The sequence below is a fragment of the Rhizobacter sp. genome, assembly GCA_019635355.1.
Taxonomy (GTDB): Bacteria; Pseudomonadota; Gammaproteobacteria; order Burkholderiales; family Burkholderiaceae_C; genus Rhizobacter.
On the sequence record JAHBZQ010000001.1, the window covers coordinates 5046804 to 5252623 of the forward strand.

General features: G+C 60.0%; 242 protein-coding genes and 1 pseudogene (1 of these 243 only partly in view). 31 read left to right on the top strand and 212 right to left on the bottom strand.

Going from position 1 to position 205820, the window contains the following annotated elements; translation table 11 throughout:
* The 37 genes and pseudogenes from KF892_23475 to KF892_23655 all read right to left on the bottom strand — a co-directional run.
* Nucleotides 1-381 carry the 5' portion of a hypothetical protein gene (locus KF892_23475; GenBank protein ID MBX3627990.1) on the bottom strand. 72 nt of this gene lie to the left of the window's left edge, so 381 of the gene's 453 nt are visible here — the first part of the coding sequence; it begins with the start codon at nt 379-381; its stop codon lies off the left edge, out of view.
* 97 nt (nt 382-478) lie between these two features.
* Nucleotides 479-1066 (bottom strand): hypothetical protein, encoded by a 588-nt coding sequence (locus tag KF892_23480; protein ID MBX3627991.1) that lies wholly within the window; start codon nt 1064-1066, stop codon nt 479-481.
* A 198-nt stretch (nt 1067-1264) separates the two neighbouring features.
* Nucleotides 1265-1774, bottom strand: a complete 510-nt coding sequence (locus tag KF892_23485) for a hypothetical protein (protein ID MBX3627992.1) — start codon at nt 1772-1774, stop codon at nt 1265-1267.
* A 91-nt stretch (nt 1775-1865) separates the two neighbouring features.
* Nucleotides 1866-2672, bottom strand: coding sequence for a hypothetical protein (locus KF892_23490; protein ID MBX3627993.1), 807 nt, complete (start codon nt 2670-2672; stop codon nt 1866-1868).
* Between the two features lie 70 nt (nt 2673-2742).
* On the bottom strand, nt 2743-3156 hold the full coding sequence (locus KF892_23495) for a hypothetical protein (protein MBX3627994.1): 414 nt from the start codon (nt 3154-3156) through the stop codon (nt 2743-2745).
* A 94-nt stretch (nt 3157-3250) separates the two neighbouring features.
* Nucleotides 3251-3697 carry a GNAT family N-acetyltransferase gene (locus KF892_23500; GenBank protein MBX3627995.1) on the bottom strand — a complete coding sequence of 149 codons (447 nt, stop codon included), beginning with the start codon at nt 3695-3697 and terminating at the stop codon, nt 3251-3253.
* 72 nt (nt 3698-3769) lie between these two features.
* A pseudogene (locus KF892_23505) lies at nt 3770-4359 on the bottom strand (exonuclease).
* Between the two features lie 95 nt (nt 4360-4454).
* On the bottom strand, nt 4455-4946 hold the full coding sequence (locus KF892_23510; protein MBX3627996.1) for a hypothetical protein: 492 nt from the start codon (nt 4944-4946) through the stop codon (nt 4455-4457).
* A gap of 495 nt (nt 4947-5441) precedes the next feature.
* The gene (locus tag KF892_23515) at nt 5442-5771 is read right to left on the bottom strand and encodes a cupin domain-containing protein (protein MBX3627997.1); all 330 of its coding nucleotides are present in this window, start codon (nt 5769-5771) and stop codon (nt 5442-5444) included.
* 104 nt (nt 5772-5875) lie between these two features.
* Nucleotides 5876-6373: a hypothetical protein gene (locus tag KF892_23520; GenBank protein MBX3627998.1), complete on the bottom strand. Its 498-nt coding sequence runs from the start codon at nt 6371-6373 to the stop codon at nt 5876-5878.
* A gap of 76 nt (nt 6374-6449) precedes the next feature.
* The gene (locus KF892_23525; GenBank protein MBX3627999.1) at nt 6450-6908 is read right to left on the bottom strand and encodes a hypothetical protein; all 459 of its coding nucleotides are present in this window, start codon (nt 6906-6908) and stop codon (nt 6450-6452) included.
* Nucleotides 6909-6978: 70 nt separating this feature from the next.
* Nucleotides 6979-7530, bottom strand: a complete 552-nt coding sequence (locus KF892_23530) for a hypothetical protein (GenBank protein MBX3628000.1) — start codon at nt 7528-7530, stop codon at nt 6979-6981.
* 66 nt (nt 7531-7596) lie between these two features.
* On the bottom strand, nt 7597-8166 hold the full coding sequence (locus tag KF892_23535) for a hypothetical protein (GenBank protein MBX3628001.1): 570 nt from the start codon (nt 8164-8166) through the stop codon (nt 7597-7599).
* A gap of 598 nt (nt 8167-8764) precedes the next feature.
* The gene (locus KF892_23540; GenBank protein ID MBX3628002.1) at nt 8765-9199 is read right to left on the bottom strand and encodes a hypothetical protein; all 435 of its coding nucleotides are present in this window, start codon (nt 9197-9199) and stop codon (nt 8765-8767) included.
* A 14-nt stretch (nt 9200-9213) separates the two neighbouring features.
* Nucleotides 9214-10233, bottom strand: a complete 1020-nt coding sequence (locus KF892_23545) for an IS30 family transposase (GenBank protein ID MBX3628003.1) — start codon at nt 10231-10233, stop codon at nt 9214-9216.
* Between the two features lie 144 nt (nt 10234-10377).
* On the bottom strand, nt 10378-10956 hold the full coding sequence (locus KF892_23550) for a hypothetical protein (GenBank protein MBX3628004.1): 579 nt from the start codon (nt 10954-10956) through the stop codon (nt 10378-10380).
* 99 nt (nt 10957-11055) lie between these two features.
* A complete protein-coding gene (locus KF892_23555; GenBank protein MBX3628005.1) occupies nt 11056-11478 on the bottom strand; it encodes a hypothetical protein in 423 nt (140 codons plus the stop codon).
* 14 nt (nt 11479-11492) lie between these two features.
* Nucleotides 11493-12344 carry an IS30 family transposase gene (locus KF892_23560; protein MBX3628006.1) on the bottom strand — a complete coding sequence of 284 codons (852 nt, stop codon included), beginning with the start codon at nt 12342-12344 and terminating at the stop codon, nt 11493-11495.
* 835 nt (nt 12345-13179) lie between these two features.
* Nucleotides 13180-14064: a hypothetical protein gene (locus tag KF892_23565; protein ID MBX3628007.1), complete on the bottom strand. Its 885-nt coding sequence runs from the start codon at nt 14062-14064 to the stop codon at nt 13180-13182.
* A 103-nt stretch (nt 14065-14167) separates the two neighbouring features.
* The gene (locus KF892_23570; protein MBX3628008.1) at nt 14168-14596 is read right to left on the bottom strand and encodes a hypothetical protein; all 429 of its coding nucleotides are present in this window, start codon (nt 14594-14596) and stop codon (nt 14168-14170) included.
* Nucleotides 14597-14606: 10 nt separating this feature from the next.
* Nucleotides 14607-15146, bottom strand: a complete 540-nt coding sequence (locus KF892_23575) for a hypothetical protein (protein MBX3628009.1) — start codon at nt 15144-15146, stop codon at nt 14607-14609.
* A 164-nt stretch (nt 15147-15310) separates the two neighbouring features.
* On the bottom strand, nt 15311-15751 hold the full coding sequence (locus KF892_23580) for a hypothetical protein (GenBank protein MBX3628010.1): 441 nt from the start codon (nt 15749-15751) through the stop codon (nt 15311-15313).
* Between the two features lie 137 nt (nt 15752-15888).
* Nucleotides 15889-16287 (bottom strand): hypothetical protein, encoded by a 399-nt coding sequence (locus KF892_23585; GenBank protein MBX3628011.1) that lies wholly within the window; start codon nt 16285-16287, stop codon nt 15889-15891.
* A gap of 154 nt (nt 16288-16441) precedes the next feature.
* Entirely contained in the window at nt 16442-16789 is a 348-nt protein-coding gene (locus tag KF892_23590) for a hypothetical protein (protein ID MBX3628012.1), read from the bottom strand.
* A gap of 551 nt (nt 16790-17340) precedes the next feature.
* Nucleotides 17341-17841, bottom strand: a complete 501-nt coding sequence (locus KF892_23595; protein MBX3628013.1) for a GNAT family N-acetyltransferase — start codon at nt 17839-17841, stop codon at nt 17341-17343.
* A 439-nt stretch (nt 17842-18280) separates the two neighbouring features.
* Entirely contained in the window at nt 18281-18748 is a 468-nt protein-coding gene (locus tag KF892_23600; protein MBX3628014.1) for a hypothetical protein, read from the bottom strand.
* A gap of 608 nt (nt 18749-19356) precedes the next feature.
* Nucleotides 19357-19815, bottom strand: a complete 459-nt coding sequence (locus tag KF892_23605) for a hypothetical protein (protein MBX3628015.1) — start codon at nt 19813-19815, stop codon at nt 19357-19359.
* Nucleotides 19816-20437: 622 nt separating this feature from the next.
* The gene (locus KF892_23610) at nt 20438-20899 is read right to left on the bottom strand and encodes a hypothetical protein (protein ID MBX3628016.1); all 462 of its coding nucleotides are present in this window, start codon (nt 20897-20899) and stop codon (nt 20438-20440) included.
* Nucleotides 20900-21419: 520 nt separating this feature from the next.
* Nucleotides 21420-21890: a hypothetical protein gene (locus tag KF892_23615; protein ID MBX3628017.1), complete on the bottom strand. Its 471-nt coding sequence runs from the start codon at nt 21888-21890 to the stop codon at nt 21420-21422.
* A gap of 446 nt (nt 21891-22336) precedes the next feature.
* The gene (locus tag KF892_23620) at nt 22337-22555 is read right to left on the bottom strand and encodes a hypothetical protein (protein MBX3628018.1); all 219 of its coding nucleotides are present in this window, start codon (nt 22553-22555) and stop codon (nt 22337-22339) included.
* Nucleotides 22556-22929: 374 nt separating this feature from the next.
* Nucleotides 22930-23949 (bottom strand): IS30 family transposase, encoded by a 1020-nt coding sequence (locus KF892_23625; protein ID MBX3628019.1) that lies wholly within the window; start codon nt 23947-23949, stop codon nt 22930-22932.
* Between the two features lie 159 nt (nt 23950-24108).
* Nucleotides 24109-24435, bottom strand: coding sequence for a hypothetical protein (locus KF892_23630; protein MBX3628020.1), 327 nt, complete (start codon nt 24433-24435; stop codon nt 24109-24111).
* A 583-nt stretch (nt 24436-25018) separates the two neighbouring features.
* A complete protein-coding gene (locus tag KF892_23635) occupies nt 25019-25420 on the bottom strand; it encodes a hypothetical protein (protein ID MBX3628021.1) in 402 nt (133 codons plus the stop codon).
* A 67-nt stretch (nt 25421-25487) separates the two neighbouring features.
* On the bottom strand, nt 25488-26489 hold the full coding sequence (locus KF892_23640; GenBank protein MBX3628022.1) for a hypothetical protein: 1002 nt from the start codon (nt 26487-26489) through the stop codon (nt 25488-25490).
* Nucleotides 26490-26666: 177 nt separating this feature from the next.
* Complete coding sequence (locus KF892_23645; GenBank protein MBX3628023.1) at nt 26667-27101, bottom strand: DUF1304 family protein; 435 nt, start codon at nt 27099-27101, stop codon at nt 26667-26669.
* A 188-nt stretch (nt 27102-27289) separates the two neighbouring features.
* Nucleotides 27290-27757 (bottom strand): GIY-YIG nuclease family protein, encoded by a 468-nt coding sequence (locus KF892_23650; GenBank protein MBX3628024.1) that lies wholly within the window; start codon nt 27755-27757, stop codon nt 27290-27292.
* Between the two features lie 104 nt (nt 27758-27861).
* Nucleotides 27862-28356: a hypothetical protein gene (locus KF892_23655; protein ID MBX3628025.1), complete on the bottom strand. Its 495-nt coding sequence runs from the start codon at nt 28354-28356 to the stop codon at nt 27862-27864.
* Nucleotides 28357-29192: 836 nt separating this feature from the next.
* Here KF892_23655 and KF892_23660 point away from each other — a divergent pair.
* Nucleotides 29193-30044, top strand: coding sequence for an IS30 family transposase (locus tag KF892_23660; protein ID MBX3628026.1), 852 nt, complete (start codon nt 29193-29195; stop codon nt 30042-30044).
* A gap of 78 nt (nt 30045-30122) precedes the next feature.
* On the opposite strand, the gene KF892_23665 is transcribed toward KF892_23660, so the two are convergent.
* The 76 genes from KF892_23665 to KF892_24040 all read right to left on the bottom strand — a co-directional run bounded on the left by KF892_23665 (nt 30123) and on the right by KF892_24040 (nt 87004).
* Nucleotides 30123-30410 carry a hypothetical protein gene (locus KF892_23665; GenBank protein ID MBX3628027.1) on the bottom strand — a complete coding sequence of 96 codons (288 nt, stop codon included), beginning with the start codon at nt 30408-30410 and terminating at the stop codon, nt 30123-30125.
* Nucleotides 30407-30646 (bottom strand): hypothetical protein, encoded by a 240-nt coding sequence (locus KF892_23670; protein ID MBX3628028.1) that lies wholly within the window; start codon nt 30644-30646, stop codon nt 30407-30409. The genes KF892_23665 and KF892_23670 overlap by 4 nt, the downstream gene beginning before the upstream one ends.
* Before the next feature lie 89 nt (nt 30647-30735).
* Complete coding sequence (locus KF892_23675; GenBank protein ID MBX3628029.1) at nt 30736-31194, bottom strand: hypothetical protein; 459 nt, start codon at nt 31192-31194, stop codon at nt 30736-30738.
* A gap of 715 nt (nt 31195-31909) precedes the next feature.
* The gene (locus KF892_23680) at nt 31910-32221 is read right to left on the bottom strand and encodes a hypothetical protein (protein MBX3628030.1); all 312 of its coding nucleotides are present in this window, start codon (nt 32219-32221) and stop codon (nt 31910-31912) included.
* Between the two features lie 472 nt (nt 32222-32693).
* Nucleotides 32694-33143 carry a DUF805 domain-containing protein gene (locus tag KF892_23685; protein ID MBX3628031.1) on the bottom strand — a complete coding sequence of 150 codons (450 nt, stop codon included), beginning with the start codon at nt 33141-33143 and terminating at the stop codon, nt 32694-32696.
* Nucleotides 33144-33236: 93 nt separating this feature from the next.
* A complete protein-coding gene (locus KF892_23690) occupies nt 33237-33677 on the bottom strand; it encodes a ribosomal protein L7/L12 (GenBank protein MBX3628032.1) in 441 nt (146 codons plus the stop codon).
* 2002 nt (nt 33678-35679) lie between these two features.
* On the bottom strand, nt 35680-36357 hold the full coding sequence (locus KF892_23695; protein MBX3628033.1) for a hypothetical protein: 678 nt from the start codon (nt 36355-36357) through the stop codon (nt 35680-35682).
* A gap of 66 nt (nt 36358-36423) precedes the next feature.
* Nucleotides 36424-36846 carry a signal peptide prediction gene (locus KF892_23700; protein ID MBX3628034.1) on the bottom strand — a complete coding sequence of 141 codons (423 nt, stop codon included), beginning with the start codon at nt 36844-36846 and terminating at the stop codon, nt 36424-36426.
* A gap of 71 nt (nt 36847-36917) precedes the next feature.
* Complete coding sequence (locus KF892_23705) at nt 36918-37376, bottom strand: hypothetical protein (protein ID MBX3628035.1); 459 nt, start codon at nt 37374-37376, stop codon at nt 36918-36920.
* Nucleotides 37377-37468: 92 nt separating this feature from the next.
* A complete protein-coding gene (locus KF892_23710) occupies nt 37469-37960 on the bottom strand; it encodes a hypothetical protein (protein MBX3628036.1) in 492 nt (163 codons plus the stop codon).
* An 83-nt stretch (nt 37961-38043) separates the two neighbouring features.
* The gene (locus KF892_23715; GenBank protein MBX3628037.1) at nt 38044-38343 is read right to left on the bottom strand and encodes a putative addiction module antidote protein; all 300 of its coding nucleotides are present in this window, start codon (nt 38341-38343) and stop codon (nt 38044-38046) included.
* On the bottom strand, nt 38343-38642 hold the full coding sequence (locus KF892_23720; GenBank protein MBX3628038.1) for a type II toxin-antitoxin system RelE/ParE family toxin: 300 nt from the start codon (nt 38640-38642) through the stop codon (nt 38343-38345). The genes KF892_23715 and KF892_23720 overlap by 1 nt, the downstream gene beginning before the upstream one ends.
* 625 nt (nt 38643-39267) lie before the next feature.
* A complete protein-coding gene (locus KF892_23725; protein ID MBX3628039.1) occupies nt 39268-40035 on the bottom strand; it encodes a hypothetical protein in 768 nt (255 codons plus the stop codon).
* 2423 nt (nt 40036-42458) lie between these two features.
* Nucleotides 42459-43100 carry a DUF1444 family protein gene (locus KF892_23730; protein ID MBX3628040.1) on the bottom strand — a complete coding sequence of 214 codons (642 nt, stop codon included), beginning with the start codon at nt 43098-43100 and terminating at the stop codon, nt 42459-42461.
* 84 nt (nt 43101-43184) lie between these two features.
* Entirely contained in the window at nt 43185-43646 is a 462-nt protein-coding gene (locus KF892_23735; GenBank protein ID MBX3628041.1) for a hypothetical protein, read from the bottom strand.
* Between the two features lie 75 nt (nt 43647-43721).
* The gene (locus KF892_23740) at nt 43722-44333 is read right to left on the bottom strand and encodes a hypothetical protein (GenBank protein ID MBX3628042.1); all 612 of its coding nucleotides are present in this window, start codon (nt 44331-44333) and stop codon (nt 43722-43724) included.
* Nucleotides 44334-44421: 88 nt separating this feature from the next.
* A complete protein-coding gene (locus KF892_23745) occupies nt 44422-44889 on the bottom strand; it encodes a hypothetical protein (GenBank protein ID MBX3628043.1) in 468 nt (155 codons plus the stop codon).
* A gap of 82 nt (nt 44890-44971) precedes the next feature.
* Nucleotides 44972-45343: a nuclear transport factor 2 family protein gene (locus KF892_23750; GenBank protein ID MBX3628044.1), complete on the bottom strand. Its 372-nt coding sequence runs from the start codon at nt 45341-45343 to the stop codon at nt 44972-44974.
* Between the two features lie 125 nt (nt 45344-45468).
* Nucleotides 45469-45864, bottom strand: a complete 396-nt coding sequence (locus KF892_23755; protein ID MBX3628045.1) for a hypothetical protein — start codon at nt 45862-45864, stop codon at nt 45469-45471.
* A 117-nt stretch (nt 45865-45981) separates the two neighbouring features.
* Nucleotides 45982-46494, bottom strand: a complete 513-nt coding sequence (locus tag KF892_23760) for a hypothetical protein (GenBank protein MBX3628046.1) — start codon at nt 46492-46494, stop codon at nt 45982-45984.
* 631 nt (nt 46495-47125) lie between these two features.
* Nucleotides 47126-47515, bottom strand: coding sequence for a GNAT family N-acetyltransferase (locus tag KF892_23765; GenBank protein ID MBX3628047.1), 390 nt, complete (start codon nt 47513-47515; stop codon nt 47126-47128).
* Between the two features lie 6 nt (nt 47516-47521).
* The gene (locus tag KF892_23770) at nt 47522-47770 is read right to left on the bottom strand and encodes a DUF3565 domain-containing protein (protein ID MBX3628048.1); all 249 of its coding nucleotides are present in this window, start codon (nt 47768-47770) and stop codon (nt 47522-47524) included.
* 71 nt (nt 47771-47841) lie between these two features.
* The gene (locus KF892_23775; GenBank protein ID MBX3628049.1) at nt 47842-48285 is read right to left on the bottom strand and encodes an SMI1/KNR4 family protein; all 444 of its coding nucleotides are present in this window, start codon (nt 48283-48285) and stop codon (nt 47842-47844) included.
* Between the two features lie 89 nt (nt 48286-48374).
* Nucleotides 48375-48782 carry an SMI1/KNR4 family protein gene (locus tag KF892_23780; GenBank protein ID MBX3628050.1) on the bottom strand — a complete coding sequence of 136 codons (408 nt, stop codon included), beginning with the start codon at nt 48780-48782 and terminating at the stop codon, nt 48375-48377.
* A gap of 577 nt (nt 48783-49359) precedes the next feature.
* On the bottom strand, nt 49360-49782 hold the full coding sequence (locus KF892_23785; protein MBX3628051.1) for an SRPBCC family protein: 423 nt from the start codon (nt 49780-49782) through the stop codon (nt 49360-49362).
* A 130-nt stretch (nt 49783-49912) separates the two neighbouring features.
* Nucleotides 49913-50263, bottom strand: a complete 351-nt coding sequence (locus tag KF892_23790) for a hypothetical protein (protein MBX3628052.1) — start codon at nt 50261-50263, stop codon at nt 49913-49915.
* 95 nt (nt 50264-50358) lie between these two features.
* Entirely contained in the window at nt 50359-50760 is a 402-nt protein-coding gene (locus KF892_23795; protein ID MBX3628053.1) for a hypothetical protein, read from the bottom strand.
* Nucleotides 50761-50831: 71 nt separating this feature from the next.
* Entirely contained in the window at nt 50832-51212 is a 381-nt protein-coding gene (locus KF892_23800; GenBank protein ID MBX3628054.1) for an ankyrin repeat domain-containing protein, read from the bottom strand.
* Between the two features lie 133 nt (nt 51213-51345).
* The gene (locus tag KF892_23805; protein ID MBX3628055.1) at nt 51346-51756 is read right to left on the bottom strand and encodes an ankyrin repeat domain-containing protein; all 411 of its coding nucleotides are present in this window, start codon (nt 51754-51756) and stop codon (nt 51346-51348) included.
* A gap of 70 nt (nt 51757-51826) precedes the next feature.
* A complete protein-coding gene (locus tag KF892_23810; GenBank protein ID MBX3628056.1) occupies nt 51827-52477 on the bottom strand; it encodes a hypothetical protein in 651 nt (216 codons plus the stop codon).
* Between the two features lie 134 nt (nt 52478-52611).
* Complete coding sequence (locus KF892_23815; GenBank protein ID MBX3628057.1) at nt 52612-53028, bottom strand: hypothetical protein; 417 nt, start codon at nt 53026-53028, stop codon at nt 52612-52614.
* A 77-nt stretch (nt 53029-53105) separates the two neighbouring features.
* Entirely contained in the window at nt 53106-53342 is a 237-nt protein-coding gene (locus KF892_23820) for a hypothetical protein (protein MBX3628058.1), read from the bottom strand.
* 399 nt (nt 53343-53741) lie between these two features.
* Complete coding sequence (locus KF892_23825; protein MBX3628059.1) at nt 53742-54290, bottom strand: AAA family ATPase; 549 nt, start codon at nt 54288-54290, stop codon at nt 53742-53744.
* Between the two features lie 81 nt (nt 54291-54371).
* Entirely contained in the window at nt 54372-54959 is a 588-nt protein-coding gene (locus KF892_23830; GenBank protein MBX3628060.1) for a GNAT family N-acetyltransferase, read from the bottom strand.
* A 95-nt stretch (nt 54960-55054) separates the two neighbouring features.
* The gene (locus KF892_23835) at nt 55055-55600 is read right to left on the bottom strand and encodes a hypothetical protein (protein MBX3628061.1); all 546 of its coding nucleotides are present in this window, start codon (nt 55598-55600) and stop codon (nt 55055-55057) included.
* A gap of 512 nt (nt 55601-56112) precedes the next feature.
* Nucleotides 56113-56565: a GNAT family N-acetyltransferase gene (locus KF892_23840; GenBank protein MBX3628062.1), complete on the bottom strand. Its 453-nt coding sequence runs from the start codon at nt 56563-56565 to the stop codon at nt 56113-56115.
* An 87-nt stretch (nt 56566-56652) separates the two neighbouring features.
* A complete protein-coding gene (locus KF892_23845; GenBank protein MBX3628063.1) occupies nt 56653-57144 on the bottom strand; it encodes a hypothetical protein in 492 nt (163 codons plus the stop codon).
* A 105-nt stretch (nt 57145-57249) separates the two neighbouring features.
* Nucleotides 57250-57645 (bottom strand): hypothetical protein, encoded by a 396-nt coding sequence (locus tag KF892_23850; GenBank protein MBX3628064.1) that lies wholly within the window; start codon nt 57643-57645, stop codon nt 57250-57252.
* A 506-nt stretch (nt 57646-58151) separates the two neighbouring features.
* Complete coding sequence (locus KF892_23855; GenBank protein ID MBX3628065.1) at nt 58152-58622, bottom strand: hypothetical protein; 471 nt, start codon at nt 58620-58622, stop codon at nt 58152-58154.
* Nucleotides 58623-58733: 111 nt separating this feature from the next.
* Entirely contained in the window at nt 58734-59063 is a 330-nt protein-coding gene (locus KF892_23860) for a cupin domain-containing protein (GenBank protein MBX3628066.1), read from the bottom strand.
* 125 nt (nt 59064-59188) lie between these two features.
* Nucleotides 59189-59683 carry a hypothetical protein gene (locus KF892_23865; protein ID MBX3628067.1) on the bottom strand — a complete coding sequence of 165 codons (495 nt, stop codon included), beginning with the start codon at nt 59681-59683 and terminating at the stop codon, nt 59189-59191.
* Between the two features lie 107 nt (nt 59684-59790).
* Nucleotides 59791-59958, bottom strand: a complete 168-nt coding sequence (locus KF892_23870) for a hypothetical protein (protein MBX3628068.1) — start codon at nt 59956-59958, stop codon at nt 59791-59793.
* Between the two features lie 172 nt (nt 59959-60130).
* Nucleotides 60131-60622 carry a hypothetical protein gene (locus tag KF892_23875; GenBank protein ID MBX3628069.1) on the bottom strand — a complete coding sequence of 164 codons (492 nt, stop codon included), beginning with the start codon at nt 60620-60622 and terminating at the stop codon, nt 60131-60133.
* Between the two features lie 542 nt (nt 60623-61164).
* Nucleotides 61165-61596, bottom strand: a complete 432-nt coding sequence (locus tag KF892_23880) for a cupin domain-containing protein (protein MBX3628070.1) — start codon at nt 61594-61596, stop codon at nt 61165-61167.
* Nucleotides 61597-61695: 99 nt separating this feature from the next.
* On the bottom strand, nt 61696-62292 hold the full coding sequence (locus KF892_23885; protein ID MBX3628071.1) for a hypothetical protein: 597 nt from the start codon (nt 62290-62292) through the stop codon (nt 61696-61698).
* Between the two features lie 86 nt (nt 62293-62378).
* Nucleotides 62379-62774, bottom strand: a complete 396-nt coding sequence (locus tag KF892_23890) for an SMI1/KNR4 family protein (protein MBX3628072.1) — start codon at nt 62772-62774, stop codon at nt 62379-62381.
* 69 nt (nt 62775-62843) lie between these two features.
* The gene (locus KF892_23895) at nt 62844-63290 is read right to left on the bottom strand and encodes a tyrosine-protein phosphatase (protein ID MBX3628073.1); all 447 of its coding nucleotides are present in this window, start codon (nt 63288-63290) and stop codon (nt 62844-62846) included.
* 495 nt (nt 63291-63785) lie between these two features.
* Nucleotides 63786-64238, bottom strand: coding sequence for a hypothetical protein (locus tag KF892_23900; GenBank protein ID MBX3628074.1), 453 nt, complete (start codon nt 64236-64238; stop codon nt 63786-63788).
* Nucleotides 64239-65042: 804 nt separating this feature from the next.
* Entirely contained in the window at nt 65043-65558 is a 516-nt protein-coding gene (locus KF892_23905; protein ID MBX3628075.1) for a hypothetical protein, read from the bottom strand.
* Between the two features lie 1572 nt (nt 65559-67130).
* Nucleotides 67131-67553: a zinc-ribbon domain containing protein gene (locus KF892_23910; GenBank protein ID MBX3628076.1), complete on the bottom strand. Its 423-nt coding sequence runs from the start codon at nt 67551-67553 to the stop codon at nt 67131-67133.
* 942 nt (nt 67554-68495) lie between these two features.
* Complete coding sequence (locus KF892_23915; GenBank protein ID MBX3628077.1) at nt 68496-68840, bottom strand: hypothetical protein; 345 nt, start codon at nt 68838-68840, stop codon at nt 68496-68498.
* 380 nt (nt 68841-69220) lie between these two features.
* On the bottom strand, nt 69221-69733 hold the full coding sequence (locus KF892_23920) for a hypothetical protein (protein ID MBX3628078.1): 513 nt from the start codon (nt 69731-69733) through the stop codon (nt 69221-69223).
* A gap of 100 nt (nt 69734-69833) precedes the next feature.
* Nucleotides 69834-70709: a restriction endonuclease gene (locus KF892_23925; GenBank protein MBX3628079.1), complete on the bottom strand. Its 876-nt coding sequence runs from the start codon at nt 70707-70709 to the stop codon at nt 69834-69836.
* A gap of 758 nt (nt 70710-71467) precedes the next feature.
* On the bottom strand, nt 71468-72067 hold the full coding sequence (locus KF892_23930) for a DUF4166 domain-containing protein (GenBank protein MBX3628080.1): 600 nt from the start codon (nt 72065-72067) through the stop codon (nt 71468-71470).
* Between the two features lie 76 nt (nt 72068-72143).
* On the bottom strand, nt 72144-72578 hold the full coding sequence (locus KF892_23935) for a hypothetical protein (protein ID MBX3628081.1): 435 nt from the start codon (nt 72576-72578) through the stop codon (nt 72144-72146).
* 77 nt (nt 72579-72655) lie between these two features.
* Entirely contained in the window at nt 72656-73207 is a 552-nt protein-coding gene (locus KF892_23940) for a hypothetical protein (protein MBX3628082.1), read from the bottom strand.
* A gap of 1261 nt (nt 73208-74468) precedes the next feature.
* Nucleotides 74469-74711, bottom strand: coding sequence for a hypothetical protein (locus tag KF892_23945; protein ID MBX3628083.1), 243 nt, complete (start codon nt 74709-74711; stop codon nt 74469-74471).
* A gap of 161 nt (nt 74712-74872) precedes the next feature.
* The gene (locus KF892_23950) at nt 74873-75379 is read right to left on the bottom strand and encodes a TIR domain-containing protein (protein ID MBX3628084.1); all 507 of its coding nucleotides are present in this window, start codon (nt 75377-75379) and stop codon (nt 74873-74875) included.
* A gap of 21 nt (nt 75380-75400) precedes the next feature.
* Complete coding sequence (locus KF892_23955) at nt 75401-75811, bottom strand: hypothetical protein (GenBank protein ID MBX3628085.1); 411 nt, start codon at nt 75809-75811, stop codon at nt 75401-75403.
* Between the two features lie 263 nt (nt 75812-76074).
* Nucleotides 76075-76497, bottom strand: coding sequence for a signal peptide prediction (locus KF892_23960; protein MBX3628086.1), 423 nt, complete (start codon nt 76495-76497; stop codon nt 76075-76077).
* Between the two features lie 78 nt (nt 76498-76575).
* On the bottom strand, nt 76576-77232 hold the full coding sequence (locus KF892_23965; GenBank protein ID MBX3628087.1) for a hypothetical protein: 657 nt from the start codon (nt 77230-77232) through the stop codon (nt 76576-76578).
* Between the two features lie 1040 nt (nt 77233-78272).
* Nucleotides 78273-78692 carry a hypothetical protein gene (locus tag KF892_23970; protein MBX3628088.1) on the bottom strand — a complete coding sequence of 140 codons (420 nt, stop codon included), beginning with the start codon at nt 78690-78692 and terminating at the stop codon, nt 78273-78275.
* A gap of 102 nt (nt 78693-78794) precedes the next feature.
* A complete protein-coding gene (locus KF892_23975; GenBank protein MBX3628089.1) occupies nt 78795-79235 on the bottom strand; it encodes a ribosomal protein L7/L12 in 441 nt (146 codons plus the stop codon).
* A gap of 116 nt (nt 79236-79351) precedes the next feature.
* Nucleotides 79352-79702: a hypothetical protein gene (locus KF892_23980; protein MBX3628090.1), complete on the bottom strand. Its 351-nt coding sequence runs from the start codon at nt 79700-79702 to the stop codon at nt 79352-79354.
* 104 nt (nt 79703-79806) lie between these two features.
* A complete protein-coding gene (locus KF892_23985) occupies nt 79807-80004 on the bottom strand; it encodes a hypothetical protein (GenBank protein MBX3628091.1) in 198 nt (65 codons plus the stop codon).
* A gap of 310 nt (nt 80005-80314) precedes the next feature.
* Complete coding sequence (locus KF892_23990) at nt 80315-81001, bottom strand: hypothetical protein (protein ID MBX3628092.1); 687 nt, start codon at nt 80999-81001, stop codon at nt 80315-80317.
* Nucleotides 81002-81084: 83 nt separating this feature from the next.
* Nucleotides 81085-81597, bottom strand: a complete 513-nt coding sequence (locus KF892_23995; GenBank protein ID MBX3628093.1) for a hypothetical protein — start codon at nt 81595-81597, stop codon at nt 81085-81087.
* Between the two features lie 81 nt (nt 81598-81678).
* Nucleotides 81679-82140 carry a hypothetical protein gene (locus KF892_24000; protein ID MBX3628094.1) on the bottom strand — a complete coding sequence of 154 codons (462 nt, stop codon included), beginning with the start codon at nt 82138-82140 and terminating at the stop codon, nt 81679-81681.
* A gap of 104 nt (nt 82141-82244) precedes the next feature.
* On the bottom strand, nt 82245-82916 hold the full coding sequence (locus tag KF892_24005; protein MBX3628095.1) for a hypothetical protein: 672 nt from the start codon (nt 82914-82916) through the stop codon (nt 82245-82247).
* A 74-nt stretch (nt 82917-82990) separates the two neighbouring features.
* The gene (locus KF892_24010; protein MBX3628096.1) at nt 82991-83341 is read right to left on the bottom strand and encodes a hypothetical protein; all 351 of its coding nucleotides are present in this window, start codon (nt 83339-83341) and stop codon (nt 82991-82993) included.
* A 131-nt stretch (nt 83342-83472) separates the two neighbouring features.
* Complete coding sequence (locus KF892_24015; protein MBX3628097.1) at nt 83473-83832, bottom strand: helix-turn-helix domain-containing protein; 360 nt, start codon at nt 83830-83832, stop codon at nt 83473-83475.
* Nucleotides 83833-83926: 94 nt separating this feature from the next.
* A complete protein-coding gene (locus KF892_24020; GenBank protein MBX3628098.1) occupies nt 83927-84274 on the bottom strand; it encodes a DUF3024 domain-containing protein in 348 nt (115 codons plus the stop codon).
* 125 nt (nt 84275-84399) lie between these two features.
* Nucleotides 84400-84921 carry a hypothetical protein gene (locus tag KF892_24025; GenBank protein ID MBX3628099.1) on the bottom strand — a complete coding sequence of 174 codons (522 nt, stop codon included), beginning with the start codon at nt 84919-84921 and terminating at the stop codon, nt 84400-84402.
* A 90-nt stretch (nt 84922-85011) separates the two neighbouring features.
* The gene (locus KF892_24030; protein MBX3628100.1) at nt 85012-85722 is read right to left on the bottom strand and encodes a GIY-YIG nuclease family protein; all 711 of its coding nucleotides are present in this window, start codon (nt 85720-85722) and stop codon (nt 85012-85014) included.
* A gap of 84 nt (nt 85723-85806) precedes the next feature.
* A complete protein-coding gene (locus tag KF892_24035; GenBank protein MBX3628101.1) occupies nt 85807-86310 on the bottom strand; it encodes a dual specificity protein phosphatase family protein in 504 nt (167 codons plus the stop codon).
* Nucleotides 86311-86389: 79 nt separating this feature from the next.
* Nucleotides 86390-87004 (bottom strand): hypothetical protein, encoded by a 615-nt coding sequence (locus KF892_24040; GenBank protein MBX3628102.1) that lies wholly within the window; start codon nt 87002-87004, stop codon nt 86390-86392.
* A gap of 601 nt (nt 87005-87605) precedes the next feature.
* Here KF892_24040 and KF892_24045 point away from each other — a divergent pair.
* The gene (locus tag KF892_24045) at nt 87606-87791 is read left to right on the top strand and encodes a hypothetical protein (GenBank protein ID MBX3628103.1); all 186 of its coding nucleotides are present in this window, start codon (nt 87606-87608) and stop codon (nt 87789-87791) included.
* A gap of 295 nt (nt 87792-88086) precedes the next feature.
* Here the strand turns inward: KF892_24045 and KF892_24050 are convergent, their stop codons facing one another.
* The 7 genes from KF892_24050 to KF892_24080 form a co-directional block, all read right to left on the bottom strand.
* On the bottom strand, nt 88087-88545 hold the full coding sequence (locus KF892_24050) for a hypothetical protein (protein MBX3628104.1): 459 nt from the start codon (nt 88543-88545) through the stop codon (nt 88087-88089).
* Between the two features lie 92 nt (nt 88546-88637).
* Entirely contained in the window at nt 88638-88970 is a 333-nt protein-coding gene (locus tag KF892_24055) for a hypothetical protein (protein MBX3628105.1), read from the bottom strand.
* 126 nt (nt 88971-89096) lie between these two features.
* Complete coding sequence (locus KF892_24060; GenBank protein ID MBX3628106.1) at nt 89097-89396, bottom strand: hypothetical protein; 300 nt, start codon at nt 89394-89396, stop codon at nt 89097-89099.
* Between the two features lie 862 nt (nt 89397-90258).
* Nucleotides 90259-90639: a VOC family protein gene (locus KF892_24065; GenBank protein MBX3628107.1), complete on the bottom strand. Its 381-nt coding sequence runs from the start codon at nt 90637-90639 to the stop codon at nt 90259-90261.
* A 90-nt stretch (nt 90640-90729) separates the two neighbouring features.
* Nucleotides 90730-91413, bottom strand: coding sequence for a hypothetical protein (locus tag KF892_24070; GenBank protein MBX3628108.1), 684 nt, complete (start codon nt 91411-91413; stop codon nt 90730-90732).
* A gap of 670 nt (nt 91414-92083) precedes the next feature.
* The gene (locus tag KF892_24075; GenBank protein ID MBX3628109.1) at nt 92084-92461 is read right to left on the bottom strand and encodes a hypothetical protein; all 378 of its coding nucleotides are present in this window, start codon (nt 92459-92461) and stop codon (nt 92084-92086) included.
* A 1016-nt stretch (nt 92462-93477) separates the two neighbouring features.
* The gene (locus tag KF892_24080) at nt 93478-93870 is read right to left on the bottom strand and encodes a hypothetical protein (protein ID MBX3628110.1); all 393 of its coding nucleotides are present in this window, start codon (nt 93868-93870) and stop codon (nt 93478-93480) included.
* Nucleotides 93871-94005: 135 nt separating this feature from the next.
* On the opposite strand from KF892_24080, the gene KF892_24085 reads away from it, so the two are divergent.
* Nucleotides 94006-94413, top strand: coding sequence for a hypothetical protein (locus tag KF892_24085; protein ID MBX3628111.1), 408 nt, complete (start codon nt 94006-94008; stop codon nt 94411-94413).
* Between the two features lie 275 nt (nt 94414-94688).
* Here the strand turns inward: KF892_24085 and KF892_24090 are convergent, their stop codons facing one another.
* From KF892_24090 to KF892_24425, 68 genes are all read right to left on the bottom strand, one after another.
* The gene (locus KF892_24090; GenBank protein MBX3628112.1) at nt 94689-95354 is read right to left on the bottom strand and encodes a hypothetical protein; all 666 of its coding nucleotides are present in this window, start codon (nt 95352-95354) and stop codon (nt 94689-94691) included.
* 452 nt (nt 95355-95806) lie between these two features.
* Nucleotides 95807-96115: a hypothetical protein gene (locus KF892_24095; protein ID MBX3628113.1), complete on the bottom strand. Its 309-nt coding sequence runs from the start codon at nt 96113-96115 to the stop codon at nt 95807-95809.
* 175 nt (nt 96116-96290) lie between these two features.
* Nucleotides 96291-96764: a zinc-ribbon domain containing protein gene (locus tag KF892_24100; protein ID MBX3628114.1), complete on the bottom strand. Its 474-nt coding sequence runs from the start codon at nt 96762-96764 to the stop codon at nt 96291-96293.
* A gap of 18 nt (nt 96765-96782) precedes the next feature.
* Nucleotides 96783-97187, bottom strand: coding sequence for a hypothetical protein (locus tag KF892_24105; GenBank protein MBX3628115.1), 405 nt, complete (start codon nt 97185-97187; stop codon nt 96783-96785).
* 79 nt (nt 97188-97266) lie between these two features.
* On the bottom strand, nt 97267-97815 hold the full coding sequence (locus KF892_24110; GenBank protein ID MBX3628116.1) for a hypothetical protein: 549 nt from the start codon (nt 97813-97815) through the stop codon (nt 97267-97269).
* A gap of 140 nt (nt 97816-97955) precedes the next feature.
* Nucleotides 97956-98291 (bottom strand): ankyrin repeat domain-containing protein, encoded by a 336-nt coding sequence (locus KF892_24115; protein ID MBX3628117.1) that lies wholly within the window; start codon nt 98289-98291, stop codon nt 97956-97958.
* A gap of 130 nt (nt 98292-98421) precedes the next feature.
* The gene (locus KF892_24120) at nt 98422-98811 is read right to left on the bottom strand and encodes a TonB C-terminal domain-containing protein (protein ID MBX3628118.1); all 390 of its coding nucleotides are present in this window, start codon (nt 98809-98811) and stop codon (nt 98422-98424) included.
* Nucleotides 98812-99618: 807 nt separating this feature from the next.
* On the bottom strand, nt 99619-100287 hold the full coding sequence (locus tag KF892_24125; protein ID MBX3628119.1) for a hypothetical protein: 669 nt from the start codon (nt 100285-100287) through the stop codon (nt 99619-99621).
* 8 nt (nt 100288-100295) lie between these two features.
* Complete coding sequence (locus tag KF892_24130) at nt 100296-100820, bottom strand: GNAT family N-acetyltransferase (protein MBX3628120.1); 525 nt, start codon at nt 100818-100820, stop codon at nt 100296-100298.
* Nucleotides 100821-100923: 103 nt separating this feature from the next.
* Nucleotides 100924-101241 carry a helix-turn-helix domain-containing protein gene (locus KF892_24135; protein ID MBX3628121.1) on the bottom strand — a complete coding sequence of 106 codons (318 nt, stop codon included), beginning with the start codon at nt 101239-101241 and terminating at the stop codon, nt 100924-100926.
* Nucleotides 101225-101536: a type II toxin-antitoxin system RelE/ParE family toxin gene (locus KF892_24140; GenBank protein MBX3628122.1), complete on the bottom strand. Its 312-nt coding sequence runs from the start codon at nt 101534-101536 to the stop codon at nt 101225-101227. The genes KF892_24135 and KF892_24140 overlap by 17 nt, the downstream gene beginning before the upstream one ends.
* 565 nt (nt 101537-102101) lie before the next feature.
* The gene (locus KF892_24145; GenBank protein ID MBX3628123.1) at nt 102102-102716 is read right to left on the bottom strand and encodes a DUF1294 domain-containing protein; all 615 of its coding nucleotides are present in this window, start codon (nt 102714-102716) and stop codon (nt 102102-102104) included.
* A 95-nt stretch (nt 102717-102811) separates the two neighbouring features.
* The gene (locus KF892_24150) at nt 102812-103162 is read right to left on the bottom strand and encodes a hypothetical protein (protein MBX3628124.1); all 351 of its coding nucleotides are present in this window, start codon (nt 103160-103162) and stop codon (nt 102812-102814) included.
* 1597 nt (nt 103163-104759) lie between these two features.
* Nucleotides 104760-105422 (bottom strand): hypothetical protein, encoded by a 663-nt coding sequence (locus KF892_24155; GenBank protein ID MBX3628125.1) that lies wholly within the window; start codon nt 105420-105422, stop codon nt 104760-104762.
* A 557-nt stretch (nt 105423-105979) separates the two neighbouring features.
* Nucleotides 105980-106456 (bottom strand): hypothetical protein, encoded by a 477-nt coding sequence (locus KF892_24160; GenBank protein MBX3628126.1) that lies wholly within the window; start codon nt 106454-106456, stop codon nt 105980-105982.
* Nucleotides 106457-106916: 460 nt separating this feature from the next.
* A complete protein-coding gene (locus KF892_24165) occupies nt 106917-107471 on the bottom strand; it encodes a hypothetical protein (protein MBX3628127.1) in 555 nt (184 codons plus the stop codon).
* Between the two features lie 1034 nt (nt 107472-108505).
* The gene (locus KF892_24170; protein MBX3628128.1) at nt 108506-108970 is read right to left on the bottom strand and encodes a hypothetical protein; all 465 of its coding nucleotides are present in this window, start codon (nt 108968-108970) and stop codon (nt 108506-108508) included.
* 108 nt (nt 108971-109078) lie between these two features.
* Nucleotides 109079-109882, bottom strand: coding sequence for a hypothetical protein (locus tag KF892_24175; GenBank protein ID MBX3628129.1), 804 nt, complete (start codon nt 109880-109882; stop codon nt 109079-109081).
* A gap of 89 nt (nt 109883-109971) precedes the next feature.
* A complete protein-coding gene (locus KF892_24180; protein ID MBX3628130.1) occupies nt 109972-110643 on the bottom strand; it encodes a hypothetical protein in 672 nt (223 codons plus the stop codon).
* 496 nt (nt 110644-111139) lie between these two features.
* Nucleotides 111140-111478, bottom strand: a complete 339-nt coding sequence (locus tag KF892_24185; GenBank protein MBX3628131.1) for a hypothetical protein — start codon at nt 111476-111478, stop codon at nt 111140-111142.
* 168 nt (nt 111479-111646) lie between these two features.
* Nucleotides 111647-111958 (bottom strand): hypothetical protein, encoded by a 312-nt coding sequence (locus tag KF892_24190; protein MBX3628132.1) that lies wholly within the window; start codon nt 111956-111958, stop codon nt 111647-111649.
* Between the two features lie 819 nt (nt 111959-112777).
* Entirely contained in the window at nt 112778-112999 is a 222-nt protein-coding gene (locus tag KF892_24195) for a hypothetical protein (protein ID MBX3628133.1), read from the bottom strand.
* Between the two features lie 660 nt (nt 113000-113659).
* Nucleotides 113660-114007 (bottom strand): DUF3024 domain-containing protein, encoded by a 348-nt coding sequence (locus KF892_24200; protein ID MBX3628134.1) that lies wholly within the window; start codon nt 114005-114007, stop codon nt 113660-113662.
* A 144-nt stretch (nt 114008-114151) separates the two neighbouring features.
* The gene (locus KF892_24205) at nt 114152-114622 is read right to left on the bottom strand and encodes a hypothetical protein (protein ID MBX3628135.1); all 471 of its coding nucleotides are present in this window, start codon (nt 114620-114622) and stop codon (nt 114152-114154) included.
* 131 nt (nt 114623-114753) lie between these two features.
* Complete coding sequence (locus KF892_24210; protein ID MBX3628136.1) at nt 114754-115152, bottom strand: hypothetical protein; 399 nt, start codon at nt 115150-115152, stop codon at nt 114754-114756.
* A 1158-nt stretch (nt 115153-116310) separates the two neighbouring features.
* Nucleotides 116311-116742: a hypothetical protein gene (locus KF892_24215; GenBank protein MBX3628137.1), complete on the bottom strand. Its 432-nt coding sequence runs from the start codon at nt 116740-116742 to the stop codon at nt 116311-116313.
* Nucleotides 116743-116836: 94 nt separating this feature from the next.
* Nucleotides 116837-117358 carry a DUF2059 domain-containing protein gene (locus KF892_24220; protein ID MBX3628138.1) on the bottom strand — a complete coding sequence of 174 codons (522 nt, stop codon included), beginning with the start codon at nt 117356-117358 and terminating at the stop codon, nt 116837-116839.
* Between the two features lie 84 nt (nt 117359-117442).
* On the bottom strand, nt 117443-117835 hold the full coding sequence (locus KF892_24225; GenBank protein ID MBX3628139.1) for a VOC family protein: 393 nt from the start codon (nt 117833-117835) through the stop codon (nt 117443-117445).
* 103 nt (nt 117836-117938) lie between these two features.
* Nucleotides 117939-118487, bottom strand: a complete 549-nt coding sequence (locus KF892_24230; protein MBX3628140.1) for a hypothetical protein — start codon at nt 118485-118487, stop codon at nt 117939-117941.
* 686 nt (nt 118488-119173) lie between these two features.
* Nucleotides 119174-119674 (bottom strand): GNAT family N-acetyltransferase, encoded by a 501-nt coding sequence (locus KF892_24235; protein ID MBX3628141.1) that lies wholly within the window; start codon nt 119672-119674, stop codon nt 119174-119176.
* Nucleotides 119675-119815: 141 nt separating this feature from the next.
* The gene (locus KF892_24240; GenBank protein MBX3628142.1) at nt 119816-120211 is read right to left on the bottom strand and encodes a DUF3592 domain-containing protein; all 396 of its coding nucleotides are present in this window, start codon (nt 120209-120211) and stop codon (nt 119816-119818) included.
* A gap of 80 nt (nt 120212-120291) precedes the next feature.
* Nucleotides 120292-120684 carry a VOC family protein gene (locus tag KF892_24245; GenBank protein MBX3628143.1) on the bottom strand — a complete coding sequence of 131 codons (393 nt, stop codon included), beginning with the start codon at nt 120682-120684 and terminating at the stop codon, nt 120292-120294.
* 101 nt (nt 120685-120785) lie between these two features.
* Nucleotides 120786-121346 carry a hypothetical protein gene (locus KF892_24250; protein ID MBX3628144.1) on the bottom strand — a complete coding sequence of 187 codons (561 nt, stop codon included), beginning with the start codon at nt 121344-121346 and terminating at the stop codon, nt 120786-120788.
* A 286-nt stretch (nt 121347-121632) separates the two neighbouring features.
* The gene (locus tag KF892_24255; protein ID MBX3628145.1) at nt 121633-122070 is read right to left on the bottom strand and encodes a hypothetical protein; all 438 of its coding nucleotides are present in this window, start codon (nt 122068-122070) and stop codon (nt 121633-121635) included.
* Nucleotides 122071-122167: 97 nt separating this feature from the next.
* A complete protein-coding gene (locus tag KF892_24260; GenBank protein ID MBX3628146.1) occupies nt 122168-122584 on the bottom strand; it encodes a hypothetical protein in 417 nt (138 codons plus the stop codon).
* Nucleotides 122585-123275: 691 nt separating this feature from the next.
* A complete protein-coding gene (locus KF892_24265; protein MBX3628147.1) occupies nt 123276-123608 on the bottom strand; it encodes a YegP family protein in 333 nt (110 codons plus the stop codon).
* 694 nt (nt 123609-124302) lie between these two features.
* On the bottom strand, nt 124303-124752 hold the full coding sequence (locus KF892_24270) for a hypothetical protein (protein ID MBX3628148.1): 450 nt from the start codon (nt 124750-124752) through the stop codon (nt 124303-124305).
* A 73-nt stretch (nt 124753-124825) separates the two neighbouring features.
* The gene (locus KF892_24275; protein MBX3628149.1) at nt 124826-125407 is read right to left on the bottom strand and encodes a hypothetical protein; all 582 of its coding nucleotides are present in this window, start codon (nt 125405-125407) and stop codon (nt 124826-124828) included.
* 80 nt (nt 125408-125487) lie between these two features.
* Nucleotides 125488-125958, bottom strand: coding sequence for a GNAT family N-acetyltransferase (locus tag KF892_24280; GenBank protein MBX3628150.1), 471 nt, complete (start codon nt 125956-125958; stop codon nt 125488-125490).
* Between the two features lie 79 nt (nt 125959-126037).
* Nucleotides 126038-126418, bottom strand: a complete 381-nt coding sequence (locus tag KF892_24285; GenBank protein ID MBX3628151.1) for a nuclear transport factor 2 family protein — start codon at nt 126416-126418, stop codon at nt 126038-126040.
* Between the two features lie 131 nt (nt 126419-126549).
* The gene (locus tag KF892_24290) at nt 126550-127071 is read right to left on the bottom strand and encodes a DUF2059 domain-containing protein (GenBank protein MBX3628152.1); all 522 of its coding nucleotides are present in this window, start codon (nt 127069-127071) and stop codon (nt 126550-126552) included.
* Nucleotides 127072-127728: 657 nt separating this feature from the next.
* Complete coding sequence (locus tag KF892_24295) at nt 127729-128076, bottom strand: hypothetical protein (protein ID MBX3628153.1); 348 nt, start codon at nt 128074-128076, stop codon at nt 127729-127731.
* Nucleotides 128077-128157: 81 nt separating this feature from the next.
* A complete protein-coding gene (locus KF892_24300; GenBank protein MBX3628154.1) occupies nt 128158-128556 on the bottom strand; it encodes an MAPEG family protein in 399 nt (132 codons plus the stop codon).
* A gap of 143 nt (nt 128557-128699) precedes the next feature.
* Nucleotides 128700-129029, bottom strand: coding sequence for a cupin domain-containing protein (locus KF892_24305; protein MBX3628155.1), 330 nt, complete (start codon nt 129027-129029; stop codon nt 128700-128702).
* Between the two features lie 100 nt (nt 129030-129129).
* The gene (locus tag KF892_24310) at nt 129130-129702 is read right to left on the bottom strand and encodes a HEAT repeat domain-containing protein (protein MBX3628156.1); all 573 of its coding nucleotides are present in this window, start codon (nt 129700-129702) and stop codon (nt 129130-129132) included.
* 81 nt (nt 129703-129783) lie between these two features.
* Entirely contained in the window at nt 129784-130251 is a 468-nt protein-coding gene (locus KF892_24315; GenBank protein MBX3628157.1) for a hypothetical protein, read from the bottom strand.
* Nucleotides 130252-130279: 28 nt separating this feature from the next.
* Nucleotides 130280-131299 (bottom strand): IS30 family transposase, encoded by a 1020-nt coding sequence (locus KF892_24320; protein ID MBX3628158.1) that lies wholly within the window; start codon nt 131297-131299, stop codon nt 130280-130282.
* Nucleotides 131300-131432: 133 nt separating this feature from the next.
* On the bottom strand, nt 131433-131828 hold the full coding sequence (locus KF892_24325; GenBank protein MBX3628159.1) for a hypothetical protein: 396 nt from the start codon (nt 131826-131828) through the stop codon (nt 131433-131435).
* A gap of 182 nt (nt 131829-132010) precedes the next feature.
* Nucleotides 132011-132298: a hypothetical protein gene (locus KF892_24330; GenBank protein MBX3628160.1), complete on the bottom strand. Its 288-nt coding sequence runs from the start codon at nt 132296-132298 to the stop codon at nt 132011-132013.
* 104 nt (nt 132299-132402) lie between these two features.
* On the bottom strand, nt 132403-132966 hold the full coding sequence (locus KF892_24335) for a hypothetical protein (GenBank protein MBX3628161.1): 564 nt from the start codon (nt 132964-132966) through the stop codon (nt 132403-132405).
* Nucleotides 132967-132968: 2 nt separating this feature from the next.
* Nucleotides 132969-133598, bottom strand: coding sequence for a DUF5343 domain-containing protein (locus KF892_24340; protein MBX3628162.1), 630 nt, complete (start codon nt 133596-133598; stop codon nt 132969-132971).
* Nucleotides 133599-134077: 479 nt separating this feature from the next.
* Entirely contained in the window at nt 134078-134713 is a 636-nt protein-coding gene (locus tag KF892_24345; GenBank protein MBX3628163.1) for an OmpA family protein, read from the bottom strand.
* Nucleotides 134714-135907: 1194 nt separating this feature from the next.
* Nucleotides 135908-136306, bottom strand: coding sequence for a hypothetical protein (locus tag KF892_24350; protein ID MBX3628164.1), 399 nt, complete (start codon nt 136304-136306; stop codon nt 135908-135910).
* Between the two features lie 176 nt (nt 136307-136482).
* Complete coding sequence (locus tag KF892_24355) at nt 136483-136794, bottom strand: hypothetical protein (protein MBX3628165.1); 312 nt, start codon at nt 136792-136794, stop codon at nt 136483-136485.
* 97 nt (nt 136795-136891) lie between these two features.
* Complete coding sequence (locus KF892_24360; protein MBX3628166.1) at nt 136892-137263, bottom strand: nuclear transport factor 2 family protein; 372 nt, start codon at nt 137261-137263, stop codon at nt 136892-136894.
* Between the two features lie 110 nt (nt 137264-137373).
* Nucleotides 137374-137844 carry a GNAT family N-acetyltransferase gene (locus tag KF892_24365; GenBank protein MBX3628167.1) on the bottom strand — a complete coding sequence of 157 codons (471 nt, stop codon included), beginning with the start codon at nt 137842-137844 and terminating at the stop codon, nt 137374-137376.
* 66 nt (nt 137845-137910) lie between these two features.
* On the bottom strand, nt 137911-138357 hold the full coding sequence (locus tag KF892_24370) for a GNAT family N-acetyltransferase (GenBank protein MBX3628168.1): 447 nt from the start codon (nt 138355-138357) through the stop codon (nt 137911-137913).
* Nucleotides 138358-138442: 85 nt separating this feature from the next.
* Nucleotides 138443-138835 (bottom strand): VOC family protein, encoded by a 393-nt coding sequence (locus KF892_24375; GenBank protein MBX3628169.1) that lies wholly within the window; start codon nt 138833-138835, stop codon nt 138443-138445.
* 560 nt (nt 138836-139395) lie between these two features.
* Nucleotides 139396-140073: a DUF2262 domain-containing protein gene (locus tag KF892_24380; protein MBX3628170.1), complete on the bottom strand. Its 678-nt coding sequence runs from the start codon at nt 140071-140073 to the stop codon at nt 139396-139398.
* Nucleotides 140074-140150: 77 nt separating this feature from the next.
* Nucleotides 140151-140648, bottom strand: coding sequence for a hypothetical protein (locus tag KF892_24385; GenBank protein MBX3628171.1), 498 nt, complete (start codon nt 140646-140648; stop codon nt 140151-140153).
* Between the two features lie 112 nt (nt 140649-140760).
* Nucleotides 140761-141420: an HNH endonuclease gene (locus KF892_24390; GenBank protein ID MBX3628172.1), complete on the bottom strand. Its 660-nt coding sequence runs from the start codon at nt 141418-141420 to the stop codon at nt 140761-140763.
* A gap of 101 nt (nt 141421-141521) precedes the next feature.
* Nucleotides 141522-142064 (bottom strand): hypothetical protein, encoded by a 543-nt coding sequence (locus KF892_24395; GenBank protein MBX3628173.1) that lies wholly within the window; start codon nt 142062-142064, stop codon nt 141522-141524.
* A 585-nt stretch (nt 142065-142649) separates the two neighbouring features.
* Nucleotides 142650-143072 (bottom strand): signal peptide prediction, encoded by a 423-nt coding sequence (locus tag KF892_24400; protein ID MBX3628174.1) that lies wholly within the window; start codon nt 143070-143072, stop codon nt 142650-142652.
* A 438-nt stretch (nt 143073-143510) separates the two neighbouring features.
* Entirely contained in the window at nt 143511-144035 is a 525-nt protein-coding gene (locus tag KF892_24405) for a hypothetical protein (GenBank protein MBX3628175.1), read from the bottom strand.
* Nucleotides 144036-144156: 121 nt separating this feature from the next.
* Nucleotides 144157-144537 (bottom strand): hypothetical protein, encoded by a 381-nt coding sequence (locus tag KF892_24410; GenBank protein ID MBX3628176.1) that lies wholly within the window; start codon nt 144535-144537, stop codon nt 144157-144159.
* Between the two features lie 71 nt (nt 144538-144608).
* Nucleotides 144609-145358 carry a hypothetical protein gene (locus tag KF892_24415; protein ID MBX3628177.1) on the bottom strand — a complete coding sequence of 250 codons (750 nt, stop codon included), beginning with the start codon at nt 145356-145358 and terminating at the stop codon, nt 144609-144611.
* Nucleotides 145359-145721: 363 nt separating this feature from the next.
* Nucleotides 145722-146012, bottom strand: a complete 291-nt coding sequence (locus KF892_24420; GenBank protein MBX3628178.1) for a hypothetical protein — start codon at nt 146010-146012, stop codon at nt 145722-145724.
* A gap of 99 nt (nt 146013-146111) precedes the next feature.
* Nucleotides 146112-146492, bottom strand: coding sequence for a hypothetical protein (locus KF892_24425; protein MBX3628179.1), 381 nt, complete (start codon nt 146490-146492; stop codon nt 146112-146114).
* A gap of 60 nt (nt 146493-146552) precedes the next feature.
* Between KF892_24425 and KF892_24430 the strand changes: the two genes are divergently transcribed.
* Nucleotides 146553-147734 carry an integron integrase gene (locus KF892_24430; GenBank protein MBX3628180.1) on the top strand — a complete coding sequence of 394 codons (1182 nt, stop codon included), beginning with the start codon at nt 146553-146555 and terminating at the stop codon, nt 147732-147734.
* 57 nt (nt 147735-147791) lie between these two features.
* The gene (locus KF892_24435) at nt 147792-151031 is read left to right on the top strand and encodes an error-prone DNA polymerase (protein MBX3628181.1); all 3240 of its coding nucleotides are present in this window, start codon (nt 147792-147794) and stop codon (nt 151029-151031) included.
* A gap of 30 nt (nt 151032-151061) precedes the next feature.
* Here the strand turns inward: KF892_24435 and KF892_24440 are convergent, their stop codons facing one another.
* A complete protein-coding gene (locus KF892_24440; GenBank protein MBX3628182.1) occupies nt 151062-151742 on the bottom strand; it encodes a hypothetical protein in 681 nt (226 codons plus the stop codon).
* Between the two features lie 253 nt (nt 151743-151995).
* Here KF892_24440 and KF892_24445 point away from each other — a divergent pair, with 253 nt between their 5' ends.
* The 3 genes from KF892_24445 to KF892_24455 all read left to right on the top strand — a co-directional run bounded on the left by KF892_24445 (nt 151996) and on the right by KF892_24455 (nt 154158).
* Entirely contained in the window at nt 151996-152847 is an 852-nt protein-coding gene (locus tag KF892_24445; GenBank protein MBX3628183.1) for a 2OG-Fe(II) oxygenase, read from the top strand.
* Nucleotides 152840-153901 (top strand): CoA transferase, encoded by a 1062-nt coding sequence (locus KF892_24450; GenBank protein ID MBX3628184.1) that lies wholly within the window; start codon nt 152840-152842, stop codon nt 153899-153901. Before KF892_24445 ends, KF892_24450 begins: the two co-directional genes overlap by 8 nt.
* A gap of 80 nt (nt 153902-153981) precedes the next feature.
* Nucleotides 153982-154158, top strand: a complete 177-nt coding sequence (locus KF892_24455; protein MBX3628185.1) for a signal peptidase — start codon at nt 153982-153984, stop codon at nt 154156-154158.
* Nucleotides 154159-154224: 66 nt separating this feature from the next.
* On the opposite strand, the gene KF892_24460 is transcribed toward KF892_24455, so the two are convergent.
* Both KF892_24460 and KF892_24465 read right to left on the bottom strand, forming a co-directional pair.
* Nucleotides 154225-154746 carry a hypothetical protein gene (locus tag KF892_24460; GenBank protein MBX3628186.1) on the bottom strand — a complete coding sequence of 174 codons (522 nt, stop codon included), beginning with the start codon at nt 154744-154746 and terminating at the stop codon, nt 154225-154227.
* A gap of 148 nt (nt 154747-154894) precedes the next feature.
* A complete protein-coding gene (locus tag KF892_24465; GenBank protein MBX3628187.1) occupies nt 154895-155548 on the bottom strand; it encodes an NAD(P)H-binding protein in 654 nt (217 codons plus the stop codon).
* A gap of 226 nt (nt 155549-155774) precedes the next feature.
* Between KF892_24465 and KF892_24470 the strand changes: the two genes are divergently transcribed.
* Entirely contained in the window at nt 155775-157955 is a 2181-nt protein-coding gene (locus KF892_24470; protein MBX3628188.1) for a hypothetical protein, read from the top strand.
* A gap of 71 nt (nt 157956-158026) precedes the next feature.
* Here KF892_24470 and KF892_24475 read toward each other — a convergent pair whose 3' ends face one another.
* A complete protein-coding gene (locus KF892_24475; GenBank protein MBX3628189.1) occupies nt 158027-159511 on the bottom strand; it encodes a DEAD/DEAH box helicase in 1485 nt (494 codons plus the stop codon).
* 304 nt (nt 159512-159815) lie between these two features.
* Between KF892_24475 and KF892_24480 the strand changes: the two genes are divergently transcribed.
* From KF892_24480 to KF892_24495, 4 genes are all read left to right on the top strand, one after another.
* On the top strand, nt 159816-161858 hold the full coding sequence (locus KF892_24480) for a serine hydrolase (protein MBX3628190.1): 2043 nt from the start codon (nt 159816-159818) through the stop codon (nt 161856-161858).
* 66 nt (nt 161859-161924) lie between these two features.
* The gene (locus tag KF892_24485) at nt 161925-162548 is read left to right on the top strand and encodes a hypothetical protein (protein ID MBX3628191.1); all 624 of its coding nucleotides are present in this window, start codon (nt 161925-161927) and stop codon (nt 162546-162548) included.
* A 4-nt stretch (nt 162549-162552) separates the two neighbouring features.
* Nucleotides 162553-162747 (top strand): hypothetical protein, encoded by a 195-nt coding sequence (locus KF892_24490; protein ID MBX3628192.1) that lies wholly within the window; start codon nt 162553-162555, stop codon nt 162745-162747.
* Nucleotides 162744-163226 carry a hypothetical protein gene (locus KF892_24495; protein MBX3628193.1) on the top strand — a complete coding sequence of 161 codons (483 nt, stop codon included), beginning with the start codon at nt 162744-162746 and terminating at the stop codon, nt 163224-163226. The genes KF892_24490 and KF892_24495 overlap by 4 nt, the downstream gene beginning before the upstream one ends.
* 27 nt (nt 163227-163253) lie before the next feature.
* On the opposite strand, the gene KF892_24500 is transcribed toward KF892_24495, so the two are convergent.
* The 4 genes from KF892_24500 to KF892_24515 form a co-directional block, all read right to left on the bottom strand.
* Complete coding sequence (locus tag KF892_24500; protein MBX3628194.1) at nt 163254-164498, bottom strand: DUF3089 domain-containing protein; 1245 nt, start codon at nt 164496-164498, stop codon at nt 163254-163256.
* A gap of 165 nt (nt 164499-164663) precedes the next feature.
* Nucleotides 164664-164972 carry a hypothetical protein gene (locus KF892_24505; protein ID MBX3628195.1) on the bottom strand — a complete coding sequence of 103 codons (309 nt, stop codon included), beginning with the start codon at nt 164970-164972 and terminating at the stop codon, nt 164664-164666.
* 14 nt (nt 164973-164986) lie between these two features.
* Nucleotides 164987-167758 (bottom strand): protein kinase, encoded by a 2772-nt coding sequence (locus tag KF892_24510; protein ID MBX3628196.1) that lies wholly within the window; start codon nt 167756-167758, stop codon nt 164987-164989.
* A 9-nt stretch (nt 167759-167767) separates the two neighbouring features.
* Nucleotides 167768-168310: a sigma-70 family RNA polymerase sigma factor gene (locus KF892_24515; protein MBX3628197.1), complete on the bottom strand. Its 543-nt coding sequence runs from the start codon at nt 168308-168310 to the stop codon at nt 167768-167770.
* A gap of 134 nt (nt 168311-168444) precedes the next feature.
* Here KF892_24515 and KF892_24520 point away from each other — a divergent pair, with 134 nt between their 5' ends.
* The 4 genes from KF892_24520 to KF892_24535 all read left to right on the top strand — a co-directional run bounded on the left by KF892_24520 (nt 168445) and on the right by KF892_24535 (nt 174053).
* Nucleotides 168445-169524, top strand: a complete 1080-nt coding sequence (locus tag KF892_24520) for a hypothetical protein (protein ID MBX3628198.1) — start codon at nt 168445-168447, stop codon at nt 169522-169524.
* A gap of 2 nt (nt 169525-169526) precedes the next feature.
* Nucleotides 169527-170303: a S8 family serine peptidase gene (locus KF892_24525; GenBank protein MBX3628199.1), complete on the top strand. Its 777-nt coding sequence runs from the start codon at nt 169527-169529 to the stop codon at nt 170301-170303.
* 88 nt (nt 170304-170391) lie between these two features.
* Nucleotides 170392-172056, top strand: coding sequence for an energy-dependent translational throttle protein EttA (gene ettA, locus KF892_24530; protein ID MBX3628200.1), 1665 nt, complete (start codon nt 170392-170394; stop codon nt 172054-172056).
* Between the two features lie 77 nt (nt 172057-172133).
* Nucleotides 172134-174053, top strand: coding sequence for a C1 family peptidase (locus KF892_24535; GenBank protein MBX3628201.1), 1920 nt, complete (start codon nt 172134-172136; stop codon nt 174051-174053).
* Here KF892_24535 and KF892_24540 read toward each other — a convergent pair.
* From KF892_24540 to KF892_24565, 6 genes are all read right to left on the bottom strand, one after another.
* Nucleotides 174050-174982 carry a recombination-associated protein RdgC gene (locus KF892_24540; GenBank protein ID MBX3628202.1) on the bottom strand — a complete coding sequence of 311 codons (933 nt, stop codon included), beginning with the start codon at nt 174980-174982 and terminating at the stop codon, nt 174050-174052. The two genes, KF892_24535 and KF892_24540, sit on opposite strands and share 4 nt — an antisense overlap.
* Before the next feature lie 31 nt (nt 174983-175013).
* Complete coding sequence (locus KF892_24545) at nt 175014-176822, bottom strand: aminopeptidase P family protein (GenBank protein MBX3628203.1); 1809 nt, start codon at nt 176820-176822, stop codon at nt 175014-175016.
* 100 nt (nt 176823-176922) lie between these two features.
* A complete protein-coding gene (locus tag KF892_24550; protein MBX3628204.1) occupies nt 176923-178323 on the bottom strand; it encodes an NAD(P)/FAD-dependent oxidoreductase in 1401 nt (466 codons plus the stop codon).
* Nucleotides 178320-179012 (bottom strand): hypothetical protein, encoded by a 693-nt coding sequence (locus KF892_24555; GenBank protein ID MBX3628205.1) that lies wholly within the window; start codon nt 179010-179012, stop codon nt 178320-178322. The genes KF892_24550 and KF892_24555 overlap by 4 nt, the downstream gene beginning before the upstream one ends.
* Entirely contained in the window at nt 179005-179688 is a 684-nt protein-coding gene (locus tag KF892_24560; protein MBX3628206.1) for a hypothetical protein, read from the bottom strand. Before KF892_24560 ends, KF892_24555 begins: the two co-directional genes overlap by 8 nt.
* Nucleotides 179689-179737: 49 nt before the next feature.
* Nucleotides 179738-181078: a C4-dicarboxylate ABC transporter substrate-binding protein gene (locus KF892_24565; protein MBX3628207.1), complete on the bottom strand. Its 1341-nt coding sequence runs from the start codon at nt 181076-181078 to the stop codon at nt 179738-179740.
* 61 nt (nt 181079-181139) lie between these two features.
* Here KF892_24565 and KF892_24570 point away from each other — a divergent pair, with 61 nt between their 5' ends.
* Together KF892_24570 and KF892_24575 are read left to right on the top strand one after the other, a co-directional pair.
* Nucleotides 181140-181820, top strand: a complete 681-nt coding sequence (locus tag KF892_24570; GenBank protein ID MBX3628208.1) for a response regulator transcription factor — start codon at nt 181140-181142, stop codon at nt 181818-181820.
* Nucleotides 181817-183112: a sensor histidine kinase N-terminal domain-containing protein gene (locus KF892_24575; protein MBX3628209.1), complete on the top strand. Its 1296-nt coding sequence runs from the start codon at nt 181817-181819 to the stop codon at nt 183110-183112. The genes KF892_24570 and KF892_24575 overlap by 4 nt, the downstream gene beginning before the upstream one ends.
* Here the strand turns inward: KF892_24575 and KF892_24580 are convergent.
* On the bottom strand, nt 183071-185125 hold the full coding sequence (locus tag KF892_24580; protein MBX3628210.1) for a hypothetical protein: 2055 nt from the start codon (nt 185123-185125) through the stop codon (nt 183071-183073). The two genes, KF892_24575 and KF892_24580, sit on opposite strands and share 42 nt — an antisense overlap.
* 128 nt (nt 185126-185253) lie before the next feature.
* On the opposite strand from KF892_24580, the gene KF892_24585 reads away from it, so the two are divergent.
* Entirely contained in the window at nt 185254-186750 is a 1497-nt protein-coding gene (locus KF892_24585) for a M48 family metalloprotease (protein MBX3628211.1), read from the top strand.
* Between the two features lie 41 nt (nt 186751-186791).
* On the opposite strand, the gene KF892_24590 is transcribed toward KF892_24585, so the two are convergent.
* Together KF892_24590 and KF892_24595 are read right to left on the bottom strand one after the other, a co-directional pair.
* Nucleotides 186792-188330 (bottom strand): carotenoid oxygenase family protein, encoded by a 1539-nt coding sequence (locus tag KF892_24590; GenBank protein MBX3628212.1) that lies wholly within the window; start codon nt 188328-188330, stop codon nt 186792-186794.
* Nucleotides 188331-188346: 16 nt separating this feature from the next.
* Nucleotides 188347-188763 (bottom strand): DUF2141 domain-containing protein, encoded by a 417-nt coding sequence (locus KF892_24595; GenBank protein MBX3628213.1) that lies wholly within the window; start codon nt 188761-188763, stop codon nt 188347-188349.
* A 236-nt stretch (nt 188764-188999) separates the two neighbouring features.
* Here KF892_24595 and KF892_24600 point away from each other — a divergent pair, with 236 nt between their 5' ends.
* Nucleotides 189000-189452: an Hsp20/alpha crystallin family protein gene (locus tag KF892_24600; protein MBX3628214.1), complete on the top strand. Its 453-nt coding sequence runs from the start codon at nt 189000-189002 to the stop codon at nt 189450-189452.
* A 26-nt stretch (nt 189453-189478) separates the two neighbouring features.
* A complete protein-coding gene (locus KF892_24605; GenBank protein ID MBX3628215.1) occupies nt 189479-189859 on the top strand; it encodes an Hsp20/alpha crystallin family protein in 381 nt (126 codons plus the stop codon).
* A 45-nt stretch (nt 189860-189904) separates the two neighbouring features.
* On the opposite strand, the gene KF892_24610 is transcribed toward KF892_24605, so the two are convergent.
* Nucleotides 189905-190813: a ketopantoate reductase family protein gene (locus KF892_24610; protein MBX3628216.1), complete on the bottom strand. Its 909-nt coding sequence runs from the start codon at nt 190811-190813 to the stop codon at nt 189905-189907.
* Nucleotides 190814-190948: 135 nt separating this feature from the next.
* Between KF892_24610 and KF892_24615 the strand changes: the two genes are divergently transcribed.
* Nucleotides 190949-192382 (top strand): aldehyde dehydrogenase family protein, encoded by a 1434-nt coding sequence (locus KF892_24615; protein MBX3628217.1) that lies wholly within the window; start codon nt 190949-190951, stop codon nt 192380-192382.
* A 109-nt stretch (nt 192383-192491) separates the two neighbouring features.
* Here KF892_24615 and KF892_24620 read toward each other — a convergent pair whose 3' ends face one another.
* Nucleotides 192492-193646 carry an acyl-CoA dehydrogenase family protein gene (locus KF892_24620; protein MBX3628218.1) on the bottom strand — a complete coding sequence of 385 codons (1155 nt, stop codon included), beginning with the start codon at nt 193644-193646 and terminating at the stop codon, nt 192492-192494.
* A 152-nt stretch (nt 193647-193798) separates the two neighbouring features.
* Between KF892_24620 and KF892_24625 the strand changes: the two genes are divergently transcribed.
* From KF892_24625 to KF892_24635, 3 genes are all read left to right on the top strand, one after another.
* Nucleotides 193799-194761, top strand: coding sequence for an ABC transporter ATP-binding protein (locus KF892_24625; protein MBX3628219.1), 963 nt, complete (start codon nt 193799-193801; stop codon nt 194759-194761).
* A complete protein-coding gene (locus KF892_24630) occupies nt 194758-195540 on the top strand; it encodes an ABC transporter permease (protein ID MBX3628220.1) in 783 nt (260 codons plus the stop codon). Before KF892_24625 ends, KF892_24630 begins: the two co-directional genes overlap by 4 nt.
* A 71-nt stretch (nt 195541-195611) precedes the next feature.
* A complete protein-coding gene (locus KF892_24635) occupies nt 195612-197063 on the top strand; it encodes a bifunctional diguanylate cyclase/phosphodiesterase (protein MBX3628221.1) in 1452 nt (483 codons plus the stop codon).
* Here the strand turns inward: KF892_24635 and KF892_24640 are convergent.
* From KF892_24640 to KF892_24655, 4 genes are all read right to left on the bottom strand, one after another.
* Complete coding sequence (locus KF892_24640) at nt 197058-197219, bottom strand: hypothetical protein (GenBank protein ID MBX3628222.1); 162 nt, start codon at nt 197217-197219, stop codon at nt 197058-197060. The genes KF892_24635 and KF892_24640 overlap by 6 nt on opposite strands.
* Nucleotides 197216-197977, bottom strand: coding sequence for a DUF899 domain-containing protein (locus tag KF892_24645; protein MBX3628223.1), 762 nt, complete (start codon nt 197975-197977; stop codon nt 197216-197218). The genes KF892_24640 and KF892_24645 overlap by 4 nt, the downstream gene beginning before the upstream one ends.
* A 103-nt stretch (nt 197978-198080) precedes the next feature.
* On the bottom strand, nt 198081-198734 hold the full coding sequence (locus KF892_24650; protein MBX3628224.1) for a hypothetical protein: 654 nt from the start codon (nt 198732-198734) through the stop codon (nt 198081-198083).
* A 40-nt stretch (nt 198735-198774) separates the two neighbouring features.
* Nucleotides 198775-199995 (bottom strand): helix-turn-helix domain-containing protein, encoded by a 1221-nt coding sequence (locus tag KF892_24655; protein MBX3628225.1) that lies wholly within the window; start codon nt 199993-199995, stop codon nt 198775-198777.
* A gap of 40 nt (nt 199996-200035) precedes the next feature.
* On the opposite strand from KF892_24655, the gene KF892_24660 reads away from it, so the two are divergent.
* Together KF892_24660 and KF892_24665 are read left to right on the top strand one after the other, a co-directional pair.
* On the top strand, nt 200036-200227 hold the full coding sequence (locus KF892_24660) for a hypothetical protein (GenBank protein ID MBX3628226.1): 192 nt from the start codon (nt 200036-200038) through the stop codon (nt 200225-200227).
* Between the two features lie 152 nt (nt 200228-200379).
* On the top strand, nt 200380-201924 hold the full coding sequence (locus tag KF892_24665) for a CHASE3 domain-containing protein (GenBank protein MBX3628227.1): 1545 nt from the start codon (nt 200380-200382) through the stop codon (nt 201922-201924).
* Nucleotides 201925-201930: 6 nt separating this feature from the next.
* On the opposite strand, the gene KF892_24670 is transcribed toward KF892_24665, so the two are convergent.
* The gene (locus KF892_24670) at nt 201931-203013 is read right to left on the bottom strand and encodes an MBL fold metallo-hydrolase (protein ID MBX3628228.1); all 1083 of its coding nucleotides are present in this window, start codon (nt 203011-203013) and stop codon (nt 201931-201933) included.
* Between the two features lie 364 nt (nt 203014-203377).
* Between KF892_24670 and KF892_24675 the strand changes: the two genes are divergently transcribed.
* From KF892_24675 to KF892_24685, 3 genes are all read left to right on the top strand, one after another.
* On the top strand, nt 203378-204436 hold the full coding sequence (locus KF892_24675) for a putative urea ABC transporter substrate-binding protein (GenBank protein MBX3628229.1): 1059 nt from the start codon (nt 203378-203380) through the stop codon (nt 204434-204436).
* 17 nt (nt 204437-204453) lie between these two features.
* The gene (locus KF892_24680; GenBank protein MBX3628230.1) at nt 204454-205269 is read left to right on the top strand and encodes an ABC transporter permease subunit; all 816 of its coding nucleotides are present in this window, start codon (nt 204454-204456) and stop codon (nt 205267-205269) included.
* Nucleotides 205266-205820, top strand: a 555-nt coding sequence (locus tag KF892_24685) for an ATP-binding cassette domain-containing protein (GenBank protein MBX3628231.1), incomplete at its 3' end; no start/stop codon positions are given. The genes KF892_24680 and KF892_24685, both read left to right, overlap by 4 nt.

Here is a 205820-nt window from a genome sequence, read left to right on the forward strand (position 1 = left end):
GAGGGCGAAGAAGGCCAGGACTTGCGCAGCGATTGTGAAGACTGAATCATGGACTTGAGCCTCTGGCGTGTGACGGACGCTTAGCCATACAGCGTGTGAGAAGGAGACTGCGCCGCAAGTTTGCAGCATGTAGCGAAGCTTGAGAATGTTTAGGGCTCTCAGGGACAAACCTACGACAAAGGTGCCGAAGAACAGTGCGGCATAGAACGGCGCGGCAAAGCTCATGGCTAGCCCTACAGGTGTGATGGAGCCAAATACAGGCTGCGCGAACGGCCCCTTCATCACCTCCGTCCACACATAGATGCCGAACGCAAATATCGGGACGGCAGCGGCCAAAGGCGCAAGACTTGATGCCAACAGCATTCGACGGATTGAAGGCATAGGCTTCCGGTGTGACGCCTAACGTTTGACATGAGAGGCGGCGACCGGCTTGCCGGGCGACGTCCTCTCGATGGAAGGGTTGGGCGTCTGCATCGAACTACGCTTTGGTTGCAGGACTTCTGCTGGGTAGTGAAGCGCAGTGTTCACATGAACAAGTAGGGTCGTGAAAGGCCATGATCAGAATGACTCTGTCCCATAGCAGCATCGCCCAGTAGTTGAGATTCTGCGCCTCTGGAAACTTTGCGAACTTGTAGTCGAACACGCCGGGGTACTGCCCATAGATTGGGTGATCGGGCAGGCCGACTAGGAACTCCTTCGGCGGCACTTGATTTGGGGGAACGATCTGCAGGCTGTTTGGTGTGTCTTCTGGAAGAACTTGCTTGTACTGATGAAAGTACAAGCCACGAATGATCTTCCAAGCAACCCTGTGAAGGCGTTTGCCGTCAAAGCGTTTCGCTACCAAATGGTCGGGCAAAGCAATGCCGCTTGGTTGGTGTTCGAACTCCTTGAGAACCTTGCCGACCAAACCTTGCTTTTGGCCTTCTGCGTACTTCGACCAAACGTCTCGAATGAACGAGTTGCCGGCATATGAACCGACGGCGAACGGAGCAAGCGTGTTTGCGAAATAGTCTTCGTCGTGTTGATAGACGAGATTGCAGTCCTTGTGAACGGAGATCGTTAGCAAGTTTGGGCTGTGAGCCTTTCGAATCTCCGCGGTGTACAGCTGCTTGGGCGGAACATGGTCGTTGCTCGTTGGTGCTGTCAGCGGTTGACCGCACAGATAGCAGACGGCTGGCCTGTCTCGCATGTGCCTAAAGACGCTCAACGTTTGACATGAGAGGCATGACCCGGCTTGCCGGGGCATGTCCTCTCGATGGAAGGGTTAGGCCTGCCAGCCATAGACGACGAAAAGAATGAAAGTACCGACGGTATAGAGAGAACTGAATATCCAACTGTGGACTCGCTCCGGAAGGCTACTACCTCCGAAACTCTGAAGCCCACGGGTCAACTGCCAAAGCGTAGCCCACAAGATGATGGCTACTGCAATAGCTTGAAGGAGATTGCTCGGCAGGGCAGCGAGAACGCCGGTTCTCTGTTGAAGAAGAAGACCGATCAAGAGGCCCAGGACTCCGGATGCGACTACGACGAATGCGGCGTGAAATAGGGAACGACGAAGGCCTTTGGATCTGTGTTCGGCATTCGCTTGGTACTCCTCAAGGTTTGGCTTGTACTGCCCACGAAGATAGCTGGCGCGGATGTCTTGGCTTTCGCTGAGCTGCCAGGCTATGTCGTGCTCGACGGCGAGTTCGATAAATGCTTTCGGGCGCAAGAAAAAGAGCAGCAGTGCTTTCACCCGCGAGACTTGCTTGTATGGACGTTCGAAGTCTTCCATGGTTGTTGGCAGGCCTAACGTTTGACATGAGAGGCGCTGACCGGCTTGCCGGGCAGCGTCCTCTCGATGGAAGGGTTAGGCGTCGGTGGCATCAAGCTTGAAGAGTCCACGTAGACCGATAGCACCTGATGATCTGTCTAGGCCATGGAAGAAGAGTGGCCCGAGATTCTTGAAGAATCGTATTCATGCGCGACTTCAGCGGCGGGACATCTGTGCCCGCCTTGGCGTACCTCTTGGCCACATAGTGCATCGACGGTGTGATGAAGTGTGATACCAGTGCGTGATACTGACAGTCCATCAGAATTCGCATAAACACTAGATTGAGTGGCACTTGCTCCGGGTCATTTTGTACATTCAGAACGATCTGCTGAGAGTAAATCGTTGCATGTGAATAGTCGGACATCAAATTCCAGAAGTCACGGAATGGCTCCGGGTCAGGCCTAAGGATCTTCTTAAGAATGGCGTTGCCAAAGTAAACGACTTCACCTTCCTTCCAGCGTTCCATAACCTGAGGGTTGTGACTAACCGAAGAGAATTTCGCAATCACCAAGGATTCAAGTACATGTCTCAGGATCGCTCTTGCTGGCCCGTAGAGGCCAACTCGTGTCAGCTTGAGTGCACTATGGAATGCGACTAAGTTCTTGTGGCAAGCAGAGAACAGAACGTTGTTTGCTTGATTGAGTGATGCGATGTGCGGTGCATCCGCAAGCCACACGTAGTACGAGGCAATTCTGTAGAGAAGATTTGTTCCCTCTACCAGCCATGCAATATCTTCAGAGAATTGCTCGTCAATCAGCTTCTGATTGCTCGATTCGAGTCTGCCCGCTACGTCGCTGAACTCGCCAAGTTCGAGCTGATAGTCGATCTCTGGTGACTTGCGAGTTGATAACTTCTTCATTTACGACGCCTAACGTTTGACATGAGAGGCCCGGCCCGGCTTGCCGGGGCGGGTCCTCTCGATGGAAGGGTTAGGCGTCGCGCCCGAAGTTGAGATGAACTGGGGGTTCCGGCAACGCCCCTCCGTACAGGCCGTGCACTGCGACAGCTGCGGAAAGTGCCTTTTCAAAAGGTGCGGCATCTTCAATCTGACTTTCTTGATGAATGACTATTGGGCGACTTCCTCGATGGTTAAGTATTTCGATCTCGAAGAAGGCATCTTGAAAGTAGAAGAGCAAAGTGGTCGCTCGCCACATGACGTTTCGCTTTGGACCGCGCACAAGGTAGCTGTTGCGTTCCGCGCTGACGGCCCAGGCGATGCCTGGTTTGGTTTCAAAGAACTGAAAACGATCAAGGCGCTTTTGCACCGACTCTGACGCCTGATGCCATACAAGCCGTTTGTCTGAATCAGTCATCGCTTCCAGCGCGTAAGTCAGCGTAGTCATGAGCTTGTTTGGCGCAAGGTCGCTACACGACGCCTAACGTTTGACATGAGAGGCCCGACCCGGCTTGCCGGGGCGGGTCCTCTCGATGGAAGGGTTAGACGGCTGGCTTGGCAACGAATGCTTGCTTTGCATGCCGATCAAACCCTGCAGACTCATAGAACTTGAGAGTGGCTTCGTCTTTGCGACCAGTGAGAAGCATGACCTTGTAGCAGCCGACCGACCAGGCATGTGAGAGCGCGTGAGCAAGGATTGCTTTGCCATAGCCTTGATTTCGATGGCTTGCGTGAGTGACGACATTTTCGATGACGCCATAGGGCCGGCAGCCGCGCGTGAGATTTGGAATGACCGAAAGCGCGCAGCTCGAAACAAGCTCATTGCCTACATAGCCGCCGTAATGTCTGTAGCGAGGGCTGGCAAAAAGCTCCTGCCAGACTGCCAGCACTTCCGATTGTGGCGGTAGAGCATCGTCTGTTCGATGCAAATGCGCATACAGCGCCAGTAGCTCTGAGAGTTCGTTCGCCTGAATCAGTCGGATCTTCACGTGTGAGCCGTCTAACGTTTGACATGAGAGGCATGACCCGGCTTGCCGGGGCATGTCCTCTCGATGGAAGGGTTAGGCGCCGCTCTTTGCATGATTGAACTTCAGCATGTTGCAGAACAAAGCACCTTGTTCAATTGCGTCATCAAGCGCAACGTGCGTGTGGGGAAAGTTATCAAACCATTGCTTTGGCATGTTGCGCTTGGTGCTCTCTCGGTACTCCGTCTTGAGCACAGCCATTGCATAGGACTTCATGTCTAGCGCTGAGTGACTGAATGGACTCTCGCCAACGAATCGGATGATGGACTCTCGCCAACGAATCGGATGAGATACCAGTAAACGAACAAGAAGTCGAAGCCTGCTGGGTAAGCGACGAAGACCGGCTTGCCTTTGAGTGACTTGATCCAAGCGACGTAGGCCTGCATAGCGGCTTCTGGCTTCTGCAGGTCTTTTCTGCACGCAGACCACGCCTCTGGCTGCGTGGCCCACCATTCAGCCGTCTTGGGATGCGCTGAAGCACCTTCCAGTGTTTCGAGATTGGCAGAGAACGTAGAAACGAGTTGCTTGTCCGCCGTGTAGGCCGCGGAACCGAAGCTCAGCATTGAGTGGGGCCCCGGAATCGGCCCGTCGGTCTCAACGTCCGTACTGATGTAGATCTCGCTCATATGGTTCGTGATTGGTATTGGCGGCGTCTAACGTTTGACATGAGAGGCGTGACGCGGCTTGCCGGGGCACGTCCTCTCGATGGAAGGGTTAGGCGTCACGCTTTGCCGCGCCGAATTAGCTCATCGAGCGGAAGCTTCTTGTATGGCTCCCCCCAATTCTCAGCACGGCACGAAGACGTGCCTCCCATGTTGAGGCCAGCGCGCATGATTAAGCCGCCAGGCGTATGAAATGAGTTGAGTCTCAAGAATGCATCTCCGGTTGCTAGATCAAAGTACTCAATGATTCGTTCTTGTACCGGAAAGACCAATCCTTTGATTTCTTTTGATGACGTTCCCGATCGCGCGGCAGCGACATTTGCCGCATTCGGGTGAACCCAGACACTTGCCTTTGCTTCACACAGCTGATGGAACTGCCACCTTCCAATAATTTCGTCTGCGAATGGGGCTACGGACACTATTGAGAACACCGCGAAGCCAACCAAGCCAGCCGCCAGTCTCGCTTTCACTCGGGCGGCGGTAGCTCTCGCCATCTTTGCTGCGAGTGTGAGCCAGAGGGCAGCAATCCCTAGGACGAGAAGGCCAATCATGTTGTGTGTGACGCCTAACGTTTGACATGAGAGGCGGCGCAAGGGCGCAGCCCTTGTGACGTCCTCTCGATGGAAGGGTTAGGCGGCGCTGCTCACGAGCGTGCATGGCGCAGCCAGACGAGTAACTTTAGCCGGCGTGTGGTTTCAGGGCGCATCGGTTCGCGGCATGCCTCGGACAGTGCAGGGCGCCCACGACGGCTAAACCCAAGGACTGACTGACGACGACTGCATCGAGTAGGCACGATTATCTGCTCGAGGTTCAGAGAAACACATTGCGGTGGTGAACGCAGGCAGAACACTCTCTTCGATGGACCCCAAAGCCTGCCAAACGGGAGATAGGGAATGCCAGCCATCTTTGCAACTCGGCACGGCTTTGCCTTTAGCGACGCCTAACGTTTGACATGAGAGGCCCGACCCGGCTTGCCGGGGCGGGTCCTCTCGATGGAAGGGTTAGGCGTCGGGTTCTTCGAGTACATACCGGGACTCGCAGACGAGCTACTTTGAAAGGACGATCGTTACCAACGCGGAGGAATCTTCGATGGCGACGACGCCATGCGACACGGACCTCGCTAGAAAGAGCATTTGCCCTGCTTCAAGTACATGACTCTTTGAATCAGCGGTGACATCGATTCGACCCTCGATGCACTGCAAAGTGATCTCGCCTGCGACGCTATGTGGCGGAAGTGACTTTCCAGCCTGAAGCACGAGACGTATGACTTCTAGTTGCTCAGACTTGAAGAGCGCGGTGGTCTTTTCACTCTGAAGGCGCGGGCCCAACGGCCGAACGTTGATGAGCTGACCGGGTGATGCGTGTGGGATTGCCATGTGCACAGTATGCGTCGCTAACGCTCCCTCCGACGCCTAACGTTTGACATGAGAGGCTCGACCCGGCTTGCCGGGGCGAGTCCTCTCGATGGAAGGGTTAGGCATCAGTGTCTCTCGGTTGCACCCGGGGCCCCAAGAATCAACTGCCTCCATACCTCCGACTCTTGATCCAAGGTGTAGAAGGCATCAACGAGTGATTGAAATGAATACTTCCAACTGATGACAAGTGGAGGCCCCCCTACATCGGCCATGAGAGCCAGCGGGCCAGTTGATGACGACAGATCTCGCAGGATTGCAATGATCAAAGCTGGTTCGCCTTTCTCGAAACCGACTTGCGTGCTGCTGTCGGATGTGGCTTCTGGATCTGCATGAAGCAATGTCCATAGAGCTTCTACGTCAGGTGATTCGACAGTTGCATCCCAACGCGCATTTGGCCCGTTGTCTGTGTATCGAACGTTGAAGCCTCTGAGCGAGCCAAGAGAGTGTTTGACTTCTTCCTTGGTTGGCCAACGCGAGGGCACTTCCGGGAACTCGATACCTTCGGAAGTGAGCCACTCTTTCATTTGTGAGTCGAGTGGCCAGACTGTGTAGAGGATGCCCATGCGGATTTCTGATGCCTAACGTTTGACATGAGAGGCCAGGCCCGGCTTGCCGGGACTGGTCCTCTCGATGGAAGGGTTAGGCGCTGCCATTCGAAATGGCTCTGAGTTCATGCAGTTTGGCGACGATGGAGTGCGCAACATGCCCGGCCGACGTATAGGCGGTGTGTAGTGCAGCAATACATTCATCGAGTTCTTGGATCATCTTCTTCTGACCGTCTTCCTCCAGCATTGCGAGGCCGTGCTGTCGAAAGAAATGATGAGCAAGGTGGTTTCTGACTCGGAGTGCTTCAGTTAGCTCGGCTTCGAGATCTGTTTGTAGGCTTAACTGATCTTTCAGGCGCCTTAGAGACTGACCGAGGGTCTTGCTTTCAAGCTCAGCGCGAAGTCGAGTGTATTCATCAGCGTTTGGAGCTAGGTAGCTGCCCGTTTGAATGCCATCGAGCGCCAGCAACGCAGTACCAGTTTCGTACTCAAGCAGTTGAGCTAGCTCTGAAGCTCGCCCCGCTCTCTCATAAACAACCTTGCGAAGCGGCATTTGCAGCGCCTAACGTTTGACATGAGAGGCGGCGCCCGGCTTGCCGGGCGACGTCCTCTCGATGGAAGGGTTAGACGCCATCGCGCCCGAACACCGTGATGTCGCTGGACGTGGCAACGACAAGGCTTTGACCTGAGCGGGAGAAGCCGCAAGCTCGAAGCTCAGAGTCGCTGCCAATCTTATGGAAGCGACTTGTTTTGCCATACAGAGAGTCGTACAGAGAGGCAAATGGCTCTAGCAACAGAATCTCGTGAACTGGCCATTCGAGAGTGACCAATTCGATTGACCAACCGTCATCTGTTGCGGTGGGAAGACCGCCACCAGCAGGCCCCGAAATTCGAATCGCTTTGCCTTCGAGTGGGCCTATTCCTTCTGCTTCGAGAAGTCGTCCGTCTTCGTAGTACTCGCTGTCGTCGCGAGCTATCTTCTTCCCTGACTGGCAATCGATGACTCCACGGCCTGCGCTTGAGACGACAAGAAGAAGCTCGGAGTTTGGATCAAACCCGACAGCGCGTAAGCCGCCCACTGCGACCATGCTCACCTTGTGCCAAGGATTGGGTGGCTGAACGGTTTGAAGCGCGCGAAGTTCTTTGCGCAGCGGATCAAGGTGCTTTGTGTTCATGGCGTCTAACGTTTGACATGAGAGGCATGACCCGGCTTGCCGGGGCATGTCCTCTCGATGGAGGGGTTAGGTGGCACCAGGGGCACCCCGCGCAATAACGACGTTCTGAAGTTCTTCATTGTCAGAAATTCTTGCTTGAAGGGTGGCATTTACATCGAAACCTAGCAAGGCCGCCAAGTGGTAGTACAGCCCAATGGTCACCATATCAACTTCCAAGTACATCGGGGTATCGCCATCGGTGACCGAACTTCTGCCTACACCTCCCTGACCTGCCGGCTCTGGGAGCGGAGCCTTCAGTCCTCGTTGCACTAACTGCGAGTACGCGCTTAACCGCTCCGCGATTGCCTTCGGGCGGGACTCGTGAGCGAGGAGATTTCTGATCTTGTTTAGTTCGCCGACCGCTTGCCACGACCAATGATCTGAAGGCAGTTCGTTGCAAGCTGCACGAACTATGGCGAGTGTTTGAGCGAATGTGAACCGCGCGCCATCCATAACTTCAGCGTGAGGCAGCGCCTTCTTGAGATAGGAGTGAAGAAGTTCTTCAAACAAGAGGTGCGCCTTCAGAACCGAAAACGTCGGGTCACCGAGTGTCGGAGTAATCCACCGCAGATAGTTTTCAGTGTTGTTCGTTGCCATGTCGTCTTTCGTGCCACCTAACGTTTGACATGAGAGGCGGCGCAAGGGCGCAGCCCTTGTGACGTCCTCTCGATGGAAGGGTTAGGCAGCGCGCCGCGGCCTGCCTGTGACTTGGCCGTGCTGCACGGCCTGGCGCACATGGTGCCACCACTTCGGGCCTCTCGACAAAGCGAACGAGCCAAGCTGCCGTACCCGGCAGCGCCCACCGACTGACTGCCAGGCGCAGCACTGCGGCGCAGAGCGCCAACCAAGAACACGATTGAACCGGCCGTGCCTACTGAGCGAGCAGCGCGAGAAAGCGCTTGGCCTGAACGGTAGAGCCCGGCCTGACCAACAACGGCGGTTCTCACCTCAACGCTCCCAGCCGGAACTGAAAACGGACCTTGGAACCTGCGGGGCGGTGCGTGGCCAGCCAAGGAATAAGCGAGCTTCAGTCGACTTGGTGGGACGCCTCGATGCCGGCGCTTGCGAATGCGGCTTTGAACGAAGGCTCAGTGGCAACCAGAACACTTCGCACCTCTCGCGATGCCTAACGTGTAGTTAAGCGGCGGCCGAGGGCGAAGCCCTTTTGACGTCCTCTCGATGGAAGGGTTAGGCATCACCTCTCCTCTTCTAGGAACGTAAGGAGTGCGACAACCACTATGACGAGCAACAGCCCGCATAGCAGCGAAAGACCAATGAATATTGCGTACCCGGCGCTCGCCAAGGCTACTGATGCAGCGAGCGCGACTAGTAGAACAAAGAACACTGGAAGCAGCCGTTTGAAGCGAGAGCGGTCAGTGGCCTGTTGGGGCTGACTTTGGGGTGACTTGTGTGCGCCAGCAAGGACAGACACTATGACGACGAAGGCTAGGAACGCAATGAATAGCCCAGCGCTTCCCGTCTTCAGGCTGCCGGAAATGACGGAGGACTTGAGATCAATCGTGCCCTCCGCTGCCACTCCTTGCCACATCATTGCCCCACCGAGGCAGAAGAGAGCGATGGCGCCGATTAGTGCGACGAGGCGGATGACGTCGTGAGGTTCCCACTTCATGTTCGTGGGCGGTCTCAAGCTTGAAGCGCAACGCCGGCGATGTGGTTGAGCTCGAGTTGAGCGAAGACTTCGTTAGGTGTGAGGAAGCCGAGGATAGCGCGAGGTCTGTTGTTGAGAGAGTTCTCGATGGCGGTGAGCTGAGCCTGCGTGACGGTGCTGAGGTCCATGCCTTTGGGCAGGTACTCGCGGATGAGGCCGTTGGCGTTTTCGTTGGATCCGCGCTGCCATGGGCTGTGCGGATCACAGAAGAAGATATCCATGTGCAGGCGCTTGGCCAGAGTTTCGTGCTGGGCCATCTCACTGCCTTGGTCATAGGTGAGGGTCTTGCGCAGGCTAGGGGGCAGGCGACGCAGTCGCCTGGTGAAGCCCTCCAGCACCGAGGTAGAGCCGAAGTCATCGAGCTTGACCAGCATGACGCGGCGACTGATACGCTCCACGAGGGTGCCGATGGCAGAAGCGTTGCGAGCGCCCTTCATGAGATCACCCTCCCAGTGCCCAGGCGTGATGCGGGCGGCGACCTCTGGCGGGCGCAAGGCGATGGAGGTCATATTAGGCAATGTGGTTCGCTTGGAACCTCGAGCCCGGGGCAAGCGGCCAGCCCGGCTCCTGCGCAGCATCTTGATCAGTTCGGTGCGCAAGGTGCCACGGGGCTGAGCGTAGATGGCGCAATAGATCGTCTCGTGAGAGACGTAGTCGGGGTGGTTCATGATCTTGAGTCTGCCGGCGATCTGCTGCGGAGACAGGCGCAGGCGCATGCCCGCCTTGACCAGACGCCAGAGGCGGCTGCTCCCAGAAGGGCACAGCTTGCGGCGTAGGCGGCCAGCTCGCTTGCGAGCGTCGACATAGGCTCGCTGGCCGAAGAGCGCGACGTAGCGATCGAAGCCGTAGACCTTGGCACGCTTGACCTCGCGAGAGACGGTGGAAGGGCTGACGCCCAAAACTCTAGCGGCAGAGCGCTGGCTGTGGCCCAGGATGAGCAGGGCGTCTAGCGCAAGCCGATCGGATTCTGTGAGATGGCTGTAGTGTGTTCCCATGTGCAGCACCTTAAGGTACGGGTGTTGCACTTCAAATCTGAGACTGCCGTGATGCCTAACGTTTGACATGAGAGGCCCGACCCGGCTTGCCGGGGCGGGTCCTCTCGATGGAAGGGTTAGGCGCCTGCCTGCGGTACTGCATGCTCATTCGTGAGCGCGCCATGCGCGCCAAGCCCAGCCGAGCCCTAAAGCGCAGACAGCGACGAAGAGGCCTTTTTGCCCGAAGAGCGCCAATGCAACTACGGCCGCTGCTAGGCTCGCCCAGGCGTAGACCTTTGTTGAAAGAGACTTTGCGCGATCTGTTGTTTGGTCTTCTTCCTTGCCGCGGACTACTCTGATGCGTTGTCCGGGCCTCGCTTCTGATTGAAGCAGCTCTTCAATTGCGCTAAGGGCCTCTGCAGATAGATGGCTGCCTTGCACAACATGCGCCGAAGTGGAGATTTCTTCTCTGGTGGTGAGCGTGAATCTCTGAGCGCCTTCGGTTGATTTGTCTAGTCCGAAAGACTTCAAGAACGACTCGGGAAGTGGGGACACCCCATCGCTTCTCGTGACGGTCTTGCGAATGTAAGAGCGTCCGTCCTCTGACCTTTGTTCTTCCGTTTCCGAATATGAGTCAGGCAGGTCAATCTCATATGTGCAGTAGCTACACCGCAGGCGCTTGTCCTTGAGGTCGCCGACAAAAGCGATCGTCATTGCGGCAGCGCAGTTCGGACACTTGCTCATGGTGACTATTGTGAGTGAGCTGAACGCACCTCAGGCGTCTAACGTTTGACATGAGAGGCTCGACCCGGCGTGCCGGGGCGAGTCCTCTCGATGGAAGGGTTAGGCGCCGCGCTCATCTTGCTCTCTAAGCGTTCGCAGTTCTTCGCAGCGCGCTCTCAGCGCTGGAAACTTTGCTGCAACCTTCGCGAGGCTGCCCCTCATTCTCTCGACCTCAACGAACGGATACGCCTCTAGATGCAAGGCCACCTGAACCTTCCATTCGTCGTTGCATTCCTCCAGCCACCCTTCTGAGGTGCGCCGAATGGATGCCCCGTTATCAGTGGAACTCCAAAAAAGTATTGACAACAAGTCTGCGACGACAAGTGGCGACGCTTGCAGAGCAGCTTCGGCGGCTATCCGATCAGCGATGCCTTCTTGGCCATAGGCCACCAACAGATTCTTGGCGCGCTCAAAGGCTTCGCGAAATCGCGAACCTCGTTCACGGAGAACAGCATCTAGCGCTTGTGAAAGCACGGCATTCATTAGGGCGCTTGAGTTCAACTTTGAAGTGCAACACCCTGCGGACGGCGGAAGGCTTCCGCCGGTGTTCTAAATGCTAGTCGCTCACGCGGCCGGTTGTTGAGCTCGTTGGCGATCCAGTTGCATTGGGCCTGGGTGAGATTCTTCAAGCACATGCCCTTGGGCAGGTACTGCCGGATCAATCCGTTGGTGTTCTCGTTGGTGCCCCGCTCCCATGAGTGGTAGGGCGTGGCGAAGAAGAACTTCACCCCGAACTGGTCCTGCACGCTCTTGTAGCCGTGGAACTCGGTGCCGTTGTCCAGCGTGATCGTCTTGATCCGGCCTTTCAGGCCGATCACCATGCGAGCCAGTGCCGATGCAGCCTGCTCTGCATTCCTCGCGCTCAGCTTCTTGATCAGCACGTAGCCGGTCACCCGCTCCACCAGCGTCAGGATGCAGTGGCGTCCGTCTGGGCCCATCACGGTGTCGCCTTCGTAGTGCCCAATCTCCTGGCGTAGCTCCACCTCGGGTGGTCGCTCGCTGATGTGGCTCTTGCCCGCCAATAGGCCCCGCGTGGCGGGGCTTCCCCGGTGTTTGCGCCCGATCTTGCTCATGTGCCTGAGGCTGCGCCACAAGTCGCCCCCTCCTAGCCGGTTCTTCCTCACGTAGCGGTAGATCGTCTCGTGGCTGATGGGGCGTCGCCCCAGCCGCTTGCGCCGTCCTGCTATTTGCTGGGGGCTCCAGTAGCGCCTGAGTTGCACCAACAGCCTGGCCCACTCCTGGCGGGTGTACTGGCTCTTCTTGCGGCTCTTGCTTCGCCTGGCCATCGCCTTGCTCTGCGCCTTGCTGGGCCGGTAGAAGCCGTCGTGCACGCTTCGGTTGCGCCACACCTCTCGACTGATCGTCGAAGGTGATCGCCCTAGGCACTTGGCAATCTCTCGCTGGCTGTGCCCTCTGGCCCGCATCCGGGCGATGTTGTACCGTTCATCCTGGGTGAGTTGGTGATACCCCATGTCTGCTACCCCTTCTTGCCGGTTGAGGTGCAGGCAGTATTGCCAGCTCCCCACCTTTTTTGGAGAAGGTGTTGCACTTACTCTGTGAACCCGCGGCGCCTAACGTTTGACATGAGAGGCGGCGTAAGGGCGCAGCCCTTGTGACGTCCTCTCGATGGAAGGGTTAGGCAGCGCGCCGCGGCCTGCCTGTGACTTGGTCGTGCTGCACGGCCTGGCGCACATGGTGCCACCACTTCGGGCCTCTCGACAAAGCGAATGAGCCAAGCTGCCGTACCCGGCAGCGCCCACCGACTGACTGCCAGGCGCAGCACTGCGGCGCGGAGCGCCAACCACAAACACGAATGAACCGGCTGTGCCTACTGAGCGAGCAGTGCGAGAAAGCGCTTGGCCTGAACGGTAGAGCCCGGCCTGACCAACAACGGCGGTTCTCACCTTAACGCTCCCAGCCGGAACTGAAAGCGAACCTTGGAACCTCCGGCGCGGTGCGTGGCCAGCCAAGGAATAAGCGAGCTTCAGCCGACTTGGCGGGACGCCTCGATGCCGGCGCTTGCGATTGCGGCTTTGAACGAAGGCTCAGTGGTAACAAGAACACTTCGCACCTCTCGCGATGCCTAACGTTTGACATGAGAGGCATGACCCGGCTTGCCGGGGCATGTCCTCTCGATGGAAGGGTTAGGCCTTGCCCGCGCTAGGGTGGTGACGTGCATTGCATTCAGATCCCGTACCGGCCTGTGCTCCTGAGCTGGACGATGCGCTGCTCCATTCTGAGTTTTGCCGCTCTGAAGCGTTGGATGTTTTCGGGAATGTCTTGTGTCATGAAGTAGCGTTCAAAGAACTTACCTAGAAGACTCTCCCGATTTAATCGTTGCAGTTCTCGTTTGAGATCGCTAAGTGGAGGGCGAGGCCCATTTCCTGGGAGCCGCTCATACATCCTTCTTGCTCGCGCCTTCATCTCGGCGCGTGTGCAATGGGTTTCGATGTACCCGATTGACACGCGCTCGTACCACAGCTCACTTTGTTGAGCCAGCCAACGGCCAGATTCCAGCTCTTTGCGCATTGCGACGTCTACTGCTACTCCGGCATCTGACCTTAAGAACAAGACGCGGTAGAACTCACGCAGGGTATCTAGTATCTCGAAGGGAAAGATCTCTTCTGTCGGGGCGAGCATTGCATAGCAAGGTGCCGGTTCTACGCTTGAAAGCTTAGAAAGGAAGTAGGCACCGTAGCATGCTGAGAAGATCGCCATTAGGTTGAATCGCGTTGCTTTGTTTAGCTCGACTAGCGATGTGGAAAGGTCTTCCCAGGACAGCAAGCTTCCATTTTCAAACTCCAAACCAGCCTTGTCATCTCCGTGGCACTCGACGTGAAGCAGCGGGTAATTGCCCTTCGACCGAGCTTCTTCCGCAAGCGATGCCACTAGGCCTTTGAACTGGTAAGCGCTTTCGCAGCTTTGAACTTCAATGGGTATGTTGAGGCGTTGGGCACCCTCTAACCCGCGGATGTAGTTGGCAATCTCAGTCCCTGTTTTCACCTCATGGGACTCAAGAGACTCGACGATGACTATCCGCGTAAAGCCAAAGTTCGCACCTGTTCGCATCGTTTGCGGGCTCACCTGTTAGAAGGAATCTAGCGAGGCCTAACGTTTGACATGAGGGGCGGCCAAAGGCGCTAGCCTTTGGACGTCCCTCTCGATGGAAGGGTTAGGCATCACTTGGTGAGAACTGCAGGGAGCGAACAATTTGTTCTGCTTCATGAAGCTCTGGTTGAGGTGGTACCTGCTCGCAAACATAGGTGATCTTGGCGAGGCTCCAGCCGTCGGAAACGTACCAAACCCGACCATGGGTGCCTTCATCTGCTGTGAATGAAGCGGCTGCTAGCAACAGATCGTCTTGCATTTGTACTCGATCCCTCAATGGGTCAAGCGAATTCGTCTTGGCGAACTCGGCCACCATAGACCCAAGTGCTGCTACGTCTATGGCAGGCGGTGAGCCTTCTTTGTACGTTGCGACAGAGAACTGAAGTGCACCGACTCCATCTGTCTTGGACAGGGTAAATGGCAGATCGTCGGTTGTAGTGTCGAACCAGCCGACCGGAAACTCCAGCGTGATTGAGCCGCAGTCGTAGCGCATTTTGTGATGCCTAACGTTTGACATGAGAGGCGGCGCCCGGCTTGCCGGGCGACGTCCTCTCGATGGAAGGGTTAGGCCGCGCCGGCTTGGCTTTGGCCTGCTGTGCATTGACGCTACTTACTGCGCAGGCAGCGAACTCCCAATAGAGAAGACCTCCAACCGCTTCGTATGACTTTTTGACCGAGCACTCCTGAGAATCGGCGGTGGGTGGTGAGCAGTTTTTCCGGGACGCGGTTGCTCCAGATCCATACCTTGAATCCAGAACGTTGGTGAGCCTCGCTTCCCAATCTGGGATGTCAAAGGCGTCTGGATATTCTGAGACAAGCTGCGCGAACGACAACCGATCGTTTGTCGTGTATCTGGTGACTCGTTTGTTGTAGCAACTTATCGTCTCTTGCGTCGCAGCTTCGATCTCACCTTGGCAGGAGTCTTTGCACTGCCATGAGCGGCCCGACTTCGCATCTTCGGCTTTAGCCTTGTCGAAATTGCTTCTGAGAGTGGATCGCGCTGCGCGCTCCAACAAGCTGCGTTCCGCTGCATCTTCGGCCATGGCACATGTGCTCACCAGAACCGTGTGGCAGACAAGTGCGCGTATGAGAGTCTGGGCTGCCAATCTCTTCCCGAGCGCGATTGCTTCTTGCATGCGAGGCCTAACGTTTGACATGAGAGGCGGCGCAAGGGCGTAGCCCTTGTGACGTCCTCTCGATGGAAGGGTTAGGCATCGCCGCCCGCATAGAGCCACTGAAGCCCGACGCCCACCAGAACTCCTACGACAGGTGCGAGTGCCCAAATGATGAGCGTGGAACTTGTGCTCGGATTTGGGAGCTGTGAAAAGAGCGTGCCGGTTAGAAATAGGGCAACGGCGAATATGACGAAGGCCTTGCTTCTTCGTGGCGAAAGCCAGCTTCCTGTGTAAGCGGCAATTGCGGCTGATATGGTGGCTATGCCTTCGATCACATACCAGCCGAGCGAGCCTGCGACCTGCCTAGATTCTGGCCAGCTTTGAGCTGTGTAGGCGTCTTGCGCTACTAAAAAGCCGCGGCCGATAAGAAGTGCGACTTCTGAAAGGATTGTTTCTAGGCCGAAGAATGCAACTACACCAGCGACTAGCCCGAGAAGAACTCTTCGTCGCCCTGAGAAATGAGTCTGTGGCATGTGTGTTCCGGAATTCTGCGTTCGCGATGCCTAACGTTTGACATGAGAGGCGGCGCCCGGCTTGCCGGGCGACGTCCTCTCGATGGAAGGGTTAGGCGTCGCGTGCAGACTTCGTGATTCGATGTGCATTGGGTTACTCAGAAAAACATGGGATCGAATTCGTCCAGATCTTCCTTGTTTCCGTTCATGCGCCGCCCAGCTACAAGGAGTGCTTCTATGGACAGCGCCTTCGCTTCGCCGATTGCGATATTGCCCAGCGCCAATATTTTGTATTCGTTGTAGCGCAGCTCTTCAAAGATGAAGTGACCTCCCCTGACAAGAAGTGCATAGAGGTAGCGTGTGCCTTCCCTAGGATCGCTACTTTGGCGCAGGCGAAGAAAGTAAGCATCTCTTGCTTCGTCTATGGCGCAGCGCCTCCTTCTTGACCTGTCATGTTCTTCGGTGACTATCGCGTGAGGGACGATCGCAGGCGCATAGATTGGCCCATAGATCGCTGCCTCGACTTCAGCTGAGATTTCTTGGAGGATGAAGGCCACGATCTGGTCTTTGGCGACGCCTAACGTTTGACATGAGAGGCATGACCCGGCTTGCCGGGGCATGTCCTCTCGATGGAAGGGTTAGACGCCGCTGGGTTTGAATGTGGAAGTGGGACGAGGGAGCGGAACGTAGAGCGGTAGTGCGTTGTTCTCTTCATGCGGCTTCCTTCACGTAGGCGAGATAGACGGAGCGGAGTGACTCACTAAACGCTTGCTCACCATCGCGGGACCGTATGGCAGCGGCTTCTATTGGTGGGAATTCTTTTAGGAACCCCATCTTTAGTGCAATCTCCATTTCTTTGTGTTCCTTCGCTTTCAGGGCGGAAACGTAGTCGGAGTTATCGAGAGCTACTGAGAAGTTGACTAGGAGGCCAATAGCGGCGCCTTGACGAATAGAAACTTCGGCATGGCGCTCCATGAGAACGGCCAAAGGCTCAAAGTCAACGAACTCTGCGATGGCATCACCGAAGTCGCCGTTGTACGAAGCGATTTCTTGGTACATGCGTTGAATCGAGCGCTGAAGCATTGCGGCGTCTAACGTTTGACATGAGAGGCGGCGCCCGGCTTGCCGGGCGACGTCCTCTCGATGGAATAGTTGGGCGGCGCGCTTCCGAGAACCACTGAACTCACCAGGCGCGCAGCCCGTGAAGGTGTAGTGGAGCGTAGCTCGGGCCTGGGCAGATGAGCAAGCTCAGCGCCGCTTCTGGCGGCGCCCCAGAACTGATTACTCAAGCGGCGCGAAGCGCCAACCACGAACTGACTTGCACCGGCGGATAGATGACGTTGCGTCGGAGCCGAAGCGGGACAAACCTGGCCTTCTTCATTTCGAGCTTGTCGGTTGGTGGCAAGCGCGGCGTTCAGCTTTCGCGGCAGACAGCGAGCGGTGGCTGGAGGCTCGGCCACGCAAGCGAAGCGCATTCGTGATGCTGAACGAAGGCTCATACGCGGGAAGAACGCGACGGCCTCGTCGGGCCGCTCAACGTTTGACATGAGAGGCCCGACCCGGCTTGCCGGGGCGGGTCCTCTCGATGGAAGGGTTAGGCCGCACCGCTACTACTTGCATAGGATTGCCCAACGCTCGTGATCACGCCAGCGGCCGCCAATCTTTAGGTACTTTGGCGAATAGCCTTCCTGTTGAAAGCCTAGGGATTCAACCAATGCGATGGATGCGGCATTACCGACTTGGATGTTTGCTTCCAGCCTGTGCAACTTCAGTTCCTTCCACGCCTTCTGGGAAATGATTGTTTGTAGAGCCCACTTCATGTAGCCCAGGCGCTCGAACCCTTTGAACATGTAGTACCCAAGGTAGGCGCTTTGAAACTGACCACGAACAATATTCGTGATTTCGATGTATCCCGCAATCTTGCCGGTTTCGTAGTCTCGAATCAGGTAGCCATAGTCGTTTGGCCCTTGTCTGCGATTGGCGAGATCTTCTGCTTCTTGCTCCGTCGTTGGTGGATGGACCCACGCGCGATGAAGTGATTTGCTCTTGCTCGCGGCGAGAGCGAACTCCTTGGCATGAATATCGTGGAAGTAGGAGAGTGCAGGCGCCATGTGAGGCCTAACGTTTGACATGAGAGGCCCGACCCGGCTTGCCGGGGCGGGTCCTCTCGATGGAAGGGTTAGGCGGCGCCGCATTCGAGCAAGCAGGGCGCTGCCAGGCGAGCAACTTTAGCCGGCGTGTGGGTTCCTGGCGCATCGGTTCGCAGCATGCCTCGGACGGTGCAGGGCGCCCGCGACGGCTAAACCCAAGGACTGACTGACGACGACTGCATCGAGTAAGCACGGTCATCTGCACGATGCTCAGGGAACACATTGCGGTGGCGAACGCAGGCAGAACACTCTCTTGGATGAATCCAGAAGCCTGCCAAACGGGAGAAAGGCAATGCCAGCCATCTTTGCAACTCGGCACGGCTTTGCCTCTAGCGCCGCCTAACGTTTGACATGAGAGGCCCGACCCGGCTTGCCGGGGCGGGTCCTCTCGATGGAAGGGTTAGGCATCGCTTCTTGGAACGCGAACATTCTTGTGAGTCTTGTAGTCAGCAGTGTTGCTTGGATAGACGATTGCACCAATTTCTTCGATTCGCTTCTGGAAGAGCTCATAGGCCTCCGGCTTTTGTCTGCCCGACCAAGATGCCGGAGGGGCGAGAGCGAAGCGCTTGTTTTCGCCATGCAGTACTACGCTGCCTTGTGAGCCAACTTCAACTCTTAGTACTTCTGACCAAGCAATCCGAAATTTGCCAAATGGATTCTGATGTGTGATCGCCTGGGCCGAAATCTCATACCGACCAGCCGCGACAACCATGTAGATGCCCATTGCGATGAACATTGCAAAGATCGCGATCGGCGGGTATTGCTTCGCCATAAACGCACCAAGGGCGCAGCCTGCGAAGAACAGTCCGCAGACCGCGCCGATGATCTGATAGCTAAGTACGCTGAAGCGGTATGACTGGACGTTCACGGGATTGGCGATGCCTAACGTTTGACATGAGAGGCGCTGACCGGCTTGCCGGGCAGCGTCCTCTCGATGGAAGGGTTAGGCCGCACTTTTGTGAGCACGAGCGACCCCCTCTCGGACCAAGTAGATGACTGTTCCCTTTGGAACCGGCTTCTCAAGTACGACCTCGAATCTGCGAAGACAAGCGCAAGCTGCCACTGGGCCGCTTGAGGACTGGCGCTCTTCAAGAGAGATGGATATGTACTTCGGCTGACCAAAGGCGACGCTCGGCACCACCTGGCTAGAACAACTCATGGGCGCTTCTATAAGAACGACCAAGCGCGCTCCGATGCGCTTTGTGCTGACGCTATCTGGAGCGGTGTAGGGATCTTTCTTTGAACATTCGGACAACTCTCTGAACGCAAAGCCTTGCGGAGCTTCCGCCATGGTTGCGCTAGGTGAGGCTGCTAGAACGGTGACCAACCAGGCGATGACCACCTTGACCCTAGGGAGGCTAACGAGTCGTAGTGGAACTTGAGAAGGCATTGGCGGCATACGCTTCTAGTGCGGTCTAACGTTTGACATGAGAGGCCCGACCCGGCTTGCCGGGGCGGGTCCTCTCGATGGAAGGGTTAGGCCGCACTTTTAGCACGCGCCTGCTCCGCGCGGCGCATGAGCTCTTCTACGAAAGGATGGGGCGCTAGCGGAATGGTGGAGCCACCTGCAGGACAAAAGGACACGTTCTTTCCGAACGCGCCCGCAGATACAAAGTACAGAGTCACTCTTGGTGGATTTGTGGCCAGTGAAGACTCAGCCTTAAGAAGATTTGCCAGAGCGACCTTTTCTTTTACTGCGCCGCGTCGAATGAGCAAAGAATCCCCAAGATCGATGACGTCGTCAGCTAAATCTGACGCGAGCATCTTCTGGAGAAGTAGGACACCGACGATTGCTACGGCGAAACCTGTCATTGCGCTGATAGAGGCCTTGCCAGATATGGCTGTGGCCACTGCGCCAATTGCAAAACCGCAAACGAGCGCAGTCGGAACCACCCGCTTCGTGAAAGGCGTCAAGAACGAAGAGAGTCGTCTCATGGCGTTTGTGCGGCCTAACGTTTGACATGAGAGGCCCGACCCGGCTTGCCGGGGCGGGTCCTCTCGATGGAAGGGTTAGGCGGCTCCTGTCGCATGGCTACTTTCTTACTCGCGTGAGCAACCCTTCTCCGAAGATGAGCGGTGAATCGCCTTCGGGTTCACCCGCTTTTACTTCTTCCGTAGTTTCCCAATAGAGATCGTCGTTCCGTAGCGTGGCAATGCCTTTGACAACCGCCCCATTGCGCCCACTTGTGACGACAAGGTATGCGCGATTGCCAGCGACGTGACCCTTGACTGTGCCTTCTCCGCCTTCATTGAGGCGGCCGCAACCGACAGTGGCCATTGTGTGGGAACCCGTGATTTTCTTGCCCGCTTGATGGAGGACAAACGAGGCTTCACCGCACTCGGCGCGCTGCGCCTTCTGCTCCTGTGTTCGCAGGTCGACTGACCATGTGCCTGAGAACCTTGTTTCCGAGGCGTATGTGCTTTGAGCGGCAAGTGCCAACGCTGAAATGAGAGGGAGGCTGCGGAAGAGACTCATTGAGCCGCCTAACGTTTGACATGAGAGGCGGCGCCCGGCTTGCCGGGCGACGTCCTCTCGATGGAAGGGTTAGCTGGCACTTTATGAAAACTCTCGGTTGAACGCGTTCTCGATTTCACTGAGCAACGCAGGTTCGGCCGTTCCCTTGGAACCGTGGCTACCTACAACGCGGAAACCTCTTGCCTTCAGTAGACCTGCCAGAGCAGTTTCTAGCGGAGCGATGCGGTCGCGATGAACCCTATGCAACTCTAGAGTTGCTTGCTCTGGAAAGAGTGGGCCAAAGGCCACCAACTCATACTTGCAGTTGAGTGGCTCGAACCCCAGTTTTCTTACATGACGCAAAAGCATGTTTGCAGAGGCTTTTGGGCGGACATCTAAGTGTTGCCCAAGGCGCGCGAATGGTGATGCGGCGAACTTGGATGAACTGTCTCCAGTTCGGCCCACATAGAAGGCCACCTCTTCTCCGCTGGTAATACGCCATGCGTAGAGCCAGAAGCCACGCTCCAGAATGGCGCCAGTGAAGTCAACGCGATGAACTCTCATGTGCCAGCTAACGTTTGACATGAGAGGCGGCGCCCGGCTTGCCGGGCGACGTCCTCTCGATGGAAGGGTTGAGCATCGCGCCTTGGAGAAGAGCAGGGCTGGCCAGACGGGAGGCTTGCGAAAGTGTGCTTGAACGTAGCTCGGGCCTGGACAGACGAGCAAGCCCAGCGCTGCCTTTGGCAGCGCCCCAGGGCTGACTACTCAAGCGGCGCGAAGCGCCAACCACGAACTGACATTCACCGGCCGTTTGACGGTGTTGCGCTGGCGCCGAAGCGGAACAGGCCGGGCCTTCTTGCTTGGAAGTGTGTCGGTGAGTGGCAAGCGCGGTGTTCAGCTTCGGCGGCAGACAGCGAGCGGTGCTCGAAGGCTCGGCGGCCACGCACGCGAATTGGCTTTGCGATGCTGAACGGAGGCTCATAGGCAGCAAGAACGCGACGGACTCTTCGTGATGCTCAACGTTTGACATGAGAGGCTCGACCCGGCTTGCCGGGGCGAGTCCTCTCGATGGAAGGGTTAGGCATCAGATTTTCCACCACGGCTTCTTTGCGGCCGTACTCGGCGGCTGCTTTGGTGAAGACGGGACTTGGCTAGCGCTCGGCTTTGATAGCTGACCCAAAAGCTGTTGGATAACTTGGACGATTTCGACGGCTTGACCGACTGTCAGGTGACAAGGATTTTCGGCTGTGCAGCTGATTGAGAGCGCGGCCTGCTCTGGTACCACCGATATCAGCAACTCACCTGATGTCATTTCCCATCGGTAGGCTGAAGTAGATATGGCCTCATAGCTGGCCTTGTACTCATTCGCCTGTGTCCCGCTCTCCCAGATTGCTCTTGCATGGAGAGCGAGAATTTCAGCCACTTCATACGCGTCTTGTGGTGTGAGTAGGCAGGCCAGAGCTCCTTCGGAATCTACCTCCAGGAGGACAGCGCCAGCGTCTGACGAGATGGCCAAACGACCAATCTTCACTAACCACTGATGAATCTTCTGCACGGCGCTCCCTCTGATGCCTAACGTTTGACATGAGAGGCGGCGCCCGGCTTGCCGGGCGACGTCCTCTCGATGGAAGGGTTAGGCGGCGCCGCATTCGAGCGAGCAGGGCGCCGCCAGGCGAGCAACTTTAGCCGGCGTGTGGGTTCCAGGCGGATCGGTTCGCAGCATGCCTCGGGAGGTGCAGGGCGCCCACGACGGCTAAACCTCGGACTGACTGACAACCCCCGCATCGAGCGAGCACTGCCTTTGCCTCGATGCTCAGACGAAAACATCGCGGTGGCGACCGGAGGCACGAACCTGCTCTTCGTGGCAGTGGCACTGCCTCCCGCCGAAACCATGCGCCACCGAACTTTTATAAGCGAGGCGTTCTGGCCCATAGCGCCGCCTAACGTTTGACATGAGAGGCATGACCCGGCTTGCCGGGGCATGTCCTCTCGATGGAAGGGTTAGGCCGCGCGCTGGCGATGGATTTCCAGTGCTCTATCGCGACCCTTGTCCGTCAGTGACGCAAGGTTGTCGTCGTATTCGTTGACGCGCACGAGACCTTTGCCATGCAGGCTACGCAAGGTGGCCATAACCTCCAGCTTCGACTTGCCGATTGCCTGATAGTCGACGTTCGCTAGATGCAGAACTTGATTGGGGTTCTCTGCCATTCCAAGCAGCATGTGAAACTCTGTCTGGGTCAGGCTTCTGGCTCTTCGCGAGGCCAACAAGGCGGCAACTGCCTGCGTACACCCAGTCCAAATGCTCGATGCCAGCCAAAAAAGCATCAACGATCCAGAGAAGGCTAGGCACCCAACCACAGCGAACGACCAATCCTTCGGGACTGGATCTACGTAGGCCGGATAAAGCCTAGGGCCGGCATAGAGGGTGATCGCTGCAACGAACAACGCTGCCACGGCAGAGCGTGAAAGCTTTAGATGCTTTAGGAGTTCGGTAAGCCATTCCATAGAAAGCAGTCTACCGAGGTTGGCGACCGTGGCGGCAAGTACTCCGAAGTGATAGCAACCGACCGGCGCAGGAGTTCTCGTGGGCGGTCTCAAGCTTGAAGCGCAACGCCGGCGATGTGGTTGAGCTCGAGTTGAGCGAAGACTTCGTTAGGTGTGAGGAAGCCGAGGATAGCGCGAGGTCTGTTGTTGAGAGAGTTCTCGATGGCGGTGAGCTGAGCCTGCGTGACGGTGCTGAGGTCCATGCCTTTGGGCAGGTACTCGCGGATGAGGCCGTTGGCGTTTTCGTTGGATCCGCGCTGCCATGGGCTGTGCGGATCACAGAAGAAGATATCCATGTGCAGGCGCTTGGCCAGAGTTTCGTGCTGGGCCATCTCACTGCCTTGGTCATAGGTGAGGGTCTTGCGCAGGCTAGGGGGCAGGCGACGCAGTCGCCTGGTGAAGCCCTCCAGCACCGAGGTAGAGCCGAAGTCATCGAGCTTGACCAGCATGACGCGGCGACTGATACGCTCCACGAGGGTGCCGATGGCAGAAGCGTTGCGAGCGCCCTTCATGAGATCACCCTCCCAGTGCCCAGGCGTGATGCGGGCGGCGACCTCTGGCGGGCGCAAGGCGATGGAGGTCATATTAGGCAATGTGGTTCGCTTGGAACCTCGAGCCCGGGGCAAGCGGCCAGCCCGGCTCCTGCGCAGCATCTTGATCAGTTCGGTGCGCAAGGTGCCACGGGGCTGAGCGTAGATGGCGCAATAGATCGTCTCGTGAGAGACGTAGTCGGGGTGGTTCATGATCTTGAGTCTGCCGGCGATCTGCTGCGGAGACAGGCGCAGGCGCATGCCCGCCTTGACCAGACGCCAGAGGCGGCTGCTCCCAGAAGGGCACAGCTTGCGGCGTAGGCGGCCAGCTCGCTTGCGAGCGTCGACATAGGCTCGCTGGCCGAAGAGCGCGACGTAGCGATCGAAGCCGTAGACCTTGGCACGCTTGACCTCGCGAGAGACGGTGGAAGGGCTGACGCCCAAAACTCTAGCGGCAGAGCGCTGGCTGTGGCCCAGGATGAGCAGGGCGTCTAGCGCAAGCCGATCGGATTCTGTGAGATGGCTGTAGTGTGTTCCCATGTGCAGCACCTTAAGGTACGGGTGTTGCACTTCAAATCTGAGACTGCCGCGATGCCTAACGTTTGACATGAGAGGCGGCGCCCGGCTTGCCGGGCGACGTCCTCTCGATGGAAGGGTTAGGCATCGCGTGCGGAGTGGGCATTGCCTTGGCGCCTGAGGCTAGGCGGGCTTGGGCCAACGACTTCTAGCAAGGCGAAGGGCTTCAGCGAAGTCGGGCAAATCAACCCAGTCCTTTTCAGCCATGTGCTCAATCCAGCCATGACCGTGGTTTTCTTCCCATACGCGCTTGCCTTCAATCACATATGTGCCGTCGCGCTTCTCTATTCCGAAACTTGTGACAGCCCACTGTCTTCCGTTCCAGTGAATTGGCTCTTGTAGCGCCTCTCCTCGGATGGCCACTTCTTCTTTTGATTCGTATGTCGGTGGTTGGCCGGTTTCCTGTGCATGGCTATTGAGAGAGTTGAGTTCAGCTTTGCTAACCATCATTCCTCCGTGGCAAGTGAAGCGGCCCAAAGAGTAAACCAAGCAGCCTTTCAGCGAGAGCGCTGAATTTGCGATGCCTAACGTTTGACATGAGAGGCGGCGCCCGGCTTGCCGGGCGACGTCCTCTCGATGGAAGGGTTAGGCGGCGGATGCGCCATGCTTTGCCCAGATGTAGCGCTTTCGAAGGAAGGTGACATACAGGAGCGCTAGGAGAGGATGAGAGTTTGGACCGCACGTGACTGTCTCGGTGGCTCCCGCCTGGACATTTACTTCGATCACTGGTGACGTGCACCAATCGATCTTGAACTGGACCTTTTTCTCCCCAGGTGCAACTTGGACATCAACTTCGGCTCGCTCGCCTATTGATCCGACGTCTTGTCCGTCAATCAGTATTCGGTACGAGCGGAGCTTGTCTTGCCAAAATGCGGCATCTCGTTTAAAGCGAATCTGCGTCACCACTTTGCCTCCCGATTCGGTTCGTGTGCTGCAATTTTTGAGCAGTGCGCCAGCCAATTCCGCCGCCTAACGTTTGACATGAGAGGCGGCGCAAGGGCGTAGCCCTTGTGACGTCCTCTCGATGGAAGGGTTAGGCGCGATCGCTGGAGACCCACTCATTAAAGAATTCCCGTTGCTGGGAGACCGTGGCAGGTATGACATCTGCACCTTCGGCATAGATGCTCACTAGGTCTTCCTTGGTTGCTTGTCTTCCAACTTGCATCTTGTAGGCTACTTTTCCGCTCGCCATGCTCCTTGTCATGCCTGACGGATAGACATTCAGACTCCCGCCGTAGCAGAAGAGTAAGAGCCCTTCGGTTTCTAACTCTTGGCGAATCAGGCAGAGCGCCTCGAAGAAGTCATCGGCGCTCGCGGTAGTGACCTTTCCTCTGTAGGAACACGCCAGTTTGCAGACTTCCCCGTCTTCTTCCGCGACGAGCGAGGCTGCTTCATCATCCGCGCCGCCAATGAGAAAGATCGAGTGCTGTTCCATGAGCGCCTAACGTTTGACATGAGAGGCATGACCCGGCTTGCCGGGGCATGTCCTCTCGATGGAAGGGTTAGCCACCTTTCGCTTTGGCCGCGCTGACGCGCTTGCGTGCGGCAGGCTTCTTTGTGCCTGCTGCGCGTTTCGCAATCTTTGAGCTCATGCCAAAAGACTTCAAAAGTTCGGCGAACTCTTCCGGCTTATGCAGTTCTTTGAGAAGAACACCATCAGCGTCGTTTTTGGGGATGATCCAATTTCGCTCGACGTCGCGTTCGAACCGCCGCCAGTCATGAGCAAGCATCCATTCCCGCACGATGCCGTATGTAGTCATCGGGTAGCTGCGCTTCTTAGCTAGCTCGACATAGCGCTTTGGAATTAGAGCGTTTAGGTCGGCCAATGTTTGAATGCCAAACTGACTCAGTTCGCGGACGAGATCGCTATACGCGTCCGGGCCTGGCTTATCTTCGACGGGTACGCCGGTGTTTTCACTCCACGTATTGACGAACTGCCTTAGCGTAATGGAGTTGAGTTCTGTGCTGAGAACTCCCTGCTCAGACTTCGTTTCGATTTGAGCGGAGTACTCATCAATGCTGCGGGATAGCTCATCAAAGCCCTTGTCAGCAATTTCAAGCAGACCCGCATAAAGGTATAGCCGACGTTCGAGTTCCCTTGGGAGCTTTCCCGAGAACTTGTAGTTCCGGTCGTGGGATAGCTCTGCCCATGCGTGCTGCAAGACGGTTCTCAGTTGAATCTCAAATCTCAAACCTGCAAGACCGTCAAACTCCGGGAGAGGGCGACGATCCCTTCCAAGATCGCAGACAAAATGAACGGAGCGGTATCCGGTTTGGTTTGTGTTGAGCAAGTCGTCTTGGTTCAGCGAGTTCTCCTTGTCAACTGCGAAGGACTTCTCAACTAGATCTCCTGCCTTCTTTACGTCTGTTTCTGAAAATAAGACAACCCGAATGCCAGTCAGATCCGTTAGTTCGGTTCCGGGATCTGAGTAGCCTTTTCGTGCGATTTTTTCTATGGCACTTGCGCGCTCTTTGGTCCGACCAGTAATCGCAAGGTACTCCACGCTATTCGACTGGAGGACACTCTGCAGGATTGTTATGACTGCAGGCGTAAGGCGTGCGTGAAGAGGCAGAGTCGAATCGAGCCATGTGGTGTGTGTACTCATACTGACTAAGGTGGCTAACGTTTGACATGAGAGGCCCGACCCGGCTTGCCGGGGCGGGTCCTCTCGATGGAAGGGTTAGGCGCCTGCATTTGCCAGGGCTGGCGATGGGGAGGAGCGAAAGATTGCGGCGAGCGCGATAGCGGCGGGTAGCGCCTGTAGCAGAGCACCGATGTAAGCGATGCTCGTAAACGCCAGAACGATGCCGGCACCTACCGCTGATGCGCACATGTAGCCGACAAGCGCGAGACCTGCTTCTTTCTTCTCCTGGGCGAAGAGCACAAGGCCGGCAACCCCTGCGGTGGCGAGAAAGAGGTTATAGAAACCTTGATTTATGAAGAGGGGCTTCAATAGCAAAGCCTGCTCGTGAAGACCAAGTGGCACCACTGTTTGGAAGCGAGAAAGAGAGAACTCATAAATTGCGGGGCGCATCCATAAGAAAGCCTCAATGAAAAAGGCCGCCACATGAAAAACGATGACGAACAAGACCAGTGCTTTGGCTAGACGATTCATTGAGGCTCCCTTTGGTATCGGTATTGGGGTGATCGTAGACGAGGAGGCATCAGCAGAGCTGCCTGCCTCCAGCCTTGCGGGCATCCCGCTTTCAGGCGCCTAACGTTTGACATGAGAGGCCCGACCCGGCTTGCCGGGGCGGGTCCTCTCGATGGAAGGGTTAGGCCTAGCCGTGGCAGGCATGGGTTTTAGGCCTTTCTCAAGCGTATGACGCTCTCAGGAAGCCAAGAGCGAGCTTCACGGTTCCCTGTGGAGGTGATTGTGTGAGCCAGTGTCTTTGTGCCTTGAACATTTATGAGCTCGAAACCCTCGACCATCGCGGCGCTTATGAATGCTGACTCAACGACGGATACGGCCTTCATTGCGTCCTGGCCGCCTTTGCCAAGAAACTCTGCGACGTAGAGAACTCGGTAGCCATTTGGTGCTCGCTCGATGGCGCGCATGAGTTTGAGATTGTTGAGCTGCTGTTCAACTCGCTTTCTCAGGTCTCCGGCCTTTCCTACGTAGAGTGGACAGACAACATCGCCGTGTGCTCTTGCGAAGACATAGACGCCTGGTGTTGACGGTACCGAGTCGATGCCGCTTATTTCGTAAATGAGATCAGACTTGCTTCGAACAAGATCAAATGGCTTGAGCCACCGGACTTCTATGTCCATCGACATCTCCCTCTGTTGGATTACTTGCAGCTAGGCCTAACGTTTGACATGAGAGGCATGACCCGGCTTGCCGGGGCATGTCCTCTCGATGGAAGGGTTAGGCCTCACTGGACCGGACTTGCACCTGGTGCCCCAAGAACCAACCTCTGCCACTTTGGAGAATCTTGATCAACTTCGCAGAAGTCTGAAACGGTATCGACTACAGATTGGGACATGGATACAACCATTGGCGGACACCCGATATCAGGAAGCAGCATGAACGGTCCAGTGATCTCCGACAGGGATCGCATGATTGCCACTACTAGAGTTGGTTCGCCTTTTTCGAAGTGCAAGTGGGTGCATTCATCGTCTTCCTGCGGCTCGGCGTGCAGGAGAGTCCAGTTTCCGTCTTCTTCTTCGTCGCTGACGAAAGCATCCCAGCGCTTCCCCGGGCCGTTGTCGGTGTACTCAACCTTGAAGCCCCGAAGCGCACTAAGAGTGTTTTGAATCTCTTTGCGAGTAGGCCATCTCGAAGATCCGGAGGGGAAGGGGATTTCTTGAGAGCGTAGCCATTCCTGCGCCTGTGTATCAAGCGGCCAGACTGTGTAAAGGATGCCCATTGGTTCGCTTTGTGAGGCCTAACGTTTGACATGAGAGGCGGCGCCCGGCTTGCCGGGTGACGTCCTCTCGATGGAAGGGTTAGGCGCCTGCTGCTGCATAGACCGCCTTGTAGGCCAAAGCCACTGCTCTCTTGGCTTCAGGCTCGAGTACTGCGTGACAGCGAACCATGTTGTCTGGAGACTCCTTCCAGAGTTGGGATGGTGATCCAGGCTCGGCGGCATGCAGAACCTCATTTCGAAGTGCTCTCAGCCAGTTGAGCTCCGCGTCACTTCCGAACAACTCGATAGCGGGTGACTTGTAGTTCTCGGTAGTGATTTGGCGGAATGTGGCTTCAATGCATGCTTGGGAAAGGACTATCACTGATAGCCAAGCCCCAGCTCTAAAAGCGAGCTCAATGTCTATGAGCAAAAGGAGAGAGTGGGAACTGAAATTCTGAACTGGGTAGTACTTTCTGGCACTGGAATGCGCTTTCTCCAGCCAGCTTCTTCGCTCTGCTTCGTGTGGGTGTGAAGAAGGAAGTGATGACCACATATGCTGATTTCAGGCGCCTAACGTTTGACATGAGAGGCATGACCCGGCTTGCCGGGGCATGTCCTCTCGATGGAAGGGTTAGGCCTCGCGGGTTCACAGAGTAAGTGCAACACCTTCTCCAAAAAAGGTGGGGAGCTGGCAATACTGCCTGCACCTCAACCGGCAAGAAGGGGTAGCAGACATGGGGTATCACCAACTCACCCAGGATGAACGGTACAACATCGCCCGGATGCGGGCCAGAGGGCACAGCCAGCGAGAGATTGCCAAGTGCCTAGGGCGATCACCTTCGACGATCAGTCGAGAGGTGTGGCGCAACCGAAGCGTGCACGACGGCTTCTACCGGCCCAGCAAGGCGCAGAGCAAGGCGATGGCCAGGCGAAGCAAGAGCCGCAAGAAGAGCCAGTACACCCGCCAGGAGTGGGCCAGGCTGTTGGTGCAACTCAGGCGCTACTGGAGCCCCCAGCAAATAGCAGGACGGCGCAAGCGGCTGGGGCGACGCCCCATCAGCCACGAGACGATCTACCGCTACGTGAGGAAGAACCGGCTAGGAGGGGGCGACTTGTGGCGCAGCCTCAGGCACATGAGCAAGATCGGGCGCAAACACCGGGGAAGCCCCGCCACGCGGGGCCTATTGGCGGGCAAGAGCCACATCAGCGAGCGACCACCCGAGGTGGAGCTACGCCAGGAGATTGGGCACTACGAAGGCGACACCGTGATGGGCCCAGACGGACGCCACTGCATCCTGACGCTGGTGGAGCGGGTGACCGGCTACGTGCTGATCAAGAAGCTGAGCGCGAGGAATGCAGAGCAGGCTGCATCGGCACTGGCTCGCATGGTGATCGGCCTGAAAGGCCGGATCAAGACGATCACGCTGGACAACGGCACCGAGTTCCACGGCTACAAGAGCGTGCAGGACCAGTTCGGGGTGAAGTTCTTCTTCGCCACGCCCTACCACTCATGGGAGCGGGGCACCAACGAGAACACCAACGGATTGATCCGGCAGTACCTGCCCAAGGGCATGTGCTTGAAGAATCTCACCCAGGCCCAATGCAACTGGATCGCCAACGAGCTCAACAACCGGCCGCGTGAGCGACTAGCATTTAGAACACCGGCGGAAGCCTTCCGCCGTCCGCAGGGTGTTGCACTTCAAAGTTGAACTCAAGAGCCTGTTTGAACAAGATTCTTTCGCAGGACAGTGGCATTGCCGGTTTGCGCTGGGTCTTGATAATTCTGTCTAGCCGTTGTCGCAATCTGTCTTTGCCCACACCGTCTCGAAGAGCTCTTTAGAGATTTTGATGCAGTGCCCGTATTCCGCTTTCGCCGCCTCGCTATCCACCCACTTGCCTTCGGGAAGCTGAGCGTACTTGTCTGCGGCCTTGCCTTCGCTATAGCGGAGCGCGGCTCCAGTGGAACCAATCTCTACATAGCGAACGCAGTAGCCTTCGCCATCGTTCTCGAAGTAGCCGATGTACTCATCAAGCCCTAAAGAATTGCCAGATGAGCAGTAAAGGTAGTACTTCATGACTCCGAGTGAGCTCGAACGCGGGCGTTGTAAGCGTAGAGAAAGTCTTTCACTTGACTGCGTGAGACGTTCTGCTTTGTGAATTGCTCGACGAGCAGGTCTGGCCCAAAGTCCTCGTTGATTTCTTCATGTCCGTCTAGCCAAGGACATTCCGCCGCCAGCAACTTTGCGAACTCGATTGGCAAGCCAACCTCATTGGCTGCAGCATAGAGCAGCACTTCGCGGCGATGAGTCATAGGCGTCTAACGTTTGACATGAGAGGCATGACCCGGCTTGCCGGGGCATGTCCTCTCGATGGAAGGGTTAGACATCGCTGCGCGAGGAATCACGACTGAACCTTGCAAGCACCATCTCGAACGGGGAAACGAGAGAGGTTGTAGGGGAAGGACACAGAGTAGTCGGTCTTTGCTGTGATCGAGGTTTCCGTGACTTCCGCGACTACAAGCTTGAGCGACTGGCGAGCCCGCGGGAATAGAACCGTCGCCGTTGACTCCTCGTAGCTCAGCGTAAGCCTGTCTTTGTGCAGTTTCCAGCTGCCTGCGCCGCTAACGAACTTGGGCTTGTCTAAGAACCTCTCGATTCCAGTCTCGCTGAATGTTCCATCGGCGTTGAACTGGAGGACGGAGGCTCCAGACATGAACGATCCGCTTCCTGTCGACCCTGCCCAGCAGCCAACAAGTTTCTTCTCCATCTCGGGATTGGCGAGGTTGTACCTCTCATTCAGATATGCGCCGCCAAATGTGACGCTAAGCGCTATGCCAACCCAAAGCAGATCGCGATTCATCTGTGACGTAGTGAGATGCGATATCTAACGTTTGACATGAGAGGCCCGACCCGGCTTGCCGGGGCGGGTCCTCTCGATGGAAGGGTTAGGCAGCGCTGCTCGCACGCCACGGCCTGATTGCATTTTGCGTTGGATGGAACCGCCGGCAAACAAGCCGAATTCACCGGCACGTGCTGCGTAGCAGCTGGTGCCTGCACGGCCTCTTGCATTTGGCTTTGCGCTTTTGCGCAGAGCTTGTATTGGAAACGAGCAGGCCGCGCCTTTGTGGGAGGTGACTGGGGAGGTGCCGAGCATCGGATTCAACGCTTTGACCATTTGCTGACTAGCGAAACTAGCAACAAGCTGAACATGAAGTAGATTGCAAAGGCGATGGCAGTTCCGGTGGCTCCAGTGCTCACTTGGTTTGCGATCATGAATGGGCTGGCTAGAGCGATAGCAGCGTAGTGGCCAACTCCTTCGGAGTAGTAGCCCCAGGACATGGCTGCCGCGAGAAGAACAAACCCACCGGCCAAGGCAAAAGCGACTAGTACGTTGCGAACTACTCTGCTGCGGCTCATGCGATGCCTAACGTTTGACATGAGAGGCCTGACCCGGCTTGCCGGGGCAGGTCCTCTCGATGGAAGGGTTAGGCATCGCTTGTTTTACCGACGGTGTGCCTAGATCGCAGTGCTGTGGATCTTATAGCGATGAGCGTGATGCCTTCTGATTCGATGGTCTAGTGAATCTCATCATCTTCTTGTGCTTCTACTGGCCACTCATTGAAAACGTAGCACTCGCCTTCTGCGACCGCCAGGTCAAACCATTTGAGCCATTCTGGTTGATCTAGGTAATCATCTCGCTCGGTAAAAACTGGCTCCTCTTCAATGCCGAGTACAAGCCAACCGTTGTCTTTGAAGTTTTGTAGTGCGAGCTCAGTTGCCTTCTCAACAGAATCAGCAGCGACAAAACAATTCGCGAAGGCACCGCCAACACTTGAGAAGTGCTCACTATCGGGCGCAGGTGTGACTTCGTATTGGATGTAGTACATGGCGTTCTGACTTGCGATGCCTAACGTTTGACATGAGCTGCGTGACCCGGCTTGCCGGGGCACGTCAGCTCGATGGAAGGGTTAGGCGGCATTCTCGTCCCAGGAAGCCAATGCTTTGACCATGCCGCGCCCAACTACGGTTGGACCTTCGCAGATGTCGAAGGCCACGCCCGGTTTGAGCGCTGAATAGTCGACACCGGGATACAACATGACTACTGTGGCCTCGCATAACGTGCCAAGGTGGATTTCGGAGTTGCCGACAAAGCAAACACCAAGAGGCGCGGCGCCAGGCGTGACCTTGAAGTGTGGTCGGTACTTTCCGTTGGAGGCAGGAGCACTTGTGCGGCGACCGGCGCCAACAGTGTGGAACTCGACCTCAACATGGGCGCACGGTTGCATCTTCAATGCCGTCTAACGTTTGACATGAGAGGCTCGACCCGGCTTGCCGGGGCGAGTCCTCTCGATGGAAGGGTTAGAGCGCATTGGTGGATAACTCGCGGCGAACTTCATAGTAGGCGAGCAGGGCTGAATAGGACATGGCTACTGCTATGAAGAAGAGGCAGAGCGCTATGAGAATCTTCAGAACGCCCGATGGTTGTCGTGGTTTCCCGTAGTCGTTTTCCCATCTTTGACCAGAGAGAAAGCACAAGACTGGCAAGACGATGACGCCAAACAGTGGGAATGCGAGGAGCCTTACTGACCAACTCGGAAGATTGAGATCACGGAGCCGAGCGGCGGACAGGTAGTAAAAGACGGAGCCAAGTACAAACCCAAAGAGTGACACCCACCAGTTCACCGTCGCTAGTGTGAAGAGGCCTTGAGCACTCAAGTTCGTGCATACGAAAGAAGTCAGTGCAGACCAAGCGATGACGCTCGCGGACATGACCAGAAGATATGTGCCCGCGCCGATTCTGTTCTGCATGCGCTCTAACGTTTGACATGAGAGGCGCTTGGAGGCCGTAGGCCGGAAAGCGTCCTCTCGATGGAAGGGTTAGAGCGCATTTTGTGCACCGCGCTAGCTCTGCCGAAAGTAGAAGTAGGCAGCTGCGACGCCGACGACCAGGGCAACCGCAAACCACATGAGGCCGGCGGAACTCTTGACTTCGCCTGGCGAGAGACCCGAAGCGGTGATTTGCTGGCCTTCCAGCATTGCCTCGATGGCATCTTTCGCTTCTTTTAGCCCCACACCCTTCTGCTCCCGATACAAGCGGATAGCTTCGAGCTTGTTGCCTTGCTGCAGGGCGCTAGCAACTACTTCGCTGCCCGTTGCCTTGGTAGTCTTCTGCGCGAGGACCAGCGGGCCGCCCGCTTCAATCTGCTCGACCGCATCTTTGGCTTCTTTCAGACCTAGACCGGTTGCGTCTCGCAGCAGCTTGATGGCCTCGATCTTGTTTCCACGATCAATTGCGGCCAGTACTTCGGGCGGAACGGTGTGGTGAGTGGGTTGCATCTTCAATACCGCGATTGATGCGCTCTAACGTTTGACATGAGAGGCTTGGCCCGGCTTGCCGGGACAAGTCCTCTCGATGGAAGGGTTAGGCGTCTCGTGCATAGGAAAGGAGCGTCTCCATACTTTGGACGGCCCGAGTTCGTGATCCAGGGCCTTCTTTTTCTCGCCACTCATCGCTGAAATGAAGATACAGAAGATCGTCGTGCGGCATACAGAGACCGTCTTCATCATCTGGCGAGTTTGGCTCGCCACTCTCGGCGCTGCCATAGCAGTGCCTAAGCCAATCGCGTTGAAACGCCTCTTGCTGCTCTGGTTTCAGGTAGTGGGAAAAGACAGTGACTGCTTTGGAGTGGCGTTCTTTGTATGCTGCCCGCAAGAGATCCATTGCATCTCCGATCATCTCTGTGCCCGATCGGAGAGTGGACAACTCAGGAGCGAATGCGTCTACCAGGTCTCTTGCGGCAGCTCTCCGAGCTTCGAGCCGCGATATCTCACGCAGGTGTTCAAAGTTCCGATCGGCAAGCTTTAGAGCGAAGCGGTAGGTAATCCACGCACCCAGTAGTGCGCCGAGGATGGCAGCCCAGATTTCGTTTGGCAGACTCATTCGGTAGGTTAGTGATTGTCGGCGCCATTCAGACGCCTAACGTTTGACATGAGAGGCTCGACCCGGCTTGCCGGGGCGAGTCCTCTCGATGGAAGGGTTAGGCCTACGCGCCAAGATCTTCATCGGGATTTAGGCACTGACCATTCGGCGCCAACCAACGGAAAACATGCTTCGGATTGTTGCTGTGGCCAGTGAAGAAGACTTTGTGAAAGTAGAGACGCCCACCGCAGAGAGGATGGAGAAGATTGGTCACAACATCTACCGCTACCTGGAGCCGTAGAAAGGACGTGCCGCCGCAATGGAGGCATTGACCTCTTTGACTGCGATTGCCGAGATGAGTGAATAAGAACTCGAAGTCAGCATCATCCACTTCTAGAAGTTCATCTTCTAGGTTCTCTGGAAGGTTCACGTCCGGAAGGCGGCGAATGGCAGAGGCTCTATGAAACTCTGTTGCTGACGGGATGCGTTCAGCGTACCTAGGCAATTCACACTGCCAGCACCAAATCCGGTCCTTCAGAACAACTGAGCATGAGCCTTGGGCTTCAAGCTCCGGCGTTCGATAGCGCGCCGCTGGTCCGAAGAACCATCGTTCTTCGCAGTCGGCGCAGTGGAGAAACTCGGCACCAAATCCGGACATCGGAGGCCTAACGTGCTACATGAGAGGCGGCGCCCGGCCTGCCGGGCGACGTCCTCTCGATGGGCGGGTTATACGCAGCCCCAACGCCGAAGGCAAAAGGGCTGAAGAATGAAGACGCAACTCGAAGCTGAGCCAGCCGGCCGGGAGCAAAGGGCGGCCGCGACTGACCACGCCTTCTCGTAGCTGGCACAGCACAGGCCAGCTCTCGAACGCCGCCCAGAGGCAGCGCGTTCAGCCGCGGTCCCGATGGGCGGCGCTCAGGTAGTGGCATGCCATGCCAGAGCGTGGCCGCCAAGTGGCGCTGCTGAACTCCGAAGTGCACCGACCACACGCTCATGTGCTTCTAGCGAGGCGTATAACGTGCTACATGAGAGGCGGCGCCCGGCTTGCCGGGCGACGTCCTCTCGATGGGCTGGTTATACGCAGCCCCAACGCCGAAGGCAAACGGGCTGGAGGAAGAAGAAGCAACTCGAAGCTGAGCCAGCCTGCAGGAAGCAAAGGGCGGCCGCGACTGACCTCGCCTTCTCGTAGGTGCCAAAGCACAGGCCAGCTCTGGAACGCCGCCCAGAGGCAGCGCGTTCAGCCGTGGTCCCGATGGGCGGCGCTCAGGCAGTGGCATGCCATGCCAGAGCGTGGCCGCCAAGTGGCGCTGCTGAACTGCGAAGGGCACGGACCACACGCTCATGTGCTTCTAGCGAGGCGTATAACGTTTGACATGAGAGGCGGCGCAAGGGCGCAGCCCTTGTGACGTCCTCTCGATGGAAGGGTTAGGCGCCATGGGGCCGCGCGCCAGGAATTGGCTTGAATGGACCCCCGGCCCCCAACTGAACCTCGATGCGGTGGCGGATGTATTCATCTGGATGTGCACGAGCAAGCGCTATCGCTTCGGCTATCAACGAATGCTCTTCAACAGGATAAGCAGACACGTCAAGGCGAAGCAGAGGAACGATACGTTGACGGACCGAAACGTCTTCGTTGGACACGAACTCACGAAGAAGCGCGCTACGGATGCTGCTGCGCAATTGACTGAGGTCTTCGCATCTCGGGTTGCCCTGTGCCCAATAGAAAGCGCTCGCTGCACCGGCCTTTTCTTCGTTCGAACCATTCTGAAGATGCCGGAGCAGGCGCCGATTGATTTCGCGACCGCCCCACGAGCGAACACAGGGTTCGACGAAGATTCGATTTCGACTTGGATTGCGCTCCAGAACTGCTGCATGCAAGAACGGCGTTAGAAGTCTCTTTGGCACGGGTTGCAGCTTGAACACGAGTGCCACGAAAACCTTCCGAGCTGGGTCAGCCAGCGCGTCAGACAGCCACTGCCAATCGGCCGGCGTGTTTGTCTGCACGCGCTTGCGCGCGGCCGCTAGTCGAAGATGCGCGGTTGGACCAGGTCGTCCCGTTGCTTCAAACCAACCGCTGAAGTGCTCATGCCAATCCATTTGCATGGCGCCTAACGTTTGACATGAGAGGCCCGACCCGGCTTGCCGGGGCGGGTCCTCTCGATGGAAGGGTTAGGCGCCGCCGCTCGGCCGATGTAGCTCGGCGCTTCGCAGACGAGCCTGAACCTCAAAGTAGTTGTACCAGTATGGGTCGCGGCCCCGCATGAGCTGCCAAAGGCTTGAAGCCGGATACGCGACGAAGAAGGCTGGCCCCCAGCGCTCATATTGCTCGACGTGAACTCTCTCATGCGGACCTATGCGACTGAGTTCTTCCTGTGTGACGGCCAGGATGACATGGCCGAAGACGATGCCCGTGAATGGCAGACTAAGAGCGAGCTTGCCGCAACTGGCCAGGTGCTGGCGATAGGTGACTTCCAGCGCGCCAGACACGACCTTGGCGCTGCCGCCGAGGGCCAATGGCAAGGTGGCCAAAATCAGCCCGACAAGCGAGCAAGGGAGTGCCCAAAGCAGCTTCGCGACTCGGAGCCATTGCATTCAGCGGCGTCTAACGTTTGACATGAGAGGCCAGGCCCGGCTTGCCGGGACTGGTCCTCTCGATGGAAGGGTTAGGCGCTGCCATTCGAAATGGCTCTGAGTTCATGCAGTTTGGCGACGATGGAGTGCGCAACATGCCCGGCCGACGTATAGGCGGTGTGTAGTGCAGCAATACATTCATCGAGTTCTTGGATCATCTTCTTCTGACCGTCTTCCTCCAGCATTGCGAGGCCGTGCTGTCGAAAGAAATGATGAGCAAGGTGGTTTCTTACTCGGAGTGCTTCAGTTAGCTCGGCTTCGATATCTGTTTGTAGGCTTAACTGATCTTTCAGGCGCCTTAGAGACTGACCGAGGGTTTTGCTTTCAAGCTCAGCGCGAAGTCGAGTGTATTCATCAGCGTTTGGAGCTAGGTAGCTGCCCGTTTGAATGCCATCGAGCGCCAGCAACGCAGTACCAATTTCGTACTCAAGCAGTTGAGCTAGCTCTGAAGCTCGCCCCGCTCTCTCATAAACGACCTTGCGAAGCGGCATTTGCAGCGCCTAACGTTTGACATGAGAGGCTCGCCCCGGCTTGCCGGGGCGAGTCCTCTCGATGGAAGGGTTAGAGCGCACTTCCCGCGAACCTATGGCAGTAGCGGACGGAAGTTCGGGACGATCTCGTTGAACAGCTCTGAAGCAGCCTGCCTGTTTGGCTTGCAGACGAGTGTGAAGTTCAGGATCTTCCGAGAAGTGACGTAACCGAGATAGATATATACGTACTCGCCAGGTACTTCAGCTGCGAGCGACATCTCCAGGCCGACGCCACCAGAGTGTGGCTTTATGGTCTTGTGGAAGACATCCAATTTTGCGGATGTCTTCTCCAGGGCTTCGATCCGGCTCGCAACATTCTTCTCCGCTAGCAGCAGCGCTTTGTCTTCTGGTATCGCGTAGAAATCAGCCGAGATAGTGATCCCTGCCTTCAACTCATCCGAGTGAAAGTTGACTGTGTACTGCTCTGCGTTCGGTATTTGCTTCCAGTGAAGCGGAAGGCTCAGCTCGAACTCGCCATAGGCGTACTCGTAGAGCTTTGGCTTTGGTGGCGTAAGCGAGAAGGAGTACGAGAAGATGTCGGCCATGTGTTCTGGTGCGCTCTAACGTTTGACATGAGAGGCGCTGACCGGCTTGCCGGGCAGCGTCCTCTCGATGGAAGGGTTGGGCGTCACGCGGGATGCGCTGAGAACTTGACCCCGAGCGCGCGGGCAACCTTAAGAATGGTGTCAAGGCGCGGCTTAGCCCCCGGAGCAAGAGCCTTGTAGAGACTCTCGCGGCCAAGCCCAGCATCTTTGGCGACCTGCGCCATGCCTTTGGCTCGAGCGATATCGCTGAGCGCCAGGAGAAGAAGATCGGTGTCTTCTGTTTCCAGCACCGCAGTCATGTACTCGGCAATCGCATCTTCGTCCGTGAGGTAGCGAGCCGCATCAAACGGGAGAAGTTTTGCTTTGGCTTTAGAGGTACTCATCATTCAAGCTCCAACTGCTGCAAGATCTTTTGAGCCCGCTTGATATCTCTTGCCTGGGTTGACTTATCACCGCCAGCGAGCATGACGATGAGGATGTTCTGGCGTTTCGTGAAGTACAGGCGATAGCCTGGCCCGAATGCGACACGCATCTCCGATACCTCGCCACCTATGGGCTTCCAGTCGCCAAGGTTTCCTGCTTCTGCCAATCGCAGCCTTGCGACGATGCGCAACTGCGCCTTTACGTCTTTGAGGCCATCAAGCCAGTCTTGGAACTCTTCGGTTTGACGTATCGTGAACATGCCAAGACTGTATCTATATGGATACGCTTGTCAAGCGGCAGATTTGCCACTTCGTGACGCCCAACGTTTGACATGAGAGGCCCGACCCGGCTTGCCGGGGCGGGTCCTCTCGATGGAAGGGTTAGGCCGCACTCTTACCGCCGTGCAGTCTGTTTACTCCATACGGATCGACTTCAAAGCCGTGCTCTGCGACTAGGAATGCCACGAGTGACCTCGCGTCATCGATCGAAGGCACAGCGATCGGAGAACAGCGCAGTGAAGTCTTGAACCCGCTCGCTTCTGCGAGCGGGCCGCGATAGTGGGAGATCTCTTGTATCTCCACTGATGCGCCGTTTGCGGGCATAGGCCCCCATGCCATTGCCAAACTGAAACTGTGCTTCGACTCTCTTGCAGGATGGTAGGAGAGTGTTTCGCCCATGAGTGGGCGGATTGGAAATGAATGCCGTGCAAAGACAGTGCAAAGGACGTCGCGTGCACCGGTTTCGACCTTGCATTCGATATCGACCCAGATTTCGCACTCGATCATGTTGCGTGAAGGCTCCATGTGCGGCCTAACGTTTGACATGAGAGGCGGCGACCGGCTTGCCGGGCGACGTCCTCTCGATGGAAGGGTTAGGCGGCGGCTTCAGCATGGAACAACTGCCAAAGACGAGCCCAAAGCCGAGGTTGCAGCATTGACCATCTGCGTCGTGATGCGCGCCCGATTGAATGCGATGTCTGCCAGCAGAAACGCTACTCCAGCCAAATAGACTATGTATGCCAGGCCGACGTATTGGCCGAAGATCACCGTATGCAACCAATTCTGATTGAACAGATAGAGGCTGCCTGTGATTGCCACGGCTCCGATCAGAACCACTGAGGGCAAAGCCAGCTGCAGACCAACTCTCCTGCGCACGACTGTGATGAGGCCGAGCAAACCAAACGCGACTGCATTGGCCGCGGTGAAGATGCGGAACTCGCGCATCAAGCTTTGCGCTACAGATGCGTAGGTGGACTCTATGAGAGAGGTGAGCTTCTCGCGAATCTGAGACAGCGAGGAGAGCTCTTCGACTTGAGATCTGTGTGCGCTCAGGACCAGCCGCTTCCGGCATTCGCAGTCTGCATTGAGCATGTCGGCCATGACATTTGCGACTTTGCGGGGAAGGTCTTCGCGAAGCGCCGCTTCAGCGCGGTCTATTTCTGCTTGGTTTTGCCTCAGTGAGCGTTCTGCTAGGCGGGTTATTCGGTGATTCGACAGGCTATCGATTCTTTCTCCGACTCGCTGCTCGACTTCGATCTTTATTACTTCTCGAGCTGCGCGCTCGACAAGCATCGGATCAACGACTGAAAGTAAGAGCGAACCTCCGAATAGAAGGAAACCTAAGACGCTCAGCGCAAGGATGGCACGCCGCACTTCGTTTCTCCGCCGTCTAACGTTTGACATGAGAGGCCAGGCCCGGCTAGCCGGGACTGGTCCTCTCGATGGAAGGGTTAGGCATCGCTCTCCTGCGGGGCTTAGTCTTTGGAGAAACGTTCACATGCCTCCCGAAGCTCCTCTGGCTTTGTGTCTTTCAACTTTCGTTCCGCTTCCGCTTGAGCCCGCTGAAATTCTGACCTTGATCGAAGCTCGGCGTAGGCTTGTGGATGCTCGGCGACCATCTTCTTCAGGACGCTTTGATAGCGCTCGGTGTACTTTGGGTCAACTGCTTCGCAGTGCTTTGCCAGAACCAGGATGAAGCTGTAGAACGGATTTGCTCCGCATGCACTTGCATCAGGCGGGCACTGAGATAGCCCAAAGGCGCTTGAAGCGGAAAGTACTAGGGTTGTCGTCAGCGCATTGCGACGCAGCCTTTGGGGGAACGGGTGATTCACCACGGATGCTCTCGAACTGAACTGGTTTGATTAGCAACAAACCTCAGCCGAAGGCGGCCGCGGCTTCGTTTTACCTATGAAGGCTATGGACGGGGCGATTCGGGTTTTCCCTGCGTAGCTGAGGATCATTGCTAATCAGGTGAACTGGCGATGCCTAACGTGCTACATGAGAGGCGGCGCCCGGCCTGCCGGGCGACGTCCTCTCGATGGGCGGGTTATACGCAGCCCCAACGCCGAAGGCAAACGGGCTGAGGAATGAAGAAGCAACTTGAAGCTGAGCCAGCTTGCAGGGAGCAAAGGGCGGCCGCGACTGACCACGCCTTCTCGTGGGTGGCAAGGCACAGGCCAGCTCTCGAACGCCGACCAGAGGCAGCGCGTTCAGCCGCGGTCCCGATGGGCGGCGCTCAGGAGCTGGCATGCCATGCCAGAGCGTAGCCGCCAAGTGGCGCTGCAGGACTCTGAATGGCACCGACCAGACGCTCATGTGCTGCTAGCGAGGCGTATAACGTTTGACATGAGAGGCGGCGCCCGGCTTGCCGGGCGACGTCCTCTCGATGGAATAGTTGGGCATCGCGCGTGACATGGCTACTTGCCCCGCCAAGCGCGAAGAACCGCCCCTGTCTTTGGACGTTGAAATGGGCTCATACCTTGCCAAGCATTGCGTTCCTCGTGACAGCCGCGCAGACGCAGGAAATCGCGCCGCTGCAGCGCTGCCCTTCGCGGCAGCGCCCAACTTTTGACCACTTAAGCGGCGCGAAGCGCCATCCACTGACTGACCTCTACCGGCCCGTCGATGGCATTGCGTGCGTGCCGAGGTAGTACAAGGTTGACCTTCCTGACTTTGTTTGTGTCGGTAGCTAGCAAGCGCTGTGGTCAGCTTTGGCGGCAGAAGGCGAGTGGTAGCCAAAAGCCTGGCAGCCGCGCATGCGAATTGAGTTTGAGGCGATGACCGAAGGCTCATTGCGGCAAGACCTCGTAGGACCTACGTGATGCTCAACGTTTGACATGAGAGGCCAGGCCCGGCTTGCCGGGACTGGTCCTCTCGATGGAAGGGTTAGGCGGCGCTGCATTCGAGGAAGCAAGGCGCAGCCAGACGAGCAACTTTAGCCGGCGTGTGGTTTCAGGGCGCATCGGTTCGCGGCATGGCTCGGACAGTGCAGGGCGCCCACGACGGCTAAACCCAAGGACTGACTGACGACGACTGCATCGAGTAGGCACGGTTATCTGCTCGAGGCACAGAGAAACACATTGCGGTGGTGAACGCAGGCAGAACACTCTCTTGGATCGACCCCAAAGCCTGCCAAACGGGAGAAGGGGAATACCAGCCATCTTTGCCACTCGGCACGGCTTTGCCTTTAGCGACGCCTAACGTTTGACATGAGCTGCATGACCCGGCTTGCCGGGGCATGTCAGCTCGATGGAAGGGTTAGGCGCACGCGTGGACACGAACGGCTACTCCTTATGGCATGAGGACAGCAAGCATAAACAAGAGGAACGCGACGTACTTGCTGTACTTTGAGAGCGCCTTAAGAATCTTGGAGCCATCTTGTTGGTCTGGATAACCGAGTAGGGAGAGCGTGAGGTGAGTTGCTATGAATATGAGTGCTGCCGATAGAAAGGTGGCAGACAGACCAAGAAGAGTAAGGGTGCGGCGTTTGCCAGGGAGATGCATCTCACCTGTGAACAAGCCGTAGAGGCCATATGCGACACAGGCTATGGCGACACCGGCATACAGAAGCCATTGCCAAGCGGGAACGGTCTGTACGAACGGCTGAATTGGCTGGGCTTTCGAACGCCAGAGGCTTCCAGCGGAAAGATCTGCCTGGCAGACAGGACAAGCTACTGCTTCTTCTTTCACCTCGGCGTTGCACTTCGCACAGGACGGCATCTCGGGCGCCTAACGTTTGACATGAGAGGCATGACCCGGCTTGCCGGGGCATGTCCTCTCGATGGAAGGGTTAGGCGTCAGTTTGCCCGCGCAAGCCATTTGCCTTCTCTTCGGACTAACACCGACTGCGAGATCGCATAGCGCTTTTCAGGAAGATCGATGCGTGCTTTCGCAGCGATGAGTTCACGAGCGTTCGGGCGATCTGAGCCAACAACGAACAGCACATCTCGCGAGGGGACAGCAGCGAAGGGCTCGCCGGGAAAGTACTTTTCCAGTTGCTCCCAAACCTGATCAAGCAGAAGTAGGCTTGCTTCAAAGTTGCCACCGGCGCTAATTCCGTAGATTCCCTCCCCGCAGTCATGAAGCAGAACTTCTCCTAGGTGCGACGGGAGATTCTTGATTGCTAGTTCGTGGATGCTCTCGCTGTCCAGTCCCGTAGCAGATGCAATCTCGTTTGAGATGTACTCAAGATGGCTTGGTCTGTTTAGGGCGTACATCACGATCATGTCCGCGGCGAATGGCCTGCTAATAGGCGATTGTTCAAAGGACAGATGGAGTTCAGTTCCTTCTGCTGGGGCTCCCGGGCCAACGATTGCCTTGATCATAGGAACGACTAGTTCTTTGTCTTGCTCAGAGAGGGCTATGTCAAGCTCAGCCTTCTTCGGCTGAGACTCTTGTGCTTGGCGCTTGCTGAACATACTTGATAGGTGCTTGAGCATTTCACTGACGCCTAACGTTTGACATGAGAGGCGGCGCCCGGCTTGCCGGGCGACGTCCTCTCGATGGAAGGGTTAGCTGGCACTTTATGAAAACTCTCGGTTGAACGCGTTCTCGATTTCATTGAGCAACGCAGGTTCGGCCGTTCCCTTGGAACCGTGGCTACCTACAACGCGGAAACCTCTTGCCTTCAGTAGACCTGCCAGAGCAGTTTCTAGCGGAGCGATGCGGTCGCGATGAACCCTATGCAACTCTAGAGTTGCTTGCTCTGGAAAGAGTGGGCCAAAGGCCACCAACTCATACTTGCAGTTGAGTGGCTCGAACCCCAGTTTTCTTACATGACGCAAAAGCATGTTTGCAGAGGCTTTTGGGCGGACATCTAAGTGTTGCCCAAGGCGCGCGAATGGTGATGCGGCGAACTTGGATGAACTGTCTCCAGTTCGGCCCACATAGAAGGCCACCTCTTCTCCACTGGTAATACGCCATGCGTAGAGCCAGAAGCCACGCTCCAGAATGGCGCCAGTGAAGTCAACGCGATGAACTCTCATGTGCCAGCTAACGTTTGACATGAGAGGCATGACCCGGCTTGCCGGGGCATGTCCTCTCGATGGAAGGGTTAGAACTCACCGCGCGAGCTTTCTTCGACAGAGGCGAATGAAGGCTTCGTACTTCGGTACGAATGCTGAGGCCTTTTCATTGAGAACGCGGGCATCTTCTATGACTTCCGGGGGGCGTCGTCCGCGTGTCTCGGCGCGCTGCTCCTCCGAATAGACCGTGATGTGGTCTTGCGTTCTATTCGGCACGGTACGACCAGCAATTTCCATTGCCAGGTCGCTTGCGGCAGCATGCAACTCCTTTCGGCCTTGCTCAAGCTCTGGATCGACAAACTCCTTTTCCACGTTGTCCCAGGTTGTGTTGAATTCGTAGAGCGGGTCGATTGAAGATCTGCGTAGTGGGCCACCGAAATCGTGTTCTTTTAGAGCGCGGATAGTCGGCTCAGCTGGCAAGACGCGAAGGAGTTCATTGAAGAGAGCTTGATCATGCTCAAGCACGGGTCTCTGGTTTGACAGGCGTGCACGGATTGGATCTTTTGCAAGAACAACGCCGAGCGCTGCGATGAACGCAATGCCTGACTCAAACTCTGGTTGCCCTGCAAAGTAGCCCTTCAGGAACCACGCCTCGGTGCCGACGAGAACTGCCGTCGCGAATAGGTTTTCTAGGAACTGTTTCAGCATGGCCTGTGAGTTCTAACGTTTGACATGAGAGGCATGACCCGGCTTGCCGGGGCATGTCCTCTCGATGGAAGGGTTAGGCGGCATTCTGCTACTTGGCGCCAGAGGCCCAGGTGAAGACCGAAGTGGGCTCGAACGAAAGCTCTAGAAGAAGCGCAGTATTTGCCACGAAGAGCTCATTGCCTAAAGAGCCGTGGGTGATGTAGAGCGTGGTTCCTTTGTGGAAGACAGAGAAGCCGTCTGTTCCGCCAGCTGAGGAAACCGCACGAACCAAGAAGAGCTTGACTCCCTTCTTGCACTGAACTGCGTCACTGCTTGTCAGATGCTGGGCTTTCGTGCATGAAACTTCGACGACTGACTTTTTTGACAGCGCCGCATACGCTTTCGAAGCTTGGCCTTCAGGCTTGATTGCATGGACGCTAGAAGCTGGCAAACGCGGAAATGACCACACACCAGGGAGCATAGCTTTTGCAGGCAGTCTTTCCCAGGAGCGCGCTTCAGTTGCGTGGCTGCTAGCAACTGCAAAAGCTGCGAATACGAAACTGAAGAAGCGCTTCATGCCGCCTAACGTTTGACATGAGAGGCCCGCCCCGGCTTGCCGGGGCGGGTCCTCTCGATGGAAGGGTTAGGCGCCGCCATTGCTACGCCTTGCTCAGAACCTGCGGACCAAAGACGAACGATGCGCTTTGAATAAGGCCGCGCTCAACGACGTAGATGCAGACCACCTCAATGTGACCTGGACCTTCTGCGAAGGTGCGTGTGATGTCTTCGTGATCTATGACGATGCTGCCCATGACCGTGCGCTTGATCAGACGGGCGTGGATATTGGGTTCTTGTAGTCGCGGTGCAGTGCGAGCGCGGATCTCTGCGTGCCCTGAAGTCAGGAGCTTGCCCGGGTGTTCGTATTGCTTTGCGTCCGGGGCATAGGTGGAAAGCCAGCCTTCAATATCTCTGGCGTTGTAGGCGTTTAGCTGGCGCTGGACTACGACTTCGGGGGAAGACCAATCGGGCATATGACTTCAGAAAAGGGTTTGGGTACTTCGGATTCCGCTCCAGCGGCGCCTAACGTTTGACATGAGAGGCGGCGCAAGGGCGCAGCCCTTGTGACGTCCTCTCGATGGAAGGGTTAGGCCGCACTTCAGTCGAAGCTCAGCTTCTTCTTGAACTCACTCATCTTTGCGGAATCGGCTTCCTTACGTGCCTCTTCTGCTTCTCTCTGCTGCTGTCTTGCGGCGTGGTACTGCCGGTAGGCTTGATTCGTTTCGGAGATGATTTTCTTGAGCTGTGGCAGGTGGTCGCTCTCCAGTTCTTCTGGAACGCACTCGATTTCAAGCCTTCTTCCCGAAACGTGAGCACGGCGCTTCATCATGTAGAAGTTTTGCTCCCACCGTTCATTGAAGTATCGGGACCACTCTGGTGGCGCTGACGAGGAGAGTTCTAAAACCATTCGGACGATGGCCGATCGTGGATCGACGCGATGGGACGACTGATCGTCGAATGCAGAGATCTTGATGTCAACGAACTCTTGCGCCACGGGTAACCTCCATTTGTGAGTGACGAATGATTCCGGACATGCCGCTTCTGTGCGGCCTAACGTTTGAAATGAGAGGCGGCGCCCGGCTTGCCGGGCGACGTCCTCTCGATGGAAGGGTTAGGCATCGCTGGCGAGAAACAACTCATGTGTGATCTCAAAAGCTGAGCTGAACTCAAATCCCTTTCTGGGCAGGGAGTTGACGCTTGTGATGAGGCGGCCAGGATCGACCTTACTGCTGCCTCTGGCATGGTGAGCGTAGTCCGCTGCGACGGCGCGAAGCGCACCGAGTTGCGACTGATTGGATGTTTTGCATACAGCCACTTCGTCGAAATCCTTGAGAAGGCGAGAGACCTTTTCAGCTGGCAGCTTCATGTGTTGCGCAATCTGCTTGACACCATAGGCCAGGAATGTGGGCATGTCTTTCAACCCAGGCTTTTGCTGCCCGATCATGATGGGGAAGCTCAGCATCGAGCGGGCACTCATGAAGAGAAATGCGTGCCTGTCGCCTATGGGCACAACATTGACCAACCAGTTTCCGAGGAGTGACTGTGTTTCACCTGCCTCGTCTAGCGGCTCTTTGCCGATCCCGAGAGCATCTCTGGCAATCTGAGTGGCTTGAAGAAAGATCATGCGTGTCTGTGGCGATGCCTAACGTTTGACATGAGGGGCGGCTAAGAGCGTAGCTCTTAGACGTCCCCCTCGATGGAAGGGTTAGGCGCCGCCTTTGTGAGCCGGAGCAGCCAAGCAGCGACGACGACAAGGCCAATGCCCAAACAGACGTGCCATAGCTTGTGGCCTAACGTTGTAAGGCAACCAACACCACCGATTACAGCGACGAGGCAATAGACAAAGGCTTTAGACGTGGAAAGCCTGCTGGGCCTGCGCTCAAACACGGACAACCTCGACTTCGCTGGGGTGGCTTGTTTGGAGACTACTCGCGAAATCGATAACTTCCTCTTCGGACTCATCGGGATGTGCGGTTGTGAGAATGAAATGGGTTCCGCTTCCTTCTTCTCCAACGCATAGCCAGTCAAGAGCGTCTTCCCACTTGTCAGCCTCCACGCCAACAGCGCAGAAGACCTCGATCTTGCGAGTTACAAGGTCTTGGAGCAAGGCGTCGTGCCGGCTTGGGGTGTAGCCATTCGTTGAAACCAAAACGACTTTGAGCGGTAGTGGCATTTGCGGCGCCTAACGTTTGACATGAGAGGCCAGGCCCGGCTTGCCGGGACTGGTCCTCTCGATGGAAGGGTTAGGCGCCACTTTATGCACGCCGCCGCTCCATGGCCAGCGATGCATGCTCGAACCCCAATTTGGCAAAGAACTCGTTAGCTCCAGCTCTGCCGGCGCGTAGCACCCATGTGACCTGCGGATTGCTGCCGACTGCGTGCTCGACGAGCTTGCGGCCAATGCCTCTACCTCTGTGGCTTGGTGCGACGACAACCATAGACAGATAGCCATTGGACAGGCCATCTGTGATGCCGCGTAGAAAGCCGACGATCTGCCCCTCAGTGACTGCGACCTCAGCGAGTTGAGAAGCCTCTACAAGCTGCACGAAGCGCTCCAGATTCTCTAGCCGATCGCGCCAACCGTTTTGAGCCAAAAGCTCGTATGCGCTTGATAGCTCTTCGGTTTGTACGCGGCGGATTTCCATTGGCAACTAGGAACTAGATTCTTCTGGCCAATCTCGCGGAGCACCTTGATCGCACTTCCTGCACGCCAATACGGCGCCGAGCTTCTCGGCTCGACCTTCCGCTGTGATGACCCACGGCCTGTTGGTCCAGGGCGGATTGTGACGAACGTGCTGGTTGTGCCCGCATTCGAGCTCTGCAACCCAATCGTTCTCTTCGTCAACGTGGAAGCCAACGATACGTCGCTCAGTCACCTTGTGGCGCCTAACGTTTGACATGAGAGGCGGCGCAAGGGCGCAGCCCTTGTGACGTCCTCTCGATGGAAGGGTTAGGCCGCACTCGCACTAGCCTAGGTATTCGGTTCTTCGACAAGCTGCGACAAGAAGTCATCGAGGGACTTCGCCAGCCATCGGACTGCTCTGTCGAGTTCGGTGAAGTACTCGGAGCGAAAGTGGAAAACTCTTCCGAGAGTATCTGAGGCAATGCTGTAGCAGTACCAATCACCACTGGCATCGGTGGCGAATGGGATCGCTTGTTTCGGTAGGCCCGGTCTCTCTTGGCACAGGCGGTAGATTTCCTCAACAGTCTCAAGTCTCGATCCGTGCTTGAGCGGAAAGAACTGATGGACACAGAAATACCTGCCGTGCGCTAAGTAGGCGTTTGGAAAGGGTTGGCCACCATTGGCGCGCTCGTAGTGGCGACGAAGATCTGCGGGAAGCGCAAAGCCAAGCTGTGCCTCAGCTTCCGAGAAGTCTGCTGACGTGAGTGGGGCATTTGGGCTGACTATCTGCATCTCGCTAAGGATATGTGTCTTGTGCGGCCTAACGTTTGACATGAGCTGCATGCCCCGGCTTGCCGGGGCATGTCAGCTCGATGGAAGGGTTAGGCATCGCTTTCTGGATATGGCCTGCAACGTGACTGGAACTCGGAGAAGGAGCGGCCCGCAAGATAGAACCTATTGCTTTGATACGGATATCGAACGTAGACCGCACCAAAGTTCTCCGGCTCAAAGCACAAATACACGTAGCCACCCGGTTGGAGCCCGCCAATGACCAACATCTTTCGTTCCCAGGCGCCTTGCATGCCGTCCCTGACGATTCTCGATGCAGAGTACAAGACATCAAGGGCTTCCTCTCCGTCGCTACCTGGAATGGGATCGAGAGTGCGAAATAGCTGCCAACCCCCGAACGAACTCGGGCTGTGATTCTCTAAGAACGAGCGGTAGTCGCCGGGCAGGGAGCCTCCAAGCTCGGTCTCTAACTCCACTACATCCTTGATAAACGCTGCCATGCGATGCCTAACGTTTGACATGAGAGGCCCGACCCGGCTTGCCGGGGCGGGTCCTCTCGATGGAAGGGTTAGACGCCGCGCGCGGAACTGACTTGGCCTTGACCACCCTGGAGCGCTCGGCCAACCGTACACGGATGCTTTGCTGCAAGGATCTCTCAACTCTCTGGGGATTTGCCGCCATCACATGCCCTCCTGGACGGTGCCGAGATCTACACACCGAACCTCAGCGCAAGTTACTGATTCTGAAGAGAAAACAGCCGCAGTTTGCATGGAACGATGAGGGCGTGCCCTTAGCGGATATCCACCTCCGTAGCATCTCATTCCATGAGCGAAGACAAATCAATTCGACGGCGGCCAATTCGGGTTTCGGACCCCATGGAGTACTTTGCGAAAGACCATTGGGGAGTTCGGCTCGCAGCGCTGGTTATTTGCAAGCTGGGAGTCGGTCTCTGTATTGGCCTGGCCTTGTGGATCAAGTGAATGCATCTGCATTCTGAGAGTGACTCCTAGCGGCGTCTAACGTTTGACATGAGAGGCGGCGCCCGGCTTGCCGGGCGACGTCCTCTCGATGGAAGGGTTAGGCCGCACTGCGCGCCTCGGCCAACTGCTTGAGCTTCTTCAGGGTGACAGGCAGACCTGAATCTATCTGCTTGCCGAGCATGCGGTCGAGGATAAGCAGAAGAGGACCCGAGAGGGTGACCCTGTGAACGACCTCAGTTCCGCCGCTTGTAGGCGTGAGCTCGTGCTCGAAGACCATGCGAAACAGTGGAATCTTTGAATCGACGGTGAATGACCGATCGCGGGTTACCTCAGTGACCCGCATCGGAACCGTATTGCCTTTGGTTGGAGTGAGCTTCCCTCTGGCTCCAACCTGTAGCGGACCATCCAAGAATGCGCGTTTGGTGTCTGGGTCCCAGACGTGCCAGTTGGAGACATCCTCGTAGATGTGGAACAGGACACTTGGCGGAGCAAGTACGGTTGTCTTGTGCTCGATCTGCATGACTTGGCTCTGATGGTCTGGTCGTGGGTTGCCTTCTGTGCGGCCTAACGTTTGACATGAGAGGCCCGACCCGGCTTGCCGGGGCGGGTCCTCTCGATGGAAGGGTTAGGCGCCGATTTGTGCACGATGGCTACGCCTTGAAAACTGCCCACTCCCCACCTGCACCAATAGCACCGTACTCACCTACCCAACTGCTTGCTTCTTCCAAGTTTTCGTAGGCCATTCCGGTACTTCCTTGAAAAAGAGCAAGGGAGCCACTTCGTAGCTTGGCAAGCAAACAGACGGCTTCGCCTGCTATTAGCATCTCGTGGCCTTCTGCGGTAGAGGACCACTGTGCCTTACGTAGCAATTCGAGTTCGAATCGCTTTTCGGGTGGTCTGGTGGCATCTCTCGCAGAGAAATCCCGTTCAATCTCAGCTTGTGCCTCTTCCCTTGACGGGAAGCTGGCTTGGTACCGCATAGCGAAGTAGCGTTCGGTCATGGCTCTCTTTCGGCGCCTAACGTTTGACATGAGAGGCCCGACCCGGCTTGCCGGGGCGGGTCCTCTCGATGGAAGGGTTAGGCGTCGGCGACAACTTAGATCTCAAACCACTGAGCCGATTCATACATGGCTCCACTTTTCATAAAGTGATCTGCCACCGATATCGCCAAGTCGAAAGAGATGACGAACTCTGCTTCAACGATCTCACCTTCAAAGGGATCACAACTTTCGTATTGAAAGAGAAGAGACGTTTCGGGCCTCTCGGCTGACGAGTTGCAGCACCAATAGCCTGCGTGACCTTCATCAGGAAAGTAGATCGCGTCGAAATGAGGGCCGCTTGAGCGGATGGCTACGCAGGGGAACTCTCGGTCGGGCAAGGAGAGCCAGAATAGACCTCCTCCACGGCTGTCCTTCAAAGACAGAACGGCGCGCAGTTCTTCGCTTGTAGTCACTGTCCATGATCTTAGATGGCCATGGATGATTAGCGCTTCGCTCATTTTCCGACGCCTAACGTTTGACATGAGAGGCGGCGCCCGGCCTGCCGGGCGACGTCCTCTCGATGGAAGGGTTAGGCGCCGCCTTTTCGCCGGCTACCTGGATTTGGCTTGGAAGGCTTGTACTTCTCGATGAGTGCTGCAATTTTCTGCCCCTCTTCGTCTTTCCTGTCTTGCGCTCGGATTCGGGCACTTATGTTCATCCAACCTGGCAGATCTGGATTGGCGCCATGTTTGAGCAGAAGCTCCACCAACTCTGGATAGCTTTTCCGCGCAGCTTGGCACAAGGCTGTTTCTCCAATGAGTTCTGCTTGGTGCGCGTCGACTTCCGCGCCATTCTCAAGTAGCCATTGAACGGCTTTGTAGTGCTCGCCTTCGACTGCGTAGTGCAGCGGCGTGCGTGAGAGGTCATCAAACTCATTCAGCTTGAAGCCCACTTTTACAAGCGTGGACATCTCGTTTAGATCGCCATCCTGCGCGGCGCGATGGGCTTCTCAGCTTCAAACCAATCTTCGCGAGTTGATGGCATCGGCGGCGCCTAACGTTGGAGTTCAGCGGCTGCCGAAGGCAGTCCGCTGCAATGACGGGTTAGGCGCCGCGCACTGCATTGCGACGAGATTTTCGGTTGGCGAATATTTCCGCAAAGCGGCCTCCAATACGTTTTGCCGCTTCTTGCGGTGTTTCGTTGAACTCGGAGCGAATATTGACTTCTGCTCCAGCAGCAAGCAACAGAAGCACCATAGGCTCGCATTTTTGGCTTAGAGCTACATGAAGCGGAGTTGTGCTCATGTCTCCAGGTGCATTGACATTGGCGCCAGCCTCAATAAGAACCTTCGCTGATTCAACATCGCTGCGCCACGCAAAGAGATGTAGTGGCGTGTCCCCGTCAGGGCCTCTCGTGTCGATGTTTATGGAAACAGGCTCCTCTTCCGCCGGGAAGAAATGTTCTGCCGCGTAGCGGAGGACTTCTTGCAGCTTGGACTTTGAGACGTCGTTCATTCGAGGCGCCTAACGTTTGACATGAGAGGCTCGCCCCGGCTTGCCGGGGCGAGTCCTCTCGATGGAAGGGTTAGGCATCTGGGCTCCGAAGTAGCGCGATTACTTTTGCCGCGATAGCAGTGAAGCGCATAGTGCCAATTCCGTCCCACGCGCTTTCCGCGGGTGTGAGAACGCCTAGAGACAGCAAGCCGCTCATATTTAGGTATTCGCTACCCGTTGCAAGGATTCGGAGAACCTTGTCTTTGGATGCACTTTGCGGCGGCAGTGCCGTGACAGGCTGGATGCCCTCGTACACGAAAGCCTTGAAGAGGAAAGTTGCTTCTTCGGCTGAGATGTCTCGAATGACGCGGGAGACCATGATTGCTTCCTGTCCCGTTCCGACATCTGTTGTGAGCGCGTTTGCGACTGCATTGCGAAGAAGCCCAATCTTTTCTTCTTGAGTCGTTTGTAGAACTGCGAGCACCGTTTCGTTCACTACCTTGTATTGCTCATCGGACAAGGTGGCAACACGTTGTGATTGCTCTGCAAGTAGTCCGTGAATCTCCGAGATTGCGGCTTCAACTCGCTTCTTTTGGCGCTCTGCGGCCAGAGACTTCGCGAGGACTGGGAGTAGAGGAGCGAGAGGGCCGCCAGCCACTGCAGCTACTACGGTCAGCGCCGATTCAGTGACAACGCTCCCAGAAACACGCTCGACATTGCTTGGCTTAGAAAGCTGGTTCATAAGATGCCTAACGTTTGACATGAGAGGCGGCGCAAGGGCGTAGCCCTTGTGACGTCCTCTCGATGGAAGGGTTAGGCCGCAGCGCCTGAGCAGATGAGTGGCGGCCAGTGACTACGCAGTAGAGAGGCGACATTTCAACGCGAAGTGTGGATAGCTACGGTTTCACTCGTGTCTAGGTTGTAGACCGACAAGGTCGTGCCTGCTGGCAATCTATCTCGCGCGATTCTCACGGTGGTTTCTCTGAGTGACTCTTCCTTTGCGCCACCAGTTGCGCCAGTTCCAATGTGGAGTGTCGCAATGCCATTGCGAGGAAGCGATAGCCATGCATGCTTGATTTCACCTCGACTGTGGAAATACTCGCGCATCTTGACTGTGACGAACTTTGAATCAGCTTCGAACTTCGTGTGAGTTTCCGTTGAAGTTGCTTGCAAAGAGCCGTCTGAGGTGACTAGAACTCCGCTCGACAGCGTGAAGGTATTTGCGTTGCTATCGAGCGCGGGTGAACACGCCGCGAGCGTGAGTGACGCGAGGACTGTGATCAGTCGAATCATTTGCTTTTCCTGCGGCCTAACGTTTGACATGAGAGGCATGACCCGGCTTGCCGGGGCATGTCCTCTCGATGGAAGGGTTAGGCGTCATTGACTTCACGCCGCCCAAACGATGCTGCTTCAAGAACCTTGTGACGAAGAGAGTCATAGAGTGCATCAGAAGCGACCGCAAGGCAGAAGTGAATCATTCCTGTACTTGCATAGATGAGCCAGGCAAGCCCGCCGAGCTGAAAGTACCAAATAGCCACTGGGCAACCAAGCAAGTATGCGTTGCCAATCCATACGAAGCGGTTCATTCGCTTTTGATAGTCAGTCATTCGATCTCCTCTCGTTTTGCGTCATCGTTCGCCTTCGCGCTCAACAATTCTGGCTATGAATGCGGGTTGGTCGCCACACATGTATTGCGTTGTTCGTGAGCTGGAATCGCTGTACTGGCTGATCTCGAGGTGAGGTTTGTGATGCGAGGAAGACCGAGTCATGCAACTACTCACAATCTCTTCGTCGTTGAGACCATGTTTGCTCACTAGCGCCTGAAGGATCAGTTTGACCCCGCTGACAGTGACGTGCGTGGACGGAACCAGGGTGGAGAAGATTTCTCGCTCTCCGTCGAACCCCTTGATCTGCCAATAGCGACGCAACGTTCTCTTCATGACGCCTAACGTTTGACATGAGAGGCGGCGCCCGGCTTGCCGGGCGACGTCCTCTCGATGGAAGGGTTAGACGCCGCGCGCATCAGAGTTGCCTCGAATGTGGAAGGCGCCTTGCTCTAACTCACCTTGAATCTTTGCCACGACTTCCGCTGCGGACATATGCGAGCTGTCTAGAGCGTTGTTTTCCCACTCACCCAGGTTCTCGAACTGTGGGTGCATTGCCGAAACAACCTCGTCAAGGGAGGTGTCGCCGCGCTGGCGAACACGTCTTGTGGCTTCTTCAAGAGAGGTTCGAAGAATGACATACCGGACATCCGTGATTTGAGGTTCGAACTCACCTCGAATGAATGAGGCGAACCAAGGCCCAAGTATTCCTTCTAGTACCACGTTGTAGCCGCGCAGGGCGAGGGACTTGGCTGCTCGGCAACTTGCCGCGATAGCGGCTCTGTTTTGGCTGTCTGCTTCGGGCAGGTGAGGTGCTATGGGATGGCTAAAGAACTTGTAGAAGATGTCCGTCTCGATGTGCACCCCGTTGCTCATGCGCTCAGCGAGAAGTTTGCCAACGGTCGTCTTGCCAGAACCAAGAGAGCCAGTGAGAACGATGACAGTGCTCATTCTTGAATTCGCGGCGTCTAACGTTTGACATGAGGGGCGGCCAAGGGCGCCAGCCCTTGGACGTCCCCCTCGATGGAAGGGTTAGGCCGCACGGAGCCGCTGCTCCAGTGACTTTTTGATCTGCGGCCATTCTTTGCCTATGACGCTGAACATGACCGAATCTCGAATGCGGCCATCACGCATAACCATGTGATTGCGAAGGATCCCCTCTTCTTGGGCGCCAATGCGAGAGATCGCATTTCTCGACTTGATGTTTGTGAGATCAGTCAGCAGCTCGACCCGGTTGAACTGCCACTGCTCAAAGGCATGGCGAAGCATCAGGTACTTTGCTTCCGTGTTGATGTAGGTCCTCTGCCAGGACTTCGCAATGAATGTGAAGCCGATTTCAACGCGCTTGTGCGCGGTATCAATGCAGCGGAAACGTGTGCTGCCTACGACCGCTCCGGACTTGGAATCGATTGTTGCGAAAGCCAGCTCCTTTTGTGACGAATACGCGGATTCGGCCGCATTGAAGAACTGGGGCAAATCCTCCGGCCGAGGAACGATGGTTACTGGCAGTTCCCACAGGGCCCCATCTGAAATTGCCACTGCAAGCCCAGGAAGATGTCTTTGATCCAGCGGCTCAAGTTTGACGTTGTCGCCGGCCAGAACTGTCTTTTGTATTTCCATGTGAAAGGCTGATGCTGGAGTTGTGTGCGGTCTAACGTTTGACATGAGAGGCGGCGCAAGGGCGTAGCCCTTGTGACGTCCTCTCGATGGAAGGGTTAGAGCGCATTCGTCGCAATGGCAGAGCTGCGAAGGTGATTGAGCAGTACGCGCATGGCTTGAAGCCACTGAGTAAGCGTGTCGACGACATGAAACTCAACGTGGTCACCAGTTGCTGGATTGCGGAGAAACACCTTCCCGGAGTTAGGACCACCCATGTGATAGGCGCGAGGGAAGCCAAACACATGGGCCGAATGATCGCGCATCTCTTTGGCATGCGACAACCATGAAGCTTTGTCTTGCTCCAACTTGAATAGCTCGGCTAGCTCGGCGCTTACCTCGCCGCGCTGTTTCAGTGCATTCCTCAACTTCCCTTTGCTAACGCCGGTGATTGGGAGACCGACCTTGTAGTACTCATTGAGTTCTATGAGAAACGACTCTAGTGCCCCAAGTAGATGAAACAGAAACGACTCCTGAAACGCTCGATCGAAGTCTGTTCCTCCATTTCCCCCGCGGGCCACAAGCTCGGCCAAGTGGAGTTCCGCGTACACCAACTTTGCGTCAGTACGGGCGCGAAGATTCTGTTGGTGTTGAACGGAGGTCATGCGCTCTAACGTTTGACATGAGAGGCGGCGCCCGGCTTGCCGGGCGACGTCCTCTCGATGGAAGGGTTGAGCATCGCGCCTCCGAGAACCACCGACGTGCCCTGGTGCACGGCTCGTGAAAGTGTGTCGGAGCGTAGCTCGGGCCTGGACGGACGAGAAGAACCAGCGCTGCCTCTGGCAGCGCCCAACAGCTGACTCTTCAAGCGGCGCGAAGCGCCAGCCACCGACTGACTGCCTCTGGCCGTTCGATGGTGCAGCGCAGGTGCCGAAGCGGCACAAGCCTGACCTTCTTCCATCGGAGCGTGTCGGTTCGTGGCCAGCGCGGTGTTCGGCTTTGGCGGCAGACAGCGAGCGGTGACCGAAGGCTTGGCGGCTACGCATGCGAATTGGATTTGCGATGCCGAACGAAGGCTCATAAGCAACAAGAACTCGCAGGGCCTACTCGTGATGCTCAACGTTTGACATGAGAGGCCAGGCCCGGCTTGCCGGGACTGGTCCTCTCGATGGAAGGGTTAGAGCGCATTGGTGGCATGACGAACATAGTAGTTATCAAACTCCGCCTGCTCAACCAAAACGAAGCCGTGTCTTACATAGAAGCGGTTTGAATCACTCTCCTTGAGCGCACCGACTCGCAAGGGAAGGCCTTCTTGATCTGCCTGCGAGAAAACCTCTCGCAAGGCGACTGCGCCCAGGCCTTTGCCTTGATAGCCAGGCTGGACATACAGATGATCTAGCAGCAGTCCGGTCGCCTCCGGCTTGACCGCGAAGAACCCAACTCTCTGGCCACCTAGCAGGATGTGTCGTGTGTGGCTTGGCGAGAAAGATGAAAGGAAACGATCTCTGGCACGCTGCGGATCGAATCGACCGACACGCTGGAGACTTTCTTGCATTGCTTCGACTCGAAGCGAGGCCAGTGCCTCTGCATCTGCGGCTGTGGTTTGCTCGAATGTCACCTGGAGCTGCATTGGATTTCTGAGCTTGATGCGCTCTAACGTTTGACATGAGAGGCGGCACAAGGGCGTAGCCCTTGTGACGTCCTCTCGATGGAAGGGTTAGGCATCGCTCTCGCGGCCTAAGGTTGCAGCGCGGTTCTTGTACCACTGATGCGCAGCCCATGCGACGCCGGCGATGGAGGCGAGCTCTATGAACATGCGTGAGTAGCTCGCGAACGAGCCCTGAAACTGCCTGAAGGCCAAGTGGAACACCACGGAGAGAACAACTAATACGACTAATGCCAGTAACCACGCGAAGTACGAATACCAACCCTTGCGGCTGAAGCCAGCGCCGATTTTTAAGTGATAGGCCGCTTGCCCAGCCCAAAGAGCAATGACAACAGACAGCGCGCCGCTTAGGTAGCCGTATGTGGTTTGAAAGGAGGTTATTTCTTCGTCGTAGCTGTACCTGCCGCCACCATGCGTGACGGTTGTTGGCTCATCAAGGTGGATAGATGAGGGAACGCCCAATGCTTCGCCTGCGGCGGTGAATGCAACGCCAACGGCAACCATGACAAAGAGGCCGATGAGCCACCCGAGTACCTTGCGCATTGCGATGCCTAACGTTTGACATGAGAGGCCAGGCCCGGCTTGCCGGGACTGGTCCTCTCGATGGAAGGGTTAGGCATCTCGATTGGAGCCGAAAGAGCAGGGCATCTATTCTTCATACAGATCGTCTTCAACTTGAAAACCGAACCTGTAGCCGCGGCTTAGGAGGCTTGTCACAAAGCGGTCAGTTACCACTTTGGGCAAGTCTTTTTTTGAGGGTCTTGCCCAGGTGAGATATGCAGCTGGAATCCAGGTGGTCGTCATCGCCGGTTGCCCGTCATAGAAGAACTTTTGGCTGTCAATGCTTCCGAGCTTGATGCGCTCCTTCCGGCTTAGTGGCTTCAGAGAGGATGCAAGTAGTTTGCATTCTTTGATGTGTTGCAGGCGCTGGGGTAGGGGGGTATTGGGAGGGGGGTTTAGGTAGGCCGTTACGGTCAAAGGTTCGACTTGCGACTCAGGCTCTTTGGTGAAGATGGATTGCACAACATCTAGAAGCTTCGCCATTCGAGCAGCAACCATATGGAAGGACGTCCTTGTGTCGTGCATGGGCTGGCTAAGATGCCTAACGTTTGACATGAGAGGCCCGACCCGGCTTGCCGGGGCGGGTCCTCTCGATGGAAGGGTTAGGTGGCGCCGCATTCGAGGAAGCAAGGCGCAGCCAGGCGAGCAACTCTAGCCGGCGTGTGCTTTCAGGGCATATCGGTTCGTGGCATGGCTCGGACAGTGCAGGGCGCCCACGACGGCTAAGCCCAAGGACTGACTGACGACGACTGCATCGAGTTGGCACGGTTATCTGCTCGAGGCTCAGAGAAACACATTGCGGTGGTGAACGCAGGCAGAACACTCTCTTGGATGGACCCCAAAGCCTGCCAAACGGGAGAAAGGCAATGACAGCCATCTTTGCAACTCGGCACGGCTTTGCCTTTAGCGCCGCCTAACGTTTGACATGAGAGGCTCGACCCGGCTTGCCGGGGCGAGTCCTCTCGATGGAAGGGTTAGGCGCCATTGTCTCAACCGGAAACCAGAAGACCAAAGCGGGAGTACTTCTTTATCGCCTCAAGTGCGGACATGATCTCTCTGCCGTTCTTCCTTACCCATCTCTTAGGGAAGCAGAGCTGGATGCATCCATTGTTTGGGTGAGGTTTGTCATCAGCAGTGAACAGCGGCTTGAGCCAGATGCTGGTTCGAAGCCACATCCTCACGAAGAAGTTCTTTCCTGCGAGCAAAGGTTGTCGGTCGTTCAGTGCAACCTCGAATGCATAAAACTCGATTGAACGGCCTATCGTCTCTTTAGATAGCGGCTCGTCTCGGAACGTGCGCCAGTCGCCGCCGTTGTACCGGATTCCTGGAACTGGGCTAACGAACGTGACATTGGCCCAGGGAATGTGGACTGCCCGGCGTGCAAACCATGGGACTAGCGATATGCCGGACTCTCCGAACTCAGCGCTTCCGCCCTCAATACGCAGCGTAACGATGCTCATGGCGCCTAACGTTTGACATGAGCTGCGTGACCCGGCTTGCCGGGGCACGTCAGCTCGATGGAAGGGTTAGGCGTCGGGTTTTTCGAGTACATGCCGTGCCTCGCAAACGAGCTACTTGGACAGGACGATGGTCACCAACGCAGATGAATCTTCGATGGCGACTACGCCATGCGATGCAGACCTTGCTAGGAGGACCATTTCTCCGGCTTCAAGCAAATGGCTCTGTGAGTTGACCGTGACATCGATGCGACCCTCGATGCACTGGATGGTGATCTCGCCCGCGACGCTATGTGGCGGAAGTGACTTTCCGGCCTGAAGCACGAGACGTATGACTTCAAGCTGCTCAGACTTGAAGAGCGCGGTGGTCTTTTGACTCCGAAGGCGCGGGCCCAATGGCCGAACGTCGATGAGCTGACCGGGAGTTGCGTGTGGGATTGCCATGTGCACAGTATGCGTCGCTGACGCTCCCTCCGACGCCTAACGTTTGACATGAGAGGCGCTTGGAGGCCGTAGGCCGGAAAGCGTCCTCTCGATGGAAGGGTTAGGCGCAGCACTCCGGAGTGCGCCTAAAAAAGGCCCAGAAACTTCTTTCTAGGAGGTCTGGCTTTCGTGGAGGCTGCCCAGCCTCCGATCAAGCGAAGTATGTCTTGTTCCGCCTCTTCATCGGACTGGATGTACGAGATGCTGTCTCCCGTGGCTTGGAAGGCAAAGCTGGCGTTTAGCTTGTAGCGACGCACGAATACCGACACTCTCAGTTCCGCGCTGTTTACTAAGCCGTAGTCGGTAATGACGGCGGTGGAGTCGCAGTCTGTAGGTTCACCTGATGCCTCGATTGCGGCAGACACTACCGACTGATGCTGTTCTGCTCCCCAACCCTTCACTACACAGCGAACTACCTTTGGTTCTCCACCGGACTTCAAACTTGCGAGGTAGAAGGCGTACTTTGAGATGGAGCCTTCTGGTGCCTCAGGAATAGTTGGCAGCATGCGGCCGAGGTGGCGACAGGTGACAAACAGTTTGTAGACGCTGTCGAGAATGGTGGGGTCGTCGAGTTTCAGCATGCGGCGCCTAACGTTTGACATGAGAGGCTCGACCCGGCTTGCCGGGGCGAGTCCTCTCGATGGAAGGGTTAGGCGGCCGTGATGTGAGCCTTGCCGCCGCTGGATTTCTAATGTCTTGGATCACCCTCGATGCTCTGAAGAAGGGATTCGAGGAAGTGCGTCATTCCGGTTGAACCGTTTGTTCCCATTCTGGACGCCTCGAGAACTTCCCTTATCGCCCGCGCAAACAGCTTGAACTCTTCTTCTTCGAGTTCGTCCGCTTGCAGCATGTCCATGCCAGCTTCATCGTGCGGCCACAGAACCTTGGTCAGAACTTCCGCGGCCCTGCCAGTCTTTGACTGAAGCTCACTTACAAGCCACGCGAAATCGACTGTTCGCAAGTCATGAGAGCAACCCTTTCTGATGACTACGGTTCCGGTCATTGCAAATCTCGCTTGATTCGGACGCCTAACGTTTGACATGAGAGGCGCTGACCGGCTTGCCGGGCAGTGTCCTCTCGATGGAAGGGTTAGAGCGCACTTCCCCGGGATGCAGGCCTGCAGCGGCTCGCATCGCAGCCAAGAGATCACGATGAACTTGGACGTGATTCGGACATTCTTTGCCTTGCCTGCGATCTGCGTATGTAGCAAGAAGAGCATCGGCGTGGCGGTATACATGCTCATTGCCTAGCAACTCAAGCACGTGAACTTGTGCCGCGAATGTTTTCTCTTCTGTATCGAAAGCTCCAATGGGAAACGGGCGAAGCTGCAGTTGCGTGTAGGTGCTTAGGAAATGTGCGTAAGCGACTCTACGAGCCAGCTTCAGCTCGTCTTCTTGGCTTGCAAGGCGATGCGATTGCGCAAGCGATCGGCTGGTGAACCATGTGAGAGCTACGCCGACTAGGACGCCAATCAGGCCGCTGGCGGCAGCGATTAATGCGGCTTGAATCTCTAGCGGCATATACGACCCCTCTGGTGGTAGATATGTTCGTGCGCTCTAACGTTTGACATGAGAGGCTCGACCCGGCTTGCCGGGGCGAGTCCTCTCGATGGAAGGGTTAGGCGCTGTGTCTACAAGAGGCCGAGGCATGAAGTAATTGCTCCTTCTTCTCGCATTGAAGCTGCCCTGCGGTCGAGTTTGTACGCTCCGGGAGACCAGCCTGGAACAACCCTCTTCCCGTTGTATTCCGCAATTACATCAATGTCGCTCTTCCTGTCGTGACAGGCGACCACGGGCAGGGCCTGGCCAGCGGGTAAGACAGCGACTACCGTTGGTCGATCTCCGATCTTGCCCACCAGAGTATTTGGATCGAGAAGAGGCAAGTCCCTTTGAGCGACAACTGAAATCACCTCGCCCGACCGCATGACATAGACCGTTGCTGCCAATGCCAACCCGCAGCAGAGGGTGACCAAAACAAGGGGCAACTTCATCGCTGCAGCGCCTAACGTTTGACATGAGAGGCATGACCCGGCTTGCCGGGGCATGTCCTCTCGATGGAAGGGTTAGGCGCCATTGTGCGGCCGAGAACTCTCCGGCTTGGCGGGGCGAGCGAAGGGCTCAACCAGATCTTGCTCAGCAGGGTGGTTTCTTGCTACGACCGCACGAGCAGGCTCCGTGGCACTGAGATTCACAGCCTCGTGTGGCACACCCGGCGGAACGAAAAGAAAGTCTCCGGCCTGGCTGACAACTTCGTTTTCGAGTGCGTGGCCCCATCGGGTAAGAACCTTTCCTTCTAGGACGTAGATGCCTGTCTCGTACCCAACGTGAATGTGCGGCTCGGCCTGTGCTCCTGGCGGAATGACTACCAGGTGCATGGAAAGGCCCGTAGCACCTACGGTGGAGCCAGAGATGCCAACGAAGTACGGCAAACGCTGCCGAGTCATGACTTCGCGATCTGGCCTGAGGCCTTGCACTTCGCCGGTAGCGTTGTTCATGGCATTTCCAATTCAGCGAGCGGCTTCTATGGCGCCTAACGTTTGACATGAGAGGCGGCGCAAGGGCGTAGCCCTTGTGACGTCCTCTCGATGGAAGGGTTAGGCATCGCTCGCCACACTCGAGGAGCTGATGCGAAGACCGCAACGCTTGCACAAGGTGACTTCTCGGCCCTGCTTGTCTTTGAAGGTCTCAAGTCGATGGCTGATTTGAGCGCAGTAGCGGCGTGCGTACCATCGTTCGACCGCGTGCTGGACGGGAAAGACGACCAGAAATGCAAAGAAGGCGGGGATGAAAGTGACGAACTCTGCCCAGTCATTTCCGAGGTGACGCGCGAGGAGAAAAGTGGCTTTGTACAAGCAGTAGCCGAGAAGGCAAAGAGCTGCAAAGCCCAACCACAAACCGTAGCTCTTACCTCTCTCTGCGATGGCCTTCTCTCTAAGCTGTGCAACCTGTGCTTTCGAGTCGGGTACCAGAGCTTCAAGCAGCGTCGCGCGCAAGCCTGGCTCTTGGAGGATGCGGAGGTATAGGGCCATACCGTCTGGCGGCTGTGAACCTGAGCGAGCTGCATCTGCATAGCGCGATGCCAGCAGATGGAATTCCTCTTCGTACTCCGCATAGCCAATCGTGCATACGTAGTCCACAAATCTGTGGCGGACTGGTATGTCGGCGGTTCGGTCGTACTTGGCATGTTCCATGCGATGCCTAACGTTTGACATGAGAGGCATGACCCGGCTTGCCGGGGCATGTCCTCTCGATGGAAGGGTTGGGCGTCATTCTTCGCCTAGAACCGATTGGCTTCAAGCCAGGCTGTGAAGGATGCAGCATTGGCTATGTATTCGCCTGTCTCGTGATCGGCGAACACAACCAGGGGCTCAGCATCTCCGGCTTTGACCCAGCAATAGAGATCACCGCATTGGTTGTCGGCAAAAGGGACGTATTTGTGCCCATCGACTTGAGGAAGGCTACTGACTATCTCGACCGGGCCTAAAACCTCATGTGAAATTCTTAGCTCACTCAAGCCGCCGAGCTTGACGAACTCGCGATAGCTCGCCGGGAACCTGAAGCCAAGCTCATCTTCTGCTGAGCGCAACTGCGACTCGCTGACTTGCTCAACTTCAGGGTCTCGCGCAGACCGACCGGACGAAAGGATTCGCTCGATTTCGCTAGGAGGATTCATGACGCCCAACGTTTGACATGAGAGGCGGCCGACGGGCGTAGCCCGTTGGACGTCCTCTCGATGGAAGGGTTAGAGCGCATTTTGGCTCCGACAGAACTGCTCGACCCACTCTGCTTGAGCGGTTGTGGCCGGCATGGAAAATCCTCTGCTGCGGCTGAGCAAGTGAAAGATGTTTTGGCTTGGTGCGCCCAGGAGGTGAAGAAGGCTACCTGCCACTACTCCGGTGCGACCGATACCCGCCCGGCAATGAATGGCGACTGCTTGGCCTTGCTGAAGGCGTGAATGCAGAACTACCAATAGCTCATAGAGCTTTTCGTGAGAACTTGGTACGCCCCAATCTTGGACGGGGAAGTGCAGGAACTCGATTTCTTGGCTCTCGCAGAGGCTTGTCTGGGCCTGTAGGTTTAAGTTTTCTATCTCGTGACTTTCGAGAAGCGAGACGACTACGCCAATGGACTCTTTGTGCCAGCCAGCAACTTCGTCTTTGAGTTGCTCCCCGCTTCGTGGCCGAGGCATCAGTGCGAGCCTATATGGCTCGATTCCTTGAACCCAATGAAGTTCTGGCCGCAGCACTTGAATGCGCTCTAACGTTTGACATGAGAGGCGGCGCCCGGCCTGCCGGGCGACGTCCTCTCGATGGAAGGGTTGGGCGGCGCTTGCCTCGATGGGGCAGGGCGCAGCCAGGCGATCAACTTTAGCCGGCGTGCGCTTTCAGGGCGCATCGGTTCGCAGCAAGCCTCGGCTGGTGCAGGGCGCCCACGCCGGCTAACCAACGGACTGACTGACGATGGCTGCATCGAGTGGGCACGGTGACTTGCAGAGTGCACAGACGAAAACATTGCGGTGGTGAACGCAGGCAGGAACTTGCTCTTCTTGCGATGAGGTACTGAACTGGCCATTGGTCTGCCACCGAATTTCTCGAAGGCGACATGCCTCGTCTTTAGTGCCGCTCAACGTTTGACATGAGAGGCTCGACCCGGCTTGCCGGGGCGAGTCCTCTCGATGGAAGGGTTAGGCGCCACTGTTGGCACCCCTAAGAACCTTGATTGGATCGAGCACGAAAGTGGCTGCTCGTGACTTCTCCAGAGAAAGCCGAATGGCCTCGGGGGATGCTTCTACTGGCTTCCAGTATTCGGCGGAGAACAGTCCGCATTCGATAAGTGTCGCGAGTTCCGAGAGCTTTCCGATGAACTGCTGCGGATTCCTGCGTGCGTCTATGCGTGCTGAAAGCTCTGCGCTTCCATCTTCATTGACCAAGACATCAATGCGATTTCCTTCTTCTAGGCCATAGAGAAACCAATCTTCCAGTACGACGGAGGGTTCTCCGAAGTGAGCCGCAAGCCAATCGCGGGCGTGGGCTACTTTCTGCGGCTGGATCGCTGGAAATTCGTGCCCGTCGGCAGTTTTCCATGGCATCGCTCCTCCCAGCGGGAAGAAGGAGAGATCGAATTGCCAGATAGCCATAAGCGAGCTGGTGGCGTCTAACGTTTGACATGAGAGGCTCGACCCGGCTTGCCGGGGCGAGTCCTCTCGATGGAAGGGTTAGGCCGCAACTTTAGTACTCGACTTCTTCGCATTGAAGCTTGCCCGATTTGCACTTCGGGCAAGTCTCCCCAGAGTTGAAATCCAGCTTTAGCGCGCTTTCGGCGTTGCACTCAGGGCAGGCTAGGGACTCAATCGGATAGTGCGCGTGACTGGGGGACTCTCCTTCTTGAACTTCGATCAAGATGCCTGTTGCCTCGCGCGTGACACGAAGTAGGACTTTGCGCTTCTTGGTCTTTGGATCGAAGGTCCTTACAAGCTTGTGAAGCTCGAGTACTTCCCCAATGTTTGGGCCCCAAGAACTTCTGGTGGGAAAGCAGAACTCAGTTGCACATGCGGAGCACATTACTGCGGCAGCACCTGCGTGATGCGAATGACCGCCGGAAAATGTGAAGTCACATACCTTGCACGTGCAGTAGTGGTCGTGTTGCATCGGCTTTGTTGCGGCCTAACGTGATATGGACATTAATCTGGGAAGCCAGATGTAGCCACAAGTGGCTAGATCTAGCCATTTGTGGATAGATGTGGAATCCATATCTATCCACCTTTAAAACTTGGCCGAAGCGTACCAGTGGGGGCAGTACAGCCGGCTGAGGAAGTTCACCGAGGCCCCCTGGCGACGCCTAACGTTTGACATGAGAGGCTCGACCCGGCTTGCCGGGGCGAGTCCTCTCGATGGAAGGGTTAGGCCTCGCGCGGAGTGGCACGCTTGACTCGCTTTGAAGCTCACATTGCGTCATGCGAATCTGAGACCTTCCGGTCGTACTTTGACAAGAACTCTTCCTTTGACTTTGATGTTCGCCACAGACGAGTGATGTACTCGAATTCTTGATCGAAAGGTCTTTGGAAGGGCTCAGTGTCGGTGGCGTATTCGCAATTTCTAGCAAGCATCACGAGCCAGCTCGGTTGACCGAGGTCGTAGAACAGGCGCCATAACTTTGGTTCGAGCGACACAACGTTCTCTTTACCTTCCTTGTATGCGTGGTACAGGTCAACAATCAGTTTTCCTGCTGCCAACTCATCGCTCAATGCCCCTGGCGCGATGTAGCGTTCGACGATCTGAAGGACAAGTGGATCGACTTCATCTGCTCGTGTTGCTGCGGCCAGCATGACGACATCGAGATCGTCGCCTTCTTCGTCGCGACGTAAACGCTCGATAGCCCAATCGATGCAATCCGTCCAGCTTGCATCTCCTGTGCGCATACGGAAGTGAAGTGCTTGCAGCTGCTCAACGGCATTCATCGCGAGGCCTAACGTTTGACATGAGAGGCGGCGCCCGGCCTGCCGGGTGACGTCCTCTCGATGGAAGGGTTGGGCGTCATTTCGCCTCTGGATTCTCTTGAGTTCGACGCCACCGTTTCGCTAAGGCGAACGCTCGATGACGAAATGCCTGAGGTAGGTTCTTTTCTTGCGACATTGTCTCTAGGGCCCCCGCAAGCGGCTCATTGATTGGAAGGCCACTCTCAAGCCAGGAAACCGCGAGTTCTGGCCAGTGAGACCCCCAAGAGGAAAGCGCGAATACAGCCAGCTTTTCTAGTGACACGCACTCGACTTCGCGAGTAGAAACTCCGGCCTCCACGAGCTTTGCGTGAAGCTGAGCCTTAACTTCATGCCACGGATGTTCGAGGAGCGGAAGCAAGGGCATGTAGCTGTGCCCTGACGTGACAGCTGAAAGCGTCTCTTGATTCGCTTTGAGGCGCAGACAGATCTCTTCGACGGACTGGCTCGGCATGGCTCTATGACGCCCAACGTTTGACATGAGAGGCGCTTGGAGGCCGCAGGCCGGAAAGCGTCCTCTCGATGGAAGGGTTGGGCATCACTATAGAGGAGGGTTTCAACAACTGCGAGCTACTGGCGAAGTGGGGCGGCGATGCCTTTGACATTGACTTTTCCAGTCGAGCCTCCTCCTCCAGGGCGACCGAAGCGCACGTTGTCTTGTGGCTCATTTAGAACCACTTTGCAGTTTATGTAGAGAAAGAAGCGAGTCTTGTCATCAACCGCTGCACCGCTTGTGCAGCCAGAGGCCGGTATCGGCGTGGGTCTACATGCTGGAGCGCGGCTGCATATTTCTCGTGCCACTGAACTGCATGCAGACCATCTCTCGGATTTCTCTGTGTAGCTGACGGAGCCATCTCGATTGCAAAGTTCTCTCATTGCGAGATAGCTTGCTGAATCATTTCCTTGCTCAACTGCTCCGTTGAAGCCGAGCCAAAGTTCTTCCGTAGAGTATTCAGAGATCGCCTTCGGACGGGCGGTGAATAAGAGGAAGGCGATTCCAAGGACAAGCCCAAGAGCAACGATAAGAGTGACCTTCACTGAACGGCGCATATTTACCTTTCTCCTCTCGAATTCGTGCTGTGAAGGCGCGGCTTGAGTGATGCCCAACGTTTGACATGAGAGGCACGACCCGGCTTGCCGGGGCGGGTCCTCTCGATGGAAGGGTTAGGCGGCGCAGCATTCGAGGAAGCAAGGCGCAGCCCGACGAGCAACTTTAGCCGGCGTGTGCTATCAGGGCACATCGGTTCGCGGCATAGCTTGGACGGTGCAGGGCGCCCACGACGGCTAAACCCAAGGACTGACTGACGACGACTGCATCGAGTTGGCACGGTCATCTGCTCGATGCTCAGGGAAACACATTGCGATGGCGAACGCAGGCAGAACACTCTCTTGGATGAGCCCCGAAGCCTGCCAAACGGGAGAAAGGCAATGACAGCCATCTTTGCAACTCGGCACGGCTTTACCTTTAGCGCCGCCTAACGTTTGACATGAGCTGCATGACCCGGCTTGCCGGGGCATGTCAGCTCGATGGAAGGGTTAGGCGTTCGCGAGCAACTTGGCCAGCATGTTTTTCTTGGCGGTGTTGGGTTTGTAAGGAACATACGCCTCCAGAGCAACTAAGAGTTCTGACCAATGATTGAGGAATGATTTGTCGGTTTGCAGCTTTGCTTTGCTTTCAGCCCACCGTTCCTCACATTCCACAAGCATGTTGCGAATCCGATGTGATTCGGACCAGCAGTTCGCGCAAAGCGAACGATGTTGATCAATGCTCGCCTTCTTTACCTCATACGTGTACTTCTGGTCTTGAGCAGTGAAGACACATTCCACTTTGCAACGCCAGCACTTGTACGGCTTGTCCTTGTACTCACGAGTGAAACCATACGAGACGGTTTGTTTGCTCTTGTCCGACCACTGCTCCGGGTCTGCCGTTACGGACGTTGGTCTGTCGCTCTGTTTCATACGAACGCCTAACGTGCTACATGAGAGGCGGCGCCCGGCCTGCCGGGCGACGTCCTCTCGATGGGCGGGTTATACGCAGCCCCAACGCCGAAGGCAAACGGGCTGCAGAGGGAAGAGGCAGCTCGAAGCTGAGCCAGCCTGCAGGAAGCAAAGGGCGGCCGCGACTGGCCACACCTTCCGGTGGGTGGCAAAGCACAGGCCAACTCTCGAACGCCGACCAGAGGCAGCGCGTTCAGCCGCGGTCCCGATGGGCGGCGCTCAGGTAGTGGCATGTCATGCCAGAGCGTGGCCGCCAAGTGGCGGCGCCGAGCTTTGAATGGCACGGACGACACGCTCATATGCTCCTAGCGAGGCGTATAACGTTTGACATGAGAGGCGGCGCAAGGGCGTAGCCCTTGTGACGTCCTCTCGATGGAAGGGTTAGGCGGCGCGCCGCGGCCTGCCTGTGACTTAGCAGCGCTGCACGGCCTGGCGCACATGGTGCCACCACTTCGGGCCTCTCGACAAAGCGAACGAGCCAAGCTGCCGTACCCGGCAGCGCCCATGGACTGACTGCCAGGCGCAGCACTGCGGCGCAGAGCGCCAACCACGAACACGGTTGAACCGGCCGTGCCTACTGAGCGAGCAGTGCGAGAAAGAGCTTGGCCTGAACGGTAGAGCCCAGCCTGACGAACAACGGCGGTTCTCACCTCGACGCTCCCAGCCGGAACTGAAAAACGGACCTTGGAACCTGCGGCGCGGTGCGAGGCCAGCCAAGGAATAAGCGAGCTTCAGCCGACTTGGTGGGACGCCTCGATGCCGGCGCTTGCGAATGCGGCTTTGAACGAAGGCTCAGTGGCAACAAGAACACTTCGCACCTCTCGCGATGCCTAACGTTTGACATGAGAGGCATGACCCGGCTTGCCGGGGCATGTCCTCTCGATGGAAGGGTTAGCCGTCGGCCTACTGCGTGAAAGCGAACGACCCGAGAACCTTTTCAAAGACGGGCGAAAGTTGTGCAAATGCTTGTTTTGCGGAGTTTTCGTCGGCTACTGAAACCCCGCAGTTGATGGACCAGATTTGACCCGGCGTGAGCGTCATTGCAATGATCTGTCGTCGCACATACTTTCCTTGAAGGTTTTCCATATCAGCGTCTATGACCCCTACCAGCGCTGGTATTGAGTTGATCGCTGCGCGTCGTGTTGAAAGCACCCGAATATTCGTTGCAACAGCGCCTATGTATCCGGCCCATGACGCTGAGTCAGTACCGAGTGCGCGAATCTCCGCGTTTAGCTCAGCTTGGGTCATGCGCTCAATTTCCTTGCTCCGCTTGGCGACGACGTTGCAGTTGCCCGCTCCGGACGGCGGGCTTGCGGAGAACCTGGTGTTTGGCGTTCTCTTCGGTGGTTGTACCCAGTGTGATGGATAGCTGATCCTGAAGCCGGCCGTTTGATCTGTGAACGTTGGCCAAAAGTTAGAGTTTGCCGAGTCAACATCCCGACCGAATGCAGGGCAAGCGGCTATGAGCAAGGCCACCTGTAAGCCCATCATCGTTCTATGAAATCTCGGCTTTTTACGACGCATGAATGCGAACTCCGACGGCTAACGTTTGACATGAGAGGCGGCGACCGGCTTGCCGGGCGACGTCCTCTCGATGGAAGGGTTAGGCAGCAGTGGTGGCACGGCATTCATACGGGTGCCTCCTTCTTGGCTCGGACCTTCACTCGAACTCTATGCCCACGGCCACCATGCGCGGTATAGAGAATAAGAAAAAGGTACCCGCGCTCTGCCTTGGCAACGATGTCTTCTGTCTGATCAGCGAGACCTATCCATTGCGCGCCAACTTCAAAGCGATACGGAATGCGCTGTGCTTGCGATGGCTCGTTGACTATGAATGCTTCCGTTGCCTTCTTGCGAGTGATGTAGGCGCACCACCAAGACTCAAAGTACATACCACCCAAGTTTGTGATCGTCGTTGGTTGATCTCCAACATTCATCGCGGTGATCGAGATGTACGTCTTGGGATCTGGGATGTGGCCGCCAAGAATCTTCATTCCGGTGGACGCTGACAAATCAACCTTGGGGCCAGACGCCAGCCACTTGTACGCATCCCAGCCCAAAACGAACGTTGAGATGATCGCCGCGTACGCGGCTATGCCTAGAGTGAGAAGTTCGTTCTGATTGAAGGTATAGGCCGCCATATGTTGGTCTCCCTGGTGCCCGGGACGCGATTCTGCTGCCTAACGTTTGACATGAGAGGCATGACCCGGCTTGCCGGGGCATGTCCTCTCGATGGAAGGGTTAGGCGTCGGCCCTTTTCTCCGGTATGAATACAACTTGGCCACCTTCTTCTTCCTTGTAGACGATAACGAACTTGCCGGGAACCGAACCGAGTTTCATGTCAGCGACCGCTGCATCGGTGATTCTTTCGCCTGACGAGTTGTCGATGTAGCTGACTAAACGAAACGGAACGAACTCTGTGAGGATTTCGTAGTGGACGTCAACAACGGCTCGTTTGACCGTGTGGAGCGAATTGGTCTCTTCGTCTCGGATAGTCAAGTCGGGTGTTGGGAAGATGATGGTCTTGACTCCATCAGGCGGTGGGGTGCTTTCATGCGGAATCTTCTTAAATTCGTTTCGTGCTGCAGCGATTAGAAGCTCCGGTTCGACCGGATTTCCAGTGGCCGTAAGTACCGTGTACTTGGATGGCAGAGATTCCAGATGTTCTTCTGGCTCGAAGAGCCAACTTACGTGCTTTACCTGCCTTGTGGTTCCTGTGACTCCGGAGGTTCCAAGCCAGTTAAAGGATTCGACATCGGTGAGGCCGAGAGTTCGAATGCCGAGGTGTTGAGCCTTGCTAAGAGCCGTCTTGGTAAATCCTCGGGAAGACACAACTACGCCTTGATGAATTCCCGTGTCTTGGCACTTTGCGAAGAAGGCTTCGATTTCATTGACGGTGACTTTGCGAGAGCGATCTCGGCATTCGGCTGCGATGCGAGTGATGTGATGCCCGCTAGATGCGATGAGAAGAACATCGTGTTCTCGTTGTTCACCAGTGACGCGGTCCTTGAGGAAGGCTGGCGACTCAACCCGAACCGCTCCTTGGTGGCCGAGCGCCTTCTCTAGCGACGCGACAAGTTTTTCAAGGTCTTTTCCCGGGCGAGAAGGATGGCTCATGCGCGATTCCGACGCCTAACGTTTGACATGAGAGGCATGACCCGGCTTGCCGGGGCATGTCCTCTCGATGGAAGGGTTAGGCGTCATTGTGAGCCTGCCCCTGGAATAGGCAGGAACGGGCCCCCTGCGCCCAATTGGATTTCGACGCGGTGCCGTATGTACTCATCAGCGTGAGATCTGGCGATAGAAATTGCCTTCTCTACGAGGGGCCTGCTTGCTTCCGGATACGACTCTGCGTCCAGGTTCAAGAGCGGAATGATCCGCTGGAGGACGTGTGTTTCGGGGTTTTCAACGAATTCGCGCAGAAGCTCTCCTCGGATTTCGTTTCGGAGGTCTGAAAGGTCTTCGGCTCTCGGGTTGTCGGTTGCCCAGTAGAACGCGCTGGCAGCTCCAGCCTTTTCTTCGTTCGTTCCTTCGCGTAGGTACCTGAGCAAACGGCGATTGACCTCCCCACTGCCCCATGAGCGAACGCAAGGTTCTATGTACATCCGATTCAGGCTGGGGTTCCGCTCATGAACACTGGCCTGAACGAAGGCGCTTAGTAGGCGCTTTGGGATTGGCTGTCTTTGGAACAGAAGGGCAACGAACTTCTTTCGTTTGAAATCGCCAAGCGCGGAAGACAGCCACTCCCAATCGGTGGGAGTGTTTCTTTGAACTCGTCTTCGCGCTTCTTCCATCGCCAAGTGGGCACCAGGGCCTGGCTGTGGAACCGCCTCTGACCAGCGTTTGTAGTACTCAAGCCACTCCATTTGTGGCGCCTAACGTTTGACATGAGAGGCCCGACCCGGCTTGCCGGGACGGGTCCTCTCGATGGAAGGGTTAGGCGCCAGTTTGCCCGAGTAGCCCAGCAATTTGCCAAGCACTGGAGCCCTGACTTCTACCGAGAACCGATATAGCCGGCCCTCGATGCCCTTGGAGGCGAGGGTAGTGGGAAGGATGGTTCTCGGAATTGGAATGCCAAAGAGACGGGTCTTTCGATGCTGCCAGTGCCAACCGCCATCTTTGACCTCTACGCCGAGCACCAGGCTTAGATGACTGGACTGCTCAAGCCAGTGGCCCGACGGATAGTGGCCAATAGGTTGGAACTTCGAATTGAACTGGCTTTGCCCATTGAAACTGCGGCCCCAGTGCAGAACTCCGGCTTTGCTTTGAATGCTGACCTGCAGATCGTGAGTGCCTGCGAGCACAGGCACGCCCATACGAGAAGCGAGGCGCCTACCGACAATGCCTGCGAGACCTTGGCCAAAGGACACCTCCACCGGCCCGTGCAGGATGCCGCCCTCTCGATGCAGACGCTGAAGTAGAGGATGAAGCTCGGTGAAGCCTTCCCCAAACCACTCTTCGACTACTGCGCTCATCTCGCCTTCTGGCGCCTAACGTTTGACATGAGAGGCATGACCCGGCTTGCCGGGGCATGTCCTCTCGATGGAAGGGTTAGCTTTCTTGTTGCACAACGACGTGCTTCTCATCCATGACCAATGCTTGAGGTGCTAGACCTTGATGCATTCGATCCTGAAAGAAATTTGAACCGATTCCGTCACTCCATTGCCCAACCGTATAGCTCTTAAGAAGCTCGACTTCCTTTGGCTTGAGCGGCCTTGTGAGTGAGTACTTTGTTTTGGCAATTAGCTGCTTCGACCTTGCATCGAATGCGAATGCGAGTGAGCCGCCTGAAATGCCAATGCCTGCGATGGCCTCCAGCTCGCCATCACCGATGTGATCGGAGAACACTTCTTCGTCGTACAGAAGTCCGTCAAGAGAACGCAGCGTGGCAACGTCTTCCACAAAGACTCCACTTTCCCCTGTCTCTGGATCAACTTGGTTGAAGTCAAAGACTCCGGCGGGATATGAAAAGGTGATGGTTGGCATGACGCTCTCAAGAAAGCTAACGTTTGACATGAGAGGCGGCGCCCGGCTTGCCGGGCGACGTCCTCTCGATGGAAGGGTTAGACGCCATCGCGCCCGAACACCGTGATGTCGCTGGACGTGGCAACGACAAGGCTTTGACCTGAGCGGGAGAAGCCGCAAGCTCGAAGCTCAGAGTCGCTGCCAATCTTATGGAAGCGACTTGTTTTGCCATACAGAGAGTCGTACAGAGAGGCAAATGGCTCTAGCAACAGAATCTCGTGAACTGGCCATTCGAGAGTGACCAATTCGATTGACCAACCGTCATCTGTTGCGGTGGGAAGACCGCCACCAGCAGGCCCCGAAATTCGAATCGCTTTGCCTTCGAGTGGGCCTATTCCTTCTGCTTCGAGAAGTCGTCCGTCTTCGTAGTACTCGCTGTCGTCGCGAGCTATCTTCTTCCCTGACTGGCAATCGATGACTCCACGGCCTGCGCTTGAGACGACAAGAAGAAGCTCGGAGTTTGGATCAAACCCGACAGCGCGTAAGCCGCCCACTGCGACCATGCTCACCTTGTGCCAAGGATTGGGTGGCTGAACGGTTTGAAGCGCGCGAAGTTCTTTGCGCAGCGGATCAAGGTGCTTTGTGTTCATGGCGTCTAACGTTTGACATGAGAGGCGGCGCCCGGCTTGCCGGGCGACGTCCTCTCGATGGAAGGGTTAGGCGCTTCCACACTTAGGCCCGCCATGAGATTAGTGGGGCCGCGATGAAGAAGCGGGATTCGATGCTGCGCAAGCTATGCGCAACCTCTCTGCGAACTCTGCTGCTTGTGCTTGCGTGAGACGTAGATCAATTGGAACGTCTTGCACAAGGAGCCTGGCGGCAACATTTCCATCCGGCAGTTTCTGCGCGTCGGAGGCACTCAGAATCATGAGATTCTGTAGCTCGGGCATCACGGCCCCGAGCGGTGTTTTGGACGTTCGATTCTTCGCGGCAACTTGACCGGCAGTGAGGATGGCAGTTAGCAAGCGGCTCATCTTTGAGTAGTGCAACGTGAACTCATGTTCGTCGCCTGACTTCTCAGCCAAGCCAAAGACGAGACTTTCCCCGTCTTCGGTGGCACCAAGGTACGCGACTGCATCAATCTCCACTGAAGACCTCCGTTGTTTTGGCTGAGCAGAGCAAGTAAGGCGGCATGGATTGAAGCGCCTAACGTGATATGGACATTAATCTGGGAAGCCAGATGTAGCCACAAGTGGATAGATCTAGCCATTTGTGGATAGATGTGGAATCCATATCTATCCACTTTTGAAACTTGGCCGAAGCGTACCAGTGGGGGCAGTACAGCCGGCTGAGGAAGTTCACCGAGGGCCCCTGGCGACGCCTAACGTTTGACATGAGAGGCCCGACCCGGCTTGCCGGGGCGGGTCCTCTCGATGGAAGGGTTAGGCGGCGCCGCATTCGAGGAAGCAAGGCGCAGCCAGACGAGCAACTTTAGCCGGCGTGTGGTTTCAGGGCGCATCGGTTCTCGGCATGGCTCGGATAGTGCAGGGCGCCCACGACGGCTAAACCCAAGGACTGACTGACGACGACTGCATCGAGTCAGCACGGTCATTCGCTCGATGCTCAGAGGAACACATTTCGGCAGTGAACGCAGGCAGAACAATCTCTTGGATGGGCCCGAGAGCCTGCCACATGGGGGAAGGGGAGTGCGAGCCATCTTTGCAACTCGGCTCGGCTTTGCCTTTAGCGCCGCCTAACGTTTGACATGAGAGGCGGCGCCCGGCTTGCCGGGCGACGTCCTCTCGATGGAAGGGTTAGGCGGCGCTGTGCAACCGCGCAGATTGATACCGGTCATGTGCTGTTTCCCTCTTTCTGACTCTTGTGTCTAGCGGCGCTTACTTCTCGACGCGGCTATCCGATATGAAACCCGAGCAGGTTCGCGACGACGAATAGCGCTAGCCCCGCCATCCAGGCAATTGGCAGAGCCCCGACCGTTAGAGCTGTTGCTGAGCGCTTGAATCGAACCGCCAGCGCAGATGTGATCAGGATGACCAGTAGGCCAAACAAAAAGAACTTCCACCAAGCATCTAGCGCAAGCGTTGAGAGGAACGCAAGTAGCACTACGTTCACCAACTGTATGAGTGCGATCTTCATGCAAGTGGGTGACTTCTTCGTTCTTTGGCTCAGAGAGGCTGATGGAGAGGGGTGCAGGGACTTCTACGAAATGTTCTGGCGACGCCTAACGTTTGACATGAGAGGCGTGACCCGGCTTGCCGGGGCACGTCCTCTCGATGGAAGGGTTGGGCGTCGCGCAGTTACGAACTTGCCTTGCGAATTCGTATTGCTTCTTCAACCGCATTTGAAAGATGCTCCGCTATCCATGCATAGCGTTCTTGGCTCGTACTGCCGCCTGGGTTGTAGCACTTCACCAGAGACGAGAGAGGCTTTTGGCTAGGGCCGTGCGTGATGTGATCAAACGGGTTGTCACCTGCAACGCAGGTTTCACCGAGTCGGTTCTTGAGTCCGTGAATGCGGATGCCGACCACGCCAAGCCCGTCGTTCCACGACTTGATGATCTCGTGGTTGATCCACTTTCGACGAGCAGTACCTTCGCCTACCAAAACAATGGTGCAGGTCCGGCCTTGCATTTGGCCGGAGATCCACTGTTTGATCTTTTCTTCATGGTTCGGCCCGTGAGCGATTGACTCCCAGTCGTTGTCTCTCGCGGGCTGGTTGCCTTCAATGGCACCGATCTGGCGAACGGTAGAAGCTCGCCAGTTGTCTGGCTCGTAGTGAAAGCTGTAGAAGCATCTGCGTGCCATGTGATTCCCTCACCGTTATGGTTAGCGAACAAGGTACATGAGGACAAGCATTACGGCCGCTAGGCCGCCGTAGTAGATGACCAGGGTTCTTGATGACATTGCGCCGAACCAGCTGTTTCTCGGATCATTGCTAAATGGGCGCGTATCCATAGAGAAGTCGATTTGCTTTTCATCAAGCTTCCGAACGTAATCGTAGAGCGCGCGAAATTTGCGCTCTTGGCTAAGAAAGTAGCCATCTAGGGACCAGAAGATGAATAGCGGAAAGTACGCAATCAGCACGTAGAACTTATTCGAGTCTTTGGCAGCGAGGGCGAAAAGCGCGGCGATCAGCGTAATGCTCCAACCTTTGAGAAGGAACAGGTTGCTTGCCATGCGGTTGATTGCGGTCTGTACGAAATCCAGGTGCTTGTGCTTGTCGGAGCTTGTGTCCATGAATGCCTCGCCTGGTTAACGTGACGCCCAACGTGATATAGACATTAATCTTGGAAGCCAGATGTAGCCACAAGTGGATAGATCTAGCCATTTGTGGATAGATTTGGAGTCCATATCTATCCACTTCTGAAACTTGGCCGAAGCGTACCAGTGGGGGCAGTACAGCCGGCTGAGGAAGTTCACCGAGGCCCCCTGGCGACGCCTAACGTTTGACATGAGAGGCCCGCCCCGGCTTGCCGGGGCGGGTCCTCTCGATGGAAGGGTTAGACGCCGCCGCTCTGCCGATGGACTTCGGTGCTTCGCAAGCGGGCCTGAACCTCAAAGTGGTTGTACCAGTATGGATCGCGGCCTTGCAGTAGCTGCCAAAGGCTGGATGCTGGATATGCGAGGAAGAAGACTGGGCCCCAGCGCTCGTATTGCTCGACATGGACTCGCTCATGGGGACCAATGTGTGTGAGTTCTTCTTGAGTGACTGCCAGGATGACATGGCCGAAGACGATGCCCCTGAATGGCAACGCAAGTGCAAGCTTGCCGCAACTGGCTAGACGCTTGCGATAGGTGACTTCCAGCGCTCCGGCACGGACCTTCGCGCTGCCGCCGAGCACCAATGGCACTGTGGCCAGAAGCAAGCCGCCCAGCGAGCAGGGGAGCGCCCAAAGAACCTTTGCGACTCTGAGCCATCGCATTCAGCGGCGTCTAACGTTTGACATGAGAGGCATGACCCGGCTTGCCGGGGCATGTCCTCTCGATGGAAGGGTTAGCAATCACTCGACGAATAGCTCGTACTCGATGTCTTGCACCATGCGGCCAAAGTCGACCGAGCTATGGTTGTACTTTCCACCGAATTTCAACGTGTGGCGCCCTGGAGAAAGAGGCTTTAGGAGAAGCCAATAGCCGTCCGTGGCTGACGGATACGCGTTGTACGCGCTCTGTGTTTTGGGCACTCGTGAAAATATGTTGAAGCACCGATCGGATGCGAAGCGATATGCCTTTAGGTTTTCAATGGGCGTTCCATCGACCTCTGCAAACAGGTCGATTGCCGTGTCGTTGGTGAGTTTGGCCAAAGACTTAGCTCTTTCACACGTGAATGTTTCTGCGTCGCGTGCGGCGTAGTACACCGTATTAATGAGGGGAAAGAACAATGACTTTCCTTCAGGTACCGTGCACTTTCTGCGAATCTTTGATGACCCAAAACCACCGGCTAGAAACCACGTGGATCCAGTCTGACCGTCTCCGCAGCGCGCCCCCGACGGATCGGAGACGGGGCTTTGCTGGCGTGGAACGGCCATTGCCCATTGCCACCATCGCTCGGTGAGTTGCGAATGCTGACTAGTTTGGTTGATGGAAATTGGGCTCACTTCGCCGGATACAGCGGAGGTGGCAAAGACTGCCATGGACATTGCGATTGCAGCGGTGTTCATGCTTGGTGATGTGCTCATGATTGCTAACGTTTGACATGAGAGGCCCGACCCGGCTTGCCGGGGCGGGTCCTCTCGATGGAAGGGTTGAGCATCGCGCCTCTGAGAAGAGCAGGGCTTTCCAAGCAGGACGCCCGTGAAAGTGTGGTGGAGCGTAGCTCGGGCTTGGCCAGACGAGCAACCCCACCGCCGCCTGTGGCGGCGCCCCAGGACTGACTACTCAAGCGGCGTGAAGCGCCAACCATTGACTGACCTTTACCGGCCGGCCGATGGCATCGCACGGGTGCCGAAGCGTGACGAGCCTGACCTTCATCTTTCGAAGTGTCTCGGTGGGTGGCAAGCGCGGTGTTCAGCTTCGGCGGCAGAAAGCGATCGGTGACCGAAGGCTTGGCAGCCACGCACGCGAATTGGATTTGCGATGCTGACCGAAGGCTCATAAGCAACCAGGAACGCACAGGACCACTCGTGATGCTCAACGTTTGACATGAGAGGCTCGACCCGGCTTGCCGGGGCGAGTCCTCTCGATGGAAGGGTTAGAGCGCATCTTTGCATGGCACATGGTTACACCGCGATTTCAGTACTAGTGCTTCATGTGCTCCCTGCGACGACGCAAGAGGCCAGCAACCAAGCAGACGCCCGCAAATGCGGAATAGCCGTATGCGCTTCCATTGGGACCCATTGATTCATGGTGGAACAAATGCAGTGAGCTGTACTTTCCGGTGAACGGAGGGCTTGGCGGATTTACGAATGACGCAAGCGCCAGAGAACCTGAAACGACGGACAGTCCGATCCATAGCTTCCAGTACTGCGGTTCCTTCGGCTTCCAGCCGCCTTCGAGTGCCTCCCTAGTAAGCGGTTCTGGTTTCGAATTCGCCATGCGCTTTCGATCCCAGCGCACGAAGATGAGTAGCCCGACTAAGGCGAGAAGAAGTGCACCAATGACGAGGGCAGCGAGCATATTGGATGGAGCGGCTACTGCGCTCTAACGTTTGACATGAGAGGCATGACCCGGCTTGCCGGGGCATGTCCTCTCGATGGAAGGGTTAGGCCGCTTTGTACCGCACGGCAAGTAGCGCACCAACCGGCGTGGCCAGGAATAGGAGGACTCCTGACGTAGCAAATGCGAAGGCGATAGTTTTTGCGGCTTGGACAAGAGTTGCGTTAGGTAACCATAGCTCTGCGCCGGAGATAAGCAGCCAGAGGAATGCCGACGTGGCGACAACGAAGCTGGCTTGTACCGCATTACTTCTTATGGCATTTCCGACTAAGAAGCCGATCAGCAAGCTTATCGGTACATACGCGATGAAGTGCTCCGCAACCAGCACTGCATAGACGGAAAGGCCGAAGAATCCATGCGCGCTGAGGTTGGCGGCCAAGAGCCCAAGCAATGAGACACACGCCCATATTTGAAGCACGCCCATGCCAACGAGAGCGACGGTGGAAAAGATAAATCGTTGCTTCATCTCTTCTAAGCGGTCTAACGTTTGACATGAGAGGCGCTTGGAGGCCGTAGGCCGGAAAGCGTCCTCTCGATGGAAGGGTTAGAGCGCATTTTGTGCACCGCGCTAGCTCTGCCGAAAGTAGAAGTAGGCAGCTGCGACGCCGACGACCAGGGCAACCGCAAACCACATGAGGCCGGCGGAACTCTTGACTTCGCCTGGCGAGAGACCCGAAGCGGTGATTTGCTGGCCTTCCAGCATTGCCTCGATGGCATCTTTCGCTTCTTTTAGCCCCACACCCTTCTGCTCCCGATACAAGCGGATAGCTTCGAGCTTGTTGCCTTGCTGCAGGGCGCTAGCAACTACTTCGCTGCCCGTTGCCTTGGTAGTCTTCTGCGCGAGGACCAGCGGGCCGCCCGCTTCAATCTGCTCGACCGCATCTTTGGCTTCTTTCAGACCTAGACCGGTTGCGTCTCGCAGCAGCTTGATGGCCTCGATCTTGTTTCCACGATCAATTGCGGCCAGTACTTCGGGCGGAACGGTGTGGTGAGTGGGTTGCATCTTCAATACCGCGATTGATGCGCTCTAACGTTTGACATGAGAGGCATGACCCGGCTTGCCGGGGCATGTCCTCTCGATGGAAGGGTTAGGCCTCGCGCGAACTGACGGGCCTTTACTAAAACTCATGCGCTTGTCGACCATTGGTAGCGAATGAAGAGATCGACGCTACAGATCACCAAGTGCGTTTCATCCCAAGATTCGGTTGCCAGTGCATACGGTGGCCAGTCTGCGTGCAAAGGAATCTCAATGTTCGCGAAGCGCTTTACATACTCGCTGACTTGGCCGCGGGCTTGCACGAGATGGAAGGGCTTCGGTTCGGGCAGTTCTGACGCAGCCTTGACCCCAACTGTTGCGCCCACAAAGGAGGAAACGTCTGGATGTGGAAACTTTGATTTGCGAGAAATGTCGATTTCGAGCGCTTCCTCGCTTCCTGGATCGTCAAACTCGAACTGATCAATGCGGAGTGAAAGCATGAAGTTTCCAATGTGACAAGCGTCTCGCGGGCTTTCGTGAGGCCTAACGTTTGACATGAGAGGCCAGGCCCGGCTTGCCGGGACTGGTCCTCTCGATGGAAGGGTTAGGCGGCATTTTTGCAGCGCGCCCCACGCTTGAGCTGACCAAGCCAAGCCTTCAGCTTTGGCAAATCTTCTGGACGTAGAACCGCTGTTGCCTGCTTGCTCTTCGCATCTTTGTCTATGTGTCGGTGGACTTGCTCTGAATAGACATACAGATGCAGCAACACTTGGCGATCCGCTAAGAAGGAGACTTGATACATGCAGCCTCCGTGTTTGATCACGGTCTCCTCTTCCCAGTGTTTTCTCTGAAGCCTGGAGACTTCCTCCGCTAGCTCTCGAACTGATGCCGGATCTGTGATTCGGATCGCCTCGGAGGAATATGCTGCTTGGAGCCGAACCTCTGTCGAATCTTCGAGTTTGCGGAATGCGTTCTCAGCCTCTGAACCAAAGGCGAGCTGACTGAATAAGCCGCTGACGAGAACGGTACGACGGAGAAGCACCTTTGCCGCCTAACGTTTGACATGAGAGGCATGACCCGGCTTGCCGGGGCATGTCCTCTCGATGGAAGGGTTAGACCGCACTCTTGTTGAACGGGTTCTGGAAGATCTTGCGAGTCTCATATGTGTTCTTCTCGTGTTCCGTTAGCTCCTTGCCGGAAAGCAAGCTGTCGAACCGCATATCGAGATCATCAACTGCGTCGGCGATCCACTTGGCAAGTTCCTTTGAGCTCAGAAGCTCTGTCACCCAATGCGTATCCGTTGGAGCCGCTAGGAAAACGTAACCAGGACCTTTGAAACGCTCAAGTAGCGCATTGATCTTCTTCACGGGAGGCTTCGCACTTTGGCCAACTTCACCCTTGTAGTGAATCAGTTCATTTCGCAGAGAAGCAATAAGTTCGTATGACTGGAACGGCTCTGCCCCTGAGTCCCATACCGTGCCTCTCGATGCGGCTGCAATGAGGTTCCATTTGTCCTTGTACGAGAAGTCCTTGCGCGTCTCGTGCAACACCTTCCAAAAAGGGAAGGGTAGATAAGTGGTTTTCGAGTTCATTCCAACTACGTTCGCGATCAGTTCGTTGAGCTTTGCCTCAAGTACTGACGCGGCCATAAACACGCACGACGTCGTAGCTAGGTAGCGCTCGAAATCATGTGGAGCCTGTTCGGCCTGTGCAGCGTAGTACCTACAGCCCCACACCAGATCGTCCGAAAACAGGTAAAGCGACTGCTCTGTCTCCAGATGCTTAATTAGTTGCGGCATAGCGAGCTGTGCGGTCTAACGTTTGACATGAGAGGCTCGACCCGGCTTGCCGGGGCGAGTCCTCTCGATGGAAGGGTTGGGCGTCACTGGTCGTAGTGCCACTCTAGAAACTCTTCAGCTGTGCCTTCTTCGGCCATTTCAAGGATTGCCTCTGCTACGGCGTGCTGCCCCTTTGCCGCCGCAGCCGCAGATAGCGCGCAGGCGAGGAAGCCGAGGCTCCAAGCTTTTGTGGCCGCCTGCGCTACGAACTGTGGGAGCCTGCCCAGAGAACTGAAGTAGGCCTCTTGAAGCTCAGTGGGGACAGCTATTTCTTGCTTTGCTCGGCAGATCTCTACCCATGCGGGAAAGTGAAAGTAGGACTCGTGCGCCGTGGTTGGCGACTTGGCCAGTGCTGCAATGACATGAGGCACTGCCGCGAACGATGCGGAGTAGACATCACCTTGGTGAGCGAGTGCGCTCCAGAGTTGGAACCAAGGGCCGGAGTCGACGTTGTCTTCCGGGAACTGAGCAATCTGCTCCAGCAACATCGGAATGTCTCCCGCGCTTCCGTAGGCGTGCTCAAGCTCTTGCCAACGCGGACTGCTCAGACTCAGCACGAAAACTCTCCTTGTGACGCCCAACGTTTGACATGAGAGGCATGACCCGGCTTGCCGGGGCATGTCCTCTCGATGGAAGGGTTAGACCGCATCTTGCTGCCTCGCGGGGGAGGTTTCCTTGGAAGCGAGCGATCTTGTAACTAGAACCCTTGCCTGTAGTGGTGGAGGAAGTGGGATGTGGACCAACTCTATGGCAGGTGGAAACCGACCGGCGAGAACTGTGGCCTTGAAGTAGTCGTGCATACACGACTCAGTGAAGACCATGACCTTTCTGCAATCACCATCAACGTGAAGCAGATACAAGGCATCTGTCTTGAGCTTCTGGTACTTCGCGGAGGCCAGTTTCTTGGTTGCAGTACGCGCTGCGCTCGTAGATACCGCGGCAACGATCTTTCCATCATCGCTAACCGCATCAAACGCAAAGAGACCACCCCAAGTTAACTTGAGGCGCTTAGGCTGAAACCGCTGACCTTCGAAGTGAACTGGAAGGCCATGCTCGACGATCCAGCGCTCCGCTTCGTGGTTGACTGATGTGTCGGCCATGGAACTATGGGGTGATGCGGTCTAACGTTTGACATGAGAGGCGGCACAAGGGCGGAGCCCTTGTGACGTCCTCTCGATGGAAGGGTTAGGCGCCTGCATGCCACTCATGCCGGTATTCGAGTGAGAAAGTCTCGGACGCCTGCGATTAGCAACGTGACTTGGTCGACCTTGTATTCCCCGTACTTCCCATGTGCAGCCTTGTTGCGAAGATCCAGCCAGGCTGTGACATTCTTCTGGTCTAGTTTCGAGTAGACGTTTGCGCCAGCGAGATCAGCATTCATGGACTCGGCCTTCTTTGGTGTCGTGCTTCCATCCGGTTTCGTTGATTCGATAGGAACGCCTGCTTTAGCGCAAAGCATCCGCAGGTGTGACTCTAGGGCCGAGCCGGCTATGACGCCCGCGGCGTCCTTGTAGCCAGCATCGACCAGGTGTTGCGCCATTTCCAGGAAGTCAGCGAATGTCTCGCCGTGAACAAGCTCAACGAGCGACTGCAGGTGGCCGGCCTTCACATCTGCAAGCAACGCCTTGACGACGCCAATGATGGAGGAGGTGTGCGTGTGGAGGTGAGGGAGGTCTTTCAGTAGGCGCTTGGCTTCATTGACGTAGGTCGAGTTCTCTCCGGATATCCGGCTGATCGCGGCGACAGAGCGAGTGACAAGTGCTTGCCGTTCCTGCTTTGGAAGATCGCTGAGATCGTTGTGCTGAGATCGAGGAACCATTGCGTCGTAGTCAGCAACGATTCCTTCGAGTTGTTGAATGAGAGGCTGAACGTTCATAGTTTGAAGGCGCCTAACGTTTGACATGAGAGGCGGCACCCGGCTTGCCGGGTGACGTCCTCTCGATGGAATGGTTAGGCATCGGCTTCATGTGCGTACTTGTTTTTGAGTATCTCGTCTTCGTCGTATAGCTCGATCGAGTGGATGATGTGAGCTGATTTCAGAGCATTTGATACCGCTTCGCATAGAAGCTCCAGCTCGCCTGGTTGACCAGACTCTCCGCGCAAGAGGTACGTGGCGGGATCAATATTCTCTGCCGTGATACGAGCTTCTCCGTGTTTGATACGGACGTACTGGCCACCTTTGAATTGGGACGACTCGCCCAGCTTGGCGGGATGGCCGCATGAACTGAGTGTTTCAAGTAGCTGCTGAAGGGAGGCACTACTTCTAATAGTGCCGGAAGCAATGTATTCGTCTTCGGTCATAGTGCGCGAGCCTTTCGTACTCCGATGCCTAACGTTTGACATGAGAGGCCCGACCCGGCTTGCCGGGGCGGGTCCTCTCGATGGAAGGGTTAGGCCGCATTCTCTGAAAAGGCCTGGTTGGACTTACGCACCTACTCATGCTCTGCGTTTCGGAGCGCCCGTGCGATAGCGAGGAGGGCTCTCCGGTGGGGCGGCGTGAGTCTTTGGAAGACCCTTAGGAGTGATTGAAGGTCTTCTTGCTCTTCGGATTTTGGTTCAGTCTGAGCGCTGCCTTCTTTGTTGAGCGGGGCTTCGTCACCAAAAAGAAGATGCTTTGGATCGACCTTAAGAGCCTCGGCGAGGCGAATTAGCCTTTCCGCCCCCGGATCACTATTGATGCCTCGCTCAAGATCAGAGATTGTCGATTGGTTTATGCCAACGAGTTCGGCGAGAGAAACCTGTGACAGGCCAATGCGCTCTCTAGCTGATTTGAGTCTTTCACCAAGCGACATCGGCGACTCCTATGCGGCCTAACGTTTGACATGAGAGGCGGCGCCCGGCTTGCCGGGCGCCGTCCTCTCGATGGAAGGGTTAGGCGGCGGTGCGCTACCCGAAGAAACAGCAGTGCTCATCTTTGTGAACGACCTCAAGGAACCGGGCCAATGAATTGACCTCTGGGTGCGGCGTGTACCCGTGCCACTTGAGGTCACTCATCTGCCAGTAGATGCGCCAGATATTCTGTAATCGGACGAACGTTGCCTTGGCGAACGGAGTTTCCCTCTTCCTGGATTTGTCGCGCCAGTCGGGACGAATGTCGTGGAGCACAACGCTTTGCCCAGTGATCTTGTAGCCGTGATCCAGCTTGTCGCGAATGTGCTCAGGTGGTCGCCGACGCTTCATAAAGCTTTGCAACTCGCGTTCGCAGCGCGCCAATTCAATCTCGGTGAATGCCATGTTTCCAGCGGTACTTGCAACAACACGGCCTCAAGGCTAGCACTGGCCTTCTTTCCTCCGACGCCTAACGTTTGACATGAGAGGCGCTGACCGGCTTGCCGGGCAGCGTCCTCTCGATGGAAGGGTTAGAGCGCTTGGATGAAAGTGCGACGCTTTGCATCTGGCGTTTTCCAATAGCTGCGTAGCGCGATTTCTGCGGCATTTCGCTGAATCGGGTCGGTGTCTTTTACCCACTCTAAAAACTCGCATACGAGATCGACCTGTACTTCCGTCAGATGCTTTAGCCGCGCGACGTTGTATGCGGATAGTGACGTTAGAAGGAAAACAGTGGACCAGAAGACTGGTTCTTCCTTGAAATTTCTCGGCCAAGCGCCATCAAGGCAGAAGCAGAGGTATGCGGGAAGGTAGTAGCAAAGAGACTGGTCTTCCAGGTGTGAAAGTGCTGCGTCACATTCGATTAGTGTGCTGACTTCGATCTCATCCCAAGGAGTGGCCCCGTCAATGGATCGCTCTGCTTCCCATTCTTCTTCTGAGATCTCCCTGGCAAGACTCTGATCGGCAAGCTGTGCTTGCCTCAATGTCATTGCTGGCAGCGGAAGAACTGGGAATGCAACCTTGATACTTGCGATGAGTTGTGGCGGTGACATAAGCGCTCTAACGTTTGACATGAGAGGCGTCGCCCGGCTTGCCGGGCGACGTCCTCTCGATGGAAGGGTTGGGCGTCACTGATGCCACAGCTACACCCGCATTTCTTCGGGTTTGCCAGGCCGCCCTAGCGACTTGATGTGTTCTATGTCAGCCGGCTTTAGATCGAACCACTCGCCTTCGAGCCTCTGCGATCGAAAGTGATCGTGAAGAGATCTCTCGGCTTCCGTGTAGTTGTCGAAGTACGCAAAGTGCTCGACTGAGAACCGGAAAGGCAGCTTGACTTCAAACAAGCGTGTTCTCGACTTCATGCTTACGGTCTTGCCAATTTTGAATCCGTACTCCGACCGAAGCAGATATACGAACCCAGGTGTTGCGATTGTCGGAAGACGACGTGTGATGCCAGCCGCTGGCTTTCTAGTAGAGAACGCCAGTTGATCGAGGTCTACAAAGTGCTCTGCAAATAGATCGGCCAAACCATAGCGCTGAATGACAGAGTCAGCGAAGCCAAAGAAGGCCTTGCTTCGCCAGTGTGTACGACCGGCAGGTAAAGGCTTCAGGACTATTTGTACTTCGCGCCAATCCATTCGCGCGCCTTCGTCGCCTCTGTCTAGGCACACGCCAAGTGCGCTGACATTGCCAACCAACTCTGCTTCATCCCAGGCTGCGAAAGCCACCCCTTCACCCGGTTGAATTCGACGCAGCAGTTCACTTGGCGCAGACAGCAACTCGTTGCTGAATGGGGAGAAGCTTGCGGGTAGGGCGGAAGGAGCCAAGCGCCAGTAGTTTTTGATGTTGATCATGAATCGGAACTTGCTTGTGACGCCCAACGTTTGACATGAGAGGCGCTGACCGGCTTGCCGGGCAGCGTCCTCTCGATGGAAGGGTTAGAGCGCATTTTGGCCCCGACAGAACTTCTCTACCCACTCTGCTTGAGCGTTGGTGTCAGGCATGGCGACGCCTCGGCTGCGGCTGAGCAAATGGAATATGTCTTGACCGGGAATGCCAAGTAGATGGAGCAAGCAGCCGGCTACCAAACCAGTACGCCCGATACCTGCACGGCAGTGAACTGCGACTGCCTGGCCTTGCTGTAGGCGACCGTGCAGCACATGCACAAGCTCAAGAAGCTTGGCTTCGGAGGCCGGAACTCCGCGATCTTTGATCGGGAAGTGCAGGAACTCGATGCCACGCTGCTTGCAGATGATTGACTGTGCGTTCAGCTCTAGCTCGCGCACCTCATGACTCTCAAGGAGCGATACGACTACCTTGACTGACTCTCTGCACCAACCAGTCACTTCTTCTTCCAGCCACTCCCCGCCGCGCGGACGGGGCATGAGCGCGAGCTTGTGCGGCTCAATGCCTTGAACCCAATGCAGGTCTGGCAGAAACATGCAAATGCGCTCTAACGTTTGACATGAGAGGCCAGGCCCGGCTTGCCGGGACTGGTCCTCTCGATGGAAGGGTTGGGCGTCATTTCGCGGTCTGGCCTGCTTGAAGCCCACGGAGGATTTGAACCTTCAGTTGTTCGGCCTCGCGCTCGCTCTTCGGCTCTAGCGCCCGTTTATCTCCGATGTTCAAGAGAGAGGCCAGCGACCACTGAACAACTGTTCCTTCGCGCAGCGTATTGACTTCGACGGCGCGGCCTTTCTTTTCGCGAAGCGTCAAGTGGTAGCCGTAGGATTCCTTCCACCAGAACGGAATGGCTAGCGACAAGAGTGCTGCAGCCGGGTTGTGACTGGGCGTAGTCCAGTGAGCACGTCTAGGCGTTTTGTGAATCTCTACTGCAATGTCGGCCGTCGCGTCAGCTGACGGTTTGACATCTATAAAGAGTTCGGTCTTCTTCAGGATCTCAGCCACTTCCTTGACCAAGTAGGTGCAGTGATCGAACTCGACTTGCGCTCCTTGCTCGCAACTTGCAATTGCCGCGGTTAGCGCGGGCTTGGGCGCGTTTGAGATCGAAGCCATCTCTTCGCCGCTCAGCGGCGGTGGGATTGGCACAGACGTACAGCCAGCCGCGAACATCGAGAGGGCTAGGAAGTAGTGGCTTTGCATGGCGATCGGTTTATGACGCTCAACGTTTGACATGAGAGGCTTGACCCGGCTTGCCGGGGCATGTCCTCTCGATGGAAGGGTTAGGCCGCACGCGCTGTACGACCCGAACTTGCATTCTGCGTTGGCTGGTGTTTATGGCAAGCAAACGCACCGCAGACCTGCTACTAGGCTTCTGCTTGCTCGGGCTTCGGCGCATGGGACTGGCATGCGAGCGCGAGGCTACAAACAAATAGGTGGTGGCCAGAGCCCGTATCTCGATTCCTTTGCTAGACATCTGGATCTAGATCGGGGTCTAGATCACTTGGTGCATCGCCGGTTGTGCATTGTTGGCTTGCCGCTCCAGCTGAGAAGATCAGTACACCGCCTAATAGGGAAACGCCTCCCAGCAAAAGTATGCAAGGAACCGCCCACTCGATAGGCTGTTCGTTGGTGACTTGCCGCATCAGCGTGATAACGCCAAGGACGAGCAAGAGGAACCCAAAAGCCAGCAAAGCGTTCGTTGCGGTTCGGTTCATGTGCGGCCTAACGTTTGACATGAGAGGCCCGACCCGGCTTGCCGGGGCGGGTCCTCTCGATGGAAGGGTTAGGCGTCACGCTGAGGGACGAACCTACTTTGTAGCGATTGAAGCACTAGGTGAGCTTCCCCCTCGCTTGCAATACCAATCCGCGGCCACCGATAGCGACGATTGAAACTAATTTCATTTCCGGTGCTTCGGCGGATCTCTTCGATGAGCGAACGGATCTCACCTTCGGTAGCGCCGCATTGGCACGCGACGGATTTGGGCTCAAGCGCGACTTCGACTCTATTTCCTGGGGCTAGATTCTCGTGATAGATCGTGACCTTTCCGGCTGATCTATAGCGCTCCCCGTTTCCGCTTTGTAGTGGCTCTCCGTGACCAAAGATCTCGCGCATTGCAATGGACACACTTGCGTAGATTTCGTTGTGCACTGGTGTACCCCTTCCGATGATGAGCTTGAAGGAGGCAATTGTTCCGGGGTGGCGTGTCTTTGGGAAGATGCTGAGCACCGTGATGTCGATTTCGCACAATGACGCCTAACGTTTGACATGAGAGGCATGACCCGGCTTGCCGGGGCATGTCCTCTCGATGGAAGGGTTAGGCCGCACCGACGCGGAGGTACTTTTTGATTTCATCGGTGACCTTGTAGCAATCGTCTCTTAGCTCGCGCATGAAGTCTTGTTTTGGCTTGGCGAGGCTTGGTGCCTTTGTTGGCTCGCTCACCTTTGCCTCCTGCCAAGATTCATGAATAGACATCAGCTTCAGCGATCTTTCGTGGAGGTCGTTCATCCTTTTGTAGACAGGTTCAGGGAAGTAGAAATCGCTGCGCTCTACAACCTCTGCGAACTTCCACACCTCCTCCTCCGTTATTGCGGCTCCCCTTGCGGTGAGGTGAACTCGGAATCTAGATAGGCCGTCGAGAATTTCCAGACGACTTGCATGCAACGCGATTTGGTTCGCAGCGATGGCTGCCTTGACTTGGCGCTTGGCATAGATGGCGGCAAGTATTGCGACCAACGCGGAAAGGAAGGAGATAAGAGCGGTGGTTTCTTCCATAAGTGCGGCCTAACGTTTGACATGAGCTGCGTGACCCGGCTTGCCGGGGCACGTCAGCTCGATGGAAGGGTTAGGCGCCTGTTTGCGCATGCCTATACCTCGAATACCGGGAACTGCGGGAGCTTGGTTACTAGAGCATCGTGCCAAGCATGCCAGTCTTGCGGCCTGAGAACCCCTGACACCTGCAAACCAGCAGGCTCGACTGACGCTATGAGATACGGAGCCACTTCTTCACGGCCGAACCAACAAGAACAGCCGTGACTTCCGGTTCCTGCCCAACCTGGAAGAGCTTCGTAAGTTTCTTGAAGGTGCTTCAAATCGCGCTCATTGAAATCCGAGAAGCGCAAGGCATAGACACGCTCGACGGCGACATACCCATCAGGTGCATTGAGATGCGTGGCAGCGTTGTCGTAGTACAGCGCCATGGTTACTTTTGCTCTCGATTCCGGTGGAACGCTCTTCAGGCGCCTAACGTTTGACATGAGAGGCGCTGACCGGCTTGCCGGGCAGCGTCCTCTCGATGGAAGGGTTGGGCGGCACCACACGCTCGCTCACTTGCTACTGCTGGTGCCCAGATTAAGCAGCTTCGCAAGCTCTTCCGCCAGGGTTCTGGATGTGAAGAGAGAAACCACTTTTGCCTTGCCGAACTCCTGCTCAAGCTCTCGCTGACGAACGGGATGATTTCCCAGGCGATACAGGCGAGTTGCTGTGCGCTTTGGAGGAGCGATTTCGTACACGCCCCAGCTGCGAGGCTTCGTGTACGAGCCATCAGCCGCAAGGGCGGAGGCTTGAACTCCCTTGGCTAGCAGCGCATCGACTCTTTCTTGGCTGAAGCGCGTGTTGTTTTGCATTTGCGAGTGCGATGGCCGGTGACTTCGACTTTGTATTTCAAGGACGCTTTCGACTGCCAGCGGTGATTCCCTGTGCCGCCCAACGTTTGACATGAGAGGCCAGGCCCGGCTTGCCGGGACTGGTCCTCTCGATGGAAGGGTTAGGCTTCACCGGAACACCGGTACATAAACCGGGCCTTGTAGGCGAGTTTGGTAAGCGCCCCCCACCTTGTTGATAACTAGCCCCTCTGCAATCTGGTACGAGAGTGGTGTGGTGCGAAGAACTGAATAGGCAGCTTTCAGTGCCGGCAAATCACGATTCGCTTTGTCTCGGAGTTGGACGTTCTCCCACTCTGGATCGAAGTGGAGATTGCCTATATACGACGCTTTACCTCGCTCTACGGTGAACTCGATGTTGATTGGAGTCTTTGAAGCAGAGCGCCAATGACCTCTCACCACTTCCCATAGGACTAAGCGATATCTTCCTTCCGGTACCTCAACTGCATAGCCTCCAGCACGCTGCTTTGGGTCGTCGCTAGCCGAGAAGGAGGAGTCATTCCAAGGCGTTAGGCAGGGAACCATATCGCAGCCGAATGAGAAGCGTATGAGCTTGCCTCCGGAGTGAGGTTGGGCATACAGATGGATTCTGGCCAGACTACTCTCCCATGAGATGCTGCCAACAGCCAGACCAGTTGGTTTGTTCGGATCGAACTTGAAGTCGCTTGGAATGTTCGAGCACGAACAAAGAGCAACGAGGGGGATGAGGGCTATGAGGAGCTTTTGCAGGGGCATAAGTTGGTTCTACCTCGTGAAGCCTAACGTTTGACATGAGAGGCTTGACCCGGCTTGCCGGGGCAAGTCCTCTCGATGGAAGGGTTGGGCGTCATGCTGCCGCGAACTCCGTGATGGACAGGGTATTTCCATCTGGATCTTTGAACCACGCAACTTGCGAGCCATCCGGTGTGCGCCAGATGCCTGCTTCGTTTTGATTCATACCCGCATAGCGTTGGAACTTGACGCCTCGACCTGCAAGCTCTTCAACTGTGCGAGCAATGTTGGTGACCTGCCAGCCGAGCGCCGTATAGCCGCTGACCACAACGTCTTGCACTTTTTGCACTCTGATCGTCGTTGCGCCTGCTTTGAAGACCAGTGCAAACGGGCTACTTTCCAGGAGTTGGAGGCCAAGAGTGGTTTCGTAGAACTCTTGAGATTTGCTCGGCGCCGCGGTAGCAACGAAGCCAACGAGCTTTTCACTGCTGAGCATTGGTGACCTCCGTTTGCGTTCTATGACGCCCAACGTTTGACATGAGAGGCGGCACCCGGCTTGCCGGGTGACGTCCTCTCGATGGAAGGGTTAGACGCCTTGTGCGCCACGCATGTGAAGACCGAGCCAAGCAGCGTAGACGAATAGCGGGATGAAGCCGAGCGCGGCAGTTACTGGAAGCGCTATGAGGTGACCAAGCCCTTCGAATCGAGCTTCTATCGGCGCCGCTATTAAAGCGGTTAGCACCATACCAACCCAAGCAAGGGCAGAGCCAACCACTACTAGACCGACTACGAACCAAAAGCCCGGCCACATTGAGACGGACTTGGTCGGATTGACGTGCTCAAACAGCCCGATCACTAGGCCAAGAGCGAGACTTCCGAGTAGCAACGTGTGGAGAGACTGAAGTTTTCCAAGAATTGGAATGAACGCCAGCACTACAGCCGCAAGTAGTAGCTTCCCAACCAGCTTTGCGACGAACCAAGGTTCCGCGGCGACAAGCTGCCATGGAAACAACCAAGCGGCTTCTTGGGAGAACCTCAGCATGATTGGAGAGAGCGTTAAGACGAATACCACCAGTGCAAATGTCTGAACGAATGGGATGAGCAACATTGAGAGGCAGCCGACTGCACCTCCGGCTTTACCTGAGTTCGACATCAACAGGCCGATCGCAACGACGGGGCCAATCGACAGTACAAGAAACAACGCCGCTGCGGCATAGGTTTGCCAATTCGCCAAGGTTCCGAGGCTAGTGAGAACGGAGTCCCAAAACATTTTCTCTCCCTCGAAGTTGAAGGCGTCTAACGTTTGACATGAGAGGCGGCGCCCGGCTTGCCGGGCGACGTCCTCTCGATGGAGCAGTTAGGCGGCTGGTGGCACACCTGGGCAACCGCTGACCGACTGACCAAACCAGCGAGCGGCGAACGAAGCGGGAACGCTGACTTGGGGCTTTGCATTTGTATTCTTGGTTAGGCCTGCTGCCGTCCGAGCTGCTACCGACGGCGCTCTACTGTGAGGCCTCTCGGCTGGGCAGAGCCTACCGCAAGCCGCTTTCTTGGCAGGAACGAGCCTGGTGACAAGCAAGCGAAACTCGCGGCACGGGCGTAGCCGGTGCCTGAGCGGCCCAGCGGCCAAGAGGTGGTGTGCGCAGCACACGGCCGGCGAGCGACCTCGATGCTGGGCAAGCGAGACGCTTCCGATGAAGCAGTGCCGTGCGCTGGCCGCCAGCGGACGGACAGCGCACTCAACAGCCGCGCGAGAACAGAACGACCTTCCGACGGTGCTTCATGCGGCCGTGAACGCAGGCACAGCGGCCTTGGCATGACTCCGAAGCAACGCATTCGATTGCAGGCCGCCTAACGTTTGACATGAGAGGCTCGACCCGGCTTGCCGGGGCGAGTCCTCTCGATGGAAGGGTTAGGCGTCAACTTTGCGCGAGACTTCTTCATCTCTTTCCCTGGAGATTGAAATCGCTGCAAAGTGCTTCGATCTGACCCGACTGAAGCTTCTTCCACATATCTAACGCCTGATCTCGCGAGACGTTCTCGATGGTCAGAGGTTCGGACAGTTCCTCTCCATAGTCTTGGTCTGCCCACTGCTCGAGGGTTGCGGCCTTGGAACGTCCGATGTACAGCACATACATCGGGCCTGTGTCTGTTCCGTAGCGAACATAGGCTGAGGGGTGTTCCTCGTAGTCCGCGCGAGTCATGCTTGGATGATTCTCTTCGTACACCTCATCCAGCGCGGCGCTCAGCTCTTTGGCGGTTGGGTCAGATGTGTCTCCACCATAGCGGTGACTGAGGATGAACCATGGCGCTTCCACAGCTGCTCCTTTGACGCCTAACGTTTGACATGAGAGGCGCTTGGAGGCCGCAGGCCGGAAAGCGTCCTCTCGATGGAAGGGTTAGGCGGCGCACACGGCACAGCCCGGACCTGCATTCTGCGTTGGGCGGAGCCGCTGGAAAGCAAACGCACCTTACCGGCACGTGCTGCGAAGCAGCGTGTGCTTGCACGGCCTTGCGGCCTCCGCTTGGCGCACATGCGCGAGGCCTGAGTGGGAGTGATTTCGCACCAGCCTTGCTTGGTGCGCAATTCGGCGCGTGAAGCTGCGGGAGCCATTGGGTTGCTTGACGCCTAGGCTAAGACGATGCCATGACACCGCCGACAACGATGAGGGCAACTCCGGCGTACCAAGCTTTAAGAAGCCATGTGCCAACTTTGTGTTTGCGGGCGTATATGAATACGTATAGCGGGACTATGAAGCAGAGCAATCCATGAAGTGGCTCTTTCCCGAATGCATGGATAGCGATTGCCCATTGAGCGGCAATAGTGAGTAGGAGGCCCAAAACTAGTAGTGCACCACCGACGGACATGTGTGTTCCTTTGAGCCGCCTAACGTTTGACATGAGAGGCGGCGCCCGGCTTGCCGGGCGACGTCCTCTCGATGGAAGGGTTGGGCGGCGCTTGCATCGATGGGGCAGGGCGCGGCCAGGCGACGAACTTTAGCCGGCGTGTGCTTTCAGGGCGCACCGGTTCGCTGCATGCCTCGGCTGGTGCAGGGCGCCCACGCCGGCTAACCCACGGACTGACTGACGACCGCTGCATCGAGTGGGCGCGGTGACTTGCAGAGTGCACAGACGAGAACATTGCGGTGATGAACGCAGGCAGGAACTTGCTCTTCTTGCGATGAGGTACTGAACTGGCCATTGGTCTGCCACCGAATTTCTCGAAGGCGACATGCCTCGTCTTTAGTGCCGCTCAACGTTTGACATGAGAGGCTTGGCCCGGCTTGCCGGGACAAGTCCTCTCGATGGAAGGGTTAGGCCGCACGCTCGATCGCTACTTAACTTTGGTGCCGAGATTCTCAAGGCATTTCTTGAAAGTCTCACGCTCGCCAGACGTATTCACAAGCGCTGCTGAATAGCTCTCATAGATTTCCACTTGACCTGTGCTCATGACATCCACGCTCACCAGGATGATTGAATTGGTGACGGCTTCAACTCGCATTCCTTCAGCCCTTCGCTGCTGCCGGACAGAGATGTTTGTCAGTGATCCATGAGAGGTACTAAATCCATCCATCAGGCAGTCAGTGAATTCCTGCGTCTTTTCGGGTGGAACTTTCCCCTGCTGGAGTAAGGTGAACGCTGTTTTGTCAAGGCGTGTGGGAGCGGAGCCACAAGCGCATAGAACAACTGAAGTAATGGCGACGAGAACTGCAGTGGGCTTGCGCATAAGGTGTCTTCGTGCGGCCTAACGTTTGACATGAGAGGCCCGACCCGGCTTGCCGGGGCGGGTCCTCTCGATGGAAGGGTTAGGCCTTCGCGTTGGGAGGCGCTGAGTGCGAGAAGGCTTCCACGAGTCCAGAGCATGACCCAATGCTTCGGCATTGGCACCGAGATGGAGTACCAGGTCAGCATTCTTCAGCACGCAAGTGACCAACTCCGCTTCCTTCCGAGAAACTACCCGGCCGCGATTGCAAACTCGGGCGAGCACGCGGGCACTCGGCAAGACGGGAAGGTGATTTGGAAGAACGCCGAATTCACCGAGTTTGACCACGGAAAGAAGAGCATCGGATTGATCTCTTCGTTCTCGTATAAAGCTGTCCACTCGCCGGCTAATCTGCCGAAGCAGCTTGATGCCTCGGCCACTCGCGAGCTTGGTGGCCTCTGCGAGCGAGACAGTGGGAGGCCCGAGCCCACGCTTCTTGCGCTTTTGCTCCGACTCGTAGCCAAGCATCTTGAGCATAAGAGACTGAGCTTCACGAATTGCGGTTGAAGAGGGCTGACGAGGCATTCGACTTCGGAGGCCTAACGTGATATGGACATTTATCTGATTGGCGACCTATAGCCACAAGTGGCCATAGGTGCACACATGTGGATAGATGTGGAATCCATATCTATCTACTTTTGAAACTTGCCCGAAGCGTACCAGGGGGGCAGTAGAGCCACATGCGGACGTTCACCGACGTTCCCCCTGTGACGCCTAACGTTTGACATGAGAGGCATGACCCGGCTTGCCGGGGCATGTCCTCTCGATGGAAGGGTTAGGCGTCATTCTGAACCCGCTGCTGGAATGGGCCGGAACAGGCCACCAACGCCCAATTGGATCTCCACGCGGTGCCGTATGTACTCATCGGGATGAGCCCTAGCGATAGAGATCGCCTCTTTGATCAGCGGCCTGTTCATTTCCGGATGAGCCTTCGCATCCAGGTTCAAGAGCGGAATGATTCGTTGGAGAACACGCGTTTCAGGGTTCTCAACGAACTCGCGCAGTAGCTCACTGCGGATCTCATCTCGAAGCTCAGAAAGGTCTTCGTCTCTCGGGTTGCTGGTTGCCCAGTAGAAGGCACTGGCAGCGCCTGCCTTTTCTTCATTCGTTCCTTCGCGCAAGTACCTGAGCAGTCGCCGATTGATCTCTCCACCACCCCATGAGCGAACACAAGGTTCTATATACATCCGATTTAGGCTAGGGTTTTGTTCCAAAACGCCAGCCAGAATGAAGGCGTTTAGGAGGCGTTTAGGTACCGGCTGTCTTTGGAACAGAAGGGCAACGAACCTCTTGCGTTTGGCATCGCCTAGAGCAGAAGACAGCCACTCCCAATCCGTGGTGGTGTTTCTTTGAACTCGCCTACGCGCTTCTTCCATAGCCAAGTGGGCACCAGGGCCTGGCTTTGGAAGTGCTTCTGACCAGCGGTCGTAGTACTCGGGCCATTCCATTAGTGACGCCTAACGTTTGACATGAGAGGCGGCGCCCGGCTTGCCGGGCGACGTCCTCTCGATGGAAGGGTTGGGCGGCGCTTGCCTCGATGGGGCAGGGCGTGGCCAGGCGATGAACTTTAGCCGGCGTGCGCTTTCAGGGCGCTTCGGTTCGCAGCATGCCTCGGCTGGTGCCGGGCGCCCACGACGGCTAACCCACTGACTGACTAACGACGGCTGCATCGAGTGAGCACGGTGATCTGCCGAATGCGCAGACGAAAACATTGCGGTGGCGAACGCAGGCACGAACATGCGCTTCTTGCGATGAGGTACTGACGTTGCCATTTGGCTTGCCACCGACTTTCTCGAAGGCGACATGCTTCGCCCTCAGTGCCGCTCAACGTTTGACATGAGAGGCGGCGAAAGGGCGCAGCCCTTTTGACGTCCTCTCGATGGAAGGGTTAGGCGGCGCCTTACAAGCCTAGCTGCTTGATTGCCCAAAGCTCTCCGGCTTTTCCCAGCATTTCTTGCCAACTGGAGAAGCTAGAGGCTGACCTAATGAATTCGTCCCACTTTTCATCTGGGATTGCAGCAAAGTCTTCCTGAGACTCGATCTTGAAGCCGCTGGCGCCGAACATTTCGTCAGCGTTAGCGAACCTTGTGTGCTTGGCCACAAAGTCCGGGGTCAGAAGATCGGTCATGGAAACGCTCTGATTGTTGATTCCCTTTGCCTTCTTCTCGATTTCGTTCAACTTCTTGCCCAGGTCATTGGTGAACTTCACTTTCATCTCCCGTTGTTTCGATTGATCGGGTGGTGCTGGCTAACGTGCTACCGGTCTAGTGACTATGCCAACAGCATACGAAAACGCACCTCGGCGGGCTCTTCATTGCGACGCCTAACGTTTGACATGAGAGGCTCGACCCGGCTCGCCGGGGCGAGTCCTCTCGATGGAAGGGTTAGGCGTTTGCAAGCAGCTTGGCGAGCATGTTCTTCTTCGCTGTGTCTGGCTTGTACGGAACATACGCCTCCAAAGCTACCAGTAGTTCTGACCAATGGGTGAGGAACGGCTTGTCGGCTTTTAGTTTCGCTTTGCCTTCAGACCAACGTTCTTCGCACTCAAGGAGCAAGTTGCTAATTCGATGTGACTCGGACCAGCAGGCAGCGCAAAGAGAACGCTGCTGATCAATGCTCGCCTTCTTTACCTCGTATGTGTACTGCTGGTCTTGAGCAGTAAAGACACATTCCGCTTGGCAGTGCCAACACTTGTATGGTTTGTCTGTGTACTCGCGAATGAAGCCATAGGAGAGAGTTTGCTTGCTCTTCTCTGACCACTTCTCAGGATCTGCAGGAATGGATGTTGGCCGGTCGTTCTGCTTTATACGAACGCCTAACGTTTGACATGAGAGGCATGACCCGGCTTGCCGGGGCATGTCCTCTCGATGGAAGGGTTAGGCGCCATTCTTTGCAGCAAACGGACTTGCGTCTAGTTGACTTTGAAACTCGTTTGCTCGCTCCGCACCCAAATCTTCATCATCTAGCTCGCACCACCTCGCTGCCAAATAGAAGGATCGGCTTGTCTTAGCCATCGCAATGATCTGTTCAGCATACGAGGGGTGCTGCCACAGAAGATCCTGGAGATGGCCGCAACCTATGACTTCAAGTACCTGCTCGTTTGGTGCGCGATCAATGAGCCAGGCGAGCGACTCCAATCCTTCTTCGGGATGCTGACGACAAACCCAATTCAACCACTCCCAGGAGTAGAAGAGCGACCTATTCGCCTTGGGATTGCCGGCAAACTCAAGGTAGGTCCGGAGCATTGGCTCGGCTTCGGGCCAGATGGCGAACGCGTTCATGGCGCCTAACGTTTGACATGAGAGGCATGACCCGGCTTGCCGGGGCATGTCCTCTCGATGGAAGGGTTAGGCATCGCTTTCAATCTACGAGTTCGAAGGGCGCGATTTGCCAAAGCCGTTCCGGGATTGGTGTGGGCTCTACCAATGCCAAGGGACCATAGCTACTGTTTAGACCCAAATGCTGCTTCCAATCATGGATGAAGAAGACAACACGGTAGCTACGCTCAGTTGGAAGATCGTTGAAGCGGTACTCCCCTAGCAATTTGGAGCCGTCAGGCGTAAGGAATTTCTCTGACCATGCCACTTGCCACCTTGAGCTTGGGATGGAAGGGTTAACTTGCTGAAAGTCCCCTACCGAAAACTTGCTGTCCGGGTCTTCTACAAGCACTTCGATCTGCGCCACACCAGCGAACTCTTGTTCGAAATACTCTCGTCGCTCCTCCAGCTCTTCCGGCTCCAACGCGACGATCTCGTCACCTCTGCCGACCCTCTTCAGGAAGTCTTTCAACTCGTCTGAGAAGTTGATTGGATTCTGGCCAGAGACTTCTTGATCAACAAACGCACGATAGCGGTCTGCATCCAAGGTAGGAATGTAGACGCCGATCACCGAGATGCGAGGTTGCGCCATGCGATGCCTAACGTTTGACATGAGAGGCGGCACAAGGGCGCAGCCCTTGTGACGTCCTCTCGATGGAAGGGTTAGGCCGCTCGCGGGACGCCTGGGTATTGGCAAGAAGAGAACGCATAGCTCGCCTTCTTCCTTCGTACTTACACCGGAAGCCAGCGCCACCAAAAAGGCTGACGTGGCTCTTTGGCACCGAGTGCTTGCAGCTGCGCGACAAACTCATGGTGACCATACTTCTTGGCGGCCTGCAACGGAGCCAGGTTATCTAGCTCCGAAACCAAACTTGGATCAGCCCCGTGTGCAAGCAGGTACTTGGCTATCTCTTTGTGGCCGAGAGCCAAGCTTGTGACGAGTGGGGTTCGAAGAATCTCAGGGTGTTGGTAGTTCGGGTTCACACCTTCTTTGATGTGGTGCTGCACCAGAGGCAAATTGCCTTCTTCCACCGCTTGGTACAAGTCTTTCCAGTCGCCTGCTGACATTTGGCTCCTCCGCTTCCCGGGGTTTTGTTCTTTCGAGCGGCCTAACGTTTGACATGAGAGGCTCGACCCGGCTTGCCGGGGCGAGTCCTCTCGATGGAAGGGTTAGGCGCTTCTGGCGACGAGAGCCGATTCATGGTGCGCCTGGACGAAAAAGAGCATGGATCCGACGAGGAATAGTTCCATCTGGCGCGAGTGGGAGTCGCTCAGTATTCTCAACTGCTCGCATTACTGCTCTATCCCACGCTTGAGCGCCGCTTGATTTCACGAGGCGATGACTGGCGACTCGACCGCTCGGTTCAGTGGTGATCTCCACTTCTGCAGTTGCGTCTTGTGGAACTGACTCGGTGACAACGATGTTTGGTCGTATCGCAGCGATGAGGCGTGCGGCATATGTGGCGTCGTAACTCGGCGGTGGCTTTGCGGCGATGCCTGGAAGAGCGCCAGACGCGGGCTGAGCTACTGCTGCTACCAACAACGAACTGGCGAAGAGAGTGGCAGATATTGCGGCGATTCGGCTCATAAGCGCCTAACGTTTGACATGAGAGGCCCGACCCGGCTTGCCGGGGCGGGTCCTCTCGATGGAAGGGTTAGGCGGCGCTGCATCTGAGGAGGCAAGGCGCAGCCAGACGAGCAACTTTAGCCGGCGTGTGGGTTCAGGGCACATCGGTTCGCGGCATGACTCGGACGGTTCAGGGCGCCCACGACGGCTAAACCCAAGGACTGACTGACGACGACTGCATCGAGTTGGCACGGTTATCTGCTCGAGGCTCAGAGAAACACCTTGCGGTGGTGAACGCAGGCAAAACACCCTCTTCGATGAGCCCGAAAGCCTGCCAAACGGGAGAAAGGGAATGCCAGCCATCTTTGCAGCTCGGCACGGCTTTGCCTTTAGCGCCGCCTAACGTTTGACATGAGAGGCCCGACCCGGCTTGCCGGGGCGGGTCCTCTCGATGGAAGGGTTAGGCGGCGCAGCATTCGAGGAAGCAAGGCGCAGCCAAGCGAGCAACTTTAGCCGGCGTGTGGTTTCAGGGCGCATCGGTTCGTGGCATGGCTCGGACAGTGCAGGGCGCCCACGACGGCTAAACCACGGACTGACTGACAACCCCTGCATCGAGCGAGCACTGCCTTTGCCTCGATGCTCAGACGAAAACATCGCGGTGGCGACCGGAGGCACGAACCTGCTCTTCGTGGCAGTGGCACTACCTCCCACCAAAACCGTGCGCCACCGAACTTTCAGAAGCGATTCGTTCTGGCCCATTGCGCCGCCTAACGTTTGACATGAGAGGCGGGACCCGGCTTGCCGGGGCACGTCCTCTCGATGGAAGGGTTAGGCAGCACCGTGAATCTCCTCCCACTGAGGCGCCTTCGCCGTTGCGGGGCCGAGGCGGTATTGCGGCACTCCATAGCGCGCGAACAACTGCGGAGGTAAGGGGACGGCCGCATGTTGGTTGTGATAGATCCTCATGTCCAAGGTGTCAGGTCGAGGCGTTGTTAGCGTCGCGACAGCACTGATTGATGTGTTGGTATCGGGTGTTAGACGTCGCTTTCGACCAAATGTGACATGGGAGACGTGCGCTGCTTGTTTTGGATCATCTGGGACGACGAAGTGCAGCGTTTCAAACCCGTACATCGCGACTCTTACTTGATAGGGACCGATGTGCATCTGGGAGCCTCCGGTTCCGAAGACGACAAGCAAGCCGGGATAGCGGCCCCGTGTGCGTGACCGTAACTGCCCAGAGGCATCGAGGATCTTCTTTCTGATGCGATCACCCGGTGAAAAGCTATGTACGACCGGAACTCCGGATTTGGCTTGTGCTGTGAGCGCGCGCTCGGTAGGGTTCTCTGATATCTCCTTGACTTCGACGATGACCTTTCGTCTTGGAAGGAACAAGTCGTAGTCGGGGGTTCTTTCTGTACTTACGGCAACTTGCCGAAAGCGAATCGAACGATTCGAGCAGTACTGCTCGAACAGCGTTTCGGAGAGAGTGCGCGGCATTGTGCTGCCTAACGTTTGACATGAGAGGCGCTTGGAGGCCGTAGGCCGGAAAGCGTCCTCTCGATGGAAGGGTTAGGCGCTTGCTTCACTACGACAAGGGCCTTTGAGAACAGCACTTGGATTCCTTGGCTCTTCTTCTTGAAGCCAGAGATGGCGAAACCGCATTTCAGGTTGGCCTGAGTCATTGGGGAATTGGCTTGGTCAGTGGCGGTTTCTACCGCCTGAAAGCCTTGCTCCTTGGCCCACGAGTGCTGCAACTCAGTAAGCTTGACGGCCACGCCTTGGCGGCGGTGATCTGGGTGAACCCCACCAAGCCAGCTGTAGTACCTAGATTGGCTGTGCGCGTAGCCAATCTTGAAAGCGACAAGATCCTTGTCGACACTGGCGCAAACGACGCTGACAAGTGGCATCTTTTCAAGCCGCCACCGCAGATCGGGAGTCGGACGATCGAATAGCGAGTGAGAAAGGCGCTCAATCGCTTCTACCGTTTGCGGTGAGATAGGTTGACGCTCAACTGTGTACTCGACAGCCACGGGGATCGCTCCTCAAGCGCCTAACGTTTGACATGAGAGGCGGCGCCCGGCTTGCCGGGCGACGTCCTCTCGATGGAAGGGTTGGGCGGCTTTCTCCGCATGCTTACTTGTGACCTGCCACGGCGAGGACTGCCTTGGGATTCGTGCTCGCAATGGCGAGAAGCGTGCGGGCTGCACCGCTAGGCTGCTTGCGACCCTGCTCCCAACCTTGCAGGGTGCGAACTGACACCCCCATAAGCGCTGCAAATTGCGACTGCGACAGGCCAGTTTTCTTTCGAGCCTCAATGACGGGCGATGAGACGACGCTGACCTGACCAGCCTTCATCTCCTTCACGGACTGAAGCAGCTCTGCGGCCAGATCTCGCTTTGCTTCGTATGCCGCCAGTTCCTTGGCGCTCAGGGGTTTACTCTTCGAGGGCACGGCGAATCTCCTTCAGCTTGGGGCCAGTGAGGTTATCTGTCTTGGCTTTGGCATACAGCGTGAGCAAGACAACCTCACCTTCGGCGGTGCGAGTGAAATAGATCACTCGAACTCCGCCTGACTTGCCCGAACCTGCTCTACCCCAGCGCACCTTACGAATGCCACCGGATTCGGGCACAACATCTCCGGCAGTAGGGCGCTCTGCGATGTAGGCGGCGAAAGCGCCTCGTTCTTCCTCAGTCCAGTAGAGCGGCCACTGTTTCTGGAAGAGTGGGGTTTCGACGACGGTGAGCATCGGCGCACTATACGCCTAGGGCGCATAGTTGTCTAACGCTCCCTAAGCCGCCCAACGTTTGACATGAGAGGCCCGACCCGGCCTGCCGGGGCGGGTCCTCTCGATGGAAGGGTTAGGCGGCACGTTGCTTTGGCGCATGGAAATTTGCTGTTTGCAGGGAAAGCCGATGTACCCCATGGCTACCTGGCCAGCTTTCGCAAAGGATGCGCATTTGGAAGTTCTGAATACGAAACATTGGCCATCAATCGATTGGGCATGGAGAGCGCCCTGTCGACGAGTTGCTCATCTGTCATGGGCTCCAAGCATTCGACGATGAGCCATCGAGCCTTGACAGGATCGGGGCAGCCCGCACAGAACGAGAGAAGTACATCGTTGTATGTTTGCTCTGACAGCCCATTCGCTTTGGGATGCATTAGCTTGCTCAAGAGCAAAAGGAGCTGATCTTTTCCGAGCATCTTTTCCTCGCGGTAGCGCCAACGGGCCCAATGACGCCTAACGTTTGACATGAGAGGCATGACCCGGCTTGCCGGGGCATGTCCTCTCGATGGAAGGGTTAGAACTCACTCTATATGGTGGCCAGCCATGGCTTGAAGTACAGGTGGAAGCCAACGAAAGCGCCGACATTGACGGCGGCGGTACCCCAGAAGGCTGCGCGAAACGATGCTTTGCTTGACTTGTGCCGCAACAGCTGCTGTGCGACCAACCCACCTGGCCAGCCGCCAGCGAGGCCTAGGAGCAAGAGTGATTGCTCGGATGTGCGCCACCGCCCAGCCTCCGCAGCAGCCTTATCAAACGAATATGCCAACAGGCAGATGATGCTGAGGAGAAGATAAGCCACGGCGAACCACACGGATACGCCCCGAGTAAGCGCTAAGGCGACGTAGATCGCAATGAAACTCGGAATCGCGAGGACGCTTGCCAAACCCCATGTGGCCGGATTGCTGGGCTTCTTGCGAAGAGTGCTTCGGGTGGCAGTTGCGACGCCTACATTAGCAGCGCGCTTCTTTCCATCGCGGTTTAGTTCTACCTCGAAGGTGAAGTGCTGACCGATCTTTGGCGGACGAAGCTGAGTGGGAACGGCAGAGATGTGCAAGAAGATTTCTTGCCCACCGCCAGATGGCTCAATGAAGCCAAAGCCACGCTCGGCGTTCCATGATTTGACGTGCCCTGCAAACCTCATTGCTGCCTGTGAGTTCTAACGTTTGACATGAGAGGCGGCGCAAGGGCGCAGCCCTTGTGACGTCCTCTCGATGGAAGGGTTAGGCGGCTGGGTGATCATGCGCGCGGGAACACTTGCTTTGGATCGCCTGCAATGTCTATGGGGCCATGACATTGAATCCGAAAACCCACCTTTGAATCTTGCACTTCGAATCCTTGCTCGCCGTCTGGATAGGTGAAGCGTGTGACTTTGAACTGGACGTCTTTCCACTGTGTCGGTCCTGCAATGTAGGTGCAGTAAAAGAGCCGCAAGCCAAAGTCTTGCTCTTGCGAGGTGGCATTGGGCTGAATTCGCAGGACCAGGTAGTCATGATCGTCGTGATAGGCATTGAACTGTGCGTCCGCTGCGCTCCAGCGGTCAAGGACCTGCTGCAGCTTCTCGCAATCGCTCTCCGACACTGTGCTCATAAGACGCCTAACGTTTGACATGAGAGGCGGCGCCCGGCTTGCCGGGCGACGTCCTCTCGATGGAAGGGTTGGGCAGCGCGCATGTGCGAGCCTCGGTGGCGCAGAAGCGCAACGGCGCCGAACGCCTGGCGGAGCTTACCTGCGACGCAGGCAAGCGGCCGAGCCCAATGCTGCCGTACTCGGCAGTGCCCACTGGCTGACTGCCAAGCGCAGCACTGAGGCGCGAAGCGCCAACCACCGGCTGACTGAGGCGAGCCGAACGAAGACAACGACCAGCACGAGCAAGCACCTGAACGCTACGGCGTGAGCCGGCCTTGCCAAAGACTGCTTGCAACGCCCGCCAGTATTGCCGCCAGACACGTGACGCGCGACTGCGACACGGCACGCAAAGACCCGGAAGAACCGAAGAGCCAAGGACCGACGAGGCGCGGTGAAGCGGCGTGGAACCTAAGACAAGCGATGGGGAGCGAAGGCTCATGAGCAACAACTCTGGACTTACCGCGATGCCCAACGTTTGACATGAGAGGCGGCACCCGGCTTGCCGGGTGACGTCCTCTCGATGGAAGGGTTAGGCGCCGGTGCGGCCCGGGTCTGAGTTTTCAAGAATCGTCTTGATGCTTGGATGAGAGCTCGATTGGAAGCGACTGCCGAGAATCTATGCCGGCGGCCTGAATTTGGTGAGCATAGAACATGTGTCTGAGGGGTTCGCCTTCGGGCGCTTCAGTGAACTCGACTACGAACCGGCTGCGGAATGGTGCTTGACCTTCGGCTTCAACGACCTTGCCAATTGAGCCTTTAGTGACGGCTGATGACCCATACGGAGGGTCTAAGACGGTAACGAGATCACCGACTTCCGGTACGAGCCAGCAGGAAATGCAATAGAGCGCAGCAGGCTCTCCGTGGCCAAGAGACCGAGCGACCTCTTTGAGCCACGCGGGGCTCCCATTTTTAGCGGTTGACTTGAACCGAATGGCCTTCTGGCAGCGTAAGCAGTAGGCGTATCCCAATTTCCGGCGCCTAACGTTTGACATGAGAGGCCCGCCCCGGCTTGCCGGGGCGGGTCCTCTCGATGGAAGGGTTAGCCGGCTGTTGGCATACCTCGACCAGCGCCAACCGAATACCCTGGGGCAGCGGACGCGAACGGAGAGGAACTGCTGACCCTTGAATTTGCATTTGTATTTTGGTTAGGCCGTCTTTGTCTTTGGCTCAAGTGCGCTCAGGCGACGCGACGCAGAAGACTTTGCTGAACAGGCACTTCATTCTTGGCTCTGCGCACCTGGCTGACAAGCCCGCAAGTGCACTCTCTGAAGCCTTGGAGCCGCCTCGATTCTTGGCCACCGGATTCTTACGAATTAGCACGGCCTTGATCCAATCGGTGTCAAGCGCGACGGCTGTGGGACCAGCACTGACTGGCTTCTTCGTGCAAGGAGCAGGGCCTTGAACTATCTCGCAAGCGCTCCAGGCTTGCCCAGCACGGGACTGCTTCTGCTGCGACCTAGACATGGCACTGAAGCAACGCATTCAATTGGGAGCCGGCTAACGTTTGACATGAGAGGCCCGACCCGGCTTGCCGGGGCGGGTCCTCTCGATGGAAGGGTTAGGCGCCGGTGATCTGCTTCAGCAGACTGGGCGCCTTTTCAGTGAGGTCCACAAGGGACTTATGGGTCGCAGCAAACAGTTGCTGCCACCGTTCTAGGAAGTCAACGAAGACGGCTTCTCTAGCGGCCAGATCTTTGCCAGCGGCGAGTGCCTTCTTGCTCGCCTCAATTAATTCGAGATAGGCAGCTCGGTGAGTCCGAACAACGGCAAGAACTTCGTCCTTTAGTTCGGGAAAGTACAAAGTGCCGAGTAGGTTCAGTTTGTCGATGGGATTCCGCTGTTCCGACTTCTTGGCATCAAACATCCATGCGTTACGTTGCTCGTCCATCCAATGCTCAAGCGAATACGCTGTCTCCAGAAGTTCTTCTAGCTTGACGCGTCTCAAAGTCTTCCATTCTTTGGATGACCAATCCGAGTGCGAGATTGCGACTTTTACCTGCTCTGTTGCTTCGGTTGTGGCTTTCAGTTGAGCCAGCACCTCCTTGAGGTCGGCTTTTGTGGCATACGTTTCAGCACGCTTCTTGATGTATGTCGACAGCCAGCCACCGGCGGCACTGGCTACTAGCCAGAGTGCTCCCAGCACTGCATAGAGCTTCCAGTTGCCGACGATTTGCTCTCGGACAATTTGCTCAGCAATTTCTCTGACGATCGATTCGTTCATTCCCGGCGCCTAACGTTTGACATGAGAGGCGGCGCCCGGCTTGCCGGGTGACGTCCTCTCGATGGAAGGGTTAGGCCTCTCGCGCGCAAACCGTTCGAATCTGTTCTGGCTCGGGCGAAGCAAAAGACCTCTCGTTGTTTGGTTCGATTGCATGCTTGGCTTACTCCTGGCAAGCAACCGGAATTGCGGGACGCATGGCTCCGTCGACTGCGGGTCCACGTGCAGGCACGGACTCTGGCGATTGAAGTTTGAAACCTTTGCGTTCACACGCTTCAATGCATTGGTGGAGCCGCTGCTTGTCTTCATCTGAGAGCTGACCCCAGTGGACAAGACATGCTGCCACTTGATTGGTTTCTGGCTTTACGAGGGCGTGGCTTTTCCACTCCCCACAACCCGCTGTTACCAGTACTAGCGAATGGAGCATCACCAATGCGAGTGCGCGTTGAGTCATATGTGGCAAGCCTGCCGATGTGGAGAAGTGTGTTCCTTGAGAGGCCTAACGTTTGACATGAGCTGCGTGACCCGGCTTGCCGGGGCACGTCAGCTCGATGGAAGGGTTAGGCCTCATTTCCGATAGCGGTGAGTGCCTTGTACGCCTGCTTTGCGGCACTTGCTTCATAGTCGCTTGGGTTCGCCAACTGGCGAGACTCAGCCTCATCCTTTGACATGGAACTTGCCATCTTGCGCAGGCCGGTAACGATCTCTGGACTTGTGATCTTTGAGTCCTCCACGAGCCACGCTGCGTCGTAGCGCACCCAGAAGCTGCTATCGCCTAGACGTGCAGCGATGGCCTCTTGCAGGCCTGTTACGGCGTAGCGTTTGGACCTCAGGCATGCATGCAACGCGATTCTTCGAACCTGCATGCTCTCGTGGGAAAACATTGTTGAAATCAGTTTCGCGACCACTTCTTCTTGACCGGGCAAATCAGAGAACTTTTGTGCCAAGTCGAACAAATCGATTGGCATCACGATCTGCTGATTGCCAAGTGCAACGGATTTCGAGAATAGGCGATTGAACCGGAGTCGATTAAACACGATGAGGCCTAACGTTTGACATGAGAGGCGGCGCAAGGGCGCAGCCCTTGTGACGTCCTCTCGATGGAAGGGTTAGGCGGCGCTGCTCACGAGCGTGCATGGCGCAGCCAGACGAGTAACTTTAGCCGGCGTGTGGTTTCAGGGCGCATCGGTTCGCGGCATGCCTCGGACAGTGCAGGGCGCCCACGACGGCTAAACCCAAGGACTGACTGACGACGACTGCATCGAGTAGGCACGATTATCTGCTCGAGGTTCAGAGAAACACATTGCGGTGGTGAACGCAGGCAGAACACTCTCTTCGATGGACCCCAAAGCCTGCCAAACGGGAGATAGGGAATGCCAGCCATCTTTGCAACTCGGCACGGCTTTGCCTTTAGCGACGCCTAACGTTTGACATGAGAGGCGCTTGGAGGCCGTAGGCCGGAAAGTGTCCTCTCGATGGAAGGGTTAGGCGTCGGGTTCATTGCGAGAAAAGGTTTGGGTTCATGAATGTAGATGCGATGTGGGCTTTAACTGCTTGCTCAGCACCCCAAAGCTCATTGAGCTTCCAAACTCGATTGAAGATCGTGACGGCGGCATCCGAGGCGATGTGTTCACCTTTGCATTCTGGCGAAACGATCAGTGCGACGCAGAGACCAAGAATGTACTTAGATGGAAGTTCCCAGACTTCACCGATCGACCAAGCCCCTTCGTCGACAAACTTCAGGCGCGGATCTAGTTCGCCTTCATGCGCGATAGCAGTTCGGCCGAACTTGTAGATCGCCTCTTCAAAAGTGGTGCCGTTGAAATTGGCACCGCTGAATGCATTGCCTGTACCAACAGCGGAGATGAGTACCTCTTCGTCTTTTAAGAATGCACGGATACGAGAGCCAACTCCTTCTTTCGGCCTTCGGCGCTTGGCGACCTTATCGAGCGCTGGGAAGAAGTGAATCAGCGCTGTCTCATAGTCATGCTTCTGATAGGCCGAAAGGCAGGAGGCGAGGCGGCGACTAACTGAGGATGGTTGCGTACTCATCGACGCCTAACGTGATATGGACATTAATCTGGGAAGCCAGATGTAGCCACAAGTGGCTAGATCTAGCCATTTGTGGATAGATGTGGAATCCATATCTATCCACCTTTAAAACTTGGCCGAAGCGTACCAGTGGGGGCAGTACAGCCGGCTGAGGAAGTTCACCGAGGCCCCCTGGCGACGCCTAACGTTTGACATGAGAGGCGGCGCAAGGGCGCAGCCCTTGTGACGTCCTCTCGATGGAAGGGTTGGGCGTCATGGTTCTAGTGCTCCCACAGGACTCGGCAAGCCAAATACTCATGAATGACGATTCGTACTTCAATGCCGCCGACTTGTGAGGCGTGGTAGCGATATCTCTCAGGTTGCGCGACGATCCAACCGCTCGGCGCCACATCGTTCCCGACTATGAGCATTCTCTGCATTGCACGGCTACCGACCTCCGGCCAGCAGCTTGCCGATTCCGGCTCTTCAAAGGCTGTGCGTTGAGCTTCACTCATAAGAGCGAGTGGGACGTATGTGACTTGATCTGGCTTCCGCGCACACGATTCATGCAGTTCATACAAAGCGTGCCCCTGGGCAAGCTTTGTAATCACAGCCGACACGCGCTCATGCTCAGGCTGGAAGACAGTGCCGGCTTGAGAAACAGCTTTCGCGTTTTCGATTCGGGCACGAAGAGGCGGCTTCTCGTTAAGGATTCTTCCGATCTTTCCTCGCACTATTGCTTCAGGCGCAGTTGAGCCTGCGAGGACGCACGAGACGAGGCATGCCAAGTACTCCTCGTGAATTGAGAAGGCTGAGTTGCACTTTGCGCAGGAGGGGACGACTGGGAGGTTGGTTGGAAGCGGATCATCCAGAAATACGCGAGAAGGGCAGTGATCTCGAGTGCCAGTTTCCCCACCGCAGAACGCGCAAGAGAAAAGAGTTCGTTCATCACCGTAGCAAGGAAGCTGTTGCATCGATTGCCTCTCTATGACGCCCAACGTTTGACATGAGAGGCATGACCCGGCTTGCCGGGGCATGTCCTCTCGATGGAAGGGTTAGGCCGCACTTGTAGCCCCAACGACATGGGTGGACACAAGCATCTCGAGTGCAATGTCGGAGTAGTTGACGCCTCCGTCTCGTGCGGGTTGACTCTTGAGCTTGTCTAGGGCGTAGACGATGCTGACTGCGTGACCAACCTGGAAATGTGCAACGTCTTTCGCGTCGTTCGTATAGATCCCTACTTGAGCAATCGAGCCGTCACCTAGCTTCACGTCTACGGTGTTGTTGACGCCTTCGTGGTCCTGGCCAGCTTCGTAGGCCCTAACGATGATCCCCGACACGCGCTCTAACGGCATCACTCCTGTATTGATGTTGTTCCACCACTCCTCCGTTGCGAATAGGCCGTAGTCGCCCTTCAGTCCCATTTGTGGTTTGTTTGGGTTGAGCGTGAGAGCGCGTGTGAGTTCGACTTGCTTCGGATCCGACTTCAGCTCTTCCGTGAGCATGTAGACGCGCTTCATTCCCGGTACAGGGAAATCCGAATCAAGAATGAACTCCTGCGTAGCTCGGAGAGCAGGCTGTGACTTCGAGAAGAGACGTCTGAGGAAGCTCATAGTTTGCTGTGCGGCCTAACGTTTGACATGAGAGGCTCGACCCGGCTTGCCGGGGCGAGTCCTCTCGATGGAAGGGTTAGGCGTCTGCGCTGTGGCGCTTGAGAAACTGCTTCGTTTCATGAGCGAGCCTTTCTTGCAGATGGCGATTCCTCGTGTTCGATGTGGCCTCGCCAAGCATCCGATCAATCGAATACCTTGCTGGTCTAAGCACTGGCTTGTGCCCGTTGAAATAGAGCTGCCAAAGCGCTTCATAGAGCTTTCCAGGAAGATTAGTAGTTGTCTCAGCTCCTGAAGGTTCGTTTTGGCGAACAGGGCAGAGACTTCGGCCTTTGTAGCCACTCCGCGATGCGCAAGTACTTTGTGACGCAGCGGGCGATAGATCTCTTCGTACAGCTTTCGTCGTTTTGCCACATGTCGCTTCAGGCGCCGAAAGTCATCTCCCGTAGGTTCGTAAACGTGCTTCAGATACTCGTCAAGCCATTCGTCTGCGTTCTCGCTTAGCTTGCGCTTTCGGTCCGCCAGCGAGCCTTTGCTAAAGATGTCGAGGTTCTTGTGCGCCAAGGCCAGTAGCCTGGTGACGCTGTGATTATTCTGATCCGGATCGAAGATGCGGCCGAGCGCTACAAGTGAGGACGACTGCAGTGCCCCAAGCGCGGTATTCCAGAACAGCGGGGCTTGATTCAGCAGGCGAACTACCGCTTTGTCTTTTGCCGCTACTGCATGTGTTGCGTCCCATGCATAGAAGAACTGAATAGCGCTTTGCGCCTCAGTTCGAAAAAGCTCCAGTTGAGCTTCAAACTCGGCCGACGGCGAAGACATGTATGCGGACGCCTAACGTTTGACATGAGAGGCGGCGCAAGGGCGTAGCCCTTGTGACGTCCTCTCGATGGAAGGGTTAGGCGCCGCGCTCACGGACGCCAGACTTCAATGTTGCCGGACGATGCAACCGAAACCAGCACTAACTGGGAGCGCCAGTCAACAAGAATGAGCCCCTTGCTAGAACTGAGCTTTAGGAACGCCTGTGTGAGCCTCGAATCATCTGGATTTCGACCAACGATTGCACCGAGAACCGGAATTTTCTGACCATCGGTGTACCCATAAAGCGTGACGTTGCCGCCAAGCGGGAGTGAGAAACCATTCTTGACACTGCCCGAGATGGTGCTTGACGAGAACAGCATCGGGGCTGCACCGGCTCTTGATCCGAGTAGCTGTTCGAGTTGCCGCACCGGATGCGGACCAGAGACAACAGGCACACGCTGGATCTTTCGGACGTAGACCTCTCGCCACCCGTGTTTTACGCGATGCGCTTGCTCAAACTTCTTGTACTCGTTCAATAGACGTTGAACTTCGGAAAGCTGCTCTTTCGGAAAGAACTCGACTTGGCTCCACTCATCTTCGTGAAAGACGAAGTCGTCATTGCCGGGCTCCCTGTTTACCGCTACCAAATCGGCTATGTCGTTCGAGAGCGTTGGTGTCGTGAAGAGAATCGTCTTTGGGTCGACCGTCTGAACCTTGGGTTGAGGCTGTGCTGCGCTGACAACGCCAACAGATGCGAGCAAGGACGCGATAAGTTTTCTCATGCGGTGGGCCTTCTTGCGGCGCCTAACGTTTGACATGAGAGGCCCGACCCGGCTTGCCGGGGCGGGTCCTCTCGATGGAAGGGTTAGGCGGCGCTGCATCCGAGGAAGCAGGGCGCAGCCCGACGAGCAACTTTAGCCGGCGTGTGCTTTCAGGGCACATCGGTTCGCGGCATGGCTCGGACAGTGCAGGGCGCCCACGACGGCTAAACCCAAGGACTGACTGACGACGACTGCATCGAGTAAGCACGGTCATCTGCTTGATGCTCAAAGAATCACATTGCGGTGGTGAACGCAGGCAGAACACCCTCTTGGATGGACCCCAAAGCCTGCCAAACGGGAGAAAGGGAATGCCAGCCATCTTTGCAACTCGGCACGGCTTTGCCTTTAGCGACGCCTAACGTTTGACATGAGAGGCCCGACCCGGCTTGCCGGAGCGGGTCCTCTCGATGGAAGGGTTAGGCGGCTGTTTTGCGAGCGAGCCAAACCTCTGGGCCGCTTAGTTGGCCGTTTTGACCAACTCAACCTCATCTACAACCATCTTCCACTTATCACCATCTTGATAGGGCGGCTTGGTGACAACGAACGTTGTTGCCATCGGACCAATGCCGACTTCAAAGTTGTTCCCTGTGAACCCTTTAAGTGGCCCGTCTACTGACGTGGTGCCTCCGCCTTTGAGGCGCTTGTATTTCACCGACCCGTCTTGAGTGATCAGTAAGTACATCGTCTTCTCTTGCCACTCTCCGACGTAGGCTTCTCGTTCTGCAGGAACGGGCTTTCCGCAACCAGCTAGACAAGCCACAAGTGCAAGTGCAGCTGATAGTTTTACGAGTTTCATATCTAGCCTCCCGAAAAGTTGTTGATCTGTGAGTGAACCTACGTCGCGCGTGCCTCTTCAGCCGCCTAACGTTTGACATGAGAGGCATGACCCGGCTTGCCGGGGCATGTCCTCTCGATGGAAGGGTTAGGCGTCGATCGCGCGACCGACAAGACATCTGGTTTGAATTTATGTCTCATCATCGTCTTCGATTTCCCATTGAGTTGGATCGTTGACCGGGCGCGGCAGCCTGCCTTCCAACCACTCCTGACATAGCTTCGGCGTGAACGACGTGTGCGTTGGTTCAATCACCCATGAGAGATATTCGTCAGGCCCGCCATTCAGGTAGACGGGCGGAGACACCGGCTTGAAGACTGACGGCAAAGGCTCTTCAATGGAAACGTAGTTAAGGATGTGTCCAAGTTCCTGCACCACACGCCAAGCTAGTGGGTGATCGATATCTATCCGGAACTTGACCCACCAGAATTCGTCGTCTTGCACGCCACTCCCTATAGGTGCTTTTATGGCGGGGACCTTCTGGAGAAACTCTACGAGCGGTGCGATTCGGCTGTCTATCGGCTTGCTTGGCATTTTCGACGCCTAACGTTTGACATGAGAGGCCCGACCCGGCTTGCCGGGGCGGGTCCTCTCGATGGAAGGGTTAGGCGGCAGCTCGCGCATACGGTTCGTTTTCTCTTTAGAGAGATGATGAACTACGACGACTGTGTTGGAGCAGCGCGCTTTGAGTTCTTGCCTGTATTCCTAGCTACGAGTGGAACCATCTTGTGGTGAATCCAAAGGCAGAGGACCAGGATTGGCACGATGCTTACTAGCGCAATGAAGAGTGAACTGCTAGCAAGTATGGCGACGATGATGCCTATGCCCGGAAGCGTGCTCGTGACCGCGGATGCAAGCAGGTAAGGCAACCAGGCGACACGGAGACTTTGACCACATGCTTGGCAAGGCTTGGGGTGGAGTGGCCCCACTCTGAGCTTCGACCTGGCGCTCATTGCGAGTTGATTGCAGCACGGGCATTGCAGCGGGCTCATTTCTGACGCCTAACGTTTGACATGAGAGGCCCGACCCGGCTTGCCGGGGCGGGTCCTCTCGATGGAAGGGTTAGGCGGCGCTCTGTGCACAGCCTGGACATGTATTTTGCGGTGGGTGGTACCGCCAGAAAGCAAACGCGCGCCACCAGCACGTGCTGCGAAGCAGCTGGCGCTTGCACGGCCTGCATTGCTTTGCCTGGCGCTACAGCGCGAGGCAGATGCCGAGACGAGCGTAGATGGCAGATGCTTCATGCCGAACGCGCAGACAAACCTACTTAAGCTCTTCTGGCTTTAGCTCTGGATGCGTTGAATACAAAGGGTTCATGACATCGAGCAGCATGGTTCCCATGAGTTGGCCGACGGCGGCTCGATACGCATTGAACTCGCTTGCCTCGCATGTGTCTCGAACAAGAGCCACGGACGCATTGAGCTTCGCACCTAACTCCAGCATCAGGGCGCTGATTTGCTTCGCCGTTTCCTTGTTTTGAATCATCTGTGTTGTTCCTAGTACTTTGAACTGAAGTCGCTCAAAAGATGGCGATGCGATGTCCCGGGGAATTCTTTGCGCCGCCTAACGTTTGACATGAGAGGCATGACCCGGCTTGCCGGGGCATGTCCTCTCGATGGAAGGGTTAGGCGCCTGGTTGCGCAGGCTGCTCGGGCTTTGGGAGAAGCCTCTCATGCCTACTCCAATGAGAACGGCGGCGATTCGGTTGGAAAGACAACCGTGTAGTCCTGTTCGATAGTGCAGTGATCCGCTGCGGCAACTGCAACAACAACGCCTTCGTTTAAGAGGTGATTGCCCAGAATCTTCTTCTCGAGAGTGCCTAGGACTATAGGGAGCGCTGACGCCAGATCCGCGGTTCTTAGAAATAGAGTCAGTCGAGTTGAGGTTCGCCCGTAGTCATAGCCATCGTCCGACACGGTTGACGCTGAATCTTCTTCGAGCCGGTCGGGGAGGACGTACCGAATGTCCAAATCTGGATTGGTCAAGCGCGACGGGTCAAGTTGTATTGCAATTGTTGGCATGCATCTCTCACGAATAGCGAACTTCGTAATAGCGGGGAATTGAGGCGCCTAACGTTTGACATGAGAGGCATGACCCGGCTTGCCGGGGCATGTCCTCTCGATGGAAGGGTTAGGCGGCGGTGCGCTAACCGAAGAAACAGCAGTGCTCATCTTTGTGAACGACCTCAAGGAACCGGGCCAATGAATTGACCTCTGGGTGCGGCGTGTACCCGTGCCACTTGAGGTCACTCATCTGCCAGTAGATGCGCCAGATATTCTGTGATCGGACGAACGTTGCCTTGGCGAACGGAGCTTCCCTCTTCCTGGATTTGTCGCGCCAGTCGGGACGAATGTCGTGGAGCACAACGCTTTGCCCAGTGATCTTGTAGCCGTGATCCAGCTTGTCGCGAATGTGCTCAGGTGGTCGCCGACGCTTCATAAAGCTTTGCAACTCGCGTTCGCAGCGCGCCAATTCAATCTCGGTGAATGCCATGTTTCCAGCGGTACTTGCAACAACACGGCCTCAAGGCTAGCACTGGCCTTCTTTCCTCCGACGCCTAACGTTTGACATGAGAGGCGGCGCCCGGCTTGCCGGGCGCCGTCCTCTCGATGGAAGGGTTAGGCGCCGCGAACTGCCTCATGGCCGCGGAACCTGCTCGAAGAGGCGGACAACTATGGCTTTGTCTTCTGGATCGACGATTGCCGCCGTGGCGTTCTGAGCCAACGCGTACGAGCTTTTGTGCTGCTCCGACTTGCCAGCAGCGTGTGCAGCATTCGCATGAATTGCATGAGTGAGAGCGACCTCCCAATCGGCCGTGGAGGGCTCGGCCAGGAAGTAGGCCCGAATTTGCTCTGCATAGAGCAACGCGGTTTGCCCAAGACCGGCGACAGCATGCGCCTGGGCTACAAGCATGAGTGCGCGCTTGTGGTTTAGCTCGTTTCCAGCAGCTTGCCAGTGCCAGGCTGATGCGTGAGCTGCATTCAGTAGTGCGAGCTTGTCGACTTGGCTGCTTGGCAGTTCTGCCAAATCCCATGCCTGGTTGTTCGCCGAAACCGCGAAGAACCGTTGCCAGCTTTCTGGCTTTGTGTCTTCAGGTGCTTTTGCCATAGCGCTTTCTCTCCTTGCGGCGCCTAACGTTTGACATGAGAGGCGCTGGCCGGCTTGCCGGGCAGCGTCCTCTCGATGGAAGGGTTAGGCGTCGCGTGCAGGCTCGTTGATTCGATGTGCATTGGGTCAGCTCATAAAAACTTCGGGTCGAATCCGTCCAGATCCGCCTTGTTTCCGTTTATGCGCCGTCCCGCGGCAAGGAATGCTTCGATGCTCAGGGCTTGCGCTTCATCGATTGCTATTTCGCTCAGAGCGAGGACTCTGTATTCGTTGTAACGCAGCTCTTCGAAGATGAAGTGTCCTCCTTTGACAAGGAGTGCATAGAGATAGCGCGTGCCTTCTCTTGGATCGCTTATCTGGCGAAGCCGAAGAAAGTATGCATCTCTTGCTGCGTCTATGGCGCAGCGCCTCCTTCGTGGTCTGTCGTGTTCTTCACTGACTTTCGCGTAAGGGGCGATCGCAGGTAAGTAGGTTGGCCCGTAGACCTCCGCTTCTACTTCATCTGAAATCTCTTGGACGATGAAAGCCACGATCTGCCTTTGTCGACGCCTAACGTTTGACATGAGAGGCGGCGCCCGGCTTGCCGGGCGACGTCCTCTCGATCGAAGGGTTAGGCCGGCGCGTGCAGGTGGTGGTTTTCACAAGAAGCATGGCTACTTCTTCCCGCGAGATAAGCGATACAAGCCTGACACATCAACGCCAACCCCGAACCACCAACATGTACCCGCTTGACGTATGGTGATGTCAGTCCGCTTGACGCGAAAGTGCAAGATGCATGTACCCAGTTCTTTGTCCTCCGCGTTCTCAGATATGTATTTGCCCGCCAGACCAGATAGCTTGATGGTGCCCTGCTCGACTTCGCCAATTCGATGAGTTGCGACCTCTGGATTTCGGCAGTCCGAGGTGCATAGAAATGCCTGAAGGCTAAATTCGGCAGCACCAGAGGCCACGGATCGGATGACTAAAGAGCCACTGCTCGGATTGCCTGATACAAGTTTGTACTCGCCAGGCTGCCATGTAGACCCAGAACTTTGAGCCTCTGCGCACATGGGCAGGATGAGCGCAATGGCGAGTGCAAACGACTTGCTCATACCTTCGCAGGCCTAACGTTTGACATGAGAGGCGGCGGCCGGCTTGCCGGGCGACGTCCTCTCGATGGAATAGTTGGGCATCGCGCGTGACATGGCTACATGCCTCGCCAAGCGCGAAGAAGTGCCCCTGTCTTGGGGTGCTGAAGTGGGCTTAGACCTTGCCAAGCATTGCGATTCTCGTGACAGCCGCGCCGGCGCTTGAAGATGCACAGCTGCAGCGCTGCCCTTCGAGGCAGCGCCCAACTTCTGACCACTCAAGCGGCGCGAAGCGCCAACCACTGACTGACCTCTACCGGCCGGTCGATCGCATTGCACAAGTGCCGAGACAGGAAAAGCCTGGCCTTCTTCACTTGGGTTGTGTCGGTAGGCGGCAGGCGCTCGGTTCATCTTTGGCGGCAGACGGCGAGCGGTGACCGAAGGCTCGCGAACCGCGCATGCGACTTGAATTTGCGATGCTGAACGAAGGCTCATAAGCAAAGAGAACTCGCAGGGCCCACTCGTGATGCTCAACGTTTGACATGAGCTGCATGACCCGGCTTGCCGGGGCATGTCAGCTCGATGGAAAGGTTAGGCGTCATTCGGCCTCCGGCGGCTTGCTCATTCTCTTCCGCAGAGTCGATCTGCTACCGACTCTGGATCGTCTGCTATTTCTTCCCACAGATCTGTTAGCTGCACATAGAGCTTGATTCTTGTGCGTTTGGCGTTGTATGGGTTTGCAGTTAGGTAGCCGTAGAAGTTTCCTTCCTTGTCAACAATGGCGGGAGGCTCCGAGGCGTACTTGTTCCAAGGCGATTGATTGCTGTACTTCGAACCGTAGTTTCCGTACTTATTCCAGATGCTGTCGCTGCTGTACTTCGAGCCCTGCTGACCGTACTTGTTGCAGACTGATCCTGAGTCGTACTGGCCACAATTGAGACACCCTAGGAAGGTCTTGTGTCCTTCTCCGCCAAAGAGAAGCAGAGCCACGTTGTTTTGCGCTTGGGCTGAGCTTAGGCCGTAGAAGAACAATGCTACTAGGAGGCTTCTCATGATGACGCCTAACGTTTGACATGAGAGGCCCGACCCGGCTTGCCGGGGCGGGTCCTCTCGATGGAAGGGTTAGGCAGCACCGCGCACCTCGGCCTTACTTGGCGCACTGCGCCAACAACTCCCGAATACGGGCCTGATATACCTGCCGTGAGGTAGCTGATTCCATGATCTTCTGCTTGATGAGTGCGTCGCCCACCTTGGTTGCTGCAAACGACTCCAGTTGCTTGTACTCGGCGTCGCTGAAGTTTGGCAACGGACTTGGAAGGGGCTCACCGAGTTGCTGGTATGCCTGCAGCTTGCCGTGTTGGGTGTACTTCTTCCCAACTTCGCTGGCAAAGAAACTCTCGGCCTGACGCAACTCAGACGCCGCGAAGTGCTGAGACAGCAGGCCATCTACTACATCGGAGAACGAGTTTGATGGAAGCGCGGCCACGCACTGACCTCGATTTGATGGGACCTTTCCCGCTCTCACGCCTTGAGCTACGGAGAGTTTTACGCCGACGAGAACCGACTCAGAGAACGCCAACGTCATGGCCGGTGATAAAGATTCACTGGCGGCCGAAGTGGCAACTGTAGAAATGATGAAGGCGATCGCGAAATGAATGCGCATGTGCATGTTGTGCTGCCTAACGTTTGACATGAGAGGCCCGACCCGGCTTGCCGGGGCGGGTCCTCTCGATGGAAGGGTTAGGCATCGCTATTACGCGGAGACTGGAGTGCATATTTCGATAAGCACTCCGTCGGGTGCCCTCACATAAGAAACCGTTTGACCCCATGGCTTCTGCGAAGGAGGGGATAGCTCCTTTGCGCCGAACTGAATGGCCTTCTTGTGAGCGGAAGCTACATCAGCAGTGACGATTGCCAATTCCATTCCCAGCGGCTTCGCCGAAGTGCTCGCATGCACGTGACCGCCTGGGAAATTTGCGTCTCCGAGTTCGTGCGCTGCAAAGGACAGTGTCGTGCTTCCTGTATTGAGCTCTCCGTAGGTGCCCGACTCGTGCAGGAACTGCTGCTCAAACCCGAACGCCTGGGTGAAGAACTTGAGTGACTCCGAGACGTTTGGGACGTAGACGATGACGTAGCCGAGTTTCATTTCTCTCTCACTCAGTGTGACGATGGATGCGCTCTGCGATGCCTAACGTTTGACATGAGCTGCGTGACCCGGCTTGCCGGGGCACGTCAGCTCGATGGAAGGGTTAGGCATCGCGCTGGCGACACCACTCAGAGTATGAAAGATGGCTCTTGCTCCAACGGTGCTCGTTGTGCAGCTTCATTTGCGCTTCAAAGCCAATTTCTTCCTGCTGTTTAGACCAGAAGACGCTTTCAAGCTGCTCTCGGGATTGAACGTACTGAACGCTTCGGTGGCCATTCAGCCGCCAGTTCTCTTTCGTCAGCGCCACGCGATCAAGCACTCTTCGATCTGGGCACGCACCTAGCTGTAAGAAGACTTGCCTAAGTAGCGTCGCGGTGAAAGAAGCTAGCAAGTCGTCTATGTCTTTGGACTCAGATATCGCGCTCTCGCCTCGGGCGAGGTTGGTTTCGACTTCGCATGCCCAAGCTTCATCTCTAATCTTGACGTTCTCCTGAACGCCAATACGGATAGCTTTGATTGCTTTGAGGGTGTGCTTTCGCCAGGAAACAAGCGAGGTTGTTTCCTTCAGTTCGTACCAAGCCGTCCGACCGAGCAACTGCTCCAGCGCAGTCTTCAATGCGTACCGATGCTCAAGATTGTGTTCGAGTGGCATTGGCGATGCCTAACGTTTGACATGAGAGGCATGACCCGGCTTGCCGGGGCATGTCCTCTCGATGGAAGGGTTAGGCCGCAGGTCGCTTCGACTTCGTGAGCGCACGCTTGATAAGCATGACCCTTGGTGCGATGGCTTCAGAGGTTCGGTTCCCAGAAAATGAAATCTCATCCGTGGGCAGCTTGGTGCCGCGTTTGTTAAAGAGAACGTGACCTTCTGTCTGCGCGTGCAGGATTAGCGCCTTTTCAAGGATCTTCACTTGCACTTTGGCACGCTCGGATGAGCGAGTCTTTACCGTGCAGTACATAAAGAAGCGCTCACCCTTAGGCGAGTTCTCTATCTCTTTCATAAGAGCAAGCGAGTTCAGATGACTCTTGACCCTGCCCTTGACGGAGAGGGTCTCTCCGATATAAATCGGGACCACGCAATCCCCATACTTTCTGCCGAATACATACACGCCTGGCACAGCTGGAAGTTCGTCTATGTCGATTTCTTAGATGAGCTTAGGTGACTTGCTTCTCTTGAGGTGTATTGGCTTCGACCACGCGGCTTCAATCTGCATTTTCTCCTCCGGTTGTTGTAATCGAGGCAGGCATTCTCCCCTCCTGCGGCCTAACGTTTGACATGAGAGGCGGCGCCCGGCTTGCCGGGTGACGTCCTCTCGATGGAAGGGTTAGGCCGCACCGCTACTTGCATAGGATTGCCCAGCGCTCGTGATCGCGCCAGCGGCCACCGATTTTCAGATAGCGAGGAGAGTAGCCCTCCTGCTGAAAGCCAAGGGATTGAACCAAAGCGATAGATGCCTCGTTGCCTACTTGGATGTTTGCTTCCAGTCTGTGCAACTTCAGCTCTTTCCACGCCTTCGTTGCAATGATGGTTTGTAGAGCCCACTTCATGTAGCCGAGGCGCTCGAAGCCTTTGAACATGTAGTACCCGAGGTAGGCGCTTTGAAACTGGCCGCGGACGATGTTCGTGATTTCAATGTAACCGGCGATCTTGCCGGTTTCGTAGTCTCGAATCAGGTAACCATAGTCGTTTGGGCCTTGCCTGCGGTTGGCCAGTTCTTCTGCTTCCTGCTTCGTTGTGGGCGGATGAACCCAAGAACGATGAAGTGACTTGCTTCTGTTCGCGGCGGTGGCGAACTCTTTTGCATGGATGTCGTGGAAGTATGAGAGCGCTGGTGCCATGTGCGGCCTAACGTTTGACATGAGAGGCCCGGCCCGGCTTGCCGGGGCGGGTCCTCTCGATGGAAGGGTTAGGCGGCTGCGCGATGGCGCCGGCAGCTGACTGAGCAGGCGTGCTTGAGGAACTGTTCATGCTCTTCTTTTTCATCGGGACGACGCGTAGAGCAGTATGAATGCTACATAGCCAGCAAGGAGTATCGGCAGCCAGTAGAGAGCCGGAAGCCACCAATGGAGGAGCTTTCCGGCGTTCGGCTTTTCGGGTGGGAAGTACACCTGAACATCGCGCCCTGCACGATGGCACCACCGGAAGTTTGATATTCCGTCCGCTTCGATTACATAGCGAACGCCGTCTACCGAGTATTCAACGACTGACGTGAAGTAGGTGTCATCGAAGGAGTCAGCATGCTCTCTTGGCGCCAGAGTTTTTCCGTTTGCTCGCCTCGTATTGCGCATGAGCTTCCTGTGGTTCGATATGAGAGCGACGCCCGCACCAACGGGAAGAAGCAAGAAAAGTAGCGATGCGACGAGGACGAGGCTCACAGACGCCTAACGTTTGACATGAGAGGCTCGACCCGGCTTGCCGGGGCGAGTCCTCTCGATGGAAGGGTTAGGCATCGCTTTCACGCTGAAACCGGAGTGCAAATTTCGATAAGCACCCCGTCGGGTGCCCTGACATAAGACACCGTCTGACCCCAGGGCTTCTGCGAAGGAGGAGAGAGCTCCTTCGCGCCGAGCTGAATGGCCTTCCTGTGAGCAGAGGCGACATCGGCTGTGACGATGGCTACTTCCATTCCGAGTGGCTTCTCCGAGGCGCTCGCATGCACATGACCCCCTGGGAAACTGGTGTCTCCGAGTTCGTGTGCAGCAAAGGACAGCGTTGTGCCTCCGGTATCGAGCTCTCCGTAGGTGCCAGATTCGTGCAGAAACCGCTGCTCAAACCCGAACGCTTCGGAGAAGAACTTGAGGGACTCCGAGACGTTTGGAACGTAGACGATGACGTAGCCAAGTTTCATTTCGTACTTTCCGGTTGAGGCTGTACGCGCTCTGCGATGCCTAACGTTTGACATGAGAGGCGGCGCCCGGCTTGCCGGGCGACGTCCTCTCGATGGAAGGGTTAGGCGTCGACTGCGATTCGGCCATAGTCGTCGATGCACGCTGCATGCCTCGCAAAGACAATTCCGTATGAGGTACTCGCCTCATAGATGAATCCCACGAGTTCGAAGTACTCCACAGGCTCAGTCCGGTAGCGAAATAGCGGTCCACCGCTCATGCCTCCCAGCTCAGATGCGGGGGCAAGCCCACCAGAACCATCGGGCCAATAAGAGTCTTCGAGATTCAGCTGGATTGCTGAGTGATCAGAAGACGCCTGTGCGATTGGAGCTAGAAACGACACGAATGGTGTTCCAAGTCGGCCAGTCTCCTCGATGCGTAGAAGGCCGGGATATCCACCGAGTATGACGATGTCTGATTCTGCAACGGCGGTTGGTGGCCATTTGGGCGCTCCATGAGGAGAGGCTCGAGAGGCAGCCAAAAGAACCGGGGGCAGGTCAAAAGTTGCAAGGTCCAAGCTACTGCTGTAGTCGACCAGATAGTCTTCGAGTTCGACTCGAACGCTTCCAACCTGGCACTCAAGATCCGCGAACTCTTTCCTTTGCGCGCGGTACTTCTCGAACACGTGGCCAGCAGTAACGCAGAGCGTCCTCTTGCCGGTATGAACAAAAGTAGCAGTTCCGCTGTGGAGTACAGCACTGCCGATCGGCGACGAGGAGCGTGACCACCAGATGGCAGCCGTGGAATTCTGTGCTATCGCCCGAATGTGCGGAAAGTATCCTGACGCTTCCGCGCGATCGGCCCAAGCCTTCCTCTCAGCTTCCATAGATGTTTGGTCGACGCCTAACGTTTGACATGAGAGGCTCGACCCGGCTTGCCGGGGCGAGTCCTCTCGATGGAAGGGTTAGGCGTCACCGGCATTCGACGCCTTGGCCAAGATTTTTGACCAGAAGGCTGAGCTCGGGAAGCTGGTTGAAGCCGCTCGCATACTGGAAGTAGCGCTTACCGCTAACCGGCGCTTGCTCCATTGCTGAGCAAGGAAAGACCTGTACGACCGCAAGAGGTTGCGCGGATTTGAGGAAGCTGACTTCGGTGCTGCACGCATACTTTGCCGCTGCTATTCCAGTCGGCTTTCTGACTTGTGCCATCTCAGCCGCGAGCTTCTTCACTTGCGTGAGATCTTGAACCTCAATTGTCTTTTCAGGTGCTCTCTTGCAACGAGCGACCACGATCCTGATGGCGGTCGAATCTTGGATGGACGGTGGAGGAGGAGACGGTTCGCCAGCGAATGCTTGAGCGACTGCCAATGAGCAAGTCAGTCCAGCTGAGAGACGGTGAACGCGCTTCATGACGCCTAACGTTTGACATGAGAGGCGGCGCCCGGCTTGCCGGGCGACGTCCTCTCGATGGAAGGGTTAGGCCGCTGCGTGCCTCGACACCGCATTCTCATTGCTCTTCCGCTAAGAGATCGTGAATCTCTTGCCCATAGAAGTGGAACAGTGCTGTATCGATTAGCTCTCTAAAGCCACAGCCCCATTTGTCTCCGAGTGAGGTCATGTTTTCGTACAGCTCAACAGGTGCATACCAAGTGAACCGTTTTCCGCGAAGTGAGGGATCTCCCAAGCGCGTAAGTTCCTCGGGCATGAATCGTGTGTCAGGCTGATAGCTGAAGCGACAGGCTTGAGTAATGACATCCTTCTGCGAGAGAGACTTCTTCTTCGCAAGAGATGCAAGCATTGACGCGAGCTCTGGACTCATTGGCCATTGCACCCGCTTGTAGCCATTTGATTCAAGGTAGGCGTAGACCTTGCGGCTGCCATACGTCTTAGGGCCTCCGTAGATAGAGATGACGGTTGCTGACATTTCATTCTCCGAATCTGGAAGCTTGAATTGCAGCATCTGTCAGATTGCCTTGCAAGTTAACGCGGGAAAGTTAACGTGGCTCGGTGCTCGTGAACTCAGCGGCCTAACGTTTGACATGAGAGGCTCGCCCCGGCTTGCCGGGGCGAGTCCTCTCGATGGAAGGGTTAGGCATCTGTGTGTGGCCTCGCATACCCAAGACCGATGCTCTCAATAAGATCTTGGTTTGACTCGAGATCGTTGTTGTATGTCGCTATTCCCAATGACGGAAAGTCATAGCCGTAGCAGTCTTCCTGATACTGGCTCGCCTTGGAGGAAAGTAGCGCGACAACTTCCGCGACCGAGAGTTGAAAGAGATCCTTCCCATAAAGAAGGAACTTGGCAACTGACTCGCTCGGCTTTGATATTTCTATGTGGTTGACCTTGCTTTCCGCGTCGTAGTGAATGATGAGGCCAACTGGACCACATTGATCCGATCGAACTGCGGAATCTTCTGTCTTAAAGAAGCTTTGGTAGACATACGTGAATGCACGGCTTACCTCATCCTTTGACATGCCTAGACGAATTGGCCCAACGCCGGACAAGGGCTCAATAGTGAGAGTGTGAAGAGGGTGCATGCGGAATTTCAGATGCCTAACGTTTGACATGAGAGGCTCGACCCGGCATGCCGGGGCGAGTCCTCTCGATGGAAGGGTTAGGCGGCGGTTTTCACTACCGTGGCGGTGCCGTTTGCCTTGACGGACGATATGCCGTCTTCTCTGCTCGCAGCCGCTTTGTACATTTGGCTGGTGCCGATGATCTGGTGGTTTGCGGCTTTCAGATTGAAATAGAACCGACCGTCCTTCGAGTCCTTGCGCTCGTATCGCTCATCGCTGCTGCAGTTCTTTTGCACTGATGCAATGCCATTCTCAGCGCTGGATTTGCTCTCGTAGATCTCGCTCGAAAGAATGACCTCTCCGTTCCCGGCCTTCAGCACGAAGGACGTTTGCCCTTTGTCGTTTGTTTTCAGTTCATACCAGCCAGCCATAGAGCCTCCAGTTACTGTTGATGCCCGGGAGTGGGCTGCTCATACTACCTTTCAAGAGAAGGACGGCCAGCAGTCGCGTGTTAGTGGTGCATAGAGCGGAATTGCCGCCGCCTAACGTTTGACATGAGAGGCCCGACCCGGCTTGCCGGGGCGGGTCCTCTCGATGGAAGGGTTAGCCGGCTGTTGGCACAGCTCGACCAGCGCCAACCGAATACCCTGGGGCAGCGGACGCGAACGGAGAGGAACTGCTGACTCTTGAATTTGCATCTGCATCTTGGGTTAGGCCGTCTTTGTCTTTGGCTCGAATGCGCTCAGGCGACGCGACGCAGAAGACCTCGCTGAACAGGCACTTCATTCTTGGCTCTGCGCACATGGCTGGCAAGCCCGCGAGTGCACTCTCTGAAACCTTCGAGGCGCCTCGATTCTTGGCCACCGGGTTCTTCCGAAGTAGCACGGCCTGGACCCAATCGGTGGCAAGCGCGAAGGCCGTGGGACCGGCACTGACTGGCCTCTTCGTGAAAGGAGCAGGGCCTTGAACTCTCTCGCAAGCGCTCCGGCCTTGCGCCCTGCACTGGACTGCTTCTGCTGCGAATGGGAGATGGCACTGAAGCAACGCATTCGATTGCGAGCCGGCTAACGTTTGACATGAGAGGCCCGACCCGGCTTGCCGGGGCGGGTCCTCTCGATGGAAGGGTTAGGCGCCATTCTGCCTAGCTCTGAGGCTGGGCCGGCCGAGCCAGAACCTCATGGTTTCGAGCGAGCGACGCTCCTGTGCCGATAGATCGCTACCAGCCAGAGCCTCCAGCTCTTTGAGAACTTGATCTGCACCAACGCGCGAACCGAGGTACTGCGGGAACTGCTCGACGCTTAGCTCGTAGCGGGATAGAGCCGCGCTGAGAACTGCCCTTAGATCGAGTACTGCTTCGGGTTGAAGCGCGACAAGTAGACGACCTGCAAGCTCTTGAGCGGCTGACCCTTCGGGTGGCGCATTGCCTTCCGTGAAGACCTGTAGCAAACCCTGGGCAAGCTCTTGCTGAGGCACCTTCTGGAACCGAGAAGCCAATTGGCTGAATTGCTGCGGATTGCGGTCTCCAAACCGCGCAGCACTTTCAACGACTAGAGATGTGACCTCTGCGGCTTTCATGGCGCCTAACGTTTGACATGAGAGGCCAGGCCCGGCTTGCCGGGACTGGTCCTCTCGATGGAAGGGTTGGGCGTCATTTCGCGGTCTGGCCTGCTTGAAGCCCACGGAGGATTTGAACCTTCAGTTGTTCGGCCTCGCGCTCGCTCTTCGGCTCTAGCGCCCGTTTATCTCCGATGTTCAAGAGAGAGGCCAGCGACCACTGAACAACTGTTCCTTCGCGCAGCGTATTGACTTCGACGGTGCGGCCTTTCTTTTCGCGAAGCGTCAAGTGGTAGCCGTAGGACTCCTTCCACCAGAACGGAATGGCGAGCGACAAGAGTGCTGCAGCCGGGTTGTGACTGGGCGTAGTCCAGTGAGCACGTCTAGGCGTTTTGTGAATCTCTACTGCAATGTCGGCTGTCGCGTCAGCTGACGGTTTGACATCTATAAAGAGTTCGGTCTTCTTCAGGATCTCAGCCACTTCCTTGACCAAGTAGGTGCAGTGAGCGAACTCGACTTGCGCTCCGTGCTCGCAACTTGCAATTGCCGCGGTTAGTGCGGGCTTGGGCGCGTTTGAGATCGAAGCCGTCTCTTCGCCGCTCAGCGGCGGTGGGATTGGCACAGACGTACAGCCAGCCGCGAACATCGAGAGGGCTAGGAAGTAGTGGCTTTGCATGGCGATCGGTTTATGACGCTCAACGTTTGACATGAGAGGCCCGCCCCGGCCTGCCGGGGCGGGTCCTCTCGATGGAAGGGTTAGGCGCCATTCTGGCCCGACCTCAGCCCCATTGGCTGAAAGGCGATGCCGTGCATGCGCTGAACCTCGCCTTGGCGGACAAAGCCGAACCTTTCGTAGACGGGCACAGCATTGAGGCTTGAGTTGACAGTGAACTCACCGGGATTCCCGGCTCCAAGTGCCTTTGCTTTAGCAGTGCTCCAGAGCTGAGTTGCCAAGCCCTTGCCTTGAAACTCTTTGGCAACGAACAAGTGGAATAGGTGAGAGTTGTCGCGCAGTGCGATGAACCCAAGAAGCTTTTCGTTTCCTTTGGCGACAAAGTACGAGAAATTGCTGGCGCTCAAGTAACCACGCTCAGCCTCTTTGCTGACTGAAGCAAGGAACGGCTCGGCACCCTCGCGCGAAGGGGACAGAAAGAACGGCTCACTAAGCTCGATGATCAGCTTGCTGATTTCCTCAGCATCGGAGACTGTTGCCGCGACGACTTTCATGGCGCCTAACGTTTGACATGAGAGGCGCTGACCGGCTTGCCGGGCAGCGTCCTCTCGATGGAAGGGTTAGGCGCCGCTCTCACCTCTGCCCCGACCTGGCCAGCACTTGCGGGCCAAACACAAACGACGCACTTTGGATGAGCCCGCGCTCAACCACATAGATGCAAACCAGCTCTATATGACCAGGGCCTTCTGTGAAATCTCTGGAGACGTCTTCGTGATCGATGACGACAGACCCCATGACCGTGCGCTTGATGAGCTTGGCATGCAGGCTTGGCTCTTTGAAGCGTGGTTCCGTGCGTGCTCGAATTTCAGCGTGCCCTGAAGTCAGGAGCTTGCCTGGGTGCTCGTATTGCTTTGCGTCAGAGGCGTAAGTAGCAAGCCAGCCTTCTATGTCTTTGGCGTTGTAGGCATCCAGCTGGCGCTGGACAACGACTTCAGGTGATGACCACTCAGGCATAAGCTTCCGTACAGAGAGTTTTTTGGATTGCGACTCTAGCGGCGTCTAACGTTTGACATGAGAGGCTCGACCCGGCTTGCCGGGGCGAGTCCTCTCGATGGAAGGGTTAGGCAGCACCGCGCACCTCGGCCTTACTTGGCGCACTGCGCCAACAACTCCCGAATACGGGCCTGATATGCCTGCCGTGAGGTAGGTGATTCCATGATCTTCTGCTTGATGAGTGAATCGCCCACCTTGGTTGCAGCAAACGACTCCAGTTGTTTGTACTCGGCGTCGCTGAAGTTCGGCAACGGACTTGGAAGAGGTTCACCGAGTTGCTGGTATGCCTGCAGCTTTCCGTATTGGGTGTACTTCTTCCCAACTTCGCTGGCAAAGAAACTTTCGGCCTGACGCAACTCAGACGCCGCGAAGTGCTGAGATAGCAGGCCATCTATTACATCGGAGAACGAGTTTGATGGAAGCGCGGCTACGCACTGACCTCGATTTGAAGGGACCTTTCCGGCTCTTACGCCTTGAGCTACGGAGAGCTTTACGCCGACGAGAACGGACTCAGAGAACGCCAATGTCATGGCCGGTGATAAAGATTCACAGGCGGCCGAAGTGGCAACTGTAGAAATGATGAAGGCGATCGCGAAGTGAATGCGCATGTGCATGTTGTGCTGCCTAACGTTTGACATGAGCTGCGTGACCCGGCTCGCCGGGGCACGTCAGCTCGATGGAAGGGTTAGCCGGCTGTTGGCGCAGCTCGACCCGCGGCGACCGAATACCCCAGGGCAGCGGACGTGAACGGAGCGGAAACGCTGACCCTTGAATTTGCTTTTGCATTCTTGGTTAGGCCGTCTTTGTCTTTCGCTCGACTGTGCTCAGGCCGGGCTGAAGCGGCACATGATTCTTGACTCTGTGCGACAGGCGAGCCAGGCCGAGAGTGCACCCTCTGAAATCTTGGAGTTGCCGCGATTCTCGGCCACCGGATTCTTACGAAGTAGCACGGCCTTGACCCAATTGATGGCAAGCGCGCAGGCCGTGCGACCGGCACTCGCTGAATTCTTTGTGGAAGGAGCAGTGCCTTGAACTCTCTCGCAAGCGCTCCGACCTTGCGCCCGGCACTGAACTGCTGCTGCGAACCCGAGCATGGCACTGTCGTAACGCATTCGATTGCGAGCCGGCTAACGTTTGACATGAGAGGCCCGACCCGGCTTGCCGGGGCGGGTCCTCTCGATGGAAGGGTTAGGCGCCTGGCGGAAGAGTGGCACTTTGGACCTGCCCAGTAGCACGATGTTTGGTTGCATAGGCATTCGGCTACCGCTCGACTAGTTTTCTTGCAGCTTAATGCCACGCAGTCTTGATACAGCCTCTTCCGACCCAAAGCGACCAGCCTTCTTGTAGATCTCTAGCTTTGCGTTTTCGTCTGAGCACACTTGACCAAGAATCTCCACGGCGATGATTCGGTGAGGCTCAATTCTGGCCTCGTACTTCTCTAGCAAAGCGAGTTCTTGCTCATCGGATTCATGCCCATCTAGAGCATGGAAGGCATAGAAGTCTTCGTACTTTTCACAGAACTCGTCGAAAGACAACTGACCTGAAGCGCATTGACGTATTAGATCGTCGTGCAACGAGAGGGCTGCTACGAGTGCGGCTTCTGATTCGAAGATGACCATTGAGGCGCCTAACGTTTGACATGAGAGGCCCGACCCGGCTTGCCGGGGCGGGTCCTCTCGATGGAAGGGTTAGGCGGCACTCTACGCCTTGCCACCAAACCAATGCATGAGCAACGCTCCGCCCAGAGCAAACAGGCAAAAGTACGTGCCGAGTGCGCCGATGAAGCGAAGGGGATGCCGCTCGGCGACCGAGGGGATGAGGAACATGCCAGTTGCATGCAAAAGCCTGCATAGCAAGACCGCTATTGCTAGGCCGATGACGAATGGACCAGGAGCTACGGCGTTGAGGTAGAGGAGCCCTGCGACGAAGAGAGGGATGTACTCCGATGCATTGCCGTGAGCCCGTATGGCCTTCGTGAGCATTGCTTCCGATACAGAGGGATCGCTTCGGCGCTTGAGACGCACTCTTGAGACATTAAGACTCAATGCGGCATAGAAGAGAACAAGGACGGCGACGCAGAGCACGACTGGGTCTTTCATGGGGCCTTTTGCGTATGTGTGCGGGCTTTTGTGCCGCCTAACGTTTGACATGAGAGGCCAGGCCCGGCTTGCCGGGACTGGTCCTCTCGATGGAAGGGTTAGGCGTCGGGTTCTTCGAATACATGACGTGTCTCACAGACAAGCTATTTCGACAGGACGATTGTCACCAACGCAGATGAGTCTTCGACGGCGACTACGCCATGCGATGCGGACCTTGCCAGAAAGAGCATCTCTCCAGCTTCAAGCAGATGGCTCTGTGAATTGACCGTGACATCGATTCGACCCTCGATGCACTGGATGGTGATCTCGCCTGCGACGCTATGTGGCGGAAGTGACTTTCCTGCCAGAAGCACGAGACGTATCACTTCAAGCTGCTCAGACTTGAACAGCGCGGTGGTCTTTGCGCTCTGAAGGCGCAGGCCCAATGGACGAACGTCGATGAGCTGACCAGGATTTGCGTGTGGGATTGCCATGTGCACAGTATGCGTCGCTGACGCTCCACCCGACGCCTAACGTTTGACATGAGAGGCGCTTGGAGGCCGAAGGCCGGAAAGCGTCCTCTCGATGGAAGGGTTAGGCGCCCGCATACCGTTTGGCAATCTTGGACGCCATAGCTCGCACTTCTGCGTTTCGGTCATTCTGCGCCGCCAGCAAAAGCGGAGCGGCCGCAGCTTCTGACGTGCCAATGGCCTCCAGGCAGCGGAGTGCAAGCCGCCGGGTATGACCAGATGAGCTCCTGATGGCGCTCGCGACGAGTGGAAGGCCAGCAGAAGCGTTGTGACCGATATGGATGAACGCGAATAGCAGCGCTTCGACATGAACGGCGCTTTCAACTCTCTCGAGTAGGAGCGGCATCACCTGTTCGGGTGTATCAAGCCCGACATGAGACAGCGTGAAGATTGCAGCCTTTTGAACTTCGGGATCGGGATGATCTAGCAGCAGGCGGATACCTGCGATGGTTTGCTTTGCAGCTGGGCCGATCGTGTGCAAAGCCGCAAGCGACCGGAAGACAACACCTCGGTCTGAGGACTGAAGCAGAGCAACCAATGCCGGCGCCAAGTCGTCCGTGAGCTGTTGCGACAAGCGACAGCGATACAAGACCGCCTTGTTGTTCGCTTCGACTTGATCGAGGAGTTCAGCTGGCACTACGGACTCCAGGGCGCCTAACGTTTGACATGAGAGGCGCTTGGAGGCCGTAGGCCGGAAAGCGTCCTCTCGATGGAAGGGTTAGGCAGCAGTCTTCGGGAGGTGAAGCATCGCGTAACCAAAGCTGGCTCCATAGAAGAGCCAGCAGAAAAAGAAGACTTTGATCGTCCGAAGCGGGCGTAGGCCGGACAAATTTGACTTTCGCAGTTGCTCTAGGAGCAAAAGTTGCTTCGCTCGTTCGCCGGGGTCTGAAGTCTCTCTGCCAATCCTTCCCTCCAGAATTTCGCCGAGTTCAGTGAAAGACTGCCTTTCCGTATATCGGCTCTTCATCCGCGCACCAAACAGCATGACTGTCATGTCATAGGCGACCAATTGGTACATAGGTTGCGGTACGCCCCAACAACCAACAGTGGAAAGGAAGAGCCAGATTCCTTCGTCATTCAGAACCTTCCGATAGTTGAGGATATGGGCTCTGAATGCCTTCAATGCGTCTTCAACAGAAGGTAATTCGGAAAGACTTTGTGGCGTTGTGTCGAGAAACGCTTTCATGCTGTGGGGCGCTCCTTTCTGGGCGGTTTCAAACTTGAAGCGCAACACCAGCGATGTGGTTGAGCTTGAGTTGGTCGAAGACTTCTTGAGGGGTTGCGAAGTCGAGGATAGCGCGAGGGCGGTTGTTCAGGGAGCGCTCGATGGCGGTGAGCTGAGCCTGGGTGACGGTGCTGAGATCCATGCCTTTGGGTAGGTACTCGCGGATGAGCCCGTTGGCATTCTCATTGGAGCCGCGCTGCCAAGGGCTGTGGGGATCACAGAAGAAGACGTCCATGTGCAGACGCTTGGCCAGAGTCTCGTGCTTGGCCATCTCTGCGCCCTGGTCGTAAGTGAGGGTCTTGCGCAGGCTGGCGGGCACGCGGCGTAGCCGTTTGGTGAAGCCTTCCAGCACGGGCGCAGAGCCGAAGCCATCGAGCTTGACGAGCATCACGTAGCGGCTGCTTCGCTCCACAAGCGTTCCGACGGCCGAGGCGTTGCGAGCGCCCTTGATGAGATCACCTTCCCAGTGACCCGGCACGATGCGGGCCGCCACCTCCGGCGGGCGCAGATCGATGGAGGTCATGTTGGGCAGGGTCGTGCGCTTGGAGCCGCGAGCCCGAGGCAGCCGGCCTGCGTGGCTCTTGCGGAGCAAGGTGATGAGCTCAGTGCGCAGCGTGCCGCGTGGTTGGGCATAGATGGCGCAATAGATCGTCTCGTGAGAGACGTAGTCCGGGCTGTTCATGGACTTGAGTCTGCCGGCGATCTGCTGGGGCGACCAGCGGCGGTGCAAGCCGGCTCGGACCAGGCGCCAGAGCGGGCTGCGCCCGGAAGGGCAGAACTTGCGGCGCAAGCAACCCGCCCGCTTGCGGCCGGCGGCATAGGCCCTCTGGCCGAAGAGCGCGACGTAGCGAGTGAACCCGTAGTCCCGAGCGCGCTTGACCTCGCGAGAGACGGTGGAAGGGCTGACGCCGAGCCGCCTGGCGGCGTAACGCTGGCTATGACCTTGGATGAGCAAGGCATCGAGTGCAATGCGCTGAGCTTCGGTGAGATGGCTGTAGTGTGTTCCCATGGTGCAGCACCTTAATGGAGGTGTTGCACTTCAAATCTGAGCCGGCCCTGCTGCCTAACGTTTGACATGAGAGGCGGCGCCCGGCTTGCCGGGCGACGTCCTCTCGATGGAAGGGTTAGAGCGCATTCTTCATCTATCCAAGTAGTGCGAGGTAGACGTATGAAACGAGGGCGGCGGCTAGAAGCGCTAGACCCACATAGATCATTGCTTGCCTAAAGGCTCGATACCAACCTTCGTTGTTGCGTCTGTCGTAGTGGTCCACTATGAGTGAGAGTAAAAGTATTGCGCCGACGATGACGGAGCTGGCTAGCAGCCAAGCTGGCCTGTCATACAGAACCAAGCGACCACCGCCACCTTTTCTTGTTGCGATTTCCAGCTTGTTGTTCAGGAACCCGGATATGCCGTATGCAAGCAAGAGTGCAGCTAAGACGAGGGAATAGAGACGAAGAGCAAACGGAATCTCATTCGGCCTCCAGTTGCTTTTGGCGTCTTGCTGAGACTCTGACTGACTCTTTTTCGACTTGCCCATGTCTCGGCGTCGTATGGCGACTAATGCGCTCTAACGTTTGACATGAGAGGCCCGACCCGGCTTGCCGGGGCGGGTCCTCTCGATGGAAGGGTTAGGCGTCGCGCGTGGCCAGCTTCTACGATTACTTCTACCTTCGTGGTTCACGTTGGCTTTCCTTCTCGTCGGAACGAGGTGGCAGGCTACTACCAGCCTATGGCTGAATCTTCTGGCTCGATGCCATCTTGTACGAGTGGCAACTCTTCGATGCTCACATGCTCGTACATCGGATCCGATGGCAAATGAATCTCTGACCAGAGAAATTCGTTCTTGTCTTCTCTAGATGCTCGCGCTATCGCTAGGCGATCACCCCATGACTTTGCCGCTTCAGCAGAGTTTGCAGCAATGGACATGACGGCGACCCATTCATAGTCTTCGTCGTCTGGATCGGCAAGGAGGTCGCGAAACCAAGCTACGTATACCCAGATGCTCATCCGACGCCTAACGTTTGACATGAGAGGCGGCGCAAGGGCGCAGCCCTTGTGACGTCCTCTCGATGGATGAGTTAGACATCACCCTCGGACTATTCGAAGTACATCTAGCCGACCTGTCGAATCCAGTCACGAACGATGCTTTCAATGCGATCGATCTCGAGTTGGGGCAGTGTGCCCGTGTGCATGATGATGTTTCGGGACATTTCAAGATCGTTGAAGCGGGACATGATCCACGCTTGATCCGGGAAAAGGTCGGAGAAGTTCTCCCAGTTCGCAATGATGATCTGCGCCAAGTTGCCGAACATCGTGTACCCGATCAACGCAGTGGAGCGTGGGGTGTGATAACGCGCGTCGGACTCTTTCTCTTTGAGCTTCTCGACGGCTGTTTTGATTTTCTGTGGCACGGCGGAAGGCCACCAATCTGTCCCAACGCGAGCTAGGAGTCTTTCTGTTATTAGTTCTCGGACCGAATTCTCCAAGCAAAAGAACGCCATGAACACAGATGCCATCTGCGTGGCTTCATAGACGACGCGCGGACTAAAACCTGCTTCTCCTACGTTGATTGTTGGAGGCGTCGCAACGCTGCCGCGCACAGAGATCCCATGCTCGTTGAGTTGGGAAAGTGAGTTTTCCGCCAGCATTGCGTTGAAGACGAACTGCTTTAGCACGACTACACCCCCAAGTTCTCTTTGAGGCTCTTGAAGATCGCGTTGTAGACGGTGATGTCCGTTGTCACTGGAAGATGGATCTGAATGTTGTAGTGATATTCGGAACGCCGACGATGCACAGGTTCATCTGGAATGGCTTCAGGCTTTGGTTTCGTTACTGCTTCTGGCTCCTGTGGCGCAGACTTTCCGGCATCGGGAGGTCTACCGCTCCTTGGTTCGAACTTGGCTAGTGAGACGAGAGTCTTGAACGTTGCGTAGTAGCGGTTGACTGTTTCCTCATCTTTCCCCGTGATTCGAAGCATTGCGCCCTTCACCTCGGTTTCTGGCGCAGAGTTCATATTCGCGTCAATCGAAAACAGATCGGGGTACGCGGCGCGAATGCGTTCACCGAGCACATAGCGCCAGTCGTTGGGGTCCCGCAGGCGGTCGTAATGTTCGGTTGGTGCGCCTGAGTCAGTCAGGAATCCCAAGCCCTTCATTACCGCGACCATGGCCCGGTCGTTTGATGCGCCAAAGCCCCATGTAGCTAGGGTCTCGCGACTGAATCGCTCTGGCTTTGCCGCAGAACGAACTCGCGAAAGGATCGGTTCGATCTTGTTATTGGAAATGATGTACGCGTATGAATCAGGCATTTCATCTCCCTCGAAGCAGGTTGTACGTAAGTCTAGCTAGTGATGTCTAACGTTTGACATGAGAGGCTCGACCCGGCTTGCCGGGGCGAGTCCTCTCGATGGAAGGGTTGGGCGGCGCTGCATACGAGCGTGCAGGGCGCAGCCAGACGAGCAACTTTAGCCGGCGTGTGCTTTCAGGGCACATCGGTTCGCGGCATGGCTCGGACGGTGCAGGGCGCCCACGACGGCTAAACCCAAGGACTGGCTGACGACGACTGCATCGAGTAGGCGCGGTTATCTGCCCGAGGCTCAGAGAAACACATTGCGGTGGTGAACGCAGGCAAAACATTCTCTTCGATAAACCTGAAAGCCGGCCAAACGGGAGAAGGGGAATGCCAGCCATCTTTGCAACTCGGCACGGCTTTGCCCTTTGCGCCGCTCAACGTTTGACATGAGAGGCTCGACCCGGCTTGCCGGGGCGAGTCCTCTCGATGGAAGGGTTAGAGCGCACGCTTGACCGCCGAACTGCTACGCCGAAACGCTATGACCAGGATGGAGGCAGAGCGATCGCGGACTCGACCTTCCAGTGTGTCGGGTTGTCGGGGGCCTGCCTCATGTAGTTCGAATGGCACACTGCTGTTCACACCTGCTGCCAACAAGTAGCGGCGCACGAAGTCAGCTCGTTTCAGAGCGACTTTGAAGCTTTTAAGATCCCTCTCATCTCGGTCGGTGCGACCTACTATGTAGACGGAGTGAATCATGTAAGTTGAATTCATCCTTTCAATCAGCTCATCGAGCTTCTCGGTGCCACTTTCGGGTAGATAGGCCTCCAGTGGATTGAAGTACACATCAACTTCAAAAGAAACTTGCTCTGATTCTGCGCGCGGAACTGAGGATTGAAGTTGAATGCGTCTTCCTGCGATAGCAGGTAACTCATTGAGCTTTGTGATTGCATGCGCGAAGTGTTCGGTCTTTGGGGAAGACAAGCACACGTTCACGATCTCACGGAGCTGGGTTGCAGTGTTTGCCCGGCCAATTGATTCGTCGCTGCAACCTGCCGAAATCGGAGGCTGCGGGGCCATGCATCCAGCAACAGCCATCGAGAAGAGAAGGATGCAGATTCGGATGAGTTGCATGAGTGGTTGCAGGCGTTCGTGCGCTCTAACGTTTGACATGAGAGGCCCGACCCGGCTTGCCGGGGCGGGTCCTCTCGATGGAAGGGTTAGGCGTCGGGCTCTTCGAGTACATGCAGGGCCTCGCAAACGCGCTACTTCGACAGGACGATGGTTACCAGGGCCGAAGAGTCTTCGAGGGCGACGACGCCATGCGAGGCGTACCTTGCTAGAAAAAGCATTTGTCCCGCTTCAAGCAGATGACTCTGTGAATCTGCCGTGACATCGATTCGACCTTCGACGCACTGGATAGTGATTTCACCTGCGACGCTATGTGGCGGAAGCGACTTTCCAGCCTGAAGCACGAGACGTATGACTTCAAGTTGCTCAGACTTGAAGAGCGCGGTGGTCTTCTCGCTCTGGAGGCTTCGCCCAAACGGCCGAATGTCGATGAGCTGACCAGGGGTTGCGTGTGGGATTGCCATTTGCACAGTATGCGTCGCAGACGCTCCCTCCGACGCCTAACGTTTGACATGAGAGGCCCGAGCCGGCTTGCCGGGGCGGGTCCTCTCGATGGAAGGGTTAGGCGCTTCAGCGGCACTGGCACTCACTGTTTGCCTCTTTGTAGATTGCCTTCGGTGTGGCTGGGCCTGTGTAGACGAGGATGCCAGACTTGCCGGTTGCGGAACAGCGCGTTTCACAAGCCTTCTCAGGGGAAGAGACGTTTCGAAGCGAATAGGCCAGTAGCAAGGACGCTGCAACGAGCAAGGTGAACCCCGCCAGCACTGCAACGTGACGGCGCGCCTTGATTCCGTTGCTTGCCCGCGCGGCTGATTGTCTCGGCTTCAATGTGTTTACCTTCTCGTGAAGATAGTTGCACAGACGACCAAAGCCAGTACAGCTGCCCACCCAAGCCACTCGCGCTTGGTGAGGAATCTTCCATTTCTGTCGTTCTTGTTCGCGTCAAAGATGAGCGGCCAAAGCAGAAGATAGGAAAGCCAGGACTTCTTTTCGTTGGTTGGTGAACTCCGGCTGGACTGAAATAGGTAAATGGCCACCGCGCCGACGACTGCGATTAGGAATGCTCCGATAAGGTACGAATCGTCGGCCATGGGAATTGAAGCGCCTAACGTTTGACATGAGAGGCGGCGCCCGGCTTGCCGGGCGACGTCCTCTCGATGGAAGGGTTAGGCCGCACCGCACGTTTGCGCCCAGCTTTCATTTTGGCTTCCACTTGCTGTGCTCGATGACTTCCTTGTATTCCTTGCAAGACGGGACATCGACAAGCATGGCGCGATGCTCTATTGCAAAGAGATCTTCTGCACAGTCACCGACTTCGCTGCCAAACTGCTTGTACTGTTCTGGATGCACTACGCGAGGGGGTTGCTTTCCAAGAACTCTTTGAATACAAGTTCGAGTTGAGCGTTTCAATCCCGCTTGACACTGTTGATCAGTTGTCTTGATGCAGGTGCGCAGCGGGATGTTTTGCGCGCACATTCCCGATGGAAGTTCACGTTGCATTAGTTCGGACCACTGTTCCAGTTTGGCATCAGCAGCGTGAACTGCTGGGGCGAGGAAGAGGAGTAGCGGAAGCGAAAAGTCAATGACGAACTTCATATGCGGATGGCGAATGTTGTGCGGCCTAACGTTTGACATGAGAGGCCTGACCCGGCTTGCCGGGGCAGGTCCTCTCGATGGAAGGGTTAGGCATCGCTTGTTTTACCGACGGTGTGCCTAGATCGCAGTGCCGTGGATCTTGTAGCGATGAGCGTGATGCCTTCTGATTCGATGGTCTAGTGAATCTCATCATCTTCTTGTGCTTCTACTGGCCACTCATTGAAAACGTAGCACTCGCCTTCTGCGACCGCCAGGTCAAACCATTTGAGCCATTCTGGTTGATCTAGGTAATCATCTCGCTCGGCAAAAACTGGCTCCTCTTCAATGCCGAGTACAAGCCAACCGTTGTCTTTGAAGTTTTGTAGTGCGAGCTCAGTTGCCTTCTCAACAGAATCAGCAGCGACAAAACAATTCACGAAGGCACCGCCAACACTTGAGAAGTGCTCACTATCGGGCGCAGGTGTGACTTCGTATTGGATGTAGTACATGGCGTTCTGACTTGCGATGCCTAACGTTTGACATGAGAGGCCCGACCCGGCTTGCCGGGGCGGGTCCTCTCGATGGAAGGGTTAGGCGCCGCCATTGCTACGCCTTGCTCAGAACCTGCGGACCAAAGACGAACGATGCGCTTTGAATAAGGCCGCGCTCAACGATGTAGATGCAGACCACCTCAATGTGACCTGGACCTTCTGCGAAGGTGCGTGTGATGTCTTCGTGATCTATGACGATGCTGCCCATGACCGTGCGCTTGATCAGACGGGCGTGGATATTGGGTTCTTGTAGTCGCGGTGCAGTGCGAGCGCGGATCTCTGCGTGCCCTGAAGTCAGGAGCTTGCCCGGGTGTTCGTATTGCTTTGCGTCCGGGGCATAGGTGGAAAGCCAGCCTTCAATATCTCTGGCGTTGTAGGCGTCTAGCTGGCGCTGGACTACGACTTCGGGGGAAGACCAATCGGGCATATGACTTCAGAAGAGGGTTTGGGTACTTCGGATTCCGCTCCAGCGGCGCCTAACGTTTGACATGAGAGGCCCGGCCCGGCTTGCCGGGGCGGGTCCTCTCGATGGAAGGGTTAGGCGCCATTCTGGCCCGACCTCAGCCGCATTGGCTGAAAGGCGATGCCGTGCATGCGCTGAACCTCTCCTTGGCGGACAAAGCCGAACCTTTCGTAGACGGGCACAGCATTGAGGCTTGAGTTGACAGTGAACTCACCAGGATTGCCGGCTCCCAGTGCCTTTGCTTTAGCCGTGCTCCAGAGCTGAGTTGCCAAGCCCTTGCCTTCGAACTCTTTGGCAACGAACAAGTGGAATAGGTGGGAGTTGTCGCGCAGCGCGATGAACCCAAGAAGCTTTTCGTTTGCTTTGGCGACGAAGTACGAGAAATTGCTGGCGCTCAAGTAGCCACGCTCAGCCTCTTTGCTGACTGAGGCAAGGAACGGCTCGGCACCCTCGCGCGAAGGGGACAGAAAGAACGGCTCAGTAAGCTCGATGATCAGCTTGCTGATTTCCTCAGCATCGGCGACTGTTGCCGCGACGACTTTCATGGCGCCTAACGTTTGACATGAGAGGCCCGACCCGGCTTGCCGGGGCGGGTCCTCTCGATGGAAGGGTTAGACGGCTGGCTTCGCAACGAATGCTTGCTTTGCATGCCGATCAAACCCTGCTGACTCATAGAACTTGAAAGTGGCTTCGTCTTTGCGGCCAGTGAGAAGCATGACCTTGTGGCAGCCAACCGACCAGGCGTGTGCGAGCGCGTGAGCGAGGATTGCTTTGCCATAGCCTTGATTTCGATGGCTTGCATGAGTGACGACATTCTCGATGACGCCATAGGGCCGGCAGCCGCGCGTGAGGTTTGGAATGACCGTAAGCGCGCAGCTCGAAACAAGCTCGTTGCCCACATAGCCGCCGTAGTATTTGTAGCGAGGACTAGCAAGAAGCTCCTGCCAGACTTCCAGTACTTCCGATTGCGGCGGTAGAGCATCGTCTTTTCGATGCAAATGCGCATACAGCGCCAGTAGCTCAGTGAGTTCGTTCGCCTGGATCAGTCGGATCTTCACGTGTGAGCCGTCTAACGTTTGACATGAGAGGCCAGGCCCGGCTTGCCGGGACTGGTCCTCTCGATGGAAGGGTTAGGCATCGCTTTCACGCTGAGACCGGCGTGCATATTTCGACAAGCACTCCGTCGGGTGCTCTGACGTAAGAGACAGTTTGACCCCAAGGCTTTTTCGAAGGAGGGGAGAGCTCCTTTGCGCCGAACTGAATGGCCTTCTTGTGAGCAGAGGCCACATCGTCCGTGACGATGGCTATCTCCATTCCGAGCGGCTTCGCCGAAGCGCTGGCATGCACATGGCCGCCTTGGAAATTGGCATCTCCAAGCTCGTGTGCCGCAAAGGACAGCGTTGTACCTCCTGTGCTGAGCTCCCCGTAGGTGCCAGATTCGTGCAGGAACTTTTGCTCAAACCCAAACGCCTGGGAGTAGAACGCAAGTGACTCCAAGACGTTTGGGACATAGGCGATGACGTAGCCAAGTTTCATTTCGTTCTTTCCGGTTAAGGCGCTCACTCGCTCTGCGATGCCTAACGTTTGACATGAGAGGCGGCGCCCGGCTTGCCGGGCGACGTCCTCTCGATGGAAGGGTTGAGCATCGCGCCTTGGAGAAGAGCAGGGCTGGCCAAACGGGAGACTCGTGAAAGTGTGGTGGAGCGTAGCTCGGGCCTGGCCAGACGAGCAACCCCAGCGCTGCCTCTGGCAGCGCCCCAGGACTGACTACTCAAGCGGCGCGAAGCGCTAACCACTGACTGACCTCTACCGGCCGTTCGATGGCATCGCGCGGGCGCCGAAGCGCGACAAGCTTGGCCTTCAGCTTTCGGGACTTTCCGGTGGGTGGCAAGCGCGGTGTTCAGATTTGGTGGCAGGCAGCGAGCGGTGACCGAAGGCTCGGCGGCGACGCACGCGAATTGGATTTGAGGTGCTGAACGAAGGCTCATAAGCAACCAGTAACGCACAGACCCACTCGTGATGCTCAACGTTTGACATGAGAGGCGGCGCCCGGCTTGCCGGGTGACGTCCTCTCGATGGAAGGGTTAGGCATCGCTTTAGCCAGGTAGATCGACGTCGATCGGGCCTTGTGTGAGGCTGCCGTGAACTTCAATCCAATGGCCTCCGAGAAGCTCACCATCGTCGTACATGAATTCATAGGTTTCATCTGAATGGACAGTGATGCTCTGAAGCGAGATGGCTTGCAGGAATTGTTCTGCCGTTAGCTCGGATTGTCCTGCGGCACTACGACCTTCATTGACTTCGGAAAGTAGCTCTCTGACTGCGAACCGCGTGACTTCAGAGTTCACTTTAGAGGCCTCCGAAGTGATAGCGACTGCCACGCGGCGAACAGAGTCAACTAGCTCGACTGCCTCGATGGAGAGGTTGAGGCCAATTTCCGAGCCACACCAACTGACTTTTCTTTCGTAGAGCGAATCGGAGTACGCCGACAGCGGAAAGAAGCCGAGTGATGGAACTTCAATAGAAGGTGGAAAGCCAGGCTTCGGCTGAACCTTCTTTTGCGGTAAGGGCTTCACCAGAGCTGATGCGCCGTAGGTGAGTACGACGATTGCGAGAAGTAGAAGTGGCAGGCTCAGGACTGAAAGGAGCCCCCATCCTGCAAGGTAGAGCGGCGTGGACAAAGTTAGCCAGAGGACAGCCAGAAGAAAGTATTCGCGGACGCCCCAGTGTGCAAGCGCGGCTTTTGATCTCTGCAGAGAGGTGACAAGTCGCATTCGCGATGCCTAACGTTTGACATGAGAGGCCCGACCCGGCTTGCCGGGGCGGGTCCTCTCGATGGAAGGGTTGGGCGTCACCTCTTCGCCTCACGTACTACGCTGAATTCCTCGCCGTACATGGATTCATACGTGACTTCTAAAGCGTAGCTGTCGATGAACTTCTTCGCCGCGAGAAGCTTCTGATCGCTTTCTGTATCGAAGCTGATGCTGAACAACTCGAGTTTCTGCCCCGCAGTGAGAACGGATCCCGGCTCGGCCACCTGCATGTCGCCTTTCCCCTCGAAGCCAATAACGGCCTTAGCCACCGCGAGGCGATACGCGGAACCAAAGTCCGTATGAATCTCACCTTCGATCGTGATGCGAACTCGTTTGATGATGGCTGGCCCAAGCCCGCTATTGGCAAGTGAGAGTGATAGGGTTCCGCCGGATATCAGGGTTTCGTGTGTATCTAGATGCGGTCGGACGGAAAGGCGGTTGTGTCGCCTTGAGATTGCTCCCTGCCAGATGGTCGCCACTAGCGCAAGAACAGCGATTCCGGCGGCACAGAGCGCGATGAAGTCGGAATTCGTCATAGGTGCGGATAGCTATTTGGTGACGCCCAACGTTTGACATGAGAGGCGGCGCCCGGCTTGCCGGGTGACGTCCTCTCGATGGAAGGGTTAGGCAGCGCCGGGGTTACTGGGCTCATAGCGAAACCTGAATTTTCTTGCTGCCAACCTTCAAGTAGCCAGATAGGGCTTCTGTGATGACTAGGCACGCTGCCAGTGCCACGTAGTCTTGTTTGACCCACGTCTGGATCTCCGCTTGCGTAGGTGCCGGAAACTCGATGTGGCTGTTGTTGAACCAGATACTGAGATAGACCCCCAATTGATCAACAGAAACTTTGAACTCCGACGGTGATGCGTAGGCGCCTTCTCTAATTTCGGCAGTTAGCGCTTCTTCGAGCTTCTCTGCGATGAGTGCGAGAGACTCCTGCCGCTCAACCTTGCGTTCTTTGGTGAGTTGACTCTTCCTCGCGGTATGGCTTCGGTTTCTGGCGATCTTCTCTTGATACCAAGAATCGCCTTTCTCCGCGCGCAGCTTCTTCCACAGCTTGGCGGTGTCTTGGTTGTACTTTCTCTTGTTGCAGTCGGGGCAACTGAGGGAAAGATTGCCAGGCCAGTTGGTCCCGCCTTTCGAGATAGGCGAGAGGTGATCGATATGAAAGGGGGATTTCTCGCCAAGCTTTCCAAGCTGCGCATCACAGAAGTAGCACTTGCCGTCTTGCAAGCCATACAAGGCTGCAATGTCGCCTGAGGTGTAGAAGCCTTCTGCATGCTTCCGATCGAATGTATTGACAGTCATTCGCGGAGCGCTCTCTTTCCTGCGATGCCTAACGTTTGACATGAGAGGCATGACCCGGCTTGCCGGGGCATGTCCTCTCGATGGAAGGGTTAGGCCGCTTCTTACCTGACGAGGCCGGCGAACTGTGGATCGCGGACTGCCTTTCCAACAAGGTTTTGTACGGCGCGTGTGAACGCTTCGGCGGTGTTCCGGCAGGCCTCTGGCGCTGCGAAGCCACTGTTGAACTCGTAGTACTCCTTCACTGCCATAGTCTTTCCGTTTGAGGATGACAGATCGAGATCAATGGTCCATGAGCCTCCTGTCACGGCGCGGCTGGAGGAGACCTCAAGCCGAGTGACCTTGCCAGTCAGCGTGACACGAGGAGGGCTTCCATGCGCGCCTGCAACCTTGAGTTCGTCCTCGAACGCCTTGCGGATGTATTGCGTGTGGGTTAGCCCGTCAGCCACCTGCAGAGGGCCCATTGCTCTGCAATTTGGATCGAATGTGGCCGGCTCGGCAAATGCGCCAATGCCGACATCCTTCGCGTTGATGGCTTTGATCGCAATGTTGTTGTCAGCTGATATCGAGTAGCGCTGCGTAGTTGGAGTTTCGCAAGCCGTCAGAAGCACGGCTGTCGCCAATACTGCGATGAACGATGTGCGCATGATCTCTCCTCCGATTGGTGTTGTGGAGGGAGAAGTCTAGCGAAACACTTGGAGCGGTCTAACGTTTGACATGAGAGGCCAGGCCCGGCCTGCCGGGACTGGTCCTCTCGATGGAATGGTTAGGCGCCCGGCGCTCAGGCTGGGCGGCTTTGTATGAAAGCGAGAACACAGGACCGCACACCGCTATTGACCCGATCGATAGCCGAGGGGCCAAGGCCTTTGGAGCCGAGATGTCAGTGGCGCTCATTGAGAAAGGGTAGTTGTTCACGAAGCCAATCTCGAAACTCTGGCTCAGAAAGGGGTGCCTTCTCTAGCCCCCACTCATTCCATCGACGGTTAATTACTTCTCTCCATTCTTGGAGCACATCGACGATCTGTCTGGAGGCACTCTCGTTGCGCGCAAGCTCGATGCACAAGGAGGCTATTCCGTTCAGTTCATGTACTGACGATTTTCCTTCTAGGTAGCGACTTGCTGCTTCGAATAGCTGGCGCATTTCTCGGCTGAGTGGTGACATCTCGGGCGCCTAACGTTTGACATGAGAGGCCCGCCCCGGCTTGCCGGGGCGGGTCCTCTCGATGGAAGGGTTAGACGCCGCCGCTCTGCCGATGGACTTCGGTGCTTCGCAAGCGGGCCTGAACCTCAAAGTGGTTGTACCAGTATGGATCGCGGCCTTGCAGTAGCTGCCAAAGGCTGGATGCTGGATATGCGAGGAAGAAGACTGGGCCCCAGCGCTCGTATTGCTCGACATGGACTCGCTCATGGGGACCAATGTGTGTGAGTTCTTCTTGAGTGACTGCCAGGATGACATGGCCGAAGACGATGCCCCTGAATGGCAACGCAAGTGCAAGCTTGCCGCAACTGGCTAGACGCTTGCGATAGGTGACTTCCAGCGCTCCGGCACGGACCTTCGCGCTGCCGCCGAGCACCAATGGCACTGTGGCCAGAAGCAAGCCGCCCAGCGAGCAGGGGAGCGCCCAAAGAACCTTTGCGACTCTGAGCCATCGCATTCAGCGGCGTCTAACGTTTGACATGAGAGGCGGCGCCCGGCTTGCCGGGCGACGTCCTCTCGATGGAAGGGTTGGGCGGCGCTTGCCTCGATGGGGCAGGGTGCAGCCGGGCGATGAACTTTAGCCGGCGTGCGCTTTCAGGGCGCCTCGGTTCGCAGCAAGCCTCGGTTGGTGCCGGGCCCCCACGACGGCTAATCCACGAACTGACTAACGACGGCTGCATCGAGTGAGCACGGTTACTTGCCGGGTGCGCAGGCGAAAACATTGCGGTGGCGAACGCGGGCACGAACATGCTCTTCTTGCGATGAGGTACTGACCTTGCCACTTGGCTTGCCACCGACTTTCTCGAAGGCAACACGTTTAGCCCTCAGTGCCGCTCAACGTTTGACATGAGAGGCTCGACCCGGCTTGCCGGGGCGAGTCCTCTCGATGGAAGGGTTAGAGCGCACCTTGCGAGGCGAGCAGCCTAACGATTGAGACCAAGTTTTGAATTGATTTGCCAAGTTCTTCGCTGTCGACATTGAAGCTGTGGTCATGGCCAACGTATATGGGTGACGGTGGCCTTCGCTGTTGCGCTCGAATGCAAAGCGCAGTGTTTCTGGTGTCAACAGATAAATAAACTGACTTCTCCTCAAACGCCCGGCCGGTCTTGGCCCCCGAGAGAACGTATGCAGCCCAATCAGAGAGCTTTGCTTCTCGATGGGACGGCGCAGGATGCATGTGCGTTTGCAGGAGCAGCTTTCGCACGGTTCGACCAAGTTCCTCATCTGCTCCTGCGAATGGCACTTTGACTGGCGCTCCTGCCTCCGAAAATCCTGTTGTGGCCGAGACGATATATGCCTCTTGTGCGTATGCATACACCGCTACGCGCAGCTCAATTTGGCGCGTTGCTTTCAGTCTGGCGTTGATCGCGTCTCGATAGTCGAGAAAGTCTCGCGGCGTCAGTTCGCTGGTGGTTGGCATGTGACTGGTACCTAGTGCGCTCTAACGTTTGAGATAACCGGCATGACCCGGCTTGCCGGGGCATGTCCGGTTGATTGAAGGGTTAGGCGTCGCTGCTTGTGCTGCCACCTGATTGCCGCTTCTATTCAAAGACTTTGCCATCGGGTTTCCAGTCGTTTTGTCCCCATCCCTCTGTGGGGATGAAGACCTTGAAGCCTGCTCTCGCTAGCTTTTGGGCAACTGAATCTGGCTCAGCAACAAGCTCTGTCTTGGAGTCTTTCCAAGACGTCTTGTCGGTTAGCACGAGCCAATATGGGTACTCCGGCATTTCCGATTCATCGGAATCGCACACTTCTACCGTGACATTGCGAGCGTACCCACAGAAGTAGTGATCGTCGGGTGGGTAGTTGGAGCTCTCGCGTTCCTCGTGCTCAGTAAGCCCCAACGCGGCGAATACCCGAACGGCGAGATCTGATAGGCCAGCTACTGGCATTGAGCTGCTCAGGAGGAGAACTGCTTGCATGTTGCGACGCCTAACGTTTGACATGAGAGGCGTGACCCGGCTTGCCGGGGCACGTCCTCTCGATGGAAGGGTTAGGCTTCACGCGGCTTGAGGCGAAGTTTTGCTGTGTGGTGCAGCAATCGCTTTGTCAAGGGTTGGTCAGGGTAGTGAGTCGCCATGATGGCGAATTCGTGCATGGAGGCAAGCTCGTCGATCGCAGCAGTAATGAACCCTTTGCCGACGAACTCAATCTCTATCGCTGAAACGACATCAAAAAGAACTGGCAAACCTCTCCGCCCGTGAGAGCGACCGTGGGCAATGACCACCTGCGCCTCGTTCGGATACATAAAGTGCTCGAGATACTGTGAGTACGTTTTCTCCAACCCTGGTGTCACTACCAGTAGTTGATGGTGATCAGGGTGGGCGAGGGCCAAGTCCTCGGTGTCGTACAGATTCTCTTTTAGGCTATCCCGGTCGTACAGTGCGCTGGTCTTTGCTGTCATCTCTTCGTTCGCCGGCTCAACAAGCAAGTACGCCCCCGATCGCTGAAGCAGAGTGTCCCAGTCGTCGCGAGCCAGAACGCGCTCTTGGACAAACTCCCCCGGAGAGTCTGGAGAGGTAAGTTGCCCGTAGCGGAGAACCACGTCAAATAGCCTGATCGGAGGAAGTTCGTCGCCGTCAATCCAAACCGATAGCACGCATGCAACGTACCGTTCATCCTTCAGCCAAGTATTGAGCGTCTGCGGCAACTGCTTTAGCCCCCGTAGCGCCAATCGAACCGTCAGCAATCTAGCTGCGTCACGTTTCTCGCGGTAGTCGAACGCTACAAAGACGAGAGACATTGCTGCTGTAGCGACCGCCGCGATGATTGTTGAGTAGTCCCACAGGTTCAGTTCGAGTGTGTTTGCGTCTTTAACGCGACTAGCAACAACAGTGACTATGGCTGAGGTGCATGCAAGAAGAGCTAACCCAACTGGCAGTATTGCGTGTCGGACTCGTAGTGCCGAGGACATACTTGTGAAGCCTAACGTTTGACATGAGAGGCCCGACCCGGCTTGCCGGGGCGGGTCCTCTCGATGGAAGGGTTAGAGCGCATTGGTGGATGGGAGGCTGTGACTTCTAAACGGGGAAGCTCTGCCTTCGATTGCCTATAGGCGAGACCGCGACCAATGACGCTGCGATGTGCTTCTGTGATTGCCAGGTGGCTACTGACTTGACTCACCAATGAACTCCATTTCACGGGGTTCAAGCGCCACTGAATGAGAGTTGCATGTTCCTTCTGCCTCGTTCGGCCAGGACTTACGGACCCAAGGTTGACCGTATTCATCGATTTCCTCGACTACGAATACTTCGCCGACCATTGACTGAACATTGCGTTTTTCATTCTCGGGTAGCGAATCGAACCATTCTCCCGAAAGACTCAACACTCGAACAAGAGAACCAACTCGGACGAGCGTTCCGTTCTTGTCTTCCGGCCGGCGAGTTGGGTTCTTCATGCGCTCTAACGTGATATCTACACCCATCCCATGTTGCCATTCCCAGCAACATGAGGCCATAGCTAGCAACATGTAGATAGATGTGGCGGCCACATCTATCTACTTCCCGACGATTCGATCTCGCAGATTGAGGATGCCGGCCACCCGCTTCGGCATTCTCCAGAGCTTCTTTTCGGGATCCCACAACGCGCCGGCCGCGCGCACCAAGGATTGGAGCGATCGCTCGTAGGGGCCGATCCTGATGCTGACGACCTTGTCGGTGCGTGGTTTGATCGGCCTTCGATCCACCAGCAGTTCGACGGTGATGAAACGGAACTTGCCGGCGGGGTCTGTGCGGTGACGCACGCAGATCAGGGCGTTGCCATGTCTTTCCGCGAGAGTCTTGGCGCCCCTGCTCGATGGAGAAAGGGTCTTCACAACCCTGAGGTTGGCGCGATCTGCTTTCACCTTTAGTGACCTCAAGTCGAAGCTGGAAAACACTGCATAGATGCTGTATAAATATACAGTACAAAGTTGCCGCACCCGTGACGGCCTGCCGCCATGTCGATCACCCCATCAGATTCCCTCCCCCCACTGCACTCCGCCCGCCTGCTCGACCAGCTGCGCGAGCGCATCCGCTACCTGCACTACAGCATCCGCACCGAAGGCGCTTATGTGCACTGGGTCAGCATGTATGTGCGCTTCCACGGCATGCGCCACCCGGCCGAGATGGCGGGGCCGGAGGTCGAGAGTTTTCTCTCGTGGCTGGCCAATGAGCGCAAGGTCGCGGCCGCCACGCACAAGCAGGCCTTGTCATCCTTGCTCTTTCTCTACCAGAAGGTCCTCGGCCAAGACCTGCCGTGGATGACCGAGATCGGCCGCCCGAAAGACCGGGTGCGGCTGCCGGTGGTGCTCACGCATGACGAGGTCTCGCGGGTGCTCGCGCAGCTGCCGCCCGCGCACCAGCTCATGGGCCGCCTGCTCTACGGCACCGGTATGCGCATCATGGAAGGTGTGCGCCTGCGGGTGAAAGACGTCGACTTCGCCCGTCGCGCCATCGTCGTGCGCGAAGGCAAGGGCGCCAAAGACCGCGTGGTGATGCTGCCGGCCTCGCTGATCCCGGCCTTGCGCGCGCAGCTCGACCTCGCGCGCCAGCACTGGCAACGCGACCGTGACGCCGGCCGTGGCGGGGTGCACATGCCGCACGCTCTCGCGCGCAAGTACCCGCGTGCCGCCTCGTCGTGGACGTGGTTCTGGGTCTTTCCGCAAGACAGGCTGTCGGACGACCCGCGCACCGGCCTCGAGCGCCGGCACCACGTGCTGGAGCAGGGCTTCCAGCGCGCCTTCAAGAAAGCCTTGGTGTCGGCTGGCATCGTCAAGCCGGCCACGCCGCACACCTTGCGCCATTCCTTCGCCACGCACCTGCTGCAAAGCGGCTACGACATCCGTACCGTGCAAGAACTGCTCGGCCACGCCGACGTGAGCACGACCATGATCTACACCCATGTGCTGAAGGTGGGCGGTGGCGGGGTGCGCAGCCCGCTCGACGCGCTGGCCGGGCTCGATGTGATGGGCGCGAAGCAACACGAAGCCCGCACCGCGCCACTGCACGCAGGCGACGACATGAAGTACGACAGGGCGGCCGATCCCGACGACCTGGGCCCCGACGACCTGCCGCCGCGTGTCTGCATGCCGACGGCGCAATACCTCGTGCCGGCACGGCATCTTTCGGCCGTGGGATGAGGTGGTGGCGGCCATTGCCTTGTCGTCGTCACCCGATGTGGAAAGCCGTCCTCCGCCATGTCGTCCTCGCCATCCGCTTCCCGCATCGGCCTGCCCGGCTATGCCGAGCTGCACTGCCTCAGCAACTTCAGCTTCCTGAGAGGGGCGTCGCACCCCGAGCAGCTGATCGAGCGCGCGATCGCCCTGGGCTACAGCGCACTCGCCCTCACCGACGAATGCTCCCTCGCCGGGGTGGTGCGCGCCCACCATGCGGCGAAGGCGCATGGTGATTTCCACCTCGTCATCGGCAGCGAGATGCGCCTGCACCTGCCGCAATCAGGCGCGCCGCACGCCCACCTGGTGCTGCTCGCGCAGACGATGCGCGGCTACGCCAATCTCTCGCGCTGGATCACCGCGGCACGCAATCGCGCCGAGAAAGGCCACTACCTCGCGCACCCCGGTGACCTGGAAGGCAAGATTCCCACCGCGGCCGAATTGGCGGGCTTGCCCGGGTGTCTGGGCCTGCTGGTGCCGCACGCGAGCCAGCCGTTCCAGGAGATCCTGGCCCACGCGCATTGGCTCAAGACCTGGCTGCAAGACCGCGCCGCCATCGCGCTCGAGCTGCACAACCGGCAGGGTGACGCCACGCTGGTGTCGACCGTGCAACGTGTCGCCGAGCACACCGGCCTGCCCATCGTGGCGGCGGGCGGCGTGCTGATGCATGTGCGTTCGCGCAAGCCCTTGCAGGATGTGCTCACCGCCACCCGGCTGAACCGCCCTCTGGCGCAATGCGGCCACGAGCTGGCGCCCAATGCCGAGACGCACATGCGGCGGCGCATGCGGCTGGCGCGCCTGTACCGCGAGGAGTGGATGGCCCGCAGCGTCGAATGGGCGAAGAAGTGCAGCTTCAAGCTCAGCGAGCTCAAGTACACCTACCCCCAGGAGCTGGTGCCACCCGGAGAAACGGCCATCAGCCACCTGCGCAAGCTCACCCTGGCAGGTGCGCGGCGACGGTATCCACGCGGCTTGTCTGACAAAAACCTCGACCAGATCGAGCAGGAGCTCGCCCTCATCGAGAAGAAGAAGTACGAGCCCTACTTCCTCACGGTGGCCGACATCGTCTTGTGGGCGCGTGAGCAGGGCATTCTGTGCCAGGGGCGTGGCAGCGCGGCCAATTCACTGGTCTGCTTCTGCCTGGGCGTGACCGAGGTGAACCCCGAGCGTGGCGCCCAGCTGCTCTTCGGCCGGTTCATCAGCGACGAGCGCAACGAGCCCCCCGACATCGACATCGACTTCGAGCACCAGCGCCGCGAAGAAGTCATCCAGCACATCTACGCCAAATACGGCCGCCATCGCGCCGCGCTCACCGCGGTCGTCATCCGCTACCGCCCGCGCTCGGCCTTGCGCGACGTGGGCCGTGCCCTCGGCATCGACCTGCAGCGCATCGAGGCCGTCTCCAAGAGCGTGCAGTGGTTCGACATGAGCGTCGAAGACGAGCGCTTGCGCGCGTGCGGCTTCGACCCGCAATCGCCGCTCATTCGCCTCTGGCTTGAGCTCACGCACCAGCTCATCGGCACGCCGCGTCATCTGAGCCAGCACCCGGGTGGCTTCGTCATTGCGTCCGACGAGGTGTCGAAGCTGGTGCCGGTCGAAAACGCAGCGATGCCCAACCGAAGCGTCATCCAGTGGGAAAAAGACGACCTCGAATCGCTGGGCCTGATGAAGGTCGACATCCTCGCGCTCGGCATGCTGAGCGCGCTCAGGCGCTCGCTCGAATTCCTGGCGCGCAAGCTGGGCCGGCCTGTCGAGATGCACCAGTTCCCTGACGGCGAGACCGACCCCACGTGGGACATGATCTGCGCCGCCGACACCGTGGGCGTGTTCCAGATCGAGAGCCGTGCGCAGATGAGCATGCTGCCGCGGCTGCGGCCGCGTGTGTACTACGACCTGGTGGTCGAAGTGGCGATCGTGCGGCCGGGGCCCATCCAGGGCGGCATGGTGCACCCCTACCTGAAGAACCGCCGTCTTCCCGACGACCAGATCGAATACCCCGGCAAGCTCAAGATCGCTCTCGGCCGCACGAAAGGCGTGCCCATCTTCCAGGAGCAGGTGATGCAGATCGCCATCCTCGCGGCCGACTTCACCGAGGGCGAAGCCGACCGGCTGCGCCGCGCGATGGCCGCGTGGAAGCGCAGCGGCGACATCGCCAAATTCCATGACGATCTCGTCAACCGCATGGCGAAGAACGGCTACGACCGGGACTTCGCCGAGCGCATCTTCAAGCAGATCGAAGGCTTCGGCGAATACGGCTTCCCCGAGAGCCACGCCGCCGGCTTCGCGCTCCTCGCCTACGCCAGCAGCTGGCTCAAGTGCCACCACCCCGATGCCTTCCTCGCCGGCCTGCTCAACAGCCAGCCGATGGGCTTCTACGCGCCGGCGCAGCTGGTGCGAGACGCCCGTGCGCATGGCGTCGAGGTGCGCGAGGTCGACGTGAACATCAGCACCTGGGAGGCTTCGCTCGAAGGCCTGCCGCTTTTCCTGGACGGGCACCTCGACCCCGCAAGAGCGCACGGCGCCACATCGTTCAGCGCACCGCTGCAGCCGGTGCGCCTGGGGCTCAACATGGTGTCAGGCCTGTCCGTCGACGCGGCCGAGCGCATCTTTACCGCCCGCGCCAATGCGCCGTTCGTCAACGTCGAAGACCTCGCGCGCCGTGCCGCGCTCAATGCCCACGAGCTCAAGGCCCTGGCGCAGGCCAATGCCCTGAAGCCGCTCGCGGGCCACCGCCACCAGGCCGCATGGGTCGTGGCGGGCATCGACACGCGCCCCACGGCGCTGCTGCGCGCCACGCGCGTGCATGAAGCGCCGGCCGTGCTCGCACCACCGGCCGAGTTCGACGACATGCGCGCCGACTACCAGTCGCTCGGCCTCACGCTCGGCCGCCACCCGCTCGCGATGCTGCGCGAGCAGCTGCGCGCCTTCAAGGTCGAGACGGCCGCCACGCTGCGCACCTACCCGAGCGGCCGCCTGGCCCGCGCGAGCGGCATCGTCACCCACCGGCAGCGCCCGCCCACGGCCAACGGCACCATGTTCATCACGCTGGAAGACGAGACCGGCGCGATCAACGTCATCGCCTGGCCGAAGGTGGTCGAGACGCAGCGCCAGCCGCTGCTCGCCTCACGCCTGATGACGGTCTACGGCCAATGGCAGCGCGAGGGCGACGATCGTTTCGCGGTGATGCACCTGGTGGCCGCCAAGGTGATCGACCACACGCACTTGCTCGCCGGGCTCGAAAGCCGCAGCCGCGATTTCAAGTAGAACGAACAGAGAGAAGAGACTGCCGCCCGCTCAGGCCATCTCGGGCGCACCCACGGGCGCCGCCTTGCGAGACTTCGAGCCACCGCCGCGCTTGGGCGGCATGGTCATCTCGAGCGTGGCGTCATGGCGTGGCGCGATCTCGGCGCCGCGCAGCACGTGCTTGAGTTCGCGCGCACCGCCCATCACCACGATCAGGTTGCAGCCCGCCTGGCGCAGGTTGCGTGGGCTCTTCGCTTCGGGCAGCCACAGGATCGCGGTCGCTCCCCAGGCCTCGGCGGCCTGCATCAGCGGGCCGACCGGGTCGTGCTTGAACTTCTTGCCGTGCGGGCCCACCAGCAGCGACTCGCCGATCAGCGGGTCGTTCCACTCGGCTTCCGGGAAGCCCTGGATGTCGATCACGAAGCGCACGCCGTCCGAGCGGATCACCGCCACCGGGATCACGCCGCCGTTGGGCACGCTCTTGTCGAAGCGCACCGCCCACTGCGTGGGGAAATTGATGGAGCGCCGCGCACGCCGCAACACCCGCTGCGGGCGCTCGCGCAATTCCGCCACGACGATGAGCGCGAGGCCGAGCAACGACACCGCAATGCCCGCGCTCATGAGCTGCCAGCCGTCGCTCCACGCGAGGCGGGCGAATTCCAGCCCGCCCACGAAACACGCGAGGCCGAGCGTCATCTGGGCGAGCCAGGAAACGGAGGTCTTGGAGTTCATCTCGAATGGGTGGGTTGAGGAAGGGGAGGCGGAAACGAAAGGCCACGACGAGTAACGAATTCTGTCGATGGTGACCGCTCGAACAAGGGGCGAATTCCACACTTCATCCGAGATCGCACGCCCGGCCAGAAAAAGCGGGGAGGGAGTTTCCCGCATGCGATGTGCGGGCCCACTGGCATTCGCGGCGACGTTCCGACGACGGGCACTCGGGCTTTCGATGCCGTATCGAAGCCCGTTCCGGCAGAATCCGTGCATGAGTGCACAAGCCGTGACCCCTGAGCTGCGCCAATGGATCGTCGACCAGGCCAAGGCGGGCCGTCCGCCCGATGAAGTCCTGAAATCGATGATGGCCAGCGGCTGGCAGGAAGACGTGGCGCTGGCCGCGCTGGAAGACACCCTGTCGGGTTTCCTGAAGGAGCACGCCAAGGCCAACAACCTGCCCGAGCCCGTGATGGTGCCCGAGCCCGACCTGCTGGGCGCGCCGGCCTCGATCGTCGTCGACGGCCACGAGGTGCAGATCCTCATGACGATGCGCAACCCGCGTGTCATCGTGTTCGGCAACCTGCTCACGCACGACGAGTGCGATGCACTCATCGAGCTCGCCAAGCCGCGGCTCGCACGTTCCGAGACGGTCGTCACCACCACCGGCGGCAGCGAGGTCAACACCGCGCGCACGAGCGACGGCATGTTCTTCGGCCGGGGCGAACATGCGCTGTGCTCGCGCATCGAGACGCGCATCGCCAAGCTGCTCAACTGGCCCGTCGAGAACGGCGAGGGCCTGCAGATCCTGCACTACCGCCCGGGCGCCGAATACAAGCCCCACTACGACTACTTCGACCCTGCACAACCTGGCACGCCCACCATCCTCAAGCGCGGCGGCCAGCGGGTGGGCACGGTCGTGACCTACCTCAACACGCCCGAGGGCGGTGGCGGCACGACCTTCCCCGACGTCAACGTCGAGGTCGCGCCGATCAAGGGCAACGCGGTCTTCTTCAGCTACGACCGCCCGCACCCGATGACGCGCACGCTGCACGGCGGCGCGCCGGTGGTGGCCGGCGAGAAATGGGTGGCCACCAAGTGGATGCGGGAAGGGCGCTTTGAGTGACGCGGCGCGCGTGGATGTGCTGCCGCTGGCGGGCATCCGCGTCGTCGACCTGACGCGCCTGCTGCCCGGGCCGCTGGCCACGAAGCACCTGCTCGAGCTGGGGGCCGAAGTCCTCAAGGTCGAAGGGCCCGCCGAACAAGGGCAGGACGACGGCGCGCGCCACCTCGGCCGCACCGAGGGCGAGCGCGTGCGGGGTGAGCCGGCGCGCATGTTTCGCCACCTCAACGCCGGCAAGTCGCTGCACAGCCTCGACCTGCGCACGCCCGAAGGCCTGGCCGGCCTGCATGCGCTGCTGCAAGGCGCCGACGTGCTGGTCGAAGGCTTCCGCCCCGGCGTGATGGACCGCCTGGGCCTCGGCTGGAGCGCGCTCCACGCGCGTTACCCACGGCTCGTGATGTGCGCCATCAGCGGCTACGGTCAGCACAGCGCCTGGGCGCATCGTGCCGGCCACGACCTCAACTACGTCGCAATGTCGGGCGTGCTGGAGCAGCTCGCCACGCACGAGGGCGAGGTCATCACGCCCAACTTCCAGATCGGCGACCTGATGGGCGGCACGCAGGCCGCGGTGCAGGGCATCCTCGCCGCGCTGCTGGCCGCGCAGCGCACGGGCCAGGGCCGCTTTGTTGACATCTCGATGACGCACGAGGTGCTGCGCCACCACGTGCTCGCCGGCATGGCGGTGCAACGCACCGGCCGCGCGCCCTTGCAGGGCCGCGACCTGCTCTCGGGCGGCGCGCCGTGCTACGGCGTCTACCCGACTGCCGATGCGCGCCATCTCGCGGTCGGGGCGCTCGAGCTGCCCTTCTGGCAGCGCCTGTGCCACACCCTCGGCCAGCCCGGATGGGCGCAACAGCACTGGTCGCTCGGGCAGGCGGTGGGGAGCGAAGAGGCCATGGCCTTGCGCGCCGAGCTGGTGCAGCACTTCAAGCGCGAGCCGCTTGCGCACTGGGTTGCGCTCTTCGAGGGCGTCGACTGCTGCGTGACCCCGGTGCTGCGGCTGGACGAGGCGCTGGCGCACCCGCTCAATGCGGCCTACGCGCAACTATTTTCCTGAGCACGGTCAACCGCCTCTTGCGAGGCCGCGTTGTGCCCCGGGAGCAAGACGCTCTCAACCCCTTTGCAAAGGAATATCCCGTGAACAAGATCATCGCTGCCCTGGTTGCCGCCACCTTCTCGCTCGGCGCTTTCGCCCAAGCCGCTTCGGCTCCCGCTGCCGACGGCAAGCCGGCTGCCGCCAAGGCTGAGAAGAAGGCCAAGGCCAAGAAGGCCAAGGCCGCCAAGGCTTCGAAGAAGGCTGCTTCGGCTGCCTGAGCTTCCGAGCTCAAAGACGAAACCCGGCCTTGGCCGGGTTTTTTCATGGGCGCTTGGCCTCGCTTGTCAGGCGCGGCGCCGTGTCGGCGGGTGCTCGGTCAGCTCGCCGGGTTGTGTGATCGGGTTGAGGCCGGCAAACGGCCGGCTGTTGGCGATGCGCAGCCACTTGCGCTGCTCCCAGGTCTGCGGCCCTTCCAGCGGCCACTGCTCGATGCGCGATGCCAGCTCGCCGTGCGGCACCCGGGTGTACGACGGCGCCCCGGGCCGCAGCAGCCAGACGCTTCGGCGCAGCCGGGCGGGCAGCGATGCCTTGCTCTCGGGCACCCAGTAGATGCACTGCTTCTCGGCCCAGAAATTCAGCCGCTCGAAGTTCACCCGGCCGGCGAAGCCGGTCTCGGCGGGCAGCAGCACGTATTCATCGGGCAGCTGCACCAGCGCATAGCTCAGGTCGCCCGGCGTATCGCCATGACCGCGGTACGCGAAAACCACCCGCTCGATCTGAGCGGCGGGGAAACGGTCGACCTCCGTGTCATCGCGGAAGACGACCAGGTCCGGGCCTTGCCAAGCGGTGTGCCAAGGGGTGTGCATGTGACGTACTCCACAGTTACTGCCGAAAGTACAGGTTTTAGCGCATGCGCCGGGAAGTGCGCGACAACCTGCAAGCGGTGGAGGGCTTTTGCCCCCGCGCGCAAACCATTTGTGACAACTGCGCCCGCCTCCCGGCGGGCCGCGAGGGTCAGTACAGCTGCCCCGAGCGCAGCACCCGCACGCCGGGCTGGCCGCGGCCGACCTCGCGCAGGAGCGCTTGCGCGACCTGCCGTGCGGCGATCGGCCGCACGCTGCGCGGCAGCCAGCCGAGAAGCCGTGCGCCCCAGACCTCGCCACGGCGCACCGGCTGGCCGAGCTTCGTGCGGTCACCCACCAGCAGTGACGGTTGCACGAACACCACGCTGTCGAAGCCGAGTGCGCTCACCGCTTCCTGCATCTCGCCCTTCACGCGGTTGTAGAACACGCCCGACGATGCGTTCGCACCCAGGGCCGAGACGACCCCCAGCCGCGTGGCCCCGGCCTGGCGCGCCGCGATGGCGGTGTTGACCACCGCATCGAAGTCGACCGCCCGAAAGGCCGCCTGCGACCCGGCCACCTTGATGGTGGTGCCGAGCGCGATGAACGCGTCGTCGACCGGCGGCAGCGAAGGCAGCGCCTGGAAGTCGACCACCTGCACCGCCAGGCGCGGATCGGACGGCAGATCGGCCGTGGGCCGGCGTACCAGCACCTGCACGTGCGCATGGCGCTGCGAGGCCAGCAGCATCGGCAGCAGCTCGCGCCCGACGAGGCCGGTGGCGCCGGCGACGAGGGCGCGGCGAAGGGGAGGAGGCGAGGTGCTCATGAGGTTCCGGAGCTTATCGCCTGCGCCGATGGAAAGCGGGTGCAACCGGCGTGTCGGCTCGTGTGCCGATCCGGCCGGCCCTTCCGCGGGCCGTGCGCTGTGGCGCCCGGGCCGGGCGGGCCTGGCGCGGGTGTGGCGTCAGCCCTCGTCCTTACAGGCTGTAGTGGGCAGGCCCCCGGGGTGTCCCGAACAATCGGCGCCTGCCCAACTGACCCCCTTTCGCCCCATGAGCGATTTCCGCCGCGCCGAGGCGCCGTGCCTGCTGTCATTGCCCACCGACAAGACCGATGTGCGGCTGCGCCGCCTGCGCCTCATCGGCGTGCTGGGCGCGATGGTTGCCCTGACCGCCTGCGGCAGTGGCGATGAGAATGAAAGCCGCGTCGACACCCCGGTCAGCACGCCGATCGACGGGCCGGTCGACACGGAGAACGGTGCGGCCACCTGGCGGCGTGTCGCCCTTGAGGGCCAGTCGTTCACCACCGCACGCGCGCAACTGGTGGCCTTCGGCGCCGGCAACCGCTGGGTCGGCCGCACGGTCGCCGGGCAGGGCCAGTGCACGCTGGCGTTCTTCGGCCGCGACCCGGCGCCTGGGGCGCAGAAGTCGTGCTACGTGTACGAGGGCGATGCGGCGCCGCCGCCACCGCCACCTCCCCCTCCCGCGCCTCCTCCCGCCGCGCCTGCGCCACCGCCTCCTGCGCCACCACCGCCGGCCCCCGCACCGGCGCCAGCGCCCGCACCCGCGCCCGCGCCGGCCCCTGCACCGGCCCCGACCCCCGCGCCAGCGCCAGCACCCACGCCGGCGCCGGCCTCGTCGGCCCGTGTGGCGCGTGTCGACCTCGCGCAGACGCTCATCTTCCCGAGCGACGACAGCGAACTGGTGCTGGTCTCCAACAAGGACGTGGCTGTGCGCGTCTACGCCACCACCACGCAGACGCAGGAAGCCAAGCCGGCCGGCGTGCTGCGCGTCGAGTCGTCGACCGGCGCGCTGCTGCAGCAGATCGCGCTCACCGCGCCGAGCGGCAACCTGCCGACCACCGTGCCGGCCGCCCCCACCGCCACCAATGCCTACACCGCGCTGGTGCCGGGCAGCCTGGTGACCGCGGGCATGCGCCTCACCGTGAGCCTGGCGAACGGGCAGGCGCCCACCACGCTCTACCCGCGCGTGGGTGGCGGTGCGGCGCTGACCATCGTGGCCGTGCCGGTCACGCTCGGCAGCACCACCGGGCAGGTGGCGACCGGCGTCGACCGCTACGTGCAGGCGCGCGTGCCGGCCGCCTCCATCAACGTGCAGGTGCGTGCCCCCTACACGGCGCGCGCCGTGACGGCACTGCCGACCACCGAGTCGCAGTGGAGCGATGCCTTCAGCCGCGTGCTCTCCGAGCTGGCGAGCCTGCGCCTGATGGAGCAGGCCTCGCGCCAGACCTACTACTACGGCTTCATGCCCAAGCGCACCTATGGCCTGGCCGGCCTGGGCTACGTGCCCGGCAATGCCGCGCTGGGCTTCGACCTGCCGAACAACCAGAACGCCGTGCGGCAGACGCTCACCCACGAGTTCGGCCACAACCTGAGCCTGCCGCACGCCCCGTGCGGCGGCGCCGCGGGCGCCGACCCGAACTACCCGTATGCCAACGGCAACCTGGGCGGGGGCAACCGCTACATCTGGGGCTACAACCTCGACACCGGCGCCTTCGTCGACCCGCGCCGCACCGACCTCTACGACATGATGAGCTACTGCAGTGGAGACACCTTCTCCGACTACAACTACCGCCGCATGCAGGTGCACCTGACGCCGGCCGATCGCAGCGTCACGCTGATGGCGGCCGCCGCATCGGTGGCCTCGGGCCCGCAAGAGCTGCTGCTGGTGAGCGGCCAGATCGACGGCGGCCGCGCCGAGCTCATGCCGATGAAGTCGCTCGTCGGCGAAGCGCAGCTGCCCGCGCCCGGCGCCTACGTGCTGCGCATCACCACTGGCAGCGGCGTGGTCGACTACCCTTTCGAGCCGCAGCAGCTCGACCACGGCCAGGGCGCCTTGCATTTCGCCTTCACCGTGCCGCACCCCGGCACCATCTACAGCGTGACGGTGATGCGCGCGGGCCAGGCCTTGATGCAGGCGCAGTCACGCGCTGCCACGGCCGCATCGGCCGGCCGGCAGCAGCCGAGCGCCACGTCGGTCGGGCCCGCCGTGCAGGTCAGCGAGCAGGGCGGCGTGCTGCAACTCGCCTGGGACCACACGCGCCATCCGTACCTCACGGTCACGCACGTGGCCGGCACGCGCCGCGCCACGCTCGCGCAAGACCTGCAGGGTGGCCGGGCCTCGCTGCCGCTGGCCGCTTTGCCCGCTGGCGGCAGCTTCGAGTTCAGCCTGTCGGACGGCTTGAACACGCTGCGGCACACGCACCCGCGCTGAACTGCGCACGCGCAGAGACGAAAAAGCCCGGCACAAGCCGGGCTTTTTTCTGGGGCGATTGTTGTAGACGCTCAGCGCTTGGGCTGCGTCAGCCGCGGCTGCGGCTTGCTGCCGCCATCGCGCCGCGGCTCGGCGCGCGGGCCTTGCGGCTTGGCGCCCTGGCGCGGCGGATGGGCGCTGCCGCCGCCGCTGCGTGCCGGCGCCTGCCCGTGCGACGGGGCCGGGCTGCGGGCGGCGTGCTGCGCCGGCCTCTGCTCCTGCCGGCCACCTTGCGCCGGCCGGCCACTGCCCGTGTTGCCGCCGCGCGACCCGCCACCACCACCGCCGTGGCGATGCCCGCCACCGCCGCCACGCTTGACACCTTCGCCGATCGTCATGCGGCCGAGCACGATGGGCTCGGGCTTCTCGCTCGGGTGCGGCTCGAAGCCGGGCACGATCTCCTTCGGGATCTCGCGCTTGATGAGCTTCTCGATGTCGCGCAGGAAGATGTTTTCATCCACGCACACCAGCGACACCGCCTCGCCTTGGGCGCCCGCGCGGCCGGTGCGGCCGATGCGGTGCACGTAGTCTTCGGGCACGTTGGGCAGCTCGAAGTTGACGACGTGGGGCAGCTGGTCGATGTCGATGCCGCGGGCGGCGATGTCGGTCGCCACCAGCACCTGCAGCTCGCCGCTCTTGAAGTCGGCCAGCGCCTTGGTGCGCGCGCTCTGGCTCTTGTTGCCGTGGATGGCCATCGCGCTGATGTCCTGCTTGAGCAGGTATTCGACGAGGCGATTGGCCCCGTGCTTCATGCGCGTGAAGACGAGCACCTGGTGCCAATCGTTTTCCTTGATCAGGTGCGAGAGCAGCTCCTTCTTCATCTCGCGGCCGACCGGGTGCACCTTCTGCGCGATGGCGTCGTTGGTCTGGTTGCGGCGGGCCACTTCCACCAGCGCCGGCTTGTTGAGCAGGCGATCGGCGAGCGTCTTGATCTCGTCGCTGAAGGTGGCCGAGAAGAGCAGGCTTTGCTTCTGCTGCGGCAGGATGGCGAGCACCTTCTTGATGTCGTGGATGAAGCCCATGTCGAGCATGCGGTCGGCCTCGTCGAGCACGAAGATCTCGATGTGGCTCAGGTCGAGCGTGCGCTGCTGCGCGTGGTCGAGCAGGCGGCCGGGCGTGGCGACGAGGATGTCGACACCCTTCTTCAGCTTGTCGATCTGCGGCTGCATTCCGACGCCGCCGAACATCACCATCGAGCTGAGCTTGGTGTACTTGCCGTAGTTGCGCACGCTTTCTTCCACCTGCGCGGCGAGCTCGCGGGTGGGCGTGAGGATCAGCGCGCGGATGGGCATGCGGCCGCGTGCATCGCGCACCGCGGGCTTCTGCAGCAGGCGGTGCAGCAGCGGCAGCGTGAAGCCGGCGGTCTTGCCGGTGCCGGTCTGCGCGCCGCCGAGCAGGTCGCCGCCTTGCAGCACGATGGGGATGGCTTGCGCCTGGATGGGGGTGGGGGTGGTGTAGCCCTGTTCGTGCACGGCACGCAGCAGCGGCTCGGCGAGGCCGAGAGAATCAAAAGACATGGAATGGGGGAAGAACGATCGGCCTGTCGCTTGAATGCCAAGCGCCAGTCGCAGGCAGAGGGGAGGAGGGGAGCCGGCCGGTGCCGTGTGGCGAGGTCTCGGGCTCGAGTCAGAACTGACAGCGGCGCAGTGACTGGGACTGCGACGGTGCGCGGATTCTAGCGGCCGGCCCGTGTCCACGCCGTGACGGGGCCCTTCCCCCGCAACAAGGGGGGCCAAGACGTGATCCATCTGGCACCGCGAACGCGTCTTTCCAGACAAGCCGCCTCGCTTCGAGGCGGCGCCATCCCGGAGAGACATTCCCATGAGCGCCAAGGCCAAGCAATTCCTCGAACAGAAACTGCGCGAGACCCTCGCCGAATGCCACGTGCCCGCGCTGGCGGCGGCGCTCGTGCGCGAGAGCGGCAACACGATCGTGAGCGCCGCGCAGGGCGTGCGCAAGGTCGGCGCCTCGGGCGCGGCCAACGCGGTGCAGCCCGGCGACAAGTTCAACCTCGGCTCCATCAGCAAGGTGATCACCGGCACGCTGATGGCCAAGCTGATCCAGGAAGACGTGGGCAAGCTGCGCTGGACCACCAAGCTCGGCGACGTGTACCCCGAGCTGTGGCTCTTCCCGATCGCGCGCGACGGCTACAAGAACGTGACCGTCGAGCAGATGCTGGCGCACACCGCGGGCTTCCCGTACACACCGGTGAACGACGAGGTGAACGACTGGATCACCTACACGCCGCTGGACATGACCAAGTCCAAGCTCAAGAAGCGGCGCGTGCTGTACGTGCTGAATTCCATCCTCGACAAGCCCGCCTACTGGCCGCCCACCAGCGGCTTCGAGTACAGCGGTGGCGGCATCATCGCCGCGAGCATGGCCGAGAAGAAGACCGGCAAGACCTACGAAGACCTGGTGCAGCAGTACGTCTACGGGCCGCTCGGCATGACGCAGTCGGGCTTCGGCGTCACCAGCAGCGGCGCACTCACCGGCCCCTGGCAGCACCGCTGGGACGGTGACGAGCGCACCATCTCGGCCGACCACAACACCCACCTCGCCGGCTTCAACTGGGGCGCGCGGGCGCCGGTGGGCAGCGCCTGCTGCTCGGCCGCCGACATGGGCAAGTTCATGCGCGAACACCTGCGCCCTGATCCGCAGGTGTTGTCGACCGCCATGCGCAGCGACATGCAGACGCACGAGGTGTCGACGCATTCCGACTTCGTGCGCGGCGCCTGGGCGTCGACCAACCCCGGCTCCAGCTCCGCCGAGATCTGGCACAACGGCGACAACGGCACGGCCTATGCGCACATGTCGGTGCGGCCCTCGGAAGGGGTGGGCTATGCGGCCATGTCCAACCTCAGCTCCACCGTGTCGTCGGGTGCGGTGCATGAGATGCACGAGGTGATGGGCCAGATGCACGCCCAGTGGAACACGCTCTTCGGCCCCGGCAGCCCCGATCTCGTGGAATGCGCCCACCCCGTGCCCGCGCTCACCTTCACCGGCTCCACGCTGTGGGCCTTCGGCCGCCGGCACGACGGCAGCGTGCGCCGCTACAAGTCGACCAACCACGGCGCGAACTTCAGCGCCATGGGCGACTTCGGCGCAGCCCGCATCAACTCCGGCCTCGGCGCGGCCAGCTCGGCCGACGGCCAGAAGCTCTTCGTCATCGGCCGCGGGCTCGACAACAAGGCCTGGTTCAGTGGGTCGACCAACGGCGGCACCAGCTGGCAGGGCTGGCTGCCCATCCTCGCGGGGGTGTTCCTCTCGGGCATCGCCATCGCCTGCAACGCGGCGGGCAGCATCGTGCACGCCGTGGGCATCGGGCAGGACCGCCGCATGTGGCGCGCCCGCTCCACCGATGGCGGCCAGCACTGGACGGGCTGGACACCCGTCGGCCAGGGCGTCTTCACCTCCGGCCCGGCCATCGCCTGCTCGAGCGACGGCAAGGTGGTGCACGTGGTCGCCCGAGGCAACGACCTGCGCGCATGGCGCAACGTGTCGCTCGACAGCGGCGCCAACTTCCAGCCGCACTGGGCGCCGGTGGGCAAGGGCGTGTTCGGCTCGGGCCTCGGCCTCGCCTGCAGCGACACCGGCGCGCGTGTGGTGCTCATGGGCCGCGGCTTCGACAAGTCGATGTGGACCAACACCAGCACCAACACCGGCACCGGCTGGCAGGCGCACTGGAAGAAGGTCGACACCGGCACCTTCACCTCGGCCCCCGTGCTCGCCACGACCTCGGGCGGTGCGCACCTGCATGCGTATGCCTACGGCGGCGACTTCCGCATCTGGGGCAACCGCTCGCTCGATGGCGGCAACAGCTGGGCGGGCTGGGGCCAGAAGCACGGCGACTTCTTCCTCTGACGGTTTCACGGGCTGCGCGGCAGCCCCCGATGCCGCGACCACTTCTTTCCTGCTTGGAGGACTCTCATGAGACGCACGATCTCTCGCGCCGTGGCACTGGCTTCGGCCCTGTCGGTGGTTTTCACCACCTCGGCACACGCCGCCTCACCCGCGGCCAGCGCCTGCCCCGACTATTTCTTCCTGAGCGGCAACCTCGCGCTCAACCCCAACTTCGAGACCCCCGCGCCTGGCGTGCCCGTCGGCAGCGCCAAGTGCTGGCAGAACGGCGACCCGTCGCCCGTCACCTCGGCCGCGGCCAACTGGCAGATGCACAGCAGCAATGCGGGTGCGCCCGTGTGCTCCACGCTCGTGAGCGGCAGCGCGCCCGGCCCCGGCGGCAGCACCCTGCTCGCCTTCCGTGCCGGCAGCAACGAAGGCGGCATCTACCAGAGCCATGCTCTCGACCCGAAGAAGGCCTACATGTTCTCGGTGTGGGTCATGGTGCGCAGCGGCCAGGTCGCCATCCAGTCGCGCGGCATGACCGGCGGCCCGGTCGCGTGGACCAGCAAGATCGGCGAGTGGGAGCAGCTGCGTGTGTGCACCAATTCGCTGGTCAACACCGACATGCTGGTCGTCTTCAACCAGGCGGCCACCGGCGGCCTCTTCTACGTGGACCGCGCCGAGCTGCGCGAGATCCCCATCCGGGAGTGACGCCATGACGAGCCTTCTGCGAACCCTCGTCGCGGCCTGCATGGCCGTGGCCTGCACTTGCCTCGCAGCCTGTGGTGGCGCCTCGCCCGCCAGCGGCTATGCCGAGGAACTCAACGAACCGGCACCGGCCACCGCCACCCACGGCAGTGCGCTCGCCGACCTGCCTGACCCCTCCACCGAGACCGGGAGCACCCCATGAAGACGCTGTACCTCACCGCCGCGCTGCTCGCCTGCAGCACCGCCGCCTCGGCCAAGAACGAAATCATGACCGACCGCTGCAGCCACGAAGTCACCATCGTGAACTGGGGCAACGGCCCCAACCCCGCCGGCGAGCCCGTGTTCCTCAAGCGCCACAACGGCAAGACGAACTGGACTTCGCCCTTCACCGTGAAGCTGAGCGACGACGGCCACATCCGCTGGTGGTGCCACTCCACCAAAGGCAACGCCTTCGATGCCGGCACCTGGCGCCTGAAGAACGTGTACGCCGGCTACGGCTGCAAGCTCTACGCCGACAACACCCCCGAAGACTGCGGCCCCAACGGCAGCTTCAGCATCGGCTCGTCGGAATGGAAGGGCTGGACGCCCGAGCGCTCGCGTTGCGGCAACCGCTCGAACCGCATCCGCGCCCGGCTCGATGGCAACCGCAAGCTGCTCATCGAGTGCCTGCCGAAGAACTGACCGGCAGGCTGGGCACGAGACAGGGCCTTACTTCGCCTTCGCGGTGTAGGCCTTGGCCTGCTGGCCGACCACGTCGATCAGGTCGCCGATGCCCAGGCTCACGTCGATGAGGTGCAGGCCCCAGGTGTCGACCACGTTGCCACCGGCGACCACGTCGCCGCCGAAGTCGTCGGCGCGGTTGTCGGGGGTGGCCTTGGCGGCGAGGTAGCTGCCGTTGGCGTTGTTCACGCACTGCGTGGTCACGAAGCCGGGCAGGTAGAAGAAGGGCGTGTCGACCGAGGCGACCAGCGCCTGCCACTTGGCCGTGCCCGGGCCGGTGGCGGCCGAGACGTCGCTGCGCTTGGAGAACCACACCTTCGACTGGGTGGCACCGCCCGCGAGCGCGGCCGGGTGGTTGCAGGCCACTTCGTCATTGCCGACCGGGCGGCCGAAGAGCGAGCCGCTCGGCGGCGGCGTGTTGGCGCGGAACGAGACCCACGAGATGGCGCAGCCGGTCTGGCTCGCGCTTCGGCACAGCGGGGTCGACTTGAAGTTGCCGCCGACGTCCTGCCCCTTGGGCACCATGAGGTTGCTGCCGATCGGGATCACCGAGACGACCTGCTTCTGCACCGGCTTGCCCTCGACTTCGCGCGCCACCAGCTCGGTGATCATGCGCGCGCCCTGCGAATGGCCGATCAGCACCACGCCGCGGCCCTTGTTGTCGTGGGCGAGGTAGTGGTTCCAGGCGGCGACCACGTCGCCATAGGCCATGCCGGCGTCGGCCTTCATCGGCGTGCCGGTGAAGCGGCTGCGCAGCGCGGCCAGCGTGATCTGGCGGTACAGCGGCGCAAACATGCGGCACTGCGTGCGCAGCGGCGAGAACTGCGCGAAGGTCACGCTCTGCTCTTCGGGCCCGGCGTTCATGTCGCTGTTGCCGCCCGGGTCGTTCGAGACGGTGGGGTAGACGTAGAAGCAGTCGATCGGCGCGTTGGCATTCGCCACGATGGCCGGGCCCTTGGTGCGCTGGCCGTCGGCGGTGATGGTGGTCACGCTCAGCGGCAGGGCGCAGACGTCGTTGCGGCCCGGGCGGCACAGCCAGGTGTCGGGCTTGTTGTAGTCGACGGTGCTGGTGGTCGGGGCAGGCGTGGTCGAGGGGATCGACGGGGCCGCCGGCTTGGCGGGGGCGGCCGGCGGCGTGGTGGGTGTCGTGTGGGTCGCACATGCGGCCAGCAGCAACAAGGTGCCGCTGGCGGTGGTCAGGGCGAGGGCGCGGGTGAGCAAGGAAGGGTTCATGTGCAGGGGCCGCGGAAGTGCCGCAGCTTCGATGTTATTAGACGATCGTTCTATTATCGAAGCCACCCAATTCGAAGGCACTGCGGGTGATCCCGCTGTTGAGCCGCTTCCGTTCTTGCAGGCAGAGCAAGGCAGCCGAAGCCCGGCAGGGGCTTCGGTCTGTGGCTACTGCTGAACCGCGGCCTTCTTGGCTGCAGCGTCCTGCGGAACCTTCGGCGGAGAAGGCTTCTTCGCGCCGGCAATGTTCCCGCCCTTGTCGGTGTCGGCGCTGCTCGGTGCGGCGGTGCCGGCTTTTTCTCCCGAGGCGCTCTTGGTCTGCTGTGTTCCTGCCTGCGGCGACGAGGCAGTCTTGGCTGTCGCCTTGCTGCTGCTGGACACCTTCGGTTTGTCGTCCGCAGCGTGCGCGATGGACACGCACAGGCCCAGGCAGAGGGCTAGCGCGGCGTGCAGGCCACCGCGAATCGTCTTGCTCATGGTCATCTCCTTCTTCAGTAGGCCATCAGGGCCAATAGGGGGGAGGGGGAAAGCTTGGCTGTCGGCCCCTGTTCCAACAGCTCTCTGGATAAAACGGAAAACATCTGCCCATCCGGTCGTCGGGCCAGCACTTCGCCATAGGCACGAAGCGAGGCCACGAGGGCCGCACGATGTGGAGGGGTGGCTTGCGACCGCCAGTGGGCCTGGTCGCGCATCACCTGGACCTTGATTCGATCGGGGTGGCCCTCGGGCAGGAGCGCCAGGGCCATGGTGCAGGCAGCGTCATAGCTGACCCTTGCCGCCGCTGCACCTTGCTCGGCATCGATTGCAATCGCCTTGAGCATGAGCGTTGGCCAGAGGTCCGCATGGCGCGGCCCGTAGATGTCGTGCTGGTGCTCAAGCGTCGCGTCCAGCAGCGCGCGAGCCGCGGTGGTGCGCCCGCGCCGGAGTTCGCACTCGGCGAGCAGCATGCGGTTGCGTTCGGCAAAGGGTCGGCTGGCTGCGTCGCCTGACTCGAAGTGCGCCAGGTTGGCGCGCAGCAGGGGTTCGGCCCGGGAGCAGTCGTCGCGTCTCAACGCGTGGCGTGCGGCGATCGTCTGCACGATCTGCCGGACATCGGGCTCGGATGAGCGGATCGCCCTTTGAAGCGCATCGTCCAGCGCTACAGCAGCCTTGCCATGTTCTCCGCTGTGGAAGTGGCCGACGGCGAGCGACGCCAGGCTGTAGATGGTGTAGGTGTCGCCTTCGCCGTAGTACTTGCGCAGCTCGTCGACCAGGGGCATCAGCTGGTTGACGGCCTCGCGGTACTGCCCGAGGTCCAGCTCGAACATGGCGAGGTCGTAGCGTGCGAGCAGGCCGTGTACGGGTTTGGCGCCAGCGACGCTTTTGACCGCCGATGCCAGGACGTTTCGGGCCTCCGGCCAGCGCCCCAGTTCTCGCAACGCGACGGCCTGTTCCTGCAAGGCGTGAATGTGGCTGGGGTGGCCCGCTCCGAGATGACGCGCCGCCAGGGCAGCCGCTTTGGCGAGTTGGTCCTGCGCGTCGGCGAGTTTTCCTTCCCGACGCAAGATTTCGCCCAGCTCGACCTGCGCGTTCACCGCTTCGGCCGTGGAGGACCGGCCCGTTCGCTGCGCGACGTCGATCAGCTCGGCCAGCAGGACCTTGGCCTCTTCCGTCTGCCCGATGCGCGACTTCATGTAGGCGAGGCTCTGCATCACCTGAAGGTACTGGGGCGTCGATGTCTGTCCGGAGTCCACGAGGTGTTGACGGCTGATCGTCAGGGCCTCCAGCGCTGTGGCCATGTCGCCGGAGGACTGCAGCATGAGCCCGAGCGGTCGAGCCACCTCGCCCCGCAAGGCGGGGTCGCTCTGCAGCTCCTGCTTCGCCTGGCTCCAACCCTTGCGCAGCAGGTCGATGACCGGGACCTGCGCTTTGCCGCTTTCTTCCGGGGAGAGGTCGGTGAAGATGTGGGTCAGCACCTTGATCACCGCTTTCGTGCGATCGGTTTCCTGCGCTGCGCTGCGCCACTGCCATGCGGTGGCGGCGATGCCGAGCACCAGGCTCAGCATGACCCCGGCCAACGCAACCACCTGCACACGGTTGCGCTGCGCGAACTTGCGGGCGCGGTAGCCGAAGGTGTCGGGCTGCGCGCTCACAGGCTGGTGGTCGAGGTGGCGCTGCAAGTCGTCGCGCAGCTCCTGCACCGTGGCGTAGCGCTCACCGGGCGACTTCTTCAGCGCCTTGGCGACGATGGTTTCCAGATCGCCGCGCAAGGCCTGCTGCAATGAAGACAAGCTGGTGCCGCGTGACACCGTGGCGTCGGGCGACTCGCGCAGTGCCGCCGTCAGGCTGCGGGCCGGCTCCTCGACGATGGCCCGCGCGAGTGCTGCCACCCCCCGCGAGGTGTTCGCATACGGCCGCGCGCCGCTGAGCAGGCCGAACAGCACCACGCCCAACGCATACACGTCGGTGGCCGTCGTGATCGGCTGCCCCTCGATCTGCTCCGGCGCCGCGTATTCCGGTGTGAGGCCGGCCGGTGCCGCGCGGGTGAGTTCGGTCAGCTCGGTGTCATCGTCGCCGGCCAGCAGCTTGGCCACGCCGAAGTCGAGCAGCTTCACGTGGCCGTCGTCGGTCACGAGGATGTTGGCCGGCTTCAGGTCGCGATGCACGACGAGGTGCGAATGCGCATACGCCACCGCGTCGCACACCTGCATGAAGAGCTTGAGCCGCGCGTCGATGCCGAGCTGGCGTGCATCGCACCAGTGGTCGATGCGCTCGCCGGGCACGTATTCGAGCACCAGATAACGCGTGCCGTCGGGCGTGAGACCGGCGTCGAGCAGTTGCGCGATGTGCGGGTGGGTGAGCCGCGCGAGAAATTCGCCTTCGCGGGCGAAGCGGGCCTGGGCCTGCGCATCGAGGCGCGTGGCGTGCAGCAGCTTCACGGCGGCGCGCCCGCTGTAGAGCCCGTCGCTGCGGGTGGCGAGCCACACCTGGCCCATGCCGCCGGAGCCGATGGTCTCGCGCAGCTCCCAGGCGCCGAGACGTGTGCCTGCGGCCTGGGCAGGGGGCGCCTCGACCGGCAGCGGGGCCGCGTCGGCGAGGAAGTCTTTCGCCTCGGCCGCGCGGTCGGCCTCGATCATCGCCAGCAGGCGAGGGTAGAGCGCCGGGTGCTCGGCTTCGATGCGCTTCAGCTCGGCCGCGCGGGAGCTGTCATCCGCATCGGCCCAGCGGTCGAACAAGGCCAGCACCTCGCGCCATGCTTGGGTCGACGGCGCGGTGATGGCCATGAAGAAGCCTCAGGCGCTGAGGTAGTCGAACAGGAAGGCCCGGGCCCGGCGCCAATCGCGCTTGAGCGTGGGCACCGAAAGCTCCATCACCTCGGCGCACTCTTCCATCGTCATGCCGCCGAAATAGCGCATCTCCACGAGCTTGTGGCCACGCTCGTCCACCCGCTCCAGCGCCTGCAGGGCTTCGTCGACCGAGAGTGCATCGGGCTGGTTCGGCAGCTCTTCAAAGGCCGCGGTGCTGAGCGTCACCTCGGCCACGCCACCGCCGCGCTTTTGCGCCGCGCGCTCGCGCACGTGGTCGACGATCACGCTGCGCATCACGGTGCTGGCATACGCGAAGAACTGGCGCCGGCTGCTGCCGCCCGGCGCTTCGCCGCAGCGCAGCCAGGCCTCGTGAACGATGGACGAGGGATCCAGCGTGATCGGCCCCGCCTTGGCGAGGTGGCTTCGTGCCAGGCGCTTGAGGTCGGCGTAGAGCAGGGTGAAGAGACGGTCCCTGGCAACGCTGTCGCCAGACTGAATCTGTTCAAGCAGCAAGGTGATTTCGCTCATGGGCGCGGCCATTCTATGCATGGGGCCACCCCCTAGATTGAGTGATCCGTGAACGATCCGTTTGAGCTGCGCGCCGCGTCTGTACATGCAGGAGCCCTTGTCGGGTATCCGCATTCCCAATAGGAGTCACTCTCATGAGCGAAACAGGTGTCGGTGTATTTGAAGGTCTCTCGGATCCCAAGCTGGATTACTTGGCCAAGCGCGTGGCGAACATGGGCCGGTTGGCCACATATCGCGTGATCGCGAAGGCAGGCGACCCGTCGAAGGTGCTTGCGCCGGCTGACAAATCGTCGATTGAAGCGATCGCGCTGTCGCGATTTCTGGCGCAGCCCGCCGTCAAGCAACAGCGGGCCGTGCAGAAGGCAAAGGCGTTCATGGCGTTGCCCGTCGCGTCACGCAAGCGCAAGTTCGGAGAACTCGCCAGCATCGATCTGCACAGCGCGAAGCCCATCCACGAGATGGCGCGCGCGATCCCCATCCCCGCGGCCATGCGCATCGATGCAGCCCATGTGCAGCGCCTGGCGGCCGACCCGAGTCTTTTCATCGAAGGCTTCCAACAGCCCGACGCTGGCGGTGGGTTCACCCCTCAGGCCGATTTCGACAAGCTCCGGCTGCGCATCCGCAAGGTCAAGTGCAACGACGAAACGGACGGCGCCTTTGGCTCGGAAGCGGGTGACGACGAAATCAGCATGGGTGGTATCAAGGTCGACGAAACCGGTGATGTCGACAAGCTGAGCGTGTTTTCGGTGGGCAACAGCTTCGATGACGGTGAATCGAAAACCTACAACCCGCCCAAGAAGTTTGCGGCGTTCAACTTGCGCGAGGGGAGCAAGTGGCCGAAGACCTATTACGTCTCGATGGTCCTGGCCGAGCGAGACAACGGCGGCTTGCCAAGCTACATGAGCGACCTCTTCAACTACACCAAGGACAAGGTGTCCGAGCTGGTGGAGCAGTTTGGTGTGTCGGCCTTGGGCTCTGAGCTGGGCAAGATCGCGGCTGCGATTGCCGTTGCAGCCTTTCAATCCTTGCTCGATTTCTTCACCGAAATCTGGGAGGACGACATCTTCCCGGTGATCACCGCCTACGCGAACATCAAGTCCTTGAACCATGTCTTCGCCAGCGGAACGCGCACCAGCTCCGAAAAGCACAAGTGGGTCAAAGCACACGGCGGCAAATACACCGTCTATTTCGACTGGCAGGTTGCCGAGGACTGACCGTGCGCGCGGCATCGCGAAACATCATCGATGCTGCGCGGCTTTGCCGGGCGTTTGCTCGAGCGGTTGATCGACAAACGTCGACAGGGGCGCGGCACGCACCCAAGGTTGCCGCGTTCGATGACGCCTGGTTGTTGAGCGGCGGTGGCGGGTCGTCGATCGGGCTGGTCGACGGCTCGATCGATCGACGCGCCCCTGATCTGGTGGGCGCCAACATCGTGACGCGCGATTTCGTCGGGTGTGCCGATGCGTGTGCCGAGACCGCCATCCACGGCACGAACATGGCCACCTTGCTGGTGGGGCAGGGGCACCGGTACATGCGAGGGGTTGCACCGCGCGCCCGGCTGCTGGCAGCCCGCGTGGTCGGGCCCACCGACATGGCAACGCCTGAGCGCATTGCGGCGGCGATCGACTGGTTGGTGTTGGAGGGCGTGCGCTGGGTTGCGCTTCCGTTGGGGGCCGAGACCGACTCGGCCCTCGTGGCGTCTGCCATCGTGCGTGGCAGCCAAGCGGGAGCGCGCTTCTTTGCTGCGTCTGGGAACGGCTCTGGGGCCGTGCTGTTCCCGGCTCGCCACCCGTGCGTCATGGCAGTCGGCCCCGCCGATGACCGTGGCGTGCTGCTCCCTCAGGCGCGGCGCGACCCCCACCTCGAACTGCTCGCACCGGGCTGGCAGATCCCAGGCCTCTTGACGACGAACGGGCGCGGCGCCTGCAGCGGATCGTCGATTGCGTGCGTGATGGCCACCGGGGTGGCAGCGTTGCAGCCAGGCAAGCGCTGATTGGCCCTCGGGGCGTGGCCTTTCAGGGGCGTGGACCGGTTGTCCCGGATAATCCGACGTTTACGGTTCCACCAGCGAGCAGCTCCCCATGGCCCAGTACGTCTTCACCATGAACCGCGTCGGCAAGATCGTTCCGCCGAAGCGCCAGATCCTCAAGAACATCTCGCTCAGCTTCTTCCCGGGCGCCAAGATCGGCGTGCTGGGCCTGAACGGCTCGGGCAAATCGACGCTGCTCAAGATCATGGCCGGCATCGACAAGGACATCGAGGGTGAAGCCACCCCCATGCCCGGCCTGAAGATCGGCTACCTGCCGCAGGAGCCGCAGCTCGACCCCAACCAGACCGTGCGTGAAGCGGTGGAGCAGGGCATCGGCGGCGTGCTGGCCGCCAAGGCCCGCCTGGAACAGGTCTACGCCGAATACGCCGACGAGAACGCCGACTTCGACAAACTCGCCGCCGAGCAGGCTGAGCTCGAAGCCATCATCGCCGCCGCCGGCAGCGAAAACACCGACCTGCAGCTCGAGCTCGCCGCCGACGCGCTGCGCCTGCCGCCCTGGGACGCCGTGATCGGCAACCTGTCGGGCGGCGAGAAGCGCCGCGTGGCCCTGTGCCGCTTGCTGCTCAGCAAGCCCGACATGCTGCTGCTCGACGAACCCACCAACCACCTGGACGCCGAGTCGGTCGACTGGCTGGAGCAATTCCTGCAGCGCTTCCCCGGCACCGTGGTGGCCATCACCCACGACCGCTACTTCCTCGACAACGCCGCCGAATGGATCTTGGAGCTCGACCGCGGATCGGGCATCCCCTGGAAGGGCAACTACTCCACCTGGCTCGACCAGAAGGAAGCCCGCCTGGAGCAGGAACAGAAGAGCGAAGACGCCCGCATGAAGGCGATGAAGAAGGAACTGGAGTGGGTGCGCCAGAACCCGAAGGGCCGCCAGGCCAAGAGCAAGGCGCGTATCGCCCGCTTCGAGGAGCTCTCCGACGTCGAGTACCAGAAGCGCAACGAGACCAACGAAATCTTCATCCCCGTGGGCGACCGCCTGGGCCATGAAGTGCTGGAGTTCGAGAACGTCACCAAGAGCTTCGGCGACCGGGTGCTGATCGACAACTTGAGCTTCAAGGTGCCGGCAGGCGCCATCGTCGGCATCATCGGCCCGAACGGCGCGGGCAAGTCGACGCTCTTCCGCATGATCTCGGGCCAGGAGAAGCCCGACAGCGGCACGGTGAAGATCGGCCCGACGGCCAAGCTCGCCTTCGTCGACCAGAGCCGCGAGTCGCTCAGCGCCGACAAGACCGTGTGGGAAGACGTCTCGGGCGGCCTCGACAACATCGTCGTCGGCAAGTTCGTGATGCCTTCGCGCGCCTACATCGGCCGCTTCAACTTCAAGGGCAACGACCAGCAGAAGCTGGTGGGTTCGCTGTCGGGCGGTGAACGTGGCCGCCTGCACCTGGCCAAGACGCTCGCCCAGGGCGGCAACGTGCTGATGCTCGACGAACCGTCGAACGACCTCGACGTGGAGACCCTGCGTGCCCTGGAAGACGCGCTGCTGGAATTCGCGGGTTCGGTGATGGTCATCTCGCACGACCGCTGGTTCCTCGACCGCATCGCCACCCACATCCTCGCCTGCGAAGGCGATTCGAAGTGGGTCTTCTTCGACGGCAACTACCAGGAGTACGAGGCCGACAAGAAGAAGCGCCTCGGAGAAGAAGGCGCGCGGCCGAAGCGTGTGCGCTTCAAGGCGCTCAAGTAAGGCGCTTCCCTACTTTGCAGGCTTGACGTTGCCTGCAGCGGGCCGGACCATGCGCCCACCCACGGGAGGAGGCGAGCATGGTCACCCGCAAGAAGAACTCGAAGGCCGGTTCCAGCAGCAAGAAGACCCAGGCGCCCCCGGCGCTCTTCATGCGCGTGGCGAGACCCGACCCGCCCGACGCGCGTGACCGGCCCTTCCGCCCCCAGGTGGGCGTGGCCCCCGCGGCGACGCTCTTCCCCAGCACCGCACTGCCGGTGAAGCACCAGGGCGACACCAACGCCTGCACCGGCTTCAGCCTCGCGCTCGTCGTCGAACACCTGCTGCGCCGCTCGGCGCGAGAGAAGGCGCCGGCCATCTCGTCGTTCATGCTGTACTCGATGGCCCGTCGCTACGACGAGTTTCCGGGCTCGGTGCAAGACAAGGGCTCCAGCCTGCGCGGGGCGCTCAAGGGCTGGTACAAGCACGGCGCCTGCCGCGAGGACTTGTTCAGCGATCTCGCGATGCCACCCGCCAGCAAGAAGATCGAAGACGACTGGTGGTTCGACGCGGTCAAACGCCCGCTCGGCGCCTACTACCGCATCGACACCCGCTCGCTCGCCGACATGCACGCCGCGCTCAACGAGGTGGGCATCCTCTACGCGAGCGCCGGCTGCCACTCGGGCTGGGACGAAGGCCTCGAGCTGCCGCCGATGGCCAAACGCCCCACCTCGTTCAAGAACGTGTGGGAGATCCCGGTCCAGGGCGGCCAGGCCGACCACCCGGGCCATGCGTTTGCGATCGTGGGCTACAACGAGCGCGGCTTCCTGATCCAGAACTCCTGGGGCCCGACCTGGGGCTCGCACGGCTATGCCGTGCTCACCTACGACGACTGGCTGCGCAACGCGATGGACTGCTGGGTGGCGCAGCTGGGCGTGGTCACGCGCGACCACACCGAGATCTCGCGCAGCATCACGCTGCGCACCGACAAAAAGGGGCGCGTGGCGCTCGCCGCGAGCGAGGTGCTGCGCAACCGCGAGATCTCGCCCTTCATCCTCAACATGGGCAACAACGGAGCCTTGAGCAACAGCGGCGTCTTCCGCACCCAGCCCGACGACGTGCGGGCGCTGATCGACGTGCACCTCGCCGAAGCGCGCAAACGCTGGGGCCTCGACGACGGCGTGGTCGACGTCTGCATCTACGCACACGGCGGCCTGGTCGGTGAACAGAAGGCCGCCGAGATCGCCGCGCAGTGGATTCCGATGCTCTACGAGCGGAAGATCTTCCCGGTGTTCCTGATGTGGGAGACCGATTTCTTCTCCACGCTGCTCAACCTCATCACCGATGCCATCAAGGACGTGCCGCGCAGCACCGGCTTCGGCCTCAAGGACTGGTGGAACGAGCGGCTGGAGCAACTGGTGGCCCGCCCCGGCACGCGCCTGTGGGGCGAGATGAAGCAGAACGCCGACGCGATGAGCGCCTACCGCGAGGGCGTGCCCGACGACGAGCAGGCCGGCCTCGTGCTGCTGTACCGCCACTTCAAGCATGCGGCGGCCAACAAGAAGCTGCGCCTGCACGTGGTGGGCCACTCGGCGGGCAGCATCGTGTCGAGCTTCATGATCGACCGGCTGGTGCAGGAGGGCATGCGCTTCGAATCGGTGAGCTTCATGGCCCCGGCGGTGCGGGTCGACTGGTTCGACCGGCGTGTGCGGCCACACATCGAGAGCGGCGCGGTCAAGCGCTACCAGCAGTTCCACCTCACCGACCGCGCCGAGCAGGACGACGGCAGCTGCGGCGCCTACCGCCGCTCGCTGCTGTACCTCGTCAGCGAGGCCTTCGAGGGCGGGCAGAGCACGCCGATCCTCGGCATGCAGAAGTTCTTCGAGCCCTACGCCGCGGCGTTGCCCAACACGCTGGTGCACCTCGCGCCCGGGCCGGTGAGTTCGGCCAAGGAGCACGGCGAGTTCGACGACGACCCGGGCACGCGCCAGCGCGTGCTCGAGTTCATCCAGAAGGGCTAAGCCGCTTTCGCGATCGGCGGCTGATCGCGCTTCAGCTCGCCGCCGAGCGCGTCGATCAGCTGGGGGATCAGCTGCGACAGCTCGCCGGTGGTGATGGCCACGTCGGTGTCGAAGCCGTTGTCGTCGCCCTTGCCCGTGGAGCCTGGGCCTTCGAGCGCCACGTCGAGCAATTTGATCTTCTTGAGCGCCATCGCTTCGTTGAGCACGAAGGACACACGCCCGTTCCACGTCATTGCGAGCGAGGTGGGCAGCTTGCCCTGGGCGATGTGCTCGCCGACCTCTTCGATGTCGAGCGTGTGGCGGGCGTAGCGCACCGTGGCTTTTTCGCTGTCGGGCTGCTTCAGCTCGCACTCGCGGTCGATGCTGAAGCCGGCCGGGGCCTCGCGTGTCTTGAGCCAGTCCGCCATCGCGGTGGCGGGCGACACCTCGGTCTGCAGCAGCGTGAGCGTGATGCCGCCGCCGAGCAGTTCCACCAGCAGCGAGACCACGCGGTCGGCCGCCTTGGTGCTGCCGGCACCCACGACCACGAGCTGCGCGCGCGGGTCGATCCACACCATCGTCGTCGAGCGCTTGGGGAAGGCGCGCGGCAGCAGACCGTGCACGATGTCTTCCTTCAGCTCCTTGGCCTTCTTGCCCTTGGGGCGGCGGCCGGTGTCGGCCTCGATCTTGTCGAGCTCGGCTTCGAGCTGGTTCTTGATGACCTGGCTCGGCACCGCCTTGCGCTCGGTGCACAGCTTGAGGATGAGCTGGCCGCCCACGCCTTCCATCAGCGCGGCGTGCTTCTCGCCACGCGGCTCGACCCAGCCGGCCGATTCGGGTTGCGAGGCACCGCACTCGACGAAGCGGCCATTCAGTAGGCGCTTTTCGATTTCGGTGGAGGAGGGCGGCTCCCAGGAGCCGATGCGGTAGAGGAGGGCGTTCTTGAACATGGGCCGCGGATTCTAGGGCGCGGCCTCTGACTCAGATGGGTTTCGTGCGCTCGGTGAGCCAGGCGAGTGCGTCACCCGTCACGAGCGGTGCGAGCCGCTTGCGCACGGTGGCGTGGTAGCGGTTGAGCCAGTCGATCTCGTCCTGGCGTAGCAGCGTGCGATCGATGCATCGGGTGTCGATCGGGCACAGCGTGAGCGTCTCGAATTCGAGGAATTCGCCGAAGCGGCCGCCTTCCGGCGTGTCCACAGGCACGTTGAGCACCAGGTTCTCGATGCGGATGCCCCACTGGCCCTCGCGGTACAGGCCCGGCTCGATGCTCGTCACCATGCCGGGCTCCATCGCCATGTGGGGCGTGGGCACGGCCTTCGAGATGCTCTGCGGGCCTTCGTGCACGTTGAGGAAGTAGCCCACGCCGTGGCCGGTGCCGTGGCCGTAGTCGAGGCCTTGCTCCCACAGCGGCGCGCGGGCGATGGCATCGACCATCGGCGAGAGCGTGCCGCGCGGGAAGCGCGTGCGGCTGAGCGCAATCGTGCCGCGCAGCACCAGCGTGTAGTCGCGCTGCTGGGCCGGCGTGGGCGTGCCGATGGGCCAGACGCGGGTGATGTCGGTGGTGCCGCCGAGGTACTGGCCGCCGGAGTCGATGAGCAGGAGGCCTTGCCCGTCGATGACCGCATGCGACTCGGGCGTGGCGCGGTAGTGCGGCATGGCGCCATTGGCGTTGAAGCCCGCGATGGTGGAGAAGCTCAGGCCCACGAAGCCCTCGCGCTTGGCGCGGGCGGCGGAGAGCTTTTCGTCGATGGTGAGCTCGGTGATGCGTTCGTGTCCGAGCGCCTTCTCGAACCACGCGTAGAACTCGCACATCGCCGCACCGTCTTCTGCCATCGCCTCGCGGATGTAAGAGGCTTCGGCGCTGCTCTTGCGGCTCTTGAAGAGCGTGCTGGGGTTGATGGCTTCGATGACCTTCACGTTCGCTGGCACGTTCTCGCGCAGGCCGAGCGTCACACGCGATGGGTCGATGAGCAGCGTGTCTTTTGCACCGAGTGCCTGGAGCGCGGCGCCGGCCTGGGCGTAGGGCGCGAGCGCCACGCCGTCGGCCTTCAGTGCGGCCTGCACCGCGGGCGGCACCTTGCCGTCGGCCACGAAGAGGGTGGCGCCGTGCAGGCCGATGAGCGCATGCGCGAGGAACACCGGGTTGTAGGTGACGTCGGCGCCGCGCAGGTTGAAGAGCCACGCGATGTCGTCGACGGTCGACACGAAATGCTGGTTCGCGCCATGCCGCGCCATCGCCTCGCGCACCTGCGCGAGCTTCGCGCCACGGGCGAGCGGCGCATGCGGCGCCTGGTGCTCGTAGACGGGCGCCTCGGGCAGGCCGGGGCGCTCGGGCCAGATGGCGGCGAGCACGTCGAAGTCGGTGCGCAGCTTCACGTTGGCCGTGGCGAGCCGGGTCTTGAGCGCTTGTGCCGCGGCGAGGCCGAGCACGCTGCCGTCGACGCCAACCGTGTCGCCTGCCTTCACGGTGGTGGCGAGCCAGTCGAGGTGATGCGAGGCGGCGCCGGTGGGGATCTTCACGAGCTCGATGCCGGTGCCCGCGATCTCGGCTTCGGCCTGCACCCAGTAGCGGCTGTCGGCGAAGAGGACGGCGCGGTCGAGTGCGATGGCGAGCGTGCCCATTGAGCCGGTGAAGCCCGACAGCCATTGGCGGCCCTGCCAGCGCTCGGGCAGGTATTCCGACAGGTGCGGGTCGCTGGAGGGGACGAGGACTGCCGCGAGGCCTTGCTGCTTCAGCGCGTCGCGCACGCGTTCGAGGCGCAGGCGGATGGGGGAGGTGCGGGTGTCCATGGTCGGGTCCGATCGGGCTGCGGCCTGCCCGGGACGGGCCGGCGCCAAGGTGAGTTTGATTCTAGGAGTGGCCCGCAGGCCCCGCCTGGCGGCACGGTCTTCAGGCCAGGGGCTGTGTGTCGGGCGCGTCTTGCAGCGGCGGGGTCAGGGGCCGCTCGGGCAGGTGCGGCGATTCGGCCACCACGCGGGCGTGGCGCTCGAAGGTCATGTAGGCCCAGGCCCAGTCGATCAGCACCACCAGCCGGTTGCGGAAGCCGATCAGGAACCAGATGTGGGCGAAGAGCCAGAAGACCCACGCGAAGAAGCCCGAGAAGCGCAGCGCGCCCAGCACCGGCACCGCGAGGTCGACCACCGCGGCGCGGCGGCCGATGGTGGCGAGGCTGCCGTAGTCGCGGTAGCGGAAGGCTTCGGTCGGCGCGTGCTTCAGGCGGCGCAGGATGTTGGCCGCGGCCAGCCGCCCCATCTGCTTGGCGGCCGGGCTCACGCCGGGCACGGGCTTGGGGTCGGGTTGGTCGGGGCTGTAGCTGCGGGCCGAGGCCAGGTCGCCGATCACGTAGACCTCGGGGTGGTCGAACAGGCTCAAGTCAGGCTGCACGACCACGCGGCCGGCGCGGTCGAGCTCGGCGTGGGCCGTGGCGGCGAGCGAGCGGCCGAGCGGCGAGCCGGCCACGCCGGCCGCCCACACCACGGTGCGGGTGGGCAGGTGGTTGGTGAACTGCACGTCACCTTCGTGGCCTTCGTAGGTGACGCCGGTCTCGTCGATCAGGGTCACCTTGCAGCCGGTGCGCACGTCGACCTTGAGCCGCTTCAACTGCTCGCGGGCGCGCTGCGAGAGCGGGGGCACGAAGGTGCCGAGCACGCGGTCTGAGCCTTCGAGCAGCACCACGCGGGCGAGCTTGGAGTCGATGCGGCGGAACTGCTGCGCCAGCGTGTGCTGCGCGATCTCGGCCAGCGTGCCAGCCATCTCGACACCGGTGGGCCCGGCGCCTACGACCACGAAGCTCATCCACGCGGCACGCTCGTCTGGGTTGGCGCAGCGCTCGGCGCGCTCGAAGGCGCCGATCACGCGGGCGCGGATGTCGAACGCATCGGCCAGTGTCTTCAGCCCCGGCGCATGCGCGGCCCACTCGTCGTGGCCGAAGTAGCTGTGCGTGGCGCCGGCGGCGACGATGAGGTGGTCGTAGTCGAGCCGCTCGCCATCGTCGAGCACCACCGACTTGTCGGCTGCGTCGATGGCGGTGACTTCCGCTTGCAGCACGGTGAGGTTGCCGCGCTTCATCTCGCGCCGCAGGATGTGGCGGATGGGCGCCGAGATGGCCGGTGCGGAGAGGCCCGCGGTGGCCACCTGGTACAGCAGCGGCTGGAAGAGGTGATGGTTGGTGCGGTCGATCAGCGTGATGTTGACCGGCGCCTTCGACAGCGCCTTCACGGCCTCGAGGCCGCCGAAGCCGCAGCCGATGATGATGACGTTCGGTTTGTGGTTGGCGCGTGGAGCCGTCATGCTGTGAGATCCAAAGACGCAATGTGTTGCAGCCGCTCCAGCACCACGCGAGCGCGGATCGGTTGAGCCACGATGCCGGGCAGGGCATTGGGCAATTCAGGATGCGCGAGCAACTCGCGTGTCTGGCCGATGACGTGCTGGCGGAGTGTGCGGTCGGCTTGCGCCAGCTCGTCTGCCAGCTCGGCGCGGCCGTCGACCACGGTGATGATGTCTTCGAGGTCGTGGCTCAGGTACACGTCTCGGCCCCCTCGGTCCTGGTAGGCCTCGAACTTCGTGGCCACGAAGTAGGGCGCGCTCAGGTGGCGCAGTGTGAGGCCAGGCTCCAGCTCCCGGGTGAGGGCCGCGGCATAGCCCGGCCTGTACCAGCGGTTGGCGAAGCCCATCACCTTTTCATCGACGGGCACGAGGTCGAGTTGCATGCGTTGCCAGTACCAGCGGTAGGCCGGGGTGTTGTCTTCCAACGTCTGCCTGAAACCACGTTCGGCCAGCAGCGGCTGCATGGCGTGATAGCCCGCCAGCGTGGCGACCTCCACGATGGCGTCGACGTCTTCCGTCGGGCGCACGTCGGCCGCGGCCGGGTTGGTGACGAGCAGGCCCGTGGCGCAACCGCCCACGAACACCAGCCGTTCGCGCAGGGGCCCGAGCGCAAGGGCCATCGCACGCAGCAACGCGAGATTCGGGTCAGCCACGGCGTTTGCCCGCTGCGCGGAGAGGTGCCGCTTCGGGGTCGATGAGTTTCTGAAGCCTCGTTTGGGCCATGCCGCGCTCGCGGGCACGGCCGGCGCGCAACGCGTCGAAGAGCGCCAGCAACTCATAGAGGGCGGGGTCGCTCAGCGCGGCCGCCGGCACGCACGGATGCAAGGGTGCCAAGCCTTCGCCGCGTACCGCGCCCTGGGGGTGCGGCCACACCAGAGCCTCGTGACCCGGTGCGAATACGCCAGCGAACGCCGGTGCCGAATGGCTGGTGGGCACACCGGGGCCCACCGGCAGCCGCTCCGGCGGGAAGGCGTACTTGGCGCCGTGCAGGGCAAATTCGGCGAGGTTGTGCCGGTTGACCACGGCACCGCTGTCGAGGTGGCTGCGGGCCTCGGCTGCCGGCTTGATGCCCGATCCGTAAAGGCCCGACGCGGAGGCTTCACGCGCGACCAGCGGCCGGGCTGGAGCACGGGCGGCTGCGTAGGCCCGCGCGACGCTGGCATCAGCCAAGAGACCCGACGCCAATCCGCGCTTGACCGCGGCATGGGCCTCAGACGCGCTCAAGCCCAGCTCGTGCGCCAGGCGGGCATACGTCCAGTGCTGTTCGCCCAGGGCGACCAACTTGAGCGCGACGAGAAAGTCTTGCGGTTTGAGGGGCATGTTCTGCATTCGCGATTCGCGAATGCAGAATGTAGCGCACCGTGGCGCAGCGGGCAAGTCAAGCCAGCCCGGCCTGCAAGCGCCCCCTCACCAACTGGATGTGGCTGCGCAACGCATACAGCTCATCGGCATAACTCAGCGGCACCGACACATGCTCGACGCTGCGCTCGATGTCGTCGAGCTCGCGCAAAAGCTCGTCGTGCGGCCGCTTGCCCTGCGCGTCTTCCACCACGCGCAGCCGCCCGTACCAGCGGAAGACCCGCGAGCGGATGCGGAACTCGTACAGCGGCGGCACCACGCGGCTCAGCGGGATGAGGATGGCGATGATCGACACCAATGCGACCCACATGCGGTCGACCAGGTTGGCCACCCAGAAGGGCAGGAAACGTTGCAGGAAGGGCGGTCCCTTGGCGTAGAAGCGCTGCGCTTCGTCGGCGAGCGGGCGCTCGGTGCCCTTGATGCTCGGGAAGTCGCCCTTGCGCTGGAACCACCCGGCCTCGCCGTGGATCTGCTGCGCCGCCTGCACGAAGAGCTGGATCAGCGCTGGGTGCGTGCCCTGCCGCGCCACGAGCGTGGCGGTGGGCGCGACGAGGTGCACGTCGGCCGGCGGACTGTCGGCCGCGAGGTCGACCACGCCGCGCGGCAGCGTCACCGGGCTCAGGAAGGCGAAACGGCGCGAGTAGGCGTCGGCCTGGGCGAAGCTGAAGAGCTTGATGCCGGGGGTCTGCAAGAGCATCTGCACCATCACCGACTCGGGGGCGCTGGCGAAGGTGATGGCGTCGATGCTGCCTTCGAGCAGGCCCTGTACCGCGGGTGTCTGCGCCTCGCGCAGGATGGTGATGGCGGCCATGTCGATCTTGTTGGCCTCGAGCAGGCGGCGCATCAGGTGCGGCACGCCGCTGCCGCGGGCGCCGATGTTGAGCTTCCAGCCCGGCAGTTGCGCCAAGCTGCTCAGGGTGTCGGTCTTGAGCAGGCGCTTGGCCGAGTCTTCGCGGTAGAAGATCCACACCGGCTCGTAGAAGAGGCTGCCCAGCGACACCAGCGCGTCTTCGTCTTCATCGGCGGGACGGCGGTCGCGCTCGTCGGCGCCGCCTTGCACGAAGGCGATGTCGACGCCCGAGGCGGGGTCGCGCAGCAGCTTCAGGTTTTCGTTGGCACCGTTGGTGGCGCGCAGCTCGACGGTGATGCCGTGCTGCTTCAGGTACTGCACGTAGCGCTTGCCGAACTCGGCATACGCCCCCTGCTCGACGCCGGTGGCCAGCACCACCTTGCGCGGTGGCGTCGGGTCGAGCACCCAATAAGCCACCACCAGCAGGGCCAGGGCGAGCAGTAGGAAGGGGCCGGCGGTGGCGAGCAGGTCGCGGGCCGACAGCAGTGTGTTGCGCAAGACTTTGGGCATGGCGGGGACGATACCGTATGCTTTTTGCCCATCTTCACCTCGCACCCACGACCCGGCCCCGATGCGCATCCTCCTCGTCGAAGACGACCGCATGATCGGCGACAGCCTGCGCAACACGCTGCGCCAGGAAGGCCACGCCGTCGACTGGGTGCGTGACACCGGCGCCGCGCAGGCCACGCTCGGCACCGAGACATTCGACCTCGTGCTGCTCGACCTGGGTCTGCCGCCCACCGCCGATGCCGCGCCCAGCGGCGAGGGCGGCCTGGGCGTGCTGCGCTGGCTGCGCGGCCGGGCCGACGCCACGCCGGTGATCGTGCTGACCGCGCGCGACGCGCTGGGCGACCGGGTGAAAGGCCTCGACGCCGGTGCCGACGACTACCTCGCCAAGCCCTTCGAACTCGAAGAGCTCAACGCCCGCATGCGCGCCGTGATGCGCCGCCACAGCGGGCGTGCGCAACCCCAGCTCTCGCACCGCGGCGTGACGCTCGACCCCGCCACCCGCCAGGTCACGCAAGACGGCCAGCCGGTCATCCTCTCGGCGCGCGAGTTCGCCGTGCTCGAAGCGCTGATGACACGCCCCGGCGCGCTGCTCTCGCGTGCCCAGCTCGAAGACAAGCTCTACGGCTGGGGCGACGAGATCGAGAGCAACGCCGTCAGCGTCTACATCCACCAGCTGCGCCGCAAGCTCGGGGCCGAGTTCATCCAGAACATGCGCGGCGTGGGTTACTTCATCCCGGTATGAGGTCCATCAGAGCCAGACTGCTGCTCGTGCTGCTGGGCATGCTCGCCCTCATCGCCGTGGTGATGGGTGGCGCCACCTACCGCAACGTGCTGGCCGAGACCGAGGCGCTCTTCGACTACCAGCTGCGCCAGATGGCGCTCTCGCTGCGCGACCAGGGCGAGGTGAGCCAGACGCAGGCCGATGCGCTGGCCAACGAGCAGCTCGATTTCGTGGTGCAGATCTGGACGCTCGATGGCCGCAGCATCTACGCCACCCGCCCGCACGAAGAGCTGCCGTCGCGCGCGCTGCTCGGCCTGGCCGACGTGAGCGTGAAGGGCGTGGTCTGGCGCACCTATAGCGTGGCCACGCCGGGCCGCGTGATCCAGGTCGCGCAGCCGCTCGCCACGCGCCAGCGCCTGGCCGCCGAGGCGGCGCTGCGCAGCGTGATCCCGCTGCTCGTGCTGGTGCCGCTGCTGGCGGCGCTCGCGTGGTGGCTGTCGGCGATGGCGCTGTCGCCGCTCAACCGGGTGGCCAACGACGTGAAGGCGCGCGACGGCAAGCTCCTGCAGCCGCTCGCCGTCGAGGGCCTGCCCGACGAGGTGTCGCCGCTCGTCAACGCACTGAACGGCCTCTTGCAACGCCTGGGTCAGACGCTCGACACCCAGCGCGCCTTCCTGTCGGACGCCGCGCACGAGCTGCGCTCGCCGCTCACCGCGCTCAAGCTGCAGATCGAATCGCTGCGCCGCGCGCCCGACGATGCGGCGCGCCTGGAGGCGGTGACCGCGCTCTCGGACGGCGTCGACCGCGCCGCGCGCATCGTCGAGCAGCTGCTCGCGCTCGCCCGCAGCGAGCCCGGCGCGCAGCCGCCCGCGATGGAATCGCTCGACCTCTGCGAACTCGTGCGCCAGGCGGTGGCCGACACCGTGCCCTACGCCTTGTCGCGCGGCAGCCGGTTCGAGCTGCATGCCGACGAGCCGGTGACCGTGCGCGGCGAACGGCAGGGCCTCACGGCGCTCGTGCGCAACCTGGCCGACAACGCGGTGCGCTATTCGCCAACCGGCTCGCAGGTGGAGCTGCGGGTGAGCGTCGAGGCCGGCGTGCCCACGCTGCAGGTCGACGACGCCGGCCCCGGCATCCCGCCGTCTGAGCGCGAGCGTGTGTTCGACCGTTTCTACCGGCGTGCGGCCGGCGGGGAAGAGGGCACCGGCCTCGGGCTTGCCATCGTGAAGAGCGTGGCCGCGCGCCACGGTGCGACGGTGACGCTCGGCGAGTCACCCGCCGGGGGGCTGCGCGTCACGGTCGGCTTTCGGTGAGCGCAGGGTGACGGGCAGGAACGCCTTTTCGGCCCCACCCAGGCTGGCGTAGAGCATCGCCACGAGAAACGCCAACGCAAACGGCCCGATGAGCGCACCCGCGGTGTTGCGCTCGAGCGCCCAGGCCACAGGCACGGTCGCTGCGCTCAGCATCAAGGTCACGAGCACTGTCTCGTAGAGGCCGCTCGGCCGCTTGCGCAGCAGCAGTGCGCGCTGCTCGTGCTCTTCCCAGAGGCGCCAGCCGAGCGAGAGGCCGAAGAGGGGCAGGCCCATCCACAGCAGCAGGTCGGGCAGCAGGCGGCGCGCCGGGGCGGCCAGAGCGGACAGGTCGCTGCCGCCCATCAGCAGGCCCGGGGCCTGCCCGGCGGCCAAGCCCGCGAACGAGGCCCAGTCGGCCCAGCCGCGCCAGACGAGGGCCGCGCAGCCTGCCGCCCACAGCACGCGCAGCAGCACGAGTGCCGTGACGCGCTGGTGGCGGCGCGTCACGCCGGAGGCATGCCATTGCGGGTCGTGCGCGAGCAGGCTCGACACCGGCACGCCCACTGCCGCCGCAATGCGCAGGGCAAGCGGCAGCACCACCTCCTCGACGTTGCGCCAGTAGCCGGTGTGGTCGCCCAGCACCGAGGCGTTGTTGTGCACCTTTTGCGAGCGGATCAGGGGGGCCTCGGCCGAGCCCTCGTCGAAGAGCGGGCCGTGCGGCACCGGGTCGTGGCTCGCGTGCAGCTCGGTGAGCCGCACGCCGCGCTCGTTCCACAGGCGCAGGCGCAGCGGGGTGGCGCCGCCACGCGTGGCCCAGACGAGGATGCCGATGCCCATCAGGTAGGCGAGGGTGGTGAGCACCGCGAAGAGCATGTGGTAGGGCGTGTCGGTCCAGGTCCAGCGGCCCTTGACCAACTGCGCCAGCAGCCCGTAGCCGACGAAAGGCAGCGTGGCGGTGAGCCAGCCGCCGATGGCGGCCACGTTGTCGCGCTGCAGGGTGCGCAGCACCTCGAGCTTGCGCAGGCCAGAGCCGATCCAGGTGACCTCGCTCACCGCCTCGGGCAGCGACTCGCACATCGCCAGGTAACTCACGGCGCAACCCTGGGAGTGGGCCACGACGAAGACCCGGTCGCAGCGCGCGGCCAGCCAGTCGAGGTCGCGCTTGCACTGCGCCACGATCATCGCGCGCGACACCGGGCTCGACACGAGCAGGAAGCTGTCGCCCAGCGTGCCCACCAGCGTCGACTGCAGGCCACGCATCGCGTCCTGCACGAAGCGCAGCGGGACCATGCCCAGCAGCACGCTCAGCGTGAGCAGGGCTTGCAGGGGCAGCGCAAGCGGCACTGCGATGGCCAGCGCCACGAGCCAGAGGACGGCCAGCGCCCCGTGCAGGAGGCGGCGAGCCCCATGAGTGCCGGCCCCGAAGGCCGCCGAGGCGTGGCGCCGCACCTGGTCGCCCAGGTGCATGCCCACGGCCAGGGGCAGCACCTTGAGCGTCCAGCCCATCAGGGCGCGTGGCGTGGGGGGCACGAAGCTTCGCGCCCACCACGATTCGGCCAGCAGGGCCGACCCTTCGGTGACGCGGTAGGCCTGGTCGGTGGTGTGGAGGTGCAGCACCGCATGCGGCGGGGCGCCGTGCTCGGGGCCGGTGGGCATGCTGCCGTCGGCCAACAGGGCGCTGCCCGACCACACGCTGGCGGTGGCGAGGTCTTGCTGCTGCGGCTGGCGCAGCCGGTCGAAGGCCAGCTCGGCCGACGCCGCCATCTGCAGCGCCTGCTCGTGCGCCATCGTGTGGGTGGTCGGCATGGCGGCGGCCCAGGCGGCGGCCTGGTCGGCGCCGAGTGCCATCGCCCGGCAGCGCGCGGCGCCGTGGATCCACAGGTCGAGGCTGGTCACCAGCGGGTCGACCACGCTCTTGAGCGTGTCGCCCACCGGCTGCTCGCCGATGCCGTGCACGAACAGCACCCCGAGCGGGTGGCGCGTGCCGGGCTCTGGCGCGGCGGTGCGGGTTTCGGTCTGCGCTTCGACAGCCATGTCCGGCCCTCCCTGCCGGCTCATCGCCAGCCGCGGCGACCTTACCCGGGAATGCCGATTGCCGGACTCCCCACGTTTGCTGGTTTACGCTTCCCGTCCTTCGCCGAAGAACACAAGAAAGGTCCGCCATGCATCGTCTGCACTTTCTCCTGCCGCTCCTGCTGTCGGCCGCCCTCGTGACGGGCTGCGGCACCAACGTCGTCAACCCCGTCACCGGCCAGACCGAGCGCTCGGTCATGAGCGAGCAGGACGAGATCGCCGAAGGCAAGAAAGCCCACGAGGGGGTGCTGAAGGAATACGGCGCCTACCCCGACGCAAAGCTGCAGGCCTACGTGAACGACCTCGGCCAGCGCCTGGCCGCGCAGTCGCACCGGGCCAACCTCAAGTGGACCTTCACCGTGCTCGACAGCCCGGAGATCAACGCCTTCGCGCTGCCCGGCGGCTATGTCTACGTGACGCGCGGGATCATGGCCTACCTCGACAGCGAGGCCGAGCTGGCCGGCGTGATCGGCCACGAGATCGGCCACGTGACTGCCCGCCACGGTGCGCAGCGTGCCACCCGCCAGCAGCGGGCCGGCATCGGCGTGCTGGCCGCCACCGTGCTTGGCGCGGTGCTCGAAGGCGCGGGCGTGGGCGGCGCGACCGACCTCGCGAGCCAGGTCTCGCAGACGGCCGCGGCCGGCTACATCGCGTCGTACAGCCGCGACCAGGAATCGCAGGCCGACCAGCTCGGCGCCGAGTACCTGGCGCGCAACCGCTACAACCCGCAGAACATGGTCGACGTGATCCAGGTGCTCAAGAACCAGGAGACGTTTGCCGCCGAGGCCGCCAAGGCCGAGGGCCGGCCGGAGCCGTCGGCGGCGGGCTGGCTCGCCTCGCACCCGGCCAACGACAAGCGCCTGGCCGACATCAAGGCCTACGCCGCCAAGTATTCGGGCCAGTACGGTGACGATGCCCGCGGGCGCTACCTGCAGGCCGTCGACGGCATGACCTTCGGCGACAGCCGCGAGCAGGGCGTGGTGCGGGGGCGCAACTTCTACCACGAGCCCCTGGGCATCGCGCTCACCGCGCCGCCCGGCTGGAAGGTGCAGAACTCGGCCGAGGCGATCGTGCTCGTCAACGGCGAGGGCAATGCCGGGCTGGTGGTGAAGCTCGTGCCGCCCAACGCCGGTGGCACGCACGAGGAGATCATCCGCAACGCGATCAAACCGGTCGACGGCCGCACCGAGCGCCGCAGCATCAACGGGCTTTCGGCCACCCAGTTCACCGGCACCGTGCGCAACCAGCAGGGCCAGACCGGCCAGGTGCGCCTCACGCTGGTGGCCGGCCCCGGCAACCGCCACTACCTGCTGCAGTACGCCGCGAAAGACGCCGCCACGCTGCAGCGCGCGAGCGGGCAGATGGCCGAGGCCGAGAACTCCTTCCGTGCGCTCACCGCGGCCGACCGGGCGGCCGCGCGGCCGTGGGAAGTGAAGACGGTGGCCTTCCCGCGCGGCGGGTTCGCCGAGCTGGCGCGTGGCTTCCCGCTGCCCGACCTGGCCGAATCGCGCCTGAAGCTCTTGAATGGCGTCTACGGCGGCGGGGCCGAGCCGAAGCCGGGGCAACTGGTGAAGACGGCGCGCTGAGCGCGTCATTCCCGCGTCCGCGGGAATGACGGAGTCGTCTGTCACGCCGGCACGTGGATCGCGTGCAGCCCCAAGGGCATCAGCCGCGGCATCTCGGCCTGGGCCACCGGCCCGTCGGCCAGGCGCTGCGCCTCGAACACCGAGAAGAGCGTGCGTCCACGCGCCAGGTCGAGTGCGGAGCCGAGCACCCAGCCGTCGCCCTCGCGCGTGCTGCCGGGGCGTGGCACGAAGAGGTGCTCTTCCACCATCACGTCGGCGCCGTAGCGGTAGTGGTCGGTCTGGCCGCGGCCGATGTCGTGGCGCATCACCGCGTCGTAGCCCGGTCGGTCGCCGGGTGACAGGCGCAGCGCGGCGAAGACGTGCTGGTGGCGCCGCCCGGTGTAACGCGGGTCGATGCGCGGAAATTCCGAGCGCTGCGGCAGCACCTGCTGGCGCGCACGCTTCGCCTTGAGGTCGACCTCGATCAGCGTGAGCTGCGCGAATTCCTCGATGGCGAAGCGGCCGCGCATCAGCTCCTTGAGGCCGGCGGTGGCGTTCCAGGCGTCGCTGGCGCGCATGCAGTCGAGGCGGATCACGCCGTCCTTGTCTTCCCAGGCGTTGCCGATGTGGAAGACGAAGCCCGCCGGGAGCTCGAACCATTGCGGCTGGTCGAGTGCGTCTTTCGGCAGCACCAGCACGCGCAGGCCCAGCTGCGGCTTCCACACGTGGCTGTCGAGGAAGCTCATGCCACTCTTCATGCGTGAGCCTTCGAAGACGAGCGGCGGCAGCAGGAAGACGAGGTGCTTCTCGGTCACCGCGAAGTCGTGGACCATCGCGATCTCGGGCACCGGCAGCGTGGTGGCGTTGGCCAGCACGCCATCGGGGCGCACGCGGTAGATCGCCAGCCGCCCGGCCAGCGCGCTCACACCGAAGTTCCACAGCGTGCCGTCGGCCTCGATGCGCGGGTGGGCCGAGAAGGGCACGCCGGCGAAGTCGGGCGACCAGGTCTTGATGCCGCGGGTCTCGAGCGTCTTCTCGTCGAGCCGGTAGGCCGAGCCGCCTTCCCACAGCGCCATCAGCTCGCCGGCGTGCTTGACCACGCTGGTGTTGGCGGTGTTCAGCGAGTCGGGCCCGATGGGCGGCTTGGTGCCGGGGATGGCGGTGCCGAAGCCCGGGCTCATCGGCCGGCCGGCGGCGGTGTCGGCGAGGTACTTCTCGGTGCGCACGAAGCGACCCTCGTGCGTGATGCCCTGGGCGCCGATCGTGTAGCGCTGCATCAGGCCATCGCCATCGAACCAGTGGTGGTAGCGCATGCCGCCGAGCGCATGGCGCGCCGGGCCGTTGCGCAGGAAGGCGCCGTGCAGCTCGGTGGGCAGCTTGCCGTGCAGCGTCATCGGCAGGGGCGCCACGTCGGCCTGCACGCCGACGTAGGCCTGCGTCCACGGGTGCGCGGCGCGCTGCGACTCGAAGGCCTGGGCCGTGGCGTCGTCGGCCCGCGCGGCGAGCGGCAGGCCCATTGCGGGCAGGGCGAGGGCGCCGGTGCCGAGCAGGCGCTGCAGCGCGTCGCGGCGGGAGGTCTGGGTGGAGAGGATGTCTTGCATGGTGGCCTCCGTCGTCTCAGCGCAGCGTCACGCGCAGGGTGGTGTCGGCCTGCACGTCGACGGCGGCCTCGTTGAAGGCGGGGGCGCCCATGACCGGGCTGCCGGTGAAGCCGTAGCGCTCGGTGGGGATGCCCAGCACGTTGGTGTCCATCTTGCCGTTGCCGTTTTCATCGTGGTAGCTCGACAGCGCGTAGCGGCCCGGCGCGAGGCCGGTGAAGACGAGCACGGTCTTGTCGCCGGCCGAAGGCACCTTCGTCATCTGCACGGCGTTGCCGACCTTGAGCCAAGTCGATTCGTCGTTGTAGAGCGCGGCGTTGACGGTGCCGTTCGCCGAGCGGGCGTCGGTGATCTCCACGGTGAGGGTGAGCGCGGCGGCGGTGCCGCCGGTGCAGGCCGAGACGGCGGCGATGGTGATCAGGTGGGTGAGTTTCATGGTCGTTCCTCGCTGGTAAAGAAGTGAGGAGCCGATGGTGGCGAGCACCCCGCCGCCCGGCGACCGCCATGCGACGAAGTGCCGCTGCGCGGCGCGAACGGCGGCCAGCCGGGAGCGATCTGGTGGGGCGGACTGCTCGAAAAAGAGGCTCTTGAAATCTCCCGGCCGGTGCACATCTCTGTCCCTGTCGGCGGCCCGGCCGCCGCGCCAGCCAGACGAACCTCAAGGAGGCCACCATGTTTGCTTCGATCCTCAACTACCCCGACAGCGTCTTCTCCCAGTTCGACCGCCTGCGCCGCGAGCTCGACGAGGTGTTCACCGATTCCCGCGTGCCGAGCAGCATCCGCTCGGTGGCCTACGGCAGTGCGCCGCCGCTGAACGTGGGCCGCACGCCCAGGAGCGTGGAGGTCTACGCCTTCGCCCCGGGGCTGGACGCTTCGAAGATCGACGTGACGCTCGACCGCGGCGTGCTGCGCATCAGCGGCGAGCGTGCCGCCGACCTGCCCGAGAAAGACGCCAAAACCACGGTCTATGCCCGTGAGCGCAGCGTCGGCCGCTTCACCCGCTCGGTGGCGCTGCCCGACGATGTGGACCCGAACCAGGTGACCGCGACCTACCGCGACGGCGTGCTGCAGGTCAGCATCGCCCGCAAGGAAGCTGCGCAACCCAAGCGCATCACGGTGCAGTAACCCACACACGAGCCAAGGAGACTCTCATGAGCACCCGCAACGACATCACCACTTCGTCGCCGGCCCAGGAAGCGCCTCGTGCCGTGCAGCCTGCGATCGACGTCTACGAGACCGACGCCAGCATCACGCTGCTGGCCGACATGCCCGGCGTGCCACGCGAGCAGCTGGAGATCCACGTCGAAGGCGACTCGCTGCTGATCCAGGGTGAAGCCAAGCCGCAGATCCCGGCCGACCTGGAGCCGCTGTGGGCCGAGGTGCGCACGCCGCGCTATCGCCGCAGCTTCACGCTCAGCCGCGAGCTCGACACCTCGCGCATCGAGGCCAACCTGAAGGACGGCGTGCTGACGCTGCGCATCCCCAAGCAGGCGCAAGCCCAGCCGCGGCGCGTGCAGGTGAACGTGGCCTGATCGGCCTCGCGTGATGACGCAAAGCCGGCCCGCGGGCCGGCTTTTCTATGTGGCCGCGGTGGCCCGCGCCGCCTCCACCAGCTTCACCATCGTGTGCAGCACGCGGTTGGCCGGGGTCGGCACGCCCAGCGCCTCGCCGCGCCGCACGACCAGGCCGTTGAGGTGATCGATCTCGCTCGGCTTGCCGCGTGCCACGTCTTGCGCGGTCGATGAATACTGGCCCGGCATGGTTTCGCCGATGCGGCGGGTGGCTGCCGCCACGTCACCCGGCACGGTGATGCCTTCGGCCGCCGCCACCGCCAGGCACTCGGCGAGCACGTCGCGGATCACGCCCTGCACGCCCTCTACCTTCAGCAGCCCGCCGTAGGGCAGCTGCGCCACCGCCGACATGGCGTTGTAGGCGCAGTTGATGGCGAGCTTGGCCCACAGTGCGCCGCGCACGTCGGGCGAGACCTCGGTTGGCACGCCCGAGGCGATGAGCGTGCGGGCGAGGCCGTCGCTGCCGTCGAAAGGCTCGATCACGAGGTCGCCGCGCCCGTGGTGCTTCAGGTGGCCGGGGCCGGCCATCTCGGTGGCGACGTAGACCACCACGGCGGCCACCGTGTGCTGCGGCAGCACGCGGCGCAGGCGCTCGGCGTTGTCGACGCCGTTTTGCAGGCTCAGCACCACCGCGCCGGGCGCGAGGTGCGGGCGGATCTCCTCGCCCGCCGATTCGGTGTCGCCCGACTTCACGCAAAAGAGCACCAGCTGCGCGCCGGCCACGGCCGAGGCCTCGGTGCTCGCCTGCACTGGCACACGCTCGTCGAAGCGCTGCGTGTCCATGCGCAGGCCGTCGCGGGCGATGGCCTCCACATGCTGCGGACGACCGATGAGCGTGACGTGGTGGCCGGCACGCGCCAGCATGCCGCCGTAGTAGCAGCCGACGGCACCGGCGCCCATCACGGCGACGGTCAACTTCGAGGGGTTCGTGAGTTCTTGCATGGGCGTTCGATAGTGCGTCAATCTGTCGCAGGGTTTGCGTGCATCGCAGTGCAGCAAGGGGTGGCGAATACTAGGCTGTTGCAGTCTGATTTGCAGGAGCCAATTCCCATGCGTGACTATCTGAAGTTCTACATCAACGGCAAATGGGTCGACCCCAAGACCCCGAAGACGCTCGACGTCATCAACCCCGCCACCGAAGGGGTGGCCGGCCGCATCTCGATGGGCTCGGCCGCCGATGTCGACGCCGCCGCGAAGGCCGCCCGCGCCGCGTTTGCCACCTACTCGCAGGCGAGCGTCGACGAGCGCGTGGCGCTGCTCGAACGCATCATTGCCGAGTACAAGAAGCGCTATGCCGACATGGCCGCGGCGATCACCGAAGAGATGGGTGCGCCCGCCGCGCTGTCGCAGAACGCACAGGCCGCGATGGGCGTGGGCCACCTGCAGACGGCGCTGGGCGTGCTCAAGCAGTTCCACTTCAGCGAGCCGCGCGGCAGCACGCTGATCGTGAAGGAGCCCATCGGCGTGTGCGGCTTCATCACACCGTGGAACTGGCCGGTCAACCAGATCGCGTGCAAGGTGGCGCCGGCGCTGGCGGTGGGGTGCACGATGATCCTCAAGCCCTCGGAGATCGCCCCGTTCTCGGCGCAGATCTGGACCGAGATCCTCGACGCGGCGGGCGTGCCGGCGGGCGTGTTCAACCTCGTCAACGGCGACGGCCCGACGGTGGGGGCGGCGATTTCCAGCCACCCCGAGGTCGACATGGTGTCGTTCACCGGCTCCACCCGTGCGGGCATCGAAGTGGCGCGCAATGCGGCGCCCACCGTGAAGCGTGTGCACCAGGAGCTGGGCGGCAAGTCGCCCAACATCATCCTGCCCGATGCCGACCTGAAGAAGGCCGTCACCGCGGGTGTGCGCGGCGTGATGACGAACTCGGGCCAGTCGTGCAACGCGCCCACGCGCATGCTGGTGCCGAATTCGAAGATGGACGAGGCCATCGCCATCGCCAAGGCCGCGGCTGAAGCGACGACCGTCGGCGCGCCCGACAGCGGCGCGATGCTCGGCCCGGTGATCTCGGCCGCGCAGTGGGACAAGATCCAGACGCTGATCCAGCAAGGCATCAAGGAAGGTGCCACGGTCGTGGCCGGTGGCCCGGGCAAGCCGGCAGGGCTGGAGAAGGGCTACTACGTGAAGCCCACCGTGCTGGCCAAGGTCACCAACCAGATGACGGTCGGCCGCGAAGAGATCTTCGGGCCTGTGCTGGTGATGATCGGCTACGACACCGTCGACCAGGCGGTGGAGATCGCCAACGACACGCCGTATGGCCTCGCGGCCTACGTGTCGGGCACCGACACCGAGCAGGTGCGCAAGGTGGCCTCACGGCTGCGCGCGGGCCAGGTGAACCTCAACAGCGCGGCGGTCGACATGATGGCGCCGTTTGGCGGCTACAAGCAGTCGGGCAATGGCCGCGAGTGGGGCGACCACGCGTTCGGCGAGTTCCTGGAAACGAAGGCGGTGCTGGGGTACGAAACAAAGCCCGCTTGAGCACAGACTGGCGGGGGCCTTCGATACCTCAGGCTGAGCGGTTGAGGTATTCGAAGGTGTTGCATGCCTCAGTCCGCTCAGGCTGAGGTATCGAAGCCCAGCTCCACTCTCAGCCCGCCAGTTCCTTGATCATGTTCCGCGCGATCACCATCTGCTGGATCTGGCTCGTGCCCTCGTACAGGCGGAACAGCCGCACGTCGCGGTAGAAGCGCTCCATCGCATGCTCGGCGATGTAGCCCGAGCCGCCGAGGATCTGCACGCCGCGGTCGGCCACGCGGCCCACCATCTCGCTCGCATAGAGCTTCGCGCACGAGGCTTCGGTGGAGTGGGGCAGCTTGGCGTCGCGCTTGCGGGCGGCGTCGAGCACCATGCATTCGGCCGCATACAGCTCGGTCTTGCTGTCGGCGAGCATCGCCTGCACGAGCTGGAATTCGGCGATGGGCTGGCCGAACTGCTTGCGCTCCACGGCATAGCGCAGCGCGTCGTCGAGGATGCGCTTGGCCACGCCCACGCAGATGGCGGCGATGTGGATGCGCCCCTTGTCGAGCACCTTCATCGCGGTGTAGAAGCCCTTGCCCTCCACGCCGCCGATCAGGTTTTCGGCGGGCACGCGGCAGTTGTCGAAGATCACGTCGCAGGTGTGCGCGCCTTTCTGGCCCATCTTCTTGTCGCGCTTGCCGAGCGTGATGCCGGGCGACTTGGCGTCGACGATGAAGGCCGAGATGCCCGAGGCGCCTTTCTTGGCGGGGTCGGTGCGCGCCATCAGCGTGAAGATGCCGGCCTGCGGGGCGTTGGTGATGAAGCGCTTGGTGCCGTTGACGACGTAGTGGTCGCCATTCTTGATGGCGGTGGTGCGCAGCGACGCCGAGTCGGAGCCCGAGTCGGGCTCGGTCAGCGCGAAGGAGGCAATGATCTCGCCGGTGGCCATCTTGGGCAGGAACTTCGCCTTCTGTTCCTCGGTGCCGTCCATCAGGATGCCCTGCGAGCCGATGCCCACGGTGGTGCCGAAGATGGAGCGGAAGGCCGGCGAGGTCTGGCCCATCTCGATCATGGTCAGCACCTCTTCTTCCATCGTCAGCTCGAGGCCGCCGTAGGCCTCGGGGATGGTCAGGCCGAAGAGGCCCAGCTCGCGCATCTCGTCCACGATGGCCTGCGGGATCTCGTCGGTCTCGGAGACTTCATGCTCGGCCGGCACGAGGCGCTCGCGCACGAAGCGGCGCACGCTGTCGACGAGGGCGGTCAGGATTTCTGGGTCGCGGATCATGATTTTTGGATGGCAGTGCTGAAAAGCCGGAAGCCTAACGCTTCTCGTGTTGTCACCTAGGCGACGTTGGCGGTGCCCCTGCTGCCAGCCTGCCGCCAGCAGTCTTCGCGGCTTGTGCCTACCATGCCGGCCTCGCATCAAGACGAGCTTCCATGCCCACACCACCCGATTCCCAGGCCGCGGTGTCCATCGCGGGCCTGTCCAAGACCTATGCCGGCGGCTTCCAGGCGCTCAAGCGCGTGGACCTCGACATCCGCCGCGGCGAGATCTTCGCGCTGCTCGGGCCCAATGGCGCGGGCAAGACGACGCTGATCTCCATCGTCTGCGGCATCGTCACCGGCACCGAAGGCCGGGTGACGGTGGCCGGCCATGACATCGTGCGCGACTACCGCGTCACCCGCTCGAAGATCGGCCTCGTACCGCAGGAGCTGGCCACCGACGCCTTCGAGAGCGTGTGGGCCACGGTGAGCTTCAGCCGCGGCCTCTTCGGCCGGGCGCCCGACCCGGCGCGCATCGAGAAGATCCTGCGCGACCTGTCGCTCTGGGACAAGCGCAACGAGAAGATCATGGCGCTTTCGGGCGGCATGAAGCGCCGCGTGATGATCGCCAAGGCCTTGTCGCACGACCCCGAGATCCTCTTCCTCGACGAGCCCACCGCGGGCGTCGACGTGGAGCTGCGCCGCGACATGTGGGAGATGGTGCGCCGCCTGCGCGACGGTGGCGTGACCATCATCCTCACCACCCACTACATCGAGGAAGCCGAGGAGATGGCCGACCGCGTGGGCGTGATCCGCAAGGGCGAGCTGATCCTGGTGGAAGAGAAGGCCACGCTGATGAAGAAGCTCGGCAAGAAGCAGCTCACCATCGAGCTCGAGCAGCCGATGGCCGCGCTGCCGGCCGAGCTGGCGGCGCTGCAGCTCGTGCTCAAGCCGGGCGGCCACACGCTGCAACGTGACTTCGATGCCGCCGAGGCGAGTGCCGGGGTGGCGCCCATCCTGAAGCGCCTGGGCGATCTCAACATCGGCTTCAAGGATGTGCACACCCAGCAGAGCTCGCTCGAAGACATCTTCGTGAGCCTGGTGCACGACAACCGCAAAGAGGGAGCGGCAGCATGAGCGGCACTGTTGGAGCTTTCAATCGCCACGGCGTGCTCGCGCTGTACCGCTTCGAGATGGCGCGCTTCTTCCGCACGGTGGGGCAGAGCCTCGTCACGCCGGTGATCACCACCTCGCTGTACTTCGTGGTCTTCGGCTCGGCGATCGGCCAGCACATGCAGAACGTGAACGGCGTGCCGTATGGCGCCTTCATCGTGCCGGGGCTGATCATGCTGTCGGTGTTCACGCAGAGCTTGTCGAACGCATCCTTCGGCATCTACTTCCCGCGCTTCACCGGCACGGTCTACGAGATCCTGTCGGCGCCCATCTCGCCCTTCGAGATGGTGGTGGCCTATGTGGGGGCGGCGGCCACCAAGTCGGTGATCCTCGGGTTGGTGACGCTCGCGACCGCGGCCTTCTTCGTGCCGCTGCACGTCGCGCACCCGGTGTGGATGGTGGGCTTCCTGGTGCTCACCGCCGTGACCTTCAGCCTCTTCGGTTTCATCATCGGGATCTGGGCCAAGGGCTTCGAGCAGCTGCAGCTCATCCCCATGCTCGTGATCACGCCGCTCACCTTCCTGGGTGGCGCGTTCTACTCGATCGACATGCTGCCGCCGCTGTGGCGCACCGTCACGCTCTTCAACCCGGTGGTCTACCTGATCGACGGCTTTCGCTGGAGCTTCGTGAACACCGCCGACGTGGGCGTGGGCTGGAGCCTCGCGGCGGTGAGCTTCCTGCTCGTGGTGTGCATGGGCGTCGTGGCGTGGATGGTGCGCACCGGGTACCGCCTCAAGAATTGACCTGGCGCAAGCCGATGCCGGCGCCAGGCGCATCACGCTCAAGACCCTGATGCCCTTGCCGATATCGGGTCATGAAACTCCTCAGCCCCAGGTCTGTGCTGTCGGCGCTGCGCGCCCGGCTCGCGCCTGGCGCCGTGGGCGCGCCGTCGCCCATCGTCGTGAACCCGCGGGCGCTCGACGGCGCCAACGATCCGCTCACCGGCTTGCCGGGCCTCACGGCTTTCGAGGGGCTGCTGGCCCAGGCGGCGCGGCAGGCCGATGCGAACTCGACGCAACTCGCGCTGCTCTTCGTCAACCTCGACGACCTCCACTCGGTGAACCTCGCCGCGGGCCGCCCCGCCGGTGACTTCGTGCTGCGCCAGGCGGCCAAGCGCCTGCGCTCGATGGTCAAGCCCTTCATGGCGGCGCGGCTCGTGGGCGACGAGTTCCTGCTGCTGATGGCCGACGACCCGCAGCCGCGCGATGCTTCGGCGCTCGCGCAGCAGGTGCAGGCGTCGATCGGCATGCCCTTCCCGCTGGAGCGCGGCGAGATCTCGCTCAGCTGCTCGATCGGCATCGCGATGTACCCCGAGCACGGCGCGCTCTCGACCATGATCGCGCACGCCCAGGCCGCGATGGGCGAGGCCAAGGCTTCGGGTGGTGCGAGCCATGCCTTCTTCGAGCCGCGCATGATGCGCGGCAAGCGAGACCAGCTCGAGCTGCTGCAGGACCTGCGGCGTGCACTCTCGCTCAAGCAGCTGGAGCTCTACTACCAGCCCAAGATCCACGCCCCGAGCGGCGAGATCACCGGCGCCGAAGCCCTGCTGCGCTGGAACCACCCGACGCGCGGCATGGTGAGCCCGGGTGTCTTCATCCCGATGGCCGAGCGCTACGGCCTCATCACCCAGCTCGGCAGCTGGGTCATCGACGAAGCCTGCCGCCAGGCACGCGAGTGGCGCGATCTTGGGCTGCGGCTGAAGGTCGCGATCAACCTCTCGGCGCACCAGTTGCGCCAGGCGAGCCTCGCCTCGGAGATTGCCGATGCCTTGAACAAGCACCAGATCAACCCCGACCTCATCACCTGCGAGATCACGGAGACGAGCGCGATGGAAGACGTGACGACCACCGTGCGCGTGCTCGGCGAGCTCGACACGCTGGGCGTGCACCTCTCCATCGACGATTTCGGCACCGGGCATTCGAGCCTGTCGTACCTGCGCACCCTGCCGGCCGACGAGCTGAAGATCGACCGCAGCTTCGTGCTCGACCTCGAGACCAGCGAAGACGCCCGCAAGGTGGCGCTGGCGGTGGTCAACCTCGCCAAGGCACTCGACCTCAAGGTGGTCGCCGAAGGGGTGGAGACCGAAGGCCAGAACCGCATCCTGCGCGACATGGGCTGCGACCAGCTGCAGGGCTACCTCTTCGCCAAGCCGATGTCGGCCAAGGCGATCGCGCTCTGGGCGATGGAGGACGAAGGCCCGCGCACGATGGCGTTCCGGGCCTCCGTCTTCAGGCCGACCGGCTTCCGGGACACCGCGCCCTCATGAGCCCACCGCTGCGCGGCAGATCGCCAGCAGCGGCACCGAGGCGATCCACGCGGCGTTGAGTGCCGCCAGCAGCACGGTGAGCCCGCAGTGGCCGAGCACCACGACGCCGCAGGCCGCGAGGCCCTTGCCGACACGGTTCATGCCCACGCGGTTCATGACGCCTCGCAGCCGCAGGCGCTGCCCGTCTTCTTCGCCGTCTCGTAGCGGTCGTGGTGGCGCACCCAGTCCATGCCGTGCGAGAGCTTGTCTTCGTCGCGGCCCTTGGGCGCGATGTCGATCAGGTCGTAGGCGCCCATCATCAGCTCCACCCCGCGGCCATAGGTGGAGTAGGTGTGGAAGACCTGCCCGTTCTCGTCGCGATAGAAGGCGCTGACGCCCGGCGCTTCTTCATGCGGGAAGGCGGTCATGCCGTAGTTGTAGAAGACCTCGCCACGCTGCCGCTCCTCGGGGGTGAAGCTCACGTGGAAGTCGAAGTTGAACTCGCAGCCGTTGGACGAGACCCACGGGAACTGCCAGCCCATGCGGTGCTTGAAGCGCTCGATCTCGGCCAGCGGGGCGCGTGAAATCGCCACGAAGCTCAGGTCGCGTGCGGCCAAGTGGGGCAGGGCGCCGTCGATGTGGTCGGCCATGAACGAGCAGCCCACGCAGCCTTCTTCCCAGCCCGGGGCCAGCATGAAGTGCTGCACGATGAGCTGGCGGCGGCCTTCGAACAGATCGGCCAGCGTGCGTGGGCCGGTGGGCGTGTCGAAGACGTAAGGCTTGTCGACGAGCACCCACGGCAGTTTCTGCCGGTCGCGGGCGAGCTGGTCGCTCAGGCGCGACATCTCCTTCTCGCGCGCCAGCAGCGCCTTGCGTTCGGCGACCCAGCGGTCACGGGTGACGATGGGGTGGTTCAGGGTTTCAGCAGTGCTCATGGTTTCGCTCCTTTGGCGTGGTGAAAGACAAAGCGCTGCCCAGCACCCTCGCGGGGCGCGCTCGATGGGGAACTGGAGAGGTGGCGCTCGCGGCGCCGTCAGGTCAGGCGGTGGCCTTCTTGGGCCGCTTGACGGCGCGCACCTTGCCGCTGCCGCCACCGCCGCAATAGAAGAGGTCGGCGCCATCGGATTCGAGGCCGCTCACGCCCACACCTTGGGGCATCTGCAGGCGCTCGTGCACCGCGCCGCTCTGTGGGTCGATGCGGCGCAGCTCGCTTTCGTCGCCCTCCCACACGCCGTGCCACAACTCGCCGTCGACCCAGGTGACGCCGGTCACGAAGCGGTTGGACTCGATGGTGCGCAGCACGCGCCCGGTCTCGGGGTCGATCTGGTGGATCTTGCGGTCGCGGTACTGGCCGACCCAGAGGCTGCCCTCGGCCCAGGCCATGCCCGAGTCGGTGCCGTTGCCGGGCGCGGGGATGGAGGCGAGCACACGGCCGCTCGCCGGGTCGATCTTGTCGATGCGCTTTTCGGCGATCTGGTAGAGGTGCTTGCCGTCGAAGGCGGTGCCCGCATCGGCCGGCACGCCGATCGAGCGCTTGACGGCGCCGCTCCGCGGTTCGATGGCGATCAGCTTCGCGCCCGCCGCGGCCCAGACGTGCTCGCCGTCGTGCGTGACGCCGCCGATCGACGTGGCGCCCTCGAAGGGGCCGTACTCGCGCACGATCTCGGCGGCTTGTGTGTGGGGGGTGCTCATCGGTGTCGTCTCCTGCGTGGGGCTGCGCGATGGAGCAAATCTACGTGAGCGGAAGCGTTGAGGGGAGTAACAAGATCGTCGTGAATCCGGCGATGGGCGTGGCGAGCCAGCGTTGCGCGCGGGCCCGGCCGATGGCGCGCACACGGCCCTGGGCTTCGAGCTCGGCGAGTGCGCGCTGCACGGTGCGCTGGCTGGTGTCCATCGCCAGCGCGAGCGCCGAGGTCGACCAGGCCGCGCCGTCGGTGAGCAGTGCCTGCAGCGAGGCCTGCTCGCCGTCGATGGGCGGCACCAGCACGGCCAGCGGCCGCGCGTCGAGCGGGGCGAGCGCGAAGCCGCGCGCGGTGGCCTCGATGCGCGCGACGTGCACGGCGAGCTTGCGCAGCCGACCGATCTCCACCCGCAGGCGCGCGCGGTGTGTCTCGTCGGGCTGGCGGGTGCGGAAGGCGCGCTCGATCAGCGTGTCGCGCGGCACGTCGTGCGGCCAGGCTTCGGCGAGCGCACGGGCCAGCGCAAAGAGCACCGGTCGGCGCGCCAGCGGCAGCCACGCCTCGCCGGCGCGCAGGCCGTGGCGGCAGGCGTCGAGCACCAGCGCGCCGGAATCGAAGAGCGCCTCCACTTCATCCAGGCGCAGGGGGCGTTCGCCGTCGGGGTGCAGTTGACGCGCCGCCGGCTGCTCCAGGGCCGAGCGTGCCGCCTTGACCTCGCCCGCCAGCGCCACGATGCCGGCCCGCTCGGCGGCGGCCTGCGCCCGGGCAAGTGCGGCCTGCGCATCGCGGGTGTGCAGCGAACGCAGCGCGATCTCGGCCGACACCAGCTCGGCCACCGCGCGCAGCGGCGGCGCAAGCGCGCGCCCGTCAAGCTGGCGCAGCGTGTCGGCCGCGGCACCGAGGCGGCCGAGCAGCAGCTGGTGCCGCGCGGCGATGAGGCGTGCCTGCAATGCGTTCGCATGGTCGGCATGCGCTTCGAGGCTCGCGAGGGCCGTCTGCAGGGTGCGCGGCGAATCGCCCAGCTCGCGCATCGCGAGCGCCACCTCGGCTTCGGCCACCACGCAGCGCGCGCGGGCCAGCGTTTCATGCTTGCCGAAGGCACGCCCGGCCCGGCGCAGCAGCTCACGCGCGCGCGGCAATTCGCCGAGTTGCGCCATCGCGATGCCGCGCAAGGCGAGCGCGGGTGGGTCGTCGCGCAGGCTGATGCGCTTGAGCGCGCTGAGCGCGTCACCGGCGGCGAGCGAGCGGGCTGATGCAGCGATGAGCGAATCCATCGCGCGAGGTTAGCGCGGGTGCTGCGGGACAATCCCGCGCATGAGTTCTCCAGACGCGCCGAACCCCGATCCGAAACCCGAGCCGCCGGTGCCGCCCGATTTCGACCAGTGCTGCGGCAACGGCTGCGAGCCGTGCATCTTCGACCTGCACGACATGGCGATGGACCAATACCGCCAGGCGCTGCGTGCGTGGAACGCACGGCACCCTGAAGCGCCTGCCGCCGCCGGCTGAGCCGCCCGCCGCGCGCGGAAAAGTGCCGCTTGGGGCACATCTCGGCCGCTCAAGATCGAGCCCGACCTGCCGAGAAGTGTTGTGGGGCGGTGCCGCTGCTGCGGCATCCGTTGTTGCAACCCTCTTGGACAGTCATGGAAACTTTTAACAACATGCGGCTGGGCAAGCGCTTGGCATGTGTCTTCGCCTCGATCATCGGCATCTTCGTGCTGGTGGTGGCGGTGGCCTTCTTCAGCACCCGCAGCCTCGCCGAGGCCGACCGCTGGAACACCCACACCTACAAGGTGCTGGGCCTGGGCGACCAGACGCTCTCAGCGATGGTCAACATGGAAACCGGCGCGCGCGGCTACATGCTGTCGGGCGAAGACGCCTTCCTCGCCCCCTGGAAGGAGGGGCAGGAGACCTTCGCCAAGGCGTGGGACGAGGTCAAGAAGCTCACCGCCGACAACGCCGAGCAGCAGAAGCGGCTCGATGCGATGAAGACCCGCCGCGACGAGTTCGTGGCGGTGGTCGACGAGCTCATCAAGATGCGCCGCGACGTGAAGGCCGGCGCGGTGTTGATCGACCACTTCCTGCTCGAGTTCGCCAAGGGCCGCGACAAGGCCGCGATGGACGGTTTTCGTGCGCTGAACGCGGAGTTTGCGGGCGCCGAGAAGGCGCTGCTCGAGAGCCGGGCGGCGGCAGCCGAGGCCACGCGGGCCCGCATGAACACCGTGCTGATCGGCGGGCTGCTGCTGTCGCTGCTGGTGGCGGGCGGGCTGGGCCTTTTGCTCGCACGCTCGGTGCTGGGTCAACTCGGCGGCGAGCCGAGCGAGGCGGCCGAGGTGGCCAAGCGCATCGCGCAGGGCCAGCTCGACACGCCCATCCACGTGGCGCCGGGCGATTCGACGAGCCTCATGTTCGCCATGAAAACCATGGCCGGCAGCCTGCGCGAGATCGTCTCGACCATCCGGGCTGGCGTGGACAACGTGTCGACGGCCAGCACGCAGATCGCCACCGGCAACCAGGACCTGAGTTCGCGCACCGAGCAGCAGTCCTCGAACCTGCAGCAGACCGCCGCTTCGATGGAAGAGCTGACCAGCACCGTGCGAAACAGTGCCGACAACGCCCGCCAGGCCTCGCAGCTCGCCACCAGCGCGAGCGACGCGGCGGCCAAGGGCGGCGAGGTGGTGGGCCGCGTGGTCACCACGATGGAGCGCATCAGCAACTCCAGCAAGAAGATCGCCGAGATCATCGGCGTGATCGACGGCATCGCCTTCCAGACCAACATCCTCGCGTTGAACGCCGCGGTGGAAGCCGCGCGCGCCGGCGAGCAGGGTCGTGGTTTCGCGGTGGTGGCCGGCGAGGTGCGCAGCCTCGCTCAGCGCAGCGCGGAGGCGGCTCGCGAGATCAAGAGCATGATTTCCGATTCGGTGGAGACGGTCGACAGCGGCAGCCGTCTCGTGCAGGACGCCGGCTCGGCGATGGGCGAGATCGTGCAGCAGGTGCGGCGCGTCACCGACCTCATCGGCGAGATCAGCTCGGCCGCGGTGGAGCAGAGCTCGGGCATCGGCCAGGTCAACACCGCCATCGCCGACATGGACAAGGTGACGCAGCAGAACGCCGCGTTGGTGGAAGAGAGTGCCGCCGCCGCCGAGACGCTGAGCGAGCAGGCGCGTCGCCTGGCCGACGCGGTGAGCGTGTTCAGGGTGTCCTGAGCCTGCCTACTTCAGCCCCGCCCACCAGCGCTGGTTGACTCGCGGCTGGCCCACGGTCATCACCTCGCCGATCTCGGGCGTGGCGAGCTCGAGGCCCTTCGCGGCCGACAGGTCGGCCAGGCGGTTGAGTGGGTCCTGCCAGGTGTGGAAGGCGAGGTCGAAGGTACTGTTGTGCACCGAGTACAGCACCTTGGCGCGCAGGTCCTGGAAGGCCTGCACGGCCTCCTCGGGCGTCATGTGCACGGCGGGCCAGTAGGCGTCGTAGGCGCCGTTTTCCATCAGCGCGAGGTCGAAGCCGCCGAAGCGTTCGCCGATCTGGCGGAAGCCGGGGAAGTAGCCGGAGTCGCCGCTGTAGAAAAGACGCTGTTCGCCGCTCTGGATGACCCACGAGGCCCACAGCGTGGTGTTGCGGTCGGTGAGCGTGCGCCCCGAGAAATGCTGCGAGGGTGTGGCGGTGAGCTGCACGCCGTCGTGCGTGGCGGCCTGCCACCAGTCGAACTCCTGCACGCGCTCGGCGGGCACGCCCATCTCGAGCAGGCGCGCCTTCACGCCGAGCGGCACGAAGTAGCGCTGCACCTTCGTGGCCAGGTACTCGATGGTGGGCACGTCGAGGTGGTCGTAGTGGTCGTGCGAGAGAAGTAGCCCCTCGATCGGCGGCAGCTCCTGCAGCGTGAGCGGCGGCGCGTGGAAGCGCTTGGGGCCGATGAAGCCGAGCGGCGACACCCGTTCGCCGAACACCGGGTCGATCAGCCAGTACTTGCCGCGCAGCTTGAGCAGGTGCGACGAATGGCCGAGCCGCACGAGGTGGTTGGCCTGCGCATCGAGCGCGTCGAGCTGCGCGCGCGTCAACGGGCGCACGGGGATCGGATCGACCGGCACCGTGCCGACCTTGTCGGCGAAGAGAAAGCGCGACCAGATCTTCCAGCTGCTGGCGCCGGGCGGCGTCTGCGGGTTGGGCGGGTTGGCGAAGAGGCAGGCGCTGAACTGTGGCGAGGCGGCGTAGGGCGAGTCGCAGCGGCCGCTGCTGGCCCAAGCGGCGGCGGCCAGGCCGCACACGAGCACGAGCCCGAGGCGCAGGGAGGTTTTCATGCGGCGCAGTGTGCCCTAGGGGCGAGCGGCCTGTGCCCGAGCGGCTTGGATGCACCTGAACCGCGCATGCCACGTCACGGAGCCCGATGTTGGTGCGAAAGGGTGCGTCACAGCCTGCGGGGCGCCGCCAGCGCCCGGGTATGGGTATTGCTAGCGGTCTGCTCCGGGAGCAGCTGCATGCTGCAGTACCTCAAATGGCTGGCTAGGGTTCCGGCCCGCGCGGTCTCACGACAACGCGGGTGACTGGTCCGAGAGCTGGCGACCTCGATCGGGGTTACACGGCGGGACAAAAGCCCGGGAGAGCAACACCAGTGGTGGTGTGACGCTGCTCCCGCCGTCCGTCCAACCCAACCGGAGTGTCGTCATGTTCTCGCGCCAACTTCTGAGTGCCCTCGTCATCGGCCTGGCAGGCCTCATCAGCCCGGGCGCACACGCCGCCCCCAAGACCCAGTTCAACGTCTGCTGGACCATCTACGCCGGCTGGATGCCGTGGGAATACGCCGGTGCGCAAGGCATCGTCGACAAGTGGGCCAAGAAGTACGGCATCACCATCAAGGTCACGCAGATCAACGACTACGTCGAGTCGATCAACCAGTACACCGCGGGCCAGTTCGACGGCTGCACCATGACCAACATGGATGCGCTGACCATCCCCGCCGCCGGCGGTGTCGACAGCACGGCGCTCGTCCCCGGCAGCTACTCCAACGGCAACGACGGCATCGTGCTGAAGGGCAAGGGCAAGACGCTGAAGGACCTGAAGGGCCAGAACGTGCACCTGGTGCAGTTCTCGGTCTCGCACTACCTGCTGGCGCGCGGCCTCGACCAGGCCGGCCTGCGCGAGCGTGACGTGAAGGTCGTGAACACCTCGGATGCCGACATCGCCGGCGCCTTCGCCACGCCCAAGGTGACGGCCGCCGTGACCTGGAACCCGCAGCTCGCCACCATCGCGGCGACCCCGGGCGCGGTCAAGGTGTTCGACTCCAGCCAGGTGCCGGGCGAGATCATCGACCTGATGGTGGTCAACACCGCCACACTCAAAGACAACCCCGCGCTCGGCAAGGCCCTCACCGGCGCCTGGTTCGAGGTGATGGCGCTGATGAAGGCGGGCAACGTGCCCGCGCTCACGCACATGGCCAAGGCCTCGGGCACCACGCTCGCCGACTACCAGTCGCAGTTGAAGACCACGGCGCTGATGTTCACGCCGGCCGAGGCTGTCACCTTCGTCACGAGCCCCAAGCTCGCCGAGACGATGAAGCGTGTCTCGAAGTTCTCGTTCGACAAGAACCTGCTGGGTGAGGGCGCAAAGAGCGCCGACGCGATCGGCGTCGCCTTCCCGGGCGGTGCGGTCAACGGCAACGCGAAGAACACCAAGCTGCGCTTCGACGACACCTACCTGCGCCTGGCCGCCGACGGCAAGCTCTGATCCGCAGGGCGATCCAGATGCGCTTCGTCAACCGCCAACCCGGGCACGGCGGCCGCTGGCTGCTCGCGCTGCTGCCGCTGATCCTGATCCTCGCGGCCTATGCGACGGGCTCGGCCCTGCGCCTGGCCGACAACCCCGAGGACAAGCTGCTGCCCAGCGCCACGCAGATGGCCGAGGCCATCGACCGCATGGCCTTCACGCAAGACGAACGCACGGGCGACTACCTGCTGTGGACCGACACCGCGGCCAGCCTCGTGCGGCTGGGCCTGGGCCTCGGCATCGCGGCGCTTGCCGGGCTGTGCCTGGGCATCGCGGCGGGCACCTTCCCGCTGCTGCGCGCGCCGCTCTCGCCGCTGCTCACGCTGCTGTCGATGGTGCCGCCGGTGGCGATCCTGCCCATCCTCTTCATCGTCTTCGGGTTGGACGAGTTGTCGAAGGTGATGCTGATCGTCATTGGCATCACGCCGGTGCTGGCGCGCGACCTGGAGCAGCGCGCCCGCGAGATCCCGCGCGAGGTGCTGGTGAAGGCCCAGACGCTCGGCGCCAACAGCTGGACGCTGGTGTTGCGGGTGGTGCTGCCGCAGTTGCTGTCGCGCCTCCTGGTGTCGTTGCGGCTGATGCTGGGCTCGGCGTGGCTCTTCCTGATCTGCGCCGAGGCCATCTCGGCCACCAGCGGGCTCGGCTACCGCATCTTCCTCGTGCGCCGCTACATGGCGATGGACGTGATCCTGCCCTACGTGGTGTGGATCACGCTGCTCGCCTGGGGCAGCGACTACCTGCTGCGAAGACTCAACCAGTGGTGCTTTCCGTGGTCGATGGGGGAGAAGGCGTGAGCGCCGCGCCGTACCTTCAGATCCGCAACGTCTGGCAGGCGTATGACGGGCACGTGGTGCTGGAGCGTCTCAACCTCACGGTAGAGGAGGGCGAGTTCTGCACGCTGGTGGGCGCCTCGGGCTGCGGCAAGTCGACCTTCCTGCGCCTGCTGCTGGGCCAGGAGCGGCCGACCAAGGGCGAGCTGCTGCTGCGTGGTGCGCCCTTGCGCAGCGAGCCCGATGCGAGCCGTGGCGTCGTCTTCCAACGCTACTCGGTGCTGCCGCACCTGAGCGTGCTCGACAACGTGGCCATCGGCCTGGAGCTGCCGCAGGCGCCGCTGCTTGGCCGCCTCTTCGGCAAGCGCAAGCGGGCCGCGCGCGACGAGGCGGCCCGCCTGCTCGAGCGTGTGGGCCTCGGCCACGCGCTGCACAAGTACCCGAGCCAGCTCTCCGGCGGCATGCAGCAGCGCCTGGCGATTGCGCAGGCGCTCATCACACGCCCGAGCGTGCTGCTGCTCGACGAGCCCTTCGGCGCGCTCGACCCCGGCATCCGCAAGGACATGCACACGCTG

What these genes read in the sequence shown, in the direction of transcription:
- KF892_23785 (MBX3628051.1), bottom strand. Translation starts at nt 49,782, where the DNA reads ATGCAGATCGAGCACAAGACAACCGTACTTGCTCCGCCAAGTGTCCTG.
- KF892_24400 (MBX3628174.1), bottom strand. Translation starts at nt 143,072, where the DNA reads ATGCGATGGCTCAGAGTCGCAAAGGTTCTTTGGGCGCTCCCCTGCTCG.
- KF892_24460 (MBX3628186.1), bottom strand. Translation starts at nt 154,746, where the DNA reads ATGCACACCCCTTGGCACACCGCTTGGCAAGGCCCGGACCTGGTCGTC.
- KF892_23580 (MBX3628010.1), bottom strand. Translation starts at nt 15,751, where the DNA reads ATGCCACAGACTCATTTCTCAGGGCGACGAAGAGTTCTTCTCGGGCTA.
- KF892_24345 (MBX3628163.1), bottom strand. Translation starts at nt 134,713, where the DNA reads ATGCAACTCATCCGAATCTGCATCCTTCTCTTCTCGATGGCTGTTGCT.
- KF892_24420 (MBX3628178.1), bottom strand. Translation starts at nt 146,012, where the DNA reads ATGAAGAACCCAACTCGCCGGCCGGAAGACAAGAACGGAACGCTCGTC.
- KF892_23895 (MBX3628073.1), bottom strand. Translation starts at nt 63,290, where the DNA reads ATGCCTCGGCCACGAAGCGGGGAGCAACTCAAAGACGAAGTTGCTGGC.
- KF892_24165 (MBX3628127.1), bottom strand. Translation starts at nt 107,471, where the DNA reads ATGAGTACGCAACCATCCTCAGTTAGTCGCCGCCTCGCCTCCTGCCTT.
- KF892_24180 (MBX3628130.1), bottom strand. Translation starts at nt 110,643, where the DNA reads ATGAGAAAACTTATCGCGTCCTTGCTCGCATCTGTTGGCGTTGTCAGC.
- KF892_24040 (MBX3628102.1), bottom strand. Translation starts at nt 87,004, where the DNA reads ATGTCAAACGTTGAGCGTCATAAACCGATCGCCATGCAAAGCCACTAC.
- KF892_24010 (MBX3628096.1), bottom strand. Translation starts at nt 83,341, where the DNA reads ATGACCGAAGACGAATACATTGCTTCCGGCACTATTAGAAGTAGTGCC.
- KF892_23875 (MBX3628069.1), bottom strand. Translation starts at nt 60,622, where the DNA reads ATGCCGCTAGAGATTCAAGCCGCATTAATCGCTGCCGCCAGCGGCCTG.
- KF892_23810 (MBX3628056.1), bottom strand. Translation starts at nt 52,477, where the DNA reads ATGAACCAGCTTTCTAAGCCAAGCAATGTCGAGCGTGTTTCTGGGAGC.
- KF892_23775 (MBX3628049.1), bottom strand. Translation starts at nt 48,285, where the DNA reads ATGCAGATAGTCAGCCCAAATGCCCCACTCACGTCAGCAGACTTCTCG.
- KF892_23925 (MBX3628079.1), bottom strand. Translation starts at nt 70,709, where the DNA reads ATGAGCCATCCTTCTCGCCCGGGAAAAGACCTTGAAAAACTTGTCGCG.
- KF892_23645 (MBX3628023.1), bottom strand. Translation starts at nt 27,101, where the DNA reads ATGAATCGTCTAGCCAAAGCACTGGTCTTGTTCGTCATCGTTTTTCAT.
- KF892_24215 (MBX3628137.1), bottom strand. Translation starts at nt 116,742, where the DNA reads ATGAGAAGCCTCCTAGTAGCATTGTTCTTCTACGGCCTAAGCTCAGCC.
- KF892_24140 (MBX3628122.1), bottom strand. Translation starts at nt 101,536, where the DNA reads ATGCTCACCGTCGTCGAAACCCCACTCTTCCAGAAACAGTGGCCGCTC.
- KF892_24665 (MBX3628227.1), top strand. Translation starts at nt 200,380, where the DNA reads ATGCGGCTGGGCAAGCGCTTGGCATGTGTCTTCGCCTCGATCATCGGC.
- KF892_24390 (MBX3628172.1), bottom strand. Translation starts at nt 141,420, where the DNA reads ATGACTGTCAATACATTCGATCGGAAGCATGCAGAAGGCTTCTACACC.
- KF892_23675 (MBX3628029.1), bottom strand. Translation starts at nt 31,194, where the DNA reads ATGAATCGCGATCTGCTTTGGGTTGGCATAGCGCTTAGCGTCACATTT.
- KF892_23590 (MBX3628012.1), bottom strand. Translation starts at nt 16,789, where the DNA reads ATGTACCAAGAAATCGCTTCGTACAACGGCGACTTCGGTGATGCCATC.
- KF892_24125 (MBX3628119.1), bottom strand. Translation starts at nt 100,287, where the DNA reads ATGCCGCGCACTCTCTCCGAAACGCTGTTCGAGCAGTACTGCTCGAAT.
- KF892_23520 (MBX3627998.1), bottom strand. Translation starts at nt 6,373, where the DNA reads ATGGGCATCCTCTACACAGTCTGGCCACTCGACTCACAAATGAAAGAG.
- KF892_23750 (MBX3628044.1), bottom strand. Translation starts at nt 45,343, where the DNA reads ATGCCCGATTGGTCTTCCCCCGAAGTCGTAGTCCAGCGCCAGCTAAAC.
- KF892_24175 (MBX3628129.1), bottom strand. Translation starts at nt 109,882, where the DNA reads ATGTCTTCGCCGTCGGCCGAGTTTGAAGCTCAACTGGAGCTTTTTCGA.
- KF892_23610 (MBX3628016.1), bottom strand. Translation starts at nt 20,899, where the DNA reads ATGAGAGTTCATCGCGTTGACTTCACTGGCGCCATTCTGGAGCGTGGC.
- KF892_24475 (MBX3628189.1), bottom strand. Translation starts at nt 159,511, where the DNA reads ATGTCTTTTGATTCTCTCGGCCTCGCCGAGCCGCTGCTGCGTGCCGTG.
- KF892_24050 (MBX3628104.1), bottom strand. Translation starts at nt 88,545, where the DNA reads ATGGAAGAAACCACCGCTCTTATCTCCTTCCTTTCCGCGTTGGTCGCA.
- KF892_24505 (MBX3628195.1), bottom strand. Translation starts at nt 164,972, where the DNA reads ATGAGCAAGACGATTCGCGGTGGCCTGCACGCCGCGCTAGCCCTCTGC.
- KF892_24545 (MBX3628203.1), bottom strand. Translation starts at nt 176,822, where the DNA reads ATGGACACCCGCACCTCCCCCATCCGCCTGCGCCTCGAACGCGTGCGC.
- KF892_23485 (MBX3627992.1), bottom strand. Translation starts at nt 1,774, where the DNA reads ATGGAAGACTTCGAACGTCCATACAAGCAAGTCTCGCGGGTGAAAGCA.
- KF892_24535 (MBX3628201.1), top strand. Translation starts at nt 172,134, where the DNA reads ATGGTCACCCGCAAGAAGAACTCGAAGGCCGGTTCCAGCAGCAAGAAG.
- KF892_23860 (MBX3628066.1), bottom strand. Translation starts at nt 59,063, where the DNA reads ATGGCAATCCCACACGCAACTCCCGGTCAGCTCATCGACGTTCGGCCA.
- KF892_24060 (MBX3628106.1), bottom strand. Translation starts at nt 89,396, where the DNA reads ATGCAAAACAACACGCGCTTCAGCCAAGAAAGAGTCGATGCGCTGCTA.
- KF892_24275 (MBX3628149.1), bottom strand. Translation starts at nt 125,407, where the DNA reads ATGCAAAGCCACTACTTCCTAGCCCTCTCGATGTTCGCGGCTGGCTGT.
- KF892_24145 (MBX3628123.1), bottom strand. Translation starts at nt 102,716, where the DNA reads ATGAGGTTTGCAGGGCACGTCAAATCATGGAACGCCGAGCGTGGCTTT.
- KF892_24200 (MBX3628134.1), bottom strand. Translation starts at nt 114,007, where the DNA reads ATGGCATTCACCGAGATTGAATTGGCGCGCTGCGAACGCGAGTTGCAA.
- KF892_23885 (MBX3628071.1), bottom strand. Translation starts at nt 62,292, where the DNA reads ATGGAACATGCCAAGTACGACCGAACCGCCGACATACCAGTCCGCCAC.
- KF892_24285 (MBX3628151.1), bottom strand. Translation starts at nt 126,418, where the DNA reads ATGCCTGAGTGGTCATCACCTGAAGTCGTTGTCCAGCGCCAGCTGGAT.
- KF892_24295 (MBX3628153.1), bottom strand. Translation starts at nt 128,076, where the DNA reads ATGGTCATCTTCGAATCAGAAGCCGCACTCGTAGCAGCCCTCTCGTTG.
- KF892_23545 (MBX3628003.1), bottom strand. Translation starts at nt 10,233, where the DNA reads ATGGGAACACACTACAGCCATCTCACAGAATCCGATCGGCTTGCGCTA.
- KF892_23970 (MBX3628088.1), bottom strand. Translation starts at nt 78,692, where the DNA reads ATGAAGCAACGATTTATCTTTTCCACCGTCGCTCTCGTTGGCATGGGC.
- KF892_23845 (MBX3628063.1), bottom strand. Translation starts at nt 57,144, where the DNA reads ATGCGCAAGGTACTCGGGTGGCTCATCGGCCTCTTTGTCATGGTTGCC.
- KF892_23835 (MBX3628061.1), bottom strand. Translation starts at nt 55,600, where the DNA reads ATGACCTCCGTTCAACACCAACAGAATCTTCGCGCCCGTACTGACGCA.
- KF892_24585 (MBX3628211.1), top strand. Translation starts at nt 185,254, where the DNA reads ATGCATCGTCTGCACTTTCTCCTGCCGCTCCTGCTGTCGGCCGCCCTC.
- KF892_24090 (MBX3628112.1), bottom strand. Translation starts at nt 95,354, where the DNA reads ATGGAATGGCCCGAGTACTACGACCGCTGGTCAGAAGCACTTCCAAAG.
- KF892_24575 (MBX3628209.1), top strand. Translation starts at nt 181,817, where the DNA reads ATGAGGTCCATCAGAGCCAGACTGCTGCTCGTGCTGCTGGGCATGCTC.
- KF892_23770 (MBX3628048.1), bottom strand. Translation starts at nt 47,770, where the DNA reads ATGTCAAACGTTAGGCGCCACAAGGTGACTGAGCGACGTATCGTTGGC.
- KF892_24380 (MBX3628170.1), bottom strand. Translation starts at nt 140,073, where the DNA reads ATGCGACTTGTCACCTCTCTGCAGAGATCAAAAGCCGCGCTTGCACAC.
- KF892_24355 (MBX3628165.1), bottom strand. Translation starts at nt 136,794, where the DNA reads ATGTACTACATCCAATACGAAGTCACACCTGCGCCCGATAGTGAGCAC.
- KF892_24680 (MBX3628230.1), top strand. Translation starts at nt 204,454, where the DNA reads ATGCGCTTCGTCAACCGCCAACCCGGGCACGGCGGCCGCTGGCTGCTC.
- KF892_23760 (MBX3628046.1), bottom strand. Translation starts at nt 46,494, where the DNA reads ATGATCTTTCTTCAAGCCACTCAGATTGCCAGAGATGCTCTCGGGATC.
- KF892_24120 (MBX3628118.1), bottom strand. Translation starts at nt 98,811, where the DNA reads ATGAGCCGAATCGCCGCAATATCTGCCACTCTCTTCGCCAGTTCGTTG.
- KF892_24645 (MBX3628223.1), bottom strand. Translation starts at nt 197,977, where the DNA reads ATGAGCACTGCTGAAACCCTGAACCACCCCATCGTCACCCGTGACCGC.
- KF892_24115 (MBX3628117.1), bottom strand. Translation starts at nt 98,291, where the DNA reads ATGTCAGCAGGCGACTGGAAAGACTTGTACCAAGCGGTGGAAGAAGGC.
- KF892_24325 (MBX3628159.1), bottom strand. Translation starts at nt 131,828, where the DNA reads ATGGGCAAGTCGAAAAAGAGTCAGTCAGAGTCTCAGCAAGACGCCAAA.
- KF892_24305 (MBX3628155.1), bottom strand. Translation starts at nt 129,029, where the DNA reads ATGGCAATCCCACACGCAAATCCTGGTCAGCTCATCGACGTTCGTCCA.
- KF892_23805 (MBX3628055.1), bottom strand. Translation starts at nt 51,756, where the DNA reads ATGAACGACGTCTCAAAGTCCAAGCTGCAAGAAGTCCTCCGCTACGCG.
- KF892_24560 (MBX3628206.1), bottom strand. Translation starts at nt 179,688, where the DNA reads ATGCAGAACATGCCCCTCAAACCGCAAGACTTTCTCGTCGCGCTCAAG.
- KF892_23695 (MBX3628033.1), bottom strand. Translation starts at nt 36,357, where the DNA reads ATGCAAATGGATTGGCATGAGCACTTCAGCGGTTGGTTTGAAGCAACG.
- KF892_24070 (MBX3628108.1), bottom strand. Translation starts at nt 91,413, where the DNA reads ATGTTTTGGGACTCCGTTCTCACTAGCCTCGGAACCTTGGCGAATTGG.
- KF892_23790 (MBX3628052.1), bottom strand. Translation starts at nt 50,263, where the DNA reads ATGACCGAACGCTACTTCGCTATGCGGTACCAAGCCAGCTTCCCGTCA.
- KF892_23515 (MBX3627997.1), bottom strand. Translation starts at nt 5,771, where the DNA reads ATGGCAATCCCACACGCATCACCCGGTCAGCTCATCAACGTTCGGCCG.
- KF892_23635 (MBX3628021.1), bottom strand. Translation starts at nt 25,420, where the DNA reads ATGGAACAGCACTCGATCTTTCTCATTGGCGGCGCGGATGATGAAGCA.
- KF892_23535 (MBX3628001.1), bottom strand. Translation starts at nt 8,166, where the DNA reads ATGGCAACGAACAACACTGAAAACTATCTGCGGTGGATTACTCCGACA.
- KF892_23985 (MBX3628091.1), bottom strand. Translation starts at nt 80,004, where the DNA reads ATGTATCAAGTCTCCTTCTTAGCGGATCGCCAAGTGTTGCTGCATCTG.
- KF892_23740 (MBX3628042.1), bottom strand. Translation starts at nt 44,333, where the DNA reads ATGCTGAAACAGTTCCTAGAAAACCTATTCGCGACGGCAGTTCTCGTC.
- KF892_24025 (MBX3628099.1), bottom strand. Translation starts at nt 84,921, where the DNA reads ATGTCACCGCCACAACTCATCGCAAGTATCAAGGTTGCATTCCCAGTT.
- KF892_23840 (MBX3628062.1), bottom strand. Translation starts at nt 56,565, where the DNA reads ATGCAGCTCCAGGTGACATTCGAGCAAACCACAGCCGCAGATGCAGAG.
- KF892_24550 (MBX3628204.1), bottom strand. Translation starts at nt 178,323, where the DNA reads ATGACGGCTCCACGCGCCAACCACAAACCGAACGTCATCATCATCGGC.
- KF892_23850 (MBX3628064.1), bottom strand. Translation starts at nt 57,645, where the DNA reads ATGGCGAAGCTTCTAGATGTTGTGCAATCCATCTTCACCAAAGAGCCT.
- KF892_23800 (MBX3628054.1), bottom strand. Translation starts at nt 51,212, where the DNA reads ATGTCCACGCTTGTAAAAGTGGGCTTCAAGCTGAATGAGTTTGATGAC.
- KF892_23650 (MBX3628024.1), bottom strand. Translation starts at nt 27,757, where the DNA reads ATGGACATAGAAGTCCGGTGGCTCAAGCCATTTGATCTTGTTCGAAGC.
- KF892_24290 (MBX3628152.1), bottom strand. Translation starts at nt 127,071, where the DNA reads ATGCACATGCGCATTCACTTCGCGATCGCCTTCATCATTTCTACAGTT.
- KF892_24485 (MBX3628191.1), top strand. Translation starts at nt 161,925, where the DNA reads ATGAGACGCACGATCTCTCGCGCCGTGGCACTGGCTTCGGCCCTGTCG.
- KF892_23890 (MBX3628072.1), bottom strand. Translation starts at nt 62,774, where the DNA reads ATGAATCCTCCTAGCGAAATCGAGCGAATCCTTTCGTCCGGTCGGTCT.
- KF892_24195 (MBX3628133.1), bottom strand. Translation starts at nt 112,999, where the DNA reads ATGATTCAAAACAAGGAAACGGCGAAGCAAATCAGCGCCCTGATGCTG.
- KF892_24105 (MBX3628115.1), bottom strand. Translation starts at nt 97,187, where the DNA reads ATGAACGCGTTCGCCATCTGGCCCGAAGCCGAGCCAATGCTCCGGACC.
- KF892_23700 (MBX3628034.1), bottom strand. Translation starts at nt 36,846, where the DNA reads ATGCAATGGCTCCGAGTCGCGAAGCTGCTTTGGGCACTCCCTTGCTCG.
- KF892_24375 (MBX3628169.1), bottom strand. Translation starts at nt 138,835, where the DNA reads ATGAAACTTGGCTACGTCATCGCCTATGTCCCAAACGTCTTGGAGTCA.
- KF892_24655 (MBX3628225.1), bottom strand. Translation starts at nt 199,995, where the DNA reads ATGGATTCGCTCATCGCTGCATCAGCCCGCTCGCTCGCCGCCGGTGAC.
- KF892_24620 (MBX3628218.1), bottom strand. Translation starts at nt 193,646, where the DNA reads ATGATCCGCGACCCAGAAATCCTGACCGCCCTCGTCGACAGCGTGCGC.
- KF892_23950 (MBX3628084.1), bottom strand. Translation starts at nt 75,379, where the DNA reads ATGGCACGCAGATGCTTCTACAGCTTTCACTACGAGCCAGACAACTGG.
- KF892_24435 (MBX3628181.1), top strand. Translation starts at nt 147,792, where the DNA reads ATGTCGTCCTCGCCATCCGCTTCCCGCATCGGCCTGCCCGGCTATGCC.
- KF892_23730 (MBX3628040.1), bottom strand. Translation starts at nt 43,100, where the DNA reads ATGCTCAAGCACCTATCAAGTATGTTCAGCAAGCGCCAAGCACAAGAG.
- KF892_24385 (MBX3628171.1), bottom strand. Translation starts at nt 140,648, where the DNA reads ATGACGAATTCCGACTTCATCGCGCTCTGTGCCGCCGGAATCGCTGTT.
- KF892_24670 (MBX3628228.1), bottom strand. Translation starts at nt 203,013, where the DNA reads ATGAAAACCTCCCTGCGCCTCGGGCTCGTGCTCGTGTGCGGCCTGGCC.
- KF892_24360 (MBX3628166.1), bottom strand. Translation starts at nt 137,263, where the DNA reads ATGCCCGATTGGTCTTCCCCCGAAGTCGTAGTCCAGCGCCAGCTAGAC.
- KF892_23735 (MBX3628041.1), bottom strand. Translation starts at nt 43,646, where the DNA reads ATGAGAGTTCATCGCGTTGACTTCACTGGCGCCATTCTGGAGCGTGGC.
- KF892_23705 (MBX3628035.1), bottom strand. Translation starts at nt 37,376, where the DNA reads ATGCCGCTTCGCAAGGTCGTTTATGAGAGAGCGGGGCGAGCTTCAGAG.
- KF892_24265 (MBX3628147.1), bottom strand. Translation starts at nt 123,608, where the DNA reads ATGGCTGGCTGGTATGAACTGAAAACAAACGACAAAGGGCAAACGTCC.
- KF892_24430 (MBX3628180.1), top strand. Translation starts at nt 146,553, where the DNA reads ATGTCGATCACCCCATCAGATTCCCTCCCCCCACTGCACTCCGCCCGC.
- KF892_24170 (MBX3628128.1), bottom strand. Translation starts at nt 108,970, where the DNA reads ATGAAGCGCGTCTACATGCTCACGGAAGAGCTGAAGTCGGATCCGAAG.
- KF892_24445 (MBX3628183.1), top strand. Translation starts at nt 151,996, where the DNA reads ATGAGTGCACAAGCCGTGACCCCTGAGCTGCGCCAATGGATCGTCGAC.
- KF892_24650 (MBX3628224.1), bottom strand. Translation starts at nt 198,734, where the DNA reads ATGAGCACCCCCCACACACAAGCCGCCGAGATCGTGCGCGAGTACGGC.
- KF892_23540 (MBX3628002.1), bottom strand. Translation starts at nt 9,199, where the DNA reads ATGAAGTGGGAACCTCACGACGTCATCCGCCTCGTCGCACTAATCGGC.
- KF892_24495 (MBX3628193.1), top strand. Translation starts at nt 162,744, where the DNA reads ATGAAGACGCTGTACCTCACCGCCGCGCTGCTCGCCTGCAGCACCGCC.
- KF892_24480 (MBX3628190.1), top strand. Translation starts at nt 159,816, where the DNA reads ATGAGCGCCAAGGCCAAGCAATTCCTCGAACAGAAACTGCGCGAGACC.
- KF892_24320 (MBX3628158.1), bottom strand. Translation starts at nt 131,299, where the DNA reads ATGGGAACACACTACAGCCATCTCACCGAAGCTCAGCGCATTGCACTC.
- KF892_24110 (MBX3628116.1), bottom strand. Translation starts at nt 97,815, where the DNA reads ATGGCGCAACCTCGCATCTCGGTGATCGGCGTCTACATTCCTACCTTG.
- KF892_24085 (MBX3628111.1), top strand. Translation starts at nt 94,006, where the DNA reads ATGACCCAATGCTTCGGCATTGGCACCGAGATGGAGTACCAGGTCAGC.
- KF892_24155 (MBX3628125.1), bottom strand. Translation starts at nt 105,422, where the DNA reads ATGAACGAATCGATCGTCAGAGAAATTGCTGAGCAAATTGTCCGAGAG.
- KF892_24465 (MBX3628187.1), bottom strand. Translation starts at nt 155,548, where the DNA reads ATGAGCACCTCGCCTCCTCCCCTTCGCCGCGCCCTCGTCGCCGGCGCC.
- ettA (MBX3628200.1), top strand. Translation starts at nt 170,392, where the DNA reads ATGGCCCAGTACGTCTTCACCATGAACCGCGTCGGCAAGATCGTTCCG.
- KF892_24100 (MBX3628114.1), bottom strand. Translation starts at nt 96,764, where the DNA reads ATGCCCCGGCAAGCCGGGTCATGCCTCTCATGTCAAACGTTAGGCGTT.
- KF892_24500 (MBX3628194.1), bottom strand. Translation starts at nt 164,498, where the DNA reads ATGAACCCTTCCTTGCTCACCCGCGCCCTCGCCCTGACCACCGCCAGC.
- KF892_23565 (MBX3628007.1), bottom strand. Translation starts at nt 14,064, where the DNA reads ATGCGAACAGGTGCGAACTTTGGCTTTACGCGGATAGTCATCGTCGAG.
- KF892_23595 (MBX3628013.1), bottom strand. Translation starts at nt 17,841, where the DNA reads ATGGCGCCTGCACTCTCCTACTTCCACGATATTCATGCCAAGGAGTTC.
- KF892_24605 (MBX3628215.1), top strand. Translation starts at nt 189,479, where the DNA reads ATGAGCACCCGCAACGACATCACCACTTCGTCGCCGGCCCAGGAAGCG.
- KF892_23910 (MBX3628076.1), bottom strand. Translation starts at nt 67,553, where the DNA reads ATGAAACAGAGCGACAGACCAACGTCCGTAACGGCAGACCCGGAGCAG.
- KF892_24315 (MBX3628157.1), bottom strand. Translation starts at nt 130,251, where the DNA reads ATGAAAGCGTTTCTCGACACAACGCCACAAAGTCTTTCCGAATTACCT.
- KF892_24260 (MBX3628146.1), bottom strand. Translation starts at nt 122,584, where the DNA reads ATGTCAGCAACCGTCATCTCTATCTACGGAGGCCCTAAGACGTATGGC.
- KF892_23555 (MBX3628005.1), bottom strand. Translation starts at nt 11,478, where the DNA reads ATGAATGCCGTGCTTTCACAAGCGCTAGATGCTGTTCTCCGTGAACGA.
- KF892_23945 (MBX3628083.1), bottom strand. Translation starts at nt 74,711, where the DNA reads ATGAAGATCGCACTCATACAGTTGGTGAACGTAGTGCTACTTGCGTTC.
- KF892_23780 (MBX3628050.1), bottom strand. Translation starts at nt 48,782, where the DNA reads ATGGCAGCGTTTATCAAGGATGTAGTGGAGTTAGAGACCGAGCTTGGA.
- KF892_23685 (MBX3628031.1), bottom strand. Translation starts at nt 33,143, where the DNA reads ATGCAGAACAGAATCGGCGCGGGCACATATCTTCTGGTCATGTCCGCG.
- KF892_24570 (MBX3628208.1), top strand. Translation starts at nt 181,140, where the DNA reads ATGCGCATCCTCCTCGTCGAAGACGACCGCATGATCGGCGACAGCCTG.
- KF892_24035 (MBX3628101.1), bottom strand. Translation starts at nt 86,310, where the DNA reads ATGTTTCTGCCAGACCTGCATTGGGTTCAAGGCATTGAGCCGCACAAG.
- KF892_23930 (MBX3628080.1), bottom strand. Translation starts at nt 72,067, where the DNA reads ATGAGCGCAGTAGTCGAAGAGTGGTTTGGGGAAGGCTTCACCGAGCTT.
- KF892_24055 (MBX3628105.1), bottom strand. Translation starts at nt 88,970, where the DNA reads ATGGCGCTGTACTACGACAACGCTGCCACGCATCTCAATGCACCTGAT.
- KF892_23510 (MBX3627996.1), bottom strand. Translation starts at nt 4,946, where the DNA reads ATGATTGGCCTTCTCGTCCTAGGGATTGCTGCCCTCTGGCTCACACTC.
- KF892_24340 (MBX3628162.1), bottom strand. Translation starts at nt 133,598, where the DNA reads ATGCCTGATTCATACGCGTACATCATTTCCAATAACAAGATCGAACCG.
- KF892_23955 (MBX3628085.1), bottom strand. Translation starts at nt 75,811, where the DNA reads ATGGACACAAGCTCCGACAAGCACAAGCACCTGGATTTCGTACAGACC.
- KF892_23495 (MBX3627994.1), bottom strand. Translation starts at nt 3,156, where the DNA reads ATGACTACGCTGACTTACGCGCTGGAAGCGATGACTGATTCAGACAAA.
- KF892_24350 (MBX3628164.1), bottom strand. Translation starts at nt 136,306, where the DNA reads ATGAAGTTCGTCATTGACTTTTCGCTTCCGCTACTCCTCTTCCTCGCC.
- KF892_24150 (MBX3628124.1), bottom strand. Translation starts at nt 103,162, where the DNA reads ATGAGCACAGTGTCGGAGAGCGATTGCGAGAAGCTGCAGCAGGTCCTT.
- KF892_24225 (MBX3628139.1), bottom strand. Translation starts at nt 117,835, where the DNA reads ATGAAACTCGGCTACGTCATCGTCTACGTCCCAAACGTCTCGGAGTCA.
- KF892_23870 (MBX3628068.1), bottom strand. Translation starts at nt 59,958, where the DNA reads ATGGACATGCTGCAAGCGGACGAACTCGAAGAAGAAGAGTTCAAGCTG.
- KF892_23865 (MBX3628067.1), bottom strand. Translation starts at nt 59,683, where the DNA reads ATGCTGAAACTCGACGACCCCACCATTCTCGACAGCGTCTACAAACTG.
- KF892_23550 (MBX3628004.1), bottom strand. Translation starts at nt 10,956, where the DNA reads ATGAGCAAGTGTCCGAACTGCGCTGCCGCAATGACGATCGCTTTTGTC.
- KF892_23830 (MBX3628060.1), bottom strand. Translation starts at nt 54,959, where the DNA reads ATGGAAATACAAAAGACAGTTCTGGCCGGCGACAACGTCAAACTTGAG.
- KF892_24635 (MBX3628221.1), top strand. Translation starts at nt 195,612, where the DNA reads ATGAAACTCCTCAGCCCCAGGTCTGTGCTGTCGGCGCTGCGCGCCCGG.
- KF892_23710 (MBX3628036.1), bottom strand. Translation starts at nt 37,960, where the DNA reads ATGGCCGACATCTTCTCGTACTCCTTCTCGCTTACGCCACCAAAGCCA.
- KF892_24230 (MBX3628140.1), bottom strand. Translation starts at nt 118,487, where the DNA reads ATGCCACTCGAACACAATCTTGAGCATCGGTACGCATTGAAGACTGCG.
- KF892_23960 (MBX3628086.1), bottom strand. Translation starts at nt 76,497, where the DNA reads ATGCGATGGCTCAGAGTCGCAAAGGTTCTTTGGGCGCTCCCCTGCTCG.
- KF892_23900 (MBX3628074.1), bottom strand. Translation starts at nt 64,238, where the DNA reads ATGGCTATCTGGCAATTCGATCTCTCCTTCTTCCCGCTGGGAGGAGCG.
- KF892_23765 (MBX3628047.1), bottom strand. Translation starts at nt 47,515, where the DNA reads ATGGAAATCCGCCGCGTACAAACCGAAGAGCTATCAAGCGCATACGAG.
- KF892_24615 (MBX3628217.1), top strand. Translation starts at nt 190,949, where the DNA reads ATGCGTGACTATCTGAAGTTCTACATCAACGGCAAATGGGTCGACCCC.
- KF892_24185 (MBX3628131.1), bottom strand. Translation starts at nt 111,478, where the DNA reads ATGAAACTCGTAAAACTATCAGCTGCACTTGCACTTGTGGCTTGTCTA.
- KF892_24080 (MBX3628110.1), bottom strand. Translation starts at nt 93,870, where the DNA reads ATGCGCAAGCCCACTGCAGTTCTCGTCGCCATTACTTCAGTTGTTCTA.
- KF892_24440 (MBX3628182.1), bottom strand. Translation starts at nt 151,742, where the DNA reads ATGAACTCCAAGACCTCCGTTTCCTGGCTCGCCCAGATGACGCTCGGC.
- KF892_23880 (MBX3628070.1), bottom strand. Translation starts at nt 61,596, where the DNA reads ATGAACAACGCTACCGGCGAAGTGCAAGGCCTCAGGCCAGATCGCGAA.
- KF892_23625 (MBX3628019.1), bottom strand. Translation starts at nt 23,949, where the DNA reads ATGGGAACACACTACAGCCATCTCACAGAATCCGATCGGCTTGCGCTA.
- KF892_24330 (MBX3628160.1), bottom strand. Translation starts at nt 132,298, where the DNA reads ATGAGCATCTGGGTATACGTAGCTTGGTTTCGCGACCTCCTTGCCGAT.
- KF892_24270 (MBX3628148.1), bottom strand. Translation starts at nt 124,752, where the DNA reads ATGAAAGCCGCAGAGGTCACATCTCTAGTCGTTGAAAGTGCTGCGCGG.
- KF892_24590 (MBX3628212.1), bottom strand. Translation starts at nt 188,330, where the DNA reads ATGCAAGACATCCTCTCCACCCAGACCTCCCGCCGCGACGCGCTGCAG.
- KF892_23745 (MBX3628043.1), bottom strand. Translation starts at nt 44,889, where the DNA reads ATGAAGCGCTTCTTCAGTTTCGTATTCGCAGCTTTTGCAGTTGCTAGC.
- KF892_24520 (MBX3628198.1), top strand. Translation starts at nt 168,445, where the DNA reads ATGAGCGAAACAGGTGTCGGTGTATTTGAAGGTCTCTCGGATCCCAAG.
- KF892_23935 (MBX3628081.1), bottom strand. Translation starts at nt 72,578, where the DNA reads ATGCCAACCATCACCTTTTCATATCCCGCCGGAGTCTTTGACTTCAAC.
- KF892_23490 (MBX3627993.1), bottom strand. Translation starts at nt 2,672, where the DNA reads ATGAAGAAGTTATCAACTCGCAAGTCACCAGAGATCGACTATCAGCTC.
- KF892_24640 (MBX3628222.1), bottom strand. Translation starts at nt 197,219, where the DNA reads ATGAACCGCGTGGGCATGAACCGTGTCGGCAAGGGCCTCGCGGCCTGC.
- KF892_23795 (MBX3628053.1), bottom strand. Translation starts at nt 50,760, where the DNA reads ATGAGCGAAGCGCTAATCATCCATGGCCATCTAAGATCATGGACAGTG.
- KF892_24235 (MBX3628141.1), bottom strand. Translation starts at nt 119,674, where the DNA reads ATGGCACCAGCGCTCTCATACTTCCACGACATCCATGCAAAAGAGTTC.
- KF892_24510 (MBX3628196.1), bottom strand. Translation starts at nt 167,758, where the DNA reads ATGGCCATCACCGCGCCGTCGACCCAAGCATGGCGCGAGGTGCTGGCC.
- KF892_23665 (MBX3628027.1), bottom strand. Translation starts at nt 30,410, where the DNA reads ATGAAGTACTACCTTTACTGCTCATCTGGCAATTCTTTAGGGCTTGAT.
- KF892_24395 (MBX3628173.1), bottom strand. Translation starts at nt 142,064, where the DNA reads ATGCGCACATCGTTCATCGCAGTATTGGCGACAGCCGTGCTTCTGACG.
- KF892_24595 (MBX3628213.1), bottom strand. Translation starts at nt 188,763, where the DNA reads ATGAAACTCACCCACCTGATCACCATCGCCGCCGTCTCGGCCTGCACC.
- KF892_23940 (MBX3628082.1), bottom strand. Translation starts at nt 73,207, where the DNA reads ATGAACACAAAGCACCTTGATCCGCTGCGCAAAGAACTTCGCGCGCTT.
- KF892_23630 (MBX3628020.1), bottom strand. Translation starts at nt 24,435, where the DNA reads ATGATGGTTAGCAAAGCTGAACTCAACTCTCTCAATAGCCATGCACAG.
- KF892_23670 (MBX3628028.1), bottom strand. Translation starts at nt 30,646, where the DNA reads ATGACTCATCGCCGCGAAGTGCTGCTCTATGCTGCAGCCAATGAGGTT.
- KF892_24020 (MBX3628098.1), bottom strand. Translation starts at nt 84,274, where the DNA reads ATGGCATTCACCGAGATTGAATTGGCGCGCTGCGAACGCGAGTTGCAA.
- KF892_24220 (MBX3628138.1), bottom strand. Translation starts at nt 117,358, where the DNA reads ATGCACATGCGCATTCATTTCGCGATCGCCTTCATCATTTCTACAGTT.
- KF892_24515 (MBX3628197.1), bottom strand. Translation starts at nt 168,310, where the DNA reads ATGAGCGAAATCACCTTGCTGCTTGAACAGATTCAGTCTGGCGACAGC.
- KF892_23680 (MBX3628030.1), bottom strand. Translation starts at nt 32,221, where the DNA reads ATGTACTACATCCAATACGAAGTCACACCTGCGCCCGATAGTGAGCAC.
- KF892_24255 (MBX3628145.1), bottom strand. Translation starts at nt 122,070, where the DNA reads ATGAAGCGCGTTCACCGTCTCTCAGCTGGACTGACTTGCTCATTGGCA.
- KF892_23530 (MBX3628000.1), bottom strand. Translation starts at nt 7,530, where the DNA reads ATGAACACAAAGCACCTTGATCCGCTGCGCAAAGAACTTCGCGCGCTT.
- KF892_24205 (MBX3628135.1), bottom strand. Translation starts at nt 114,622, where the DNA reads ATGGCAAAAGCACCTGAAGACACAAAGCCAGAAAGCTGGCAACGGTTC.
- KF892_24675 (MBX3628229.1), top strand. Translation starts at nt 203,378, where the DNA reads ATGTTCTCGCGCCAACTTCTGAGTGCCCTCGTCATCGGCCTGGCAGGC.
- KF892_24245 (MBX3628143.1), bottom strand. Translation starts at nt 120,684, where the DNA reads ATGAAACTTGGCTACGTCATCGTCTACGTTCCAAACGTCTCGGAGTCC.
- KF892_24580 (MBX3628210.1), bottom strand. Translation starts at nt 185,125, where the DNA reads ATGGCTGTCGAAGCGCAGACCGAAACCCGCACCGCCGCGCCAGAGCCC.
- KF892_24540 (MBX3628202.1), bottom strand. Translation starts at nt 174,982, where the DNA reads ATGTTCAAGAACGCCCTCCTCTACCGCATCGGCTCCTGGGAGCCGCCC.
- KF892_24280 (MBX3628150.1), bottom strand. Translation starts at nt 125,958, where the DNA reads ATGAAAGTCGTCGCGGCAACAGTCTCCGATGCTGAGGAAATCAGCAAG.
- KF892_23825 (MBX3628059.1), bottom strand. Translation starts at nt 54,290, where the DNA reads ATGAGCACTGTCATCGTTCTCACTGGCTCTCTTGGTTCTGGCAAGACG.
- KF892_24365 (MBX3628167.1), bottom strand. Translation starts at nt 137,844, where the DNA reads ATGAAAGTCGTCGCGGCAACAGTCGCCGATGCTGAGGAAATCAGCAAG.
- KF892_23990 (MBX3628092.1), bottom strand. Translation starts at nt 81,001, where the DNA reads ATGCCGCAACTAATTAAGCATCTGGAGACAGAGCAGTCGCTTTACCTG.
- KF892_23820 (MBX3628058.1), bottom strand. Translation starts at nt 53,342, where the DNA reads ATGACTGACTATCAAAAGCGAATGAACCGCTTCGTATGGATTGGCAAC.
- KF892_24000 (MBX3628094.1), bottom strand. Translation starts at nt 82,140, where the DNA reads ATGGCCGACACATCAGTCAACCACGAAGCGGAGCGCTGGATCGTCGAG.
- KF892_23980 (MBX3628090.1), bottom strand. Translation starts at nt 79,702, where the DNA reads ATGCTTTCACTCCGCATTGATCAGTTCGAGTTTGACGATCCAGGAAGC.
- KF892_24660 (MBX3628226.1), top strand. Translation starts at nt 200,036, where the DNA reads ATGAGTTCTCCAGACGCGCCGAACCCCGATCCGAAACCCGAGCCGCCG.
- KF892_24490 (MBX3628192.1), top strand. Translation starts at nt 162,553, where the DNA reads ATGACGAGCCTTCTGCGAACCCTCGTCGCGGCCTGCATGGCCGTGGCC.
- KF892_23715 (MBX3628037.1), bottom strand. Translation starts at nt 38,343, where the DNA reads ATGAGTACCTCTAAAGCCAAAGCAAAACTTCTCCCGTTTGATGCGGCT.
- KF892_24005 (MBX3628095.1), bottom strand. Translation starts at nt 82,916, where the DNA reads ATGAACGTTCAGCCTCTCATTCAACAACTCGAAGGAATCGTTGCTGAC.
- KF892_24415 (MBX3628177.1), bottom strand. Translation starts at nt 145,358, where the DNA reads ATGTCTCTCGTCTTTGTAGCGTTCGACTACCGCGAGAAACGTGACGCA.
- KF892_23965 (MBX3628087.1), bottom strand. Translation starts at nt 77,232, where the DNA reads ATGAACACCGCTGCAATCGCAATGTCCATGGCAGTCTTTGCCACCTCC.
- KF892_23905 (MBX3628075.1), bottom strand. Translation starts at nt 65,558, where the DNA reads ATGAATGCCGTTGAGCAGCTGCAAGCACTTCACTTCCGTATGCGCACA.
- KF892_23655 (MBX3628025.1), bottom strand. Translation starts at nt 28,356, where the DNA reads ATGGGCATCCTTTACACAGTCTGGCCGCTTGATACACAGGCGCAGGAA.
- KF892_24625 (MBX3628219.1), top strand. Translation starts at nt 193,799, where the DNA reads ATGCCCACACCACCCGATTCCCAGGCCGCGGTGTCCATCGCGGGCCTG.
- KF892_23620 (MBX3628018.1), bottom strand. Translation starts at nt 22,555, where the DNA reads ATGCTGCTTGGAATGGCAGAGAACCCCAATCAAGTTCTGCATCTAGCG.
- KF892_23815 (MBX3628057.1), bottom strand. Translation starts at nt 53,028, where the DNA reads ATGATTCGACTGATCACAGTCCTCGCGTCACTCACGCTCGCGGCGTGT.
- KF892_24410 (MBX3628176.1), bottom strand. Translation starts at nt 144,537, where the DNA reads ATGCAAGCAGTTCTCCTCCTGAGCAGCTCAATGCCAGTAGCTGGCCTA.
- KF892_24015 (MBX3628097.1), bottom strand. Translation starts at nt 83,832, where the DNA reads ATGTCGCTTGGTGAAAGACTCAAATCAGCTAGAGAGCGCATTGGCCTG.
- KF892_23570 (MBX3628008.1), bottom strand. Translation starts at nt 14,596, where the DNA reads ATGCGCTACGACTGCGGCTCAATCACGCTGGAGTTTCCGGTCGGCTGG.
- KF892_23575 (MBX3628009.1), bottom strand. Translation starts at nt 15,146, where the DNA reads ATGGCCGAAGATGCAGCGGAACGCAGCTTGTTGGAGCGCGCAGCGCGA.
- KF892_24030 (MBX3628100.1), bottom strand. Translation starts at nt 85,722, where the DNA reads ATGATCAACATCAAAAACTACTGGCGCTTGGCTCCTTCCGCCCTACCC.
- KF892_23525 (MBX3627999.1), bottom strand. Translation starts at nt 6,908, where the DNA reads ATGCCGCTTCGCAAGGTTGTTTATGAGAGAGCGGGGCGAGCTTCAGAG.
- KF892_24065 (MBX3628107.1), bottom strand. Translation starts at nt 90,639, where the DNA reads ATGCTCAGCAGTGAAAAGCTCGTTGGCTTCGTTGCTACCGCGGCGCCG.
- KF892_23605 (MBX3628015.1), bottom strand. Translation starts at nt 19,815, where the DNA reads ATGAGACGACTCTCTTCGTTCTTGACGCCTTTCACGAAGCGGGTGGTT.
- KF892_24630 (MBX3628220.1), top strand. Translation starts at nt 194,758, where the DNA reads ATGAGCGGCACTGTTGGAGCTTTCAATCGCCACGGCGTGCTCGCGCTG.
- KF892_23920 (MBX3628078.1), bottom strand. Translation starts at nt 69,733, where the DNA reads ATGGCGGCCTATACCTTCAATCAGAACGAACTTCTCACTCTAGGCATA.
- KF892_24470 (MBX3628188.1), top strand. Translation starts at nt 155,775, where the DNA reads ATGAGCGATTTCCGCCGCGCCGAGGCGCCGTGCCTGCTGTCATTGCCC.
- KF892_24300 (MBX3628154.1), bottom strand. Translation starts at nt 128,556, where the DNA reads ATGAAAGACCCAGTCGTGCTCTGCGTCGCCGTCCTTGTTCTCTTCTAT.
- KF892_24600 (MBX3628214.1), top strand. Translation starts at nt 189,000, where the DNA reads ATGTTTGCTTCGATCCTCAACTACCCCGACAGCGTCTTCTCCCAGTTC.
- KF892_23720 (MBX3628038.1), bottom strand. Translation starts at nt 38,642, where the DNA reads ATGTTCACGATACGTCAAACCGAAGAGTTCCAAGACTGGCTTGATGGC.
- KF892_24565 (MBX3628207.1), bottom strand. Translation starts at nt 181,078, where the DNA reads ATGCCCAAAGTCTTGCGCAACACACTGCTGTCGGCCCGCGACCTGCTC.
- KF892_24405 (MBX3628175.1), bottom strand. Translation starts at nt 144,035, where the DNA reads ATGCCAACCACCAGCGAACTGACGCCGCGAGACTTTCTCGACTATCGA.
- KF892_23915 (MBX3628077.1), bottom strand. Translation starts at nt 68,840, where the DNA reads ATGACCCAAGCTGAGCTAAACGCGGAGATTCGCGCACTCGGTACTGAC.
- KF892_23855 (MBX3628065.1), bottom strand. Translation starts at nt 58,622, where the DNA reads ATGAGCATCGTTACGCTGCGTATTGAGGGCGGAAGCGCTGAGTTCGGA.